Here is a 230,686-nt window from a genome sequence, read left to right on the forward strand (position 1 = left end):
GATTTGGGGTCAAGTTGGTTCGATGACGGAGTGACCCCCAAATGTCTCTTAACGACTCAAAAATCCGCAACTTAAAACCATCCGTAAAACCCTTCAAAATTTCCGATTCTCATGGTCTGTACCTTTTGATTAATCCAGGCGGTTCACGTCTCTGGTATCTCAAATATCGTATCAATAGAAAAGAATCACGCCTCAGCTTAGGTGCCTACCCTGATGTGTCTCTGTCCGACGCTCGTCAGCGACGTGATGGTATCCGTAAATTACTGGCGCAGAATATCAATCCAGCACAACAGCGCTCTACTGAAAGAACCACTTCCTCACCAGAAAAAACCTTCAAGACCGTGGCATTGAGCTGGCATAAAAGTAACAGAGCCTGGTCAGCAAACCATGCCGCCCGTCTGCTTGCCAGCATGAACAATCATATCTTCCCAATAATTGGGCACCTATCGGTCACAGAACTGAAAACCCGACATTTCATCGACCTGCTGAAAGGTATTGAAGAAAAAGGTCTGTTGGAAGTAGCAGCTCGTACCCGGCAGCATATGTGTAACATCATGCGTCATGCTGTGCATCGAGAATTGATAGAGAATAATCCGGCAGCAAATCTGGACGGTATTATCGCCCCTCCCGTTAAACGCCACTACCCTGCACTTCCGCTGGAGCGGTTGCCAGAACTTTTGACTCGGATTCAGAACTACAACCAAGGGCGAGAATTAACCCGCCTTGCAGTATCACTTACCCTGCACCTGTTCATCCGTTCCAGCGAACTGCGCTTTGCCCGTTGGTCTGAGATCGATTTCAGAAACAAAATCTGGACCATCCCTGCCACTCGCGAGGCCATCCCCGGAGTCCGCTATTCCGGACGCGGTGCGAAAATGTGTACACCTCATATCGTTCCCCTCTCCAGTCAGTCCATGACAATTCTGAAACAGATACAGGAAATATCCGGGCATCAGGAACTGATATTCCCCGGTGACCATAATCCGAATAAGCCAATGTGCGAAAACACTGTCAACAAGGCTCTACGTCTGATGGGCTATGACACAAAGGGTGAAATCTGCGGCCACGGATTCAGGGCACTAGCCTGTAGTGCCCTAATGGAATCTGGTTTGTGGGCTCAGGACGCTGTTGAACGTCAGATGAGCCATCAGGAACGTAACAGTGTCCGTGCAGCTTACATCCACAAAGCACAATATCTGGATGCCCGTAAAGCGATGATGCAATGGTGGTCAAATTATCTTGATATATGCCTAGAAGAATACGTCCCGCCTTATGTCTTGAGTTACGAAAACTCACAAAAGACAGTCTGACTCATTAGGCATAACCAATCATAAAGATAAGCCGTGTTAGTGTAGTCCCTCCGGTTTTTAGTACCACCGCCAATGAGGATCTCCGGCCAGTTTTTCCCTCGCATAGATAACAGGTGGTATATCACCCAGTGAGCTATGCGGGCGTTCTTCGTTATATTCTGTGCGCCAGTCTTCTGTTAGCACGCGGACTTCTGACAGTGTTCTGAACAGATACATATCAAGTATTTCTGTTCGTAGTGTTTTATTAAATCGCTCAATAAATCCGTTCTGCATCGGCTTACCGGGCTGAATAAAATCGAGTATCACGCCGTGCATCTCTGCCCATTCGCCTAAGGCGGCGGCAGTGAATTCTGGCCCATTATCACTTCGGATAAAAGCCGGATAGCCTCGTTCTGCACTTAACCGCTCCAGAATGCGCACAACACGATGAGCCGGTATTCAAGTCAACTTCAATCGCCAGTGCTTCCCGGTTAAAATCATCAACTACGTTAAATAACCTGAATCGTCGCCCGTCGCTCAAGGCATCACTCATAAAATCGACTGACCAACAGTGGTTCATTTTATGTGGAATAACCAACGGCTGTGGGTACCTGTTGGGTAAGCGTTTTTTTCCTTTACGCCGAAAGTTGAGTTTTAACAATCGATAACCAGAGAACTCCATTACGCGGTAAGACTAAATTCAGGGGGGACTACATACATATCAGTGCGTTATTATCATGCAGAAATCCTTTTTCCAACTGAGGTAAGGTTTGTTGCTAAGGTCATTATTACATACGATGCGAATGATTTTTCTTCATCCATAGTAAGAATCTATTTAATTATGGTTATAATACATGGCATTACACATCGACAATACAAATGGATACATAATATGGAACGCCCTGACAGCAAAAGCGCGAAACCACTCTATAAACAGCTTGAAGCTTCGTTGAAAGATGCCATCTTGCGGGGTGAGTATAAACCAGGTCAGCAGATTCCAACGGAAAATGAATTGAGTGCTCAATTACAGGTAAGTCGAGTAACTGTACGTAAGGCACTAGATGCGTTGACACGTGAAAACCTCCTGACTCGTGTTTCAGGGAAAGGAACATTCGTCACTAGGGAAAAATTTCAGCGTAGCATGAGTAGCATCATAAGTTTCAGCGAGTTATGCAAGTTACAGGGGAGGATTCCCGGATCACGAACTATCAAGTCTGTTTTTGAATCGATAGATGAAGAGGCCAAATCCTTACTTAGCATGGGAGAGAATGAGAAAGCTGTGGTAATCGAAAGAATACGCTTCGCAGACAATATCCCGGTTTCTCTGGAAACTATCCAACTCCCTCCACGCTTCGCTTTTTTGTTAGAAGAGGATCTCAACAATCATTCATTGTATGAGTGTCTGCGTGAAAAATACGGTCTCTGGTTTACTCATTCCAATAAAAAGATCGAGATGGTCTACGCCAGTTTTGAAGTCGCACATTACCTTGGAATTAGTGAGCATTATCCATTAATTTTAATCAGGAGCGAAATGATTGATAATAAAGGAGAATTATCCTGTTTATCCAAACAACTCATTGTAGGTGACAAGATTTGCTTCACGGTGTAATCCTTTAGGCAGCAGCATTGCTACAGGCTAAAACGGGATCCATATCATGGATCCCGTTTTTTTTGTCCCACACCGATTAAATGTATCCTAATGTCATATAAAAAATGTAATATGTTTAGAGTCATTCGTGGCGGTAACATTCGCCACTATCATCGGTAAGAACAGAGGGAAGCAGATGAGTATTAAAGAGATTGTTAGCGATATTGTGGCCAGCCAGGCGGAAAAAGGGGGAGTCAAGTACGTTTACTACGTGGCCTGTGGTGGCTCCTATGCAGCGTTCTATCCTGCAAAGGCTTTTTTAGAAAAAGAGGCAACCGCGCTAACCGTTGGTCTGTATAACAGCGGTGAATTTATCAGTAACCCACCCGTAGCGCTGGGTGAAAACGCTGTTGTAATCGTCGCTTCACATAAAGGCAACACTCCGGAGACGATTAAGGCAGCAGAAATTGCCCGTCAACATGGTGCCCCTGTCATTGGGTTAACCTGGGTCATGGATTCACCTTTAGTCGTACATTGTGATTTCGTAGAGAGTTATACCTTCGGCGATGGCAAAGATGTTGCTGGAGAGAAAACGATGAAATGTTTGTTGAGCGCGGTTGAACTTCTTCAGCACACGGAAGGTTATGCTCATTATGACGACTTTATGGACGGAGTCAGCAAGATTAATCGTATTGTGTGGCGCGCTTGCGAACATGTGGCTGAACGTGCAAATGCATTCGCTCAGGAATTTAAGGACGATAAGGTTATCTATACTGTCGCAAGTGGCGCAGGATATGGCGCTGCCTATTTGCAGAGCATTTGCATTTTTATGGAAATGCAGTGGATTCATTCGGCTTGTATTCATAGCGGTGAGTTTTTCCATGGGCCATTCGAAATTACTGATGCAAATACACCATTCTTCTTCCAGTATTCAGAAGGCAGTACACGGTTGGTTGATGAGCGCGCTCTAAACTTTCTGAAAAAGTACGGCCAAAGAATTGAGGTTGTGGATGCGAAGGAGTTAGGTTTGTCTACCATCAGCACCACAGTTATTGATTATTTTAACCATTCACTTTTTAACAACGTCTACCCAGTCTACAACCGCGCGTTGGCAGAGGCTCGTCAGCACCCGTTAACCACGCGTCGTTATATGTGGAAGGTAGAATATTAATTCTTAGAGGATTTAATAACAACAGGGACGTTTTTTTTACATCATGTTGAGTTAGGAAACATTATGGAAATAAGCGTAATAGGTATTGGTGATAATGTCGTCGACAAATATCTTCACTCAGGAATCATGTATCCGGGAGGCAATGCATTAAACTTTTCTGTTTATGCAAAACTAGCGGGTGTGCCAAGTGCTTTCATGGGGGCATTCGGGAATGATGAAGCTGCGAGACATATACAAAATGTATTGCGAGAATTAGATATAGATATGACACACTGCCGTCATTATGATGGTGAAAATGGATATGCATGTATTCGTCTGAATAATGGTGATCGTGAGTTTGTTAGTAGTAATAAAAATGGGGTTTTGCGTGAAAATCCTTTAGTGCTGTCTCAGGATGATCTTCATTTCATTGCAAATTTTAGTTTAGTGCATTCCAGTATTAATGGTCATCTGGAATCAGAATTGGAGAAAATCAAACACCAACATAACCTGATATCATTTGATTTTTCTGGGCGAGGGACAAACTCATATTTTCAGGATGTATGCCCTTGGGTTGATTATGGATTTATTTCATGCGGCGATTTATCCCCAGATCAAATAAAAGAAAAAATAGCCTTACTTTATCAGTATGGTTGTCGACATATTATTGCTACCCGTGGTCATAAGAGCGTGTATTATTTTTCTAAGGATGGCTACCTTGAATGGTGTCCTGAATATATTGAGCCTATAGATACATTAGGTGCTGGCGATGCTTTTTTAACCGGCTTTATGCTCTCAATTATTCAAACAGGCATAGCTGAGCCTGACAACGAAAAAGTGATGCGTGCAATGCGCGATGGCGGAAAATCTGCTGCAAATGTATTGTCGCAATATGGTGCGTTTGGTTTCGGTAAACCTTATTCCGCTTGTTGACGCAGCTCAGTTAACTTGCCCGCAACATTGACTCCGATTAGAAGGAGGAAGTATGTTTTGGACGCAATTGTGTTTTATTCTTTTTGCTCTGATGGTTGGTGCCAGGATCGGTGGCGTATTTCTAGGCCTGATAGGTGGTTTTGGCGTTGGTGTGATGGTTTTTGTATTTGGCCTCACTCCTGCAACACCATCATATGACGTTATTTTAATTATTCTCTCCGTTGTATTAGCTGCTTCATCATTACAGGCTGCAGGCGGTCTGGATCTTATGGTTAAGCTGGCAGAAAAAATCCTGCGACGTCATCCACGTTATATCACTCTGCTTGCACCTTTTGTTTGTTATATCTTCACCTTTGTATCCGGGACAGGGCATGTTGTATACAGTTTATTGCCGGTTATTTCTGAAGTTGCTCGCGATTCAGGCGTCCGCCCAGAGCGACCATTATCTATCTCAGTTATAGCGTCACAACAGGCGATAACTGCCAGTCCCATTTCAGCAGCGATGGCGGGGATGATTGGCCTGATGGCGCCATTAGGCATATCCATTTTCACCATAATGATAATTTGCGTGCCAGCAACATTAATTGGCGTTGCGATAGGTGCGATGTCTAACTTTAATAAAGGCAAAGAGTTAAAAGACGATCCAGAGTACCAGCGTCGACTGGTAGAAGGTTTAATTCAACCTGTTCAGAAAGAAAGCAAGAAAACAGTAATCACTACACGTGCTACGCTTTCTGTCGTACTGTTTCTAATGAGTGCGATTGTGATTGTATTATTAGGAATAATTCCGTCTCTACGTCCGATGGTAGAAACAGCAAAGGGATTGCAACCGCTTTCTATGTCTACAGCAATCGAGATAACTATGCTCTCCTTTGCCTGCCTGATCGTGTTGATATGTCGCCCAAAGGTGGATCAAATTCTAGGTGGTACCGTCTTCCGTGCGGGTGCGCTAGCGGTTGTCTGCTCATGGGGTCTTGTCTGGATGAGTGAAACCTTCATTAGTGGAAATATTGTCATGATCAAAGCAGGAGTTCAGGCGTTACTCTTACAGCAAACTTGGCTGATTGCTATCATGATGTTCTTTGTTTATGCAATGGTTTGCAGTCAGGCTGCAACAACCTTAATTCTGATACCACTGGGACTGGCGTTGGGTTTACCTGCCTATGTACTTATTGGCTCGTGGCCTGCGGTAAATGGCTATTTCTTTTTTCCTATTGCGGCGCAGTGTCTTGCTGCATTGGCTTTTGATGACACAGGAACAACACGTATTGGAAAATATGTTCTTAACCACAGTTTTATGAGACCAGGGTTAGTGAACGTTATTGTTTCCGTTGTTGTTGGTCTTATCTTAGGTAAAATAGCTCTAGGTTGATTTATAAATAATTTTAAATCACTACTTCAAATAACATAAAGTCAGGGTGTGGAAATGAATATCAAAATATTCATCGTTGCGGCAATGATTTTAATCAGTCAAAGTGTATTCAGTGCCTCCAGCAGGCCTCATATTGTTATTCTGGCTACAGGTGGGACCATTGCGGGTACGGCGGAAAGTAATACGCAAACAACAGGCTATAAGTCAGGGGCGATTGGCGTTCAGACGTTAATTAATGCGGTGACAGAAATAAATACTATTGCCCGCATTGATGGTCAGCAAATTTCAAATATCGGCAGTGAAAACATGACCAGCGATATTATTCTAAAACTCTCTCAACAGGTGAATGCGTTGTTGGCAAGTAATGATGTTGATGGTGTTGTTATTACTCATGGAACCGATACGCTTGATGAAACTGCCTACTTTCTAAATCTTACAGTTAAGAGCGATAAACCCGTCGTTTTTACCGCAGCGATGAGACCCGCCACAGCGATTAGCGCCGACGGTCCGATGAACCTACTGGAGGCCGTCACGGTTGCTGCCGATCCCAATGCCAAGGGACGTGGCGTCATGGTGGTTTTAAATGACCGTATAGGCTCGGCAAGATTTATAACCAAAACAAACTCTACCACTATGGACACCTTTAAAGCTCCCGAGGAGGGATATCTGGGAATAATTGTCGGCGGCAAACCTCAATTTGAAAACCGTGTTGAAAAAACGCATACCCTGCGCTCTGTTTTTGATGTACGGAACCTTAAAAAATTGCCTACCGTGGTGATAATTTATGGTTATCAGGATGACCCAGAATATATGTTTGACGCAGCGATTTCACATCATGTTGACGGGATCGTCTATGCGGGAACAGGCGCGGGTTCAGTTTCTGTGAGAAGCGAAGCTGGTATTAAGAAGGCAGAGAAAGCCGGAATTATTGTTGTGCGCGCATCCCGAACGGGCAATGGAATCGTGTCATCTGATAAAGAGCTACCGGGATTAGTATCTAATTCATTAAATCCGGCTAAGGCTAGGATATTACTGATGACAGCGCTGTCGCAGAACAAAAAACCAGTGTTAATACAAAACTATTTCAATACCTACTAATGTAGGTTAGATACCTTCCCGATTTTTTGAAGCGTGGGTGTAATAATCAGTTAAATTTATCAGCCATCAGAACCTCTGTTATTGATTTTTTAACTATTCACGTTTCAAAAATGTCTAACCATTCGACAACTAGGTTTTAGCAGTGGATAGTCAGCACCCGGTAACCATTAGTCATTAATGTGGAAGGTTGAGTATTAATGACACTGTTCGAAACAATAATCGAAGGATGAAATGTATGAAAGCAATTAAGTTATATGGTAAAGAAGACATTCGTATAGTTGAAATTCCGACACCAAAAATTTCTGGAAAAGAGATTCTACTTAAAGTCGAGGCAGCAGGGATTTGCGGGACTGACATAAAAAACTGGAAGCATGGGCATAAATATTTTGATGCCGAACATCCAGTAACAATGGGGCATGAAGTCTCTGGAAAAATAACAAAAGTAGGTAAGGAGGTCCCTTTTTATAAAGAAGGGATGAGAGTTGCAATTGCTCCAAATATTGGATGTGGAATTTGTGACATTTGTGTTAGCGGAAACACTCATATGTGTGTTGATTCTCATAAGGCCTTTGGTATTAATATTGATGGGGCCTTTGCTGAATACATGGTAATTACTGAAGATGCAATTGCTCAAGGGAATCTTGTTGTGATCCCTGATACTGTTTCTCCAGAAGACGCTGCAATGAATGAACCTCTCTCATGTGCTTATAATGGCGTGGCAAAATGTAATGTAAAAGCAGGAGATATTGCTATTGTTATTGGAGCAGGTCCAATAGGATTAATGATAGCAATGCTTTTAAAAATGCTAGGTGCCTCTAAAGTTATTTTAAACGACATTTCAGAGGATCGTTTAAGAGAAGGGGAGAAATTAGTTCCCGGCGTGTTGACATACTGCGGTGATAATTTATATGATTTTGTAATGAAACATACCGATGGGAAAGGTGTTGATATTGCATTGACGGCGACTCCAGTAGCGCAGGTACAAAATGAAGTATTGCGACTTATGAATTATTTTGGACGAATAAACTACTTTGGTTTAACACCTGCAGATAAACAACCAGTTCCCGTAGATACAAACTTGATTCATTCTAAAGAACTGAGTGTAGTAGGCACTACTAAGTCTTCTATTTCACAATTCCGTAAAACTTTAGAATTTGTTTCCTCCGGCCTGCTTCCAGTCAATAGTGTCGTGACGCATGAATATTCGATTGATAATGGATTAGAGGCGTTTGAGAATGCCTGGCGCGGAAAAGGCCTAAAACACATTATACGCTTTTAATAACGGAGAGAAATTTCAGTAAAAAATATTGAAACAGATAATGGTTGTTCCATTATTCGTTTGTATATTAAAAGGGATAAGCAGAGTAAGCAATTGGTCTTACTCTGCTTTTAATTACAGACCAATCGTGTGGTATATGCACTAATAACTATCGGTATACTTTCTTAAGAAACTTGCCATAACTAATTATCCTGACCACAAATATTACCCTGTCTTAATTACGAATAGTTGAATTCACTATATTTGCTAGGCCTTGATTTTATGTCAAGCATTTTCTTGTCGTAAATAATAATGAATACGTCTTTTTTCTAATAGCCTTGTTGAAGCAACGTGTAAGCATCCCTGTAAACCCTTGCCCGACTCGATCGTAATCAAGGCGCCATTTAGATTTTGTGTTTCACTGGCTATTACCAATCGAACATTGTTTTTAATAGAAGATGAATTCCATGAAAAAAAAAGATAAAACGCTGACACCACCTGAGTCTGGCGCGGATTAGAACACGACGCTGTACTCAATCTCGCCGACAAGGGTCGTATTCATATCGCTGTTTATCAAGGCGCTGGAGTGTTTATCGATCCCACAACCAGACCTGCGGTTAGGAAACCGCTAAAGCGATAGAGTTAACTGGGAGAAGAACGCATGAATATCTTTAAGAAGACCTCGTCAGCACCGAAAGTGCAATACCCATTGACGTTGGTAAATATGAGCAAGGTCACTCTTGGTATACTGCTCGCTCTTACAGTATATTTTTTCTATACAGTCGGCGACTCGATGGTAAAGTTTGTCGGCTATCGCGCTAGCGTTTTCGAGATTGGACTATTCGTCTCGATCTTCTCGCTGCTACCCGGTATATTGGCAAAACCCCAAAGCGAGACTTGGGGAGTGGCAATCAGTCTGGTCAATCCTTGTTATAGCCATCTCATTGGCGTACTTCGTGCTATCTCTGCTACCGCAGGGACCTATGCGTTTATTTCAATCCCATTGTCTGAAGCATATTCTATTATCTTCCTGACTCCCGTATTCATCACGTTACTCTCGGTGGTCGCCCTCAAAGAGAAGGTGACGTCGACACGCTGGTTACTGATGTTCATAAGCTTTGCGTCTGTCGTGATCGTTGTTCGACCAGGCTTCCAGGAACTGGACTGGGGGCATCTTAGCGCGTTACTTGGCGCGATTTGCTCATCATCAGCGACGACATTGACGCGGACCGTTGCAAGGACGGAGCGACGGCTCGCCCTGTTCCTTTTGCCGGGCTTATACACAGCTGGGCTCAACATGATCATACTCATAATCGTTGGCTTCACATGGCCGGATGTGCGAGATCTGCTGCTCCTATTAGCGGGAGGATTGCTCAACGGATTTGCTTACATCATGCTAATAACCGCATTGACGCCCTCACCTGCCAGCCGGATCGCGCCGATCCAGTATAGTCAGATGGTGTGGGGTCTGATTTTTGGAGCATTGTTTTTCAATGAAGTGCCGGACACTATCACGTTTATCGGCATCGGAGCACTCATTTTTGCAGGCGTCGCCAATGTCGTTGCTGATGGCGCACAGGCGTGCATTGCGTCGCGCTGGGCGGAGTACCGCGCGCGACGCCTGGGTGACCCTCCGCCGCCAAACAACTGACAGCCGTTTTATGTGTCATAACCTAATAGCCTCACGTTAACGCCGATACTCTACTTTGTAAGTAAGCTGGGGCGGCTATGGGCCTTCGGAGAGGCAAGCCTCTCCCAAACGATTGTCGCAAATGTAGTGCTGGTTTTTGGGTCCCACCAGCTATGAAACCACACAGTGACATTTCGGTTAAGTAATCTAATTTTAGTTCACGATTACCTACTGAAGACTAAATTGGCGTGCAAGGAGTTACTTCCATTTCAAACTAATCATTGACAGGGCTCGATGCTCGGATGCTCAACTTTAACTTTTGAAGTAATTTTCTCGGAACCATTCCGATGAGTAATCATAATATTTTTTGAAGAAAAATAATATTTCTAGGAAAATCAAATCCAACTCTAGAATAAATGTATTTTAATATGTTATTAATGGAAAAGCATTATTGTATAAATCATAACGAAGGCGCATGAAAGCAGATATACTCTCACTGCCAGTCGTTGCAAAAATCTATTTTTCAACCTTGATAAAAACATTAGGGACTTACTTTATGTATATACACCTAGCTTCAGTTAAGAATAGAATTTCTTTAACCATGGTAGCATGGTTATTTTTCACAATATTATTTCCCTTATCCCAGTCTGAGGCTGCAGATAAAAACGTTATTAAGGTGGGCATCATGGGCGGTGAGGGAGAGGACGTGTGGCGAGAAGTGATAAAACAGGCGGAAGCAAAAGGGTTGACAGTAAAAACTGTGGTGTTTAATGACTATAACCAGCCGAACGAAGCGTTACAGAACGACGAAATTGATGCTAATGCATTCCAGCACCAGCCGTTCCTTGACAACCAAATTAAAGTGAACCACTACAATATCGTACGTGTTGGTGATATGGCAGTGTGGCCTATTGGTCTTTACTCACAGAAAGTAAATACGACGGAGAAGCTTAGAGACGGCGCAGTCATTGGCGTGCCAAATGATCCCTCTAACGAAGCGCGAGCACTGATTCTACTTCAACAACAGGGATTAATAAAACTTAAACAGGCCGCAGGCATTAATGCTACCACCGCTGATATCATTGAAAATACACATCACCTGCAAATCAAAGAATTGGATTCAGGCATCATTGGCCGTTCTGTCCCGGACCTGGATGCGGCGGTGGTGAATACCGATTGGGCATTAAAAAGTGGTTTGACACCAGCCGATCGTATTGCTCAAGAACAGGTCAAAGATAATCCTTACATCAACTTCATCGCAGTGAAGAAAGAAAACGCAGGTGCCCCTTGGGTTAAAATACTTGTGGCGTCGTATCAGAATGATGCGGTAACAAATGTGTTTGATAAGGTTTATAAAGGCACAGGTCAAACAGCGTGGTAAGGACAAGTTAAAGATGACATTATTCTCAAATTCTGACTTGCCCTATCATGCAGTCACACGTGGTGTCGTGGAAAGCGATCAAGACAGCGAATACATTGCGCGGGAAAATCGTTGCGTCGTGCAATTACAAGCTGTCTCCCGAAGTTTTGGAAAAACTCAAGCGTTGCACGAGGTGTCTTTGAGTGTACATAAAGGCGAAATCCTCGGCATCATCGGGCGAAGCGGTGCTGGTAAGTCTACTTTGATCCGCTGTCTCAACGGGCTGGAACAACCTGATGAAGGAGTCATTGAAATAGAAGGCCGGAACATTACCGGTCTGTCGGAAAAACAGTTGCAAGCGGTTCGCAGCCGCGTTGGTATGGTGTTTCAGCACTTCAATTTGCTTTCAGCAAAAACCGTTGCACAAAATGTGGCGCTGCCGTTGAAGATTGCGGGCATAGGTAAAGCACAGCGTGAACAGCGTGTTAGAGAGCTACTTGAAATTGTCGGGCTGGCGGATAAGGAGTTTAGTTATCCAGCGGCTTTGTCAGGTGGGCAGAAACAGCGGGTCGGTATTGCACGTGCTCTGGCTGCAAGTCCAGCACTATTATTGTGCGATGAAGCCACCTCAGCCCTCGATCCCGAAACCACACGTTCGATTTTGTCGCTGCTCAAATCCCTTAATCAAAAATTCGGTATTACCATTTTGCTGATCACCCACGAGATGGAGGTGATCAAATCAATGGCGCATCGTGTGGCGGTAATCAATGCAGGGGAGATAATTGAGCAGGGCCCGGTGTGGCAGGTGTTTGCGCATCCACAGTCGGATTTAACACGTGTGTTACTGCGCGGTTTACTGCCACAACTGCCGGAATCAATAGCGGGAAAATTGACCAAGTTAAAACAAGGTGAGGCCATATATTGCGTACATTTTGTCAGTGAAGATGCACAAGGTGATTTGCTTGTTAATTTCTCTGCAACATTGCCTGGTAAATTCCGCTTGATACAAGGTGGTGTTGATCATATCCAGCACTATGCAGTGGTGCGTTTCTTTATTGCTGTTTTCGCCGCAAACGAAACAGATGAGCAACAAGTTCTCAAATGGCTGCATTTGCAGCAGGCACAGGTGGAGTTGGTCGGTTATGTCGCCAGTAATGATTGATTTACTTCTTAATGCACTGTGGGAAACCATTCTGATGACAACAGTTTCCGGCCTGTTTTCATTGGTTGCAGGCTTACCACTGGGTTTGATTCTTGTTATGACCAGCCAGGGTGGCATCTCAGAACATAGCGGTATTAATCGGGTACTTGGCCTGATTATCAATGTTTTTCGTTCGCTGCCTTTTATCATTTTACTGGTTGCGATGATTCCCTTAACTCGTTTTTTGGTCGGTACATCACTTGGCACCTGGGCCGCTATTGTGCCATTGTCGATTACCGCCACTCCATACTTTGCGCGTGTGGCTGAGGTATCACTGCGCGATGTTGATCACGGACTTATTGATGCAGTACGGGCAATGGGTGCAAGCAAGTTGCGCATCGTCTGGGATGTTTTGATCCCGGAGGCGTTGCCAGGCATTCTCTCCGGCTTTGTTGTTACGTTGGTGGCACTGATTGGCGCTTCAGCCATGGCGGGGGCAATTGGGGCAGGAGGATTGGGAGATTTGGCTATTCGCTATGGTTACCAGCGTTTTGACACCTTGGTAATGATAGCGGTGATTGCTGTGTTAATTATACTGGTGTGCGGTATCCAGTGGCTGGGTGATCTACTGGTGCAGCGTATTGATAAACGTCATTGAATAAGTATGCGTGAATCTCTGTATTTGTTTAAACTGCAACCACATAATGGTTAACTTAGAATGGCGGATAGGTGCAGCCAGATTCCGCCATTCATTTCAAAAGAGGATCCACCTATTTCTCACACCTCTTCGTCTTCATCGCCCGCGAGCCCCTTACGGGCCCCATCAATTGAACTGGAAACAGCCGCGATTGAAATGCGATAAAAGCGCCGGATTGTTTATAGTTGGCAATAATAACATGCTACCTGGGCTTCAGGCGTTGAGCAAAACGTGGATATTATGAGATAATCCAAGAAGCTTAGTATCCGGGGACAATTACCCCCTTTCTCTTTAGGAAGGGTCGCGTCTAGAGCGCTACCTCCCACTGTTCCTATCTGCCGGTGACGGTTCATAAAATTCTCAACTAGGTGCCCTTTGTCATAGGCTATAAAATAAAGCACAACACTTATTCCTGTTACACCTACATTAACGACCACTGATTAAATATATAAAATTTGTTGTTAATTAACACAGTGCGCATGCGTTTTTTTCAAAATGCAGTAACTTATTATTAAATAGAACGACACCAATTATTGCCATATTGACTATCTAATTATTAGTTCGTGAATAAAAATTATTAAGATCAGAATTAATTCCTTATTTTAATAATTCACACAAGAAGAAGTGCTGTTATTTATTTCACGATACCGCTTAGTGTTAGCATTACTACTTCCAGAAACCACAAAAACAACATTTTACTACAAAAAATAATCCATGCAGTACTAAATAAGTAAGGAGATAATTGGCAACATCTAATTTTTTGTTCTTTACAGGAAAAACAGATTTGAACTAAAGGTGGTCATATTACACCCAGTAGGACCGCTGCTCAGCGATTCTACTGGGAATAGATGGAGAGGACTTCAAACACCACATTGTATGTGGTGTGTATGGCCAATTTTGAATGATGATGGCCTGAGGGACGAGATATCTCTATTTTGCCGGATGAGGATGTCCAAAACCGCCCGGCCATTCACATGCTTTTGCTGCTGAAGCTGAAGCATGAGCCAGAGCTGAATCCAGCGATGCCCCCTTAATATGCGCGGCGAGAAAACCTGCGATAAAAGCATCGCCGGCGCCCATTGTATCAACAAGGTTTGCCTTCACAATTTCTTGTCTTGTTATACGTCCAGCTTCACTGTAAACAGCTCCTCGTTCGCCCTGCGTAACGCAAACAGCTGGTGCACCTAAGGCATGCATCTCGTGTATGAATATTTCCGTTTCTTCATCTGACAAATCAGAACCGGAAAAGAAGGCAAGCGTGACAAGTGGGCAGACCGCAGAAAGATATTCAAGGTCTCGTCCGGTAGAGAAGTCAAAGGAAACCTCTTTCGCAACAGCGCGTATACGGGGCAGCTCAGATTCTATATAGCTGAAACACGACGAATGCACGTGACCGAGTCGGGAAATCAGAGCGATATCGTCTTCGTCCATGCGAAGCATCAGTCGCTTACGCACCCCCCCCTTGTTTGATCCAATGAAAACACGATCACCATCAACAATGTTAACCTTGGCTTTGCCTGTCTCACCTTTTGCCTGACGCAAATGTGCATCTGACAAACCTTCAGCGATGAGACAAGAGTGAACATGGGAACCCTCTTCGTCATCACCAATAAGACCTATATAGGCAACATCCTCAAGGCCAAAACGACGTGCGAGAACGGCAACATTCAACGCGTTGCCTCCTGGGTAGTATATTTTCTGGTCAACGTAGAGATCCACCACGTTGTCACCTATGCTGACAAGCCCAGCCTGATAGGGAATATTATTGGCCATAGTGAGGTTTTCCAAACATAACTAAACAACGGTGGGAGGCGATCCGACCAGCGAACCGCCTCCTGGTTTATTTAATATTCAAGCTTCCACATGTAGCGGCGAACGGTGAGCGGGTGGCCTTTTGCCTCCCCAAGCTTGTTTGCGTAGTTGCGCAGGACGGGCGAAAAGATGAGAGGGGTCACGTATTCTGCAACGCTTTCTGGCAGTTTTGACACTCCAAAATCATTTGCATCAAGGACCGTTACACGCTTGCTGTACTTTTCTGCGAAGGCAAGCGCGCGTTCATCGACTTCCCGTGACGGACCGACACCGATCAACTGGATAAATGGTACATCGAAATCCGTGATCTCAAACGGACCGTGGAAGTACTCGCCCGCATGAATGGCGGCAGAGTGAACCCACTGCATCTCCTGAAGGATGCAGATAGCGAAAGAGTAGGCCACGCCGTAATTCGAGCCCGAAGCCATCGTGTATATGATGGCTTCCCGCTTATGAGCTTCTGCAAATTCTGCGATTGCCGACTCGTGATCCTTGACAACGGATTCGACGATAGCAGGGAGGGCCGCCAGCGCCTGGTTGAGATCCTTGACCTTCTTATTTCCTTCGCGAGCTTCAAGGATACCAAAAGTAAGACGGGTGAGAACAGAAGCCGAATGAATCGGGGAAATCGTTGTAGGTTCGTGAATGTAAGTTACCGTGTATTCGGAAGCGATATCCAGCGGGCTACCGAGGTCATGCGTTAGAGAAATTGTCAGAGCGCCTGCTTTGCGGGCAATTTCCGCCGCTTCGACCGTTTCCGGCGTATTGCCAGAGTGAGAGCAAAGAATTACGACTGACGACTCTCCAAGTCGCTTCGGTGCACGAGCTTTGAACTCAGCGGCATTCAGCGCGATACCATTGAGTTGTTCAGCTTCGCGCTCGACGATGTACTGGTTCGGTAACATATGAGCGTAGGAACCGCCGCAAGCGACAAAGTAAATGTCCGTGACGCTTTTGCGCTCTGCAACGGCACGCAACGCGTCTGCGATCTGGTTATCAGTCTTTTCGGTAGTCATTTGATACTTTCCTTAACATTTTCTGGGAGTTGAAAGGCACACACTTTGTGCTTGGTCTGACCAATTTTGGTCAATTAGGTTGACGCGGCCTGAAGATTTGTCCGAGTACAATCAACAGGACCGAGACGGCAATCAGGCATGTCGAGATGGCGGCGATCGTCGGATCAACCTGGTCTCGAAGCGCGTTAAACATACGCCGGTTCAGAGTTGCTCCGGTTCCAGTCGATATAAACATAGCTACAACGACCTCATCGAAAGATGCAAAGAAGGAGAAGAGCATCGCGGATATCACTGAAAATTTGATCTGCGGTAACGTCACTGTGAAAAATGCGTAAGTACGTGTAGCACCGAGGCTTCTTGCGGCTTGCTCCTGTGTTGAGTCGTACGACGCGAGGCCTGCTGTGACGACAATCATGACGAATGGGAGTGCAAGCGCTGTATGCATCAATGTCAGACCGAGGGTCGTATTAACCAAGCCAACTTTTGCAAAAACAAACAGCGCTCCGATTCCCAACAGAATGATCGGTACCGCCATCGGCAAGGCAAAAAGTCCAAAAAGGACAGTCCGTCCGAAGACCCGACCGGCCCAGAGGCCATACGCTGCTGCTGTCCCAATGATCGTAGCGCAGGTCATAGAAAGTAAACCAACACGCACTGAGATGAAGGTTGCGCGCATCCATGCGTCAGAACTGAAATAGTTCTCGTACCAGCGAAACGACAATGCTCGTGGTGGGAATTCCAGATAGTCCGATGCCGAAAAGGACATCGGGATTACGATAAGCGTCGGCGCAACCAGGAATATACCTGTCAGTACTGCAAGTACGTAAAGCCACAGACGCTGTAAATGAGTGATCTGTGTACTTGAGGCGGGTCGAAGTAACCACTTCATCGGAACACCCCTTGCCCTGTTTTTTTGGCGATAATCGAAGCAACAATGATAAGAATGACGGTAATGAGAAGTAGAACGACCCCCAAAGAACTGGCCGCTCCCCAACTTGAGTAAAGTCGAATATTTGCATCAATTCGCATCGCAGCCATGATCACACGTCCGCCGCCTAAAACTGCAGGTGTCACATAGAATCCCAGGCACAACACGAAGACGATGAGCGTGCCGGAGAGGAAACCGGGCAGCGATAAGGGGAAATAGACATCGCGGAATGCACGAGAAGGGCTCGCACCTAGATTTGACGCTGCTGTCATCAGGTCGCTGTTAATCGCTTTCATTGACGCATACAGCGGTAGCACCATAAACGGCAGCATGATGTGGACCATACCAATAAGTGCACCGAGAAGATTGTGGCTCAGTTCAAGCGGCGTATTGATAATCCCTAATTTCATCAGTGCATGGTTAATGATGCCTTGGTTCTGGAGAAGGACAAGCCATGCATACGTTCGCACCAGAACTGCCGTCCAGAAAGGAAGGAGCACGACGAGAAGCGCAGCATTCTGAAATCGCTCCGGCAGTTGAACGAGAAGATATGCAAGCGGATAGCCGAATAAGGCAACAAGAACCGTGGTATAGAGTGAAACCGCGAAGGTCATCCTGAAAACTTCAGCGTAAATGGGAGTACTCCACAAACGCTCATAGTTTTCAAAGGTGAACGTTCCATTCTGTTCAACGAAGGACAGAAACACCATCACACTCAGTGGCAAAACAATAGTTACCAGAATCAATGCCACACCGGGAATAGCAAGCGAAGTCAGTCCCAAACTCTCCAGCCGACCAGCGCGATGGAGAGCATTTTCATTTTGCTTTGGTGTAACACTTGGGGTAACAGGAAGCATAGCAATTGTCATGGTTATACCTCCTTGTCGTTTGCGACAATAATGCTTTCACTCTCAGGAAGGACCACTGTTATCTGTGAACCAACCTGCGGGAGGCTCGCGTGCCCGACATGTGTATTATGACGCCGCATGCTTATTAGATTTCCGTCCGCGAGTCGAATGAAAATTAAACAGCTGTCTCCCTGGAACAGAATTCGTTCAAGGATTCCATAGAAGTGATTAGAATCTTGGTGTTCCACATGTGAACTGAAAAGTTCAAGCTTTTCCGGTCGTATGACAAGCAATCCTGTCTTACCGACGGACGTATTCAATGCAATTTTTAGCGGCTTACCGTCATATGTGTACCCCGAGTCTGTAACCGTAACTCGCAGGAACGATGATTCACCCATAAATGCAGCGACGAAAGCACTATTTGGGGCATTGTAAATTCGGTCAGGTGTATCGTTCTGCGAAATTTTCCCACGGTGAAGAACGGCAATACGATCAGACATAGTCAGCGCTTCCCGCTGGTCATGTGTAACAAGGACCGTAGTCATACCAAGGCGCTCATGCATGGCTCTAATTTCAACTTGCATGAGTTCACGCAGATTTTTATCGAGAGCCGAGAGAGGCTCGTCCATCAGGAGGATCTTGGGCCTTGATACAATAGCTCGGGCAAGTGCGATACGTTGTCGTTGGCCACCGGACAGCTCTGAAATGTGCCTCGATTCATATCCTTGCAATTGAACCGTCTCAAGGACTTCAGCTACCGCAGCCTTAATTTCTGGTTTCGAGCGACCAAGAATTTTCAGTGGATATGCGATATTGGCGAACACACTCATATGCGGGAAGAGCGCGTAACTCTGGAACATCATACCGATGCCGCGGCGATGCGGGGGCGTAAGTACGATCTCCTCCTCTCCAAATTTGATCGATCCATGATCAGGCCGAATAAAACCTGCAAGGGCCATCAGAAGCGTGGTTTTCCCCGACCCCGATGGGCCTAGCAAAGTCATGAACTCGCCACTCTTGATGTCAAGGCTAACGTTGTTAAGTGCTGGTACTTTTCCGTATGTCTTAGTGATATTATTTATGGAAATTGGCAGCGACTTTCCGTCGGAAACGTTGGTTTTGAATGCAGTGGTATTATCTATTAGCGACACTGGACACCTTCTCTCGATATTGAGGTTGCTATACTAAAATGAAGTCAAATCAAAAGTGGCGGCGACCAGGTCGCCACCATTTCACGCAGTTCATTTAGACAGAATCATATTGTCGAAAGCCTCGGATAGGGTTGTACCGTTCTTGCCCCAGAAGTCGACATTAGTCGGGTATTGTTGCTTCGCATTCTCCGGGGAAGATGCAAGGCGAGACAGGGTCTTTTCGTCGTATTGAGCGTAGGCCTTAAGATTGGCGCCGCCATAGGCCATATATTTCGGAAGATTTTTAATATACTCAGGTTTGGAAATCTCCTTGATAAACCTGATCGCATTGTTTGTGTGAGGAGCCCCCTTCACTACCGCATAGCAATCGCTATCCAGAAGGCCGTCTTTATAGTTGATTTTGAACGGCGCGCCATCGTCAATTGCGGCCTGGAGACGACCATTCCAGCCATAAATCATGTCGACCTCGCCGTCCTTCACCAGTTGAGTAGCCTGAGCACCACTATCCCACCAGATTGCGTACGGCTTGAGTTCTGCAATCTTGTCAAATGCAGCTTTCTTACCCGCATCAGTCGAGAGGAAATCGTAAACCTCAGATGGCGAGTGACCAAGTGCAAGTGCAGCCGCTTCCAGATTTCCACGCGGACTACGGAATAGTCCACGTTTGCCTGGGAATTTTTTGACATCCCAGAAATCCTGCATGGTTTTCGGGCCGTTGTTTCCATATTTTTTGGTGCTATAAGCAACTACTGTTGAGAAAACGCTGTTACCTACGCAATAATCATTCACTGAACCAGGTACGAAATCTTTACGGTCAACAATGTCTGAAGGAAGCTTGATTATGACGCCAGCATCCACTGCAAGTTGAACCTCACCCATATTGAGAGAAATGATGTCCCAGCTGACTGCGCCGGCATCAACCTGCGCCCTTGCCTCAGTCCAGCTTTGAGAAGTGTCCTCCTCAAAAGTCCAACCAAGCGCTTTAGCGGCAGGTTCCCAGAGCGCCTTTTTCTGAGCTTCTTGCGAAATTCCACCCGCGCCCACTATGACGATGTCCGCTGCACTCGCTGAAACCATCCCGCCAAGCATAATTAGTGCCGATGCGGAAAAAACCGCAAGACGATGACGTATGTAATTCATTTCAACCTCTTTTTTTAAAAGTTGTGACTGAATTGCCCGTTACAGAAGAGAGATTCGCCATACTTACAGCTCTTTGAACTGAAAGATGTTTTTTCTCTGATGTTGCGCTCTGAATGCGGTGGCAAATTAATCGTCAAAGAAAATTAACTACGTGCAAATGTGAAACTGACCGCCAATTGGTGTATACCAACTTAGATATCAAAAAAACCAGTGTCAATTTAATATTACCAAAATGTGACTAATTATAAGTAAATTGTATAGTGAGTCACATTTTCATTACCTCTTTGCGTGAAATTCCCAACAAGTTAGGATTGACATAAAAGGCGATCGAATATCATGCATCTATATGTTTTTGCTGATAAAAATAAAATTTGAAGTATTTTGAGAAGATGAAAGTAAAACGGCTGACAAGCAATGGAATTTGCTTGTCAGATTGATGTATACCAAGAGGTATCTGGCTGGGAGAGGCGCTATAAAAGGGGAAATTGAAGGCTATATAAACTCAGCTAACTGCTGGTTTATAGAGGCTCATCGTTCATCATCATTGTTACCATCGGGGTTGTTCCCGAAAGAGCTTGACCACTATTGGTAATTGAGAAGCTCACGTAATCGGGGTGATTAAGTGAACAGAGATATTCAAATGGGGTTCCGTCAGAAGTAATACTTATTGCTACAAATTTCAAGACGGATGTCCCCCAGGGTATGTTCAAAAAATCTGACTCTTCTTCTGTTGCTCGATGAATACTTACGCGCGATGATTTGCTATGGAGATTAAACAGGTATTTATTCCGTATATGAACATACAATGATTTATTCTCAATGACATCAGCAGCAGAAAGCCCGGGTACCAGTCTGGCCGGAATCTGGGAGAACTCCAGGCATACTGGAACTCCGTCTACGGTGCGCAATCTCTGGATAGAGAGAACTGGATCGCCAACGGCTATGGAGAGCATATTCGCTATATGCTTATCAGCAACATTTCTTTCGAAAAAGAGGAGCCTAGATCCGGGCACATGCCCCGCTTTCTTAACCACATCAGAAACACTGTAAGCTACGTGCTCGCTTATTGGCCGGTCAAACAGGAGATCAGGAAGATAAGTGCCGCTAGTTCCTCGACGCTCCAGCACCCCCATCTGTACAAGGCGTTCGATCGCTTTTCTGATCGTCACCCGGCTTGTTCCAAATTTCTGAGAGAGTTCCCGTTCTGATGGAAAGCGGCTGCCAGGCTCGAATTCACGTCGTTGAATTGATTGCAGCAGTTCTTGCTGGAGTTGGATGTACATTGGTTCTATATCCAAGGGCTTTCCATTCCAATTGGTATGCGTAAAGTGGTACATAGCTCACTATTATAGGCAAAGTTTTTCCGTTGGCTATTAACTTTTCATTGAATAGCATTGACACATTGGTATACACCAATCTAAATTGAGACTGTATCAGATATATTGATGCGAACTTGTACCGCTTCACACCTCCCAAGTTTGCGCCTGATTGGATTTACTCTAACTGGTCATGGCGTAATAGCGGTTCGTACAGTCAGGTTACTGAGGAAGAAGAAGACCATGAAACTTAAAGGTAAAACAGCCGTTATCACTGGAGCCGGGCGCGGAATTGGTCGTGCCACAGCACTAGCCCTCGCCAAGCAAGGTTGTAACATCGTGCTTGCTGCTATTGAGGAAGACCAGATTGAGGCAGTTGCGGCTGAAGTCCGTGCAGTTGGTGCAGAGGCGCTTGCTGTTAAGACTGACATCCAGTACAAGGCAGAAGTTGCTGCTCTGGCAAAAGCAGCTTTCGATCGTTTCGGTACGGTTGATTTTCTCGTGAATAACGCTGGTGTCGCAATTCATAATTCTATTACCAATACGAAGGTAGAAGACTGGGATTGGATGATGGCTATCAATCTCAGAGGTACCTTCCTTTGTACTCAGGCATTTTTCCAACACATGTGCGACCGACGTAGTGGTCATATCATAAATGTCGTTTCGAGAGCTGGTAAGCAAGCTTCGGCAAAATTTGGTGCGTACGCCGCTTCCAAGTTTGGTATGTTGGGATTAACACAGACAACAGACTCGGAAGGTGTGGAGTTTGGTGTGAAGGCAACTGCAGTTTGCCCAGGTGCAGCTGATACCCAGCAGCGAGCTGAAAACCACGATGATGATCGTTCAACGTTACTTCAACCTGAAGATATTGCGGAATATATCGAGTTCATTGTAACACGCCCCTATCGAGTATTTATTGATGAAGTTTCGCTTATATCTCAGATAAGAAAACCCCGGCCTTCTGGTATGGACCTGAAACCCGGAATCTAGCAGTTCAGACAGCGAGCCTTCACCAGCTATCAAAGGTGATGTGTTTCAGCAAGTCTATAAAGGCCGTCATCGACCGCATAACCGATCGGTGGCGGTTGACTGTTATACAGTAATCCAAAACCTGAAAATATCCTGGGATTTCTTTCAGATTAACTGACGCTAGTACATATGGCCCAGCCGTTGCATGAGCTATTTTTTAACTTATTCCCAGACCATTGCCATCCACTCGCGCAGTTTTATCTCAACCTGATGTCGCCATGAGACGGGTAAATTTGAAGTGGCACACTGAATTTGGCCACCTGAACAGAGGTGATATGCTTACCTCAGAACAACACAGATGCTCCAATGAAAAAAAGAAATTTTAGTGCAGAGTTCAAACGTGAAGCGGCTCAGTTGGTTGTCTGTGCGTGATTGGCACTGAGTCTGCACGAAGTGTACTTGAAGGGCAAGCGACCCGAATTTTGTTTAGTTACCAACTTCGCTCAGATCAAAGCGATTCCCTCGAATAAATTCAGCATTCAAATGCTGGATGCTGGATGCTGGCAACCGCTATAAAATGAGTCCATAATTAAGTCCTAACCAATTTGGTTTATCCATGAAACTTTTATTTCATCAATTGGTTAGAGCTTGGATTCAGGTCCAGTCAGAGGAGCCAAATTCTTGTTTTCATGCCACTTTGCGAATCCCTATATGATTCGAATTCAATGAGTTAGCGTGAAAAGTCTTCCCGATGCATTTTCAGTTTTCCCTCCGCATCGGGAGAATTTGGTGGTCAGATTTGGGGTCATGTTGGTTCGATGACGGAGTGACCCCCAAATGTCTCTTAACGACACAAAAATCCGCAAATTAAACCATCCGCAAAAATCCTTTAAACACGTTGCCCCGGCATCCGTAATTTCTATAAACCAATGAGTGAAAATACGGTTAATAAGCCGCTGAGGCAGATTGAACTCACAAGTGAACCAGTCCGCCATCCACAGCGTACTGGCTTCCGGTTACGTAAGACGCATCATCTGAGAGCAGAAAAAGTGCGACGGCAGCCGCTTCATCAGCTGTACCGGCTCGTCTGAGAGGCACCTGGCTTACTACAAAATCTTCAAACTGTTGCCGCGACTCCTCGGGCATGAAGTGTCTAAAATTAGTCTCGACAGGCCCTGGCACCAGCGTGTTGGCGCGAATGTTGCGTGCAGCCAGCGAGGCGGCCCAGCTTTTTACCATGGCGACAACGGCACCTTTTGTTGCAGCATATAAGCTCGTCATTGGCGCACCTTCATAGACTGAAGACGATGCAGTGACCAACACTGATGCACCTGGGTTCAAAATGTTGGAAAGTGATGCAAGCTGGAGCATAGGCCCGCGAACATTGGCATTCATCATGCGATTAAAGGCGTCGGCCGTAACGGATTCCGGTGCACCAACCTCTGCGTAACCCGCATTCAGCCACAACCCGTCGAGATGCCCCCAGCCGCTGACTGCCGTTGCGAGCGCATCAATGTCTGCCTCACTTGCTGCATCACTTTTCAGGATCAGTGCAGTGTCCGGCAACAGCTTACGGGCCCGGGCCAGACGTTCTTCACTCAGCCCTGTGATGGCAACTTGTCCACCCTCTTTCACAATTCGCAGCGCTCCTGCCAGCCCCATACCGCTGGTGCCCCCCGTTATAAGTACACGTTTACCGTGAAATCTTCCCATAATGACTCCCCTTTAATCGTTATAACCGCCATTTACCTTACGAAAGAACTCCATTACTGCCCATCCCTTCTGAGGGCTTCACAACTACCGGCAGTTAAAGCCGGAGAAGTACTGTTTCCTTTGCTTAATGATCTGAAAGACTGAATTCCAAATACCCGGGCGATCCGCAAACCAGCAACATAACAGATGCGGACACCCGCAATCTGATTTCAGCTCCGCTCACTGCACTCGCAGAAATGAGCACGACAGGAATGAGGTCGAGGCCTTTCTCGGTCAGCGTGCAGAAATCTTTGCGCCTGTCGTCGGGGCCGGGCACCCTCGCAAGAATGCCCTGCTGCTCAAGAAAAGCCAGCCGGGACGGGAAAAACCACAGACCCTTGCCCTGTGACAAGGATCTGTGGTGAGACTGCACGACAAAAATACGCTTCAGCCATTCGTCCGGGACTGCTTACGCTAATTCCGTCCGTGCGTTCTGCTGTTGTTCATCGGGCCGTATCCTGAACCAGATGGCATACATTGCCGGCAGGAAGACCAGCGTGATGATAGTGCCGCCAAACGTCCCGCCAATCAGCGTATAAGCCAGCGTTCCCCAGAACACCGAGTGGGTCAGCGGGATAAACGCCAGAATGGCCGCCATCGCCGTCAGCAACACCGGTCTGGCCCGCTGCACTGTTGCCTCCACCACCGCATGGAATGGCGGCAGCCCTTCCTGTTCGTTGTGATGGATCTGCCCTATCAGGATCAGGGTGTTACGCATCAGGATGCCCGACAGCGCGATTAAGCCGACCAGCGCATTGATGCCAAACGGCTGGTTAAAGAGCAGCAGCGTTGGCACCACCCCAATCAGCCCCAGCGGCGCGGTGAGGAAGACCATCACCATCGCCGACATTGACCGCACCTGCAGGATAATAATCAACAGCGTCATGGCAATCATGATCGGGAACAGCGGTGCCATCGCCTCGGTGGCTTTCCCGGATTCTTCAATAGAACCCGCCTGCTCGATACGGTATCCGGCCGGGAGCGTATCAATGACCGGCTGTAACGCTTTGATCATTGCCGTGGAGACATCCGGCGGCTGCAGGTTTTCGGCAATGTCTCCCCGCACGGTAATGGTCGGCGTACGATCGCGACGGCGCAGAACAGGATCTTCCATTTGCACCTCAACCTCCCCGATCTGCGACAGCGGAATGCGCTGGCCGGAAGAACCCACTAAGGTAAAACCGGCGATTTTTTCCGGATCAAGCCGGATATCTCCTGCCGCCCGCCCCATCACCTGCACCGAACGGATATCTTCACGCACCGAGGTGATCGGAACCCCTGAAAGCAGGAACTGAAGCTGTTGCGCGACCGCATTCGATGTCAGCCCCACCGCCTGCAGGCGATCCTGATTGAGCGTGAAATGCAGCGCCGGTACACGCGGCCCCCAGTCGGTGTTGACGGTCCTCATCATCGGGCTGGCCTGCATCACCTTTTCGACCTTGTCTGCAATTTCGCGCAGTTTATCAGGATCCGGCCCCATCACCCGGTAGGCCACCGGATAAGGAGAATACGGACCGAACACCAGTTGGGTCACACGCACGCGCGCCTCAGGTGCCAGGCCGCTGGCCGCCGCTTCACGTAGCCTGAACTTGAGCGCCTCGCGTGCTTCCTGACTGTCCGTCAGCACGACAATTTTCGCAAACGACGGGTCAGGCAGCTCAGGTGCCATGGCCAGATAAAAACGCGGTGAACCCTGCCCGATGTAGGACGTGACGATTTTTGCCTCTTTCTGCTTTCTCAGCCAGGCTTCGATTTTCGCCGTGGTGGCGCTGGTCTGCTCAATAGAAGTGCCATAAGGCATCTGCACTTCAACCAGTACTTCCGGGCGGTCAGAGGTCGGGAAAAATTGTTTTTTCACCAGCCCCATGCCAAGTATAGCGACCGTAAAGACGGCAATAACGGTACCGGCGACTATCCACTTGCGCGCGATGACGCGGGTCAGCACCCGGCGAAAACGGTTGTAATGACGGGTGTCGTAAATCGCCGCATGCCCGCCCTCCACCGTTTTGATTTTCGGCAACATTTTCACGCCCAGATAAGGCGTAAACACTACCGCCACAATCCAGGAAGCAATCAGGGCGATACCGACAATCCAGAACATGTTGCTGGTGTATTCACCGGCAGTGGACTGGGCAAAACCGTTGGGCATGAATCCGACGGCGGTGACCAGCGTGCCTGCCAGCATCGGGGCTGCCGTGTGACTCCAGGCATAGGCCGAGGCTTTGATGCGGTCGTAGCCCTCTTCCATTTTCACCACCATCATCTCGATGGCGATGATGGCATCATCGACCAGCAACCCGAGCGCCAGGATCAGCGAGCCCAGGGTAATACGGTCAAAGTTTTTGCCGGAAGCCTCCATCACCACAAAGACAATTGCCAGCGTCAGCGGCACCGCGGCGGCAACCACCACGCCCACGCGCCAGCCCATACTGACGAAGCACACCACCATCACCACCAGCAGCGCGACAAAGAATTTGATCATGAACTCGTCAACGGCGGAGCTGATGTTGACTGACTGATCGGTGACCTTGGTCAGGGTCATGCCCAGCGGCATGCCCTCATTGATTTTGGCCGTTTCCGCATCCAGCGCCTTACCCAAATCCAGACCGTTCCAGCCGTCGCGCATAACGATGCCCAGCAGCAGCGCCGGTTCACCCTGATTGCGGATCAGGAAGGTCGCAGGATCTTCGTAGCCTCGTTCAACGGTTGCCACGTCAGAAAGCTGCAAGGTTCTGCCCTGTACGACGATGGGCGTTTCGCGGATTTTCTCCAGTTTGTCGAAGGCGCCATCCAGGCGGATAAAGACCTGCGGCCCTTTGGTATCAATCGAACCGGCGGGCGTCAGGACGTTCTGGCTGTTGAGGGCGGAGAAAATATCCTGAGGCGAAATACCCAGCGTGGCCAGCCGGTCATGCGAGAACGACACAAAGATGCGTTCGGCCTGTTCGCCGATGATATTGACCTTCTTGACCCCCGGCACATGCAGAATTTGCTGGCGCAACGATTCCGCATCGCGCACCAGCAGTCGCTGTGGCTCACCTTTGGCCTTCAGCGCAAAAAGCGCAAAGGTCACGTCAGAGAATTCATCATTGACCATTGGCCCGATGACGCCTGCTGGCAGGTTTTTGGTCTCATCCCCCAGCTTCTTACGTGCCTGATAAAACTCTTCCTGCACCTGTGAAGGCGGTGTGCTGTCCTTCAGCGAAAGCATGGTAAAAGCCAGACCGGGACGCGTGTACGTCTCGCTGCGGTCATACCACTTCAGCTCCTGCATACGCTTTTCCAGCGGTTCAGCCACCTGATCCTGCATTTCCTGCGCGGTGGCACCCGGCCAGGCAGAAATAATGGTCATCTGCTTGACCGTAAACGGCGGATCTTCAGCCCGTCCCAGTTCAAAAAACGAAAGAATACCGGCCACGGTAATCAGGATAATCAGGAACAGCGTGATTGAGCGCTCACGCACGGCGAGCGCAGAAAGATTGAATCGCCCCGCGCTCATGGCTGGCTCCCGGCGACGCTGGCATCGCTTTGTTCGGCCAGGCGTACGGCCTCACCGTCATGCAGCAGATGCGCCCCGAGAGCGACCACCTGCTCTCCCGGCTTAAGGGAACCGGTCACCCTCGCCGCATCGTCACCCAATCCCTGCACCTGCACGGGCCGCCATGACACTTTGGCGGGCTTACCTGAAATCTCCCAGACCCCCGGCCCTTTGCCCGGATCATAGATGGCCGCTAAAGGCACCTGCATCACCTGGCCCGGTAATTTATCGTCTGCAATATGCAGCGTCACGGTGGATCCCAGCGGGGCATTCGCCAGTGCTCCCTCAAGTACATATCTCGCCTCGAAGGTACGGGTTAGCGGATCTGCCGCATCGGAAAGAAGCCGCAGTTTCGCAGGGACAGCCTGTTTACCGGTACCGTACAACGTTGCTTCGGCCTCGCTTCCGGCAACCGGGCGTAACGTCTCAGGCAACTGCACGATGGCCTCGCGTTGCCCTGCTCTGGCCAGCCGGACCACCGGCTGCCCGGCACTGACAACCTGACCGGGTTCAGCCAGCGTATCCATGACCACGCCGTCGGCGTCAGCCAGCAGCACGGCGTAGCCCGTGGCGTTTTGCGCCACATTGGCCTGGGCCTGAGCCGCACTGAGTTCCGCTTTGGCCGTATCCGCGGCGGCCTTTATCTGATCGTAGGCCGATGCCGACACTGCGCCTGCAGCGACCAGACCGCGATAGCGCACCTCGTCATCAGTCGCTTGTCTTGCACGGGCCCGTGCCGCCGCGACGGTCTGTTGCTGAGCCTGTGCCTGCAGACTCAGGTCAACCGGATCCAGACGCATCAATGGCTGACCGCGTTTAACGGTCTGGCCGGTATCGACCAGGCGTTCAAGGATTTTGCCCTGCACTCTGAAACCGAGGTCGCTTTGAATCCGGGCGACAACAACGCCGGTAAATGCGCGGGAGGCATCGGCAGCACTCACCACGGTCGCAGATCTGACCAGAGGAGGCTGAGTACGGGGATCGTCGGTACCGGAAGAGTCGCCGCAGGCCACAAGGGCAAGCGGCAACAGGCAAACAGCAAAGGTGGCAGGATTAAGCCTGAGCATGGGTTCCCTTAATTGAATTAGCAGGACAGTAACCGCATTCTCAGACTAGTGACCAATAATGTCAATAGTCACCACTCAGGGTGACAGACTTCTCAGTATCAGTGAGGACAGGAGCGCCGCAGCCGCCGGTGCCGTTTCCAGATTGTATTGCAACTGTACCGGACTGATGTAAGGCCGCATGACCAGATATATCGCGTGCGCCGCCTCATCCAGCGGCGTTTTTCGTTCAAACTCGCCCGCCTGCCGCCCTTCAACAATGATTTGTTCAATCAGTGTTCTCAGACGCTCTTCATGAGCCTCTGCCGACGGCCACTTATCCCGCGCCGCCACGGCAGCAATGTCATAAAGCTTGCGATCGTGAAAAAACAAATCACTGCCGGCTTCAGTCAGTGCCCTGAATAAACGCCGCAATTTTTCGGAGGCCGACGGGGCATCTGCAATCGCTGAATTGACAATCGCCATGATCATCGCCAGCCGGTTAGTGCAGATCACCTCGCCGATCGCCTGCTTGGAATCGAAAAATTTATAGATGTAGGATTTTGAAAACCCTATTGATTTAGCCAGTTCTGACACCGTGGTTTTCTCGTAACCAAAATGCCCGAAATGCTCTGTGGCAGCGTCAACGACCTGATCACGCACACTGTGATCTGATGGCCCCCTTGGGGGATGTACATTTATGTGTTTAGTCATTTTTCCAGCTTAGCTCAATGAGCCCTGATTGACAACGAGTGACCATTTGGTAATTTAGTCACACTTCAAAACTGACTCAAGGAATATCAATGTTCCCCCTCCGTACTCTTGCACTGGTGGTGAGCAGCGCCTTACTGGCGGGTTGCGCCGTCGGGCCGGATTATCATCGCCCGGATGCCCCCCTTCCTGAACGCTATCAGGCACAGTCTGCCGTCCAGCAGAGAAGCGCCTCCAGACCCGCCAGTTTTGCCGTCTGGTGGGACGGCTTCGGCGATCCCCTGTTAAGTCAGTACGTTACCGACGCCCTCGCGCAGAATCTCGATCTCGCACAGGCCACCGCCCGCATGGCCCAGTCACGCGCCGGACTGGGCGCGGCCACAGCAGCGCTGTTACCTTCAGGGAACGTCAGCGGGCAAGCGGCACGCGCGTATCAGTCGGCCGAAACCCCGCTGGGTCAGGTTCTCAGCGCAACACCGGATTATAATCGCTACGGCAATAGCTATGAAACCGATCTCAACGCAAGCTGGGAGATTGACGTTTTTGGGGGGCTGCGACGCGGGCGTCAGGCTGCACTGGCTGACTATCAGGCTTCCGAAGCGGGTGTCACCGCCACCCGTCTTGCCGTCGCGGCTCAGACTGCCGATACCTATATCACCCTGCGCGGATTACAAACCCGGCTGTCCATCGCGGAGAAACAGGTCAGTACGCAGCAGGAACTGCTGGAAAAGGTACAACTCCTGAATGCTAAAGGACTGGCTCCGGCGTATCAGGTTCGCCAGACCGAAGGGGAACTGGCGCAGGTTCAGGCAACCGTACCGGTTCTCCGTACCGGGCTTGATGCGGCCATGAATGCATTAGATGTCATGCTCGGCACGCCTCCCGGCACCCATCGCAGTGAGTTAGCGTTGCCGGGTGCCATACCGCAGGCTCCGCAGATAACCTCAACGGGCACACCTGCCGACCTGTTGCGCCGCAGACCCGATATTATCGTGGCGGAGCGCCATCTCGCGGCGTCGAGTGCACGTATCGGCGTGGCGGTCAGTGAGTATTATCCGAAGTTTTCACTCAGTGCCCTGCTCGGCAGCGCGACGGCTGTGTCGGGCGACAACCTGTTCTCCGGCGGTGCCAGCCAGTCGGCAGCCGTGCTGGGACTGCGCTGGCGGCTCTTCGATTTTGGTCGCATCAACGCCCAGATAGATCAGGCGAAAGGCCAGGAAGCCGAAGCGCTCGCGGCCTATCGCCTGTCGGTATTACGCGCCACCGAAGACGTCGAAAATGCTTTCTCTGCTCTGGTCAATCGTGAAACACAGGCCGCCACGCTGACCCGCGGTGAAACCGCCCTGGCCAGCGCCCGCCAGTCATCTTTTATCGCTTACCGGCAGGGAACGGCCAGCCTGATGGACGTCCTGCACAACGATGAAACCCTGTTACAGGCTTCCGACGCCAGGGCGCAGGCGCAGACAGAATCTGCGCGCGCGGCTGTTGCAACGTTCAGGGCGCTCGGCGGAGGCTGGCAGCCACCGGAAACGGCCACACCATAAGATGCCGCAGATCTTCCCTTACTTGTGTCACAGACGTGACGACCTTTTTACCGTTGATAACACGACAGAGCCGTACTGATAACCGGGGGACTGATGAAAAGGATAGGTATTCTGGAGGTAGACGCGTTAACTGAAAAACTGGTACGAGGATTGTTTCTTGCCGCGCCTGATGCACAGGTATTTCTGGTTTCGGGAAACAACGAACGCGCGCGCAAGCTGGGAAGAGAGTTCCCCTGCTGGACGCTGGACAGTTACCAGGATGTCATCAATGAGACTGATGTCATTATTACCGGCGTAGATCGCCATGCTCTGAATGAAATGGCAAATCAGGTGCAGTTGCGAAGCGCGCAAACGCTGGTTTCACTGGTGCCGGGGCTGCCATCACAGAGTCTGCGAAAGCTATTCAGACACACTGATTGTGTCAGACTGATGTTTTCCTTCGCCGCTGAAATCAATAAATCGAGCGTGATCCTGACTGGTGCTGATCAAGAGGTTCAGCGTTTATTTTCCCTGCTGGGCCCCCTGACCGTATTGCCTGACGAGCCGGACTTTGACTTAGCCACGGTCAGTCTTTGTATGAGTCATGGCTTTTATTTTCTGGCGGAGGGCTTAGCGTGCTGGCTGACCGGGAAAGGTATGGCGGATGACACTGCCCGCCAGCTTGTCCTTAACGGTCTGAAAGACTGTGCTGAATATGCGGGTTATCACCCGTCCATCAACCTCGGGGAACTGGGGCAGGATATGTCATCTGCTGCACCCGGTATGTCGCAGGGGGTTGAGGTTCTTGCACGAATGGCGGCGCTTACCCCCTGGCATGTGGCTTCTGATACGGTTTTATCGGAAATTCAGGAAAACCCCGCTGCGCAAATAACCCGCTGAAATGAAATACTCTTTTTTCCAATGTCGAATGACACTCCGAACTCAGAGTGTCGTTTTTGACCGCTAAAATCCTCAGGATTAACCGGCGCATCCGCCTGCGCCAAACAGGCGTCAGAGTCAAAGATATCTTATTAGTGTACGGCTCAGGGGATTTACCGTAGCGTTTAAACGTAAATGCTTTCATCATCTTATTCTTCATTTATTTTTTCGCATCAAGCTGAAGACTTTTGCGCACCACCTTATCCAGGAATGACGCAGGGGCGAATCTGAGAATAAAATTCAACTGACCAGCCAGCTTTCCCGCCGTATAGCGAATCTTTGGACGTGAAGTCTGAGCCGCTTTAACCACCACGTCAGCCACCACCTCCGGACTTTCCGCCTCAGCCATTGCCTTGCTCACCACTTTCGTCAGCTTAGCCCGGATCTGGTCATACTCTTCAAGCCTGGCATCCGGCTCGATATTATTGGCTTCAAACTGTGTTTTCATGTAAGCAGGTTCGATGACAGAAACTCTGATGCCCTGCGTGCGCAGTTCATGATCCAGTGCACCCGAATACCCTTCCACCGCATGCTTACTGGCCGCATAAAGTGCCACATACGGCAACGGAACGATGCCGAGTATCGAACCGATATTGATGATGCGCCCGCTGCCCTGACGGCGCATATGAGGGATCACTGCCCGGCTCAACCTGACGATGCCCAGAAAGTTGGTGTCGAAAATGTGTTTGGCCTGATCGACAGAACTTTCTTCCGCCGCCGCCGGAGCGACCCCAAAGCCCGCATTGTTCACCAGAACATCGATCCGCCCCTCCAGACCCAGCAACTCCTCAATGGCGGCCCCGACAGAAGCGTCGTCGGTCACATCCAGCGTCAGTAACGGAAACGGATGTTTTCCCGCCTGTGAACCACGCCGGCTCGTGCCATATACAGTAAATCCAGCGGCTAAAAGTTTACAGGCAGACGCTTCGCCAATACCTGAGGACGCACCGGTAACCAGTGCTACACGTTTTTTTGTCATGCTGAATAAGGCCTTCATGATGTGTTTAAGGTTTCTCATCGCTGATGAGACGACAGGCTGTAAGGGATTTATGTCGGATTTACCGCTGTGCAGAACAGCCGGAAGACCGTTCTGCACAGTGCACCTCATTGATTACCGTGTTTTATATCGTTCAGCGGCTTCATCTTGTTTGATGTCTGAGAGCAGCGCCTGACGTGAAGCATCGAGGGTGTCCCAGCGGGCAGCATTATGTAAAGGCGGGATGGTGACCAGTTCACGGCGGTCAAAGCCCACCAGTGCGGCATCCACTAACTCGCCCACTTCCATGAATTTTGCCGAGTTACTGATGTCGATACCCGCACGGTCCCAGATTTCCGTATAAGTGCCCGCAGGGAGCACCGCCTGGATATAAATGCCTTTAGATGACAGCTCGACATTCATTCCCTGAGACAGGAAAAGCACAAAGGCTTTGGTTGCACCGTAAACCGTCATGGCAAATTCCGGGGCGAGTCCGACGATGGAACTGATGTTGACGATCGATCCCTCACCCGCTTGCACAAAGCGTGGTGCCACGGCGCTGGCCAGTCTGGTCAGGGCGGTGACGTTAAGCGCGATAAGGCTTTCTATCGAATCAGGCGTCTGCTCGGTAAAACTGCCGGACTGCGCGATACCCGCGTTATTGATAAGGATGCCAATCCGTGTGTCTTCACGCAGACGGGCTTCGACCGCGGCTAAATCACGCGTTTGCGTGAGGTCGGCAGGCAGAACGTCGACAGAAATGCCATTTTCCTGTCGCAGACGCGCGGCCAGTGTTTCTAACTTCGCTTTGTCGCGCGCGACCAGAACCAGGTCGTGGCCCCGGCGGGCAAACCGTTCCGCGTAAACAGCACCAATACCCGTGGATGCGCCTGTGATGAGAACTGAAGCTTTAGTCATAAGTTGATCTTCTTTCTTAATGTGTAAACAAAATCCGCAATGTGCGATGTAGGTAGGGCTTTACTTGCTGGTCTCCGTCAGCGACGGGTAATCGGTATATCCCGCTGCGCCACCGCCATAAAGAGTTTCAGGATTGAGTGAGGCCAGAGGCGCGCCCGTCTTCAGCCTTTCGACCAGATCCGGGTTGGAGATGAACGGACGACCGAACGCGAACAGATCGGCTTTGCCTTGCGCAAGCTGAGCGGACGCCAGTTCCAGGTCATAGCCATTGTTACCGATGTAGGTGTTTTTAAAACGGCGGCGCAGGGAGTCGTAATCGAACGGTGATACATCACGCGGGCCGCCCGTCGCGCCTTCAACCACATGGAGGTACACGATGCCCAATGCATCGAGTTGTTCAGCGAGGTAATCATATTGTGGCTGCGGATCACTGCATGAAATCGCATTAGCAGGTGACACTGGTGAAATGCGTACGCCAGTGCGTTCTGCGCCGATCTCATCTTTTACGGCCGCCGTGACTTCCAGCAGCAGGCGCGCACGATTCCCGACAGAGCCGCCGTACTCATCGGTACGCTGGTTTGCGCCGTCTTTCAGGAACTGTTCCAGCAGATATCCATTCGCGCCGTGGATCTCCACGCCGTCAAATCCGGCGGCAATGGCATTGGCTGCTGCCTTTCTGAAATCGTCGATAATCCCCGGTATTTCCTGCAACGCCAGCGCACGTGGCTCAGAGACATCAGCAAAACCGTTGTTCACAAAGGTCTTGGTCTCAGCACGGATGGCGGACGGCGCAACCGGCGCAGCGCCACCGGGCTGTAAATCGACATGCGAAATTCGTCCTACGTGCCATAGCTGTACAAATATGCACCCGCCTTTGGCATGCACCGCGTCAGTCACTTTGCGCCAGCCATCGATTTGAGCTTGTGTATAGATCCCCGGTGTATCCTGATAACCCTGCGCCTGTGCGGAGATCTGCGTCGCTTCGGTAATCAGCAATCCTGCGGTGGCACGCTGGGCGTAGTAGGTCGCCGCCAGTTCGCCCGGCACCAGCCCCGCTCCGGCCCGGTTACGTGTCAGCGGTGCCATCACGATGTGGTTGGCCAGTGTTATTGAGCCAAGATCATAGGGTTGAAATAGTGGTCGGTTGGTCATGTTTATTCGCCTGCTAAGTGGTGGGTCAAAGGTTAATGTAATGATGATGATCATCATCTATAAAGTCAACCGGTTTGATTATGGTCATCATCAATGTATACTTAAACCCTATTTTTGAGAGGGGCAGGAAAGCATGAAAGTGTCAAAAGAGCAGGTTCGGGAAAACCGGATGCGCATTGTTGAAACGGCCTCAGAACTTTTTCGTGAGCGCGGTTACGATGGCGTGGGCGTCGCGGAACTGATGTCTGCGGCAGGCTTAACCCACGGCGGGTTCTACAAACACTTTGGTTCCAAGGCTGATCTGATGTCGGAGGCGATGAGCTGCGGTTTCAGGCGATCCGCAGAAAGCACGGCAGGTGTAGACCGGGAAAAATTTATTGAATACTACCTCTCCCGACAACATCGGGCTGATATGGGAAAAGGTTGTGTGATGTCGGCACTGGGCGCCGATACAGCCCGTCAGTCTGCGTCAATCAGGGCGGCATTTGCCGCCGGAATTGAACGTCAGCTGGCAGTTTTAGGAAATGAAAAAGAGGTGGAAGGCAGCACGCGTGCCGACCTGATTGACACGATTGCCCATCTTGTCGGTGCGCTGGTGTTATCCCGCGCCTGCCCTGATGATTCGTCTCTTGCGGATGAGATTCTGGAGGTTTGCCGCAGCCGGATTTTGAGCACCGGGATGTCTGGTGATTCATGAGCCTGAACTGAAACCTATTTACCGTGGCTTATGCGAAATGTCACCCGCTGGGGATGGTTTACTGACACTAAATATTCAACCGGTTGATTCAAGCGGTCAGTAATCACCCCCCGATACACCAGAGCAGGACTATGGGGTTGTGCATTTAATAACGTCTGTTCTTCTTCATTCATTAGGGTCACGCGGAGCGTGCCTTCGTCTGAAACGCCTAAAACACCGTAGTTTTCTGCCAGAAGACGATACAGCGAACCGCTCTGCTCAAGCATCTCAGCGGTCAGGTCCGGAATAATCGCCCTTGGCAGGTAGCTGGTTTCCAGACAAAAAGGCTCACCGTCAGCGAGACGCAGGCGTTTAATCATCACCAAAGGGTCGCCAGCCTGAATTTTTAGTAATGCGGCAATACGCGGGCTGGCTTGGGCCTCCTGAAAATAAATCAACCGGCTGCCCGCTACCGCACCATTTAACTCCGTGATTTTGCTGATGCCGTGCTCGATTGTCTGCGTCAGTGGCCGCTGTATCGTGGTCTCAGTCAGCCATGTCCCCTGGTTTCCCCGCCTTTCCAGCATTCCGCTGCTCACAAGCTCATCTGTAATTTTTCGTAATGTCATCCTGCTGATACCCAACAGGCCCGACAGATCACGTTCTGCCGGAATTTGATCACCTTCGTTGAATTCCGTGTTTAACAAATTCAGCAGCACCTGCCTGGCCGCCAGATAGGCTTTCCGCGGGCGGCGTTTACTTTCACTTAACTCAGTCATGGTCTGTTTTATAGCCCAATAAAATTAAAAAACAGGGGTTATTCTAGCCAATGAGTCGTTGATCTGTCACCGGAAATATCCTTCACAGAACGGTAATCACCGATAAAAAAACAGACCATAACATCATAACTTATTATTATACCTGATTAAAATCATTAAATTGATTGCGTATTCTTACCTGCTGGCGTATATCTTTCATGGTACATTTTACGGTATATTTAACGGGAGTGAATGATGAAAAAAACGCTTGCCCTATTTTCCCTTGGCCTTGCGATGATCGGGCTTTCCGGTCACGCATCAGCGCAGCAACAAATCCGGTTTGGTACTGACGCGACATTTCCGCCCTTTGAGTTTAAAGCTGCCGATGGCAGCCTGCAGGGGTTTGATATTGATCTGGGTAATGCGATTTGCGCTCAGCTCAAGGCGAAATGTGTTTGGGTTGAAAACGGATTTGATGGTCTGATCCCCGCGCTTCAGGCGCGTAAATTCGATGCCATTATTTCTTCGTTGTCGATTACAGATGAGCGTAAAAAAGCGATCAACTTCTCCGATAAATTATTCAACACACCGGCGTATCTGGTGGCTTCAAAAGACAGCGGCCTCAAACCTCTGGCCGAATCTCTGCGTGGTAAGCGTGTGGGCGTGCAGCAAGGCTCAGTGTTCGAAGCCTACGCGAAGAAACACTGGCAATCACAAGGCGTCGAACTGGTTTCCTATCCCGCAGCAGAGGCAGTTTACGCCGATTTAGTCGTCGGCCGTCTGGACGCGACGCTGGACGATGCGACGGTGGTGACCACCGCGTTGCTGGACAAACCCCAGGGAAAGAATTTCAGCCTGATTGAACCGCAGGTAAAAGATGATGCCATTTTTGGCCCGGGTACCGGTATTGGCATTTCGAAGCAAAATAGCGAACTGCTGGAACAACTCAACGGGGCGATTAAGGCGATACGCAATGACGGTACTTATGACCGGCTGGCTAAAAAATATTTCAATTTCAATGTGTACGGTGACTGATTTATGAATACTTCAGCAATTATCTCCTCTCTTATCGAACAGCGCTTCCTCCCGCAGGGAGGACTGAGCCAGGTGTTTCTTGTGGCCTGCGGCGGGTCGCTGGTGGATATGTATCCGGCAAATTATTTTCTTAACAGTGAGTCGACGGCTTTACACAGTTACATGATGACCGCAAACGAGTTTGTTCATGCCGCACCAAAGACATTAGGCCCTCAATCCCTGACGATTGTTTGCTCACATGGCGGGAATACCACAGAGTCTGTCGCGGCGGCCAAACTGGCCCAAAGCCGGGGCAGCGTTACGGTGACACTGACGCACAATGAAAATGCAGACCTTATCGGCTTTTCAGACAGTAACTTGCTTTATGCCTGGGGAGATGACAGCCAGGTGATTAATAACCCGATGGCAATCATTTTGAGTCTTTGCGTCGAAGCCTTGCAACAGACCGGGGGTTATGCCGGATATGCCGATTTCCAGGCAGGCATGGCGCAAATTGATGGGATTATCTTCCGGGCCAGACAGCAGGTTCAGGCGCGCTGCGCCGCCTTTGCTGAGCGCTACAGCCGGGAATCACTTTTCTACATTCTGTCCAGCGGGGCTTCCTACGGACATGCTTATGGTTTTGCCATATGTTCATTAATGGAGATGCAGTGGCTGAATGCGGCATCAATTCATAGCGGCGAATTCTTCCATGGTCCGTTTGAAGTGACAGATATGAATACCCCCTGGATCCTGATGATGAACGAAGGCCGCACCAGGGCACTTGATGAAAGAGTGCGCGATTTCCTTCGGCAGTACGGAAATAAGGTGGAAATTGTGGATGCAAAAGAGCTGGGGCTTGGCGTCATACCCGCCAGCGTGGTGGAGTATTTTAACCCCGTCCTCTTCTACAGTGTTATGTGCGAATATCGCGCGGCATTAGCGAAGATACGTCAACATCCGCTGGAAACACGACGATACATGGGACAGGTCGCTTATTAGGAGATGACAACATGAGAGTACTTGGCCTGGGCGATAACGTGATTGACCGGTATACCCATACAGGTATCGGTTATCCGGGAGGAAACGCGCTTAACTTCAGTGTGTACGCCCGCTTATTATCCGCAAATGCGGCGTATCTGGGCGTTTTCGGCGACGACAGCGCGGCAGAACATATTCGCCGCGTCCTGGCAGCAAGGGAGATTGATACCTCTCATTGCCGGGTCGTACCGGGTGAAAATGGTTATGCCAGTCTGACCGTTGATCAGGGGGAGCGACGGTTTATTGACTCCAACGCCGGGGGGATCCGGCAGACGACGTCGATGGATTTTGTGTTAACCGATATGCCCTGGCTAGGTCAGTTTTCGCTGATACATACCAGCGCTTATAGCTATGTTGATGCGCTATTGCCCGAATTAAGTATGCTACCCGGCAGCTTATCCTATGATTTTTCTGATGATTTTGATGCCGGAAAGATAGGCCCGTTATGTCGTCAGTTAGACTACGGGTTTTTCTCATGCGCTGAACGCAGCATGGAAGAAACCCGCGAGATACTGGAAACGGCATGGCATGCGGGATGTCGCCTGCCTGTTGCAACGCGCGGGTCTGAGGGGGCGTTACTGTTCAATGGCAGTATCTGGATCAGTCAGCCATCGGAAAATATCACGCCGGTAGACACGCTTGGGGCAGGAGATGCTTTTATCACGGCTTTTTTGCTGGCGCATGTTAAAGGCGATACGCTGTCCCAAAGCTTGCGTCAGGGCGCCCTTTTCGCAGCAGAGATTTGTTTAACTGACGGCGCTTTTGGTGAGGGCATCCCCTACTGATCGTCTCAGGTTAACACCGGATCCGCGCGGCGGCAGAAAAGTGGCTGTATTCAGACGCCCCGGCAGATGCCCGTAACTGAGTGTCATTATCCGTCACGGGCAGCGCCGGGCAAGCGGAACTACCACATCAAATCATCCGGCACTTTGAAATCAGCATACGGATCTTCTTCATCCTGCTCTTCCTGACTCAGCGCGCTGTTTAATACAATACTGTTGGCATCGCGCTGGGCAATTTTATCCGCAACGCTTGCGGGGATAATGGCATATTGCGTCTCGCCGCTGTGATCAGCAACCAGACGCGCGATGGCAAGACGACCACTAATCAGCTGAGACTGGGTGGTCTTATCCACCACCATTTTTTTAATCAGATTATTATCGGTGAAGTTAAAATCAATATTGCCTGTTGAAATGACGATCTTGTTCATTTCAATCAGTTGCTTCACCTGCGCTTTATATTCTTTAGATAAGGCAGCTTGTTTTTGTTGTTCGCTCAGTTGCTTATCACGCTCCATCTGCGCTTTTTTATTTTCTTCCACCGCCTCTCTGGCCTCGCGCGCCTGAACGCGTGATTTTTTCGCCGTTCTCTGCACTTTGTCCATTTTTTTGCTGGTGACTAATCCTGCTTTCAGCAGTTGCTCTTGTAAGGAGAGTTTTGTCATTTTCATTTCTAAATCCGTTGAATAATTTGCGCGATTATAACCGTAATTCCTGAGGCGATACAGGCTACAGAGCCTTTTCCACTTGCGTGCGGAATCGGGAGCGTCTTTAAGCGGCTGCCAGGTCTGCTGTATTTATCGCTACAGTTATTACGGAAACTGCCGATAACCTTTCAGTTTCATGCCCGCATCAGTTCCTTTTATGTTGTACCGAACAGGAGAACAAAATGGATGTTTCGCAAATTGCATCGCTGGCGACCGGCCTTAATAGTCTGGATACCAGCACTCAGGTCAACAATATCCTGCTGAAAAAGTCGCTGGATAGTCAGCAGACGGCAGTGACCAGCATGATTGACGCGATCCCCGCGTTACCTGCTAATCCGGCAATCGGTCGCAATATCAATACCACCGCCTGACAGAGACAAAAAAGCCCGCGTGAGTAAACTCAGCGGGCTTTTTGTTTTTTATGACCGCTTACCCTTTAGCGAAATTCGCCTGAATACGCTGTTGCAGATAAGCTTCCGCGCTGATGGCCGGATACTTCGCCTGCGGCCCCAGAATTTCGACGTCTTTGTTAGCCTGACAGAAAAACGCCAGACTGTAGCGCGCGCCCTGATATTCGCCGGGCAGCGGACTTCTCACCCGATGGAAGTTTGATGGCAACTGATCGTCGCTCCAGCGCATCAGCATGTCGCCGATATTACAGGTGATCACGTCTTCGCGCGGTTCGATACTGGTCCACTGCTGGCTTTCGCGATCCTTGCCCGGACAAACCTGCAAGCCGCCCTGACCGGGACGCTGGAACAGCAGCGTCAGACAGTCAAAATCCGTGTGCGCACCGGCACGCCACATCCCTTGTTCCGATTGTTCAGTGGCATAGTAGTGCAACATACGCAGCGTACTCTGATAGGTTTGCTGATCAGGATTGTGTGCCTGCTCGAAAAAGTGTTCGGGGAAACCCAGTCTGAGCGCAAAACAGGAAAGCAATTTCATGCCCAGTTGCCAGCATTGCGATTCAAAACTCAGCATGGTGTCTTTAAAGGCTGGCAGTTCCTGTTCGCCCGGCCACAGCGACTCCATCAGCGGACGGGTGATCTGGTAGGACTCTTTCTGATCCGGCGTTCGGGTCGACGGACGTACCTGAGACTTATTTTCCCAACCGGCGTTACGCGCCAGCGGATACTGCGCTTTGACTTCGTCGGGCAGCGAGAAGAAATCTTCTGTCATGCTGAATGCCTGACGGATATCGGCCAGCGCAATGCCGTGATTGCTCACCTGAAAGAAGCCGATTTCCACCGCTGCACGCCAGAGTTCGTCGGCGATCTCACTTTTACGGTTTTCGAAATCTGAAAGATCGATGCAACGCACCTCGCGGGTAAATGTCTCTTCGCCCATCGCGCCCATTCCCGCTTCTTTCTCCAGTTCCTGTAATGCATAGCCTTGTGTTTGAGCTGATGATGTGTGAGTGGATTGTGTCATTTTTTTATCCTTCAGAATCAATTAGGTTGGCCCGCAGCGCGCTGTTGCAGGGTACGAACGGCAGACATTGCCTCATGGCGCATGGCGTCCAGATCGAGACCGGGAATGACGTCGTTTTCGACGATGACGCGGCCATTGATCATCAGAGCCTTCAGTGAGGCGCGGCCGCCGCAGGCCACCGGACCGATTGCCATGTCGTGCAAACCGAAGTAACGCGGGTCGTCCAGCCGGTAAATGGCGATATCCGCCAGCATGCCCACCTGCACGGTGCCGCTCTGTTGCAGGCCGAGGATCTGCGCCCCGCCCGCGCTGCCCCAGCGCACCACGTCTTCGATGGATGCCGCATCGCCGCCGCCCTCAAAGGTGCCGCCGTCATAGCGCGGCTTCGCCAGCATGCCTTTTCGGGCGCGCTGCAACAGCCAGGCGGCATGCGCTTCACTTTGCATATCCGCGGCTTCGTTGGATGCCGCGCCGTCAACACCCAGCGAAACCGGTACGCCAGCCTGTTCCAGCGCCAGCAAATCAGCGATGCCGCTGCCCAGACGCCCGTTACTTTGCGGGCAGTGCGCGATACCGGTACGGGTTTGCCCCAGCATCGCAATCTCCTGCGGCAGTAACTTAACCAGATGCGCAAACCACACGTCGTCCCCCAGCCAGTCGTGTTCCGCACAAAACTGCACCGGCGTCATGTCGAATTTAGCGCGCGCCGCATCGAGATAATCCACGGTTTCTGACAAATGGCTGTGCAGCCGGATACCTAAACTGCGCGCCAGTTTCGCCATTTCACGCAACTGCGCACCGGGCGCAGAATGCAGCAGCGTCGTCGGTGCCATCACCACACGACGCAGAGACGTCGGTTTTGGATCGTGATAGCGGCCAACCAGCCGTTCCATGTCCGCCATATAGTGGTCGAAATTTTCCGGTCGCAGCGCCTGCGGTAAATCCTGCTCAATCGCCCGCCCCTGCGTTGCGCCGCCCCGGCACAACACAATGCGCATGCCCAGCGCCTCCCCTTCACTGAACAGGATTTCCGAGGTATCGAACGGCATATCCGGCCAGTAAAGATAATTGTGATCCGCCACGGTGGCGCAGCCGGAACGCAGCAGTTCGGTCAGGCCGATACGCACCGCGAGGCGAAAGGTGGATTCATCAAACGTGGCGCGAAAGCGGTAAGGCGTCGCGCTTAGCCATGCAGTGAGACTTTTGTTCAATCCCTGCGGTTCGCCTTTGAGCAATGACTGAAACAGATGATGATGCGTATTGACCCAGGCCGGATAGACCACACAATCGCGGGCATCAATCAGGCGCTCGCCGGGCAACGCCGTCAGGGGGCCGATCGCCTCGATGACGCCATTACGCACACGGATATCCGGCCCGGCGTGACGCGCGGCTTCTCCCGGCAGACCGGTGAGGATGGCGTGCGCATTTTTAATCAGTAAAGAGTCAGATGACATGGCAACACTCCTCAGGGTTTAACCTGCATGTGCTCAACAAATTCGGTGGTATACGCCTGCTTCCAGTCGGTATCCGCGTTTAGCAGTTTGGCGTTCACCATGAAATCACGGGTTTTCTGCCAGCGGGCTTCGGTCATGGTGCCCCAGCCCTGCGTCGCCGCGTCGCCGCCATCAATCAGGTGGTGCGCCTGGATTTGCTCAACACCCCAGGCCAGCAGGTCGTCGGTCATCTTCGGGTTATCTTTTTTGATCAGCGCATTACCCGCCGCCGGGTTTTGCAGATAACTCACCCAGCCTTCCATCGACGCCTTTACGAACTTCGCCATCGCGTCTTTCCGGCTGCTGATAAGCTCAGGACGGGTGATCAGAATGCCACCGTAAGGCGGATAGCCGTGCTCCGAGAACAGGAAGAAATTGGATTTCACGCCAGCCTTCTGCGCCTGAAACACTTCAGAGCTGACATACGCCTGTTGCGCCACGTTCCCGTCGGCGACGAAAGGCTGAATGTTGAAGGTATACGGACGAACCTGAGAATCACTGAGCTGATAACGCGCCTTAAGCCACGGCCACCAGGTCGATTGCCCGGAGCTGGACACCAGAATGGTTTTGTCTTTCAGGCCGTCGAGCGACGTCACGGACGCATGCGTCAGTAAACCCTGCGGGTCGAACTGGAAAGGGGCGGCGATAGCTTTGGCCTGAAAACCACGCTGCACGGATTCAAGCAACTGGAGGTCATAACCGATGATCACATCCGCGCGTTTTGACAACAGTAACTGCATGCCGTTGATCTGCGGGCCGCCGGACTGAATACTGACATCCAGCCCGTAACGTTTGTAAATGCCCGTCGCCAGCGCCTGATAATAGCCGCCCTGTTCAGCCTGCGCGTACCAGGAAGTCAGCAGCGCGATTTTCTCATCGGCCTGCGCCGACAGTGAGAAAGCACCAGCAATCAGCGTGCTCAGCACGCAGCAAGACAGGGGAATGCGGGAAATTGACTTCATTGCTCCTCTCCTAATCATCGCCGGAGGGAGGATAAGCAAACGCGGCTCAGCCCCCTGACCGGCTCAAAATGAACCGCGAAATGGTTGCTGAGCAATGTCCCGCGCAGTTGCCTGCACTGACCGCTTCTACTCACGTTTAACTATACAAAAACGATGCCAACTTCGCAGACCCGCTTTCCCTGCGCGTTGTCGGGATAAACAGACATCACACCCTGCAACCTTTGATTCATCACAGAGCGTGAAGCACCAAATCAGTGCAAATCAGTGCCGGTCGCGCCCCGGAGTCTGGATCTGGCTGAATAACATCTCCAGTTGTTTGAGCATCATCGAAGCGGCCAGAGAAAGTTGTCGTGAAGGGGCGACGCACAGGGAGAGCGTGAAGGTTTTTAACTGCGGATCGGTCAGCGGAATAAACTGCAGTTCGTCGCTTTCCACCTCATCCATGATATCGAGCCAGCACAGAATGCCGATGCCCATTTTCTCCTTAATCAGCGAGCGGATCATGTGGATGTTATTCGATACCGCGACCTCATGAATCATGTCGCCGTTGATATTCATCAGCGCCTGCACCGGCTCGGCCAGCATCAGCGGCGCGGCGGGCAGGATAAACGGATATTCCATGCACTGATTAAAACGCACGCCGCTTCTGCCCCCGAGCGGGTGCCCTTTGGGCACAACAACACCCAAATCGATTTCGGCAAAAGCCCGCACCTGCAACTCGCGGGAGCTTTGCGGATTCAGCATCAGTCCGAAATCAGCATCGCCCGACATCAGCGCCTGCTGGATGTCCACGTTGTTCATGGTGGTCAGGGTGAATGAAATGTTCGGATACTCGAGATGCACCTTTTTGAGCATCGACGAGAAAAACTGCCGGTTGATGGCATCAATGGTGGCAATGCGCACGTGTCCGCGCCGTAACCCGCGCAGATCGTCGAGCTGTTCGCAGACACGCGAGAAATCCTTTTTCCAGTTATTGGCAGCATGCAGTAACAGCTCGCCCGCCGCCGTCAGCCGCAGCCCGGTGGGGTGTCGCTCAAACAGCGGCATGGCTAATTCTTTTTCAACCCGCAATATCTGCCGGTCAATTGACGATGCGGCAACGTGCAGGGTTTCCGACGCCTTACGGAACGATCCCTGGCGGGCAACCTCAGTGAAGTACAGCAGAAACCGGGAGAATGCGAACATAATGAGTGCTCTCTTTTATGCAACGGGATGTGCGAATCAAAGCGCTGGACGCAACAGTTTTATAACAATAACGTAGCTTTCATTGCAACGGGAACAATCGTTTCACCGCTCATCAGGCCGGCTCCGCGCAGTAATGCGCGTTAAGACAGCGGGTTATGCGGCAAACGGACCGACTCCCCTTTTTATGAATGTTTCACCAGAGTCAATACGGTAAATGACGATGAAAGATGCCGGATTAATCCCTGTCACAATTAAAACCGCCAATATCAACGGTGTCGGGAATATTTCCCTGCAGCTGGTTGCGCAGCAAGGAAGTTTATTACCGGCTTATTTACCGGGAGCACACATTGACGTTTTTATTCCCGAACTCGGCCCGCGCCAGTATTCTTTGTGCAGTGAAAACAGCAGCGGTGAATATTATGAAATTTGCGTCAAACTGGCGGAACACTCCACCGGCGGCTCGCACTTCATTCATCATCATTTCCGCCCCGGCGATAACCTGATGATCTCGGCACCGCGCAATCATTTTCCGCTGCCACAGGCCGGGCGATATTTACTGTTTGCCGGGGGGATCGGCATCACGCCGTTGCTGGCGATGGCGGAACACCTGGCTGAGCAACAGATTGAATTTGAACTGCATTACTCTGTTTCAGGCAGGGAACACATTGCGTATCTGCCGCGTTTAACCGCGCCTGCCTTAGCGAAACACGTCTTTTTTCATGACAGCAGCGCAAACGATTCCCTGCGCCATAACACGCCACTGAGTTTGTTGCAGCCGGATGAGAATACCCGGGTGCTGGCCTGCGGCCCGGACGGATTTATTCAGCGGCTTAAAGACATTATGCAGACCCATCACTGGCAGGAAAATCAATTATCTTTCGAACGGTTCAGTAATGCGAATCTGAATAATGAAGCCGACAGCCAGGCATTTCATATTCAGCTTAACTCCACCGGACAACGTTATTTAGTCGGCCCGCACCAGACGATTGCTGAAATTTTATTAAGTGCCAGAGTCGATATTATGCTGTCGTGCGAACAGGGTATTTGCGGCTCCTGTATTACTGACGTGATCGACGGTATTCCCGATCACCGTGACTGCGTGCTGACTGAAGAAGAGAAAGCGGAGAACACGCAGATAACGCTGTGCTGTTCGCGATCCAAAAGTCCCGTTCTGGTCCTCGACCTGTAATGTCCACGCGGAGCCTGACGATGAACATTCCCACCCCCGCTGCAACACTTAATGGCATTGCTAACGTTCGCCTCCCCGCGTGGTTGCTGCCCGACGGATGGCCTTTGCAGGCAGGCGAACCGGTGACGGCAGATGTGCGTTTTGATGCAGGCAAAATTGCGTCCGTGACGCCTTATCAGCCAGAACAAGATGATTTGTGGAACTCACACGGCGCACTGGCGCTGCCGGGGCTGGTTGAACCCCATGCGCATCTCGATAAAATCTTCACCCTTGCCCGCAGCCGCCCGTCAAAACCCGGTCTGCTGGCGGCCATTGAAACCCTGCATCAGGACCGTCAGCACTGGACGGCGGCTGACATTCGCCAGCGTGCCGGCTAGGCACTGAGCTGGGCAGCGGCGAACGGCGTGACCCGTTTGCGCACTCACATTGACTGGTTTGACGTGGAGCCACCGCAGGCCTGGCTTGAGCTGAGCGGGATGGCGCAACCGGGTGTCACGCTGGAGCGGGTGGCGCTGGCACCGCTGAGCTTTTTCGCCGATGCCGAAGCGGCTGACCGCATCGCCCGCGCGGTGGCACAAAACGGAAAAGACTGCCTGCTGGGCGGATTTATCCACTCCTCAAACTGGGATCCGGCGGCGATGACCCACCTGATGCACAGCGCCGCACGCTGGAAACTGAATCTGGATTTGCATATCGACGAGGAGCTTTCGCCGGTGGCACACGGCCTGAGCTGGCTGGCGGATTACCTGTCGGAGAGCACATTCAGCGGCCATATCTGTTGCAGCCACGGCTGTGCGCTGGCTTCCGGCAGTGAACAACAGGCGCAGGAGATTTTGAGTGTGCTGGCGGCGCAGCGCGTCACGCTGATTGCGCTGCCGATGACCAACCTGCTGTTGCAGGACGCCGTCACAGGTCGCACGCCGCGCCAGCGCGGTATCACCTTGCTGAAAGAAGCACAGGCGGCGGGCATTCCGATGCTGCTTGGCTGCGATAACGTGCAGGACGCCTTTTGTCCGGCGGGCAGTTATGACCCGCTGGATACGCTGAGCTGCGCCCTGTTCGCGCTTCAGCTTGAAAACGTTTTTGATCAGCAGTCACGGCTTATTTGCGATGTCGGCGCACTGACCGGTGAGGCTCAGAACGCCCTGCCACTTGCGCCCGGCAGCGACGCCACGCTGGTTCTCTTCCCGGGCAGCGACAGCCTGACCTGGCCTTTACACAGCGCGGCCCGTCTGGTTATTCACCACGGCAGGCTGACGCACCAACGTACCTGGAATCAGGAGTTATCCCATGAGTCTTGAAGCGGGAGCGGGAAAACCGCTCGCCAAATATGCCGCGTGGCGTCGTGCCGGTGATTTCGTTTTTCTCTCCGGCATTATTCCCGTTAACCCGCAGACGGCGACCATCGTGCGCGGTTTTCAGGATATCCCCGCCGAAGCACGCCAGCTGCTGGGCGAAACCGGCGAATTCTCGACTGACGCCAAACAGGGGCCGGTTCTGGCGCAAAGCTGGTATGTGCTCGAAAGCATCCGCCACACCATTGAAGACGCAGGCGGGCAAATGAGCGATGTGATCAAGCTGGTGCAGTATTTTCGCAATCTCGATCACTTCCCGTATTACAGCCGGGTCAGAAAACTCTTTTATCCCGGGCAGCCGCCGGTTTCCACCGTGGTGCAGGTCAGCGAAATGCTGCCAGATGCCGGGGTGCTGATTGAGGTGGAAGCCACCGCCTGGTTACCCCAGTCCCGCTAACCCTAAAATGTCCGACCACGAGGCACAGCATGATTAACGGTTATATTCCCGCAGCGCGTTTTCTCCCTTTTCTGAGCTGGACGGCCATTGCCGCCCTGCCCGACAAAGCCAACACCGTGATCGTCTTACCGACCGGTGCGATTGAGCAGCACGGGCCGCATCTGCCATGTTCGGTTGACAGCGTGATCTCCTCCGGCGTGGCGGGCCATGCGCTGGCGCGGCTGCCGGAAGCTATTCCTGCTTACGCTATTCCGCCCATCACCTACGGCAAATCTGACGAACATTTAAATTTCCCCGGCACACTGACCTTAACCGGCGACACGCTGTTGCAGACGGTTTTAGAAATTGCCGAATCCCTGTATCGCGCCGGATTCCGCAAGCTGCTGATGATTAACGGTCACGGCGGACAACCGCAGGTGCTGCAAATGGCTTCGCGGGAAATGCGCCTGCGTCACGGCGACATGATCATGATCCCTCACGACGTGTTCCGCGTGCCCAACGTGGAAAATCAGTTCCTGAGCGCGCAGGAGCAGAAAATGGCGATGCATGCCGGTCACAGCGAAACCGCTGTAATGCTGGCGCTGGCACCGGAATGTGTTCACATCGAACATGCCGTCGCCAATTATCCGCCGGAATTCCCGTGCCCGACGCTGTCATCGGGACGCCCTGCCGCTGCCTGGGCTTCCTATGATTTTGGCCCGAGCGGCGTCATTGGCGACCCGACCGGCGCAACCGCTGAACAGGGCCACGCGATCCTCGATTCGCTGGCGGCAAGCTGGGCGCAGGCGATCACCGAAATCCATCACATGCAATGGAAAGCCCGCAGCGAGCCAACCTGGGGAAAACACCACTGGAACGGCTTTGTGCAAACCAGCTTCACTCCTCCTTCGTCTTCTCTGGCCTCTGAATAAAGGAATTCTCAAGATGAAAATACAGCGTCCCTTCACTTACAGCCTGCTGGCCGTGCTGCTGGCCGGGGTTTCCACCACCAGCATGGCGGAAGAGAAATTTACCTTCCTGACCAACTGGTACGCGCAGGCGGAGCACGGCGGTTTTTACCAGGCGCAGGCCAAAGGGTTGTACAAAACCGCCGGTCTGGATGTCAGCATCAAAATGGGCGGCCCGCAGGTCAATGTGATGCAACTGATGGCCGCCGGACAGGCTGACTGTACGCTCGGCGACAACGGTCAGGCGCTGGAAACCTGGCAGGCAGGCGTGCATGCGGTGACCGTCGCGACGGTATTCCAGCATTCGCCGACGGTGTTTATCAGCCACGACAAAGTGGAGAAAGGTCAGGAACTGAAAGACAAAACCTTCCTGCTGGCCACCGAGGCATATACCTCTTTCTGGCCGTGGGCGAAAAGTGAACTGGGGCTGGGGAGTGCCAAAATCCGCCCGTACACCTTCAGCGTGCAGCCGTTCCTGGCAGACAATAATCTGGTGCAACAGGGTTATGTCACCTCCGAACCTTTCTCGATCGAAAAAGGCGGCAAACCGTTCTACGTCTACATGCTCAGCGACTGGGGTTACCCGCCGTACGGCAACTCGATTATCTGCATGGCGGATACTGTTAAAAAACGCCCGGCAGCGGTGGCCGCTTTCGTGAAGGCCTCGATGCAGGGCTGGAAGGAATACTTGCAGGATCCGGCCGCGGGCAACCAGCTTATCACTCAGGCCAACCCGCGTATGGGGGCAGACCAGATTGCCTTCGGCATCGCACAGATGAAGAAGTATGAGCTGGTGACCGGCGGCGACGCACAAACCGGCGGTATCGGCATCATCACTGAACCGCGTCTGAAAAAGACCTGGGACATGCTGGTGAAAAACAAGCTGATCGACGCGGATAAAGTGCCGTTTGAGCAGACTTATACCCTCGACATGATCAAAGACGCGAAGGTTATGCCATGAATTCAGCCCCCAAACTGACCGTGATGAGCGATGTCCGCTCAGCCAATCCGCCACCCGTGCCTGCCATCGAAGTGCTGTCGGCGGAGAAAATTTACAGCAACGGCACCCGCGCCCTTTTGCCGGTCAATCTGACCATCAATCAGGGTGAATTCGTCACCCTGCTCGGCCCGTCGGGCTGTGGCAAAAGTACGCTGCTGAAAATGGTCGCCGGGCTGACGGAACCCAGCGACGGCAAACTGGTGCTGTGGCGGCGCGACAGCCGTGAAAAAGCGCAGGTGCCGCTGTCATTCGTGTTTCAGGAAGCCACGCTGATGCCGTGGAGCAACGTGCAGAACAACGTGCGTTTGCCGCTGGATCTGGCGGGCGTGCCGCGAGCCGAAGCCAATACCCGCGTCAGTGAAGCACTGGAACTGGTAGGACTGGGGAAATTTGCCAAAGTCCTGCCGCGCGAACTGTCAGGCGGCATGCAGATGCGCGTCTCCATTGCCCGCGGGCTGGTGACGCGTCCGAAACTGCTGCTGATGGATGAACCTTTTGGTGCGCTGGATGAAATCACCCGCAACAAGCTCGACAGCGATCTGCTGCGCCTGTGGCGGGAACAGGGGCTGACGGTGGTGTTCGTCACGCATTCGATTCACGAAGCGGTATTTCTGTCGCAGCGGGTGATCATGATGGCCGCCCGTCCGGGGCGGGTAGTGGAAGATATCGCCATTAACGAACCCTTCCCGCGCAACGACGATTTCCGCGTCAGTCCGGCATTTTCACGCTATGCGAAGCAGTTGCAGGACAGCCTGCTGCAAGCCAGCCAATCGGGTATGGAGTAACGCTATGCAAACTCAAAAATCCTCTCCGTGGATCAATAACCAAACCTTTCGCAAGGTGCTGTATCCGGCTGTGGTCGCGATTGTGGTGGTTTTGCTGTGGCAGGGCTGGGTGAGTTATTTCAAAATCCCCCAGTTTCTGGTGCCTTCGCCGGTAGTGATGCTGGAAAGCCTGTGGACCAACTTCGGTACGCTGACCATGTCACTGCTGTTTACGCTGAAAATCACTTTGATCTCGTTTTTACTCTCCATCGTCATCGGTTCGGTCGTGGCTTTCGTGCTGGTGCAGAACCGCTTTGTTGAAACCGCGTTGTTCCCGTACATCGTGTTTTTACAAGTGACCCCGATTGTCGCCATCGCGCCGCTGATCATCATCTGGGTCAAAGACACCACGTTGTCGCTGGTGGTGTGTTCGACGCTGATGGCGGTGTTCCCGATCATTTCTAACACCACGCAGGGGTTGCGCAGTGTCTCGCCCGGCCTGCTGAGTTATTTCCAGCTCAGCCGCGCCAGCCGTCTGCAAATCCTGATCCGCTTACGCATCCCTTCTGCGCTGCCGTATTTTTTCGGCGCGCTGCGCATTTCCAGTGGCCTGTCGCTGATTGGTGCCGTGGTGGCTGAATTCGTGGCGGGCACCGGCGGCAATAACACCGGTCTGGCCTACCAGATATTGCAGGCGGGCTATCAGCTCGACATCCCGCTGATGTTTGCCGCCCTGCTGTTAATTTCACTCACCGGTATCGCGCTGTTTGGTGTGATGTCGTGGATTTCGAGGCGCGCCCTGAGCGCCTGGCATGAAAGCGAAGCCGTGCAATCTCATTAACCTCATTCATTTTTGGCAGGAAGAATATGGACAGCGAACAACGTCAACAGGCGCTCGCCCTGATTCAGCAGGCGCTGCCTGATCTCGACTGGACTTTACAGGCGCCGAAGGTTAAACGCCTTTCCCGTGATTTTCACTGGTTCAGCCCGGTGCTCAAGCGGCAACTGGAAGACAAACAGGCCGATGCTGTGGTCAGGCCGCGCAGCGAAGAAGAGCTGATTTTGCTGGTGAAAGCCTGCGTTCAGCACCAGTTACCGCTGATTTTGCGCGGCGGCGCGACCGGCAACTACGGCCAACTGGTGCCGCTGGAAGGCGGAATTCTGGTGGACATGACCGGGTTTAATCAGGTTTGCGAACTGGGCAACGGCGTGGTGCGGGCACAGGCGGGGATCCGGCTGGCGGAGATTGAAACCCTGACCCGTCCGGCAGGCTGGGAACTGCGCTGCATGCCCTCCACTTACCGGCTCGCCAGCCTGGGTGGCCTTTACGGCGGCGGCTTTGGCGGTATCGGCTCGATCAACTACGGCCCGCTCGGCGCGCCGGGCAATGTGCTCAGCGTAAAAGTCATGACCATGGAAGCCGAACCGCGCATTCTGCATGTGCCCGCCCCGCAGGCATTGCTGCTGCATCACGCGTATGGCAGCAACGGCATTGTGCTTGAGGTTGAACTGGCGCTGGCACCGGTTCATCAGTGGATTGAACGGCTGGACGTGTTCGACGACTTCACCGACGCACTGGATTATGCCAACGCCGTTGCCCGTTCACCGGGGCTGGTCAAACGCCAGCTCGCGCTGTTTGCCGCGCCGATCCCGTCTTATTTCAGTCATCTGAACGGGCATTATCAGGCCAGCCAGCATGCGGTGATCAGCGTGATTGCGCAGGAAAGCGAAGGTTTCTGCGCCCATCTGCTGGAAAAGTACCACGGGCACAGCGCAGTGCGTCAGTCTGCCGACGCGGCGCGTGAGGCTAATGCGTCGCTGATGGAATATTGCTGGAACCACACCACGCTGCACGCGCTGAAAATTGACAGCACCCTGACCTATTTACAGACGGCGTTTAATTATACGAATTATCGCCAGCAGATCATCGATATGGCGGCTTTGTTCGGCGACGAGGTGATTTCGCATATTGAGTTCCTGCGTGACAATGACGGCAATATCACCGCCAGCGGTTTACAACTTGTGCGTTATTCCACCGAAGAAAGACTGAACGAAATAATGAAAATCTTCCGTGATAATGACGTGAAAATAAATAACCCGCATGTTTATCGCATTGAAGAGGGTAAACAGGGAGAAATTAAACCTGACGTCGTTTCGGTTAAAAAGTGTCTTGATCCCGACGGGTTACTTAACCCCGGCAAGCTCAGGGGCTGGGAGGTACGCGACACCCTGGAATTAGATAACAATCCTCTTTTATTGCGTGACTGAAAAAAAAGCCCGCTTAATAAAATTTAAGCGGGCTTTTGGCTTTCAAACGATCAGTTCAGATCAAAGCTCGAATCTGTCCAGATTCATCACTTTAGTCCAGGCGGCGACAAAGTCTTTCACGAACTTCTCTTTGGCGTCACTGCTGGCGTAAACCTCCGCGTTGGCACGTAATATGGCATTCGAGCCAAACACCAGATCGGCACGCGTGGCGGCGAATCTGACTTCTCCGCTGACGCGATCACGACCTTCAAAACGCTCACCGGAGCCATCAACAGGTTTCCATTCGGTACGCATATCCAGCAGATTCGCGAAGAAATCCGTGTTCAGCTCACCGGTTTTTTCCGAGAACACGCCCAGATTACTGCCGTCGTAGTTAGCCCCCAGCGCACGTAATCCGCCGACCAGCACCGTTAATTCCGGCACGGTCAGGGTCAGTTGCTGAGCCTTGTCGATCAGAAGATTTTCAGTCGATGTATTGGCCGTTTCGCCACGGTAGTTACGGAAACCATCCGCTTTAGGCTTAAGCAGTTCGAACGACTCAATATCCGTCTGATCCTGACGCGCATCCACCCGACCCGGCGTGAAAGGCACGTCGATGTCGATATGAGCCGCTTTCGCCGCCTTTTCAATACCAACCGAACCGGCTAAAACGATCACATCCGCCAGAGACACCTTCTGGAATGACTGCTGGATAGCTTCCAGAGCAGGCAGTGCGCGGGCTGCAATGGCATTCACTTCCCAGTCTCTTTGCGGACGCAGCGCCAGACGCGCACCGTTCGCACCGCCGCGTTTGTCGCCGCCACGGAAGGTCGACGCTGACGCCCACGCCACCGAGACCAGTTCACTGACGCTCAGGCCGGAAGCGGCAATTTTTTCTTTAAGCTGCGCGATATCGCCAGCCGTCGGGTGATACACCGGCACCGGCAACGGATCCTGCCAGATTAAGTCTTCCTTTGGCACTTCCGGTCCGATGTAACGGGCTTTCGGCCCCATATCGCGGTGGGTCAGTTTGTACCATGCACGGGCAAAAGCTTCGTTGAAGGCCTGCGGATCACCGTGGAAACGACGGGAAATTTTCTCGAATTCCGGATCAAAACGCAGCGTCAGATCGGTCACCAGCATGGTCGGTTTGCGTTTTTTTGAGGTATCGAACGGATCAGGAATAATGTCCGGCGCATCAGCGGCTTCGAACTGAATCGCCCCTGCCGGGCTGCGGGTCTGCACCCACTCGTATTTGAACAGGTTCTCGAAGAAGTAATTGCTCCACTGCGTCGGGGTTTGCGACCAGATCACTTCCAGGCCGGAGGTGATGGCATCCGCGCCGACACCGGTTCCGTGACTGCTTTTCCAGCCCAGGCCTTGTGATTCAATCGGTGCGGTTTCCGGGTCAACACCCACATTATCGGCCGGACCTGCGCCGTGTGTTTTACCCAGCGTGTGACCACCGGCAATCAACGCGACGATCTCTTCATCATTCATGCCCATATTACCGAACGTGGCACGAATGGCCGGCGCAGCCGACGCCGGATCACCACTGTGATTCGGCCCTTCCGGGTTGACGTAAATCAGCCCCATTTCAGTCGCGCCCAGCGGCGATTTGGCCAGCTCTTCAGGATGGCGGTGTTCCAGCCAGGTGGTTTCATCACCCCAGTTAATGTCCAGATCCGGTTCCCAGACGTCTTCACGCCCGGCACCAAAACCAAAGGTGCGGAAACCGGAGTTTTCCAGCGCGACGTTCCCCGCCAGAATATACAGATCGGCCCAGGAAATTTTCTGACCGTATTTTTGTTTCACCGGCCACAACAGACGGCGCGCTTTATCCAGACTGACGTTGTCCGGCCAGGAGTTTAACGGGGCGAAGCGCTGCTGGCCGCGACCGGAACCACCGCGTCCGTCGACGGAGCGATACGTCCCGGCGCTGTGCCATGCCAGACGAATGAACAGACCGATGTAGCTGCCCCAGTCCGCCGGCCACCAGGGCTGCGACGCAGTGAGCACCCCTTTGAGGTCGGCTTTCAGTGCGGAGTAATCTAATTTGGCAAATTCTTTACGATAATCAAAGGATTCGCCCAACGGGTTTGAGCGATTTGAGTGCTGATTCAGCAGGTCAACCCTGAGCTGGTTAGGCCACCAGTCACGGTTAGTTGTCCCGCCGCCAGAGGCTTTATTTGAGTTTCCTTCATGGAAAGGACATTTACCGGCACCGGCTTCTCTGTCTGCTTCAACAATTGGCTTTGCGTCGTTTGCTTCTTCATCAATAGAACTGCTCATGCTCACACTCCTGTTATGTAGTCTCATTGCTACTCTATACGCGGATTGAAACCAGTCACATCTGAATCACCCTATGTATTTGATAGATTTTGCCTTAGGACTTATACGCGCTTTTTGCGGGTTTTATCACCAAAATGCCACCCGCTCTGATTATAGAATAGCCCCTGACTGACAGAGGTTTCTCTGTCAGCGTCTCAAAATGCAAAAAGCCCGCCTGAGTTTCCTCATGCAGGCTTTGGGTTTCTGAAACTTTCTTCAGCGATTATTCACGCCAGCCCATTTCAGGGGCGACATATTTGAGAATTGACTCAATCACATGCACGTTATAATCGACGCCGAGCTGATTCGGAACGGTCAGCAATAAGGTGTCGGCTTCGGCGATCGCTTCATCCTGCTTCAGCAATTTGATCAATCTGTCCGGTGTCGCCGCATAGCTGCGGCCGAAAATCGCCCGGGTTTTCTCATCGAGGAAGCCGACTTTGTCGCCATCATCGCCGCTGCCGCCAAAATACGCGCGGTCGCGGTCATCCATCAGGGCGAAAATACTGCGGCTGACGGACACACGCGGTGTACGCTCATGCCCCGCCTCAGCCCAGGCCTGACGGTAAGCGCGAATTTGCTGCGCCTGCTGAATATGGAACGCCTCGCCGGTTTCATCATCTTTCAGCGTGGAGCTTTGCAGGTTCATGCCCAGTTTCGCCGCCCAGACGGCGGTAGCATTCGAGCCCGCGCCCCACCAGATACGTTCACGCAGCCCGGCAGAATAGGGTTCAGGGCGTAACAAACCCGGCGGATTCGCAAACATCGGTTGCGGATTAGGTTTCGCAAAACCTTCGCCGCGCAGGACATCAAGCAGTTTCTCTGTATGACGGCGCGCCATATCGGCTTCCGTTTCGCCTTCTTCCGGCTGATAACCAAAATAGCGCCAGCCGTCGATGACCTGCTCAGGCGAACCACGGCTGATACCGAGCTGTAAACGCCCCCCGGAAATCAGATCCGCAGCGCTGGCGCTTTCCGCCATATACAACGGATTTTCATAGCGCATATCGATAACGCCGGTACCGATCTCAATCTTGCGGGTTTTCGCGCCGATGGCTGCCAGCAACGGGAAAGGCGACGCAAGCTGGCGCGCAAAATGATGCACCCGAAAATAAGCGCCATCGGCCCCCAGTTCTTCGGCTGCGACAGCCAGATCGATAGATTGCAATAAGGCATCAGCCGCCGAGCGCGTGCCCGACTGGGGGGATGGCGTCCAGTGCCCGAATGATAAAAATCCAATCTTTTTCATAGCGTCTTCATCCTCATAATCCGTAAACCGGTGCCCTGTCTCTGTCATGCGGAACAGGGCTTAGTGATGGGTTTACTTTACGCGACTCAGGATGAGAATAAATATCATTTGTTTAACATACTGATTCAGTTTATTTGATTAACAACAGGGGATTTTTGCGGGTTCTGGCAGCAGATGCCTCGCCACGGCGCATTGAAGGTCATCGTCCGCGGGCCGTATCAGGCTTATTTTCTTTCACTAAAATAGAGCGCAGGCGTGCAGCCGACAGACTTCTTAAACATGGTGATGAAAGCATTGACTGACTCATAGCCTAATTCATTCGCCACATTTTGTACGGACTGGCCGCTGGCAAGCCCCCGTAGCGCAATAATTAAATGAAGTTGCTGACGCCAGCGTCCGAATGAAAGCCCTGTTTCGCGCACCATAAGTCGTGCAAGGGAACGTTCACTTAATGCCAGGCGTTTTGCCCACTCACGCAATGTACTGCGGTCTTGCGGATGGCTGACCAGCGCATCGGCCATCTCACGTATTTTGGGATTTTCTGAGACCGGCAAATTAAAATTCTGCTGCGGCATATTCACCAGTTCATCAAGCGTGACCCGTGCCAGCCGTGCCGCATGGCTGTCCGGCGGGTAATGCGCATCTTCCCCGACCAGACGACTAATCAGTTCGCGAATAAGGGGAGAAACAGCAAATGTGCAGCATTGTTCTGGTAGTGCGGCGGCTCCCGGCTCAACAAATAAATAGCTGAGATGCGCATTCCAGGTGGCTCTCGCACTATGGGGAGTTCCTCCGGGGATCCATACGCCGCAGTGAGGCGGCACAATCCATATGTCATTCTCAGCCCGACAGGTTACCGCACCATACAGGGCAAGGATGAACTGTCCCTTTCGATGGGTGTGAACGGGGACTTCCGCTTCGTACTCGGTGAAATCAATGTGGCGCGCCACAGCCGCACAGCCGGTGGAGTCGGGATCAAAAAGTGAAATAACGTCGCGGGAAAGCGTCATATTGGCCGGATTCAGGTATTTTTTGGCAGTATAGAGTATTTCCACCCCTGAGTAATCTGGCAATAATTGCCGGTATGCGCAAATGACTCTTTTGCCACCACCGCTTGCCAGGGGCCATTACTCTCATGTTCAACTCTTTACGCAGGGCATTCCCCTCCTCCTTGCTTCTTAACGATGCGAATGCGTTGTTATATTCAGCCAAGACGTTTACCGCTGCCATGCTGGCCTATTACATCGCTTTGTCTGTCGGTCTGGACAGGCCTTCCTGGTCAATTATTACTGTCTATATCGTTTCGCAGACGTCCGTCGGTGCCTCACTGAGCCGAAGCGTTTATCGCCTGACGGGCACGATAACAGGCGCGGCGATGACGGTGGTGATTGTGCCCAATTTTGTCAACACACCGATAATTTGCAGTCTGGTACTGACCGGCTGGATAACACTTTGCCTTTATTTTTCGCAGCTTGACCGTACCCCCCGCGCCTATGCTTTTGTTCTGGCGGGCTACACGGCAAGTCTTATTGGTTTTCCTGCGGTGTTCGAACCCGGCGCAATTTTTGACATCGCCATCACCCGGGTACAGGAGATCATGATCGGGATCCTGTGTGCCAGCTTTATCCACCGCTATGTCATACCCAAACGCATTACGGGTCTTTTCAACAGCAAGCTCGCGGTAACACAGCGTGATGCCCGCCGGATGGTGATTGACACGTTAAAAAGAGAAGCCGGCGAGAAAGAAAAGCAGCTTCAGCTTGCGCTGACGTTACAGTCCCTTGACGGGTTTGGTCATCATCTGCCCTATGACTTCGCGATATCAAAATCATCACGTAAAGCACGTCAGTTAATACATGACAGATTGTCGCGGCTCTTGGTTGTGAGTAACCAGTTACATGATTATCTGCACGAATTAAACCTCTTACCGGACAGCATTGCGACGCTGGTCAGTGAGGTCACAGACTGGCTCGCCTGTGAGGATTCAACCGCGCGTAAGGCCGGTGCTGAAAGGCTGCGGCGACGTTGTGTGGCGTTGCGACACCGGTCATCCGCTGACGAATTAAATTTTAAAGAAGCGCTGCGCGTTAATTTTGTCAAACGGCTGGAAGAGACAATCATGCTTTTGCAGCAATGCGAACAGCTTTCTCATGCCCTCCTTTTGGCCAAACCTGAGCATATGATTGATGGAGCCGAAGAGGCAAAAGGTTACGTTTATCACCGGGATCATTTTACGGCTGCGCGTGCTGCGCTGGGGGCGTTTGCCATCATCTTCAGTGGCTGTCTGCTGTGGATTTACTCCGCGTGGCCCGATGGCGCCACAGCGGTATCGATTCTCGGCGTCTGCTGCACATTATTTGGCAGTTTCGACACGCCGGTTCCTCATATCGTTAAATATATTGCAGGCTCCGTCTATGGCGTGATTATCAGCCTGATTTATAGCTTCATCCTTCTTCCCCAGGTGACCGAATTTAGTGTGCTGGTTGCGGTACTTGCGCCTGCTTATTTGCTGGCCGGATCTCTGCAGGCCAGACCGCCCACCACGTTCATGGCTATGGGCATCACGCTGACACTGCCCATCTTGTCTGAATTAGGGGCACGCTACAGTGGTGACTTTGCCACTGCCATCAACACGGCGGTCGCGTTATTTGCCGCAACCGGCTATGCCGTGGTCAGTATGGGTTTATTACAGACCGTACAGGCGGATTCTGCTATCCGTCGTCTGCTGCACCGATGTCGCCGTGACATCAGATATCGCGCAAAGGGTCTCTCATCCATGAATGATGTGGCCTGGGTGAATCTGATGATAGATCGAACTGCCCTGATCCTGCCCCGGCTCCCGCGCAGTAACCAGACGGCGGACTCGGTGCTAAATAGCCTGCTGCATTATTTAAATATTGGACTTGCAGTGACTTATTTAAAACGCTCACTGAATAAGCTGGAGGGAGAAACCGCATTACAGGTAAATACACTTCTCAACCTGCTGGCCCGCGGTGCGCAGCCCGGTGAATTACAGAAACGTATTAGCCTGATACTCGCCATTAACCCGCCGGTTTCACATCAACAACCGCACGCTCTTATTGAGCATATTATTGATCTGCACTGTGCGTTAAAAAACTGTGCATTAAAAGAGAGGGATAAGGAACAGTCACATGATTACTGACATTAATATCGGTGGCGTCTTTTTGCCTGGCTTATTAGTCATGGCTTTGATGGCATTTTCCGGCACGATTTTAATCACACCCTTTTTATCTTTTAGCAGATTCTATCGGCGTTTACCCTGCCGGCCGCTCATTGATTTCACGACTTTTATTATTATCTTTGCCTTGTTAATGCAGGGGCTGGACGCGTCAGGATTATCAGTATGAAACCATTTTTTTCGCTGTTAGGCCGCTATATATTTACACTAAGCGCCGTCATGGTGGCAGCCATTATTGCCTTCATGCTGTGGAAACATTATGCACAGACGCCCTGGACGCGTGACGGTCGGGTACGGGCAGATGTGGTGCAAATCACGCCAGATGTTTCCGGGCCGGTAAACCGCGTTGCCGTGATGGATAACCAATGGGTTAATCGCGGAGATATTCTTTATTCAATCGATCCGCAATGGTTGAAACTGGCGGTACTCAGCGCTCAGGCTGAGGTTGACGCGAAGCGAAATGAAATGCAAATGCGTCAGGATGCTGCCAGACGTCGCAGTCAGATTAGCGGGGTAATCTCTAAAGAAGATATACAAAATACCAGCAGTGCGGCGGGCGTTGCGGCGGCGGAATATCAGGGGGCGCTGGCAGCGCTGGAACTGGCAAAACTCAATCTTTCCCGCGCGACAATTCATTCTCCGGCAGACGGCTATGTCACGCATCTGAGACTGCGTCCCGGCGATTATGCCAACGCGGGGGAGACAAAAGTTGCCATTATTGATGCCAGCAGTTTCTGGGTAGTGGGTTATTTTGAGGAAACGAAAATGCAGCGTATTCATGTCGGTAGCACGGCAAAAATCGTGCTGATGGGATATGCACCTGCGCTGACAGGCCACGTAGAAAGCATTGGTCGCGGGATAGATGATAGCAATGACGCACCCGGTAGCCAGGGCCTGCCGGATGTAGAGTCCACGTTTAGCTGGGTGCGACTCGCTCAGCGTATTCCGGTACGCATCCATATTGATCATCTGCCCAACGGGGTCGAATTAGTGGCGGGCATGACTGCCAGCATCGCCATTAACGCGTCAAAGAGCGCGGACACTAAAGCAGGGTATGCGGATTTTTTGTCATCTGAACGGTGAATGCCTGAATAACCCATCCGTCAGAAAAGCCGCCGCAGGATGGCATTTATCCTGCGGCGGGCATAACGCATAACCTCTGTTACCGGTGCAGGCGCAGCATACTTGAGACAGAAGATAGCGCAGAGATAAGACAGGCCAGCCCGAAGACATAGACGGCGAACTGTGCCCCCGCCTGCCCCGTCAGTCCGTTCAACAGTGCAATAACCATCGCGACCAGCGCCGCACCAATGGATTGCCCTGCTGTCCTGGCGGTTGACAATACCCCCGAGGCCGTGACCGTTCGGTTCGGTGCCACATTCGAGAACATCTCTTTATTATTCGGCGGCAGGAACAGTCCATAGCCAATCCCGCAAACCGCCACGCGCCAGAGAAAATCATTCACCGTCGCCGCTTGCGGCAACAGAGCCAGAGATCCTAAACCCAGAGAGAAAATCACCACGCCGGCTGTCGATATCTGGGTAGGATTTAAACGATTGGACAGCCTGCCCGCCACCGGAGCGCAGATTGCAACGGCAACCGGCCACGGTGTAAAGATGAACGCCGATTCCAGCACCGAATAGTGATAGGCATGCTGCAGTACAAAGGGTAACCCCACCAGCGCCATCCCCTGTGCCACAAACATTGAGACAGAGGAGATCACCGCAAAGGTATACCGCCTTGAACGGAATATATCGAGCGGCAACAACGGGCTTTTTGAGCGCGTCTGCACGCTGACAAAGATGGCCAGCAGCAGCACCGAGGCGACGCCGCAAAGCATGAGTATGCGGCTATCCCAGCGCCCGATCTGATCCACAGCGATGACCATCAGCCCTAAAGCGACGGCTGAGGTCACCGCACCTCCCCAGTCGAAGCCTTTTTCCTTCTCAGTATCGACGCCCAGGGAGATCAGGGAGAAGACAATGGCAAGTGCACCCAGCGGGAGATTGATGTAGAACAACCATGGCCAGTCCAGATAAGAGATGATCAGGCCGCCTAACGCCGGGCCGATGGCCGTCCCCACCGCAAAAGCCAGCGCGTTCAGCCCTAAAATGGTGCCCAACGTATGCGGCGGAAAGATAACCCTGTACAGACCCAGCCCGACGCTGATCATGACCGCATAGCTCACCCCCTGAAGTATACGCATGGCAACCAGCATGCCGAAGCTCGGGGAGAGGCTACAGCCCAGCGATGCCAGCGTAAACAGCACCATGCCCGCGGTGTAGAAGCGCCGCTCCCCTATCCTCGAACCCAGCGATGCACAGATCAACATCGTTGCAGCGCTGGCAACCTGATAGGCGTTGGTCACCCAGATGACAGAGGCAGAATCTACCCGTAAAGCCTCCGCAATAGAGGGCAAGGATATATTGACGATGGAACTGTCCAGCGCCGCCATAACCACGCCAATCAAAATGGCGGCAGCCGCCAGATAGCGCCTTGGCGCCTCAAATCCTTGTTCTAAGGGACTACTGCTTACCAGCGACATATCCTTATCATCCTATATTGAATTGAAATTACGCACAGAGGCTTTCAGCCTCAGCAACCGGTCCTTCGAGGTAGGCCAGCAGGCCCAGCATCAGCACTTCTTCCGGGCTGGCAACAACGGGAGAGCGCGGCGCTTTCCAGGGCTGTTTACTGCCGTTGATGCGGATACTCCTCAGGAAACAGTAGGTGGTGAGGACATAGAACCGGTTGCGCATACTTTCCCCCATCAGCGGCAGCAGGCCGGAAATACCGCCTAACTCAGGGATCTCGCTAAGAATGCTGCCGTAGTCCGGTTTCGCCAGCACGAACATCAGTGCATCCGCCATCGGGACCATTTTGACTGCATCCTTTACCTCTGCCGCAAGCTCATGCCAGAACGAAAAAGCAAACCGCGAGAAGCCGAAAAGCGGATCCAGCCCGCGTACGGAAAAGTCAGGGTCAATGAAACGTGTCTGAGCATGCTCCTCGTTATAGAGCACATTGCCGAAGTGAAAATTGAAATGGGCTTTTTCTACCGATCTGAACTCTTCAGTCCGGGCCAGCTCCAGCGCTCTTTCATAGACTTCCCGGGCCGTGGTACTGAAACGCACCCCGTTAAGCAGAATAGGTTTATCAAACAGCTCATGAGCGAAGCGCGTGCCTTCCCACTCTTCCTGTAATCTGGCGGGCATCTCGTGGGTTATTGCCGACGAGGTTTCTGATTCCAGGCTGATCGCTTTCTGTACATTTTCCAGTGCGTTTCTGACGATCATCCTGCGCTCAGCCAGTGACCGTTGTTCGTCAAAGACGATCCTGGACAGCGGAAGGGAATCCATCTTCTCGAGAATATAAAATTGCCGCCCGGCTGCCAGCCCGTCGTGCAAGACCGGCACCATCAGTTCCGGATAAATATCGTGCAATGCCCGGATCTGATCGACTTCGGCTTTCAGTTTGCCATTGAACATTTCGGACATGGCCGTCTTCACAACGAAGCCTGAACTCAAAAAATCTACAGTATGTGAGCTTGTCATTTTTCAATCCCCTGGAAAGTTGCCACTGGCAGGCCAAGCGCGAGGCTACGCGCTACAGCACGTACCACAGCGCTATAGCCGACGGTGTTGTTAACAAACGACTGGATGATGACCTCACTCAAATTCTGACTGGCCAGATAGGCTGGCCGGAGAATGAGCAAGTGATTCTGATCGGAAAGAATGGTTGAACACCGGCGCTCGAAGGCATATGCACGGCTTCCTAACGGTGACCGCGATGCTTTCACAACATGTGGATGCGTCCCGCTCACCCGCTCAATCGCCGCCTCAATGAGACCGGGGGTTAACGCACCGCCATCCTTAACGATGAAACGGTTAATCTGATAGCCGGGGGCATGCACAGGCGCGCGTAATGAGACGGTATTCACTAACGGTGCCCAGGGCATCACCTTGTCCTGACTCATGGCAATTTGTGAGAAGCTCGGACGGAGATTGTCGCGCGCATCCTGCAGGCGTCCCTCGAATGATCGGGTGCCGAGTACACCGTTAGGCGTATCCGGATGCACGATATCGGTTTCAACCGACACAATATGCGAGGCGTTGCATTGGATAGCCCTGAGCGCCTCGGTGAGTACGCGCAGTGAGGCATGCATGCCATTGGTCTGGCAGGAGCCGAGGCAATACATGCCCGAACCGACCACCTGGCGTTGTATCGTGTCGATATCATCGCGGGTCAGATCTTCCAGACAGCCATAGATACTCGGCAGTTCGTTGGCCTCTGCAACGCCCAGCACCACGTCCGCGAGTTCTTGCATGTTGCGGGCGACAGGGCTGTTTTTGTCCATATCCAGCTTGCTGGTTGCGATAAAGCCAATGTCGAAGCGACCTGTCTGCGGAGGAAGATCTTTGGCAAGATCGCCAAAGAAAAAGTGAACCTCACGACCGTCGATCCGCAGGGTGTTATTATCGATAATGTCGATGTGAGACTGGATGCCGGGATGCGCCATCGCCAGACGGGCCACGATGCCATCTATCGGACGCAGTTCAGGATAATGTTTATCTAAAGAAGGAGGATTCGTGACGACGGTTTGAATAACAAAACCATCCTTCGCCGGATCATTCTGAATCAGCAAATTCGCGCCGATCTCCGCTCCGCAACCCACTAATATGGCTTTTTTCACTTCATCACCTCGCGCTAAATGAATATAGGTAAGTGTGTTAAATGCGGCCTAGTCCCAGGAGAACATTTTCAGCAAATCAGTGACGGACATGGCATCAAGCTTCGATTCCGAAATCAGGGTTTCGGTCAGAATATGGGCGCGGTCACGCAGCGGGCTGTCTGAAAGATTCAGATGGAATTTCGTCAGCAGCGCCCCGAAACACTCTTCACGGCGACGAACATGGCCGAGCGGATATTCAATGGTTTCAGAGATCTCTTCAGTCATGCCATGACACTTCAGATAGAGCGCATTGGGAATGGCGCGCTTGTCAGGGTCGTAGTAGCTCTCTGTAAAGGAAGGGCGTTCAGTGCAGGTGATTTTCAATCGCAGTGCATCCAGTTGAGGATCGCTGGCGAGCGGTTCGTGGAAATCTTTAATCGTCAGATTTCCGGTTTGCAGCCCCACGGCAACCATGTACTGGAGACAGTGATCGCGATCGGCGGAGTTATTCAGCGGCCCTGATTTATCAATAATCTGAATCGCCGGTCGGGTTGTTTCTACCCGCACATACTCGATGCTCTCAGACGTAAACCCGGCTGCCAGTATCCGTTCCCGAAGGTTAATGGCCGCTTCTACAGCAGTCTGGGCGTGATACTCAGCGGGATTGGGAACCTTGAACAAGATGTTCTTAATGACAAAATCTGACAGATTGCGCGACAGATTGAAGGGTTTGCCCCGCAAAACAGCATCATTGAATCCCCACCGGCTGACCGTCAGCGCGGTGGGATAACCCATTTCACCGGTTTGCGCGAACAGCGCCAGTTGCAGGCCACGCGCCGTGGCGTCTCCGGCGGCCCATGACTTACGGGTACCGGCATTTGGCGCATGCCGGTAGGTTCGGAGAGAGTGACCGTCGATAATAGCGTTGGACAGTGCACTCAGTGCCTGGTCTTTTGACAAGCCGAGGAGTTGAGCCGAGGCGATGGCAGAAGCCACTTTCACCAACACCACATGGTCAATCCCCAGCGCATTAAAACAGTTCGACAGACACAGCACGCCGTGGATCTCATAAGCACGAATCATCGTATTCAGGACGGCTGTCATATCAGCGGGCGGCTGATTACCGTCAGTCAGGCTATGCCAGGTTGCGGCAGCCAGGATGGCCCCCAGATTATCGGACGGGTGCCCCCACTCCTGCGCAAGCCAGGTGTCATTGAACTCCAGCCAGCGGATCATCGAACCGATATGAAAGGCCGCCTCGATCGGTCCCAGTCTGAGTCCGGTACCGACCACCGGGACACCCGCCTGACTCTTGCTGAACTGAGCGCTGCCCATTAGTTTCAGACAGTCGTGATCGGCAGAGGCGGCAATTGCGCAACCTATCGAATCCAGCAGACAATAACGCGCCAGGCGTAAAGTCTCATTATCAAAGGTTGTCCGCTCATAGGCGTAGTCAACCAGCTCAACCATTACCTCATCAAACTCTGCATGCGCCATATTTCACCCCATAAACAAAAATGAATTGTCGAAATACACGTAATTGAGATCCGGTAATATATATATCCAGATAATAGAAATAGACAACGCGTTGATTTATATGAGAATACTCTCCATCACTCATAAAATCGTAATGGGCATGGCAATAAAAGACCAGCGAATAAAATCGAGGCATTCATCGAAAGTATTGATGCCCTGACAAAATGCCTGTTGAGGAGGACGGAAAGTTCAGGGAAATGAGCATGAGTTACAGAGCGTGAAAATAAGCACAGTCTGTTGTTGAAATTCGTAATTCAGAATTAATGTCTGCCGGAAAGGTAATAATAATGACACGCACCCTGATGTGGCCACGCAGTGCCCGCAGTGGTAGCCCGGAGCGGAGATTTTAAAACATAGTGACAAACTCACTAATACAGAATATAAATAATTGTTGTGACGGTGAACTAATTTTTAGCATGAGGTCTCAAATGAAGCTAAGTGAACTTCTTGCGTTCGTGACAGTCGTGGAGACAGGGAACATAACCCAGGCAGCCGAGCGTCTGAATCGCGTGCAATCGAGTATTTCCCACCGAATCAGGAGCCTGGAGGATAATCTGGATGTCACCCTGTTAGATCGAAAAACCGATGGGTGCTCACTGACTGCGCAAGGCCAGATACTTTATGACTACGCACTTAAAATATTGAATCTTGCGGATGATTGTAAAAACAACATTTCCCACTCCAAAAATAGCCAGCTGAATATACGTATTGGCATAATCGAATGTCTACCCCCCTATATTGTCAGTTCACTGATCGATTTAGGTCATGATTTGGGCTGGAATATCGATATTTCGATTGGGAACACCATAAGCTTGCTTAATGCCTTCGACCAAAACGAATTTGATGCGGTAATAATCGGTGCAGGTTTTTCAAACACGCAACATGCACGCTCCATATTACTCTCCAGCGAACTGGTTATTATTACAGAGAAAAATTACCCCACCATTAAAGACATCTCCAGTCTGGATGGCGAAGTTTTTTTACTCAGCAGCAAAAAATGTGCAACCACTACCCGCAATTATAATGTTCTTTTTAATGAAGGGCATATCACGCCTAAGCGGGTGGTAGAATGTGGTTCCTATCCCGTACTGTTCTCCAGCATCGCTGCCGGCAAAGGCGTGTCGTTAGTTTTACGTTGTTCTATCAGCGGCGAGGTACAAAATAAGATAAAAATTCATGAACTCAGTGGCCAGTTCAATGACTTCAAAATAGAGCTTGTTTATCGTACAGATTCACCTTATCTGGATAGCACTAAATTCAGAGGCATAATGACCTCACTTTTTCAGGATCCCCGGCTGCACAATATCGGTTATTAAGGCATTCGTAGCCCACACGTACACTCCCCATGTTAGTGAAATTCCCTCATCTCAAATACAAATGGGAGAGCATACATCTGCCGTATGCCCTCCCATCCAATAAGCCTGCTCTCCCCCGTTCGTCGTATTCTGACGACAAGATGATCAATACTCCGCTATCTGTTATGAAGGTTTACGCAGAGCCACTAAGGCTTTCGCTCTGCACTTCTCCAGTATTAATTTCATCACGGGCACTTCAAAGTACTTATATAAAAAAGAGGCAAATGAGACGGATAAAACCAACGCGACGGCGATAAGCGCAATTCCCTCCGGTAAGCTAAACTTTCTTCCTGCCGTAAGATTCAAAAAATAAAAGAGCACTAAGAAATGAACCATATAGAAGGAATAGGATATTTCTCCTAACCACACCGATGTTTTGCTGTTTAACAGAGTGTTTCGGTATTTTAAATCATCACCCGCAATCGAAACGATTAATAAACACACCGGGATGATGAAAACCACGCTCATACTGAACTGGTAAGGGATATACATGGAACCGATGTAAGTTGCTGCAAGCAGGGTAAACGACGCCGTTTTCGTCAGCACGAGCATTCGTCCGTTCATCAGCAGCCGGGCTGCAAACATACCGGCAAGGAATTCAAATATGCGTGATGGGGGAAAAATATACGAAACCCAAAAGTGTTGCTGCGAGATCGGAAACGCCCCCATCATCTTGTCCGGCTCAACCCAGATGTAAATATATGTTTGAACCAATAAGGATGCCGCCGTTACTATTATTAATCCGGCTAAATCGAATTTTTCAGGTATTGTCTTCATTACTCTGAAAAGAAAGGGGAAAGAAAGATAAAACATCGCTTCTATACAAAGAGACCAGCTGGGTCTGTTACCGACGAAAAAATAGTGAACATCATCAACCCAGGTATTCAATAACAGAAGGTTTGATGACCAAAGTTTATATTGATAGATACTCATGGCACCAATAATGAATGCTATAGCCCAGGTCAGACAATGCGTAGGGTAAATCTTTGCAAAACGTCGCAGGTAAAAATCTCCCACGGTGTCATTATCTCTCGCAGACCACACCATAATGAATCCACTGAGTATGAAGAAATATGAAACGCCGAGCCAGCCCGCTTTACCCACAATAACGGTGAAAATGTGCTGTATGGTTGGATCTGAAAAGGGAGCGAGATCGCTGGGTAGCGATGAATGAAATAAAAAAACTAATAAAGCCGCCCAGAATCTGCTGCCGGTAAGCGATGGAAGTTTGGTCTGCGGGGGTAATTTCCCGGTTGTTATTGGCTGACTCCCCGCCATTTCAATGGCGTCAGCATGAATAGCATCAATACTTATTTCTCTGTTTATTGCAGGATTCATGGTGTTCCCCCTGAGGATAGTATTTTATACCGGAAGATTTATTCAGTAGCATAGCGACAATGTTACACAGCAAAAATAAATAGCGGCAAAGCAACTTAAGCAGAGCCTGACCGGTTACCAATAATTAACCGTTGCGTTGCCGGTCAGGAAATAAAGTATTTTCAGAGCAGAACGTTCTGATGAAAGTTTTAACTAGTGGATATCGACGGTCACGTATCCGGATTTACGTTTTTCAATATAACCAAATCCTTGTTCGCCAAAATGCATACCACCGACAAGAACGCTGTCCGAGCTCACGCTTTCAAGTATGCGGGAACGTGTCTCTGCCGCCATTTGAGGATCATAGTCAAAGGCAATGGCAACATCCGGTTTTAGCAGTTGAATATGAGGAAAATGAACAATATCACCCCAAATCAACAGGCTATCTCTGTTACCCTCAATCCGGTAACCTGTATGACCCGGCGTGTGACCTTTCAGCGGGATCGCAAAAACACCAGGAAATACCTCGCCTTTATCGATGAGACGAAGATTTTTCTGATACTTTTTGAATATACTTCGCGCCAGCAGGAAATTGCCTTTTACGCGGTCACTGACAGCAGCGAAATTTTCATCATCTTGCAGATAATTAAATTCATCGCTGTTTATGATCAATTCGGCATTAGCAAATACAGCCTCACCCTCTGCGTTTAATAATCCGCCAATATGATCAGGATGGGCATGTGTGAGTAATACCGCGTCAATATTGCCAGGTTGTATCCCCAGCAGATCCAGATTAGCAACCAGTTTGCCGCCCCAGCCCTTAACGCCTCCTGCCCCGCTATCGATAAGAATATTTTTACCCTTCTGGCGGACTAAAAAAGTATTAATATGCACCGCATTGAGTTCACTGACTTGTGCACTGCGCTGAATTTCCTTGCACTCGTCCTCATCCACATTTGAAAGCATTCCGAAGTCGACATGCAGATATCCATCACTTACCGCAGTAACCGATATATCGCCGAGATCTCTTGTTGGAAAATTAACATTCATAATCCGTTCCTTAGTTCTTTGCATAAATATTACCCGCTTCAAAAGAGAAACAGCGAATTCTCGCTATGACTCCTGTCTTCTCCTTAATTAATAAATCAACCTGATGCATGAATTCATCCAACACCGACAGGGTTCGGAAAACTTCCTGGCGTAGTCTTGCTTCGAAATAGACCGGTGTGCCAAAACCTATCTCTGCGGTGAGGTAGCTGATGTGAATATTATTTTCTTTCGCTTTCAGGATCTCTATGGCGAGACGGGCTAAAGCCGTTGAAAATTCCGCAAAGGCCTCTGCATCTAACCGGTGGCTTGCAGCGGTATAGAGAGTAATACTGGGCATCTTCGACTCCTTCGAATGGATATTTACGCCGCCAGGTTATTTTATACGGCGCTGACAGACACTAATCGCATGCTTTTTATGACATCGGGATTGACCACCGTGCCAATGTCCGAAGCCCCCCGGCGGAGTTGGTCAATTAACTCGATGCCACTCGTTACTTTCCCAAAAGCAGTGTAATTCTGGTCTAAAAAACCCGCCCTCGCGGAGGTGATGAAAAACTGATGACGGGCGCTGTGCGGATGCCGTGATCTGGCCATGCCGACGGTACCGCGTTCAAAAGGCAATCGGTTAAACTCTGCGGCCAGCGCCGGTAATTTCGTGTAATCCAGCCCTGTATCTTTTATCGGGTCACCCGTTTGTGCCATAAAGCCTTCTATGACCCGGTTAAACGGCATGCCATCATAAAATTTGGCCTGTACCAGCGATTTTATGCGTTCAACATGCCCGGGGGCCAAATCGGGAAATAAGCGGATGCTCACGGTTCCACTCTCCAGTTGCATCTCGATAATATCTCTCTGAGCCATTACCCCTTTGAAGGCAGCCGGAAGCATTGCAACACCCGCGCACAAGCCCAGGCTTCCACCAATAAATAACCGACGATTCATAGAATTTACTCCGTTCGCGCATCAGACTTTTCATCGTCTGCCATGCCAGATTTGCTCATTAACAGCGCCCGTACGTCCTTACAGGCGCTGACTGCCTGCGCTGATTGTTAATGCGTATTCTTGTTATCAATGAACGAGATGATTTCATCAGTGAGCGCTTCGGGTTGCTCATAATTCGGTAAATGGGCGGCGCCGGGTAGGGTATGCAATTGGGCATTGCGCTTGTCGGCCAGACGTTGCGCGTAGTCCGGAGGCGTAAGTTGATCCTCACTTCCTCTGACCACCACAGCCCTTACACCCGGAATATTCATATCGGTCAGATCGGTGTCGGCGATGGCATAAGAGCAACCCGCGAAGGCTTCAACCGAAGTGCGGCGCAACATCTGTTTCATACCCTCCGCGTAGGGCGAGTCGATAAATTTCGGTGTGACCCATTTGCTCAGAATCCCCATTTCGAGATGCTCAACACCGTGGTGAAATACATCTTCAGCCCGGGCGCGCCAGAGCGAAGGCGGAGCGGCATTCACCAGTGCAGTATCAACAATGATCATTCCCTGAACTCGTTTGGGGATCTTGAACCCAATCCATTGCGCTATTGTTCCGCCGATTGAGACCCCGGCAACATAGAACTCGTTAATGTGAAGATGATCCAGCGCCGCCACCACATCGTCGGCCAAATCTGACATTGAAAACTGCAGGGAATCGACTGCGCTTAATCCATGCCCACGGATGTCCAGGCGAATAACACGATAACGTTCACTCAGACGCGGCATTTGCAAATCCCAAAGGTGCAAATCCGTCCCCAAAGAATGAAGAAGTACCAATGTCGTTGCATTTTCAGAACCCTGCACATCGACGTGCTGAGTTAATTTAAGTGGCCGGATAAACATTTAATACTCCATATTCTTTATGCTTCTGTTTCGTCGGCTCTCCGTCACGCATTACCTGATCCGACGTCTCGTCCTGCTTATAGAACCATGAATTCTGCTACGCCATAGTCGCAACGTATTCATAACGACATGCTGATATTATTTTTTCAGTTTCATACAAATAAATTTTTTCGTTATGAGGGTCAGCCTTAAATACGTTGTTAACGCTGTTATTATTAGAACAATTCTTATCGTCGCTCTAATGGATAATTTCGATATCACTATCGAAATTGTAGATACGGGGCAGATCTTAATAGGGGAAAACGTGGCGAAGGAACAGACTGACCGGGGAAATGCTGCGCAGCAGGAATTGCAGGCAATAATTTTTCTGCACGTTGTTCGGTATGCCGCTGATAATAAAAAGCCCGCACAAGAGAACGGGCCTTTTATACATCAGTGTTTGATGAAATTACACATGGGCGATTTTCTTCGCATCCAGCGCTTTATGAATAGCCGCTTCCAGTTCGTTGATTTCAAACTTCGCCACGTAACCGTCTGCGCCCACTTTACGCACGTGATCTTCGTTGGCGCTGCCGGATAATGAAGAGTGAATGATCACCGGAATATTTTTCAGGAATTCATCACGCTTGATATTGAGCGTCAGCGTAAAGCCATCCATTTCCGGCATTTCCAGATCAGTTAAGACAAAGGAGATTTTATCGGAAATGGGCAGCCCCTGGGCTTTGCATTCTTCGGCCATTTTGCGGATTTTATTCCAGGCTTCCAGACCGGTGACATGCATCTGCGCCGGAATCTCCATCATGTTCAGGCCTTTTTCCAGCATCTGACGGGCAACTTTAGAGTCTTCGGCGACAATCGCCACCGTACCCGGCTTGAGTTTAAACGCGCTGGTTTTCTTCTTATCCATGTTAATATTGCTGTTGGGAATAATGTCATGGAGAATTTGTTCGACGTCGAGCACCAGCGCCAGACGGTTACTGGATTTATCGCTGTCCAGACGCGCAATACTGGTGATGTTGCGGCTCTTCACACCGGCTTCGGCGGCCAGCACCTGACTCCATTCAAGACGCACAATGTCGTCTACGGATTCCACCGCAAACGCCTGGGTGCTGCGCGCATATTCGGTGACCAGCAAAATGTTCAGGCCGGTTTTTGGTACGCATCCCACCACGGCAGGCAGGTCGATGACCGGAATAATTTCGCCACGGATGTTCGCCATGCCCATCATCGGCGAGACCATTCCGGCGGCTTTGGTCAGCGTTGGCATCGGCACGATTTCGCGCAATTTAAAAACGTTGATACCAAAAAGTTCAGATTGCTCATCATCCGGAGAGGTCCCCAGACGGAACAGCAAAAGCTCAAACCGGTTTGATGAAGTGAGATTGGTTCTCTCATCAATTTCTTTCTGAAAATTATCCATACTTTCCCCATGCCTGTTGTTATTCGTTTTTGACTATGTTTGCGCTGTACGTCATTCGGAAAATAAGGAATTCCATTCTCTTTTTTCTCAGAGGGACATTCTTTATATCGGCCGCTCAGGAGGAATTCTTTATAGCGGGGAGATAATTGAAGGGAAAGCACCCGGTATCACGGAAATACCGGGCAAAAAGGGTCAGCCGCCGATTTTCACCAGCGTCCGGCCCTGAATTTTATTGTTCAGGAAATCGGCTGCGACAGCCGGAGCTTGTTCCAGGGTAATTTCCGTCGCGGCCTGCTGATAAAAATCATCCGGCAGTGTATTCAGTAAACGCTCCCAGACGGCAGCACGGCGTTCAGCGGGAACCGAAACCGAATCCACCCCCTGCAAACGGACGTTGCGCAGAATAAACGGCATCACGGTCGTCGGCAGGTTAAAGCCCCCGGCCAGACCGCAGGCCGCCACGCAACCGCCGTAGTTGGTTTGCGCCAGCAGTTTAGCCAGCACTTTGTCGCCGACGGTATCGACCGCACCGGCCCAGACTTGTTTTTCCAGCGGACGGGTCTCTGCAAAATCATCGCGGGAGAGAATTTCGCTGGCACCCAGTTTACGCAGATAATCATGCGTAGATTCACGACCCGTCACCGCAGCCACGGTGTAACCGAGTGTATGCAACAAGGCCACCGCCGTACTACCCACGCCGCCGCTGGCACCCGTCACGACCACGGTGCCGCTTTCGGGTGTCACGCCCGCCTCTTCCAGCGCCATGACGCACAGCATGGCAGTGAAACCGGCGGTGCCGATAATCATGGCATTGCGCGCAGCCAGACCTTCCGGCAGCGCGACCAGCCAGTCACCTTTGACGCATGCCTGCTCCGCCAGACCGCCCCAGTGCGTTTCGCCGACGCCCCAGCCGGTGAGAATGACGGATTGCCCGACGGAGAAACGCGGGTCGTTGCTGCGGCTGACATGGCCGGCAAAATCAATGCCCGGCACCATCGGAAACTGACGAATGATTTTGCCTTTCCCGGTGATGGCCAGTGCATCTTTGTAATTCAGCCCTGACCAGCTGATATCAACCAGTACGTCGCCTGCCGCCATGTCCGGCAGCGCAATCTCTTTCACTTCGGCCAGCGTGGCCTTGTCTTGTTGTTCCAGAACCAATGCTTTCATTTTTTTCCCTTTATGATTTCAGGAGATTAAAGTTTTTGTCATGAGGTATGCGATGACTCACGTAATGATTGCAGGTGCTATTTTTTGAATTTATGACCGACGAGTTTATGGATGGACAGGTGACTGCAGCGTATGACGGAAATACGCCCAGAACTGATCCAGCGGTTCGGCCGAGCGGTACAGTTTTGCGCGCATCACCGCGCCTTCCCAGCCAGACCAGAAAATCTGCGCCAGTTGCGCAGGCGGCATGTCTGATGCGATATCTCCGGCCTGCCGGGCTTCTTCCAGACAGGTGGCAACACGGCCTTCCCATTCGCCCAAAATCGATTTGAGTTTCTGCGAAAAATCTTCCGGCAACAGCGGGGATTCCTGCAATAAATTGCCGACCAGACAGCCGCGTCTGAACTCAAACTTTGCCATTCCCTCACCGGCATGGGTCACAAACGCACCGATGCGTTGCAGCGGTGACACCTCAGCCCTGAGCAGAAACTTGTCGAGTTTGTGGGCGAAAAATGATCCGTAAGCCGTCAGAACGGCCATGCCGAAATCCTGCTTACTTTTGAAATAGTGATAAAACGATCCTTTCGGCACCGCGATGTTTTTAATCACCGCGTCGATGCCTGCTGACAGGTAGCCCGTTTCGGTGATCACTTCAAGCCCCGAACGGATCAGCGCTTCACGCGTATCATCAAACTCGCGTGCCGTTCTCGGCGGACGCCCGCGGCGCGGTTTGACTGGCACGTCAGGTTCAGTAGAAAGCTCAGCACCCATCATTTAGACCGATCGTTTTTTAATTACAGAAAGCCTACGCCCAATTTTTTAGGCGGGCAAGTCCGTGAATGTTTTTACAGGGTAAAAAGTCCCGGACCTAAAAAACCTGCAAAGCAAAAAGCCCGCCCGGAGTTACCGGAGCGGGCCTGTGATACAGCATGAGTATGTTGTAACTATTTTTCGTTCACTGTCTCGCGGCGGGTTTCCTGCACGCTATAACGATTGGTTTTGAACGGAATATTCAGGCGCTCACGCAACGTCGTTGCCTGCGAGGGATGCCAGTAGCCACGGGCTTCCAGCACCGGTAACACCAGCCGGGTAATGTCGTCCAGCGCTTCGGTCAGTACCGGTCCGCTGATGATGAATCCGCTGGCACCGCCCTCTTCCACCCAGCGGATCAACTGGTCGGCGACCTGCTCAGGCGTGCCGAAGAATTCGCCGCGCGGCAGCGTGGTCTGATACGCCACTTCACGCAGCGTCAGGTTTTCCTCCCGCGCCAGCTTCTTGATGCTGTCGGTGGTGGAGCGGAAAGTGTTTTGGCCTAAATCGCCCAGTTCAGGGAACGGGCCGTCCGGCGGATACTGGCTGAAATCATGGTGATCGAAGAATCGCCCGAGATAGGCCAGCGCATCGTCAAGTGACAACAGCGACAGAAGATACTGATATTTGGCCTCGGCTTCCTCTTCGGTTTTGCCGACAATCGGGCTGATGCCAGGGAAAATACCCACCGGATGGCGGCCATTTTTGCTGACCTGTGCCTGTAATTTTGCCGAATATTCCTGTGCTTCTTCCAGCGTCCGGGCGTTAGTGAAAACGGCATCGGCAGATTTACCTGCCAGCGCGATACCGGCATCCGACGCGCCAGCCTGGAAAATCACCGGCTGCCCTTGCGGTGAACGCTGGATATTCAGCGGCCCTTCGACCGAGAAAAACTGTCCCTGATGATTCAGTTTATGCAGCTTCGCCGCGTCGAAGAACACACCACTTTCGCGGTCACGCACAAACGCGCCGTCTTCCCACGAATCCCACAGTCCCTGCACCACGCTGATGTATTCTTCGGCAATCTGATAGCGCAGCGCATGTTCAGGATGGTCTTTGCCGAAGTTTTTCGCCGAACCGGCCAGCGGCGAAGTCACCACGTTCCAGCCCGCCCGTCCCTGACTGATGTTATCTATTGACGCCAGCTGACGTGCGACGGTAAAGGGATCGCTGTACGAAGTTGAAATAGTGCCTGCCAGCCCGATGCTGTGGGTGGCCGAAGCCAGCGCAGACAGCAACGCGACAGGTTCGAAACGGTTGAGGAAATGCGGCAGTGATTTTTCGTTGATGTGTAATCCGTCGGCCACAAACAGGAAATCAAAACCAGCCGCTTCGGCGCGCAAGGCTAAATCACGGAAATAGGGGAAATTGACACTGGCATCCGCAGGCGCTTTTTCGTGACGCCACGAATTCATGTGGCCGCCGGCACCGTGCAACATCAGACCCAGCTTGATACTTTTTGAATGGCTCATGAAATCTCCTTAAAGCTGGCCAGCCAGCAATTCGATGGACTTCAGCCGCACACCGGCTTCAGTCAGTGGAGTGTGAATAACAAATTCGTTCACGCACAGGCGGCGCTGAATATCGCGCAGTTGCTCGTGGATATCGCCCGGCGTGCCGTGCAGCACGCTGATTTGCTGCTGTTCGATCTGGTATTGCGTCGCACCTGACTGCCGCACAAAGGCTTCAGCCTGTTCGCGGGAACCGACCGTAACGTGCCGGTCGCCCAGCGTGACGCGAAAATTATGCTGGCCGGTCACCAGTTCAGCGGCCTGCTCGCGGGTTTGTGCCGCCAGGGCCGCCAGACTGACCAGCGCCTGCCCTTGTCCGGCGGAATATTCGTGGAAGGCCAGCACCGATTCGGTCATCACTTGCGCTGAAGCATTGATAAAACCGGCGAAGACAAAGTTCCAGCCCAGTGACGCGGCCAGACGCGCGCTTTCTTTGCTGGCACCGAGTAAAAATCGCTGCGGTGCCACCGGCGGACGCGGCAACGCACGGGCTTCTGTGCCCGCCAGATGGTCATCCAGATGCGTGAGATAATGTGTCAGTTGCTGTAACTGCGCCGGGAAACCAGGCGATGATTCGGCCGGTGCGTGGGCACGCAGCGCTTTGGTTGACAGGGGTAAACCACCGGGCGCTTTGCCGATGCCGATATCCACGCGATCCGGCGCCAGTGATGACAACAGATGGAAATTCTCTGCCACTTTATACGGGCTGTAATGTTGCAGCATCACACCGCCGGAACCGATCCGCAGCCGGGAAGTGCGCGCCAGCAGCCAGGCGATCAACACTTCCGGCGAGCTACCGGCCAGCTTTTCAGTATCGTGATGTTCTGACACCCATAAACGGTGATAGCCCAGTTTTTCTGCAGCCAGCGCAAAAGTCAGCGTGGCGTCTAGCGCCTGCGCAGCGGTCTGCCCGTCATTGATCGGGCTTTGATCTAATAAACTCAGTCGGTAATTCACCTGCGCATCCCTTTTTATCCGTTGTGATAAAAAGAGTTCCACGAAATAAGTTCAAAGCTAAATAATAAAAACACGTTTCTATAGTCAGTATTTTGCTATGCAGGCCACTGTGCAAAACGACTATAAATTATAGCGACTGAGTATTTAGTGATTGGCTTCTGTCTGACTAGCATGAAATGAAGCGCTACATTTGGGTAACAATCATTTTCAGACAATAAGGTTATTTCGCCATGAGCATTTCACTTGCCGAAGAAACGAATAGCATTGCCCCCCGACATGAGACAGGACTGGAAGAACAACTCATCGCTTATCGCCGTGAATTACATCAGCATCCTGAATTATCCAATCAGGAATTTGTGACCACGCAAAAGATTACCCAATGGCTGAATGCTGCCGGGATCCGCATTTTATCGCTCGGGCTGAAAACCGGCGTGGTGGCTGAAATTGGCCCGGAACACGGCCCGGTTGTTGCCCTGCGCGGTGACATCGATGCCCTGCCGATTGAAGAAGCCTCCGGTGTGCCGTTCAGTTCGCAACAACCCGGCGTGATGCACGCCTGCGGCCACGATTTTCATACCTCCGTTATTCTCGGCGCGGCCCATCTGCTTAAAGCAAGGGAAGACCAGCTACCGGGCCGCGTACGGTTGTTTTTCCAGCCTGCGGAAGAACGGTTTGGCGGTGCGTCGCAACTGATTAAAGCCGGTGCACTGGAAAACGTTGATGCGATTTTCGGCCTGCATAATGCGCCAGAACTGCCGGTCGGCACCTTTGAGACAAAAGGCGGCGCATTTTATGCCAATGTGGACCGCTTCCAGATAACCGTGACCGGCAAAGGCGCGCACGCCGCACATCCGGAAGAAGGTACCGACAGCATTGTCACCGCCAGCCACATTGTGACCGCGCTGCAAACGGTAGTCAGCCGCAACGTCAGCGCTCAGGAGGCGGCGGTAGTCAGCGTCACCCGTATTGAAGGCGGCAACACCTGGAACGTATTACCCCAAACCGTGGAACTGGAAGGCACGGTGCGCACCTACAGCAACGGGATCCGCGAGCAAATCCCTCAGCGGATCCGCAAGGTGATTACCGGGGTGGCAGATGCGCTGGGGGCGAAGGCTGAACTGCACTGGTTTGGCGGGCCGCCAGCGGTGGTGAATACACCGCGCTGGGCAGACTTTGCCTTACAGGCCGCTGCGGAATTTGGCTATAACGCGCAAGTAGCGCAGGCACAAATGGGGGGCGAGGATTTTGCATTTTATCTGCATCATGTGCCGGGTGCGTTTGTCAGCATCGGCTCTGCCAGCGATTTCGGCTTGCATCATCCGCAATTTAATCCTGATGAGTCGGCTATTTACCCGGCGGCGAATTATTTCCAGCAACTGGCAGAAAAAGCGCTGAGTGAATTAACCGGAAAATAACCTTTTCATACCTGACTTTATTTCCTCACGCCCGGATATTCCGGGCATTTTTCGTGCAAAATTTCCGGCGCAATGTATTTCCACTTTCTCTCTTTGATTATTTAATTTTGTTGTTTTACATCCCTGTAACACTCGGGAATAGTGAAAGCGTCACCTCACGGTCATCACCCCTTAAAATAAGAATGCAGGGTAAAAATAATAATGATGAAACATAGCGTAACCATCACAGCCACCGCCATCGCGGCAATATTAAGTTTTTCATCAGCGGCATACGCCGCGCCAGGTATTGATCTGATTGCCAATGAAACGCCGGTGAATACACCGAAAAGCCCGGAAGCCGTGGCAAAAATCCCGGCCAACTTTAAGTTTGTCGAACCGGGTACGCTGACCGTGGCGCTGGCTGTGCTCGGCAGCGCCCCACCCTTCGGGCTGTACGCCCGTGACAATAAAACCGTGATCGGCAGCGAGGCGGATATCGCCCGTCTGGTCGCCGACGGTTTAGGCCTGAAACTCAAAGTGGTTCCGGCTTCGTGGGAAGACTGGCCGCTGGGCGTGACGTCGGGGAAATACGACGCGGCCATCTACAACATTACCGTCACCAAAGACCGCAAAACTAAATTTGATTTCGCCACCTACCGCGAAGATACCCTAGGTTTCTATGTGAAAAGTGACAGCAAAATCACCTCGATAAAATCCGCACCCGATATCGCCGGTAAACGCATTATTGTCGGCTCCGGCACCAATCAGGAAGCCGTGTTGCTGGCGTGGGACAAAGAAAACCAGGCTAAAGGATTACCGGCGCTGAAACCGCAATATGTCACCGATGACGCTGCCGCGACGCTGGCTATCCAGTCCGGTCGTGCCGATGCCACGTTCGGCCCGAACGTCACCGGCGCGTATAAAGCGTTGCTGACCGGCAAAACCAAACTGGTCGGCACGGTGCCGGGCGGCTGGCCGAAAACCGCCAATATCGCGGTGACGCTGAAAAAAGGGAATGGTCTGGTGGATGCCGTGCAGGCGTCGCTGAACAGCGCCATTGCCAGCGGAGCGTATATCAAAGTGCTGGACCGCTGGGGCGAAAGCGTCGAGAAAATCGATCACTCTGAAATTAACCCGCCGGGGCTGGGCGACTGATCAGGAGCAGAAACGATGAGCGAAGATATTTTCATTCAGACCGTGCCGGAAGACCCGCTGATTGCGCCGGTCATCGAAGGATTATTCGGTGAATACCGCGACCGTTACGGCGATTTCTTCTCGAGCCAGCCGCCGGAAGATGACAGCGTGTTTTCCGCGCCCGATGGCACCTTCATTGTTCTGCTGAGAAACGGCGCGCCCATTGCAATGGGCGCGTACAAACGCTACGACGAGCAGACTGCCGAACTCAAACGCATCTGGACTCACCGCGCGCTGCGCCGTCAGGGACTGGCACAAAAAATCCTGCATGAACTGGAACGTCGTGCAGCCGCGTACGGTTACCGGCGGGTATTTCTCACCACCGGATTCCGCCAGCCCGAAGCGGTCGGATTGTATTTGTCCCGCGGTTATCAGCCGCAATTCGACACCCGCCTCGATCCGGAGGTCTATTCCCGGCCACCGTATGACGGGCGCCTGCCGTTTACCAAAACGCTGAAGGCGGACGTGCCGGTCACGTCATCTGCAACGTAACAGAAAGAGAAAATGATGAGCGAAAATGCCCCTTCATCTGTGAATCATCCGCCGCTGAAAGTGGTGCCAGCGCGCTATCCGTGGCGTCTTGCCGGTGCGGTTTTTTCGGCGTTTATTCTGCTGGGCATCATCCAGTCGATTGCCACGAATTCCCGCTGGGAATGGGGCGTATTTCGTCAGTGGTTTTTTGATCCGGTGATCCTGTCCGGGCTTGGCAAAACCCTGTTGCTCACGCTGCTGGGCACCCTTTTTGGGGTGATTTTCGGCACGGCACTGGCCCTCGCCCGCCTGTCGAAATCCTATTTACTGAACGCACTGGCCTGGGGGTATATCTGGCTGTTCCGTTCCCTGCCGTTGTTGCTGGTGCTGATCATTCTCTACAACTTTTCCTATCTCTACGACAACCTTTCGCTCGGCATTCCGTTCACCACGATTTCCTTTTTCAGCACCCCGACGGTGGATTTGCTGGATCAGTTTTCCGTCGCCGTGCTCGGTCTGTCGCTGGTGCAGTCGGCCTATACCGCCGAGATCATTCGCGGCGGGATTTTAGGGGTAGAACACGGCCAGCATGAAGCTGCGGCCGCGCTGGGATTACCGGCCTACCGCCGGACCTTCCGCATCATTTTGCCGCAGGCGTTACGTTCAATTCTGCCAACCGGTTTTAACGAAGTGATCAGCCTGGCGAAAGGCACATCGATTGTTTACGTCCTGTCGATGCCGGAACTGTTTTACACCGTGCAGGTGATTTACAACCGCACACAGCAGGTGATCCCGCTGCTGATGGTCGCCACCATCTGGTATCTGCTGATCACCACCGTGCTGTCGGTTTTGCAGTATTACGTCGAACGCTATTTCTCCCGCGGCACCGTGCGTCAGGTCGCGCCGACACCCTTGCAGCGCCTGCGTCAGTGGCGCGTCGCCCGTTCTTAATAAAGGGAAAGCACTATGTCAGAAGCCTTTGATTTATTCGTTAACCGCCCGCAGGAAGCGCCTGTTGAGCAGCTGTTTCCACGCAAACCTCAGGCTGCTACCGTCGGGCGCATCGAAATCAATAATTTGAGCAAATACTACGGCGCGCACAAAGCGCTGGATAACGTGAGTCTGCGCATCGAACCGGGCACCGTGACCGTGATCCTCGGCCCGTCCGGCTCGGGGAAATCGACCCTGCTGCGCACGATTAACCATCTTGAGCGCGTCGACGAAGGTTTTATTCAGATTGACGGCGATTACATCGGCTACCGCCGCAAAGGCGATACGCTGTATGAACTGAAAGAGCGCGCCATCCTCAAACAGCGCACACATGTCGGTTACGTTTTTCAGAATTTCAATTTATTCCCGCACATGACGGTGCTGGATAACATCATCGAAGCGCCGGTGGTTCACGGTCTGCTGAGCCGCAAAAACGCCATCGCCCGTGCCTGTGAACTGCTCGACACGGTCGGTCTGCGCGAAAAAGCGCACGCATGGCCGCGTCATTTGTCCGGCGGACAGCAGCAGCGCATCGCCATCGCCCGTGCGCTGGCGCTGAATCCTAAAGTCATGCTGTTTGATGAACCGACGTCCGCCCTCGATCCCGAACTGGTTGGCGAAGTGCTGGATGTGATTAAGAAGCTGGCGCAGTCGGGCGTCACGCTGGTGGTCGTCACCCATGAAATCGGCTTCGCGCGCCAGGTGGCGGATCAGGTGGTGTTTATGGTGGATGGTCGCGTGGTTGAAAGCGGCGCTGCCGCACAGGTGCTGGAACGGCCGGTTCATGCCAGAACCCAGGCTTTTCTGGAGAAGGTGCTTTAAGACTGGCAAATTTAGTATTTCTTAAGACCGGGAATATTTCGGTTTCTTACCCGCAGTGCTCATTTGACGCGCTGCGCCGAAACCGCCCGGGAGGGAGAAGTGCTTTTCCCTCCCGGATCTCCCTTCGCTTTTTCAACCAGCGATCCGCTCGCTGGCTATGTTTCAGGTATCACCGCGACAGGCTGGAACCTCTCATTCAGCAAGCTTTCTGAATCGCCCGCCACCCACAATCCGTATTTTCCCCGTTTACCAAACGCCATTTTGGAATACACTTCATTCCTAAATTTCATACTCCGTTTTGTGGCGCAGATCACATCTTAATTGTATGATGAATACATTATTCAACTGGGTGATACACCATGAGCACCGCAATCTCTCTGGTATTCCAATATGTTCGGGCGTTTATTCTGATTTATCTCTGTTTATTCGCCGGGAATGCGATTTCATCTCTTTTACCGCTCACCATTCCCGGCAGCATCATCGGCATGCTGATCCTGTTTGGTTTGCTTTCAACCCAAATTCTGCCGTTCAAATGGGTCAAACCGGGCTGTAATGTTCTGATTCGCTATATGGCGTTACTGTTCGTCCCTATCGGCGTCGGGGTCATGAATTATTACGAGCAACTGCGCACGCAGTTCGGGCCGCTGGTGGTGTCGTGTCTGGTCAGTACCCTGATTGTATTGCTGGTTGTCGCCTACTGTTCCCACTATATCCATGGCGAACGCGGTGCGGTGACGGATAAAGCGGAGGATAAAAATGATTGATATATTGTGGTCGCTGCCGCTGACGCTGGTGGTGTTTTTCGCCACCCGTAAGCTCGCTATTAAACTCAAAATGCCGCTGCTCAACCCGCTGCTGATGTCGATGGTGGTGATCATTCCGCTGTTGCTGGTCACCCATATCCCTTACGCGCGCTATTTCGCGGGCAGCAAGATCCTCAATGATCTGCTGCAACCCGCCGTCGTGGCGCTGGCGTTTCCCTTGTACGAGCAACTGCATCAGATCCGCGCCCGCTGGAAATCCATCATCAGTATCTGTTTTATCGGCAGCGTGGTGGCGATGGTGAGCGGCACCGCGATTGCATTATGGATGGGAGCAACGCCGCAAATTGCCGCATCGGTATTACCGAAATCCGTCACCACGCCGATTGCCATGGCCACCGCGCAGTCGATCAATGGTATTCCGGCCATCAGCGCCGTGTGCGTGATTTTCGTCGGCATCCTCGGCGCGGTCTTTGGTCATACGATTTTGAATGTTCTGAAGATCACCACCAAAGCCTCACGCGGGCTGGCGATGGGTACCGCATCACACGCACTGGGTACCGCCCGCTGCGCAGAAATGGATTATCAGGAAGGCGCATTCAGTTCACTGGCGCTGGTGATCTGCGGCATCATCACCTCCCTGCTCGCCCCGTTCCTGTTCCCCGTCCTTCTCGCCCTCTTCGGTCATTAACCTATAACGAGCACAGATTCCTCTAACGGGTTCGGATTGTATCAAGGCGGCAACTGAGCGAATCCCCGGGAGCTTACAATAAGTAAGTGACTGGGGTGAACGAAGGCAGCCAACGCAGAGACAATTTGAAGCAGGACGAGGAAAAAGTGTATGTCACTTAAACCTTAGAAAAAGTGACATACAAAGCTGAAAGTACCCGGTTTAAGTACAGTCAGAAAAGAATCTGCCGGTCTGCCGTAAAAGCAGACAGGCAGCGATAACGAAGAGATGGAGCCTGGCGCGTAAGCTTACGCGCCGGAGAGTATTACGAATTCATCTGGAACAGTGACATACCCTGCATGGCGCTGTAGGTCTTATAGGATGCCTGAAGCGCAACCTGCTGCAAGGTGTAGGTCGAAATTGCTGAGGTCCATTCGGTATCGACCAGATTACTGAGTTTGGTCGAGTTCGATACATCACGGTTGTCGCCCAGTGTATCGAGATTATCCAGTTCGGACATCTGCGTACCCAACTCTGAACGCACGGAAAGCACGTTGTTGAGTGAGTTACTCAGGCCACGGTTGGCTTTATCGATGGCATCGGTGTATTGCGTATCCGTGGTGTTATCCGCCGATGGCGTTCTCAGCGCAGTCAGCGCACCGTCGATGGTTTTGAATAAATCTGATTCGCTCGGAGAACCGTCCGGTTCGGCTTTCGCATCACCGGTTAAGGCATTAAAAATCTGGTTACCGGTATGGTTGATGGTCATGGTACGACTGGTATCAACCTGCTGAGTAATAGACGTCGTGCCCCCGGAATAGGTTACCGCACCCGTTGTGGCGTCCTGCGTATAAGGCGGAGTATCACTTTTGTAACCGGCGAAGATGAAGCGGCCGTTACCGTCGGTGCTGTTCGCCAGGTTCACCAGTTGCGATTTCAGGCTGTCCAGTTTAGTCGCCAGAGAAGAACGGTCGTCATCGCTTAAAGAACCGTCACCGGCCTGAACGATCAACGTCTGTGCATCCTGAATGGTCGAGGTCACGCTGCTTAAAATCGACTCTTCCTGACTCATACTCTGGTTAGCAAAGGTACGGGCCACGGAAAACTGGCTGTTCTCCGATTGCGCCTGCCGTACCAGCACCGCCTGCGACGCCGCCAGCGGGTCATCCGAAGGCTTGCTCACTTTGCTGCCGGTCGACAACTGTAAACCGGTCGCCTGGAAACGGTTCTGACCATCCAGTACCGCATTCATGTTTTGGTTGTAAATCATATTGGTACTAAGACGCATGGCATCAGTTCCTTATCAGTTCTGGGATCAGCGAATGTTGATGATCGCGTCGAATATCGTCGAAGCCGTCTGCACGACCTGCGCGTTCGCCAGATAATATTGCTGGTAACGTTGCAGATCGCCGTATTCTTCATCGAGGTTAACCCCGGAGATAGACTGCTGTTGAGCGGTGAGCTGCGTGACGATATTCGCCTGTGAGGTGCTGGTGGTGGTCAGCGTGGAAACCTGGTTACCCACGTTACTTACCATGCTGGCGTATGCGCCCGACAGGGTGGATTTACCTTCCACCAGTTTCGCGGTTTGCAGATTCAGCAGTTTCTGCGCGTTGGTGTTGTCACTCACGCCGCTGTCTGCCGCACCCGCTGCGGCGATCAATGAAGAATCACTGATAGCCAGATTCATGCTGCCCGCAACATTGCTGACCGTTTTGATGGTGATGCTGTCATTGGTATTCGGCGTGCCGGTGACGGAAACCGACAAGCCATCGAAATTCATCGTCGGATCACCGTTGCTGTCGGTGCCCGCCGTCGGGGTGATTTTTGCCCCGTCGGAAACGCGGGTTACATCCCAGCTGGTGCCGTTGTAAGCCATGGTGTAATCGCTGGCTTTCACCGCGGCCGTGTCGGTATATGCCACGCTCAGTTGGGCGCTGCCGGTATTTTTGGTGTTGCTGACCGTGGTCGCGCCGGTGAAGGAGAAGAAGTCCGTCCCCGCGTCACCGTTGAGGTCAAAACCGGCTTTGTTGGTGGTATTGAAGCTGTCAGACAGCGCCAGCGCCAGTTGCCCGAGCTGGTTAATGGCCGGTTCCAGGTTGTCTTTACGGAAAGCCAGCGTGCCGCCGAGCGAACCGGTGGTCAGACGGCTTTCCTGAATTTCAGAAACCGAACCGTCCGGTTGGGTCATGCCGACCGTCAGTTTGGAAGGATCGGCACTGGACGGCATCGCAACCACCGTTTTGGCGTTGCCGCCGCTCACCAGCGGCGTGCCGTTGGCGAATGAAATATTGTAAGTATCGCCGTCCTGCTGGGTCACGACCACACCGGTGACGTTGTTCAGCTGACTGACCAGTTGGTCACGCTGATCGAGCAAGGCGTTAGGTTCCTGTCCGGTGCTGCCACGCGTCGCGGTGATCTGACTGTTCAGTTTGGCAATCTGCGACGCATAGGTGTTGATCTGGTCAACATTCTGCGTGACTTGCTGGTTAACGGCGGTATTCATGTCGTTCAGGTATTTGGCTGAACTGTTGAACTGCGCGGTTAAACCCTGTGCCTCACCCAGCACTGCCTGACGAGCCGCACTGTCGCTGGCATTGCTGGTCAGCGTTTGCAGGCCTTTAAAGAAGGTCGACATGGTGGCATCGATACCTGTGGAACTGTCGCCGAGCAGGTCATCGATAGAGCTGGCCTGATCAAGCTGCGTTGACAGCGCGCTGCCGGTTGCGCTGGCACCCAGAAGCTGCTTCACCACGAAAGAGTTGTACTCACGATTCACACCGGTCACCGTCACACCGTTGCCGATATAACCGGCAGGAGTAGAGATGCCATTACTTTGCGTAATAATGGCGGTCTGGCGGTTATAACCGGCCACACTCACGTTAGCGATGTTGTTCCCGGTGGTACTGAGCGCCGCCTGCGCTGCGTTCAGTCCGCTCATTGCGGTATTAATTAAGCTACTGGACATGAGTGACCTTTTGGCTGCCGGTGACTTTTTACCACCGTGTAATTAAGGAAGCTGAGCCGGGGGTTTCCCCTTTTCCCATTCTGATCGTGTTATCGGCCTGCACCGCTAAAACTTGAGAAAAAAAACGAGGATTTGCGGGTCTAGAAGATATCTTTTAAATCATGGCTATAGGCTTTCACCGCCTGCTCGCCCGCGCCTTTGATTTTCTGGATCACACTCACCAGTTTGTCGGCATAATTCGGGTCGGTCGCGTAACCTGCACGTTGCAAGGCATGCGCGGCTTGTTCAGGAGTACTGGCCGAGGCAACCTGCGCATAACGCGGGTTGTTGGTGAGCAATTTGATGTAGTCGCTGATGGCTTCCACATAGGAGCCGTACACGCGGAAACTGGCCTGCACTTTTTTCGCCACGCCGCTGGTATATTCCGTGGTGGTGATTTGGGTGGTCGGACCGTCCCAGCTGCTGCCCGCTTTGATACCGCACAGGTTGAAGCTGCGTTTGCCGTCGGCAGTCGGGATCTCGCGCTGCCCCCAGCCAGATTCCAGCGCGGCCTGCGCCATGATCAGCTGATGCGAAATCCCGCTGTCTTTACTGGCGACCTGTGCCGGAATGGTGAGGCTGGAAACGAACTGTCCGCTGTCGGCTGGCAACGGTGCGCCGCCGGTGGTGCGGTCCGGCGCAGTCGGAATGACTTTGCGCAGATACTGTTCCATTGCCTGCAACGGCATGGTTTTCAGCACTTCGCCGTCCAGCGCCATCGGCACCGTTCCCGCCAGTTCTGACGGTTGCTTGCTGCCACCGGTCAGTTGTTCGACCATCATGTCGGCCATGCCCAGCCCTTTGTCGGACATGTCCTGAGCAATTTGCTGATCGTACATCGATGTATAAAGTTTGGTGGATTCGTTATCCAGAATCCCCCCTTGCGGCAGTGCCTGACGCATGCTTTTCAGCATCATCTGCACGAACACCCCTTCAAACTGCTTCGCCACTTCTTTGATGTGCGCCTGAGGATCCTGCGCCACATCCCGCTTCAGTTTGTTAAGGGATTGCGTGTCATACGCCGCCCCTGACATCGACATCAGATCGCTCATCAGATAATTTCCAAATCAGCACGCAGGCATCCGGCTGTTTTCATCGCCTGCAGAATGGACATCAGATCGATAGGCGTCGCGCCTAACGCGTTCAGGGTACGGACAACGTTGTTCAGGCTGGCACTGGAGCGTACCTGCTGAATCGACCCGCCGGACTGGCGTACGGAAATATTGGTGTTCGGCGTCACTACCGTCTGACCGCCGCCAAATGGCGTATTCGGCTGGCTGACATCGTTCTGGCGATCGACCACCACAGACAGATTGCCCTGTGCAACCGCACAGTTATCCAGGGTTACATCGCGGTTCATGACCACCGAACCGGTACGGGAGTTGATGATGACTTTCGCATCCATCGGCCCGACGTTCACTTCGATATTTTGGATCTGCGCCAGAATGCGCACCTGAGAGGTATTGCCACGCGGCACCACCACCTGAATATTGCGGGAATCCAGCGCTGACGCCACCCCCATTCCCTGACGGTTGATGGCGTCACTGACCTGCTGCGCCAGGTTGAAATCTTCGTCGTTAAGTTGCAGGCTGATCACGCCTTCGGTGCCGAACGTACTCGGCAATTCGCGTTCAATGGTTGCCCCGCCGGTAATACGCCCACCTGAAACCTGGTTAACTGTCACGCTGCTGCCACCGGAGGAAGCGCCTGCACCGCCGACCAGCACGTTACCCTGCGCCAGTGCGTAAACCTGATTATCCACCCCTTTCATCGGGGTCATCAGCAAGGTGCCGCCGCGAATACTTTTGGCATTACCCATGGATGAAACCACCACATCGATGGCCTGACCGGCACGCGAAAACGGCGGCATTTTGGCGGTGACCATCACCGCTGCCACGTTTTTCAACTGCATGTTGGTGCCTGCCGGTACCGTGATACCGAGCTGGGACAACATGTTAGTCAGCGTCTGGGTGGTAAAAGGTGTTTGTGTGGTCTGGTCACCGGTACCGTCAAGACCCACCACCAGCCCGTAGCCGATCAGGGCGTTATCACGCACACCCTGTACCGTCGTCAGATCACGAATACGGTCGGCGGATGCGGGCAGTACCACCAGGGCGGACATCGCCAGACAGAGAATACCGGAAAGGAGTTTTCGCATGATTGCCTCGTTATAACGGCGATAAGTTTAAGAAGAACCGCTGCAACCAGCCCATGTTCTGCGCTTCATTGATGTAGCCATTCCCGACGTACTCGATGCGTGCATCTGCCACCTGCGTGGAGATAACGGCGTTCGAACCGCTGATGGTGCGCGGGTTGACCACACCGGAGAACCGGATAAATTCAGTTCCCTGATTAATTTCGATTTGTTTCTCTCCGACAACTTTCAGGTTGCCGTTTGCCAGCACTTCCCCAACCGTCACGGTCAGGGTGCCGCTGAAGGTGTTATTGGCCGCTGCGCCGCCTTTACCGGCAAAGGTGTTGGCACCGGTCATATCGAGGTCGGCACGGGCATTACCGAACAGACCTTCCAGATAACGTGGCGCTGTCGCTGCGCCAAAGCTGGTCGCGCCGTTGCGGCTGGCGTTCGCTGAGGAGCTTTTGCTTGCACTGACATTTTCCTGCAAGACAATGGTCAGCGTGTCGCCGACATTGCGTGGACGGCGGTCTTCAAACAGAGGCTGATAACCGTAGTTCATCGGCTGAACTGACTGGAAAATCGAACCGTTAGGAACCGGCGGTGCCGCAGGCGCAGGGGTCGCTGTGGTTGCTCCGGGTACCAGCGGGGTATGCGGCATATACGCGCAGCCATTCGCCAGTAACGTGATTAACAGCGGCAGCACCAGCTTGCCTGGTCGGTCTTTAGAAGAAGTCATTACCGACGTGTTTTTTTTGGTCACCACAGTTATCGCCTTTAAAAAATCGACCTGGTAGGGATCTGAACCGGTTCAGGACAGAAGCGTTTCCGCCCCTGCCCTCTTGTTTTCAATCAACCGCCAAACATTACAGCTGGGAAAGTTTCTGTAGCATTTCGTCCGAGGTGGACACGGCTTTACTGTTAATTTCGTAAGCACGCTGGGTCTGGATCATGTTGACCAGTTCTTCCGCCACGTTGACGTTAGAGGTTTCCACATAACCCTGATACAGCAGACCTGCGCCGTTCAGACCCGGAGTGCTTTCGGTTGGTGCGCCGGAGCTTTGGGTTTCCTGGTACAGGTTTTCACCGAGTGATTCCAGGCCGCTGTTGTTGATGAAGGTGCTCAGCGTCAGTTGCCCCACCTGCTGTGCCGCCGTCTGACCTTGCGTGGTCACACTCACGATACCGTCACGCCCGACCGTCATGCTCAGCGCATTCGCCGGAACGGTGATCGCAGGAATAACCTGATAACCACTGGAGGTCACCAGCTGACCGTTCTGATCAACCTGGAAAGACCCGTCACGGGTATAGGCCGTCGTGCCGTCCGGCAACTGAACCTGGAAGAAACCTTCCCCTTTGACTGCAATGTCTTTGCTGTTGCTGGTCTGCGACAGGTTGCCCTGCGAGAACAAACGCTCAGTAGAAACAGGACGCACACCGGTACCAATCTGTAAACCGGATGGCAGGTTGGTTTGCTCAGAAGACTGCGCACCAGGCTGACGGACTGTCTGGTAAAGCAGGTCTTCAAATACCGCACGCTGGCGTTTAAAACCGTTGGTGCTGACGTTCGCCAGGTTGTTGGCGATTACATCCATATTGGTCTGCTGGGCATCCAGACCGGTTTTCGCAATATACAGCGATGGGATCATGTCATTACTCCTCTGCCATCATCAGCTCATTGACAGCAGATTGTTGGCACTCTGTTCATTTTCATCGACGCTGTGGATGACTTTCATCTGCATCTCAAAGCGACGGGCGTTGGCGATCATGTCAACCATGGTTGAAACCGGATCCGCGTTACTGCCCTCAAGCGTTCCGGGCATAACGTGAATAGTCGGGTCAGGCTGTAAAGCCGCACCCCGTGCCTGAACGGTCGCCGGCGTTGGCCGGAACATACCATCATCGCCACGGGTGACTTCATTGTTGGCCGCTTTCACCAGCTTGAGCTTACCGAGCTGGCCCATGGTGTTGGGGTCAGCACCGGCTTCAAGCACGGCAATGGTCCCGTCCGCAGAAACCGTGAGCTGAGAATTCGGCGGAACTTCAATCGGGCCGTTATCCCCCATCACCGGATGACCCTGAACGGTCAGCTGGTTAGTCGGTGACACTTGCATGTCACCGTTACGGGTATAGGCTTCAGAGCCATCAGGCATCTGCACCGCAAGGAAACCGTCCTGCTGTAAAGCCACATCCAGCGGACGGCCGGTGTAGTTCAGCTTGCCCTGCGTCATATCTGCGCCCGGCGTGGATGCCGTGACCAGCGTGCGGGTTTGCAGGCTTTCACCGTCTACCGGCACTGCGCGCATCGCTAAAAGCTGCGAGCGGAAGCCCGGTGTATTGGCGTTAGCCAGGTTACTCGACGTCACCGACTGCTGAACCAGCGTCTGGCTGGCTGCGCCGCCTGCGGTGTAGATAGCGTGATCCATAATGCTGCCCTGTTCTCAGGTGATAAAACGCGTATTAACGCAGGTTAACCAGCGTGTTCAGGATGGAGTCCTGAGTTTTGATGGTCTGCGCATTCGACTGGTAGTTACGCTGAGCAACAATCATGTTGACCAGTTCCGCACTCAGATCGACGTTGGAAGATTCCAGCGCGCCGCTGGTCATTGACGCTAAACCGCCCTGACCCGCGATACCGGTCACAGCCTGGCCGGAAGACGCGGTAGCCGTCCACACGTTGTCGCCTTCAGATTTCAAACCTTCCGGGTTAGAGAAGTTACTCAGCACAATCTGGCCCAGTAACTGGGTTTTGTTGTTGGAGTAAGTGCCGGAGATTGTGCCGTCGTCATTGATGGTGTAACCGGTCATCTGACCCGCTGCATAACCATCCTGAGTCTGGGAACCGATGCTGTCGCTGCCGGTGCTCTGCTGGATACTGCCGGTGAAATCCAGGGAAACGGTTTGTGGCGTCACCGTCCCGTTAGTCGCGGTGTTCATTGGCAACGTCAGTGCCAGACCGGCATTGGCGACGCCTGCGGCGTTAGTGGTACTCACCAGCGCACCACTGGTATCAAATTGCATTGCACCAATTTTGCCAGCTGTTGAACCTGTGACGCTGCCGTCTTGCGCGTAAACATCCCAGTTGTTCGCAGAGGTTTTCACGAAGTAGACGTTGTTATCGTGAGCATTACCCTGTGAGTCATAGGTGGTGATGCTGTTGACGTAGTTGTAGCTGGTGTCATCGCTGCTGCTGAACGTTTTGGCGGCCGGGATCGCCGTATCCGTTGAGTTCAGGTTGGCCACCATCGTACCCACCGTGGTGGCTTTCGCGCTCATCAGGGTGGTCGGGATGTTCAGGGCAACCGGCTGTGCGCCTGCGGCGATAGTCGGGGGGGTGCCGGTGGCCGGAAAACCGGTGACACTCAGACCCTGCATGTTCACCAGATTACGGTTGGCATCCAGTGAGAACTGACCATTGCGGGAGTAATAAACCGCGCCACTGGTGTCCGTCAGACGGAAGAAACCGTTGCCGCTCAGGGCCACATCCAGACCGCGGGAGGTGTTGGTGGTCGTACCGTCATTGAAGTTCTGAGTGACAGCGGCGACTTTAACGCCCATACCGGTTTGGGAACCGGCAAACATATCGGCAAAAGAGGCGGTGGCTGTTTTAAAACCGACGGTCGCGGAGTTGGCAATGTTGTTACCAATCACATCGAGGTTAGTCGATGCCGCGCTCAGGCCGCTGACTGCTTGGGAAAAGCTCATGTTAGCTCCATTGTACTGTGTGTAGTGTTTTTAGCTCCTGCCCCGGCGAAGGGGAGGGAGCGGTCTGAGTGACTCACTTACAAAATCTGGCGTACAGAATCGACTTTCGCGGTTCCGCGTACGCCCAGATCCAACGCGGTATTCCCGGCTGAATCTGTCGTTACACCATTGACCAGCGCATAGTTCAGCGGTGTTGCCACCATTTGCTGACCATTGTTCAGGGCATTGATGCTAAAGGTGTAGCTGCCATCCGGTGCTTTGGTGCCATCGTCCTGTGTACCGTCCCAGGTATAGCTGTGCACACCGGCAGTCTGGGAGCCCAGCGTGATGGTTTTCACCACTTTACCGGTGGCGTCGCTGACTGTAGCGGTGGTGGTATCGGAGGCCGTTTCCAGTTCAAATCCGAATGGCGTGGTGCTGACAGTGCCGTCAGTGTCGCTGCCGACCAGAATTGCGCTGCCGGACACCATCACGCCGTGACCGATCAATGAACTTGCCTGAACAGATGAACCACTGGTGATTTGTCCGGAAATGCTGCCCAGCGTGGTATTGAGTTTTTCAATCCCGCTGACGGTGCTGATTTGTGCCAGCTGACTGGTCAGCTGACTGTTATCCATCGGATTGGTGGGATCCTGGTTTTTCAGCTGGGCGACCAGCAGGGTCAGGAAACTGCTGGATAAATCATCCGCAGAACTGGTTCCGGTTGTGGACGAACCACCGGAACTGGTGCTGGCGATCGTGGTGTTATCAGTGGTGTCATTAATCGACGTGGTAATTGCCATGATTCGCTCCGCTATTGCCCCAGAGTGAGGGTTTTCATCATCAACGACTTGGTGGTGTTAAGCACTTCGACGTTGGCCTGATAACTGCGGGAAGCGGAGATGGTGTTCACCATTTCGCTGACCACATCTACGTTTGGCATCTGCACATAGCCTTTTGCATCCGCCATCGGATTGCCCGGCTCATACACCATGCGCATGGGTGCCGGGTCATCAACGACCTGCGCCACTTTCACGCCGCCGGTTTCCTGACCCGGTGCCGCATCCACCTGGAAAACCACCTGCTTCGCTTTATACGGCTTACCATCCGGGCCGGTGACGCTGTCGGCGTTGGCCATGTTACTGGCGCTGACGTTCAGGCGCTGAGACTGCGCGGCCAGCGCAGAACCGGCGATATCAAAAATACCAAGCATTGACATGGGCTATTATCCTTGCAGCACCGACATCATCCCTTTGATTTGCCCGCCGAGAACGGTCAAATCGGTCTGATAGCGCACGCTGTTATCCGCAAAATTGGTACGTTCACGGTCCATATCGACCGTGTTGCCATCTGCCGATGGCTGGTCAGGGATCCGGTACATCAGATCCATATCTGCAGGCTGTACGTTGGACGCCGGGATATGGCGGTCAGACGTCAGAGACAAGGAGATGCCGCTGCCGCTTGCACGCCCCTGCTCCATCACCTTCTGCAACTGACTGGCAAAATCGATATCGCGCGCCTGATACCCTGGGGTGTCGGCGTTAGCGATATTGGCTGAAAGAATTTCTTGCCGCTGGGCGCGCAGGTTGAGCGCTTCCTGTTGGAACTGTAGTGCGGCGTTCAATTTGTCGAGCATGCGCCCTCCGCAAAGTGAGATTTTGGAGTCGACAGCATAAATGCGAGTGTCAACTGGCTATCGTCTGAATAAGCATGAAATCGGGCGCTATTTGTCCCTTTAGGAATTGCAAAGTGAGCGTAGACTTGTGGCCAGTAGTAGGTTGGCACAAAGGTAAAACGCGAATGAACATGCTGAAAATATGTCGTACAGGCATTACGCTGGGCTGCATCATGACCGGTGCGACGTCTGGTGCTGTGAGCTATGCGCAGTCTTTGCCAGTGCAAGTCAAAAGCGTGCCTGCCTCGTCCAATAGCGATACACTGCTGTCCTCGCAAATTCAGCAGTTCTTCCGCCAGCAATATGCTGAAAGCGGAATGCAGGTGACCGTGGTCGTGAACACCCCGGCGGCGCGTCAGCCCCAATGTTTATCACCACAATTTATGCTTTCACCGAACAGTCGCACCTGGGGCAATGTCTCCGTGGCGGTGAACTGTAACGGCAAGAAAAGTTACGTACAGACCAAAGTGCAGGTCAGCGGAACGTACTGGGTGGCGGCGAAGAACGTGCCAGCGGGCGCTCACCTGACACAAACCGATATGCAACAAAAAACCGGGCGACTGGATCTGCTGCCACCGAAAACCATTCTTGACAGTCAACAGGCGGTGAATGGCATCACGCTGCGAAACATCAGCATCGGCCAGCCGTTAACCTTATCCATGCTGCGCCGTCCGTGGATGGTGCATGCGGGGCAGGAAGTTCAGGTTCAGGCAACAGGCAGTGGTTTTAATGTATCGAGTGCCGGTAAGGCGATGAACAATGCTGCAGCGAATGAATCAGTGCGGATCAGAATGCCGTCAGGTGCAATTGTGAACGGAACAGTAGGCTCAGATGGGTCTGTGACAGTGACGATATAATCCTAAAGTGCAGCCGTTGTTCTGCAAAAAGCTGCAATAAAAGCTAAAGTTATTTCGCCACATGTCGATAACACACGTATCAGAGTCGTCCGCGACGGCATTTTTAAGGGTTTTCATGAGATGTTCAAAACCCTGATCCCCATACTGGAGAAGAAATTTATGGCTATCGATCGTACTCAAGGTGTTTCACCTTTAACCTCGATCCAGCAACGCGAACCGTCTGAAGCTTCAGTACAGAACACGCGTAAAGAAGGCACTGTTTCTGGCACCACCACCAGCGGTACGGCGGTGACCCTGAGTTCAGCACAGGCATCTCTGACTCAGTCAAGTGCGCAGGACATTAACACGGCACGTGTCGAAGAACTGAAACAAGCTATCCGCGACGGTAAACTGACGATGGATACCGGCAAAATCGCTGATGCTTTGTTACAGGACACGCAGGATTATCTCAAAGGTCTTTAAGCTGAAGACCTCAGTGTGAAGACAAAAAGTTGGAAGGTAATAAGGCCCGATGAAGAACTTTATCAAGACCATGACTACCTTGGTTGAAACGTTGCAAGCGCTGGATCAGGTGATTAATCACGAACAAACGATACTGTGCTCAGGCCGCGTAAATGGTGCAGCCTTGCAGCATATAACCGAGCAGAAAAGTTCATTGTTAGCCACGGTAGACTATCTTGATAAACAGCGTCGTCAGCATGACGAACGCCTCAGACAAACCGCACCCTACTCAGATCCACAAGGGCAGAGTCAGCCGGAAATCGCCGCGATGTGGCAAGATATTGTGCAAATGACCGCCAGGCTGAGTCAGATAAATCGTCACAACGGCATGTTACTGGGCAAACAAATCGCCTATAACACCGAGGCGCTGGCGATCCTTAACGCCAGTCAGACGCAGAAATTCTACGGACCGAACGGGCAGGAAACCGTATCGGGGCAAACCGTCAGGAAGATCTCCGTTTAACGCCAGACGAGGGGAACGGTTTCCCCTCCGTATTCGTATTTCCCCCGCGATTCACATCCCGACCTCTGCTGATACCTCTGTCAGATTAGCCAGACTTCTGATTTATCCCGATCTGTTTCCACCCGTCTGATGAGCAGAATGGCTTGCCTGCTGGGCTTTGCCCTGCCCCCGGTTCAGATAAGTTGTCAGCGCGGTTTGCCTGGCTCCTCCCCCTGCGAAGGGGGAGGATAGCCTACACATCATATTGAATATTAACGATATTAATTTTCTATTATGAATTTATATCCTGTTTTTTATCCAGCAAATAAATCTTATACAAACTAATTTCTGTTGTGAAGAAAAGAGCACAAATAGTTCAAGCGTTATTCAAAACTACAATTCACTGGATAAATTTTACTCATTGAATTCATTGAAATTTGACATTATTTCCACATAAAATGCAGGTGTATATTATCGTTTTCTCAACGAAACGGTAATCATTATGCCTCACACGACAAAGCGTCTCTACTTCTATGCTCCCGGTGATCATTTCCATCTTGCCCCTCTTGATATGTACGTAGTCTCAAAGATATCTGTAAGAGAGAATGGCATTCACTGGCTGGAACCGGTTTGGTCAACTGGCCTGACGCCCGATAAAAACGGGCTGCTTTTATTCACTTCAAAACTTGACGCTCTAATATGTGCTTTTGTACTAAACAAAAGCTCTGGTGAATCTTGGAATGTATATTCGTTTAATGATGTCAGCGTTACAGAAATGATGATCGATGTTGCATCAATCACAGCAAAATATCACATCCATATAGCATTCTGTTTCAGTATAGATAATAAAGAATGCCTATTATTTAAAAACGATAATTTGAAAATCCGAAGTTTTATACAGAGTTTTACAATTGAAAAGGAAATGTCTGCATTATCACCCATAACGCTTAAATTTAATAAGTCGTATTTTGATGAAATTAATTTTTATTGGGAGCAATGTTACCAAAACTATTGCGAAAGCATCAAAAAACAGAATTTAATGGATAATTCATTGCTTATGAATATAGCGTTAGAAGCTATAAAGAAAATGAACCTATCAAAAATAGATAAAGTTAATGACTGTGACTGCATATCACATTATTCAATAGACAAACAAAAATGGATAATTTCATTTAACTAGAAGGAAATAAAAATGGCTATTGGATATTTTATACGGCTGGGTGATAAAACCTCATGCGGCGGAAAAGTAGTAAGTGCAACAAGTCGTATTATACACCACGGTTTAAATTTAGCTCGACTTGGTGACAAAGTTACATGCGGTAAAAATGAAGGTGTGTTTATCTTATTAGGTGGAATTCATAACTATACAAGCGACGGTCTGCCCTGCATCGGTACGCTTGAGAGTTCTAGTAGTTGCCCTTGTAAGGCGAGATTATTCGCAAGTGAATTTTCATCCAGTTACTATCCTGAAGCGCCGAAAATGGCGTCACAGAAAACCACTGACAATGAACCTGAGCAACACGCACAGGCGGCAAAGAAACAGATGGTTACTGAAACTAAACCAGAATCGGCACCAGCTTCCCCTCTAAAAGAGGATATACCACCACGCGAACCGGTGGATGCTGGATTCTGTATTGTTGATTTACCTGCGAATGTAAAAGATTTTGGTGACTATTTATTTTATAACCCTGTAGCAGGTGCAAGAGAATTATACGATACACTCAACGGCAGCGGACCAATCAAACCCGCTTCTATTCTTTTGTTAGTTGATCCTGAGAAACAAGATCCAAACCAAATCGAAACTTTGAAGAAAGCAAAAGCAAAAGTTGATACAGCATTAAGTGATTTAACTATGGATGAAGCCAGTTTCTTACATAAACACAAAGATACAATAGATACTTTCACCGGTTTTGGAAGTGGTATTACTGGCATGGCATCAGAAGTCGGCGGAAAATATTTTGAAGAAATTGAAAAGGTATTAAAAGAAATACAAGAAACTTACAAGAATGCTTATATTACAAGAGGTGCATTAATTGGTGAGCAATTCTATACCCAAAGGAAGATTCATTTCAAAAAGCTCAATTTGTTGCTTAATAATTTCATGAAATACAAATTGGGTATGAATGAGTATTCTGACATTAGACGGGCATTAGGTCTATCAAGTAGAAGCATAATGCGGCATTGGTCGCAAACTGGCGTAACAGAGATAGAAGGTTATGCAACGTATATTGAAAAATCAGCGAAGCTGATTAAAGCAATGAAAAAATTGGGATATGTTGGTATCACCTTAGATTTTGCAAACACGACTAATACTATTTATGATGCTTGTACAGTTGGTAGAGAGTCAGAGTGTAAGAAAATGACAGTTGTTGAGTACAGTAAATTTGCTGGTTCTCAAACTGGCGGATTATTCGGTGGGATAATAGGTGCTCGATTATCAGGGGCGGCCTGTGTGTGGGGGCTGGGTTTGCTTACAAGTGAAATTGGTGGTGCAGGAGCGTTGTTATGTTCTGCTGTAGCAGTGACAGGAGGGTTAGCCGGGGGAGAGGTTTTAGGATCGGTAGGGCAAGACCTCGGTAGTAGTGCCGGGCAAGCTCTGTATGAGGCATTCTATAGTGAGTGATAAAAACGTCATTGATATGATTACATTCTTACTACTTATATTAGTAATAATATTAGAGTTGGTAGTAACATTTTTCAATGAAAGACGTTATAAAGAACTATGTAATGAATACAAAAAGAAACATAACATCCCCCCCCCGGAGTTATGTCATTTAAATATTTCAATTTTAATATTGTATATATAAGTGTCCCGGTTGAAAAAATATCCTATGTTTACTTCCCACTTTTTTTAAGGAAAGAAAATCGTCTGATCAAAAAGGATTTTTATTTTTGGCATGATTTTATAAATACAAGTAAGTTTAAATTATGGGGAATGATTGAAGTTTCTTTGATTATAATATCCGCAATTATCTTCATTTTCTTAATTGCTCATTATTATTTTTTTTGATGAAAAAAGATGAAGGTATCTTTAAAGAAAAAGGTGCGGGCTTTAGTGTCTGTGATCGGCATGATTCGGATATCCTTTCGAGTAAGTTGATATCCGGTTTTATATCCGGTTTGATGTGCGCTGTCTAGCAATTGCACGCCAGCGCAAGCAACACTAAATCACTTTAAAAACAATTGGTTATACCGATGATGCAATGGTGTGCAATGGCCTGCAAGTGTGATATTTCCCCCTGCGAAGGGGGAGGTTGGGAGGGGGTTTTAAGGGCTAACACCTAGTCAGTGCAAACTTCAACATATTGATTTTTATTTAATACCCCACCCCAACCCTCCCCTTCGCAGGGGAGGGAGCCGTTCTCAGTTACAGGTGATCCTGGTGTAGCGACCCGGCCAGATGAGTTCCGGTGATAGCTGAACATCCATACAGATAAAATGGGCAAACATTGAGAATGGGAGACGGCGTCCGGAAGGTTTTCAGGGATTACTAGAGCCGGTGGAGGGCTTACTTATAGTTCACGATCACTTCATTACTGATCACCCGCAGCGGCGTATTCATTGCGCCAGCGCCGGGGACAAAATAAACCAGTCTTAATGGTGAAGTGGCGGACTGGCCGTAAAACGATTTTGTCACCCCGCCTTCGGCGTCCAGATTGATGCAGTGATTCATGGTGTTGCAGAGTCTGACCTGTAAACCGGCGGGTCTTGCGCCGAGCACTTCATATTTCCAGCTTAGGGTTGTGATGGTTGCAGAACCTGAACTGCGCACGGGCGCGGATGCCGGCGGTGCTAACGCGCCCGACGACATCATCACGCCACGGTTTTGCAGCACCACGCCGCGCTGGGTATCAGACCATGAACCGGACGCGGCCAGCGCGGGCAGGCTCAGTGTGGTCAGCAACAACAGTGTGGCGCGGCGCATGTTATTCACCGCCGATGGTGGCGGTCATGCGGATCTGGCGGCTGTCGCTCATTTCCAGATTCGACATCACGACGATATTGGGCAGTGAACGGCGCAGGAAGCGTGACAACAGCGGACGCAGTGCGTGATTCACCAGCAGAACCGGTGGCGCACTGAGCATATCCTGACGTTGTAATGCCGCCTCGGACTGGGTCAGCAAACGTTCAGCCAGACCCGGTTCCAGACCACCGCCGCTTTGCAGCGCCTGTAACAACAGACGTTCCAGGGAGGTATCCAGTCCGATAACCTGCACTTCACCGCTGCCCGGGAACCACTGCTGGGTAATCGCCCTGCCGAGCGCAACACGCACCACGGACGTCAGTTCGTTAGGATCCGGCTGGTTCGGGGCATATTCCGCCAGTGTTTCAACAATGGTGCGCATATCGCGGATCGAAACGCGTTCAGATAACAGGTTCTGCAACACTTTGTGCATATTGGTCAGGGAAATGATGCCCGGAATGAAATCTTCCGTCAGCTTCGGCATTTCTTTGGTGACACGTTCCATCAGTTCCTGCGTTTCCTGACGGCCAAACAGCTCTTTGGCGTGCATGCTGATCAGGTGATTCAGATGCGTTGCGACCACGGTACTGGCTTCCACCACGGTATAACCCTGAATTTGCGCCTGCTCACGCATAGCAGGTTCAATCCAGACCGCCGCCAGCCCGAATGCAGGATCAACCGTCGCTTCGCCTGGCAATTCGCCAATCGCGCTGCCCGGGTTGATCGCCATCCAGCGGCCCGGATGCGCCGCACCCGTGCCGATTTCCACGCCTTTCATCAGGATACGGTAGCCCGCTGGCGGCAGTTCGAGGTTATCGCGAATATGAATAACCGGCGGCAGATAGCCCATTTCCTGTGCGAATTTTTTACGGATACTGCGGATACGTCCCAGCAGCTCGCCGTTTTGGGCGAAGTCCACCATCGGGATCAGACGGTAGCCCACTTCCATACCCAGCGGGTCTTCAAGCTGAACGTCCTGCCAGCTGGCTTCTACCATTTGTTTACCGTTGTCTGCCACGGCCGGTGCGGCCGCTGCGGTGGCCGGTTTTTTCAGCTCCTGACCGCGAGTCCACCACGCCAGCGCCAGCAGCCCGGCGGTGAACATCAGGAAGACAAAGTTCGGCATGCCCGGCACCATACCGAGTAACCCCAGAACACCGGCACTCAGCATCATGACGCGCGGATTGCGGAACAACTGGGTCACCATCTGCTCGCCGACGTCTTCATTGGTGCCGACGCGGGTGACGATAACACCGGCTGCAGTAGAGATAACCAGCGCCGGGATCTGCGCAACCAGACCGTCACCGATGGTCAGCAGCGTATAACTTTCAGCCGCATGGCCGAGATCCATACCGTGTTGCAACACACCCACCAGCAGGCCGCCGACGACGTTGATGATCATGATCATCAGACCGGCAACGGCGTCACCCCGCACGAATTTACTTGCACCGTCCATTGAACCGTAGAAGTCCGCTTCCTGCGTCACGTCGCTGCGGCGTTTTTTCGCTTCGTCTTCGCCAATCAGACCGGCGTTCAGATCCGCGTCAATCGCCATCTGTTTGCCGGGCATCCCGTCAAGCACAAAACGCGCGCCCACTTCGGCAATACGCCCGGCACCTTTGGTGATAACCATGAAGTTGATCAGCACCAGGATGATAAACACCACGATACCGATGGCGAAGTTGCCGCCGACCAGGAAGTGACCGAAGGCTTCAATCACCCGCCCCGCGGCCGCGCCGCCGGTATGCCCTTCCAGCAGGATCACACGGGTTGAGGCAACGTTCAGCGACAGACGTAATAAGGTGGAAAACAGCAGAATGGTCGGGAATGCCGCGAAATCCAGCGTGCGCTGGGTAAACATTGCCACCAGCAACACCATGATGGATAACGCAATGTTAAAGGTGAACAGCAGGTCAAGGATGAACGGTGGTAACGGCAACACCATCATCGACAGGATGATCAGGATAAGAATTGGGCCTGCCAGTACCTGCCATTGTCCGGACTTAAAGTTGGCGGGTAAACGCAGTATCGCGGCCAGATTAGCCATGGGTATCACTCTCTCCTGCTGCAAAATCCAGACCTTCAGGGACTGGTAAATGTTGAGGTTTTTTCGGGATCAGCCCGCCTTCGCGCTTCCAGCGTTTCAGCTGATAAACCCAGGCCAGAACTTCAGCCACGGCGGCATACAGCGTCGCCGGAATTTGCTGACCAATGTCACTGTGCCGGTAAAGCGCACGCGCCAGAGGCGGCGCTTCCAGCATCGGAATTTTGTGCTCGACACCGAGTTCCCTGATACGCAGCGCCACGTCTCCCGCGCCTTTCGCCAGTACTTTCGGTGCACTCATTTTGTTTTCACTGTATTGCAGCGCAACGGCGTAGTGCGTCGGGTTGGTCACGATAACGTCCGCTTTGGGCACATCGGCCATCATGCGGCGCCTGGCCATCGCACGTTGCTGCTGGCGGATACGCCCTTTAACGTGCGGGTCACCTTCCTGACTTTTATGTTCGTCGCGGATATCCTGCTTGCTCATGCGCAGCTTTTTCAGGTTGCTCCAGATTTGCCAGAACACGTCGAAACCCACCATCGGCGTTAATCCCAGTACCACCATCAGCCCGCAGAACACCACCATGTTCAGTGCTTCACCCAGCGCCGGAATGGTCGGTTGCGCCATGAGGCGCATCATGTCCGGCCATTTATGCCACAAATACAACCCGGCGACGGTGCCGACCAGCAAGGCTTTAAGAACGGCTTTCAGCAGCTCCGCCAGCACCTGACCGGAAAATAAACGTTTCAAACCGGCAATCGGATCCATACGGCTGAACTTGAACTCAAAGGATTTACCGCTGAACATCAGGCCGCCGAGTAACAGCGGCGCGGCGAGTGCGATCAAAATCAGGCCGCCGATCACCGGCAATAATGCCCAGACTGCGCGGCCCAGCAGCGTCGCCATCTGCTGCAAAACCTGCCGGTCATCGCTGACCATGCCGTGATCAAACTTAAGACCTTGCGAAATCATCACGCCAAGCTGCCGCGCCATAGATTCGCCCGACATCCACAGCAGCGTTAAGCCGCCTCCCAGCATCAGAATTGAGGTCAGTTCGCGCGAGCGCGGTATCTGCCCTTCCTCACGCGCTTTTTCAAGCCGGTGTGCGGTGGGGGCCTCACTTTTTTCGAGATCGCTTTCTTCAGCCACCGGCGGTTCCTGTCAGGGTTTACCCGGCATGTAAAACACGACGGGCACAATTTCATGCAAACTCCCAACGTCACTGGAGTTGTAGCAAGGCAGCAAGCGAGAGGATCCCGATGAGCTGATATGAGTCAGTGATTCGGGTGAACGAACGACGCTACAGATTCAATGACGCAGGGATAGCATGACAAAAGCGGCGAAGTCTTATTGGTGAATTAGAGAGGAAAAATGGCGGCTATTCAGCAGATGAATTTATTTGTAAAAATTCCAGATAAGGAAAACACCCCTCAGTGCGAGACGGAGAGGTGTTTATTGCTGACGTGCTGGCACATCAAAAACCTAATGAATCCAGCAGATCGTCTACCTGTTCTTGTGAGGCCACAACACCGACACCGTTGGAATCGAGTTGCGGGCCGTTCAGCAGGCTGTCGTTTTCGCGCTTCGCTTTAGCCTGTTGTTCAGGAATATTTTCCATCAGCACCATTAACAGCTGATTTTCGATTTCCTGTACCACGGTCATCATGCGTTTAATGACCTGACCGGTCAGATCCTGGAAATCCTGTGCCATCATGATTTCCATCAACTGAGCATTGGTAAAACTGGTGTGCTCAGGGATTTCTTTCAGGTAGCTGCGGGTGTCCGTGACCAGCTCGCGGGCATCCGATAATTCAATCGGATTTTCAAACCATTCATCCCAACGCTTATCAAGTTTCTTCGCGGCAGATTCAAGTTTGTTCTGACGAGGCTGCGCAGCCTCAACACAGTTCAGGGCGCGTTCAGCCGCCTGAGCCGTCATGGTGACAACATAATCAAGACGATCGCGGGCATCCGGAATTGCTTCGGCTGCCTGAGCAATGGCCTGATCCAGACCAAGTTCACGCATGCTGTCACGCAACATACGGGTCAGTTGCCCAATGCGGGCGATAATTTCGCCCGCGGTTGCTGCATCATTTGCAGGCATTGGTATCTCTGCCATATACGGACTCCTACATGCCCAGTTTTTCGAAGATTTTGCCCAGTTTTTCTTCCAGCGTGGCGGCGGTAAAGGGTTTAACCACATAACCACTGGCCCCGGCCTGTGCGGCGGCGACGATGTTTTCTTTCTTCGCTTCTGCGGTTACCATCAGCACCGGCAACTTGCCCAGCGCAGCGTCAGCACGGATGGTTTTCAGCAGATCCAGACCGTCCATGTTGGGCATGTTCCAGTCGGATACCACGAAGTCAAAACCCCCGGCGCGCAGTTTGTTCAGCGCATCAACACCGTCTTCTGCTTCTTCAACGTTGTTGAAGCCCAGCTCTTTCAGCAGGTTGCGCACGATACGACGCATGGTAGAGAAATCGTCTACTACCAGAAATCTCAGATTTGGATCGGCCATGTTTTATCTACTCCTAAGGTTTGCTACCCAGCACAAGGCTGAAAAATTAAATACGTAATGCCTGACCGGCTGATATTTGCGCCAGCATCCGCTGGCTGATTTGGCTGAGATCCACCACTTCGTTTACGCCACCGGTGGCGATAGCCTCACGGGGCATACCGAACACCACACAACTGGCTTCGTTTTGTGCAAGGGTGTAAGCCCCTGCCCGGTGCATCTCAAGCATGCCGGCGGCGCCGTCATTGCCCATTCCCGTCAGGATCACCCCAACGGCATTGCGTCCGGCAAACTGCGCCACCGAACGGAATAAAACGTCGACCGACGGACGATGGCGGTTCACCGCCGGACCGTCGTTCAACTTAACCTGGTAGTTGGCGCCACTGCGCGTGAGTTCCATATGTCTGTCACCCGGTGCGATATACGCATGGCCCGGCAAAACACGCTCTCCGTCTTCCGCTTCTTTCACCGTGATCTGACATAACTTGTTCAGACGGTCGGCGAAAGAACGGGTGAAACCCGGTGGCATATGCTGGGTAATCATCAGCGCCGGACAGGTCGGCGGCAGCGGTTGCAGCACGTGGCGGATAGCCTCTGTGCCGCCCGTTGATGAGCCGATGGCAATCAGTTTTTCACTGCTCAGCAGCGGCGTATGGCTGAGAATACGCGGCTGATCAATGTTGACGCTTTTGTTCAGACGCGCTTTTGAGGCCGTGCGGATTTTATCGGCAATCATCTCGCTGTAGGCCAGCATACCTTCACGGATACCCAGTTGCGGTTTGGTCACAAAGTCAATCGCGCCAAGCTCCAGTGCACGCAGGGTAATTTCCGAGCCTTTGCCGGTCAGTGAGGAGACCATCACCACCGGCATCGGACGCAGACGCATCAGCTTTTCGAGAAAATCCAGGCCGTCCATACGCGGCATTTCAACATCCAGCGTCAGCACGTCCGGGTTAAATTTCTTGATGAGATCACGCGCCACCAGCGGATCGGGGGCGGTCGCGACCATTTCCATATCCGGATGGCTGTTGATGATTTCCGTCATCAGCTGACGCATTAACGCCGAGTCATCGACGCTCAACACTCTGATTTTATTCATTACCTCTCCTTGGCGAGGCCATAGACAGTCTGACCGCGCAAATAAAATTCCCGGCTGATTTGGCTGAAGTTTTCGGAGTGTCCGGCAAACATCAGGCCACCCGGTTTAAGTAACGGAACAAATCGGCGTAAAATTTTCTCCTGCGTTTCTTTATCGAAATAAATCATCACATTACGGCAGAAAATTGCATCAAACGGACCGTTCAGCTGCCACTGGTTCGCCAGCAGATTCAGTTGCTGGAAAGCCACCATCTGCGCCAGTTCGGGACGCACACGCACCAGGCCACTGTGCGGGCCTGTGCCTTTGAGGAAAAATTTCTGTAACTGCTGCGGGCTGAGCGTGCGCAGTTCTTCGAGGCGGTAAACCCCGGCGGTGGCTTTCTCAAGCACCTGCGTATCGATATCACTGGCCTGAATGCGGCAGCTTGCCATCCGCGGCCCCAGCGCTTCACTCAGCGTCATGGCGATGGAATAGGGTTCTTCGCCGGTCGAGGCTGCCGTGCTCCAGACGCTGTAACTGTTCGGACGCGAACGGGCATGTTCTGCCAGGATCGGAAAGTGATGCGCTTCGCGGAAAAACGCCGTCAGGTTGGTGGTCAGCGCATTAATAAACGCCTGCCATTCCGGACTGTTGCTGTCGTTTTCCAGCAGCGCCATATAGCTGGTGAAATCATTAAGCCCGAGTATCCGCAACCGCCGGACCAGGCGGTTGTAGACCATTTCGCGTTTGTGATCCGCCAGCACAATACCCGCGCGCTGATAGATAAGCTCACTTATCCGGCGAAAATGGGTATCGGACAGCGGTAAACGCTGGATCATCTGTGCCATGATCGAAGTGTTATCAGCACTCATTGGCGAGCCTGGTTGATTCATGGTGCAGCTCCATTAGAGGGACAGGTGGTGTAACGGGTACCCAATTCACTCTTCATCTGGTATCAGAATGTTTCCCAGTTATCTGCCGATACCGCGCCTGCGGTTGCCGGAAGTAATGCGGGTTGGGCCACCTGGCGGGATGTCAGGCCCTGAGCCAGTCCGCTGCGGCGTTGACCTGCGCCGTCAGTGGTGGCAAGGCGAAACACCGATACCGCACGGGTCAGATTTTCAGACTCGATTTCCAGCGCATGCGTGGAAGAAGCGGCCTGCTGAACCAGCGTGGCGTTTTGCTGTGTAACCTGATCCATTTGGGTCACGGCAATCGATACCTGTTCGATGCCACGACTTTGTTCGTCAGACGCCGAGGCGATTTCGCCCATGATGTCAGTTACGCGGGTGACAGCACGAACGATGTCATCCATGGTATTTCCGGCGGATTCAACCAGTTGGGAACCCTGACTGACGCGGCTGACAGATTCATCTATCAGTGCTTTGATTTCTTTCGCGGCCTGTGCGCTGCGTTGTGCCAGGGTTCGTACTTCACCGGCCACGACCGCAAATCCACGGCCCTGCTCACCGGCACGTGCCGCTTCAACCGCCGCGTTCAGTGCCAGAATGTTGGTCTGGAACGCAATGCCATCAATGACGCTGGTGATTGCGCTGATTTTCTTCGAGCTGCCTGCAATATCATTCATGGTTTTCACCACGTTGCCGGTCAGTTCACCGCCTTTTTCTGCGGTATTCGACGCATCGCGTGCCAGTTGCGTGGCCTGACGGGCATTCTCGGCATTCTGTTTCACTGTGGCGGTCAGTTGTTCCATGCTCGCTGCGGTTTCTTCCAGCGCCGACGCCTGCTGTTCAGTCCGTGAAGACAAATCAGTGTTGCCCGCCGCGATCCCTTTCAGGCCGGAGAACATGGTGTCAGCGCCGTGACGCACGGTGCGGACGGTGTCTGCCAGCGACGTTTGCATCTGCTGCAGGCTTTCCAGCATGACTTTAATTTCGTAGCGCCCTTCTGCAACGATGGGCGAAGAGATATCACCGGCCCCGATGCGGTCAAAATGTCCGCGCATAATGGTCAGCGGAGTAAACAGAATGCGGCGGGTCACCACCAGCGCCAGTACCGTCAGGGCAATCAGCAGAACAAGGGCGACGGAGGTGTTGATCATGACATTCTGGTAAGACGCTGCGGTTTGCGTTTGCGCTTCCCCGAAGCGGGCACTGACGTAGGCAGTGTAATCACCGACATCTTTCTGGAACTGATCCTGATACTTTTGCGCCGGGCCGTTCAGAAAACCGTTCATGTCGCCGCTGGACAGCAGCTCAGTCAGCGTCTGCAACATATCGTGCAGTTGCTGATAACTCGCCTTGTTCACAGCGGTCAGTGCCACCGCTTTTTCTGTTCTGCGGGGCAGAGCCAGAAATGCAGCGTAAGCGTCTTCGGCCTTTTTCAGGCTGGCTTTGGCATCCGACATCAGCTGAGTGATGTTTTCCTGGGGCTGTTTCAGCGCCAGACGCGTTGCCGCGCGGTTAAGGGTATTACGGGTCTGCAACAGATAAGACCAGGACTGGCTGAGCGCATCACGCTGTTCAGCGGTGTTGGATATCTGCTCAAAATTCAATTTATCCGTGTGGGCGGCCTGCAGCGATAACCCGCTGTTAACCAGTTGCATAACAAAGAACACTATCAATAACAAAAACATGCAGGTGGACACACGGATGTGCTTAAACATGGATAACCTCATTAGGTGCCAGCCCAGACCGGCACCTTTATTCTTATACCCTACATACTCGGGACTGCCTTTGCGTTAACGGCAAACCTGACTCTTTCGGGTCGCGATGTTATGTACGTGCTTAGAAGGTTTCCCAGTTTTCGGTTAAATCTGTTCCCTGCGCTCCACCCTTACCGGCTTTAGAACCAGAAAGGTTCGGAGTCAACAGAGACAGCCTCGCCGAAGATGCCGGATTCTGGCGCACGTTGTTATTTGCGGTCTGGCTCAGCGTAAACACGGCCACTGATTGCGTCAGCAGGCTCGCCTGCTCTTCCAGCGCCGCAGAAGCGGACGCGGATTCTTCAACCAGTGAGGCGTTCTGCTGCGTCACCCGATCCATTTCAGTGATGGCTTGTGCGACCTGCTCAATCCCGCGGCTTTGTTCATCCGATGCCGAGGTGATTTCGCCCATAATGTCAGTCACACGCGTAACGGCATTCACCATGTCATGCATGGTTTCACCGGCACTTTCCGCCAGCACTGAACCGGTATTAATGCGGCTGACAGAATCATCAATCAGCCCTTTAATTTCTTTTGCTGCCTGCGCGCTGCGTTGCGCCAGGGTACGGACTTCACCGGCCACGACCGCAAATCCACGGCCCTGCTCACCGGCACGCGCCGCTTCAACGGCGGCGTTCAGCGCCAGAATGTTGGTCTGGAAAGCAATCCCGTCGATCACACCGGTAATGTCGGTGATCTTTTTCGAGCTGCTGGCGATGTCATTCATGGTATCGACCACGTTTGCTACCACTTTCCCGCCCTTCTGTGCGGTTTCGGACGCGCTCAGTGCCAGCTGGCTGGCCTGACGGGCGTTTTCGGCGTTCTGTTTCACGGTCGCGGTCAGCTGTTCCATACTGGCGGCGGTTTCTTCCAGCGCAGACGCCTGCTGTTCAGTACGTGAAGACAAATCACTGTTGCCTGCGGAGATCTCGCTCGCACCGCTGTAAATTGCATCAGCGCCATGACGTACACCAGAGACCGTGCGGATCAGTTCGTCCTGCATGTACTTGAGACTATCGGCAAGCTGGCCGATTTCATTACGGCTTTTCACGACTATTTCGTGCGTCAGATCACCGGTTGCAATTTTACGGATGGTATCGACGATATTTTTCAGCGGATGGATCAGGATGCGTTGCACGCCAGTCCAGGCCAGCAGGATGAAAATCGCCAGCACAATCAACACGGTACCCAGCATCCATATGGCATGCGTGAAGGAATTCTCGCTCACTTTCACCGCCTCGTTATACAGACGGTCGTTCTGATCGATATAGGTGACGAAAGCTTTTTCGAAGTTGTCCTGATACTGCTGAGTCGGTTGTTCGAAGAAGTCATTGATACGCCCCAGACCAATCAGCTCAATCAGTTCCGAAAGCGCGTCATGCAGCACCTGATATTGCTTTTTGGCGTCGGCGGCAAATTGCGGGTTCTGGCTGGCATCAGCGGGGATTTTTTGATAACTGGCAAAGTGCTGATCGGCGATTTGCAGATCTTTGGTGGCGGTATCAATCAGTTCTTTGACCGTTGCGCCGCTGCCCATCTGGTTGGCGTCGAGCATGAAACGGATACCCGCACGGTTCAGGGTGTTGCGGGTTTGCAGCAGATAAATCCAGCTGGCGTTAAATTCTGCCTGTTGTAAACGGATTTGCTGAGACGTGGTGAAATTATCTTTGTCTGTCTTTAACGATTTAAAGAACAGGCCACCGGATACCAACTGTAAAGCACCGAAGACCACCAGTAAGATCACGATGCCCGTGACCACTTTCATACGGTTAAACATGTTGTTCCTTTTCAAATGAGAATTATCTGGAACAGTTATCGGCAGGAAGAACAGGAACTTTATGTGATGGGGGTCAAATTTTTTCGGGGGAAGTGTTCAGGCAACGGTGGCGACAAAACTCTTTAAAACTGCGATGCGATGGGCATCCGGATTGACCAGAAGGTCGTGATGAATCATCAGCACCACGCCTTTAAGTAACTCTGTGGTGTTGTCGATCTGGGACAGGGATTTGAGTTTTTCGATATCATTACCGATCTCGCGCCCTTTCAGGGAAAGGCGCTTATTGGCCAGACCGGTCGCCAGTTCGGACGTCAGCAAGGTCACCAGGCGCAGGGCCGCTTCAGGATTTGATGCCAGCTGATGAATATAATATTTGAGCAGTAACGGCACGAAATCAGGGGTTGCCCCCAATTCCGCACTCGCCATGTTCAGCAGATCAATCATGTGCGCAGGCACACGGGTTTCCACGGCTTTGCGTTGTATCTGCAACTGCTTTTTGATGGCAGGCACAGACTGAAAAGGGATCACCGCAACGCTGTCGCAGGTTTTACATACGCCCGCAATGATATTTTTCACCATACCGCTGCCGTCATCAAACGGCACATCGCGCAGCTGATAGCTGACAATGCGAAAAGCCTCACAGACACCACACATCGCCTTTTTCTCGTCCCCGACTTTATAAATAATCATATTCTTCCTTAATGATGAACGCTGATAAAAACACTGGTGGGCTCTGTAAAATACCACTTGATGTACCAGGGTACTCCGGCACTACTGACGGTGATGATGTGGACATCAATACTGCTGTCAAAATGGTAGGGGCGAACCTGATAATGATCTCCGGATGCCCTGCCGATTAAGGCAGCCACTTCAAAGGGCGAGATGTCACCCGTACTTAACAAATTCTTAAGCTGAATCCCGCGTCTTGCCTCAAATTCAATATTTCCATTCCTCAAACATTCGATCACCTTCCATTTGATCTCTCTGAAACTCATGAGCCCTCAATGTACGCCAGTTGTCGTACTTAATCAAATTATCATTTTGCATCACGACTATTTCCGTGAAGCCCCGTCCCGCAGGGCTATCACGCCATATTCAGTAAAAAGATGCGCAGGGAAAATGATTATTTTTCAGACAAATGGAAGACATTACGCAAAAACGCGCTGCACGATATGCAACGCGGATTTGTAAACTCAGGACGGCTCGCAAGACACCGTTTTACGCCGCCCCCTGCCGTTAAAAAGCAAATAACTGAGAAGTGCCAGTACCCAGACGCCTGCCGCGCCATAGAGCAGAATGCCTGCAAAGCCATCAGTCAGTGCCTGCGCAATCTGTCCGCTTTGCAGGGGTTCAATGGCTGAGCCGCCTGCAATACGTTCTGCCAGCGAAGATAATTCCCCTGCTGCGGGCATGACTTTTTTCAGGCTCGCGGCAATTCCCGCCACCAGCAGGTTTCCCATGAGCGCAATGTTGATCGCCAGGGTAATCAGGCGCGCACTGATATCAATCCCCGACGCCATTCCCGCGCGGTTGGCCGCAACAGAGCCGGTTGTGGTGTTGGTGACCGGTGTATTGGTCAGCCCCAGCGCAATGCCTGCCAGCAGCGCACCCGGCAATAGGCTAAGGTGATGAACGACGGCGATTTGCATCAGCATAAAACCTGCGCCTATTGTGAATAATCCCAGCGGGATCAGACGTGACGCGCCAAAACGTGTTGTCAGTTTTTCACCGAGCGGTGGCATCAGCAACGTGGGTAACGTATAAGCCAGCAGTGCCATACCGGTAGCGACACTGCCATAACCCAACCCGCCCTGATAATACACCGGCAGATAAATCATCAGCGGCCAGAAGCTGAAATTCATCCCTACCGACCCCATCAGCGCACCAGAAAATGCCCGGACGCGGAAGACCGAAAAATCAAACATCGGGTGCGGATGGCGTTTTTCAATGCAGATGAACATCACCGCGCTGACGGCGGTAGCCAGCAGAACAGCGCCTGCTGTAACACTGCTCCAGCCCAGACTGCTGCCCTGAGTAATGAGGAACGTCGCGCCCAAGACCGTGACCGAAAGGGTAATCAATCCCCCCAGATCCAGTTTTTTAGCCTGTCCGTCACGGGATTCCACCACGTTTTTCAGCGCCAGAATCAGGGTCAGTACGGCGATAACAACGTGGATCAGAAACACCCATCGCCAGCTCAGCCAGGCGACCAGCGTGCCGCCGATGATCGGGCCGAACCCTAACCCGAAACCAAACGTAATCCCCCATGCGGCAAACGCCTGACTGCGCGCTTTCCCTTGCGGAAACTGCGAGGAAAGGATCGCAATCAGGCAGGTCAGCATTGCGCCGCCGCTCAGTCCCTGAAGAAAACGTCCTGCGATAAGCCATTGCGCGCTACCGGCGAGACCGCACATCAGCGAGGTCAGCCCGAACGCTGTAATGCTGATGATAAAAACACGTTTCCGTCCATAGCGGTCTGCCAGCGTACCGGTCGCCATCAGTACCGTGGTGCAGGCGAGCGTGTAAGCGTTCATGATCCACTGAAGCTCGCGGAAACTGGCATGCAGTTCCTGTTCGAGTACCGGTGATAATACGGGGACGCTGGAAATTTCCAGCCCCGACATCAGGGCGGCCAGACAAACCGCCATCAGTGCGAGTGTGTTTTTCATGATTAAATCCTGCGGGGATAAGAGACGCATAGCATGGAAGATTGGCGTCAGAGTAGAAATCTGCCGGTATGCCATGTATCGTCAAGATCGTGCCAACCTGAGGGTTATCCTTTCATGCAAAAAGTTGATCTGCCGCTGATGTCTTCCTCCCGCCATCCCGCTGCGCCCAACCGGCGACTGGTGCTGCTGGCTTATGAATGTCTGTGTACCTTCGAGTTTGGCATCGCCGTCGAAGCCTTTGGCCGTGCCGATGAACTCACGGGCGAACCGCTGTACGAGTTAGCCGTCGCGTCGGTAGAAGAAGGGACTTTCGGCGCGCAAGGTGGCGTGCGGCTGGTGGTGGATGGCGGGCTGGAACTGCTGGAAGACGCCGGTACGATTGTGATCCCCGGCTGGCGCAGCATTCACGAACCGGCGTCTGAGCGGCTGATTGCTGCGCTGCAAAAAGCCCATCACAACGGGACAAGAATTGTGTCGATCTGCGCGGGAAGTTTCGTGTTGGCCGCTGCGGGTTTGCTGGACGGTAAACGCGCGACGGCGCACTGGAACAGCACCGATGTTCTGGCGCAAAAATTCCCTGACGTGCAGGTTGAGCACGGCATGATTTATGTCGATGAAGGCAGCATCATCACTTCTGCCGGAGGTGCGGCGGGCGTCGATTTGTGTCTGCATCTGATCCGCCGTGATTATGGTATCGAAGTCGCTAACCGTACGGCGCGCCGCATGGTGACGCCGCCGCTGCGCGAAGGGAATCAGGCTCAGTTGATCCAGCAACCGGTACCACGGCATCAGACAAAAACGCTGGCGCCCTTGCTCGATGACTTACGCGGCCATCTCAATACTCCGCTGGTGATTGATCAGCTCGCAAGACAAGCCGGTATGAGCCGCCGCACCTTCCTGCGCCGTTTCCATGATGCTACCGGCACCACACCGGGAGAATGGATGCTGACCGTGCGGCTGGAAAAAGCCTGCGCCCTGCTGGAAAACGGCACACTGAGTATTGACCGCGTTGCCGAACAGGCCGGTTTCGGATCGCCGGAAACTTTACGTCATCATTTCCGCCAGCGGCTGGGCATGTCGCCGACACAATGGCGCAAGACGTTTGTTGAACGGGATTTGGTGGGATGAGTTTTGGGGGCTGGCGGCAGTGGACTTTCGCCGCCCTGGTGACGCATTTCTAAGCTGCCTGTCCGGCAGTGAACTGTTGGGTTTTCAGCTTTAGGCTTTGAACGGCAAGAGATTATCCCTGTTTTAGCAGAAATACCCTCTTTTTTTGTGTGTTCGCGTGCACTCATTAAATCAATGAGTTAGGAGCAGTGCAAAAAAGAGGGTCAGTCTGGAGATGTCATTAATACTCCATCCCGGCCTTCCCCTTCGCCGGGGAACGAGCAAGAAAAAAACTTCTGCCCTTATTTTTAACAGGAAGAATCAGAACGAGGGTTTTATTCGATCGAGACTGGCGTGATCAAAAATCTTGCTGAACGGAGCGGCCTGAAGACCGGGGGCTTCAGGACCGGGAGAAGGCATCGCGGAGCGACAAGATTTTGCGCCACACGCTACGGTGACAGAACATGTCCGTCGTGCCTGCGACAGCGCGCAGTGAAAAAAGCGTGGAGTCCAGAGGCCCGCGCGATTGCGGGTCTCTGGGCCAGTGTGGGCGGCGAGCCCACGACCTTGACCTTGACCTTAAAAACGAAAATCAAATTTTCGTCACACTATCAACGAGTGCCATTTCTTCACTGCTCAGCAGCTTCTCAATATCCACCAGGATCAACATACGGTCACCCAGCGAACCCAACCCCGTCAGATACTCCGTCGACATGGTCACGGCGAATTCCGGTGCCGGGCGGATCTGATCCTGGCTCAGCGACAGCACGTCTGATACGCCGTCAACCACGATCCCGACAACGCGGTTTTCGAAGTTAAGTACAATCACCACCGTGTTTTCGTTGTAAATCACATCTTCCTGAGCGAATTTCACCCTCAGGTCGAGGATCGGCACGATGACGCCGCGCAGGTTGGTGACACCTTTAATAAAGGCCGGGGTGTTAGCAATACGGGTTACCTGATCGTATCCACGGATTTCCTGCACTTTGAGGATATCGATGCCGTATTCTTCATCGCCTAAAGTAAAGATCAGAAATTCCTGACCTACTGTTTCGCCCGCAATTTTCGCCACGGTTGCAAGTCCTGCCATGTTGTTCACCTTTGCTTTTATCTTTAAATCGGCCTGAGTTTTTCACACCCGGCAACCTTGCGGTCACCGGCAGCTTTGCTTGTTATGCGGCGGTGGAGCCTGTTGCTAATTTATCGCGGTTCAGTGACTGCAATGCAGACACGTCCACGATCAGCGCCACACTGCCGTCGCCCAAAATAGTGGCGGCGGAAATGCCCGGTACTTTGCGATAGTTGCTTTCCAGGTTTTTCACCACAACCTGATGCTGACCAATCAACTGATCAACCAGCAACGCGTAGCGACGCCCTGCACTCTGCAAAATCACCACAATGCCCTGCGTGGCTTCGGTTTTGGCGTCTTCAACATCAAAGACGTTGTACAACTCAACCAGCGGCAGGTATTCACCGCGCACCTGCAGAACACGTTCGCCACCGGCCATCGGATGCAAATCCTCTGACAGCGGTTGCAGAGATTCCATCACCGCGTTCAGTGGCAGAATGAAGACTTCTTTACCGACTTTCACTGACATCCCGTCGAGGATCGCCAGCGTCAGTGGCAGCAGGATACGGATGGTGGTGCCTTTGCCCTGCTGGGAATGGATTTCAACGTGCCCACCCATTTCCTGAATGTTTCGTTTCACCACGTCCATGCCGACACCACGGCCTGAAACGTCAGTGACTTTTTCTGCGGTCGAGAAGCCTGCGGCAAAGATCAGCATGCCGACTTCTTCATCGCTCATGTTGTCATGGACGTTCATGCCCTGCGATGCGGCTTTCGCCAGAATACGTTCGCGGTTCAGACCGGCACCATCGTCGATCACTTCGATGCAGATATTGCCGCCCTGATGTTCTGCAGAAAGCGTCAGGTTACCGGTGGGTTCTTTACCATTGGCAATACGCACATCCGGCGTTTCCACACCGTGATCCAGACTGTTACGCACCAGGTGCGTTAACGGATCGATGATACGTTCGATCAGGCTCTTATCCAGTTCGGTCGAGCTGCCGAGCAGTGTCAGTTCGATTTGCTTATTCAGTTTGCTGGCCAGATCTCGCACCAGACGCGGGAAGCGGCTGAACACGAATTCCATCGGCATCATACGAATCGACATCACCGATTCCTGCAAATCACGGGCATTACGTTCGAGCTGGCCCATGCTGTTGAGCAGGTCACTGTGGACAACCGGATCCAGCAGATCGGAACGCTGCGCCAGCATGGACTGGGTGATCACCAGTTCGCCCACGAGGTTGATCAACTGGTCAACCTTTTCAACAGCAACACGGATGCTGGTGGATTCAGGGGCTTTAGGTGCACGGGCTTTCGCCGGTTCGCTGTTCGGCACTGCCGTCAGTACCGGAGCCTGACGGGCGACGACCGCCGGTGCTGCAGCCACTTCCGCCACAACAGGCGCGGATGCGGCAACCGCAACGGCCTCAGAAGCAACCGCTGCCGGGGCGTGAGTGAAGCTGATTTGTTCCGGCTCCAGCACAAAACACAGCACGGCAATAATGTCGTCTTCGCTAACGGTGGTGACCAGGGTGGCTTCCACGCTGTCATCAGTCTGAACCGGATCTTTTATCTCGCCGAGATTGCCGAGTTCCTCCAGCATCACCGGAATTTCCTGTGTTTTCAGGCCGGAGAGACGAACGCGCAAATCGCCCTTACCGGCAGCGGGTGCAACCGGCGCTGTCGCGACAGATTGTGCCGCTGTCTGGTCTTCAACCACGTGAAGATCAGGCACAGGTTCACGCGCCTGTTGCGCTTCGAGGGCCAGTTGTCTCAGGGCCGCACAGATATATTCAAAGCTTTCTGCGTCAGGATCCCGGGAAGATTTATAGGCGTCGAGTTGCTCCTGCATAATGTCTTTTGTTTCCAGAAACAGGTTGATGATGTCGGTGCTCAGGCTCATTTCAGCGCGACGAGCACCGTCGAGCAGGTTTTCCAGTAAGTGAGTCGTTTCCTGTAAAACCGTAAATCCAAACGTGGCTGCACCGCCTTTGATTGAGTGCGCTGCGCGGAAAATCGCATTCAGTTGCTCAATGTCAGGCGCCTGCGGATCAAGTAACAACAGATGTTGTTCCATGTCCGCCAGCAACTCGTCTGCTTCATCAAAAAATGTCTGATAAAAATCAGTAATATCCATGCTCACGTGATCACCTCTGCTGTGAATCGCGGCTTGTTAATGTGTCGCAGGTGCCGTGCCCGCCGCGGCAGCCGGAGCTGCCGTCGCAGGTTGAGCGCCTGCCGAGGGTGTCACTGGCGTCTGCGTCTCAATCCCGGGTATTGATGGTGCTTTCTCTGGTGTGGCCGGTGCCGGGTTTGCCTGTGGCGCTAACGCCGGAGCTGCCGGAGCCGAACTCATTTTTGGTGCTAATGCCGGCACTTTTTGTGTGCCTTGTACTTGTCTTTGCAGCTCGCCAGCGTCACTGATCGTGATCGCCTCGCCCTCGCTGTTTTCCCGTTCAATCGCTTCTTCCGCGTGTTTGTTCAGGACCAAAATACTGATACGACGGTTGATGGCGTCACCTGCCGGATGGTTTTTCAGTTGCATGGAAGACCCCATGCCCATCACCCGCAGGACTTTCCCTTCGCTGAGGCCGCCGCTCATCATCTCGCGACGTGAAGCATTCGCGCGCTCAGTCGACAGTTCCCAGTTGCTGTAGCCACGTTCACCTGTGGCATACGGCATGTCATCGGTATGCCCCGCCAGGCTGATCTTGTTTGGAAAACCATCCAGTACCGGGGCAATCGCCCTGAGGATATCGCGCATGTACGGCTCAACAATCGCGCTGCCAAGCTGGAACATCGGGCGGTTTTTGCTATCGATAATCTGAATGCGCAAACCCTGCTCGGTCAGGTTAATCATCAGGTGTGGACGTAAATCTTTCAGCCGCGGATCCGACGCCAGCATGTCTTCCAGCTTTTGCTGCAACCGCTGTAAATCGTCCGACTCACGCTTACTCGCCCCCTGCGACTGCTCCATTTTATGGACTTCCCCGTCCTGTACGGTCGGGTCTTCGCCACCGCCCGGGATCGGGCTGGTAGCATCGCTGCTGCGCGGCCCGCCGGTGATCGCCACCGCAAGGGGGGTACGGAAGTATTCGGCAATTTGCACCAGTTCTTTAGGGCTGGAGATCGAAATCAGCCACATCACCAGAAAGAAAGCCATCATCGCTGTCATAAAGTCAGCGTAAGCAATCTTCCACGAACCGCCGTGATGCCCTCCGCCGTGCTTATTCTTTTTCTTGCGTACAACAACGATTGGATGGCTCTGATGCTTCATACTTTTTCTTCTTCAGTTTGTTTCTGACCCGGCGACTTGACCTGGCGAACGTGTTCCTCCAGTTCAATAAACGAAGGTCGCTCCGAGGTGTACAACGTTTTACGGCCAAACTCGACGGCAATTTGTGGCGCATAACCGTTAATGCTCGACAGCAATGTCACCTTGATGCACTGCATCATTTTGGCGTTTTCAGCACTCTTCTGGCGTAACACGCTGGCCAGCGGAGAAACAAAACCGTACGCCAGCAGGATACCGAGGAAGGTCCCGACCATCGCGTGGGCAATCAGCGCCCCGAGTTCTGCGGCAGGTCGGTCAGCAGCGGCCAGGGTATGTACGATCCCCATTACCGCAGCGACGATACCGAATGCCGGGAGTGAGTCACCCACCAGCGCCAGGCTGTTCGCCGGCACTTCACTCTCGTGCTCGTAAGTTTCGATTTCCTCGTCCATCAGCGCTTCAATTTCAAAGGCATTCATGTTGCCGCTGACCATGAGGCGCAGATAGTCAGTCAGATATTCGACTAACTGTTTATCGGCAAGGATGCGCGGATAATTAGCAAAAATGTCGCTTTCGGCCGGATTGTCGATGTCATTTTCCAGCGACAGCATCCCCTGTTGGCGTGATTTGGCTAATACCCGGTAAAGCAGCGCCATCAGATCCATATACAACGCTTTATTGTATTTTGATGCGCGGAACAACTGCGGCAGCGCGCGCATGGTGGATTTGATCGCTTTGCCGTTGTTACCGACGAAGAAGGCACCGATGCCGGCACCGGCAATAATGAGCAATTCTGCGGGTTGGTATAACGCGCCCAGCTCACCGCCGACGAGCATGAAACCGCCGAACACAGAGCCCAACACCACGATGTAACCTATTATCACTAGCACGATGAATCCTTAATTCGATGTGGTTTTAGGGCGAGGTTAAGCGCGCGCCATGTGCCTGACCGATTTGTGCCGTAGAAACGTGCATAAAAAGTGTCAGAGAATGGCTGAGATGTTAGGGGGGAATTGATGAGCGGTGGTAGCCACCGCTCAGAACGACTTACTGCTACCCAACTATCTCAAACTGCGTGCTTGACCTGTTCGTCCAGCTCTTGAGATGTTATATCGGCAACCTGCGGGGAAAGTTTACGTTTTTTTACTGCTCGGGACGGGGGCTGGCAAAGACTGCAAACAAACCCGTGGCGGGGTTGGTGTGCATGGGTAATAAATGAGCCATCACAGCAGTTACACGCTGAAAGCTGCAACATGCCGCTGTCGACAAAACGTACTAACGTCCAGGCTCGGGTCAGCGCAAGGATCGGCGCTTCCCCCGGCTGCTCAGGACACTGTTCCAGATATAAACGATAAGCCTTGATCACCGCCTCCACGCCATTACAGTGGCCGCTCTTTAGCAGGAAAGAGTAAGCGTTGTAAAACATGGAGGAATGGATGTTCTGTTCCCAGGTCATGAACCAGTCAGTAGAGAACGGCAACATGCCTTTCGGGGGAGGACTTCCTCGCAACTCTTTGTACAATTTAATCAGTCGGCCACGACTTAATTGCGTTTCGCTTTCCAGCATCTGCAATCTGGCACCCAGCGTAATCAGTTCCATAGCCAGCTGAATGTCCCGTGCTTCCTGAACAATACTTTTTTCTGCTGGCTTGGTTGACGCATCTTTACCAGACATAGCTACGCCCTTTTCTTCATCGCGCCGCTTTCTTTCGCGGCCAGGCCTTTCAGCAGATGGCTGGACAACAAGATACCGGTATGGATTTGTTGTAAGTCATCCACCCGCGATTCCTGGGTCAAGCGTTCAATTGTCTTGCTGTCATCAAAGCGGAACTGACACAAAAGCTGGTTCGTTTCAGCTAACTTCACCATCTGAGGCAGCGTCAGCTGTCTCAGGGTATCTGCCATAACGTCATCGATCCCCAGGCGAAACATCGCTGAGGCCTTTTCGTCGTTAATCAAACGCTGTGCCAACAGTAAATATGACAGGTTGATATCATATATGTGCTTAAGCAATTCGGACATTCTGTTCTACCCCATTACCGATGCCGTTTTTTTAAGACGGCGGATTGATAGACATATTCCATGCAGCAAGAGTTTTACCCGGCGTGACAGGAGTATTTTTTACTATCAAAACAATTGGATCATTGGCTGATTAATAAATCTCACGATGATTATTAGATTTATCCCGCGGTATTTACTTCACCGCCAATACAAAGTTGTTCCTGATGTAAACTAAATTAATTGTGACAATTGCACTGCTAAGTAATCGAAAAACACTTTAGTTTTGGTGTACTGGCAGAGTCCGTTGCTGTGATGGCGCCTCATTCAGTGAAACGCTTTTACATACATTATTAGGAATAATCTTACTACGCTGCAACTCTAACCCCGTTTCCTTTATACATACAATCTTACCGTTGACGAATTTTGAATAAAGTGTGATAGAGATCACACTTTATAACTTTATTTTGCTTCTGAAAGTGCAATTTATCGTAAAAATCTGCGCATTTTTAAGCCAAAAGTAAAAAAGCGTCTAAAAAGCTCTCTTCAGACAGCCTTTTTTAGCCTTTTTTAGATCAATTTGTACAAAGGCCAACCAAAGCCAAATGAACAGCACAGATAATAATTAATAACTTCTCATGCAGCTATTTATGCTGGAAATTTCAAATAGCATGATCATTGTGCTAAATACACCCAACCCAGTCAGCACAAGGGTTTTCGGGGAGTTGTCCTAATGGTTTGTGAGGAAATTAAGCGCGAATTGTTCTTAAACCGTGAGCAGGCACGCGGTTTAAGAAATAAAAAGACAATTATTGTAATAATTTATGACCGGACACGCGGAAACATCCAGCAACAAGGCCGGATTGATAAGAAGAAGTGATGGAATGGCATAGTGGTGCCGAACTTAACCTATCGGCAACTGTTCAGGAAAACTTTAATCATTGTGCTTAAAAAAGTGATTTATACCGCGCAATAGCAAATTAAAAACGCGCGACTAGGAATTTTATTACCAAACCAGCATCTGTCGCCAGTTTCACCTGCAGATTGGCGATTAAAACGCATTTTTAACTACGCTGTCAGAAGAATATTAGACAGCAAGCTTAAAAAATGTACCGCCATTAAACCGGCTAATTAAACGGAAGGATAAAATAGGCGTTGCAGGATAAATGAATAGTTTCCTGCACATGAGAAAGGGGTTTTCCGAACGTTAATGCAGCAGACACTTAACAACCTGCCGAAATTTCCGGCAGGTCATAACGTGAAATTATCTACACCGCGTTTGGTGATTAAAAAGGCATGGTTCGCGGATCAGGATGCTGATATTCAAAGCCAAGTTCTTTGCAGATTCGCTCACCATCGACGATTTTGCCCTTCTGTGCTGAAGCTTGTTCAGCAAAAGTCGGCGGCTCCAGCCCCATCTGTCTGGCCAGCGCCGGATAAAACTCCGCTTTGGCAGGATGAGCAGGTGCGCACAGGTTATATGTATGGCCGCCTTTCGGCAGACTGAGTAACAACGCAATCGCGGCAATCACATCATCCTGATGCACCAGGTTGACACCATGCTGACCGCCTTTCACCTGCGTCTTTCCGGCCATAAAACGTCCCGGATGGCGATCGCCGCCGACCAGACCGGCCAGACGCAGTACATCGACAGACGTATTGGGTAAACCATGGAGCCAGTTTTCGAGTTCTTTGAGCACCTTTCCGCTGGTCGTGACCGGTTCAAGCGGCGACCCCTCACGCACCACACCCTCTCCTTCACCGTAAACAGATGTCGAGCTGGTGAAAATAATGCGTTTGACGTTATGCGCCAGTGCGCTGTCGGTTAACAGCTGTACCGCCTGGAAGTACAGTTCGCTGCCTTCCACCGTCCGGCGCGCAGGCAGGGTAATGATCAGCGCATCGACATTCAGCAACTGATCGAGATCTTCCGCCACACATTCCATCTGCGGCGTAAACACCAGCGGGAAACACTCGATCCCCACGGCTCTGGCGGCATCTACCCCATCCGGCGTGGTTTTACTGCCGACCACCTGATAACCTTTTGAAGCCAGCGCCATCGCCAGTGGCATTCCCAGCCAGCCCAGTCCGATAATCGAAACCTTCTTCATACTTCGCTCCGTTGTTTCATTGGCATGTGGCATCACATCACCCACTGCTGATACTGCTTCCTTTATACTAGCAAATGTCACCTTTTCCCGGTTCAGCCTGCGTAAGGTTTTCTCTGCCTCTGTTAACAGATCATTCATTTATTCGATGAAAACCCTGCTGCAGATAAGAAAAACTCATCATCGGAAAAAAAGGTTGCGCTGTTACCGCCCGATAGTTTAGTTTTATTGGCAGCGAATTTGATATGTGTGGCGAATGATTCAAATCTGAATCACGCGGCATATAAATGAACATACTGAGACACTGACATGACAAACGTTCTGATTAACCACCGTCATCACCATCACCCTGACTAGTCTTTCAGGCGATTGGTGCTGGGAGACTGTTTAGATCTTCCAGTGGCGCAGAACGCAGAGATAGCCCCCGGAAGATTTCTTCCGGGGGCTTTTTTTTTGGCCTGACGGATTGAAGTTAACGCCTTTAAACAAACGATTTTTACGATAAATAATTAAGAAACTGAGGTCATCATGCTGGATAAAACACGTTTACGGATAGCAATGCAAAAGTCAGGTCGCCTGAGCGATGAATCACGCGAACTGCTGGCCCGCTGCGGGATCAAAATCAACCTGCAGGAACAGCGTCTGATCGCCTTCGCAGAAAACATGCCGATCGACATTTTGCGCGTGCGTGATGACGATATCCCGGGGCTGGTGATGGACGGTGTGGTGGATCTGGGTATCATCGGTGAAAACGTGCTGGAAGAAGAGTTGCTGAGCCGCCGCGCCCAGGGCGAAGACCCGCGTTATTTCACCCTGCGTCGTCTGGATTTTGGCGGTTGCCGTCTGTCACTGGCGACGCCACTGGACACGGAGTATACCGGTCCGCAAAGCCTGCAAAACGCCCGCATCGCCACCTCGTATCCGCACCTGCTCAAGCAATATCTCGATAAAAAAGGCGTCGATTTCAAATCCTGCCTGCTGAACGGTTCTGTGGAAGTCGCCCCGCGCGCCGGTTTGTCGGATGCGATTTGTGACCTGGTCTCTACCGGCGCCACGCTCGAAGCCAACGGCCTGCGTGAAGTGGAAGTGATTTATCGCTCCAAAGCCTGTCTTATCCAGCGCGACGGCGAAATGCCACAAGAGAAACAACTGCTGATCGACAAAATGATGACCCGTATTCAGGGCGTTATTCAGGCACGCGAATCCAAGTACATTATGTTGCACGCGCCAAGTGAGCGTCTTGATGAGATCGTTGCCCTGCTGCCGGGCGCTGAGCGTCCGACCATTCTGCCGCTGGCAGGCGATCAGCAACGTGTGGCCATGCACATGGTCAGCAGCGAAACCCTGTTCTGGGAAACGATGGAGAAACTGAAAGCGCTCGGCGCCAGCTCCATTCTGGTTCTGCCAATCGAAAAAATGATGGAGTAAGCCATGAAGCCTGACGCGTTCACTACCCCGATTGACTGGCAGCAATGCGACGAACAACAGCGTCGCGAGCTGCTGACACGCCCGGCAATTTCGGCGTCTGACCGTATTACCGAATCTGTCAGTGAAATCCTGCGCCGCGTGCGCAGTGAAGGTGACAGTGCGCTGCGCGAGTTTTGCGCCCGCTTTGATAAAACTGAAGTCCGGGAATTGCGCGTCACTGCACAGCAAATCGGGGCAGCGGCCGCGCGTTTAGGTGAGGACGTTAAACAGGCGATGGCACATGCCGTGCGCAATATCGATACCTTTCATCAGGCACAAAAACTGGCTGTGGTGGATATCGAAACCCAGCCCGGCGTACGTTGCCAGCAACTGACCCGCCCTATTCAGTCCGTGGGCCTGTATATTCCGGGCGGTTCTGCGCCGCTGGTGTCCACCGTATTAATGTTAGCGACCCCGGCGCGTATTGCCGGATGCCAGAAAGTGGTGCTGTGTTCTCCGCCGCCGATTGCCGATGAAATTCTGTATGCCGCTCAACTGTGTGGCGTGGAAGAGGTGTATCAGCTTGGCGGTGCGCAGGCAATTGCCGCGCTGGCCTTTGGCACCGAAACCGTGCCGCGTGTGGCGAAAATCTTCGGGCCGGGCAATGCCTACGTCACCGAAGCCAAGCGTCAGGTTAGTCAGAGCCTGGACGGCGCGGCAATCGATATGCCAGCCGGGCCTTCAGAAGTGCTGGTGATTGCCGACAGTGGCGCGACACCTGACTTTGTCGCCTCTGATTTGCTTTCTCAGGCAGAACACGGCCCCGATTCTCAGGTGATTTTGCTGACGCCGGATTTGAAAATGGCGCAGGCGGTTGGTGAAGCCGTTGAACGCCAGTTGCAGACATTATCCCGCAGCGAGATTGCCCGTCAGGCACTGGCAAGCAGCCGTCTGATTGTGGCGAAAGACATCGCGCAGTGTATCGAAATCAGCAATGCGTACGGTCCGGAGCACCTGATCCTGCAAACCCGTGAGCCGGAGCAACTGGTCGACAGTATCACCAGCGCCGGTTCAGTATTTCTCGGTGACTGGTCACCGGAATCCGCAGGCGATTACGCTTCCGGCACCAACCACGTCTTGCCGACTTACGGTTACACGGCCACCTGTTCCAGCCTCGGTCTGGCAGATTTCCAGAAACGCATGACCGTTCAGCAGTTAACGCCTGAAGGTTTGCTCGGTCTGGCAAATACCATCGAAACCCTGGCGCAGGCTGAACAACTGACCGCACACAAAAATGCCGTGACTTTGCGCGTTAACGCTTTAAAGGAGCAACGCTGATGAGCAATGAAAACACCCTCAGCGTTCAGGCGCTGGCACGTAAGAATGTGCAGGAACTGACCCCGTATCAGTCCGCACGTCGTCTCGGCGGCAACGGTGATGTGTGGCTTAACGCTAACGAATACGCCATCGCGCCACAGTTTGAACTGACGCAGCAGACCTTTAACCGTTATCCGGAATGTCAGCCTGCGCTGGTCATCAACCGTTACGCAGCTTATGCGGGTGTTGACCCGGAACAGGTGCTGGTCAGCCGTGGCGCAGACGAAGGCATTGAACTGTTGATCCGCGCATTCTGTGAACCGGGCAAAGACGCTATTCTTTATTGCCCGCCGACTTACGGCATGTACAGCGTCAGCGCCGAGACAATTGGCGTGGAAGGCCGCACCGTGGCCGCGAAAGCCGACTGGTCCCTGGACATTCCTGCCATTGAAGCCGCCCTCGACGGGGTGAAACTGGTGTATGTGTGCAGCCCGAATAACCCGACCGGCAACATTATCAACCCGGATGAAATCCGCGCCGTATTGGAAATGACCCGTGGCCGCGCGATTGTCGCAGTCGATGAGGCTTATATCGAATTCTGCCCACAGGCGACAGTGTCGGGTTGGTTGCAGGAATATCCGCACCTGGCGATTTTGCGCACGCTGTCCAAAGCGTTTGCCCTCGCCGGTTTGCGCTGCGGCTTCACGCTCGCCAACAGCGACCTGATTGGTTTATTAATGAAAGTGATCGCGCCTTATCCTTTATCTACGCCTGTAGCCGATATCGCTGCACAGGCGCTGAGCCCGGAAGGGCTGGCGATAATGCGTCAGCGGGTGACTGAAGTGACGGAAAACCGCGCGTGGTTGCGGGAAGAACTGGAAAAATGCGCCTGTGTTGAAGAGGTTTTTGCCAGCGACACTAACTACGTCCTCGTCCGCTTCTACGCTTCAAGCGCCGTCTTTAAAAACCTCTGGGATCAGGGCATTATCCTGCGTGACCAGAACAAGCAACCGGGACTTTCCGGCTGCCTGCGGATCACAATCGGTACCCGGGAAGAACTGCAACGGGTGATCACCGCCCTGCAGCCTTTACCTGGCGCTACCGCATCCACTCTTAATGATAATCAAAATAGCCCCCGCAAGGAGCACATGTGAGCCAGAGTCCGTTATTGCAAAAAACACTGTTCATCGACCGCGACGGTACCCTGATTTCCGAGCCACCTGAAGATTTTCAGGTCGACCGTCTGGACAAACTGGCCCTCGAGCCGGGCGTCATTCCGGCACTCTTAGCGCTGCAAAATGCCGGTTTCAAACTGGTGATGATCACCAATCAGGACGGTCTGGGCACCGCCAGTTTCCCGCAGGAAACCTTCGACCCGCCGCACAACCTGATGATGCAGATCCTGACTTCACAGGGCATCGTTTTCGACGAGGTGCTGATTTGTCCGCACCTGCCAGCCGATCACTGCGATTGCCGTAAACCAAAAACCAAACTGGTGGCGGGTTATCTGGAAAGCGGCGTGCTGGACACGGCAAACAGTTATGTGATTGGCGACCGTGACACTGATATCCAGCTGGCGGCCAATATGGGTATCGCCGGGTTGCGTTATCAGCGCGATACGCTGAACTGGGCGACGATTGCAGAGCAACTGACTCAACGTGACCGCCATGCAAAAGTTAACCGCGTAACGCGGGAAACGGCCATTGATGTGGATGTCTGGCTGGATCGCGAAGGTGAAAGCAAAATCCGTACCGGTGTCGGTTTCTTCGACCATATGCTGGATCAGATCGCTACGCACGGCGGTTTTCGTATGAACATCGAAGTGAAAGGCGATTTATATATCGACGATCACCACACGGTGGAAGATACCGCACTGGCGCTGGGCGAAGCGCTGAACAAAGCGCTGGGCGATAAACGTGGCATTGGCCGTTTCGGATTCGTACTGCCAATGGATGAATGTCTGGCTCGCTGTGCACTGGATATCTCCGGGCGTCCGCACCTGGAATACAAAGCTGAATTTAACTATCAGCGCGTCGGCGACCTGAGCACGGAAATGGTCGAACACTTCTTCCGTTCACTGTCTTATGCGATGGCCTGTACCCTGCACTTGCGTACTAAAGGCAAGAACGATCACCACCGTGTTGAGAGCCTGTTCAAAGCCTTTGGCCGCACACTGCGCCAGGCAATTCGTGTGGATGGCAACACCCTGCCGAGCTCGAAAGGAGTGCTGTGATGAATGTCGTTATCCTTGATACCGGCTGTGCCAACCTCTCTTCCGTGAAATATGCAGTTCAGCGTCTGGGCTATGAGCCCACGGTGAGCCGTGAACCGGAGATTGTGTTGCAGGCTGACAAATTGTTTTTACCGGGCGTCGGCACGGCGCAGGCGGCGATGGAACAGCTCGAACAGCGTGAGCTTATTGACCTGATCAAAGCCTGCACCCAACCGGTGCTGGGCATTTGTCTGGGTATGCAACTGCTGGCTTCATCGAGCGAAGAAAATGGCGGTATCGATACACTGGGTATTATTGAGACGCCGGTGCAGCGCATGCCAGACCTTGGTTTGCCGCTGCCACATATGGGCTGGAATCAGGTCACCGCCAACGCCGACAGCCATTTATTCCGCGGCATTGATGAAAATGCCTACTTCTATTTCGTCCACGGATTTGCCATGCCGGTATGCGAAAACACGGTCGCTCAGACACTTTACGGCGAGCCCTTCAGCGCCGCCGTACAAAAAGACAACTTCTTCGGCGTGCAGTTTCATCCCGAACGTTCCGGTGCCGCGGGCGCACAGTTGCTGAAAAACTTTCTGGAGATGTAAACAGCATGATTATTCCCGCTTTGGATTTGATCGAAGGCAGCGTGGTGCGTTTGCATCAGGGTGATTACGGTCAGCAACGTGACTACGGCAATGATCCGTTACCGCGTTTGCAGGATTATCAGCAGCAAGGTGCGCAGGTTCTGCACCTTGTCGATTTAACCGGCGCGAAAGATCCGGCTGCGCGCCAGATCCCTTTGCTGACGAAATTACTGGCCGGTGTTTCCGTGCCGGTGCAGGTCGGTGGCGGCATCCGTAATGAGCAGGACGTTGAAGCACTGCTTAACGCTGGCGCAACCCGCGTGGTGGTCGGTTCGACTGCAGTGAAAGATCCGGCGACCGTACAGGGCTGGTTCAGCCGTTTCGGCGCGGATGCGCTGGTGCTGGCACTGGATGTACGCATCGATGCCGAAGGTACCAAAAAGGTGGCCATCAGCGGCTGGCAGGAAAACTCCAATGCCACGCTGGAACAGGTCGTCGAGCAATATCTGCCGTTCGGCCTGAAACATGTGCTGTGCACCGATATTTCCCGTGACGGTACGCTGGCCGGTTCCAACGTCGAACTTTATCGTGAAGTGACAGCGCGTTATCCGCAGGTGGCGTTTCAGGCTTCAGGCGGTATCGGCTCACTGGATGATATCGCTGCATTGCGTGACAGCGGTGTGGAAGGCGTGATTGTCGGGCGCGCATTGCTCGACGGTAAATTTAATGTGACGGAGGCAATTTCATGCTGGCAAAACGGATAATCCCCTGCCTCGACGTTAAAGACGGTCAGGTCGTCAAAGGCATACAGTTCCGCAATCACGAAATCATCGGCGATATCGTACCGCTGGCGCAGCGCTATGCGAAGGAAGGCGCGGACGAACTGGTATTCTACGACATCACCGCCTCAAGCGACGGCCGCGTAGTGGATAAAAGCTGGGTATCGCGCGTGGCTGAAGTTATTGATATCCCTTTCTGCGTGGCGGGTGGCATTAAGAGCCTTGAAGATGCCAGCCAGATTTTGCAGTTTGGTGCAGATAAGATTTCTATTAATTCCCCTGCCCTGGCGGATCCGACACTGATCACCCGCCTTGCCGACAGGTATGGTGTACAGTGTATCGTCGTGGGTATCGATACGTGGCACGATACAGAGACGGGAACTTATCAGGTTCATCAGTTTACCGGTGATGAAGCGCGTACTAAGATCACCACCTGGCAGACTATCGACTGGGTGAAGGAAGTGCAGGAACGCGGCGCAGGTGAAATTGTGCTGAATATGATGAATCAGGACGGCGTGCGTAACGGATATGACCTTGAGCAACTGAAGATGATCCGCGAAGTGTGTCATGTTCCGCTGATCGCTTCGGGCGGCGCGGGGACCATGTCACACTTCCTTGACGCCTTCCGCGAAGCACAGGTCGACGGCGCACTGGCCGCCTCCGTGTTCCACAAACAAATTATTAATATTGGCGAGCTGAAAAGCTACCTGGCCGAAAATGGCGTGGAGATCCGCTTGTGAGTAATCAGGATGTAAAAACCGGTCTGCTGACCGATGAACAGATTAGCCAGCTCGACTGGGAAAAAGTGGATAACCTGATGCCAGCCATCATCCAGCACGCGGTGTCGGGTGAAGTGCTGATGCTCGGATATATGAATCAGGAAGCACTGGGCGTTACGCAGTCTTCCGGCAAGGTAACGTTTTATTCACGCACCAAAGAGCGTCTGTGGACCAAAGGCGAAACGTCAGAAAACTACCTGAACGTCGTCAGCATCACCCCGGATTGCGATAACGACACGCTGCTGGTGTTGGTCAATCCGCTTGGTCCGACCTGCCATAAAGGCAATAACAGCTGCTTCCACCCTGCCGAAACCGACTGGGCGTTTCTGTATCAGCTCGAAGAACTGCTCGCCTCGCGCAAAACCGCCGATCCGGAAAGCTCGTATACCGCCAAACTTTACGCCAGCGGTACCAAACGCATCGCACAAAAAGTCGGTGAAGAAGGCGTTGAAACTGCGCTGGCCGCCACCGTCAACGACCGCTTTGAACTGAAAAACGAAGCCTCAGATCTCATTTATCACCTGCTGGTATTGCTGCAGGATCAGGATCTGAACCTGAGTGCGGTCATTGAGAATCTGCGTCAGCGTCATAAGAAATAACGTCGACATTCAAAAGTAAAAGTTCAGACGTGAAAAAGCCGCCTTTGCTGATGCATTGGCGGCTTTTTTGTCTCGACGTGACAACACCGGCACGCTTAACACGTGCCGGTCAGGCAATTAATCCAACCATTCGGTATGGAATACGCCATCTTTGTCGGTACGTTTGTAAGTATGCGCACCGAAGTAGTCACGCTGTGCCTGGATCAGGTTGGCGGGCAGAACCGCAGAACGGTAGCTGTCGTAGTAGTTGATCGCAGCAGAGAAGGTTGGCGTCGGGATACCGTTCTGAACGGCATAAGACACGACATCACGCAGCGCTTGCTGATATTCATCAGCAATGTTTTTGAAGTACGGAGCCAGCAGCAGGTTAGCGATAGAGGCATTTTCAGCATACGCATCGGTAATTTTCTGCAGGAACTGTGCACGAATAATACAACCCGCACGGAAAATCTTCGCGATTTCACCGTAGTTCAGATCCCAGTTGTTCTCATCTGATGCGGCTTTCAGCTGTGAGAAGCCTTGCGCGTAAGAAACGAGTTTGCCCAGATACAGAGCACGACGCACTTTCTCGATGAACTCCGCTTTGTCGCCAGAGAAAGGTTTCACCGCCGGGCCGGACAGTACTTTAGAAGCCGCAACACGCTGGTCTTTCAGGGAAGACAAGTAACGGGCAAACACAGACTCGGTGATCAGCGTCAGTGGTTCGCCCAGATCCAGTGAGCTCTGGCTGGTCCATTTACCGGTGCCTTTGTTCGCTGCTTCATCCAGGATCACATCGACCAGGTATTTACCTTCTTCGTCCTTCTTAGTGAAGATGTCTTTGGTGATGTCGATCAGGTAGCTGCTCAGCTCGCCTTTGTTCCAGTCAGCAAAGGTGGTCGCCAGCTCTTCGTTGCTCAGGTTCAGGGACTGCTTCAGCAGAGAATACGCTTCTGCGATCAGCTGCATGTCGCCGTATTCGATACCGTTGTGCACCATTTTGACGTAGTGGCCGGCACCATCTGCACCGATGTAAGCCACACAAGCGTCGCCATCTTCAGCACGGGCTGCGATTTTTTCAAGAATAGGTGCTACCAGCGCGTAGGCTTCTTTCTGACCGCCAGGCATGATAGACGGGCCTTTCAGCGCGCCCTCTTCACCGCCGGAAACGCCGGTACCGATGAAGTTGAAACCTTGCTCGGACAGTTCGCGGTTACGGCGAATGGTGTCTTTGTAATAGGTGTTACCGCCATCGATCAGGATGTCGCCTTTATCCAGGTGCGGAGTCAGGGATGCGATGGTTTTATCAGTTGCTTCACCGGCTTTCACCATCAGCAAGATACGACGAGGTTTTTCCAGCGAGTCAACAAACTCTTCGACGGTGTAGTGCGGAACCAGATTTTTACCCGGATTTTCAGCGATGACTTCATCAGTCTTGTCGCCTGAACGGTTAAAAATGGAAACGGAATAACCACGGCTTTCAATGTTAAGCGCGAGGTTACGGCCCATGACCGCCATACCGACAACGCCGATCTGTTGTTTGGACATTAGCAACTCCTGTCTGAAATAGTTGATCGCCCAGTTTTTAGTCTAAACCCCTGTAAACAGTGAGTTTAACTGCACTGAGCCATACAAATGAACACAAGCATTGTACATGAGAATGGCGAAGGGTGAACCTATTGCAGCCATAACAATATTCTGATCGCACATGCCAGCAATCCCCTGCTTCGCCCTTCTCAGAGGCCAGCTTTACTTTACCGGTAACATGTGGGGAATGCAGGTAAAAAAGAGCTTTCGCGGGCACACTTTAACGACTTATGTCTCAACGGCCATTCTTAGTCGGTAACTGGCTAAGGCATTTCTGGTTAAGCTGTGCTCTCTCTTTGTCGCAGAACCAACCCCATTTATTGAAATATTTAATTGCGGAAACAACGTGATAAATCATAAATTTTTTATTCTGGTATGAGGAACGCTGAGCCTCATGGACGACAACAGAGTCAGGGCAATATCGTACAGCGAATTCTGATTGGCTCACCCTTCGAGATAAATCAACATCTTCCAGGTAAAGGAAAAAACGGGGATCAAATCCTTTTGTTTCCTTCAGGGCATCCCTGCTCATGAGCATGAAGCATCCGGATAAAGAGGGGGCGAAAAATGCCTGATTGAGATCAGCCTGATGTAGTTCATAAGTCTCGTTAATACCGCTGGAAAGGCGGGTAAAAAAACGTCTTATAAAAAGCTGATACGGTGTCGGCAATAGTCGACAGCAATGCTGCAAGGAACCATCTGGGTAAATGACTTTAGGAATGCTCAATCCGATCTTATTAATGACACAGTAATGATAGAGTTTGTCAACTTCGCCGGATTTGAAAGCAATATCCGGATTACAGATCAGCGTAAACTCATACTGCTCTGCATAACGCCTGAATACTTCATTATGACCTGTCCCGAAACCACAATTGGTCTTTAAAATTAGGATCTCGATTTTAGGGTGGCTATAGTCTTTTAACCAGCGGCATTCCCCGCCATTATCAACAATGACAATTTTTGATATAGTTTCCTCATTAATCAATGAGTTAATCGTTGGCTCGATATCCGCATACTGGTGTTTATAGAGCACTAAGGAAGCGATGATTTTCACTATTTATACCAGTCTTATATTTTATTCAGCAGCACATAAGTCAGTGTGGTGAAATAGCCGATGGCCTGTTGATGATAGATACCGGAACTTTTCATCAGTTTTAACCTCATCGAAAGGCTACTGTTCCTGATGCTTTTAAAGTCGTGCAGAGTCGCCGCAGACTCCGGCGTAAGGTGTCGACTGACCCTGCCCAGCACTTCAAAATTCATATTATTCCAGATAGCCGCTCTCCCACTGTGAGCCTGCAAAAAATTTTGTATTCGCTTACCCAGCCCCATACTATTGCCAATAACATTATTATGGTGTTGTCGATAAAATACAGTAGGAATAGTGTCAAAAAAAACTTTCCCACCACATCCGCTGACAATCTGATAGAGAGACCAGTCATGCGCAACCATAGGAGCGCCATAAGCCAGAGCAAGAAGCTCTCTGGCCTTATGATTGAAAACCATCGTATTGCCACTGGCAATGTTTTGAAGGATTGAATTTGCGAAAGCCGGGGGGCGTTTATAGTTAGGGGAGGCCCCGATGATTTTTCCTTCAGCATCCGTCAATGTTGTCCTGGAACAATACAGCGCAGGGACATCCTCAGGGATCTCAGAAAGCCAATTAATCGCCCGCTCCAGCTTGTCAGATTTCCAGACGTCATCTTGATCAGAAAAGGCATAATATTTCGCGCATATTTCTTCATTGTTAACCATATGCATGAAGTTTTCTACAAACCCGCGTTTTGGACCTTTTAAGAGTGTGCCTTCAAAGTGGGAGCAATCAATAAATGAACGGGCTATTGCGCAGGTTTCATCGGAAGAACCATCGTCAGAGATGTAAATATGTACATTATTGACAGATTGATTTTCAATAGATTCTAGTTGAGATAGCAAATATGGTGCACCATTGTACGTGCACATCATAACTGCAATTTCAGGGTCCTGCATATTGGGATAACCTTATTCTGATACTGAGAAAAAGTCTGCCCCACAGGGGCAGACTTTAGAAAAGAAAACCAAAAACTCAGTTGATCAAACCTCGTCCACAATAGTCATCATCAAGAACCATTTTTTCCAGGACACTGTTCTTATTCTCAAGCGTTGCTTCAATGAAATCAGCATACAGTACATCAGCAATCTCTACCGAAGGTACAAAGCTATTGTAAAATTTATTTCTAATCTCAACGGACTGATTCACGAAGTCCATCGCACCTTCTTGCAACGCGTTTCGGGTGGGTTGAGTGGACAATTCTGCTTCACTTAAAACCTTAAAGCGTGGTTTAAATAAATTATCTTCATCAAAGACATACTTCGTCACCTGAGGGTCATTAGCGCTTAATAATTGCTCCAAGCAGAAACTGTTACTGAATATGCGGGAGCCAATATTTTTAGCCTGCCCCAATTCAACATAACAGCCTTCGGCAAATGCATTTTCTGGCATGCCCTCGCGAATGTTATGTGCGGTCGCGAAATAGAATCCGTGAATTGGACCAGACAATAATTTATTTATAGATTTTTGGATCGTCCCAGAATATCCCACATCCACTACCGCTACATTTTCGCTGCTGGTAAGCCCAACAGAGTCAAAATACTGTAAAAGGATGTTCTTTTCAGCTGAAGCTTCAGCCAAAATATCAGGTGTAAGAACATGCAATAAGTCGTTAATAGCAGACAAATCCCCGTCTTTTACCTGGAGTAAAGTACCTTTTTTCCAGACACCTGAGGCATAAATCTCATTCCAACGATCATCTGAAAGTTCTAAACCAAACCGTTCGTAGAAAAAGCTCTGTACTTTATTAGGATAATAATTAGACAGCGCGATTGCACAAATATCTTCAAATGACGCAATATTTGGGACATTAACCGCTCTGCGGGAAACCTGTAGATAGTGGCTATTTGGAGCATCATCAACTGTTTTGGACCATGCATCATAAACTTGCTTGATTAGCTTACCCTCACGAGCAAGGAAATATAGATCCGTCACATTTTGCGCTTTTGCTCTCTCAGCAAGCCATGCGCAAAATGCTGATATTGTCGGCCCCACGAGATTAAAGCCAAGTTGACGAGGGGCAGATGAAAATATAGCAATATCATTAGCATCAAAGTTATAGCATTTATTCAGGTTTTCTCTGACTAACATCCCAATGGTCAATTCTCGATTGAGATTGTTCTCATAAACTTCTGGTCGAATAAGAGTCTCATATTCAGGCAAAGATTTGGCGAGATCTGCAGCACGGAGTATGTGTAAAGCACGCAATTTGAACTCATCACAAGGCAGTTGCAAATCGGAGCGCTCATTATCACCAAACATAACAACTTCCTCACCCTTCACGCCTTCTTCATCAAGCATGAATGAATAGAGTTGTCCGGTATCTTTCCTTATGCCCAAATCTGAGGAAAGGTATAGGCGATCATAATTATCAATCCCATTGAGCTCTAACATCGTTTCGATAGTTTGTATTGATAAAAACATATCGCTGATGAGAACAACACGTTTGCCCCATTCCTTGGATTTATTGAGGAGGTGTACCATATCTTTTCGAGGTGATACTGATGCTAATTCAACAATTTCTTCAATGCGTTGAATTTCAGCACATTTCTCGGCAGACAGTTTAGTTAGCAAGCCAAACTGCTCATATATATCAGAGATGGAAATATCTTTCCCTTTAATATTGCGTGCATTAACCTCTGCCATTGCTCTGAAATTAGCAAAGAGCTTGCCCTCGGACTCATTCAATCTCTGACGAATGATTTCTTTAGTATGATCGGCAACGAGTAATGGACGAACAAGTAATGTATCAAAAATATCGAATGCTATAACTTTAGTTTTGGAATCTCTGATCAAATGGCTGTAAGTTTCATCAGCACGATTTAAATATTGCTGATCAAAGCGAAATGGTGACCAAGAAGGGCTGCTATGATCTTTTATAATAATGGACTGATAGCCTTGAGATGTAGGTACAATCCCGAGCATCCTTTCCAGCGCATGCGCTAATGTACCATCAGTTTGGCCCAATTCTTCCGGGAATTCTTCCCATTGAAGATTTAGGTCAAAAAGAGGTTTCATTGCTGACATTTTTGCCCAAAACATGGAACCCGCTGGGAAATGGTAATAACTTTCAGGCATCGGTATACCAATACGTTGACAAAGCATTGCCCCATCTTGCTTATTAGCCAACCATGTAAATGCCGGATACGGCACCTGAACAAAAGCTTGGGGGAAAATGATCCCTACCGTAGGATTATCTTGGAATAATCCAAAAATACGATTTGTATTTTTTTCAGTACCTAAAAGAGTATTAAACAAATACTCACGCCATCCCAACGTTGTCCCACCATTATAGAGAGACTTTTTGCTCTGTATATGACAGACATAATCGTATTCTTTTAGCCGTTCACCAAACTGACAGAACATCGGCGCAATGTCTCTGCCGCGATTCGGTACAATTTCAACATATAAATTAGAAATGTTTTTTATTTTCTTCAGCGCATTAGTACAAACGTCTCTCCCTTCCTCAGTAGTAACTGATACATAAACGTCAAATGAGAACGGGATAACTGATAGATGGGCACTAAACTCATTTATTAAATCATGATAAAATATGTGGCAGTGTACAGCGACCTTGCCTGGTGTTCCTTTAAAATTGTCTCTGCAGGTATTAATATCAACCATCCAGTCAGTTTTAGCTTGCCTGATCCCTGCAATGCTCTCGTTAGTACGGATAAAAGATGGATGGTCATAGAACCATTCTGGTTTTAATTTCATCGCAACTTTTAAAGCACTAAGCTTATATCTATCTGGCAGAGCATGATAAACACGCTGTGCATATGTTCTACTGCGCTGATTCACTCGTGTGGTGAGCAATTTAGCAGGGCGTATAACGTTCCGCACAACTTGGCCAGATTTAACCTTAACACTTTGTCCAATATAGAAAAATTTTCTAAAAATCACGCGCGCTGGATTGCGTAAATAAGAGGGAGTGCGTCTTGAAATTACGCGAATAGGAGCTGAAAATTTCCAACTGGAAGAATCGTAAATACCATTTAGTTGCTGTTGCAATAAATGATTTTCATGGCGGCACTGTCCCAAAAGCTGCTCATTGAGAGCAGCATCGTTATAAAGCTCAGTGAGTTGCTTATCACGTAAAGATATTTTATCCAGTAGTTCTAAATGAGAATTATTTAATTTATCAACATTTTCTCTGTTGGCATCTTCTAATGTTTTAATAGTCATCTCTTTGCCGGCAATATCTAATTCAAGTGACTGAATTACGCTTGCGCGTTCATCAGCTACAGTAAGCAATTCTGCAATATGCCCCTGTAAATGTTTCTGTTCTTCAATTGCAGTGTTTAAGTCGTTGACAATAGCCTTTGCAGAATCCCTTCTGACATTTAATTTTACCTCTTTAAGAACAGAGAGTATAGCAACAGCATCTTTAGACTGAACAGATGCCAGAAAATCTGCTTCTGCTTTCAACCAGGTATTTTTTAAATCATCGTCACAGCTAAAGCCTATTGCATTCATAATAGATAATGAATAATCAGCAATACTTTCTCCCCGATAAGATGGGCTTGATGAAATTGACGTCAATCGCAATAGAGAATGGAAAATCCCTCTGAAGACTATATATCCCAGAGTAATCTCAGCAGGTGAATTCCACTCTTGGTCAAAAAGTTTCTTATCACCATTATCTAATGTAATAAAATTGAAAGGCATTGCATCCAAAAACTCAGAAGGCAAAACCGTCAGGCTATTGAATTCTTTGGAAAGACTGGCTCGCTTTTGAATTTCATTGATCCAGATACTGGACCAGCAAACGATATCTTGAATTGTCCAGTTGGGTTTGTTCACAGTATGAACGAGAGAAAGCCATAAACTCTCGCCGTCATGGAAAACACCACTTTCAACAATTGAATGTTCATTAACTGATGATGGAATTGAAACATCACCGCCACTGGTGAGCACAACTAATTCATCATTTAAATTAGTTTTGAATAGACTTGTTTTTTTGAATTCATTAGCTCTGCCATCTGAAAAATGATAAGCAGCGATCGTTTGATCGATAATTTCCTCATCAGGTTTTATCTGACTACTTACCATTAAAAAAGAGTTACTCAAATCAGGTGCAAGATCATTATTCCAAATATTATAAAGACCTTCCTCAATAGAAAAATAATTTTCTGAATTTTTCTGCGGGTCCTGATGTGCACTTTCGATTGCCAGTTGCGAAAATTGTGATGAAAAGTTTTTCCATCCACGCGGGCAAATAATGCTGACGGGTAATTTATAATCAGGAAGTGGCAAAAACTCTTCGTTATGCAAAAAACCTGAATTAGCTAGCACAGCTTTAAGTTCACTACGGCCAAAAGTAACGACGCTTTTTTCAGTGTAAGAGTTGTTGATACCAAACATTGGCATATTTACATGATCTTCATTGACTCCTGAAAAATACTTTATACCTAATTTATTTTCGATTGCGACGAAAAGCTTGCCGGTCTCAGTCATTCTGTCCCGACATGAATCTAAAAGAGTTTTTTGACCATCGTGTCCAAGAAATACTCGCGCATACTCCAATACGCCTACAAGTATAACTGCATCAAAATGACCAATGTCAGGTATAATATCACTCGGTGCACAAATGACGTCTACATTAGACAAATCCCGGGTTCGTGCTCTTGCAATTTGAGCACGTCGAAGGCTTCCTTCTACCGATACAACATCAGCGCCACTTTCTCCCAAAAAACGCGTTATTGCGCCGCAACCGCAACCTATTTCGAGAACCTTTTTACCTTTTAACCACTGCTCAAAAGGACGCAATAAATTCGAGCGTCTGGAGGAAAGATGATAAGTGGATGGCCAATCCTTCATCTTATCTGACAGCTCTTTTGAATTTATGCTTACATCAGCTGATTCGGTAACAGACTTCAATACGTAATTCTCAGCCTCATCACCGTCATTATATGCAAAAGCTGGCAATTCAACAGGACGCCAAACATTGGTCGTTTTATCAATAAAGAAGTCATTATTTAATAAAATTTCATGTATGTTATTCTGTTTCAAAATTTATTCTCGCATTCAAATTGGCTAAGCCAGTGAAAGATTTTACAGGCCCGACAGCCAAGTGTATTGAATCATACCGGCGATCGTGCGGTATAATCTCACCATCAAGAGAACTACTGGCAATACCGACAGAGATAAAGAAATCACCTTCATATACCATCATCGGCAATGTAACAGAAACCACCATTTCAGTATCAATTTCCGCCACATCAACCAAGTCTACAGATTGCCATTCACTATTCGTGTTATAGATTGTCACGCCTTCTTTAGTTTTAATAGCGAAACCAAATATTGGCCTCACGACAACGTCGCGAAATCTTACTTTAATAGCCAGGGTTAATTCTTTTCCAGGTGTAACTGTGCTTGGATAATCTTCACCATCCTGACAGATGTAAAAATCTATCAGTTCCGCTGCACGGTCTCCCCATCGGTACTCTGACGGATTATAGTTAGGGCGTTCTGAGTATTCTCCCGTCAATAATGAGCTGAAGCTACCAGGTGAGAGGTTAGATTTCGATTCCCGGTCCCGAATCTGAACTTCACGGGAAACAGCCTTCTCAAGTTTATCGTCTTGATCTTTTCTAATGGATGAGCCGTTTTTCTTACCAAAAAGAACATCCAAATACCTGTTAACCACATCGTTAGGGCTACCCTGAACTTGTACCACTCCATGGTCTAACAACAGTGCACTATCACAATGTGTCACAATTTGCTCTGTGGCATGTGATACAAAAAGAATTGAAGTACCGTCCTGTTTAAGCCTTTTCAGTCGTGAAAAACATTTCGCCTGAAATTTTGCATCCCCAACTGCCAGGGCCTCATCAACAATAAGAATCTCTGGGTCTATTTGCGCCTGAACTGCAAATGCCAGGCGGACCAACATCCCACTCGAATACGAACGGACCGGAGAGTTGATAAAACCGCCAATGTCGGCAAAAGATAATATGTCATCTAATTTATTCTCAGTTTCCTCTTTAGATAACCCCAAAAGAGAAGCATTTAAATAAACATTTTCCAGACCTGTGAAATCAGAATTAAAACCTGCCCCCAGTTCCAGTAAGGCTGCAACACGACCATTGACGGCTACATTTCCCGCTGTCGGCGTTAAAGTCCCAGCAATTATTTGCAAGAGTGTGGACTTGCCAGAACCATTTTGGCCAACAATCCCCATCGTCTGGCCACGTGGTAAATTAAAAGACACATCTTTTAACGCCCAGAAGTCCTGATGATAGATGCGTGCCTCTTTCCCTAATTTACGGTCAATTTTAGGCATAACGAATTGCTTAAGCCTGCGTGCAGGACTTTCATAGACCTGGAAACATTTATCAACATTTTCAATTCTAATGGCAAAATCATCAGAGGACATCTGCGAATCCTTTTCTAGTCTTTTGGAACCAAGCATAGCCTAACCACATAATGAAAATTGCAATCAAGGAATATATTGCCAGCCCCGTAAAATCAGGTAATTCCCCCCAAATAATGACAGCCCTTCCTTGCTCGATAATAAATGTCAATGGGTTAAGTAAAATTACTTTTCTCATTGCAACAGGCACAGCTGTAATAGGATAAAACACAGGGGAAAGAAACATTAATACAGTGACTACAATCGAAATGGTTTGACTAACATCACGGATAAACACCCCTAACGAGGCAAGAAACCAAGTTAAACCCAGCGTCAGTAAAATCAAAGGGAACAGGACTAATGGAAAGAAAACTATAGTCCAATGAAGGTAACCATTAAATATGACAAAAGCCGCAGACAAAACAAATGTGCTAACAAAACTATGGAAAAGCACATTACCCAGCGCGACCAGCGGCAATATTTCAAGAGGAAAAACTACTTTTTTAACATAATTTACATTATTTAAAATCATGGAAGGGGCACGACTGAGCATTTCAGCTAACAGTGTGTGGATGATCAAACCGACGAAGAGAATTATCGCAAAATCGGCTTTAGATTCATTTCCAGCAGCCTGAGTGCCCCAGCGGGCTTTAAAAACAACCGAGAACACCAACGTATATACAACCAGCATAAAAATTGGGTTGATGAATGACCAGAAGACCCCCATCACTGAACCACGATATCGGCCAATAATTTCACGCTTAGCCATCTGTAATATTAAATTTTTATTATTCCACGCGCTATTAAATAGCGAAAGCAGTGAAGTGGGTTTTCCTAAATGAGGATTCATAGACTTCTCTTTTTGCTTCACATTTGAAAGTTAACAGTTTCTTTGAGTTGAGGTTTTTTAAAACTCAACTCAAATTAATTGACACCTTGAAAGTTGCCTGAATCAATTTTCTAATTTCACCCGTGGTACGCACCGATATTTTCAAGTGCTTTCTGCCAGTCACTTGGTGCAATATTGAATTTTTTCAATAACTTGCCACAATCAAGTTTGGAGTTGGAGGGACGTTTGGCAGGCGTCGGGTATTCAACAGTTTTAATATCCAGTATTGAAGGCGATTTAGCGAGAACTGAATGTTTTGTAGCTGAGGTGAAGATTTCTGCCGCAAAACCTGCCCATGATGTATAAGGATAACCTGAATAGTGATACACGCCCCAACGTTCGTCTTCAGGCTTAAGTTGACCAGCTATTGCAAGCAGAGTTTCCGCGATATCCCCGGCATAAGTTGGACTTCCGAATTGATCCCCAACAATAGATAATTGCTCTCTGTCTTTCGCCAGTCGCAGCATTGTTTTTACAAAATTGTTGCCATACTCACCGAATACCCAGGCAGTACGCAAAATAATGTGTTTTTTACAAGCCATGGCAACAGCTTGTTCACCTGCCAATTTGCTTGCACCATAAACACCGGTAGGCCCTGTGGTATCTGTTTCCACATAGCATCCCTCATGGTCCCCAGAAAAAACATAGTCAGTCGATATATGGAGAAAAGAAGCATCAACCTGTTGCGCTGCAATAGCCAAATTTTCAGCGCCTGTGCTATTGATTAAATAGGCAAATTCACGTTCAGATTCTGCACGATCGACAGCGGTATAGGCAGCAGCATTAATAATCGAGTTAGGGCGGAACTCGCTGACAACACTCATTACTTTCCGGTGATCGGTAATGTCAAGCTCTTGCCTGTCAACAGCTTTTACCTCCCAATCAGCCGGAGCTCGTCGCACCAATTCTCTACCAACCTGGCCCGCGCATCCTACGATCAACAATTTCATTTGGTTAAAGTACCTATAGAATTTTACAGTGTTCTTGTATTGATGCCTCAAGCCAAAACCCGAGGCCTTTGACAGCACATCAAATTTTAAAAAGTTCTGAAAAACCTTGACCCAATGCATCTTTTGCAGAGAGCAACGGTTCACTAACAGGCCATTTTACCCCGACTTCAGGATCGTTCCAGATCAAGCAACCTTCATTTTTCGGATCATAGTAATCAGTGCATTTATACTCAAAATCGGCGAAGTCTGAAATCACCACAAAGCCATGGGCAAGACCGGGTGGTACCCACAGCTGATTCTTATTGTCTTCCGAAAGATATACACCTACCCACTTACCGAAAGTTGCGGACTCTGGACGGATATCAACCACAACATCAAATACTTCACCACGGACAACACGAACCAACTTGCCCTGCGGTTTAGACGTTTGAAAATGTAAGCCACGAAGAACGTTTTTCGATGAACGGGAGTGGTTATCCTGAACAAAATCCAGATCGATTTCTAACATTTCCTTGTAGCGATTTTGCTGAAATGTTTCCAAAAAGAATCCGCGATCATCACCGAAAACTTTAGGTTCTACTAATTTTACGCCAATAACTTCTGTGTCAGTAACATTCATTTTTCTAGCTCACTCGTTATGTACAATTATCCAGCGACACGTTACATTTGCTGCATAAACGACAGTAGATGCCGTTCCTGCAAATCGTTTTTTGAAGCACTCAGCCCTGCGTATTTCCTGAAAAATCGTACCACAAATGCCTATTGTGGCTCACTCAGAATCTGGCTAAAAAATTCGTTTCTCGGCTAACTGTATCTTTACTGTACGGTTCATTGCTTAACTTACTCATGCGCAATTAACGATCCCCGCTGTTAGAACCCATTTCAGTTCATGAGATTGTCACTGATTCACCCAAAACCAAGTTTACGCTGCAACAAATTGGACAATTCCTACAAGGACCCTCAGTCACAAGTAATATGATATCTCGCAAGTTCTGACATAAGTTTTTACTATAATCACCGCCAGTAATAACAGAGTACTTTTAAACAGACCTCTGATATATTTTAACTAACTATAGTTTACATGAATACTCAGCATGGAAATGCGGGAATGACCTGATTATAGCTGTGCTTACACTAACTCTGCGCTACACTATGTTCCTATTTCGTCATACAAGTGAAATAGCTGATTTTTTGAGCATGTAGCATGTGAAGAAGCTAACACTTAATAAATGAGTACGTATATATGAAAATTTTGATCACCGGTGGTGCCGGTTTCATCGGTTCAGCAGTTGTTCGTCACATTATTGATAATACAAAGGATAGTGTCCTGGTTGTCGATAGCCTCACATACGCGGGCAATCTTGAGTCACTCCTTCCCGTATCATCTGATCCCCGCTATCAGTTTGCGCAGGCAAATATTTGTGATCGCACAGAACTGGATACTCTTTTTACTGACTTCCAACCGGATGCTGTTATGCATCTTGCTGCTGAAAGCCATGTTGATCGCTCGATTGATGGCCCGGCAGCCTTCATCGAAACCAACATTGTTGGCACTTATGTGCTTCTGGAAGCAGCCCGACATTTTTGGCTTTCTCTGCCTGAAGAGAAAAAATCGGCTTTCCGCTTCCATCATATTTCAACGGATGAGGTGTATGGCGATTTGCACGGCACAACGGATCTTTTCACTGAAACGACGCCATATGCGCCAAGCAGTCCCTACTCTGCATCAAAGGCTTCCAGCGATCATTTAGTGCGAGCCTGGCAGCGCACTTACGGCTTCCCTACTATTGTGACAAATTGTTCGAATAATTACGGTCCTTATCATTTCCCGGAAAAACTCATTCCACTCATCATTCTGAACGCACTTTCAGGTAAAGCATTACCGGTATACGGTGATGGCGCACAGGTACGCGACTGGCTGTATGTTGAAGATCATGCCCGTGCACTTTATAAAGTGGTTACCGAGGGTGTCGTAGGCGAAACCTATAACATTGGTGGTCACAATGAGCGCAAAAATATTGACGTCGTTAAAACCATTTGTGAGTTGCTCGATGAACTGATTTCCGCAAAACCAAATGGGATCGCCAAGTTCTCCGAACTGATTACATTTGTGAAAGATCGTCCTGGTCACGATATGCGTTACGCCATTGATGCCAGTAAGATCGAGCAAGAGTTAGGCTGGAAACCACAAGAAACTTTCGAAAGCGGAATTCGTAAAACGGTTGAATGGTATCTGAACAATGAAAATTGGTGGCGCCGGGTTCAGGATGGTTCTTATGCCGGTGAACGTCTTGGCTTGACTAACTAATTTTAAGGAGAAGAATCTAGTGAAAGGTATCGTTTTAGCTGGCGGTTCAGGCACACGCTTGTACCCCCTAACCCGCGGTGTATCGAAACAGCTGTTACCGATTTATGATAAACCGATGATTTATTACCCAATATCTGTGCTTATGCTGGCAGGTATTAATGAAATATTGGTGATTTCTACCCCTGAAGATATGCCATCCTTTCAACGCTTACTGGGTGATGGTTCTCAATTCGGCATTAAACTCGAGTATGCAGTACAGCCATCTCCAGACGGCCTTGCCCAGGCATTCATCATCGGTGAAGAGTTTATAAACGGCGAACGTTGTGCACTTGTTCTTGGCGACAATATCTATTTTGGTCAAAGCTTTGGCAAACAGCTTGAAGCCGTTGCTAAACGAGAAACGGGCGCAACAGTCTTCGGCTATCAGGTTCAAGACCCCGAGCGTTTTGGCGTGGTTGAATTTGATAAGGACTTTAAAGCACTTTCCATTGAGGAAAAACCATTAAAACCAAAATCTCAGTGGGCAGTGACCGGACTCTATTTCTATGACAAAAATATCGTTGAAATGGCTAAACAAGTTAAGCCATCTCATCGTGGTGAGCTTGAGATAACGACATTAAACGAAATGTATCTTGAGAAAGGTCAATTGCAGGTGGAGCTTCTGGGCCGAGGTTTTGCGTGGCTCGATACAGGAACACATGATAGCCTGATTGAGGCTTCACAATTCGTCCACACCATTGAAAAACGACAAGGTTTTAAAGTAGCTTGTCTGGAAGAGATTGCGTTTCGTAAAGGATGGTTGAGCAAAGAGCGTGTTGCTGAACAAGCTGCATTAATGAGCAAAACTGCTTATGGCGCGTATCTGACCCAACTACTTAACGAACATAACTGATTATAAATTCAGGCTGATGGGCTAGTCCGGCCTGAATTATTTTCTAAATATCACTTCAGATAAAAAAAAGCACCGAAAATTCGGTGCTTTTTATTGCTCGAAGTCAATCAATTTTTACTCTTCGGCAAACTCTTTCAACCATGCCTTGAACGCTTCGCCCTGCGTGTTATGGCGAATACCATACTCAACAAACGCCTTCATATAACCGAGCTTATCACCACAGTCATGTGAACGGCCAGTCATGGAGAAGGCTTCAACAGTATGTTTTTTCATCAGCATGGCAATGGCATCAGTCAGCTGAATTTCATTACCTGCACCGTACGGTGTCACTGCCAGCAGTGGCCAGATAGCTTCGGACAGAACATAACGGCCGACAACCGCAAGGTTTGATGGCGCGTCCTTCAGTTCCGGCTTTTCAACGATAGCCGTCATTGGCGCGCTTTCGCCCGGCTCAACTTCTACGCCGTTGCAGTTAACAATACCGTACTTGGAAACGTCTTTCTCCGGCACTTCTTCAACCATGACCTGGCTGTTGCCAGTTTCCTGGAAGCGACGAAGCATGGCAGCAAGGTTATCTTTACGCAGATCGCTGGTGGAATCATCCATCAAAACGTCTGGCAGAATAACCGCGAAAGGAGAATTACCAATCAGAGGTTTTGCACACAGAACCGCATGCCCAAGGCCTTTTGATTGCCCCTGACGTACGTTCATGATGGTCACGCCTTTCGGGCAGATAGACTGCACTTCTTCCAGCAGCTGACGTTTCACACGGGATTCAAGCATACTTTCCAGCTCGAAAGAGGTATCGAAGTGGTTTTCGATCGCGTTTTTCGAAGAGTGTGTGACCAGAATGATTTCTTTGATGCCCGCCGCAGCACATTCATTAACGATGTACTGGATCAAAGGCTTATCGACGATAGGCAGCATTTCTTTTGGAATGGCTTTCGTCGCTGGCAACATACGAGTGCCCAGACCGGCAACAGGGATAACAGCTTTTAACATTGTAAAGGATACTCCTTGAAACCTATGGTGTGTAAATTCAGTCAGTTACCATCCAAACGCGTCAGGGATTTCTCTGAACTGAAATTGTAAAATTGATTTAAATTCCCAATCCTATAGTTCTTCCATGAGTATAGTCTCTGTGATTTGGTTTAGGGAGACCATACTCATGACTTTAGGACTCAAACACGATTATGTTAATTCAGTTACGATACCAGTAAGCCGCACCAAACAGTAAGCTAAAGGCTTATTTTTAGGAATGTTATACCTGTTCGGTGATTTAATAATCGTAACTTGCTGCTTTCCAAATCAGTCCTGACGGCTTTTTATCACATCTCATCCTTCTTCCCCTGGGCCCCCTTGCCAGTTTGCCTAGACCGCTGTTTTAGATTTGAAATTTGGGGCGCTGGCGCCCATTATTCAACGTGCGACAATCGTCGTGTAACCAAAGGTGAAAAACGCAATATGGAATGGATCGCCGATCCCTCGATTTGGGCCGGGCTTGCGACCCTGGTAGTTCTCGAAATTGTCCTGGGGATAGACAATCTCATTTTCATTGCCATCCTGGCGGAAAAACTTCCGCGCCAGCAGCGTGACAAGGCTCGCGTCACCGGGCTTTTACTGGCCCTAGTCATGCGCTTACTTCTTCTGGCCTGCATTTCCTGGCTTTCGACACTGACCCGCCCTCTTATTGCCGTGCTCGGGCATCCGTTCAGCGCGCGCGATATGATTATGCTTGCGGGGGGGATATTCCTGTTGTTCAAAGCGACGATGGAGCTTAATGAACGACTCGAAGGCAAAGATGAAGAACAAAGCCATCAGCAGCGCGGTGCTAAATTCTGGCCGGTCGTTGCTCAGATTGTCGTGCTGGATGCGGTCTTTTCACTCGACTCGGTGATTACTGCAGTCGGGATGGTTGAGCATCTGGCCGTCATGATGGTGGCGGTGTGTATTGCTATCGGCCTGATGCTGTTAGCCAGTAAACCACTGACACGTTTCGTGAATGCGCATCCGACTATCGTCATCTTATGTCTCAGTTTCCTGCTGATGATCGGCTTTAGCCTGGTTGCCGAAGGTTTTGGCTATGTTATCCCGAAAGGGTATTTGTATGCCGCGATCGGTTTCTCGGTGATCATTGAAGGGCTGAATCAGCTGGCACAGTTTAACCGCAAACGCTTTTTATCCTCGCGCCGCTCTCTGCGTGAACGCACTGCAGAAACCGTATTGCGCGTCTTGCGTGGCAAACATGAAGAAGCCGAACTTGATGCTCACTCTTCAAACATGATTGCAGACAGCGCTGACGAAGAAGATGCGATTTTCAACCAGCAGGAGCGTCACATGATTGAACGCGTGCTGGGACTCGGGCAACGCACTGTCAGCAGCGTCATGACCTCCCGCCATGATGTAGACCATCTTGAACTTAATGACCCTGTCGACGTGCTGACGCAGCAAATCGCTGATAACCAACATACCCGTATGCTGGTCACCGAAGACAGCTCCACCGACGAACCGCTGGGCGTTGTGCACGTTGTCGACCTGCTCAAACAACAACTGCTGCAAAATGAACTGGATCTTAAGGCGCTGATCCGCCAGCCCCTGATTTTCCCGGAACAGCTTTCTCTGCTGATGGCCCTCGAACAATTCCGCCAGGCAAAAACGCATTTTGCTTTCGTGGTCGATGAATTTGGTTCTGTCGAAGGGATCGTGACCCTGACGGATGTGATGGAAACCATTGCCGGTAACCTGCCAGAGTCTGACGAAACGCCTGATGCACGGCATGATATCCAGCAGCAGGAGGATGGAAGCTGGATAGCCAACGGCTACATGCCGCTTGACGATCTGGTGATGTATATTTCCCTGCCGGTGGATGAAAAAAGGGAATATCACACGCTGGCCGGTCTGCTGATGGAATATACCCAAAGTATCCCGCAGGTGGGCGCACAGATACACATTAATGACTATCTGTTTGAGCCTTTAGAAGTCAGCAGTCACCGTATTTTAAAAGTGAAGATTACGCCACCTGATACCGCCTCTGAAGACGATTACGAAGTCTGACTCACTCCTGTAAACAAAACGGGGTGCCTGCGATGGCACCCCGTTTTGTTTATGCTCAGAATTGGCTTAGAAAAGAGATTATTTGTTGAGTAATTTCTCAACATCGCTTTTTTCTTTACTGTCCTTACGCTTGTCGACCCAGTTCTGAAGGGCGCTGCGAGCGCTTTGTTCAAACGTACGCCTCAGTATCTGGTCCACCTGCAGCTGATATCCCATCTGAGCCCAGGGTCCGTAAACCCGCAACGGGATGTCTGTCGTTTTCAGGGTATTGATCAGATTATTGTCACCTTTCCAGCCACCGGTAACGCGGATCAGCAGGTTCATATCCACCTTTTGATTCGACATATCGATTGTTCCGTCACCTTTCGCAGACACCATTGGCGACTGACCTTCAAGATTATTCAGCGTCAGAGTACCTCCGGCCAGATGTCCCTGCGCTTTCAGCGTATCGATCTGGCTATAGTGCTCATACTTTTCAAGCCCCTGAACATTACTGGTATTACGGCTGACCGCCTGCTGAATGAGTTGCTGAATATTAAGGCCATTCAGACGCGCGTTATCCATTGAAAGCTGCCCCTCGCCTTGCCATCGCCGTGCAAAATCAACGGCCGACAACCCTTCTCCGTTAACATTCCCTTGCATAGAGAAGCTCCCGGTAAGGACTTTCGGTAACCCGTAAGCTGTCAGTAAATCACCCAGTTCAATGCTGTCCACATCCGGTGTCAGATGGACCTGAATTTTATTCCCCGTGACATCCAGGGTGCCTGGCAGAGAAAAGCGCCCTGTTCCCAGGTTGCCGCTAAATGCCGGCAAGGAAACCTGGCCCTGATGATTGACCGCATTCAGGGCCAGGTTCTGGATTTTCATACCGCGATAAGTGAGATCAGCAACTTTCAGCGCCAGGGTGGCATTGAAGGTTTGCAAATCATTCAGCCCGTTTGGCTGTTCATCCACATCACGGGCGATAACGGGTGCTGACGTCACAGACTGCGCGGTTTGCGACGATTGTTCCTGCGTATCAGGCTGCCAGCCGGAAAGCGCATCAAGATCAAGCTTATCAGCGGTTAAATTGAGCTGATAATCCGCCAGTTCTCCCAGCTTCGCAGAGGCCGTGCCGGAGATCTGATTATCATTGGCCGACAGCGCCAGCTGGTTCAGCGTCAGCATATTGTTATCACGCTGATAGCTCACCTGCATGGAACCATTCCCCTGAAGGCCTTTCACCGGGATATCGGCACCATTGAGTTGATAAGTGAACTTGCTGATGCTGGCAGAGACAGCCTGCGGATAGTGCTGCATATCCAGGTCGGCTTTCATGGTGAACGACAGATCGCGCTGGTCGCGGTTTATGCGACTTGAAAGCTGGATACTAGCCTGACGGTTGTCATTCTTTTCCATTTCCAGATTGATATCACGCACGTTGATCTGCTCGTCATCACCGCGCTGCCAGATGAGTAAACTGTCAGCCACGCTGATTTTATCAATATCAAATTTCCAGCCCGCTTCAAGTTCGGATGCCCCTGGCGCAACAGGCGTTGGCGTAGAAGGTGCGACCGGCGCATTGGGCTGATTCTCTTCCGTTTCCGGCGTTAAACGAATGACGGCGTTTTTCAGCAGAACCTGCTTGACCGCGAGCTGATGAGAAATAAGAGGCCAGAGTTTGACATCCAGCCGCATGTTCTCAGCGCTGACAACCGGTGCCTTAGCCCCAGGCGCGGTCAGAGAAGTCTGTCCGGCAATGATGCTGAGCTGCGGCCAGACATGCCAGCGCAGGGAACCGTTGATAGCCAGTTGATAGCCGCTTTTCACCTCGACCCTCTCTACCATGTACTGGCGGAAATCGTTCGGGTTAATCAGGAATACCAGCGAAGTCATACCGGCAATGATAACCACCAGTAAAATCACCAGTGTTGTCAGGAGTCTTCTCATGCCTTCCTCACGTTTTTATCCGGAAAACGGATAAAAAACAGAATCAGTCTTTATCAATACGACTGGCAATAGCGCTTTGCTGGTCGCGGTATTTCGCGTCCTGACGGCTATTGTATGGCCGTGCAGCAGAACCGGATAACGGTTCAAAACTCAGCGCGCCAATCAACATTCCCGGGCGAAGCGCCAGCGGGAGCTTACCTGAATTATAAAACTCGAGAACAATACGCCCTTGCCAGCCCGGATCAATGCGGTGTGCGGTCACGTGCACCATCAGCCCGAGACGCGCCAGTGAAGAGCGTCCGTCCAGCCAGCCCACCAGATCGTCAGGAATGGTGACAGACTCAAAGGTCACCGCCAGTGCCAGTTCGCCCGGATGCAGGAAGAACGCCTCGCCTTCCGGCAACACAATCTCATCACTCATCACTTTATCGAGTGCAGCGCTGACTTCGTCTTTAGGGCCACTCAGATCGATATAACCCGCATTGTGCCCGAGGAAAACGCGAAATCCGTTACCCAGACGCACATCTACCGTTGCACCATTAATCCGTTCGACCGGAGGACGGGGTGAAATACCTAATTTGCCGCTGTCCAGCCAGGCCTCTATATCTCGGTCGCAAAGTCTCATCGTATCTCCGGTATGGTTTTAACGGATTGTTCCGCGATTAATTGAAGAACTGGCTGATTTTAGCCTTGAGGATATCAATCGCAATCCGGTTTTTGCCGCCGCGCGGCACAATGATGTCTGCGTATTGTTTTGAAGGCTCGATAAATTGCAGGAACATTGGACGAACCGTTTTCTGATACTGCGCCATCACAGAATCCATCGAACGACCACGTTCATTGACGTCACGCTTCATACGGCGCATCAGACAGATATCCAGCGGAGTATCGACGAAAATGGAGAAATTCATTTCGTCACGCAAACGTGCATCGGTCAGGAGCAGGATCCCTTCCAGGATAATCACTTTCTTCGGTTTAAGGGTCACCGTCTCAGGCAGACGGGTATGCTCAATAAAGCTGTAGCTTGGCAATTCAATCGCCTGACCAGACTTCATTGCCTGTAAATGCTGGAACAGCAAATTGTGGTCCATCGCACTGGGATGGTCGTAGTTGGTTTTGACCCGCTCTTCCATGGTCATGTGACTTTGGTCTTTATAGTAGCAATCTTCCGGGATCACCCCGATATGCTCATCACCGACCTGATCACGAAGTTCACGGTATAACGTACTGGCGATGAGGCTTTTTCCCGAAGCAGATGCGCCAGCGATACCCACGATGACACACTGATGGAATTTGTCAGACATAAAATTAAAGACCTGATTTGGAAGTTGGAAGGCAAGCACAGATATATGCTTTGAACGCGCCAATTATAAGTACAACACACTGCCCGATGCCAGCGTTAAGGCTGTGTAATCGCTGACATCAGGTAATAATTCACAGAGTTGGGGGATTAAACGGCTCTGAAGGCAATTTCTGTCGGGATGGCATCGCCTTTCCAGAACAGTTGTGACGCAATTTTTGCCGCCAGCTCACGGTAAATTGCCGTGAATTCACTTTCAGGATTGGAAACAACTGTTGGCTCACCACGATCTAAATCTTCACGCAACGAAATATGCAGCGGCAATTGCGCCAGTAAATCACAGCGGTATTTCTCAGCCAGACGTTGTGCGCCACCGGTACCGAAAATCGGTTCGTGATGCCCGCAGTTGCTGCACACATGCATACTCATGTTCTCTACAATCCCCAGAACCGGCACATGCACTTTTTCAAACATCACGATGCCTTTCATTGCATCGAGCAGCGCAATATCCTGCGGCGTCGTGACCACTAAGGCGGCGGTAACCGGGATGTTTTGCGACAACGTCAGTTGAATATCACCCGTACCCGGCGGCAGATCGATGACCAGATAATCCAGATCCGGCCACAGCGTATCCTGAAGCATCTGCATCAGCGCTTTACTGGCCATCGGCCCGCGCCACACCATGGCATTTTCATCCGTCACCAGATAGCCAATCGAGTTGGTCGCTAGGCCGTGTGCCATAATCGGCGACATGTGCACGCCGTCCGGCGAGGTCGGGCGTTCTTCCTCAGTGCCCAGCATATTCGGCACTGACGGGCCGTAAATATCGGCGTCCAGAATACCGACTTTGGCACCTTCTGCTGCCAGCGCCAGCGCCAGGTTCACCGCCGTGGTCGATTTCCCTACCCCGCCTTTACCCGAACTGACCGCCAGAATATTGCGCACACCTTTGATACCCGGCTGATCGTTTGCCCGTTTGATGGTGGCAATATCGTGGCGCAGATTCCACTGAATGGCCGAAGCGCCGGTCACCCGCAACAATTCGCTGCTGGTTTGTTCTTTTAATACATCAAAACCACTGTTCCAGGCGAACGGCAGGGTCAGATCAATATGTAAAACGTCATCCATTAACACGCAGTGATGCAACGCTTTCATCGCGGGCAAATCTTTTTGCAGTGTGGAATGGCGGAAGGTGGCCAGTACGCCGGTCACGAGTGCGCGCAGCCCTGCGGGTGTGGTCTGCTGTGGGGATTGAGATGTCATCCCGGCTCCTTGAAAGGGGGTTATCAGACTATTTATCTATCCATAAGCATAACAGAACACACGTAAGGAGATCCCCCGTTTGTTTACGCGGGGCGGCGCTTTCGGTTAACATCAATGCCCCTGATTTCAACTACAGAAAGCAAGCTCTTACTATGGCTCAAGTCGCGAAAAAAATTTTGGTAACCTGTGCACTTCCGTACGCCAACGGATCCATCCATCTCGGTCACATGCTCGAGCACATCCAGGCTGACGTCTGGGTCCGTTACCAGCGAATGCGCGGCAATGAAGTGCATTTCATCTGTGCGGACGATGCACACGGCACCCCGATCATGCTGAAAGCGCAGCAGCTCGGTATCAGGCCGGAAGAGATGATTGCCGAAATGAGCCAGGAGCATCAGAAAGATTTCGCCGGCTTCGGCATCAGCTACGACAACTATCACTCCACGCACAGCGACGAAAACCGTGAGCTGTCTGCGCTGATTTATGGTCGTCTGAAAGAAAACGGTTTTATCAAAAACCGCACCATTTCGCAGTTGTACGATCCTGAGAAAGGCATGTTCCTGCCAGACCGTTTCGTTAAAGGCACCTGCCCGAAATGTAAATCACCGGATCAGTACGGCGATAACTGTGAAGTGTGTGGCGCAACCTACAGCCCGACGGAACTGATTGACCCGAAATCTGTGGTCTCCGGTGCGACGCCGGTGTTGCGTGATTCCGAGCACTACTTCTTTGACTTACCTGAATTCAGCGCGATGTTGCAGGCGTGGACCCGTTCGGGCGCGTTGCAGGAACAAGTGGCAAACAAAATGCAGGAGTGGTTCGAGCATGGTCTGCAACAGTGGGATATCTCACGCGATGCGCCATACTTCGGCTTTGAAATTCCTGATGCGCCGGGCAAATATTTCTACGTCTGGCTGGACGCGCCAATCGGCTACATGGGTTCATTCAAAAACCTGTGCGACCGCCGCACTGACCTGAATTTTGACGAGTTCTGGAAAAAAGATTCCACCACCGAGCTGTATCACTTTATCGGTAAAGACATCGTTTATTTCCACAGCCTGTTCTGGCCTGCCATGCTGGAAGGCAGCGGTTTCCGCAAGCCGACCAACCTGTTTGTGCACGGTTATGTCACCGTCAACGGCGCAAAAATGTCCAAGTCGCGTGGCACGTTTATCAAAGCCAGCACTTATCTGAACCATCTGGATGCGGACTGCCTGCGTTATTACTACACCGCGAAACTGTCTTCACGCATCGACGATATCGACCTGAATCTGGAAGATTTCGTGCAGCGCGTTAACGCTGATATCGTGAACAAAGTGGTTAACCTGGCCTCACGTAATGCCGGTTTCATCGCCAAACGTTTTGACGGCAAACTGGCTGACACGCTGGCCGATGAAACGCTGTACAAAACCTTCACCGATGCCGCTGAAAGCATTGCTCAGGCGTATGACAGCCGTGAATCAGGCCGTGCAATCCGCGAAATCATGGCGCTGGCTGACCTGGCAAACCGTTATGTCGATGAACAGGCACCGTGGGTTGTCGCAAAACAGGAAGGCCGTGATGCCGACCTGCAGGCCATCTGCTCAATGGGCATCAACCTGTTCCGAGTACTGATGACCTATCTGAAGCCGGTTCTGCCTTCACTGTCAGAGCGCACAGAAGCCTTCCTGAATACCACACTGGACTGGGACGCGATTGCCCAACCATTGTTGTCGCATCAGGTAAATCCGTTCAAAGCGCTGTTTAACCGTATCGAACTGGATAAAGTCACCGCGATGGTTGATGCCTCGAAAGAAGACATCGCAGCCGCCAAAGTACCGGCAACCGGTCCGCTGGCCGATGACCCGATTCAGGAAACCATCACGTTTGATGATTTCGCCAAAGTGGATATGCGTATTGCCCTGATCAAGAGCGCTGATTTCGTGGAAGGTTCAGACAAACTGCTTCGTTTGCAACTGGATCTGGGCGGTGAAACCCGTCAGATTTTCTCCGGTATCCGCTCTGCGTATCCTGATCCGAAAGCACTGGAAGGCCGTCTGACCATCATGGTCGCTAACCTCGCACCGCGTAAAATGCGCTTCGGCATCTCTGAAGGGATGGTGATGGCGGCGGGCCCAGGCGGAAAAGACATCTTCCTGCTCAGCCCGGATTCCGGCGCACAGCCGGGTATGCAGGTGAAGTAAGAAAGCTTTGAGTGACGAAAAAGCCCGATAATTTGATCGGGCTTTTTTTTATACCTGAATAAAGCCAATACCCTATAGCTTTCGGGTGCCCGGAAGGCGGCAAGTGAGAAAGTCCCCGGTCACTTACATCAGTAAGTGACCGGGGCGCATGAGCGCAGCCAACGCATCTGGCGCACGAAAGATGACGGGTATTTCATTTAGGCCAGTTCGGCCAAATGGCTTTCGGATACTCTCTGTCGATATCCGATTTCGCCAGCCCGATATCTTTCAATTGATCAGCACTCAGCGAATGCAAAATCTTGCGGCTGACGCGGCGCTCATTCCAGCCATGCACGATAGCAAACAACTGTTTTATCCATCCGCTCTTTTTTTGCGGCATCTGTACTGCCCTATCCGCCCCCAAGATATCAGCACAAGCGCGTGTCTCACATCCGGCAAACTGCCGTTCTTCAATGATATTTTTCATATTCTGCTCCCGTTGACGACCTGACATCAGGATCTTACAAACAGTAAAAACATTACAGATTCAGTTTTTTTATATTTCGACCATACAGATCTGGATCTGATGACAGATTCAGCGTTAGATTGTGTCCATCTGTACTGCTTTCTTTGCGCAGGCGTTGAGGAAAAGATAATGAATCGTTACGAAAATCTGGCAAATGTCTTGAGTGACCGTATTGAGCAGGGGCTGTATCCGGCGGGTATCCGGCTGCCTTCGGTGCGGGTGTTAAGCAGTGAACATGGCGTCAGCGTCAGCACGGTTCAGCAGGCCTACCGCGTGCTGGAAGAAAAACAGCTGGTGGAGGCACGACCAAAATCAGGCTACTTTGTCAAAGATGCACGCTTGCAGGCAGCGCTTCCGGCGGTTTGCCGCCCGACGCAACGTCCGGTGGATATTTCCCAGTGGGATCAGGTACTCGAACTGATTACTTCCCCGCACCGTCCCGGCGTGGTGCAGCTCGGGCGGGGCTCGCCGGATGTCACGGCTGCCACGCTCAGGCCCCTCAGCCGCCTGATGGGGCGCGCCGGCCAGCATCAGAATCTCAACGCGTTTCATTACGACAGCATTTACGGCTCAGAAGAATTACGCGAACAGATCGCCCGTCTGATGATTGACAGCGGCAGCCATATGGATGCCAGCAATATTCTGATCACCACCGGTTGTCATGAAGCGCTGTCTATCGCCATCCGTTCGGTCTGCGAACACGGCGATATCGTGGCGGTGGATTCGCCGAGTTTTCACGGGGCGATGCAAACCCTGAAAGGTTTTGGCATGAAAGCGCTGGAAATCCCGACCGATCCGGTGACCGGGATCAGTCTGGAAGCGCTGGAAATGGCACTGGAACAGTGGCCGGTCAAAGCCATACAACTGACGCCCAACTGCAATAATCCGCTCGGTTACAACATGCCTGATGACCGTAAGAAAAGCCTGCTGCGTCTGGCGCAACGCTACGATATCGCCATTATCGAAGACGATGTTTATGGTGAACTGGCGTATCAGTATCCGCGCCCTGCCACCATTACCTCTTTCGATGAAGATGGCCGCGTATTGCTGTGCAGTTCGTTTTCCAAAACGCTGGCGCCCGGTTTACGCGTCGGCTGGATCGCGCCGGGTCGCTATCACGACCGTGCGCTGCACATGAAATACATCACCACCGGCGCCTCGGCTACGCTGCCACAAATCGCTATCGCGGATTTCATCAAACAGGGGCATTATCTGCAGCACATGCGCCGGATACGTAACCAGTACCAGCGCAATCTGTGCAACATGACTGACTGGGTGATGAAATATTTTCCGTGCGGCTCCCGGGTTAGCCGCCCCCAGGGCGGTTTTTTGCTGTGGATCGAACTTGATGAACGCGTGGATACACAGCGGCTGAACCGGCTGCTCGAAGAGCATTTAGTGCAAATTGCCATCGGTTCGATATTCTCTGCTTCTGGCAAATACCGCAATTGCCTGCGCATCAATTATGCACAGCCCCTGACAGCAAAAACTGAACGCGCCATCCAGCAGGTGGGCCTGACGATTTCTCAGATGCTGGAAAACTGCTAAACGTCCATCCGGAGACACTTTTACCGTGCAGATAGAACCGTTACCGCCACTGAACACGCTGGTGGCTTTTGAATGCGTGGCGCGTTATTGCAGTTTTTCCCGGGCAGCCGACGAGCTGAATCTTACCCAAAGCGCCATCAGCCGCCAGATCATTCAACTGGAGGAAATGCTCGGTTGTAAGCTTTTCCAGCGCGCCCAGCGTAAAACGACCCTGACGCCGCGCGGTGAAACCTATGCGCAACAAGTGCGTAAATTACTGGGCGATATTTCGCAATCCACGGCGGAAGTCATGGGCTGGAACGGTTTGCCGCAGGTCACGCTGGCCTGCACCAGCGCCATGAGCGGCCTGTGGCTTTCGTCGCGTCTTTCCTCGTTGCGCCAGTTGCTGCCCGACCTGCAAATCCGCATGAAGATTTCCGACAGCTTTTCAGATCTCAAGTCATCAGAATTTGATCTGGCTATCTTCTATCTGCGCGAGCCACCGCCCGGTTATCACGTACAGGCGCTGTTTGACGAAGTCTGTTATCCGATGTGCTCGCCGGCATTCCTCAGCCGTATGCCACCTGACGCCAGCGCCGCCGATTTACTTGAACAGACATTGCTTATTCAGGATGACCCGCAACGCGAATGGACCGGCTGGCGCGACTGGTTTGCGTCGCAGGACGTCAGCTTCGTCACGCCGCGCAGAACATGGCGGGCCAACAACTATCCGTTTCTGGTGCAGTCGGCGGTGCTGGGAGATGGGATTTTGCTGGGCTGGGAAGGACTGGTGCAGGATTACATCAATAACGGCCAACTGGTCGCCGCACATCCCGGCAAACTGGCTGCCGCCGGAAAATGCTACATGCTGACGCCGCAGGACCGGTTCCTCAAACCTGTGGTGCATAAAGTCATTAACTGGTTAAAACAGCCGTAAAGTGAATGAATTTGCCAGGCCGGATATCCGGTCTGGCAATGAATATTCAGCAGGATTGACGAGATCATGTTCACAGTGATTTATGAAAAATAATAATAATCCGACGTCATAATAAAATATTATGAATTGACATCGGCTGGCGGTATTTTGTTTTTCTCCAGATATCTGCGTTTTCTCGCAGAATTCATACCAATTAATGTGAATAACAGCCAGCATGACTGCGAAATACAGGATGCAAGGTTGAAATCATGACTTAACGAATACAGGCCAAACACGCCGCCGATTATATTAAGATAGGCGTAACTGTTAGCATCAACCGCTAGCCTGCGCATTTGAACCAGCGCATAAGCCAGAAGATAGCAAAACACGCCAATTAAACCGACAACCGTATGCAGTTCCACCGGTCACTTCCCTTTCCAGACGTTGATAGCTGAGAAAAATAAAGCTTTTCAGGGTGTTCTGCCGCGCATTTTTCGCATACCCTCATGATAAATTCTCATGCAAGTTCAACAGGGGGTTTTGATATAAATCATCAAGGCAATCCATTGCGCCAATTTAGAAACACCCGGGGTATTTCGCCTGCACCTATAAAATTCCAGCACGTACTATGGAGATAATTAATGAAAGATAATAATTCCCCTTTGACGAAATTAATGCAGGATGCACAACTTAGCCGTCGCGGCTTTATTACCAGCGTTTCCGCTGTGGGTATTACCAGTGCTATGGGCTTTTCACCATTCTCTGCTTTTGCTGCTGAGCCGAAAAAAGGCGGCATATTAAAACTGGGTATGTCAGGGGGAAATACCAGTGATACGCTGGACCCGACATTATTCAGCGACTGGGTGCCATTAAATCAGGCATATATGCTGATGAACGGCCTGATTGAAATTGATGAAAATAACAAAGCCACGCCTGAATTGTTCTCCGCCTGGGAAGCCAAACCCGGTGCCACCGAGTGGGTGTTTACCGTTCGTGATGGCGTCACCTTCCATAATGGTAAAAAACTGGATGCAGATGACATTCTTTATTCCATCAACCTGCATCGCGGCGACAAATCCAAAAGCGCCATCAAAACTCAACTGGCCCCGATTACCGGTCTGACCAAACAGGGCGACAACCAGATCCTGATCACGCTTGAAAGTGGCAACGCCGACCTGCCGTATCTGCTGGCGGATTACCATCTGGTGGTGGTACCCAACGGCTTTACCGACTGGTCGCATCCGATCGGTACCGGCGGTTTTATCTTTGATCAGTACGAACCGGGCGTGCGATCGCTGTTCAAGCGCAACCCGAACTACTGGAAGCCGGATCGCGCCTTTGTTGATGCCGTGGAAGTGCTGGTCATCAACGACCCGACCGCCCGCACCAATGCCCTGATTTCCGGCCAGGTTCACGCGATTAACCGTGTCGATTTCAAAACCGTCGATTTCCTTAAACGCAGCCCGGCACTGAACATTGTGCGTTCATCCGGCGGTCAGCATTTCACCTTCCTGATGGATTGCAGCGTCGCACCGTACAACAACAACGATGTGCGCATGGCAATTAAACACGGCATCGACCGTCAGAAAATCCTCGATACCGTGCTGCGCGGCTACGGTTCGCTGGGCAACGACCATCCGATCCCGAAGACAGACCGCTTCTTCAATCACAGCCTGGAACAGCGCGTTTACGATCCGGACAAATCGAAGTTCTACCTGAAAAAAGCCGGTCTGACGGATCTCAACATCGAACTGTCCTCCTCTGACGCCGCTTTTGCCGGTGCGCTCGACGCCGCCGCCCTGTTCCAGGGGCAAGCACAAAAAGGCGGTATTCAGGTCAACATCAAACGCCAGCCCGCCGACAGCTACTGGGACGATGTATGGATGAAAGCCCCGTTCAGCATGGGTTACTGGGGCGGACGTCCGACGGCTGACCAGATGTTCTCCACCGCTTATCAGTCGACTGCCAAATGGAACGACACCCACTGGAAAGATGAGAAGTTTGATGCCCTGCTGTTGCAGGCACGTTCCCTGCTTGATGAAGGCAAACGCGCTGAAATCTATGGTGAACTGCAAAGTATCGTGCGCGACGACGGCGGTGCAATGATCCCGCTGTTTGGCGATTATCTTGATGCAGCCAGCAAAAAAGTCGGCGGTATCAGGCCACATCCGATGTTCAACTTCATGGGTGGTCGTCTGGCCGAGCGCGTCTGGCTGGAGGCATGATGAAAAAACGGATTTTACAGCGGATCCTGTTAGGCATTATCACGCTGTGGCTGGTTTCTGTGCTGATTTTTATCGGCACGGAAATGCTGCCCGGCGACGTCGCGACGGCCATTTTAGGCCAGAGCGCCACGCCTGAAACCGTTGCCGCGTTGCGCCTGCAACTCGGGCTGGATGAACCGTCTGTGCTGCGCTATCTGCACTGGCTGGCGGGTATTATGCACGGCGACTTAGGGCATTCGCTGGCGAACGGTCGCGCCATCAGCGACGAACTGCTGCCGCGTCTGGCGAACACGTTGTTCCTCGCCGGGTATGCCGCGGTGATCGCTATTCCGCTGGCTGTCGGTTTGGGGATCGCATCAGCCATCTGGCGCGGTTCCGTTTTTGACCGGCTGGCAAATACCCTGACGCTCATCAGCATTTCGGTGCCGGAGTTTTTTGTCGGCTACATTCTGGTGATCGCCTTCGCCATTCGTCTGACCTGGTTCCCGAGTCTGGCAATGGTCGACAGCAGTTCGTCGTTCATCGACCGGCTTTACGTCTGCACCCTGCCGATGCTCACCCTGACGCTGGTGGTGCTGGCACACATGCTGCGCATGACGCGTGCCTCAGTCACTGCGGTGATGGCCAGCCCATATATCGAAAGCGCGGTGCTTAAAGGCATTCCGCGCTGGCGCATCGTGGTCGCGCACGCGCTGCCAAACGCCCTTGCACCGATCATCAACGTGGTGGCATTCAATCTGGCCTATCTGGTGGTCGGTGTGATCCTGGTGGAAGTGGTGTTTGTCTATCCGGGCATCGGGCAATACATGGTGGATGCGGTAACCAAGCGCGACCTGCCGGTGGTTCAGGCCTGTGGCCTGCTGTTTGGCGGCACTTACATTTTCCTCAACACCACCGCCGACTTACTGGCGATCTGGTGCAATCCACGCCTGCGCCATGCGCGCTAAAAGGGGGACACATGAACCGATATTTCATTAACATCCCGCTGTCGGCCTGGATAGGGATTGTGATTATTGCGGTGAACCTGCTGGCAGCTATTTTTGCGCCATGGCTCGCCCCGCACAGCGAAACCGAACAGGTCGGCGACATCTGGCTGCTGCCTTCCGCCGCCATGCCGTTTGGCACTGACAGTCTCGGGCGCGATATGCTTTCCCGCATTCTGTTTGGCGCACGCACCACCATTGCCATCGCGCTGACCATCACTTTCAGTTCTTTTATCATCGGCATTATCACCGGATTTACGGCGGCAATTTACGGCAAATGGGTGGATGTGGTGCTGTCACGTATCGTCGATACCGTGATGTCGATTCCGGTGCTGATTTTCGCGCTGATCGTATTGTCGGTGATGGGCACGTCCATTCCCGTACTGGTGCTGACCATCGCCCTGCTCGACGCCACCCGCGTGTTCCGTCTGGCACGGCTGGTGGCGCAGGCGATTGTTTGTCAGGAATACGTCGAAGCTGCGCGTCTTCGTGGCGAAGGGTTGCGCTGGGTGCTGTTCAAAGAAATTCTGCCCAACGCCCTGCCGCCGCTGCTGGCGGAATTCGGGATGCGCTTCTGCTTTACCTTCCTGTTTATTGCGGGCTTAAGTTTCTTAGGTCTGGGCATTCAGCCGCCATATGCCGACTGGGGCAGCATGGTGCGCGACAACGCGCAGGCGATTAACTTTGGTCAGTTCGCGCCGTTGTATCCGGCAGCGGCGATTGCCCTGCTGACGATTGGGGTCAATCTGGTGGTCGACTGGCTGCTGGCGCGGAATAGTCTGCCGCACGGAGATGAAGCATGACACGCACAATTTTAGAAATGCGCGGGCTGCGCATAGAAACCCTCGACGGTTCGCCGCTGGTGCAGGATATTTCCCTGAAACTGGCGGCGGGTGAAGTGCTCGGTCTGATTGGTGAATCCGGTGCGGGCAAGTCTACCATCGGGCTGGCAGCGTTAGGCTACGCGCGTCAGGGCTGCCGCATTGCCGGTGGCGAAGTTTTCCTGGATGGCACCGATATCGTTTCTCAGCCTTCCAGCGTAAAGCGCGAATGGCGCGGCAGGCGCGTGGCGTATGTGGCGCAAAGCGCGGCGGCGTCATTTAATCCGGCGCTGACCATCGAAAAACAGGTCTGCGAAGGCCCGATCCGCCACGGTCTGATGAACAAAGAAGAAAGCCGCCAGTGGGCAATTTCACTGTTCCGCTCGCTGGATTTGCCGGATCCGGAAAACATCGGCAAACGTTATCCGCATCAGCTTTCCGGCGGCCAGCTTCAGCGCGCAATGGCTGCGATGGCGATGTCCTGTAAACCTGATTTGCTGATCATGGATGAACCGACCACCGCGCTGGACGTCACCACGCAAATTGAAGTGCTGGTGATGCTGCGCAAACTGGTGCGTGAATTCAACACCGCCGCGCTGTATATCACCCACGATCTGGCCGTTGTCGCACAACTTGCCGACCGCATTATGGTGCTGCGCCACGGCAAAGAGGTGGAAACCGGCAGTACACAAACCATTCTGGAAAACCCGCAGCAGGAATATACGCGGCGTCTGGTGGCAGAGCGTGAACACGCACTAACACCGCTGGCCGATGGTCATGAATCTGCCGGTCAGCCGCTGCTGACCCTGCGAAAACTGAGCACCGGCTACAATGGTAAACGGGTGGTACACGACGTCAGCCTGCAACTGCCGCGTGGCAAAACGCTGGCGATTATTGGCGAATCCGGCAGCGGTAAAAGTACGCTGGCGCGGGCGCTGGTCGGATTGCTACCCGACACCGAAGGCACGGTGGATTTCGACGGCATTGCGCTTTCGCATAATTTTCACCAGCGCAATAAAGAAACGCTGCGCCGTATGCAGATGATTTATCAGCTGCCTGACGTGGCGCTGAATCCGCGTCAGACGCTGCTGGATATCATTGGCCGTCCTCTGACCTTCTACTTTGGGATGAACAAAAAACAGGTGCGCGAGCGCGTGGAAGAGTTACTCCGCCTGACTGAACTGCCGCTTAAACTGATCGACCGTCGTCCCGGCGAGCTTTCCGGCGGGCAGAAGCAGCGCGTCTGTATCGCCCGCGCACTGGCCGCACAGCCGGAACTGATTATCTGCGATGAAGCCACGTCGGCGCTCGATCCGCTGGTAGCGGAAGAAGTGTTGAATCTGCTGCGCCGCTTACAGCAACAGCTCGGGCTGTCGTATCTGTTTATCACGCATGATCTGGGCACGGTAAAACGGATCGCCCATCAGGTGGCGGTGATGTATCAGGGTCAGGTGGTCGCCAGCGGCGATACCGACGTGGTCTTCAGCGCGCCAATGCACAGCTACACTGAAAAACTGCTGACCTCCGTACCGGAAATGCGCACCAGCTGGCTGGACGAGGTTCTCGCCCTGCGCGGCACGGCGCTTCCTGCGGCAGCCATTTCTTCGACAGGAGTCTTATGAGCACCAAACGCATCGTGACTGAATTCCCTCACGCCGTCACCGTGACTGAACATCTGTGGATCCCGCTGAGTGACGGCACACGTCTCGCTGCCCGCCTGTGGCTGCCGGATGACGCTGAACACCAGCCGGTTCCGGCCATTCTCGAATACATTCCTTACCGCAAACGCGACGGCACCCGCACCCGCGACGAACCGATGCACGGCTTTTTCGCCGGAAACGGCTACGCAGTCGTACGTGTGGATATGCGCGGCAGCGGCGAATCCGACGGACTGCTGGCGGATGAATATCTGTTGCAGGAACAGGACGATGCGCTGGAAGTCATTGAGTGGATCACCGAACAACGCTGGTGCAGCGGCAACGTCGGCATGATGGGGAAATCCTGGGGCGGCTTTAACAGCCTGCAGGTCGCCGCCCGCCGCCCTGCCGCCCTGAAAGCCATCATCACCGTGTGTTCAACTGACGACCGTTACCGCGACGATATTCACTACAAAGGCGGCTGCCTGCTTAATGACAATCTCTGGTGGGGCGGCATCATGCTGGCGTACCAGAGCCGACCTTCCGACCCCGCACTGGTCGGTGAAAGGTGGTACAAAGACTGGCTGAACCGTCTGGAAAACATGCCATTCTTCCCGGCATTGTGGATGGAACATCCGCTGCGCGACGCATACTGGCAGCATGGTTCGGTGTGCGAAGACTGGTCCGCCATTCAGTGTCCGGTGATGGCCATCGGCGGCTGGGCAGATGCCTACAGCAATGCAGTGTTCCGCCTGATGGACAATCTGAAAGTGCCACGCCGCGCCATTCTCGGTCCGTGGGCGCATATCTATCCGCAGGACGGCACACCGGAACCGGCGATCGGTTTCCTGCAGGAAGCCGTGCGCTGGTGGGATCACTGGCTGAAAGGCGAAGACAATGGCGCGATGGCGGGCCCGATGATCCAGACCTGGTTGCAGGACAGCCAGCCGCCCTCGGCGATGCGTCCGGTCAGCCGTGGTGAATGGGTGGGATTTGATCGCGGCACCGCCAGCAATATCAATCACATCCCGCGCTGGCTCACGCGAGGCCAGCTCAATACTCAGCCGGACGTTGACGCAGGCGTTATCAATATCTGTTCACCGCAGAATCACGGTCTGATGGCCGGTGAATGGATGGGGGCCGGTGTGCCCGGCGAAATGCCACCGGATCAGCGTGTCGATGACGGCATGGCAGAAATCTTTGATGGCGAACCGCTGGCCGAGCCGCTGACCATTTTTGGCTTCCCGGAATTTAGCGTCGAACTGAGCAGCGATAAACCGGCTGCGATGTTGTACGTCCGGCTTTCTGACGTTGCACCGGACGGTTCGGTAAACCGTGTCACGCACGGCTGGCTGAATCTGTCGCATCTGCACGGCCATGATCAATCTGTGCCGCTTATCCCCGGTCAGAAAGTCAAAGTACCGGTACAACTGGATGGTATCGCACACCGCTTTGCCACCGGTCACCGGATGCGACTCTCGCTGGCGACCACCTTCTGGCCGATGATCTGGCCGATGGCGGAGGTCGCCACGCTGACGCTGGATTTGCACAGCGCGCAGCTCAGCCTGCCGGTGTGCGAACAGCCGGTATCCATCGACGGCCCGATTGCTGAGCCACAAAGCGCGCCGCTGACACCGCAAACTGTGCTGTCGCCAGGGCGCGTGGATCGCAACATCACTTACGATTTCCTCACCGACAGCTGGACCAGCGTGACCAACGGCGTGGGTGGCGTTTTCGGTGAAGGCGTTTACCGCTTCGATGATATCGACACGACGGTCGATCACAATCTGCGGCGCGAGCTGACGGTCAGTAACAGTGATCCGTTATCCGCGCGCTATCTGCTGACGCAGACTATGAAGATGGGACGTGAAGGCTGGTGGATGGAAGCAGAAATCACCCTCGAACTACGCAGCGACCTGACGCACTTTATCGTCAGCGGCGATATGGTGGTCAGCCTGAACGGCGAAGAGGAATTCACCAAATACTGGCACGAGAGGATTGCGCGGTAATGTTTTTTTGCTCCCATAAGCCGTGATTTTGCCTTGCTCCTCCCCCTGCGAAGGGGGAGGCCGGGAGGGGGTTTTAAGGGCTGACACCTCGTTTAAGTAAACTTCAACTTATTGATTTAACTTTAATACCCCACCCCAACCCACCCCTTCGCAGGGGAGGGAGTCGACCGAATTCTCGATCAAGATTCAGGAATAATCGCCTTTATATCCCGGCTTTCGAGCACCCGCCCGTCCTGCGCATGGATTTCCAGCTTACGCAGCGGCTGGCGATTTTCGATATCTACCAGTTGCGTGCAGGCTTCGCCGGCTTCAAACAGATATTCACTTCCCCACTGCCCCAGCGCAACCAGCACCGGTTGCAGCGCCAGCCCTTTTTCCGTCAGCACGTAATCCTGATACGCCGAACCATCTGCCGCCGGTTCAATCTTCATAATGCCTTCGGCAACCAGCGCTTTCAGGCGGGAGCTGAGAATGTTCTTCGCCGCCCCCAGACTGCGCTGAAATTCACTGAATCGTGAGAGGCCGTACATCGCATCGCGGACAATCAGCAACGTCCACCAGTCACCGATGAGATCCAGCGCGCGGCCAGCCGGACAAGGCGTGTTTTCCAGACGGGTTCGTTTCATGGCACTTCCTGCTCAATGCGGTTTAAAAAATCTGGTTGCATTATAAAACCACCAGTGCTAAAAATCACCTGGTTTTATTATTAAACCACCCTATCCAACACCGAGGTTCTACTATGTCAGATACAATTCGCACTCAGTCCGTGGCCTTAATCACCGGCGCATCAAGCGGCATCGGGGCCACTTACGCCGACCGTCTGGCGAAACGCGGTTATGATTTAGTGCTGGTTGCCCGTGATGCAACGCGCCTGAAAGCACTGGCTGAACGCCTGCAGGATGAAACCGGCGTAAAAATCACCGTGTTACCCGCAGACTTAACCCGCAGCGAAGATCTGGCACGCGTTGAGGATTTTATCCGTGCAACACCGCAGATTTCCCTGCTGATCAATAACGCCGGGGCTTCGCTGAAAGCCGGTTTTGAAAACAGCGATGCCGACGCCATCGGGAATCTGATCACCCTGAACGTCACCTCGGTGGCGCGTCTTTCACGCGTCGCTTTCGACGGTCTGATCAAGCATAAAGACGGGGCGATTATTAATATCGCGTCCGTGATGGCGCTGACGCCAGAGTTGCAATCTGCGGTGTATTCCGCCACCAAAGCCTTTGTGCTGACTTTCAGCCAGACGCTGCAATTTGAAATGGCCGAGCGCGGTCTGTACGTTCAGGCCGTATTACCTGCCGCAACGCGTACAGAAATCTGGGAACGTTCGGGCAAAAATATCGATGAAGTGCCGGGTGTAATGGAAGTGGGTGAACTGGTGGATGCCGCCTTGCTGGGCTTTGACCGCAAAGAAAAAATCACCATTCCGCCATTGCAGGACGAAAAACAGTGGGATGAATTTGATGCCCTGCGCAGTGCAATGGTACCGAACTTCCTGCAGGCTCACGCCGCACCGCGTTACAAGGCCTGACAGTGACACATTGACCAGTAACATAAATTTACTGGTCAATGTTGATTCGCTTTGCAAATATGTTAATTCGATAACTTTGTGAAGTGAATACGATGACTGAATATGTAATTGCTGCACCCGAAGTTCCGTCTCTCGCCGTCGAAGGCCAGAGCGCCCGCTTTCCGTTGCGCCGCGTGTATTGTGTTGGCCGTAACTATTCCGAGCACGCCCGTGAGATGGGTCATGATCCTGACCGCGAACCGCCTTTCTTTTTTGGCAAACCGGCTGATGCCGTGGTTCCCGCCAGCGGCAATGTGCCGTACCCGACGCTGACCGACGATCTGCATTATGAAGTAGAACTGGTCGTTGCGATTGCCAGAGGCGGTAAAGATATTGCCGCTGAAGACGCACTGTCACACGTCTGGGGTTATACCGTGGGCGTAGATTTAACCCGTCGTGATATTCAGGCGCAGGCCAAGAAACTGGGACGTCCGTGGGATTTCGCCAAAGGGTTTGATGATTCCGCACCGGCGAATCCGCTGCAACCCGTGAGTCAGACAGGTCATCCGGCTGCCGGTAAAATCTGGCTCGATGTGAACGGTGAAAAACGTCAGCGCGGTGATTTGAGCGACCAGATCTGGCAGGTAGCGGACGTCATCAGCTATCTCTCTCAGGCGGTTGAACTCAAGCCCGGTGATCTGATCTATACCGGTACGCCAGCAGGTGTGGGTCCGGTAGTGCGCGGTGATGTGATCACCGGCGGCATCGAAGGTCTGAGTGATTTCAGCTTCACTATCGTGTAATGCATGCAGGACGCCTTATTTCAGGCGTCCTTCTCACCAATTTTCCGGGCCATTTCTTCTTCAACCAGCGGAATAAGCTTCTCAAACGCACAGGCACTTGACGGGTCAAACAGCGACAGCGTTTCTATCTGGCTCAGTAAAATCACCTTACGAAACTTCAGCGCGCTCACCGGATCTGACACCGGCGTGATGCCATGTTCCTGATAATAGCGGGCATAATTATGCTCAACGCGCAGCTCCAGTGTGTCTTTATCGCGATAACCGCTGACCATCGGGATCACGACCACATTGTCCGACGAACTTGTTTCACACCTTGCGGTATGCACCATGCCGATATAAACACGCCGCGACTGCAGGGTGATGAATACCATATCGCCCTCTTCCATACACTGATATAACAGCCCTTCCACGCCGTTGGCGCGGGTAAGTTGTTTGTACAACTCTCTGCGTCCGGCAGTATTAAGGCGCAAGCCCGGTGACCAGGTAGTGCGAACCAGACACAGCATCACGGAGACGGCAAGCATAATCACCACCGGTGCCTGAATGCCTAAGAAACTCCAGTTAATGAAATCACGCTGGTAGTGCACATCCTGATGCAGATGCGGCAAGGCGGGCAGCCAGTTGATAACACCGGAAATCCCCCACAGCGCCAGATATAGCAGTGCTATGACCAGTACACCCTGCAGGACAAAAATACAGCCATACAGCGCCACCAGAAAATAGACGTCCCAGCCAAAGGTGCGTTTAAGTTTGAAGCGCGATGAAATGTCGCGGGTGGTATACCAGTAGCCGCAGACCATTAACACCATGAAAACGGCTGTCGCCATTACAGCACGCTCATGCGTTTGACGTGGCGGGCAAAGTCTTGCTGCATCTCCTGATTAGCCGGATTGACTGATGCCGTACCGTTTTCATCAATCAGAATACGCTCGCCCTCTTCCAGAGTATTTTCCATGTCTGCGGCACTGAACAATCCGAGAAATTTTTCCGGGCTGGAAAATATTTGTAAAACAATCTTCAACATAGGTTTGCCTCTCATCATAAAAGAATAAGCCTAGTCAAAGGAAAGAGACATTGTGGCTGTTTCAGATTTTTTACGGGCAGGAATGAAAAAGGGCCGCCATGACGGCAGCCCTTTGCTGGAATCTGCGAAACGAATTACTTCGCTTCAATACTTTCCTGATGTGCTTCTTCCTGCGCAGCCTGTTCGGCATGCACTTCAGCAGCACGTTTGCGCAGACCCATCCAGCCCAGTACCAGCAGGATGATCAGCACCGGAATGGTCGCCACCGTGTAGGTGCCGTTCGGGTAGTCAAACGCCATCAGGATCAGAACGCCCGCCAGGAAGGCCAGCGTCAGCCACGAGGTCACCGGTGCCCACGGCATTTTGAAGGAAACGTCTTTCGCACGACCTTCTTTGATCGCAGTACGCAGTTTCATCTGACAGACAATGATGAAAGCCCATGAACTGAGGATGCCGAGTGAGGCGACGTTCAGGACAATCTCAAACACCTGCGAAGGCACGTAATAGTTGAGCACTACACCGATCACATAAATGCCGACAGTGACCAGAATACCGGCGTACGGCACCTGCTGCGCACTCATCTTCGACATGAATTTCGGTGCTGAACCGCCCATCGACAGGGAACGCAGAATACGACCGGTGGAATACAAGCCGGAGTTGAGGCTCGAGAGCGCTGCGGTCAGAACCACGATATTCATGATGGTACCGATGTAAGGCACGCCCAGCTTGCTGAAGAAGGTGACAAACGGACTTTGGCCCGCCTGATAGGCATTCCACGGCAGCAACAGCACCAGTAACACCACGGAGCCGACGTAGAACAAAGCGATACGCCAGATCACGCTGTTAATGGCTTTCGGCAGCACTTTTTCCGGATTTTTGGTTTCGCCCGCCGCCGTACCGACCAGCTCAATGGCCGCAAAGGCAAAGACCACGCCCTGCACCAGAACCAGCGCCGGTAACAAACCGTGCGGGAAAATACCGCCGTTGTCGGTGATCAGATGCAGACCGGTGGTGTTACCGTCCAGTTGTTTGCCGGTGCCGAGGAACACCACGCCAACCACCAGGAAGATAGCAATCGCCGCCACTTTGATCAGCGCAAACCAGAATTCCATCTCAGCGAACCACTTCACGCCGATCATGTTCATGGTTGCCACTATCGCCAGTGCACCCAACGCAAACATCCATTGCGGAACATCACCGAAGGTTCCCCAGTAGTGCATGTACAGAGCCACTGCGGTGATATCGACAATGCCGGTCATCGCCCAGTTCAGGAAGTACATCCAGCCTGCTACGTAAGACGCTTTTTCACCCAGGAATTCACGGGCATAGGATACGAAGCTGCCACTGGTCGGACGGTGTAAAACCAGTTCGCCCAGTGCACGCAGGATAAAGAATGAGAAAATACCACACACCGCATACACGATAGCCAGCGCCGGACCCGCCATCTGTAAACGCGCACCCGCGCCGAGAAACAGACCGGTACCGATAGAACCACCAATGGCAATCATCTGAACCTGACGGTTGCCCATACTCTTGTGATAACCATGATCGTGAGAGTCCAGCCAGCGCCGTTTAGCCGCGTGCTTCGCCTCTGCCGTTTTTTTATGAGACTTCATTATGAGTTGTTCTCCAAAATAACCTTCACCTGACGCCGGGTGCTGCAAGCAAACGATTGCAAGCCTCGCCGTTTATGGGGTTTACCCACTGTAGTTTTTTTAGCCGGAACTGTTTTGGTGCAATAACGGCGAAGGATGCTACCTGTTCTCACTAACCGTGGCAAAAAAAACCGTCATTAAAAATTGTGAACAGTCATATTTCGCGCAGCAAATTTTGCGCTTGCGTGCGCTCAGGACGATTCTTTCGGCAGACACTCTTTTCTCACCCGTTCGATATTAATGGAGAGATACATAATTTCTTCCGTGGTCAGTTCGCGCTGATATTGCGCGGCCAGATAATCGCCGATTTTTTCCGCGCACAGCCACGCCTGTGGGTAATTTTCTTTTACCGCCACGTGCAGGGTCATGTCATCGTCGGCCACCACCGTGCGGCTGAGCATCCGCTGGGCGAAGAATTTAAGATGGGTGACGAAGCGCTGGTAGCTCAGCGACTCCTCGTCGTATTCAATACGCAGCTGGTATTTCACCAGATTGAGGATTTCCTGCATCACGCGGGTAATCTGCGCCACTTCCGGCATTTCGCCGTTAAGCTGCGCATTGACCAGATGCAGGGCAATAAAACCGGCTTCATCCACCGGCAATCGCACGCCGAGGCGCGAATCGATGATCTCCAGCGCTTCCAGCCCGAGGGCATATTCCTTCGGGTACAGACGGCGGGTTTCCCACAGCAAGGCATTGCTGACCGGCACGCCCTTCTTCTGCCGTTCGATGGCAAAATTGCAGTGATCGGTGAGTGCGATATACAGGTTTTCCTGCAATTTCCCCAGCCGTCCCCGCGCCAGCGAAATAATCTGATCACAGGTGGTCATCACTTCCATCGGAATATGCGACAGCAACTCCGTCAGATGCGCGACCAGTTCGTCATTCTGCAGGGCAAAAATTTTCTCGATTTTGCTTTCATCCAGCTCATCCCCGGCTTTCTTCATAAACGCCAGCCCGCGTCCCATCACCACCTGTTCGCGTTGCTGCCCGCTGACGACAACCACCACATTATTATTGAGTATTTTGGCGATTTTCATTGTAACTCCCTGAAAAGAAAAACCTGATCGTCCGTATGGATGATCAGGTTTTGTCTGCCGCAGTCTTGGGATCTGCCTGATGACTTTACCAGATCCGATCCTCAGTCAGACGTAAATTTTGCCCTCAAAACGTGACGATGGCCTTAAGTCCCTTCAGACCAGATCAGATCAGATCAGGATGTTAATGACGCACCGTTTGAATTAATCACTTCCTGATACCAGAAGAAACTTTTCTTACGGCGGCGCTCCAGCGTGCCATTGCCCTGATCGTCGCGGTCTACATAGATATAACCATAACGCTTGGAGAATTCCGCTTTCGAGGCGCTGACCAGATCAATCGGTCCCCAGCTGGTGTAACCCATCACTTCCACGCCGTCTTCAATGGCTTCACGCACCTGAACCAGATGGTCATTGATGTACTGAATGCGGTAATCATCATTAATGCTGCCGTCAGCTTCGACTTTATCGCGCGCGCCTAAACCGTTCTCCACAATAAATAGCGGTTTCTGATAACGGTCATAAAGCTCATTCATTAAGAAGCGCAACCCTTCCGGGTCAATCTGCCATCCCCATTCGGAACTTTGCAGATGCGGGTTCGGCACCATATTTAATATATTGGCGCGCGCTTTAATATTTTGTTCTTCATCCGTGGTGACACAACCGGTCATGTAATAACTGAATGAGATAAAGTCGACGGTTTCTTTCAACGCGGCTTTATCTTCAGAAGTAATATTAATTTCCATGCCGCGGTCTTTAAAGAAACGCGGCATATAAGCCGGATACGCGCCACGCACCTGAACATCGCCGAAGAATAACCAGTCGCGGTTCTGCTGCAAGGTTTCCATCATATCGGCCGGTTTGCAGGTCAGCGGATACAGCATTCCGCCAAGCAGCATATTGCCGATTTTGCCGTCAGGAATGATCTCGTGACAGGCTTTTACCGCTTTGGCACTGGCAACCAGTTGATGGTGAATGGCCTGATAGATGTCCTGTTTGCTGCTGTCTTCCGGCAATCCGACGCCGGTAAACGGCGCATGCAGCGACATATTGATTTCGTTAAAGGTCAGCCAGTGTTTGACTTTATCTTTATAACGGGTGAACACCGTGCGGGCGTAATTCTCGAAGAAACCGATGGTGTCACGACTGCCCCAGCCACCGTGTTTTTTTACGATGCCGTACGGCATTTCGTAGTGAGAAAGCGTCACCAGCGGTGTAATACCGTATTTTGCCATCTCATCAAACAGGCGATCGTAGAATGCCAGCCCCGCTTCGTTCGGCTGCGATTCATCCCCCTGAGGGAAGATACGCGTCCAGGCGATTGAGGTGCGCAATACGGTAAAACCCATTTCAGCGAACAATTTCATATCTTGCGGATAACGGTGGTAGAAATCGATGGCGACATCTTTCACGCCGAAATCCCCTTCCGTGCGTTCCTGCACCGGGCCGAAAACACCCTGCGGTTGCAGATCCGATGTGGATAAGCCTTTACCGTCGGTCAGGTAAGCCCCTTCAACCTGATTAGCGGCAACGGCTCCGCCCCATAAAAATCCGTTTGGAAATGGCTTGTTCATATGAACCTCCTGGCTCTGTTCGTTAGCGTAATAAAGTCAGTAAAAGGGTTTGTTCGCTGGCGTCCTGTCCGACACAGGCCGGAATGACGTCGAGATAATCGTCGCTGTTGGTGACCAGCACCGGCGTTGTCAGGTCGTAACCGGCATCAGTGATCCCCTGCACGTCGAATTCCAGCAACAAATCGCCCTGCTTCACCACCGCATCGACGTCAACGTGTGGCGTAAAGAATTTGCCGTCGAGCTTCACCGTATCGATGCCGACGTGGATCAGAATTTCTGCGCCGTCTGCCGATTCAATTCCGATGGCGTGATGGGTTTTGAACAGTGAAACCACCGTGCCGTCTACCGGTGAGACCACCCTTCCGGCGACAGGCACAATGGCCACACCTTTACCCAGCAGGCCGCTGGCGAATGTCGGATCTTTCACTGTGTCGAGTGCGATACACGGTCCGCTCATCGGGCTGGCGATCAGCGTTTTGCCGCGCGGCGCCTGTAACGCATCGGCCTGGGCCTTTTCGCTGACTTCCGGCGCGACCGCTTCTTGTTTTACACCGAAGAAATAAGTCGCCAGTGCGGCAAACAACAGCGCAATCAGGGTGCCGGCAATCCCGGCGGTCACCGTTTTATCAAAACCAGTGGGCGGAATAATCTGGGTAAACGTGAAGACACTGGGGAAACCGAAGGAATACGCCGTGGTCTGGAAGTAACCGAGCACCGCAGCGCCGAGCGCACCGCCGACGCAGCCGAAAATAAAAGGACGCCGATGCGGCAGGGTGATGCCATACACCGCCGGTTCCGTGATACCGAAAATCCCGGCGCTGATCGCCGACCCTGACAATGCTCGGGTACGGACATCTTTGGTCCGCAGCATCACACCCGCGACCGCACCAACCTGTCCCATCACCGCAGGCAGTAACAGCGGCAGCATGGTGTCATGGCCGAGCACGCTGAAGTTGTTGATCATCAACGGCACCAGCCCCCAGTGCAGACCGAAGATCACACAGACCTGCCACAGTGCGCCCATAAAGGCACCGGCGACCATCGGGCTGACGTGATAAACAAACTGGTAGCCATGGGCCAGTTGCTGACTGGCCCAGGTCGCGACCGGCCCGATAACCAGGAATGTCAGCGGCACAATCACCATCAGGCAGATCAGCGGTGTGATGAAGTTACGCAGCGCGCCGGGTAAAATTTTCATCGACTGCTTTTCCAGCCAGCTCGATGCCCACGCGGCCAGAATCACCGGAATGACCGAAGAGGTATAATTGATAAAGACCAGCGGGATGCCTAAGAAATGCTCGCTGTGCGCGCCGGACTGCTGCACATCAAATGCGGCGATCATCAGCGGGTGCACCATCGCGCCGCCAATCATCATGGTCACAAACGGATTACCGCCGAATTTTTTACCGGCGGTATAACCGATCACCAGCGGGAAGAAATAAAACATAGCGTCGCTGGCGGCGAACCAGACTTTATAGGTACCGCTTTCCGGCACCATCCAGCCACAGGCCAGCGCCAGTGCCAGAAAACCTTTGAGGATCCCCGATGCCGCCATAATGCCGATAAACGGCGTGAAAATGCCGGAGATGACATCTATCGCACGGGCAAACACACTGCCGTTATCACCCCTGTCGTCATCGCTGCTGTCAGAAAGCGCGCTGCCTTTCACCAGCGCTTCATAGACGGCACCGACGTGATTACCAATCACCACCTGAAACTGACCACCGCTCTCGACCACCATGATCACACCCGGATTTTCTTTCAGCCCGGCAGCATCGGCTTTGCGGGTATCTTTTAGCTTGAAGCGTAAACGGGTGGCACAATGCACCACACTGTTGACGTTGTCTTTTCCGCCCACTCCGCGGAGAATTTCGTCGGCTAATGTTCTGTATTCCATAGTGTCATCTCATCAGAGTAAGGGCGTCGTGCACGACATTGCCGTTGCGTTGCAAAGGGGCGGCCTGCCCCTGAATTCAGGCCAAAAAAAAACCTAAACGTCCGGTCTCTTCGTCATACACGAAGAAACGAGAAGTTTAGGTTTTGCCTGTCAGACAGTAACAATCCTGCTTTCTGAAACGGATTCTCGGGCGAATCGGAAACAGAAACAAGTCGTAATATCCGCCGGATGATGAAACTGTGATCGGCTTCAGACTTTGTGCAGACTGACGCCCGTCCCTGAGCCTCGGTCTTTTTTGTCCTGACTAACGCAGCCCCGCCACCGTACATCCGCCATCGACCAGCAGATTCTGACCGGTCACAAATCGCGCTTCATCACTGCACAACCACGCCACAACATCCGCGACATCTGCCGGTTCGCCCACGCGCCCTGCGGGTGTCAGGCGTACAAAAGGGATCAGCGTTTCTTCATTTGCGCCCATCCGCCGCGCCATCGGGGTATCGATAATGCCGGGATTAACGTTATTGATGCGGATATTCTGCGCACCGGTTTCCAGCGCTATAGCGCGAATCATCGCGTCAAGCCCGCCTTTGCTGGCGGAATACGCAGCAGAGCCAATACTGGCTCCGTGCGCCAGCCAGGAAGAGGTATTCACAATCGCACCGCCACGCCCTGCGGCGGTCATGGCTTCCAGCTGATATTTCACTGACAGCCAGACGCCTTTCAGATTGGTGGCAATCACCCGGTCAAATTCCGCTTCTGTCATGTCACTGACTGGCGCAAAACCTTCCACACCCGCATTATTAAACGCGGCGTCCAGTCGCCCGTAATGCGCCAGCGTCGCGGCAATAAGATGCCGGACCTGTGCGCTGTCTGACACATCGGCCGGCACCGCCAGGGCATCACCGCCCCGTTCACGGACCATCATCACCGTTTCCTGGAGCGCCGTTTCCCGTCTTCCTGCCACCACGACTTTCGCATCATCGCGTGAAAACGCCAGTGCGGCTGCCCGCCCGATGCCTGAGCCACCGCCCGTGACCAGCGCAACCCGCCCCTGTAACCGTAATGTTTGCGACATATTTTTCTCCGTTGATGAATTTTCCAAACCGAGGCCTGACTATAAGCGCATTGATTATTGTGAATAAGCCATGTTATATCGCATGCTTTACTGGCTTTTATTCATCAATAGGAAACTGATGCGCACCCACGAATTCGGAGAACTGAGAGCATTTGTCGCCGTAGCGGAAGAGAAGAGTTTCCGCAAAGCCGCGGCGCGGCTAAATTTAACCGCTTCAACGCTGAGCCATTCCTTACGTTCGCTGGAAGAGCGTCTGGGCGTCAGATTGCTGAACCGCACAACGCGGCAGGTATCGCCCACCGAAGCGGGTTACGCATTGCTGGCGGAAGTGGTGCCGGCATTATCAGTCATCTCTGATGCGATGGAGAAAGTGAACGCTTTACGGGGGATACCCAAAGGCACGGTGCGTATTAATACGCCACGCATCGCTGCTGACATGGTTTTCCTGCCGCAGTTGCCCAAATTTTGTCAGGCGTTCCCGGATATCACCCTGGAACTTGCCACCAATGACGGTTTCGTGGACATCATCAGTGAGGGGTTTGATGCAGGCGTACGCATCCGGGGCGATGTTCAGCAGGACATGAGTGCGGTACGTCTGACCGCCGATTTTCACTCTGCGGTGTACGGTTCGCCGGATTATTTCGCCCGCTGCCCGCAACCACAAACGCCTGCCGATTTGAAAAACCATGCCTGCATTGGGCGTCGGGAAATTGCCAGCGGTTCGCTGTACCGCTGGGAGTTCGAAAAAAATGGGCGACAGATTACCGTGCCCGTCAGCGGGCCGCTGGTGGTCGACAGCGTCAGCATGATGACCCGCATTGCGCTCGATGGAATCGGGCTGGTGTACAGCGCGCAGAGTGCTGAACATGATGCGCTGGTGGCGGAAGGTAAGCTGATCCGGGTGCTTGAAGACTGGTCGGTCACCTTTCCCGGATTCTTTCTCTATTACCCCGGCCACCGCCAGTTACCCGCCGCATTAAAAGCGGTGACCGGTTATTTCCGCTGGCAGGAAGAGTGATAACCCCCCTGTCTCAGCCCATTCAACGGAGATGGCATCCCGCTCAACGCGGGCCTTTGCCAGTCCGGATCCCCGCGCCGATGAAGCAAACACCGCCGTCAGTTTGATCCCGTTCACAAATAAAAAACAAAATCAAAAAACGTAAATTGCATATTCATTTCCTCAATTGTTTACCTGAGTTCTATTCACAATACTTTTGGCACCATTTTACTTCCCAGGCTGTTTATCTTTTTTTCCGTTAAAGACATGAATTATTTTCCGTCGGTTATCTCTCCTTACAGAAAGCAGGTAACAAATAATGGTGATCACTCCGGTTCTTTCAGTAAAAGATAAGATTGGCTACGGACTCGGCGATATGGCCAGTGCGCTGGTCTGGCAAACTGCGACTTTATTTCTCGCTTATTTCTACACGGATGTTTTTGGTTTACCCGCCGCGATCATGGGCACACTATTTTTAGTGGTACGCGCCGTGGATGCCTGCGTAGATCCCTGCATCGGTGCGCTGGTTGATCGCACCACAACACGCTACGGGAAATTCCGTCCGTGGCTGCTGTGGTTTGCAATACCGTTTGGGGTATGTTGCCTGATCACATTTTATGTACCAGACATATCACCGACCGGTAAAATTATTTATGCAGCAGTCACTTATACATTACTCAGCCTGGTGTATTCCGCCATCAATGTGCCGTATTGTGCCATGCCGGGGGCGTTAACACTCGACCCGCGCGAACGCCATTCGCTGCAGTCGTGGCGCTTCGGACTGTCATTTGTCGGGGGTCTGGTGGTGACAGTGATCGCCCTGCCGCTGGTGGCAAAACTCGGCGCAGGTAACCCGCAGAAAGGCTATTTCTATGCCATGAGCCTGATGGGATTACTCGGTATCGTATTATTTTTCTGTTGTTTCGCACTGACGCGTGAGCGTTATCAACCGCGCAATGACACCTCCGGTTCAATGCTGGGCGACCTGAAATTACTGTGGAATAACTCACAATGGCGCATTGTTTTTATTTTTAATATCTTACTATTATGTGCCGTCGTTATCCGTGGTTCCGCCACCATGTATTATGTGAAATATGTGCTAGGCCGCCCGGATCTGATTTTTAATTTTATTGTTTTTGGCATGATCGCCTCGTTATTTGGCGCACTATTGTCTGAGAAAATACTGGGTAAATTCGACCGGATTAAATCCTATCAATGGACAATTCTGACTTTTGTGGTGTGTAATGCAGCGATTTTCTTTATTCCCTCCCCTTCCGTCAGTCTTATTTTCGCCCTGAATCTTGTGTTCAGTTTTATCCAAAACCTGACCACGCCGCTGCAATGGACGATGTTCTCCGACGTTGTGGATCACGAAGAATCCCGCACCGGCCGCCGGCTTGACGGGCTGGTATTCTCCACTGCGCTGTTTGCCATCAAATTCGGGCTGGCACTGGGCGGTGCCATCGTCGGCTGGGTGCTTGGTATGGTCGGTTACCTGCCAAACGGCGCCACGCAAAGTGCTTCGGTGATGTTGACCATCAATTCACTGTTCACACTGGTGCCCTGTGCGTTATTCCTGCTGATGGCCGCGCTGCTTTTTACCTACAAACTCAACAGCCGCACCATGCAAACTATCGCCTTATCCCTCGCAACGCGACGTTCTTTCGGGGGCGACGATGACCCCGTGCTCAGCGGTTCACGCCCTTTGATTAATCAAGGAGATGTAAGATGACTTATCTTTATCAGGATGCTTCACAGCCCGTTGCCCGCCGCGTCGCCGATCTTCTGGCACGCATGACGCCGGAGGAAAAATTCGCGCAGATGCATGCGTTCTGGCTGATCCTCGACAGCGATGGCAATCACAAAGAACGTACCGATCTGAGCGATGATTTTTCTGGTCACAAACAGAGTCAGGCGCTGGAACAGCAACTGGCACTTGGCGCCGGGCAAATCACCCGTCCGCTCGGCACGCACGTGGTCAGCCCGGCAGAAGGCGTACAGGCGCTGAACCGGCTGCAAAAAACGCTGGTAGAAGACACCCGGCTGGGTATTCCGGCGATGTTCCACGAAGAATGTCTGGTCGGCTTATTGTGCAAAGACGCCACACTGTTTCCCTCGTCCCTGAGCTACGCCTCAACGTGGGATCCGCAACTGATGGAGCAAATTGCAGGTGCTATCCGTCAGGAAGCACAAAGCGTTGGTTGTCATCAGGGGCTGGCACCGGTTCTGGATGTGTCGCGCGATGTGCGCTGGGGACGTACCGAGGAAACCTTTGGTGAAGACCCGTATCTGGTCGGCGTGATGGCGACCGCTTACGTGCGCGGATTACAGGGCGAAGCGCGGGATCTGCTGGCCACGCTGAAACATTATGTCGGGCACTCTTTCAGCGAAGGGGCGCGCAACCATGCACCGGTTCATCTTGGTTTTCGCGAGCTGAATGACACTTTCCTGCTGCCGTTTGAGATGGCGGTGAAGCTGGCGAATGCCGGTTCGGTGATGCCTGCATATCACGACATTGATGGTCAGCCTTGCCACAGCGATCACTTCCTGCTGACCGAAATCTTGCGTGAACAATGGGGGTTCGACGGTCTGATTGTTGCCGATTACGGTGGTGTCAGCCTGCTGCATCAGCATCACGGTGTCAGCCATGACGATGCCGAATCCGCCGCGCTGTCGTTCAATGCGGGTCTGGATATTGAATTACCGAAAGGTGACTGCGCACAACATCTGGCGGATGCCGTTTCGCGTGGCCTGATTGATATGGCGAAAATTGACGAAATTGTCGCACGCGTGCTGACTGAAAAATTTCGCCTTGGCCTGTTTGAACAGCCTTACGCCATTGAGCCTGAGCCGCAGCTTCAGCAACCTGCCACGCGGGAACTGGCCTGGAAAGCCGCGGTCCGCTCAATCACTCTGCTGGAAAATAATGGCATCCTGCCGCTGAAACCCACATCCGGCCAAAAAATCGCGGTGATCGGCCCGACGGCAGATGATCCGCTGGCGTTGCTCAGCGGTTACAGTTTCCCGGTGCATCTGATCATCAGCGAAATGCAGGCGCAGACGGAACAGATCATTACGCCATTACAGGCATTACGCGAGGCCTATGGTGAGCAAAATATCCGTTATACCAAAGGTTGCCATATTCTCGAAAAACGTACGGCAGGTGCGCCGGTATTCCCCGGCGATGCCGCAACACCCATGCAAAGCTCGCCGGTGTCTCAGAGCACCGCGCTGATCCCGCAGGCCGTAAAACTGGCGCAGGAAAGTGACGTCGCACTGGTGTTTGTCGGCGATCTGGCCGGTTTATTCCAGAGCGGTACTGTCGGCGAAGGCTCTGATACAGACAGCCTGCAACTGCCGGGCGTTCAGCAGCAGTTGCTGGAAGCCGTGATCGCAACCGGCAAACCGACCATTGTGATAATGACCGGCGGTCGTCCGTATTCCCTTGGCGGGCTGGAAGAAAAAGTCGCCGGATACCTGATGGCATTTGCCCCCGGACAGGAAGGGGGACGCGCCATCAGCGACATTATCAGTGGCAAACAGGCTCCGTCCGGGCGGCTGGTGGTTTCCGTACCGAAAAGCGCCGGTGCGATGCCGTATTACTACAATCACAAACTGAAAAGTGGCGGCACGCCGATCGCCTTCCACTTTGGCGCAAAATACCCGTTTGGCTTCGGGCTGAGCGGCACCACGTTCCGCTATCACGACCTGCAACTCAATCAGCAACCGGTCGCCATCGAAAATGGCGATATTGCAGTACAAATCAAAGTCACCAATACCGGAAATCAGGCGGGCAGCGAGGTGGTGCAGGTTTATCTGCGTGACTGTGTGGCATCACTGGTACGCCCGATGCAGGAACTCAAAGCCTTTGAACGCGTTGAACTGGATGCCGGACAAACTGCGACGCTCAGTTTCAGCATTCCGACCGATATGCTGAATTTCACCAGTCACACCGGTAAGCGCATCGTCGAACCGGGTTCTGTTGAAGTTCAGGTGGGCTCTTCAAGCGCCGATATTCATGCAACAGGAAAGGTGATTCTGGCGGGTGAAGTACGCGAGTTGCCACGTAACTGGCGGATGGTCAGCCGCTGTGAAGTCAGTCGTTAATACCTGATGACGGAAAGCAAAACGGACGCTCAGGGCGTCCGTTTTTTTATGCTCAGGAGATCTGTTACTCAGATTCTCTGGCAATACCGAAATGCTTATACGCATGATTGGTCGCCATACGCCCGCGCGGTGTGCGCTGAATAAACCCCTGCTGGATCAGGAAGGGTTCGATGACGTCTTCAATCGTCTCGCGCTCTTCGCCAATCGCCGCGGCTAAGTTATCCAGCCCGACCGGCCCGCCGCTGAACTTATCGATAATGGCCAGCAACAGTTTGCGGTCCATGTAATCGAAACCTTCGGCATCAACATCCAGCATATCCAGCGCGCCGTTAGCCACATCACCATTAATGGTACCGTCGCCTTTCACTTCCGCGAAGTCACGCACACGACGTAATAAGCGGTTAGCGATACGCGGCGTTCCGCGTGAACGGCGGGCTATCTGATGCGCGCCCTCTTCCGACAACTCCAGCCCAAGGCAGGAGGCGCTACGCCCGACGATGTGCTGCAAATCAGCCACCTGATAGAACTCCAGACGCTGTACGATACCGAAACGGTCACGTAACGGTGACGTCAGGGAACCGGCGCGGGTCGTCGCACCAATCAGGGTAAACGGCGGTAAATCGAGTTTGATGGAGCGTGCCGCAGGACCTTCACCAATCATGATATCCAGCTGATAGTCTTCCATCGCCGGATAGAGAATTTCTTCGACGACCGGTGAGAGACGGTGGATTTCATCAATAAAAAGCACATCATGCGGCTCGAGGTTGGTCAGCATCGCGGCCAGATCACCGGCTTTTTCCAGCACCGGCCCCGACGTGGTACGTAAATTCACGCCCATCTCGTTCGCCACGATGTTGGCCAGCGTGGTTTTACCCAGTCCCGGCGGTCCGAAAATCAACAGGTGATCGAGCGCATCTTTGCGTTGCTTAGCCGCCTGAATAAAGATTTCCATTTGCGAACGCACATGCGGCTGTCCAACGTATTCGCTGAGCAACTTCGGGCGGATCGCACGGTCAATGACCTCTTCTTCACTGAAAACTTCGGAAGAAATCAGGCGGTCAGCTTCAATCATCGTTTACCTCACAGCGCTGCGCGCAGCGCTTCTCTAATCAACGTTTCAGATTCTGCGCCCGGTTTGGCCACCTTGCTGATCATGCGGCTGGCTTCCGGTGGTTTATATCCGAGGGATATCAGCGCTGCAACGGCTTCGCCTTCGGCGTCAGATTCTTTAGCTTTCGACGCCGATGCAGGTAGCGTGATATCAGTATGATTGTTAAATAGATCACCGTTTAATCCTTTAAACCGGTCTTTCATTTCGACGACCAGGCGTTCTGCGGTTTTCTTACCGACGCCAGGTAACTTAATTAATGCGGTGATTTCTTCCTTTTCTACCGCACTGACAAACTGCTGCGCCGACATGCCTGACAGAATCGCCAGCGCCAGCTTCGGCCCAACGCCGTTGACTTTAATCAGCTCGCGGAACAGCGCGCGCTCTTGTTTATCGTTAAATCCGTAGAGCAACTGGGCATCTTCACGGACGATAAATTGCGTGAAGATGATAGCTTCCTGACCCAGTTCCGGCAATTCATAAAAACAGGTCATCGGCATATGCACTTCATAGCCCACGCCGTTGGTTTCAAGCAGCACCAAAGGGGGCTGTTTTTCCAGAATAATGCCTCGTAGTCTGCCTATCACGTTCATTTTCCTTATCAGGTCAAAAGCAGCGATGTTTATATCATAAAAAAGGCTGGATGGATATCCAGCCTAATGGACTTGCGGCGTCTATCGCATACGTCCGCGCGCCATCTGTAATTTGTCACTGCTGAGCCGGATAGCATTCTGGCTCATATGACAATGCGTTATGGCAATTGCCAGCGCATCGGCGGCATCGGCCTGCGGGTTAGCCGGTAATTTCAGGATTGACCGCACCATATGCTGAACCTGCGCTTTTTCTGCCGCACCGGTACCGACCACGGTCTGTTTGACCTGCCTCGCCGCATACTCAAACACCGGCAGATCCTGATTGACAGCAGCGACAATTGCCGCACCGCGTGCCTGCCCGAGCTTTAACGCGGAGTCGGCGTTCTTCGCCATAAACACGGATTCGATGGCAAAAAAATCAGGCTGAAATTGCGTAATGATTTCCGACACACCGGCGTAAATCAGTTTCAGACGTCCCGGCATATCGTCCACCACGGTGCGGATGCAGCCGCTGCCGAGATAGCTGAGCTGACGCCCTGTCTGGCGGATAATGCCATAGCCGGTAATACGCGAACCGGGGTCGATCCCCAGAATAATAGCCATAGCCAGTCAACGCCTTGTGTTGTCGTTTTTTTGGGAAGTTGGGGAGAGTATAAACTGCTGAGGGACAACAGGATAGCCAGCCGGTGGTAGCCACCGGCGGCACTGAGATTACAGGGTTTCTGCGATCTCGTCGGAGATTTCACCGTTGTGGTAAACCTCCTGCACATCGTCACAATCTTCCAGCATGTCGATCAGGCGCAACAGTTTAGGTGCAGTTTCTGCATCCATGTCGGCTTTGGTCGATGGGATCATCGTGACTTCAGCGGAATCGGCTTTGTAACCGGCGGCTTCCAGCGCGTCTTTCACTTCGCCCAGATTTTCCCAGGCAGTAAAGACATCAATAGCGCCATCATCGTAAGAAATGATGTCTTCAGCACCCGCTTCCAGCGCGGCTTCCATCAGCACATCTTCGTCCAGGCCAGGAGCGAAAGTGATCACGCCTTTTTTGGAGAACAGATAAGCCACGGAACCGTCGGTACCCAGATTGCCACCGGTTTTGGTGAAGGCATGACGCACTTCTGCCACGGTACGGTTGCGGTTATCACTCAGACATTCAACCATGATGGCTGAACCGCCAGGACCGTAACCTTCATAAATGATGGTTTCCATGTTGGTGTCTTCGTCACCGCCCACGCCACGTGCGATAGCCCGGTTGAGGGTATCGCGGGTCATGTTGTTGGACAGCGCTTTATCGATAGCCGCACGCAGACGTGGGTTTGAACCCGCATCGCCGCCACCCAGACGCGCAGCGGTAACCAGCTCACGAATGATTTTGGTAAAAATTTTGCCGCGTTTAGAATCTTGCGCCGCTTTGCGGTGCTTGGTATTGGCCCACTTACTGTGACCTGCCATAAATATCTCCAAAAAGTCTAAAGTCTTAACAGACCGAATAGTTTACAAATTCTTCAATCGCCTGCTGGTTGCTCGGGGAGACTGTCAGCGCTGCCGCTGCCAGTTTATCGAGCCACCGGTACGCATGATGTTCGGTGAGAACCACATCACGCTCGTCGGGTAACGCCAGACAGAACCAATGTTCTTTATTGCGGGTCACACCGGGAGCATAGCGATGGCGCAAATGCGCAAATATTTCAAAGTCCTCGCAGCGATGGCAGTCCTGCAGAGTCAGGTTTTCACCTGCAATGTCGATACCGACCTCTTCCATGACTTCACGCTGCGTGGTTTGATTTGGGGATTCCCCGTCTTCCAGACTGCCGGTCACCGACTGCCAGAAATTCGGGTCATCCTTTCGTTGAAGCATCAGCACCCTGCCGGTGTTTCTGGCGTAGATGACGCACAGTATCGACTCAGGACGCTTATAGCTCATTAGTTATTCTCTGTATTTGTGTCTGGTGTCACTTCTTTTTTCGCCACAACCGCAATGCCCAGTTCCAGCAGCGACGCAGGGTTGGCAAAACTTGGCGCTTCGGTCATCAGACACGCCGCAGCGGTAGTTTTCGGGAAGGCGATCACGTCACGGATGTTATCCGTGCCGGTCAGCAACATCACCAGACGATCGAGACCAAATGCCAGACCGGCGTGCGGAGGCGTACCGTATTTCAGGGCGTCGAGCAGGAAGCCGAATTTCTCGCGCTGTTCGTGCTCGTTAATACCCAGAATGCTGAACACGGTCTGCTGCATTTCGCTGCGGTGAATACGCACAGAACCGCCGCCCACTTCGTAGCCGTTGATCACCATGTCGTAGGCGTTAGCGATAGCAGAAACCGGGTTCGCTGCCAGTTCTTCTGCGCTCATGTCTTTTGGTGCAGTGAACGGGTGGTGCATAGCGCTCAGGCCGCCTTCGTCAGTGTCTTCAAACATCGGGAAGTCGATCACCCACAGCGGAGCCCACATGTCTTCTTTAGTGATTTTCAGGTCACGGCCGACTTTAAGGCGCAGTGCGCCAATCGCGTCAGTCACAATCTTCGCGCTGGCTGCGCCGAAGAAAATCATGTCGCCATCCTGTGCACCAGTGCGTGCGATCAGGGCAGCCAGCAGTTCTTCATTCAGGAATTTAGCCACCGGGCTCTGGATACCTTCCAGGCCTTTCGCCACTTCATTCACTTTGATATAAGCCAGGCCTTTCGCACCGTAGATTTCGATAAATTTGGCGTATTCGTCAATTTGTTTACGGCTCAGGGAGGCACCGCCCGGAACGCGCAATGCAGCCACGCGGCCTTTCGGATCGTTGGCCGGATCAGCAAACACTTTGAACTCGATGTTTTTCATCAGGTCCGCAACATCCACCATTTCCATCGGGTTGCGCAGGTCCGGTTTATCAGAACCGTAGCGACGCATGGCCTCTGCGAAGGTCATGATCGGGAAGTCGCCCAGATCCACGCCTTTCACTTCCTGCCACAGTTCACGGGCCAGTTTCTCCATCACTTCGCGCACTTGTTCGGCGCTCATGAAAGAGGTTTCCACATCGATCTGGGTGAATTCAGGCTGACGGTCAGCACGTAAATCTTCGTCACGGAAGCATTTTACGATCTGATAATAACGATCAAAACCAGACATCATCAGCAGTTGTTTGAACAGCTGAGGAGACTGCGGCAAGGCGTAGAACTTACCTTTGTGCACACGGCTTGGCACCAGATAGTCACGCGCGCCTTCCGGTGTAGCTTTGGTCAGCATCGGAGTTTCGATGTCGAGGAAGTCATGGCTGTCCATGAAACGGCGTACGAAGCTGGTGATTTTTGCACGCGCTTTCAGGCGGTTAGCCATTTCAGGGCGACGCAAATCCAGATAGCGGTATTTCAGACGCGCTTCTTCAGTGTTGACGTGGTTGGAGTCCAGCGGCAGCGATTCTGAACGGTTGATAATGTTCAGATTACTGGCGAACACTTCCACTTCACCGGTCGCCATGTCTTTATTGAACTGGCTTTCCGGGCGTGCGCGCACGGTGCCGGTTAACTGGATGCAGAACTCGTTACGCAGTTCAGACGCCAGCTTGTAGGCTTCTGCCTGATCGGGGTCGAAGAAAACCTGAACGATGCCTTCGCGGTCACGCATATCGATGAAAATCAAACCACCCAAATCGCGGCGACGGTTAACCCAGCCACACAATGTTACTTCCTGGCCCACATTGGACGCATTCAGTTTTCCACAATATACAGTACGCATAACGGTATCCTTTTGATCCCACTACCCGGCCTCATGGCTCACAGGCACAGAAACGGTTATTGACTCTGGTCGCCCGCCGCAAAACTCAGCAGCGCACGGAATGGGTTTTATTCAGGTCGAAAAAAGGCGGCTATTATAAAGGAATTTCCGGCGAAGGATAAGTGCGAACACGTCAACGCTGGCGCGGAAATTCACTCGTGTTGCTGGCTACACATAATTTAACAAAATTATATCTTTTTGCTCCCCGCGCTAGCATAGACTCACGCAATCCCCTTTGTACACGCACTAAATGATTCCTTTCTCTCATTACCCATTTTGAAAACCGGGAGCTAAACATGAAACTTGATCCAAAAAACACCGCGCTGGTACTGATTGACTTACAGAAAGGAATTTTACCGTTCGCAGGCGGCCCGCACACCGCACAGCAGGTGCTGGATAATGCCACTGAACTGGCAACCCGTTTCCGTAAACTGGGTGCGCCGGTCGTCATGGTGCGCGTGGGCTGGTCTGACTCTTTTGACGAAGCGCTGAAACAACCGGTTGATGTCCCTGCGGCTGCGCCGGAAGGCGGTTTACCGGCAAGCTGGTGGGAATTCCCGGAACAACTGGGCGTAACCGACAGCGATCTGCTGGTGATCAAACGTCAGTGGGGCGCGTTTTACGGCACCGATCTGGATTTACAACTGCGCCGCCGCGGCATTAAAAGCATCGTGCTTGCCGGTATTTCCACCAACATCGGCGTGGAATCTACGGCCCGTAATGCCTGGGAACATGGCTATGAACTGGTGATCGCAGAAGATGCGTGCAGCGCACACAACAATGACCATCATCAGTCCAGCATGCAGTTTATTTTCCCGCGTATCAGCCGTGTCCGTTCCACTGCCGAAGTGCTTGCCGCGTTGCCAGAGTAACGTTACCCTGATTTTCATGCCTGAACGCCGCCCGCTGAGGCGGCGTTTTATTTGGGATTTGGCCCGGAAAAGGGAGCATCGATATGTATATTGGTTTACCGCAATGGCATCACAGCGCCTGGACACAGGTGGGTTTGCGTGATCTGGCCGATTACGCGCGGTACTTCAATTGCGTCGAAGGCAATACCACGTTTTACGCCCTGCCCAAACAGGAAGTGGTGATGCGCTGGCGTGATATGACGCCTGAGTCTTTCCGTTTTTGTTTTAAATTTCCTTCCATCATCAGCCATAAAGCCGCACTGGCGAATTGTCAGGAAGACGTCGATATGTTTTACCGCACGCTCGAACCGCTCGGTGAACGCATCGGCCAGCTCTGGCTGCAACTTCCTGCCGCATTTGCGCCCGTACATCTTGATCGCCTGTGGCAATTTCTTGATGCCCTGCCCGCCGGTTTCGATTACGGCGTTGAAGTGCGCCATGCGGATTTCTTCAATAAAGGTGAGGAAGAACGGGCGCTGAATCAGGGATTACATCTGCGCGGCATTAATCGTGCGATCCTTGACAGTCGCCCGGTTCACAGCTCAACCTCCACCACCGAAGCGGTGCTCGAAGCCAAACGCAAAAAACCGATATTGCCGCTGCACGCGCTGGCGACATCCTCCCGCCCGATTGTCCGCTTTATCGGCGGCGACAGTCTTGAGGCAAACCGTCCACTGTTCGGCCAGTGGATTGCAAAACTCAACGACTGGCAATCACAGGGATTGTCACCGTATCTGTTTATTCATACGCCCGATTGTTCCGACGCGCCCCAGCAGGCACGCTACCTGTGGCAGGATCTGCGTCAGCACATTCCTTCGGTCCAGCCCGCGCCGGACTGGCCGGAGCAGGATGCGTTGTTCTAAGAATATTCAGGTTTTTCTGACGACAGTTTTATGCCTTCCCGTTATCATGGCTACGCAGCGGAAAATCAGTGCTGTTCCGCCGGGATACAGGGAATAACCAAGGAAGTCATCATGATTAGCGCGTTATATGTCGTGCTTGCCGCCATACTTTTGATCAAACTCTCTTTCGATGTTGTCCGTCTGCGGATGCAATACCGTATCGCCACCGGCGACGGCGGATCCTACGAATTACAAACCGCCATACGTGTACACGGCAACGCTGTAGAATATCTGCCGATTGGCTGTTTATTATTGTTGTATATGGAAATGAACGGCGCGGCGATATGGACTGTACACGCCTGCGGCCTGTTACTGATCCTCGGCCGGTTATTCCATTATTACGGGCTGAAAAACCGCGAATTTGCCTGGCGCCGTAATGGCATGGCTGCCACCTATATTTCTCTGGTGCTGATGGTCGTGATCAATATTATCTATCTGCCGTGGTCGCAATTCCTCAACTTTGACTGAGCACGGAACATTTGCCAGACAGATTTGATGCCCTTTTGAAACAACTCCCAGGCGCGCAGGTATCTGCCTGCGCCAGTATCTGCTAAAATCTGCCCTCAACTTTTTACCCACATTCTTTTTGGCCTGACTCACCGCTATGGCAAACCACGATACGCTGTTTTCTGCACCTATAGATAAGCTTGGCGACTGGACGTTCGATGAACGCGTCGCGGAAGTTTTCCCTGACATGATCCAACGCTCTGTTCCGGGCTATTCCAACATTATTTCGATGATTGGCATGCTCGCCGAGCGCTTCGTTCAGCCCGACTCCAACGTCTATGATCTGGGCTGTTCGCTGGGTGCTGCCACGCTGTCGATGCGTCGTAACATTAAGGTGCCGGGCTGCGAAATTATTGCTGTCGATAACTCTCCCGCCATGGTGGAACGCTGCCGTCGTCACATTGATGCTTTCCGCGCGGATACACCGGTCAGCGTGATCGAATCCGATATTCTCGATATCGAGCTGAAAAATGCCTCGATGGTAGTGCTCAACTTTACCCTGCAATTCCTCGAACCGGCTGACCGCCAGCGTTTGCTGAATCAGGTGTATCAGGGCATGCGTCCGGGCGCGGCGCTGGTGCTGTCAGAAAAATTCAGCTTCGAAGACAAAGACGTCGGCGAACTGTTGTTCAATATGCATCACGACTTCAAACGTGCGAACGGCTACAGCGAGCTGGAAATCAGCCAGAAACGCAGCATGCTCGAAAACGTTATGCTGACCGATTCCGTCGAAACGCATAAAGCCCGCCTGCATCAGGCCGGTTTCCAGCACACGGAAGTCTGGTTCCAGTGTTTTAACTTCGGCTCACTGATTGCGCTGAAAGCCGGAGAAGCACAATGATTGATTTCGGTGATTTTTATCGCGTTATCGCCAAAGGGCCGTTAAGTCCGTGGCTCAATACTTTGCCTTCGCAACTGACCGCGTGGCAGAAAGAATCTCTGCACGGCAAATTCAAACTGTGGTTTAACTCGGTGGATCGTTTGCCGCTGTTGCAGCCGGAACGTCTGGATTTGTTGCACAGCGTCAGCGCCAATATGGAAGTCCCTTTGCCTGCCGGTCAGCGCGAAGGGATTGAAAACCTGCTGCGTAATATGATGCCATGGCGCAAAGGACCATTCTCGCTGTACGACGTTGAAATCAATACTGAATGGCGCTCTGACTGGAAATGGGATCGCGTTTTGCCGCACATTTCCTCCCTTGCTGGCCGCACGATTTTAGATGTCGGCTGCGGCAGCGGTTATCACATGTGGCGCATGATTGGTGCAGGAGCACATCTGGCGGTGGGTATCGATCCGATGCAGTTGTTCCTGTGTCAGTTCGAGGCCGTGCGTAAATTACTGGGGGGCGATCAGCGCGCACATTTGCTGACGCTGGGCATCGAACAATTACCCGAGCTGAACGCTTTCGACACCGTTTTTTCTATGGGCGTGCTGTATCACCGCCGTTCGCCATTAGATCATCTTCTGCAACTGAAAAATCAGCTGGTCAGCGAAGGGGAACTGGTGCTCGAAACGTTGGTTGTCGAAGGTAACAGCGAGCAGGTCCTGGTGCCGGGTGACCGTTACGCGCAGATGGGGAATATTTATTTCATCCCTTCTGCTGAAGCCCTGAAAAACTGGCTGATCAAATGCGGCTTTGTGGATGTGCGTATTGCGGATGTCAGCGTCACGACACTTGAAGAACAGCGCCGTACCGACTGGATGACCAGCGAATCACTGGCTGAATTCCTCGACCCGAATGATCCGACCAAAACTATCGAAGGCTATCCGGCTCCTCGCCGCGCCTTGCTCATCGCCCGCAAGCCATAACGACCTTCCTCCTCCGCCAGACATCTTCCTGTCTGGCGGAAGTCATTGCTCACACTTTATCCTCACTTTCAGTCACGTCACTCTGTACATCACGCTGTAAAAAGGTCTAACCTTTCAGAAGGCTATCGGTTTGTTATGACGGAGATCGTCGTTCGCATTACGGGAGGAAGTATGAAGTTCCCTAAAGGCAGCATCGTTAAACACAGATCTGGCGATATCAAAGGTACCGTGATGAATACTTTTGAATCAGAGCACGACATCGTGTCGTATTACGTTTCCTGGGAAGATGGCAGCAGCAGTCTGCACAAGGAAAACGAATTGCACTGGGCAAATATTGACGTCGCTATCAGAATAAAAAATTTTTACGAGAAGTAATTGTTTCCGCGTCAGCCACAGCCCTTTGTAAAGCTCCACGTTTTGACGCTATATCATTGGATTGATTCATAGCATTTCGTGTATAAATTCGGCCAACCAATTTATCCGTACGCAAGTATTTCGTGGAGAAATTAATGCGCAGAAGAATTCGATTCCTCATGGATCGGGCTGTTATTGTTCTAGGCCTTTTCGTGATGTGCCTGGTGGTGAAAGCAGGAATGTTCGGTGTGGCGCTGCTGACCTGGGGCTGAGTGTTGCCCGTCATAAAAAGCGCCGCCCGGGGCGCTTTTTCAGGCCAAGAAAACCGGATTAATGGTCATCTTTAAATTTTGGTTCGGGTAATACCGCTGGCGTTGAATCCTGATATTGCAGCCAGTTGCTCCAGATATCTTTAACACGCAACTCGATGAGTTCCATTTTCCGCGACAGCGACATCACGCCTCTGATCGTCCCGCCCTGATAGTCAGTGTACGTCGCAAAAGTGGCTTTCTCTTCAAACGCATCCCACGCCTGAGTTTCCTCATCAAACGCTTTCAGCACAGCTGCTGCGTCAGGATCCGGGTTCGGACCTGTAGCCGTTTGCTCAATACGTTTTCTGGCCGCCACAAGGTACGTCTGTTTCACCCAATTCAGCTTGTCGATTTTTTCCGCATAACAATCGTTCATATCCAGCGTCGTTTGCTGAGGGTTGCCTGCACAGTCAATGGCAAATGTCTCAGCACCATTATCCAGAACACTGCTGGGTTGTTTATCAGCGGCAAATAATGAGTGCGTAAATCCCAACAGCGCGAGAGTAATCACTAACTTTTTCATGTCCCTGTCCGGCGGTAACAATTTGATGAGCAGACAGATTATCCGAATCAATTACGCAACGACAGCAGAATCAGGAGCACAAAAAAAGCCCCGCCAACATGACGGGGCCTGGTACTTGCGCAGGGCGACGCAATAAGGGTCGTGTGACCCGGTTAAATCTTTGAGTTATTACGCCGTGCGGGATATTTCATCGTCAAACTGCAATGTGCTTTTCATTGCGGCAACAATATCGCCATCCACGCAATAACGACTGAATTCATCAAAGTCAGTATCAGAACTCATAGTGACACCGGCTTTCCGGTAGCGCATGGCGGATTTCACCTGACGCCCTGCTGAACTGTGTAACTCCGTCAGCCCGATATCCACAAACTTCTGCAAATTCGTCAGACGCACACCCGCGCCAGCCATAATAATTGGACCACGCGTCAGCTGATTGAGTTCCCGAAGCATCGGTAAACCGACTTCAGCATTTTGTTGTTGCCCGGAGGTCAGAATGCGCGCCACCCCTAACTGAGTCAACTGCTCCAGTGCAATCTTCGGGTTAAGGCACATGTCGAATGCGCGATGGAATGTTACGGCCATATCGCCGCACAGCGCCATCACCTCCCACATTCTCGCCATATCAATATGCCCTTCCGCATCCAGCATGCCGACCACCAGACCCGGATAGCCGAGATCGCGAATACAAGCGATGTCGCTTTTCAACACCTCAAATTCACTCTGGCTGTAGCAAAAGTCACCCCCCCTTGGACGGACAATCGGATGTACAGGGATGGTCACTTTTTCCCTTGCCAGTTTGAGGGTACCGTAACTCGGCGTAATGCCCCCGTCAGCCTGACTGGCGCACAATTCAACACGATCGGCCCCGGCTTGTTCTGCTGTCAATGCACAGTCCACGCTGTAACAACACACTTCTAATTTAGTCATGTGATCTCTCCTGATTACGGCATTATGCTACAACACTTGTCTGCAGCCGGCCATGTCGCGTAGGCTTTGAGATGAGCATCCCCACCCAATCTGTTTGCTTAGGAAAGCTAACTATGACACTCAATTTTGATTTATGGGTAGACCGCAGTCACAGTGATAGCGTTAAGTGGAATAAATACAATAATCAGGATGTGATACCGCTTTGGGTTGCCGATACCGACTTCACTTCTCCGCCTCAGGTTATCAAAGAGTTGCAGCAACGGGTCGCAGAAGGCGTATTTGGGTATGGTTTCACACCGCCGGAACTCATTGATTTAGTGGTAAAACGTCTGGCGGATCGTTACGAATGGGCTATTAAGCCCGAATGGATCGTCTGGTTACCAGGCCTGGTGTGCGGATTAAACGTCGCCGTCCGCGCCACTGTTGCACCACAAAACTCCAGTCTGATGCCCATGCCCATTTATCCGCCGTTTATGCAGGCGGCTCAGGCTGAAGGGCGTCAGTTTAAATCCATTAATGTAACTGAGCAGCAACAGCGCTGGGTGGCCGATTTTTCCACGGCCGACAATCTACTGGATGGCAGCGAAAAGCTGCTGATGCTCTGCAACCCGTATAACCCCGGTGGCACGGTGTATCGTCGCGAGGAATTACTCGAACAGCAGGCCTTCGCGCAACGTCACGATCTTGTGGTGTGTTCGGATGAAATCCACTGTGACCTGATCCTCGAACCGGGCCTGAAACACATCCCGTTCGCCTCACTCAATGCCGATGCCGAACAGCGTTCGATCACGCTGATGTCGCCGTCCAAAACCTTCAACCTTGCCGGTCTGGGCGCGTCGATGGCGATTATTCCTGACCCGGAACTACGCCGGAAATTCCTTGAGGCCAGTCACGGCATTGTGCCGCACGTCAATATTTTGGCGTATGTCGCCGCGACCGCCGCTTATCGCGATGGCGAGGAATGGCTTAACGCACAGCTCGAATACCTGCGAGGTAACCGCGAACGGGTGACAGCCAGAATCAACGCTATGCCAGGATTGCGCATGCTGGCGCCGGAAGGCACATACCTTGGCTGGATTGATGCCAGCGCACTGCCGGTGCAGGACCCTTACCATTTCTTCGTGGACGCCGGGGTCGGTTTCTCAGGTGGCGCTGATTTTGGCGCACCGGCTTATGTGCGTATCAATCTGGGTTGCCAGCGCGCGTTACTGGAAAAAGCGCTGGATCGCATGGAAGCGGCGTTACTGACGCTGCAACGTTAACCTTCTTCCCTTTCGCTGGCGACAATCGCCCGCAGGCTGTGCGGGTGAAATTTGATGGTCACAGAGCCGTCAGTGATCGCCAGCGTCGGGTTAGGCAAACGCTCGTTCTCCCCTTTGGGCGCACTTTGTTTCAGCTTAATACCGGGCGTCATTAGCGCTTCATCAGCAATGAGCGCCAGCGCCCGTGTATATAATTCGTCTTCAGCACCGGGCAGGACAATCTCAATATGTTCCCAGCCTTCGTGCGGGTAACGTTTATCGCCGGGATATGGCAACTCGACCAGATCAATACTCAGCGGCCCGACCTGCAAAGGTTCGTTGAGCGAAAACAGACAAATTGGCCGGCCGTTAATCAGGGTCTCATTCAACAGGCTGCCGCACTTTTCCAGGCCGGTTTTCCAGCGATCCGCCGTCGTGTTCTGATGACAACGCACTGAAATATGATCTGCGTGAAACCCATCCAGATTAATGTGCAATTTTGCAGCGAACGCCGTCAGTACGTCGACAAAGCGCGGTAAATCATCAGCTAAATCCTGTAACTCCGGCACGTGATTCATGGCGGTCATCCTATCTTGTTTTCGTTTGCAGATCTTCAGGGTCGGGTAATTTACACAGCCTTTCATCCGGTTGCCAGAGACATGCCGCACAATCGCGTTTTCCTTAGCCCGGACGTGCGGTGATACTGACGCCGCAAGGCTAATATGATATAAACACGCATCATTTTAGGTTCGTCCACCATGGGATGAACAGCAAACAACCACATTCCTAAATAAAGGTACTTCGGTGAATATTCAGTCACTTCTTTCAGAAAAAGTCAGCCAGGCGCTGATCGCTGCAGGCGCCTCAGCCGACAGCGAAGCGCAAGTCCGTCAGTCCGCTAAAGCTCAGTTTGGCGACTATCAGGCTAATGGTGTTATGTCCGTGGCAAAAAAACTCGGTATGCCACCGCGACAACTGGCAGAGAAAGTCGTTGAACTGTTAGACCTGAGCGGCATCGCGAATAAAGTCGAAATCGCCGGGCCGGGTTTCATCAATATCTTCCTGGATCCTGCTTTTGTTGCTGCGCATGTAGACAGCGCCCTGAACGATGAAAAACTGGGCATCACACCGGTTGAACCCCAAACTATCGTCATCGACTATTCTGCGCCAAACGTGGCGAAAGAAATGCACGTTGGCCACATCCGCTCCACCATTATCGGCGACGCGGCTGTGCGCACCAATGAATTCCTCGGCCATAAAGTGATCCGCGCTAACCACGTTGGCGACTGGGGTACACAGTTCGGCATGCTGATTGCCTATCTGGAAAAAGTACAGAACGAAAACGCCGGTGACATGAATCTGGCTGATCTGGAAGAATTCTACCGTGCGGCGAAGAAAAACTATGACGAAGACGAAGCCTTCGCCGAGCGGGCGCGTGGCTACGTGGTGAAACTGCAAGGCGGCGATGAATACTGCCTGCAGATGTGGCGCAAGCTGGTTGACGTGACCATGAAGCAAAACCAGCTAACCTACAATCGTCTGAACGTCACCCTGACCGAAGACGATGTGATGGGTGAAAGCCTGTACAACAGCATGCTGCCGGGCATCGTTTCCGACCTGCAGGCCAAAGGTCTGGCCGTCGACAGCGAAGGCGCGGTTGTTGTCTATCTTGATGAATACAAAAATAAAGAAGGCGATCCGATGGGCGTCATCATCCGTAAAAAAGATGGCGGCTACCTGTACACCACCACCGATATCGCCTGCGCGAAATACCGCTACGAAACACTCGGGGCCGACCGCGTGCTGTATTATATCGACTCCCGTCAGCACCAGCACCTGATGCAGGCATGGACCATAGCGCGTAAAGCCGGTTACGTGCCGGATTCTGTGGCGCTGGAACACCATATGTTCGGCATGATGCTGGGCAAAGACGGTAAGCCGTTCAAGACCCGCTCAGGTGGCACGGTGAAACTGTCTGATCTGCTGGATGAAGCGATTGATCGCGCACGTAAGCTGATCACCGAAAAGAATCCGGAAATGAAAGACGCCGGGGAGCTGGAAAAACTGGTTAACGCGGTGGGTATCGGCGCAATCAAGTATGCTGATCTGTCAAAAAGCCGTACTACCGATTACATCTTCGACTGGGACAACATGCTGGCGTTTGAAGGTAACACCGCGCCGTATATGCAATACGCCTATACCCGCGTAGCCTCTATTTTTAAACGTGCAGACATCGACGTTAACAGTCTGACTCAACCGGTTGTACTGAGCGAGGAACGTGAAGCTGCGCTGGCGACCCGTCTGTTGCAGTTCGAAGAAGTACTGACCGTTGTCGCCCGCGAAGGCACGCCACACACCATGTGTGCGTATCTGTACGACGTGGCTGGCCTGTTCTCCAGCTTCTACGAGCATTGCCCGATCCTTAATGCAGAAGATGAAACCAGCCGTAACAGCCGCCTGAAACTGGCACTGCTGACACAACGCACGCTGAAAACCGGTCTGGATACGCTGGGTATCGAAACCGTAGAACGCATGTAACGCACGGTCGCAGATATTAAAAAAGGGCGCTCATGCGCCCTTTTGTGTTTCTGTAATCTGCGTCAGTCCAGCTTACGGGCAAATTCTTTCACCCTGAAGCCCAGCAGGCCAAGCACGGCAAAGTAAGCGACTACGCCGACAGCAACCACTGCCGCCAGACGCGCCAGACGATACGCCATTCCCCCCACATCCCATGCAGGCATCAGCCACATCATGCCGAGCAATGCTGCTGACATGGCAACCACCGCGACAATCAGCTTAATCAGGAACACTCTCCAGCCCGGCAAAGGCTGGAAGATATCCTGCTTACGCAGTTGCCAGTAAAGCAGCGAAGCATTCAGACAGGCGGCCAGACCAATCGACAGGGAAAGCCCCGCGTGTTTGAGTGGGCCGATAAAGGCCAGGTTCATCACCTGCGTCATCAGCAAGGTAATGATGGCGATTTTCACCGGTGTTTTGATGTTCTGACGTGAATAAAAGCCCGGAGCCAGCACTTTCACCACGATCAGCCCCATCAGCCCGACGGAATAGGCCACCAGTGCACGTTGCGTCATCGAAGCATCAAACGCGCTGAACTTGCCGTACTGGAATAATGCCACCGTAAGCGGTTTGGCCAGAATCCCCAGGGCGACGGAACTTGGCAACGCCAGCAGGAAACACAGACGCAAGCCCCAGTCCATCAGGCGATTGTATTCACCGTGATTTCCGCTGGAAAAGCTTCGCGCCAGCGAAGGCAGCAAAATCGTGCCCAGCGCCACGCCCAGCACACCGGAAGGAAACTCCATCAGGCGGTCAGCGTAATACATCCATGAAACTGAGCCGGAGACAAGAAACGAGGCAAAAATCGTGTTGATGATCAGTGAAATCTGGCTGACGGAAACACCCAAAATCGCCGGTCCCATCTGGCGCATTACGCGCCATACACCGGCATCTTTCAGGTTCAGGCGCGGCAGCACCAGCATGCCGATTTTCTTCAGGTGTGGCAGCTGATAACCGAGTTGCAGCAAGCCACCGGCCACCACGGCCCAGGCCAGCGCCAGCACCGGCGGGTGAAAATACGGCGCGGCAAATAACGCAAAACCGATCATGCTGACGTTCAGGAAGGTCGGCGCAAACGCCGGTATTGAGAAGCGGTTCCAGGTGTTGAGTATCGCTCCGACCAGCGAGGCCAGAGAAATAAGCAGGATATACGGGAAGGTGATCCGCAGCAGAGAACTGGTGAGCGCAAATTTGTCCGGTGAATCCACAAAACCCGGCGCAGTGATATAAATCACCCACGGCGCCGCGAGCATGCCCAGCACGGTGACAATCGCCAGAACCAGCGTCAGCAACCCGGAGACATACGCAATAAAGGTGCGCGTAGCTTCTTCGCCCTGCTGAGTTTTGTACTCGGCAAGAATTGGCACGAACGCCTGTGAAAATGCACCTTCGGCAAAAATACGTCGCAACAAATTGGGCAATTTGAACGCCACAAAAAAGGCGTCGGTGACCATTCCGGCGCCAAATACACGTGCCACAATGGCATCGCGGGCAAAACCTAATACACGTGAAAACATCGTCATGGAACTGACGGCTGCCAGAGATTTAAGTAGATTCATGTCACTTTTCTTGTTTACCGGTTTACATGTATATCAAATAGTTAAACCATCACGCCTGCATCAGCAGGCGTGAGAGATGAAGCCGCATGGCTCAAAGATGCGCTTAGTCTACGCATCCGCAATACAATAGCCACCGGCAGTTGTTTTATGTTGTTATAGAGTGTTAACCACGCCATCCCGCGCGGCTTTTTTGTTAAGAATTCAGAATCTTCTCGATCATTGCCTGCGCATAAATCGCCTGCTCGCCGCTGGTTTCCGGCGCCGTCTGATTACTCACGCAGGTCACAAAGTGTTCAATCGCACCGACAAATCCGCGCTGTGTCAGGGTACTTTGCCAGCCCGGTACCGGCAGTTGTGTGAGAATATCCTGCTGTTCCTCGCGCCAGATTTGCATATTGTCCAACTGATACACCGCGCCTTCAGTCACCGCCTGCACGCTCTCGCGGAAAGTCCCTGCCCGGCGATGCATCGATGTCGTCACCAGCGTTTCGCCACAGAGGAAATGATGTTCGCCGTACAACATCTGATTCGCTTCGTTAATCTGAATCAGACCGCTTTCCAGACTGGCATTACCGCCTGCCAGCCACAGCGCGGTATCGACCACGTGCAGATAATCGTCCAGCAAGGTGAATCGCAGATCGTTTGGCCCCACGCTATCCGTCCGGTGTTTGTCCATGCGCAAAGATGCAGCGCTCTGCATGTTATCTTTGAGCTGACGATACAACGGTGCAAAGCGACGGTTGAAGCCGACCATCAGCGTTTTGCCTGTCTTGCGCGCCTGTTCAACCAACTGCTCAGCCTGCTCAAGCTCAGCAGCCAGCGGTTTATCGACATACACATGCACGCCCTGCGCCAGCAATTGCCCGACCACTTCAAAATGGCTGGCGGTGCTGCTGTGCACAAAAACCGCGTCACACTGGCCCGCCAGTTCATCCATGCGGGAAAAACACGCCATACGATAACTGTCGCAAATGGTCTGCGCCTTTTGCTGATTCGGGGAAAACCCGCCGACCAGCGTCCAGTTTTCAGCGTGACTCAGCACCGGCAGATAGGCTTTTTGCGCAATCCCACCCAGCCCGATAACACCAATACGTAATTTACTCACAACCCGCTCCTGTTAATCAGCCAGATGTTGCAACAAATTTTCCAGACGCTGTTTCAGCTCCGCCACTTCAGCTTCCAGTGTTTCCACGCGCGCGATCAGAGTCAGATCAGCGCTTTGTGCCTCGGCGCTGAACAGCGGTTCTTCATGGGTACTGGCCACATTACTGACTTCGCCGCTGAAAAGATGCATATAGCGGCTTTCACGTTTCCCGGGTTCTCGGGCCAGACGCACGCAGAACGGGCCGTCTTCGCGGTTTGTCAGTTCAGTCAGCGTTTGTTCAACTTCGGCAACGTCCGAGAAATCATGCAGACGGTTAGTGCGGGTACGCAACTCGCCCGGCGTTTGTGCGCCGCGCAACAACAGCGTGGTCACCACCGCCACTTCCTGCGGGGAAAATTTGAGATTGCCGAATTCAGAATTACAGAAACGGTGCTCATACTTCATGGTACGTGAGCCGCTCAGGGTGCGGATAATGTGTTTACGCAGCAGCAAATCCAGCGTTTGCTGAACGTCACTTTCGCTCAGTTCCATCACCGGCTCGCGGTTCGTCTTCTGATTGCAGGCCGTGGTCAGGCCGTTAAGGGTCATCGGATACTGTTCTGGCGTGGTGAGTTGTTTTTCCAGTAAACAGCCCACAACACGGGCCTCCCGGGCGCTGAGTTCGTGTTTCATGTTGCTCTCCTTATCGGGACGGGGGTGTCCATTCTTGCCAGGTTAATGCCGTCAGCACGTGATCCTGCCATTTGCCGTCAATCAGCAGGTAATCTTTGGCGTAACCTTCGCGTTCAAAGCCGAGACGTTCGAGAAGCTGGCCGCTGCGTTTATTGTGCGGCATGTAATTGGCCATGATGCGGTGCATTTTTTGCTGGCGTTGCATATAGCGGATAAGCGTCTGCAACGCTTCCTGCATCAGACCTTTACCCTGCCATTCCTGGCCGAGCGAATACCCGAGGAAACAGGCATGGAAAGAACCGCGCAGCACATTGCTGAAATTCGCCACGCCCATCACGCGATTTTCATCGGGGTCGAGCAGGATGAAGTAATACGCACTGCCTTGTTTTTGCATCTCGGTAATCAGCCCCAGACGCGCCTGCCATCCTGAGGGATAACAATGGCTTTCATCCCTGACCGGCTCCCACGGTTTCAGAAACGCGCGGTTCTCAGCGTAGTATTCAGCCAGCCGGTGCGCATCACGGTCATGAACCAGGCGCAGGACCATCCGATCAGTGGTAAGCCGCACCTTTGGCACGGCAGATTTGTAGCCAAACATCCCTTCCCTCCACATCCCGCATGGGTCGATAAATAGAATTTATAGGAAACGACAGATCACCGCTAATTCTGCCAGTCAGAGCGCGGCTTGACGATAAAAAAATATTATCAATAGCGCCCTATCTAAATGCCTGTTTCCGGTTCAGACTGGAACGGTCTTTTCTCCTTTCTGTATCTGCCGGACAGGATACATATAATCGCTCATGGTGAAGCATGTCTCTGGTATCACAAGCTCGGAGCTTGGGTAAGTATTTTCTGTTATTAGACAACGCGCTGGTTATTTTAGGCTTTTTCGTGGTTTTTCCGTTGATCTCGATCCGATTTGTCGATCAGCTTGGCTGGGCGGCAATGGCCGTCGGCCTGGCACTCGGCGTTCGTCAGCTTACGCAACAGGGACTGGGCATTTTTGGCGGGGCGATTGCTGACCGGTTTGGGGCGAAACCCATGATTATCACCGGCATGTTATTGCGCGCGGCGGGCTTTGCCACGATGGCGATGGCCGATCAACCGTGGATTCTGGTCTGTTCGTGTATTCTCTCCGGTCTTGGCGGCACGTTGTTTGATCCGCCGCGTACCGCGCTGGTCATAAAACTGACCCGTCCGCACGAGCGCAGCCGCTTCTTCTCCCTGATGATGATGCAGGACAGCGCGGGTGCCGTCATTGGCGCACTGATCGGTAGCTGGCTGCTGCAATATGATTTCCATTACGTCTGCTGGACCGGAGCCGCAATCTTTTGTCTGGCCGCGGCCTGCAACGCCTGGCTGTTACCGGCTTACCGCATTTCCACCCTGCGCACCCCTATGCGCGAAGGCATGATGCGCGTGCTGCGCGACCGTCGTTTTCTGGCCTACGTGCTGACGCTGACTGGCTATTACATGCTGACCGTGCAGGTGATGCTGATGTTGCCGATTGCGGTCAATGATGTCGCGGGCAGCCCGTCGGCGGTGAAATGGATGTACGCCATTGAAGCCGTACTGTCGCTGACGCTGTTGTATCCGATTGCCCGCTGGAGCGAAAAACGTTTCCGTCTTGAACAGCGCCTGATGTTCGGTCTGCTGATCATGACATTGAGCCTGCTGCCGGTCGGGCTGGTTACCTCAATCAATCCGTTATTATTGCTGATTGGCTTTTTCTACATTGGTTCGATCATCGCCGAACCGGCGCGTGAAACCCTGGGTGCATCTCTGGCCGACGCCCGCGCACGCGGCAGCTACATGGGCTTCAGCCGTCTGGGACTGGCTCTGGGCGGCGTCATCGGTTATACCGGTGGCGGCTGGATGTACGACACCGGCCGTGCGCTCGAACTGCCTGAATTGCCGTGGTTATTACTCGGCGTCGTTGGCTTCATCACCCTCACCGGTTTGTACTGGCAGTTCAACCTGCGCCGCATCGAACCGGCCATGCTCAGCGGCGGTTGATCTTCCGTAATTTCTTATGCAGTACCCTGATGGAAACCGCGTTCCAGAGAATGCGGTTTGATCTCACATCCATCTATACCCATACTGAATCATAGCGTTAGACAAAATCCGAACCTACATCCGGCAGTTTTCATGCACCCTACAGGTCACCGCCGGCGATAACAGGAGCTACGTACTATGAGACTTTACGTTTACGAACATTGCCCTTTCTGCGTGAAAGCCCGCATGATTTTCGGTTTGAAGAACATCCCGGTTGAGATCAAGGTGCTGCTCAACGACGATGAAAAAACACCCATTTCAATGGTGGGTAAAAAGATGGTGCCTGTCCTGCAAAAAGAGGATGGCGGCTTCATGCCGGAAAGTATGGATATCGTGCATTACATCGACAAAAGTGACGGTAAACCGCTGCTGACCGGCCCGCTGAACGCATCTGTTGCCGCGTGGTTGCGTCAGGTTTCTGAATATACCGGACGTCTGTTGTTGCCGCGTTTTGCCACCGCACCACTGGAAGAATTCTCCACGCCGGAAGCCCGTAAATACTTCGCCGATAAAAAGCAGGCTGCCAGCGGCAGTTTTCAGGAGCATCTGCAACATTCCGAAGGTCTGGTGAAGAAAATCAGTCAGGATTTGCGCGCACTCGACAAACTGATCGTCGAGCCGAATGCGGTGAACGGCGAGCTTTCCGAAGATGACATTAATCTCTGGCCGTTGCTGCGTTCGCTGTCGATTGTGCAAGGCATCGACTGGCCTTCACGGGTTCAGGCCTACCGCGATAATATGGCGAAACAGACTCAGGTAAATCTTCTCTCCCGTCTCGCAAGCTAAGCCCGTTATACTTTTTGCCGGAAGTCCGCTTCCGGCAATTTTCCCTTTTATTCCCTCCCTTAAGCACTTAGGCTAATCAGCGTTGTCTGATTGGAGCCATGATGCTTTACGGTCATGCTGACGAAATAGTTTTTACGTAATGAGGGAAGAATGACAAAGCGATTTCTGGGTGCCGCAGTACTGATGTGTGCCAGCTTACTGGCAGGCTGTAATCAACTGACGCAGTACACCATCAGTGAGCAGCAGGTGAATGATTACCTGCAAAAGAACAACAACTTTGAAAAACAGTTGGGCGTTCCGGGACTGGTGGATGCCAAACTGGTGCTGACCAATCTCAGCAGCCAGATTGGCCGGGCTGAACCCGGTATCGTGACGCTGACCGGCGACGCCCATGTCGATGTATCCTCACTGTTCGGCCCGCAGAAAGCCGATATGCGCCTGACCCTGAAAGCGCATCCAACTTATGATCGCGAGAAAGGCGCCATTTTCCTGCGGGATATGCAGGTGGTGGATTACACCATCAAGCCTGAGAAAATGGACAACGTGATGAAAGGCCTGATGCCTTATCTGAACAATTCGCTGAACACCTATTTCAACCAGCGTCCGGCTTATGTGCTCAATGGCGATCACAGCAAAGGTGAAGCGATGGCGAAGAAACTGGCGAAAGGAATTGAAGTGAAACCGGGTCAGTTGGTGATACCTTTTACTGATTAGTCTGAGTAAACCGATAATAAGAAAGCCCGGCGTGATGACTCACCGCCGGGCTTTTTACATGCTGTGTTCAGGATTACTGGTCGTCTTCTTCCGCGTCATCCAGATCCGGCGGCAGTTGCTCTTCGAGTTCGTCGCGCATCGCCTGCAAGGCTTCGCGGCTGATTTCAGACAGCGTGCGGTAGAAACCGCTGGTGGCATGGGCTTCCACTTTACCGAGGAATTTACCGCACCACGGGAACAGGTAGTCATCAAACAGCGTAATTTGCGCGCTGACTTCATCTTCCTGCGACTGATCTTCCAGCCAGGAGGCGGCCAGTAACATGGCACCGAAATGATCAGCAGGCGTTTCGCCCAGCGGCATACCGCGCTGTTGCAGGAATGTGCGCACATCCATTTCATTTGCGCCGTCAACATAATCACTGCGGAACGGCGATACCGCACATTCTGAACCGACAAACAGACGGTTAAATTCAGCGGCCAGCGCTTGCGGATTGGCACTTTCCTGCAAGCGGATCAGCAACGCATCTTGCTCCAGCGGCCAGTGCTCACGCAGCTTTCCGTCCTGAATCAGGCCAAACAACGGAACCAGCAACGGATCCTGCGGCTGACGGTAAAACAACGTGCCCAGCACGCGGCAGACAATCGAAAATTCATTCATAACAGTAACCTGATCAGATAATGAAAAGGGTTAATCCCCCGCAATTTGGTCGCGACAATGTCACAGTTCGCTTAATTCAGCAATGGGCGCGCGACCCCGGGCCTCGAGAAAATCGAGGAAACGACGCGGGCTGACATTAAGAATACGGTCTTGCGGAAAATCAATTTCACGCAGGATACGTTCGCAATGTTCAAAGCCCCCGAGTGAATAAGCGATGTGCGAATCTGACCCCAGCGCCAGCCAGCCACCGGCTTCTTTTACTGCCAGCGCAATCGCACGGCAATTTGGCTCGCTGCCCGCACGTGAATGAATAAACGATGAGTTATTCAGCTCCAGCGCGACGTTATATTTCGCGGCAGCCGCCGCCACAGCAGGAATATCAATCGGGTATTTCGGGTTGCCCGGGTGCGAAATAATATGCACTTCACCCCCCGCCATCGCTGCAATCATCGCAGCGGTATGGGTTTCTTTATCGACGGGCTGCATCACCGGCTCATGGAAACCGGCAATAATCACGTCGATTTCTTTGAGCATCGGGCCGGTACAGTCGATATCACCATGAATGTTTTTAATATTCGACTCGATGCCACGCAGGATACCGATGCCATTCACCAGACGCGGCCAGACCCGCATATTCATAAAATGCCAGTAGTGCGGCGCATCAGCCATATCAGGACCATGATCAGTGATGGCAAACAGCTTAATGCCCTTTTCGGCGGCTTCATCAATGTAATCATGTAACGTGCTGTAGGCGTGGGTGCTGGCAACGGTATGCATATGTAAATCAACCGGGTAAGGCATGTACTCTCCTTGAAAGTATTCCGCTGCGGCAACATAACCGCAGCATTTATAATGTTAGCAGATGAATATCAGTAACCCCGGCCGGGATCGACACGTCCCGTTGGCTCGCGCCCTGCCTCTATCGCCAGAATGTTACTCACGATGCTGTCCATCGCCTGCTCCGGCAACGTATCCGCACCGACGTGTGGCGTGATGCTGACCCGCGGATGCGACCAGAACGGGTGCATGCCCGGCAACGGTTCTTCAACGAAAACGTCGAGCGTGGCAGCGGCAATCTGCCCGCTGTCGAGCGCACGCAGCAAATCGCCTTCCACCAGATGTCCGCCACGACCAAGGTTAATCAGGTACGCATTATGCGAAAGATTTGTGAACAGTTTATGATTGAGAACACCGGCGGTATGCGGCGTGTTGGGTAACAGATTGATCAGCACTTTGCAGCCGCTGGCAAACGCCGCCAACCGATCGTCACCATAGAAACTCTCTACGCCTTCCTGCGACTTGGCGCTGCGACTCCAGCTACGCACGGTGAATTGCATATCCACCAGTGCTTTCGCCACGCTGCTGCCGAGCACACCGGCACCAAGAATACCGATGATGAATTCACTGCGTGAGTGCGGAGCAAGCGGGCGCCATTGTTTTTGTTGCTGGAACAGCTGATATTCATCCATCCGGCGGAAATAACGTAATACCGTCGCCAGCGCATATTCCTGCATCTGCAACGCCATGCCGGTATCTTCCAGGCGCAGCAACGGTACGCCGGCGGGCAATGTGCCCGGCTGACGCTGTTCCTGTGTCAGGATGGCATCCACTCCCGCCCCCAGCGCGAAAATACCTTTCAGCATCGTGCGCGGCGCGAGCATGGCATGCGGTGGCCGCCAGACCAGCGCGTAATCCGCCGGGTCCTGATCATTCGCCTTCCACGCACGCACGTTGGCCTGCGGTAATCTTTTTGTTATTCCGTCAATCCAGGGTTTTGCATCAGATGTAGGGTGGTAAAAAATAATGTTCATCGGGGAAGCCTCCTGTGAACAGATAGATTTCCCTGAATATCATCGGGATGCAACCCTGTGGCGTAAAAAAGAACAAGCCCCGGAGTTCGGGGCTTGTGAAGTGAGTGACGGAGACTGCGAATAAATCAGGCGGCAACCGGCTCACGGTGGATCATCCGGCGCAGCAGCGGGATAAGCACCAGCAGCACCACACCCGTGATAACGGAACCCCAGCCCAGCGCATTAAACACCTGACTGTAGCCCGGATTGGTCAGCGCTGGCGTACTGCCCGCGTTCTGCGGCATCAGCCCGGAAATGTAACTGGCCAGCACCGACGCCACGCCGGTGACCATCATCCAGCAGCCCATCATCACACCCTGATAACGCGGCGGTGCCAGCTTACCGATCATCGCGTAACCGATCGGTGAAATCAGCAGTTCGCCGATGCTTTGCAGCAGATAGCTGAGGGCAATCCATTTAAACGCCACCAGGCCGTCGCCGCCCGCCAGATGAATACCCAACGGCAGCACCAGCATGCCCAACCCCATACAGAACAGGGATGCGGAGAACTGCGCCGGAATATCGATGTTCCAGCCGCGCTGACGCAGGCGGTTGAACCACAGTGCCATCAGCGGCCCACCGATCACGATAACCACGGTATTAATGTTCTGGATCCACTGCGGTGCCACGCGGATACCATATACATTCAGGTTGATGTTGTTTTCAGAGAACAGCATCAGCCCCATGGGTGCCAGCTGATACAGTGTCCAGAAAACTAACGAACCCAGCGCCAGCAGCAGATACGCCTTCATGCGGCGGCGTTCATCCGCATCCCGATGGCGAAAAGTGACCAGCGCCATTAATGCGAAAATCACAATGCCCAGCGCGACCACAAAATAACTGCTGAATTCTGCGTGGGTCAGCAACATGCGGATAACCGGCACCAGTACAATCAGGATGGCAATACCGACCGCCATCCGGCGCAGTAACTGGCTGCGGCTGGCCTCTTTCAGCGGCGTGCTGATATCGGCCAGAATCGACCAGCGGGAAAGTGTCACCACAATCGCCGCGACATTCCCTAACGTGGCGAACAGGAACAGCGCGCGGTAGTTTTCACTGAGCTGGAAATAACCGGCGACCGCAAAGCCTATAAAGAAGCCCAGATTCATCCCGGCATAATTCCACAGGAAGGCCGATTCACGGCGGTCATCGTCCGGTGCAAAACGCTGGGTCAGCATCATATTCAGACAGGTCACATTCAGTCCGCTGCCGGTCAGGAACATGGCTAATCCCCAGTACAACCCGGTCACACCTTCCAGCGCAATCAGCGCACAGCCAAAGACCTGCAACACCATGCCGAGCACGAACAGATTACGGTTGCTGAGATAACGCCCGCCAAGGTAGCCGCCGAACATATGCAGCCCGTAGTTGAATGCGCCGAACACGCCCATGATGGCGTTGGCGTTATCTTCACTGAAACCGAGTTTTTTGGTGGCGTACAGGACCAGCGTGGAATACAGCACCGCAAAGCCGAGCGTTGCGAATGTCTGAACGAAGAATAATGTGCCCGCTCCGGCAGGAATTGCCGTCCGGTGTTGCGACGCGGTCGCGTTATTTGACTGACTCAAGAATAACCCCTGCCCTTATGTGATAAATAACCCTGCTTCAAAGGATGACTTGTACAGTTCTTATGCGAAGCATTTTTTCAGAGTGCATTGTTATACCGCTACCCTGAATGATTACCACAACATATCTTGCTATTTAGCCGTAACAAAAAGTGTTTGCGGGATAATTGTGCTTTCATGCAAAAATTCTACTTATTTATGCATTCTGATAAGCAATTTTAATCACGCCCTGCAACCAGATACCGGCTGTTCATCCTTAACGCATTTTTTGCTCTTTAAATCATCAGATTGCTCTAAGTTTGTCTAAACGGCATGGAACCTGCAAAAGAGTGTTGACGGTGAGGCGACTTTTCCCTACATTAGCGCCGGTCAGCAGCACTGCGGTGCAGCCGACGACTGGAGAGGTGTCTGAGTGGCTGAAGGAGCACGCCTGGAAAGTGTGTATATGAGCAATCGTATCGAGGGTTCGAACCCCTCTCTCTCCACCACATTAAACAAAAAAGGTTCTGATGAAAATCAGAGCCTTTTTTGTTTTTGGGCGCTTTCAAAATCCGCCAGCCACGGCATTCTCCCGGCGAACAGACTCTGAGCGCCTGACACAAAACGCTGAAAATTTTCTTGACCCTTCGCGGCGGTCTCCCTATAGTAGCGCCCCGTTGCAACGTGCGCGCTGTAACGAACACGGTGAGGTGTCTGAGTGGCTGAAGGAGCACGCCTGGAAAGTGTGTATACGAGAAATCGTATCGAGGGTTCGAACCCCTCTCTCACCGCCAAATTAAAGAAAAAGGGTCCTGATGAAAATCAGGACCCTTTTTCTTTTGGTGCAACGCATCCCGATAAAGGGAATGAGTTGCGGCTGAGATGCCATTAATACCCCACCCCGACCCTCCCCTTCGCAGGGGAGGGAGCTGATCGCGTTCTACTCTGCGCGCACCGTAAGCGGGTTTTTGCCTTGCTCCTCCCCCTGCGAAGGGGGAGGTTGGGAGGGGGTTTTGCAGCTACTGCGGTGCTTTTACTCATCAGATTTTCATCAGCATCAGCCCTGCCCTTAACCCCAGCGCCACATTCGGATTCGGGAATAACACGACTTCTTCCTCTGCTTCAACCTTGTAGGTTTTACCGCTTTCTTTAGCAATGACAAACCCCTGCCTGAACGCTGTAAAATTCAGGGCATCTGCCGGGACAAATAACTCGAAATCTTCCTGTGACCGGATCACATCCTGCACCACACGGTAATGCACCAGCGGCGCGGCGGCGTCACGGGCAGGCATCGGTTCGCCACTCACCAGCGTTTGCAGCGCGCGGCGGATACCGGTGAACTGCGCGTGATCGTTACTGCCGAACGGCAGCGCTTTGCCCAGTTCCAGCGTGCAACTGTCGGCCTGAAAAACATCGCTGCTGAAATGCGTAAAAGTACCGCCCGGCGATCGGTGATGCACCAGCGCATCCAGCCCGGCGGCGTCGAGCCAGGCGAGCATCGCTTCGCTTTTCGGACGATTTTGTAAAGGCAGCAGCCCGAAGCGCACGTGTTTTGATCCGCGGATCGCCGTGTGCAAATCATAGTGGAATCGCTGCGTGGTTCCCGCCGCCGTGGCACTGCGGTAAAACAACGCCATCACCTGTTCGAGTTCCTGCGCCCGGCGGGTTTCATCATTCGGTGTATAACGCGCATGACGCCCGCCGAACATGCGGTTCATGTCAGCCTCCACAAACCGCTTATTGACACGCATTGACGGCGGATTGCCCAGTAACACCAGCAGCCGGACCCGCAACAGCCTTTCGCCTGACAGCAACTCGCTGACCAGTTGATTGAGCAGTTCAACCGGCGCAGTTTCATTACCGTGAATACCGGCGGAAATCACCACCGCCGCCTCACAGGACTGACGCGGTGAAAGCTCGAGAATGCCTTCACCACGCCATTGCCAGTCCAGCGTTTCGGTTTGTCCGGCAGGTTCTTTCACCGCATCACCGGCAAGCGTCGTCGCCAGTAAATCAAACATACATTCACTCCTGTGATGGCTCAGCGCTGGAACGGATAAATCGCACCCAGCCCGAGAATATTGGTCAGTTCGTCGAGCGCAGTACGCACTTCGGTCAGAAGCTGTGGATCGGCCAGATCTTTGGCCTGCATCCGGTCACGATAATGCGTGTCCACCCAGGTATTGAGCCGCGTGAACTGGCTGTCACTCATCAGCGAAGCCACATTGATTGCATTAAGTTCGTTGCGGTTGAGCGCGACACGCAGGCGCAAACACGCCGGGCCACCGCCGTTGCGCATGCTTTCACGCAGATCAAACACTTCAATCTGATCAACCGGGCCACCGCTGTCTTTCAGTGCTGAAAGATACGCCCAGACGCCGGTATGCTGGCGGGACTCTTCCGGCACCACCAGCATCATTTTGCCGTCGGATTTGGTCAGGAGCTGGCTGTTAAACAGATACGTCGCGACCGCATCGTCGAGAGACACTTTTGACTGCGGCACTTCAATCGGGTGGAAATCCAGCTCAAGCGCCGCCATTTTGCGACGAATTTCCTCCAGCGCTTTGCCTGAATTCACAAACGCCTGCTCGTGATGGAAAAGCACGTTGCCGTTGCTGACAGAAATGACGTCGTTATGAAAAACGCCGCTGTCGATGGCTTGCGGATTTTGCTGAATAAACACCGTGCGCTTTTCATCAAGCTGATGCAAACGCGCTACGGCATCACTGGCTAAACGGGTCTGACGTGCCGGATAACGCACCGGTTCGTTGTCGCCGGTCGCCAGCCCGTCGCGTCCGTAAACAAACACCTGTACGCCGGGTTTATCGTACTCACCGCATAACCGGTTATGATTCGCCGCGCCCTCATCCCCCAGCGCCGCCACCTGCGGCAGCGCATCGTGATGGGCAAAATATTTATCGGCATGGAAGGTCGCGCGTAAAATGGCAGATGTGGTTTCTGCCTCAATGGCCCGGTGAAATTTATTATTCAGGTTGGCAACCGTGAAATGCACACGCCCGTCTGCGCTGTCTGCCGAAGGCGACACCGTGGCCGCATTCGCCACCCACATGGAAGACGCCGAACTCAGTGACGACAGCAAACGCGGCGAATAAGCCTGCGCTTTAGTCAGCACTTCGCGATCGCTGCCACCAAAACCCATTTTGCGCAATGTGCTCAGATGCGGACGTTCATGCGGCGGCAAAATCCCCTGTGCAAAACCGAGATCGGCCAGCGATTTCATTTTCAGCAAGCCCTGTTTTGCCGCCAGACGCGGGTTCGCCACCGCATTCTGGTTTTTAGTCGAAGCTTCATTGCCAAACGACAGCCCCGCGTAATGGTGCGTCGGCCCGACTAAGCCGTCAAAATTTGCTTCACATCCAGACATTGCTGTCTCCTCAGGTTGTACGGAAATCAATACCAGGCGACAGCGTCGCAGGGAGTTCCAGCTTGTCTGTTTCCAGCGAGGCCATCGGCCAGGCACAATAATCCGCCGCATAATAAGCACTTGGGCGGTGATTGCCTGAAGCACCGATGCCACCAAAAGGCGCGTTGCTCGATGCGCCAGTCAGCGGTTTGTTCCAGTTCACAATGCCCGCCCTTGCTTCCAATAATAGCTGCTCAAACTGAGAGCGCTCAGCAGAGATAAGCCCGGTGGCCAGCCCGAAACGGGTCTGATTGGCGAGGGCGACGGCATTATCGAAATCGCTGTAACGGTAAATGCTCAGCAACGGGCCGAAGTATTCTTCATCGGGAATGCCCGCCACACCGGTCAGATCGATAATCCCCGGTGTCAGCAGGGTATTGAGCGGATCCGGGCGCGTCAGCAACAGCAGAGGTTTACCGCCCAGCGCCAGCAGTTCGTCCTGTGCTTTGAGCATATTGCGTGCCGCCACGTCAGAAATCACACCGCCCATAAACGGCTGCGGATCATCATTCCAGCCGCCCACGCGCAGTTGCATGGTGACATCGAGCAAACGCGCGATTAATGCATCACCTGCCGCGCCCTCTTTCACCAGCAGACGGCGCGCACAGGTACAACGCTGTCCGGCAGAAATAAACGCCGACTGAATAGTCAGATTAACTGCTGCATCAATATCTTCTACCGGCTCGACAATCAGCGCGTTGTTGCCGCCCATTTCCAGCGCCAGAATTTTTTCAGGCTGACCGGCGAGCTGGCGGTGCAACTGATAGCCGGTGCCCGCGCTGCCGGTAAACAGCAACCCGTCGATATTGCCGCACGCTGCCAGCGCCTCACCGGTGCTGCGACCGCCTTGTACCAGATTCAGTACGCCTTCCGGCAGTCCCGCCTGTTGCCACAACTTCACGGTTTCTTCGGCGGTCTTAGGCGTCAGTTCGCTCGGTTTGAAGACCAGCGTGTTGCCCGCCAGCAAGGCCGGAACGATATGGCCGTTCGGCAGATGTCCGGGGAAATTATACGGACCAAAAACCGCCAGCACGCCATGCGGCCGGTGGCGCAGCACGGCTTCACCGTCGGGCATGGCGGTGTGTTTCTCGCCAGTGCGTTGCTGGTTGGCTTCCAGTGAAATCGACACCTTGCCGATCATCGCCTGAATCTCGGTCAGCGTTTCCCAGCGTGGTTTGCTGGTTTCCAGACTGATAATTTCCGCCAGCCGTGCTTTATGTTCCGTCAGTAAATCCGCAAAACGTTGAATCACTTCGGCGCGTTCGGCCACGGTTTTACGTGCCCAGGCGGGAAATGCCGTGCGGGCGGCTGTACAGGCAGCATCGACATCTTCCGCATTGGCGCTCAGTGCCGACCACAACAACGTATTATCTGCCGGATTGGTTTTGTTCAGTTGCGCGCCTTGTCCGCCGCGCCACTGGCCCTGAATAAAAAGTGCAGGTTGCATCATGCGAGACTTTCCTTTTTGAGAATAGGGGTTGCAGGAGCCGGTTTATCGCCGGGGAAAAGCGCCACGGCGCGCAGGGTATCGCCCTCGCGCAGGCCAAGCATGTCAGCCTCGCGGGAATTAAGCGTCAGCGAATCTGCTGAATCTCCGCCCGGCACCAGCAGGGCGCGGAAATGCTGATATTGCTCGTTGGCCACCAGGTACAGCGGCTCATCACGACCGCTGCGGTGTTCCGCCAGCCGCACTGGCAACAGACGGCTTTCTTTGACGGCGCGTAACTGATCGATTTCACCTTCGAGCGTCGGACCGGCATCGAAGATATCCACATAACCTTCGTAACGCAGCCCTTCACCTTCAAGTACGGCACGCGCCGGGGCGGTTTGCGGATGCACTTCGCCGATCACTTCACGGGCCTCATGGCTGAGCAATTCGGTATATAAAGGATGCTTTGGCATCAGTTCGGCAATAAAGGATTTCTGTCCCATGCCGGTCAGACGGTCAGCTTCGGCGAATTCCATACCAAAAAAATGACGCCCGACACTGTCCCAGAACGGGGAATGGCCGCTGTCGTCAGACATGCCGCGCATCTCCGCAATTACCTTGCGGGAGAAATACTCACGAAATGCCGCCAGAAACAGGAAACGGACCTTCGACAACAGCTGCCCGTTTTTGCCGTGACGGCAGTCCGGATCGAGGAACAGCGTGCAAAGTTCGGTATAACCGGTGTGATCGTTACTCAGAAACAGCGTCGGCACCGGCTTATAAATATTCAGGCTTTTGGAGGCGTGCACCAGCGTGCCGAGGCGGAAGTTGTACCACGGCTCACTCAGCCCGACCGCCACTTCAATAGCGCTGACGCCGACAACTTTTTGCTGTTCGGTGTCTTCGAGCACGAACAGATAGCCCTGTTCGCCTTTTTCCAGGCGACCTTCCCAGGTCGCCACTGAGCGCTCAATGCGCCCGCGTAAATGCGCTTCATCCTTGGGCAAAGACGTTAAACCGATGCCGGTTTTGCCTGACAACTGCAGGATATCGGCGAGATCGCCGGGCCGCACAGGTCGAATCAACATCATGATGCGCTACCTCATTTAACCCAAAGAATCACACGCACAGGCGCGCGACAGCCCGCTCAAGGCGGTTCAGCCCTTCTTCAATATCCGCGCCCGGAATAATCAGTGATGGCGCAAAGCGCAGTACATTTGGCCCGGCAATCAGGGCGATCAGTCCTTCTTCTGCCGCCAGCGTGTTCAGCTGTTTGGCCTGATCTTTATACCGTTCACTCATCACAGCGCCGATCAGCAGCCCCTGCCCGCGCACTTCGCTGAACACCTTATAACGGTCATTGATGCGTTTCAGACCATCGGCAAACCACTGATGACGCTTTTGCACACCGGACAACACTTCCGGCGTGTTAATCAGCTCGAAGACTTTGCCCGCCACCGCCGTCGCCAGCGGGTTACCGCCGTAAGTGGTGCCGTGCGTGCCCGGCTGGAATAACGCAGCATAGCGGTCAGTGGTCAGCATCGCGCCAATCGGGAAACCGCCGCCCAGCGCTTTGGCGCTGGTCAGAATGTCCGGCACCACGCCGTAATGCTGATACGCATACAGCTCGCCGGTACGCCCGACGCCGGTCTGTACTTCATCGAAAATCAGCACAGCCTGATGTTTGTCACACAGCTCACGCAGACCTTGCAGGAAACCGGCCTCTGCCGGTACCACACCGCCTTCGCCCTGGATCGGTTCGACAATCACGGCACAGGTGCGGGAAGAAATCTGGCTGGCAACGGCGGCCAGATCGTTAAACGGCAGATGGGTAATCGCCTGCGGTAAAGGCGCAAAATCTTCTGAATATTTCGGCTGACCGCCGGTCGTCACCGTAAACAGCGTGCGGCCATGAAACGCGTTTTTGAAGGCGATGATTTCATTCTTTTCGCCGCCGGATTTATTACCGTACAACCTGGCCAGTTTCAGCGCCGCTTCGTTGGCTTCCGCGCCGGAGTTACAGAAAAACACTTTGTCCGCAAAGGTGGCGTCGATCAGTTGCTTCGCCAGACGCAGCACCGGTTCGTTGGTGTAGCCGTTGCCCAGATGCCAGACTTTATCCGCCTGTTCATGCAAGGTTTTACGAATTTCCGGATGCGCATGTCCCAGCGCATTCACGGCAATCCCGCCTGCGAAATCGACATAATCTTTACCCGTCTGATCCCACAGCCAGGATCCTTCGCCACGCACAGGAATAAACGCCGCCGGGGCATAAACCGGCACCATCCAGTCATCAAAGTTCTGGCGGCTGACGTTTTGTGGTTGCTGTTGGTGTTCCATATAAACCTCTTTTTCGCTGATTTCAGGGTGCACACCCCCGTCCCCCATACAGACAGGAAGTGCACCGGGTTCCGATGTTTTTGCACATTTAGCGGGCAATCGCGCTGGCGAGAAATGGCAGTTACTAATTTGTTATTTAAAAGTTAACAAATAATTTCACTCAGTCTCATCATAGATTGCAGTCTTCATGCCAGCAAAGGAAAAAAGTGAATAAAAAAAATGACATCGAGAAAAAACAACCACTTAATATCGCCTGTTATTCACTTTAATTGCATAAAAAATGAATAAAAGAAAAAATCCCCTTTTGCAGCAACGAGGGCACAAGAATGAGTATGCAGGGAAATGTTTTGATTTCGGGTGGAATGTTTTATGCAGGATTGTGATCCGGCGCGGATCACCCGCGCTTCAATGCAGAGCAATGCCAGATAAAGGTGCAACAGCGCACGATTTTGGCGCACCCGCGTCCCGTGACGCTGCTCACAGTCTGTGCAAATAAAAAAAACCACGCGGTCTTTCTTTCAGGAAAAAGACCGTTATTACTTTCTCATGTTTCTTAATTGTTAAATATTAGGTATTTTTTTGTTTAATTGTTATCGGTAACATTTATCAAATCCCAGGCTATGATGGTTTTTATATTTTTAATTAACTTAATTTTTACATATAAAACCACTTAATTTAACATTTTAGGGCTTTGATCACATTCCGTTCACGACCACGCGAAAACAGCTTTCCCCTTAAGTTAATCTCTGAATGTGGAATAAATAACCACCACCCGTTCCCTACACCAAAACAGAACCTCATAAGAAAGGTACAGACATGAAATTTAACCTCGCATTAGTCAGTGCATGTGTGGTTTCAGCATGCATGTTATTCACAACACCGTCGTTCGCCGCCAAACCCTATGACATTGCCGTCGTCGCTAAAGTCACCGGTATTCCCTGGTTCACCCGCATGGAAGTCGGCGTAAAAGAAGCCGCGCAGAAACTGGATGTCAACGCCTATCAGGTAGGCGCATCCACGCCGGATCCGGCACAGCAGGTCAAAGTGATTGAAGATTTGATCGCCAAAAAAGTCGACGCCATTATCGTGGTACCGAACGACGCCAAAGTGCTGGAGCCGGTGCTGAAAAAAGCCCGTGATCAGGGCATCGTGGTGTTAACACATGAATCTCCCGATCAGCAGATTGGTCAGTGGGATATCGAAACCATCGACAGCCAGAAATATGCCGAAGCCAATATGGACGAGCTGGCGAAAGATATGGGCGGCAAAGGCGGTTATGCGATTTATGTCGGTTCCCTGACCGTGCCATTGCATAACGCATGGGCTGATGCCGCCATTAAATATCAGAAAGAAAAATACCCGGACATGCATGAAGTCACTTCACGCCTGCCGGTCGCAGAAAACATCGATAAGTCTTACTCCACGACGCTCGATTTAATGAAAACCTACCCTGACCTGAAAGGGATTATCGGTTTCGGTTCGCTCGGCCCGATCGGTGCCGGTCAGGCCGTTCAGCAGAAACGTGCGAAAAATAAAATTGCCGTTGTCGGTATCGCTATGCCAGCTCAGGCCGCGCCCTATCTGATGCGTGGCGATATTAAGAAAGTGCTGTTGTGGGATCCGAAAGATGCCGGTTACGCCTTAGTCACCGTTGCTGACCAGATGTTGCAGGGTAAAGAAGTGACTAAAGATCTGAGCATTGACGGGCTGGGCAAAGCTGATGTGGATATGGATAAGCATGTGATCCGCTTTAATAAAATTCTGGAAGTCACACCAGAGAATGCGAAATCACTTGGCTTCTGATTTAACTTTTTAATGCTTTTATTTACCGGATATTTACCGGAGATAAATTTATCTCCAGCGCCACACCAGGCAAATAGAAACAGATACGGCGATGTTTGCTGTGCCGTATCTGAATTTCTAATCAGACATTGAAAACTTATACCCTAAATAATTCGAGTTGTGGGAAGGCGGCAAATGAGTGAATCCCGATGAGCTTACATAAGTAAGTGATTCGGGTGAGCGAGTGCAGTCAACGCATCCACAGCGCGAAGTATGAAGGGTATGTTGTAAGGATAATGTGATGAATACTCTCACTCCGTCGTCCAGTTCGCGCACGTCCCCTGCCCCTGCTGAGGCCTTTATCAGCCTCGAAAAAATCAGTAAAAAATTCCCCGGCGTATTAGCGCTGGATAATGTCAGCCTGACGCTGAATAAAGGCGAAGTGCATTGCCTCGCGGGTCAGAATGGCTGCGGCAAGAGCACCATTATTAAAGTCATTTCCGGGGTCTATCAGCCGGAAAAAGGGGCGGCGATTACCCTCGACGGGAAATTATTTCATACCCTGACGCCACAACTTTCTTCTTATTACGGCATTCAGGTTATTTATCAGGATTTATCTTTATTCCCGAATTTATCGGTGGCTGAAAATATCGCTATTCACCGTTATTTACCGGGCGGCGATTTCTGGGTACATCGCGAGGCAATGCGCAAAAAAGCGGTCGCGGCGATGCAACGCGTCGGCGTCTCTCTGGATCCGGATCGTAAAGTCGAAAAGCTGTCGATCGCAGACCGTCAGTTAGTGGCAATATGCCGCGCAATCGCCGCTGACGCCAGTCTGGTTATCATGGATGAACCAACCGCCTCACTGACCCGCACCGAAGTAAACGGTCTGCTGCGGGTGGTGAATGAGCTGAAAGCCGCCGGTATTTGCGTGGTATTTGTCAGCCACCGTCTTGATGAAGTGATGGAAGTCGCTGACCGTATCAGCGTGATGCGTGACGGCAAACTGGTCGGCACCTATCCGGCCAGCGAACTCGACAGCAATGAGCTGGCCTTCCTGATGACCGGACAGCGTTTTACCTACAGTCATCTGCCGCACCGTGCGCCCGCAGACGTGACGCCGCTGCTGGAAGTCCGCCGCCTGAGCCGCAAAGGTCAGTATCAGGATATTTCGCTGTCGCTGCGTCAGGGCGAGATCACCTCGATTATCGGTCTGCTCGGTTCAGGGCGAACGGAGCTGTGTCTGAGCCTGTTTGGCATGAGCCAGCCGGACAGCGGGGAAATCCGCGTTAACGGCAATGCGGTAAAATTCCGCAGCAACCGCGATGCTATCCGCCACGGTATTGCTTATGTGTCGGAAGACCGTCTGACACAAGGGTTGATCATGGAGCAATCCATTTACGACAACACGCTGGTGTCGATTTTCGACAAGTTGCACACCCGCGCAGGGCTGATGGATCACCGCAAAGCGGCGTCAGTGGTGAAAGACCTGATCCGTGATCTGAACATTAAAGTGTCGGACAGCGGCCTGCCAGTGAAAACCCTGTCCGGCGGCAATGCGCAGCGTATCGCTATCGCCAAATGGGTGGCGACGCAACCACATATCCTGATCCTCGACTCCCCCACGGTGGGTGTCGATATCGCCAACAAAGAAGGGATTTATCGCATCGCACGTGATCTGGCGGAGTCCGGCATGGCGGTGCTGATGATTTGCGATGAAATCCCGGAAGCTTATTACAACAGTCACCGCGTGCTGGTGATGCGCAAAGGCGAACTGGTGGCGGAATTCGCCCCACACCAGAGCAGCGAAGCGCAAATTGCGGAGGCGATCAATGGATAATAAATCTCTCTCGAAACTGTTTTCTCAGCACGAATTCTGGCTGGGATTACTGGTTCTGCTGCTGGTGATTGGCCTGAGTGTCAGCACCAGTGAATTTATGACGCTTGGCAACCTGACCGATGTCGCCACCAGTTACGCCATTCTCGGTATTCTGGCCTGTGGCCTGTTTGTGGTGCTGATCGCCGGTGGCATCGACATCTCCTTCCCGGCCGTCACCTCCATCGGTCAGTACGTGATGGCGAGTTACATCATTCATCATGGCGGCAGCTTTCCGCTGGCGTTTGCCATGTCGATGGGTACCGGTTTGTTACTCGGGCTGGTGAACGGTTTTCTGGTTTACTGGCTGCGCGTTCCGGCCATTATTATCACCATCGCCACGCTGAACCTGTTCTACGGTTTGCTGGTGTATCTGACCAACGGCACCTGGCTGTACGGTTTCCCTGACTGGTTTATGAACGGCATTAACTGGTTCTCTTTTACCGCTGCCGATGGCTATGACTATGGCCTGACGCTGCCGCTGCTCAGCCTGCTGGGCGTGATTATCGCCACCGGCGTGCTGATGAACCGCACCCGCGTGGGACGTCAGATTTACGCGATGGGCAGCAACCGTGACGCCGCGTCGCGTCTCGGTCTGAACATCCTGCGGCTACATTTTTACGTCTACGGTTTTATGGGATTGCTGGCGGGTATCGCCGCCGTGGTGCAGGCACAAATTACGCAGTCGGTGGCACCTAACTCACTGCTCGGTTATGAGCTGACGGTACTGGCGGCGGTGGTCTTAGGCGGCACCAGCATGACCGGCGGACGCGGCTCGCTCACCGGCACCATTCTCGGTGTGATGCTGCTGGCCTTCCTGCAAAACGGTCTGACACTGCTGAGTATTTCGTCTTACTGGCATCAGGTTTTCAGCGGCGTAATCATTCTGGTCAGCATCAGCAGCACCGCGTGGAATGAAAAACGCAAACTGGCAAAGGGGATGTGACATGACAACCTTAAACCGATTCTTCCCCGGCGACCGCATCATCCGTTTGCAGTTGCTGATCATCGTCGCCGTTGCCGTGTTGTTCTCATTCACGCTGGGCGGCAGTTTCTACAGCGTCGGTAATTTCCAGTCGATCTCTTCGCAGTTGCCGATTCTGGGCATGCTGGCGCTGGGGATGGGCATCACCATGCTCACCGGCGGTATCAACCTTTCAGTCATTGCCGGTGCCAATGCCTGTTCGCTGGTCATGGCGGCCATTCTGGTGGCACATCCGGATCAGCCGCAATATTTCGTGCTGGCGATGCTCGCCGGTCTGGCTGTCGCGGTTGTCATTGGTGTACTTAACGGCGCGCTGATTGCGTATATCGGTGTCTCACCGATTCTGGCAACGCTCGGCACCATGACACTTATCGCCGGGCTGAATATTCTGCTGACCAACGGCGCGGTGATTTCCGGCTTCCCGGCGGCGATTCAGTATCTGAGCAATGGCAGTCTGCTGGGCATTCCCGTCGCCCTGCTGCTTTTCCTGCTGGTGGCGCTGTTGTTGTGGGTTTTACTCGAACACACCACGCTTGGCCGCAGTTTGTATCTGATGGGTTCCAACGAACAGGCCACGCGCTTCAGTGGCGTCAATACGCACAAAGTGACCATCGCAGTGTATGTGCTTTCCGCCCTGCTCGGCTGGGGCGCGGCACTGCTGATGATGTCCAAATTTAACTCGGCAAAAGCAGGCTACGGTGACTCGTATTTGCTGGTAACCATTCTGGCCTCCGTGCTCGGCGGAATTAACCCCGACGGCGGCTTCGGGCGGGTCATCGGACTGGTACTGGCGCTGATCGTCCTGCAAATGCTGGAAAGCGGCCTGAACCTGATGGGCGTCAGCAGTTACCTGACAATGGCTCTGTGGGGCGGCGTCCTGATCCTGTTTATCGCTCTGCAAAACAGAAAATCTTAAGCGAAAGCTTTTTACCGAAGGGAAAGAACATGGCGAGTTATTTTATTGGAGTAGACGTAGGAACCGGCAGCGCCCGCGCGGGCGTCTTCGACATGACCGGCCGCATGGTCGGCCAGGCCAGCCGTGAGATTACGTTGTACCGCCCGAAAGCCGATTTCGTTGAGCAATCTTCTGATGAGATCTGGCAGTCCGTTTGCAATGCCGTGAAAGACGCGGTCAATCAGGCGGACATCAACCCGATTCAGGTGAAAGGTATCGGTTTCGACGCCACCTGTTCGCTGGTGGTGCTGGATAAAGAAGGCAAGCCGCTGACCGTCAGCCCGTCCGGGCGCAGCGAGCAAAACATTATTGTCTGGATGGATCACCGCGCCATTACTCAGGCCGAGCGCATCAACGCCACCGGTCACCGCGTGCTGGAATTCGTCGGCGGGATTATTTCGCCGGAAATGCAGACGCCAAAATTGCTGTGGCTGAAACAGCATATGCCCACCACCTGGAACAACGTCGGCCACCTGTTCGACCTGCCGGATTTTCTCACCTGGCGCGCCACGCAGGACACTACCCGTTCGCTGTGTTCTACCGTCTGTAAATGGACGTATATCGGCCATGAAGACCGCTGGGATCCCAGCTATTTCCGTCAGATCGGACTGGAAGATTTACTGGAAAACAACGCGGCGAAAATCGGCAGCGAAGTGAAAACCATGGGTGAACCGCTCGGACACGGTCTGACCCAGCGTGCCGCTGCAGAAATGGGGCTGATGGCCGGTACTGCCGTCAGCGTTTCCATTATCGATGCCCACGCAGGCAGCCTCGGTATTCTCGGTGCCAGCGGCGCCTCCGGTGAATCGGCCGATTTCGACAACCGCATTGCGCTGATTGGTGGCACGTCCACGGCACATATGGCGATGTCCCGCAGCGCACGCTATATCGGCGGTATCTGGGGGCCATACTATTCGGCCATTCTGCCTGATTACTGGCTGAACGAAGGTGGACAATCCACTACCGGGGCGCTGATTGACCATGTGATTCAGTCGCATCCGTGTTATCAGGATTTACTGAAACAGGGCAAAGACAGCGGCAAAACCATCTATGAAGTGCTCAACGGCATTTTGCGAAAAATGGCCGGTGAACCGGAGAATATTGCCTTCCTGACCAAAGACATTCATATGCTGCCCTATTTCCACGGCAACCGTTCACCGCGCGCTAACCCGACGCTCACCGGTACGCTGACCGGCCTGAAACTCTCGCGTACGCCGGAAGACATGGCGCTGCATTATCTGGCCACCATTCAGGCGCTGGCGCTGGGCACCCGCCACATTATCGAGACCATGAATCAGAGCGGATATCGCATTGATACCATGATGGCAAGCGGCGGCGGCACCAAAAATCCGGTGTTTGTTCAGGAGCATTCCAACGCCACAGGCTGCGCGATGTTATTGCCGGAAGAAAGCGAAGCGATGCTGCTCGGCAGTGCCATGATGGGCACCGTCGCGGCGGGCGCCTACGACTCTTTGCCAGAAGCGATGGCCGCCATGAGCCGCATCGGCAAAACCGTGACACCGCAAACCAACAAAATTAAAGAGTATTACGACCGTAAATACCGCGTATTTCATGAGATGTACCACGACAGCATGAAATACCGCCGCCTGATGCAGGGGGAAACCCAATGAATGCGGATGAAGAATTTACCCTGGCGTGTCAGGGCTGGCAGACCTACAGTCAGGAATTACTGGCGTTACAGCATCATCTCGATGCTGATATATGGCAGCAGTTACTGACGCTGGTCACCGGCTGCACGGGCAAAATTGCCGTCACCGGCGTCGGCACGTCGGGCATTGCCGCGCGGAAAATAGCCCACATGCTGGCGTGCGTCGAGCAACCGGCGGTGTATCTGAGCGCCACCGATGCCGCCCACGGTGACCTGGGATTTATGCGCAGCAACGACCTGATGATCCTGATTTCCCGTGGCGGCAATTCTGAAGAGCTGACGCGCCTGTTACCGACGCTGAAAGCCAAAGGTGTGGCAATCATCAGTGTGACGGAGAATCTGGATTCGGCGATTGCCCGCGCCGCTACGCTGGTGGTGAAAACGCATATCCGGCGGGAAATCGACCCGCTCAATATGCTGGCCACCACGTCTGTCGTGCTGGTGCTGGCAGTGTTCGATGCATTGTGCGGCAATATCATGCTGCGCAACGGCTTCGATCAGCAAAGCCTGCTGAAAGTGCATCCGGGCGGAAATGTGGGTAAGACGCTGCGTGAGCAGGATCTGTGAACAACATTCTCAACCTTTAATCTCTTCCGCCACCAGCGCCGCCAGAATGGAGATGGCGCGCGCGGTGTGCGGCCCCCATTCGAAAGAGGTATTGATACGGATGCAATGGCTGAAACGCTCGTCGGCAGAGAACATGGTGCCGGGCGCGACGCTGACGCCTTTTGTCAGCGCGCGCTGATAGACCCGTGCCGCATCCACATTGTCACCCAGATCCAGCCACAGAAAATAGCCGCCTGCAGGTTGCGTCACCGACACCTGCGCCGGAAACTCCGCCAGAATCGCATGACGCATCGCCATCTGCCGTTGTTCGAGTACGCGCCGTAAGCGTCGCAGATGGGTATCGTAACCTCCCTGCTGCGCCCCCTTTTGCAGATAATCGGCTAACGCCAGCTGAACCGGCACGCTGGCCGATAACGTGCTCATCAGTTGCAGGCGCTGAATACGTTCAGCATAAGCCCCCGCCGCCACCCAGCCCACGCGAAAGCCCGGCGCGAGGGATTTCGAAAACGATGAGCAATGCAGAATGTCGCTGCGATAATCTGACGCCTTCAGCGGCACCGTTCGTTCGCTGCCAAAATACAGTTCGCTGTATACGTCGTCCTCGATCAGAGCCACTTTATGTCCCTGCAAAATACTCACCAGCCGTGCCTTTTTCTCCGGCGGCAAACTGCATCCGAGCGGGTTCTGAAAACTCGACATCAGCCAGCAGGCTTTGATCGGATAAAGTTTCAGCGCCTGTTCCAGCGCATCGGGATCCATGCCGTAACGCACGTCAGTCGGAATGGCGATGGCTTTTAATTTGCGCCGTTCAATCGCCTGCAATACGCCGTAAAAAGCTGGCGATTCGATAGCAACCCAGTCACCCGGCTCTGTCACCACCTGCAAACTTAACCCGAGCGACTCCATCGCACCCGACGTAATGACGATTTCATCGGGCGCGACTTCAATACCATTTTGTGCATAGCGCTGTGCAATGCTGCGGCGCAGTTCTTCATTACCCGGTGGCAGATTCGCAATGGCGCTGTGCGGGGACATCCGGCGCACCGCGCTGGCCAGGGAACGCGCCAGACGTGGCTGCGGAAAAAGTGTCGGATCAGGAAACGCGGAACCGAGTGGCACCACGGCGGGATCTTGCCCGGCTTTGAGAATGTCGAAAATGGCGTCATTGACGTCCACCTGCTCTGCAGCATGCAAATACCCGTCGGGAGATGGGCGCACCGGCCGCTGTATACCCGCTGCCACGTAATAACCGGACTGCGGACGCGCGACAATCACCCCCTGACTTTCCAGCAACTGATAGGCCTGCAAAACCGTCATCAGACTCAGGCCAGACTGTTTGCAGGTATCACGTAAGGAAGGCAGCCGGTCGCCCGGCAACCAGACCTGCGTATCAATTTGTCTGCGCAACGTACGCGCCAGCGTTTCATAACGGGATTGAGTCATAATTCATCAGTACTGTTATAGGAAGTGTTAATCAAATGATAACTATTATGCCTGATTTTGCGCTTTTCCCCGGAGTAAACTGCTCATCAACAGCAATCAATGTTTACCCGGGAGGTATGGCGGCGAAACATTCGCCATGGTAATGTGTGAATTCATCGCATTACTCAGATTTATCTGAGCTTCCCTTCACACCTGTTCGCGCAACCTTACGCTTTCTAAACACTTTCTCCACGATCGCTGGAAAAGTAACATCACGCCTTTCACTCTTTTACATCCACACCGCATTACTATTCATTGGATTGCGTAGACTTGTTTTCGTCGAAACAAAACGGGCGAATTGCCTGAATCTCCAATGAGGAATTTAATTATGCGTAAACTTACCGCAATGATTGTGGCTTCAACTCTGGCTTTGAGCTCTGCTTCTTTCGCATTTGCTGCTGAAACCGCAGCCACACCGGCCACTGATGCCACGACCGCGACGCACGGCAAAATGCTGCATCATAAAGGACCGCAACATATGAACCCGTTTGCGGCGCTGAACCTGACTGAGCAGCAGAAAACGCAGATGAAAGAAATCATGAAAGACAGCGGCGCGCGCCCTGACCGCGCAGCGATGAAAGCCCAGATGGATCAGATGCACAACCTGGTGGCTTCCGACAGCTTCGATGAAGCCAAGGTGAAATCGCAGATTGATACCATTACCAAAGCACAGTCTAATCGTATGCTCGACCGTGCCCGCGCAGAGAACAAAATGTATAACCTGCTGACACCAGAGCAGAAAAAACAGTTCAATGAGAACTACCAGAACCGCGCGGCCAAAATGGAACAGATGCGTGACCACAAACCGGGTCAGGAAAAACCAGTAACCGCTGAATAATTGACTGACCAGACAGGAAAACCGGCCCCGTGGCCGGTTTTTTTGCTTTTTTACTTACCCGCCACAACTTTATTGTCATCCGACCAGTCTTCTCTGCGCAAAGCGTCAGCCCCATCACAAATTCATCTTTAACTTCATACTTTTCTGTATAAACACATTATTTTTAAACAGTAATTCAACAAAGTCGCAACCGCATTCGGCCATGCGACCCTTACCTCTCCACATCACACTCTCGACATAAAAAGTGGCTGGCTATCACCGGACCACTCATAAGGAGTTGTACATCATGAAAAGCGTCAAGTCCGGGATAACCTGGCTGGTGGTGGCGTTAATCGGGGCTTTTGCCTTTGGAATGCTGGCCCTGAGCCGGGGCGAACATGTTAACGCCCTGTGGCTGGTGGTCGCTGCCGTTGCCTGTTACAGCATTGCCTACCGTTTCTACAGCCTGTTTATCGCCGAAAAAGTCTTCGAACTCGATGACAAACGCATGACACCTGCCGAGCGTCGTAACGACGGGCTGGATTATGTGCCGACCAATAAATGGGTTTTGTTCGGCCACCACTTTGCCGCCATCGCAGGCGCGGGTCCGCTGGTCGGCCCGATACTGGCTGCGCAAATGGGTTTCCTGCCGGGCACGATCTGGATCCTGGTCGGCGTGATGCTCGCCGGTGCGGTGCAAGACTTCCTGATCCTGTTCATCTCCACCCGTCGTGACGGCCGTTCACTGGGCGAAATGGCAAAGCAGGAACTGGGCAGTTTCGCGGGCGTGATCACCATGCTCGGCGCGCTGGGCGTGATGATTATCATTCTTTCCGCGCTGGCGTTAGTGGTCGTCAAAGCGCTGGCCGATAGCCCGTGGGGGCTGTTCACCATTGCCGCGACCATTCCCATTGCCCTGTTTATGGGCATCTATATGCGTTTTCTGCGTCCGGGGAAAATTGCAGAAGTGTCGGTGATTGGCTTCGTGCTGATGATGCTCGCCATCGTTTACGGCGGCAACGTCGCGGCGGATCCTTACTGGGGACCGTTCTTTACCCTGCACGGCACCACGCTGACCTGGGTGCTGGTGATCTATGGGTTTATTGCCTCGGTATTGCCGGTCTGGCTGCTGCTGGCACCGCGCGATTATCTCTCAACGTTCCTGAAAATAGGCGTCATTGTCGGGCTGGCGGTCGGTATCGTCTTTGCTATGCCAGAGATGAAAATGCCAGCGGTTTCGCGCTTTATTGACGGCAGCGGCCCGGTATTCTCCGGCAGCCTGTTCCCGTTCCTGTTTATCACTATCGCCTGCGGGTCGATTTCCGGTTTCCATGCGCTGGTCTCGAGCGGCACAACGCCGAAGCTGATTGAGCGCGAAAGCCATATCCGCTTTATCGGCTACGGCGCGATGCTGATGGAGTCGTTCGTGGCAATCATGGCGCTGATTTGTGCGTCGGTTATCGACCCGGGGGTGTATTTTGCGATGAACTCTCCGGCGGCGCTGATCGGCACCACGGCAGAGAGCGCTTCACAGGTGATTAACGGCTGGGGCTTTGTCATCACGCCAGACATTCTTACGCAAATAGCCAAAGATGTCGGCGAACAGTCAATCCTTTCCCGCGCCGGTGGCGCACCAACCTTCGCTGTCGGGATGGCACACATCATCACCGATGTGTTTAACAGCCGCGCGATGATGGCCTTCTGGTATCACTTCGCTATCCTGTTCGAAGCCTTATTTATTCTGACCGCAGTGGATGCCGGTACCCGCGCCTGCCGCTTTATGGTGCAGGATCTGGTGGGTGTCGCCGTCCCTTCGCTGGCGAATAACCGTTCGTGGATCGGCACTTTCGCCGGTACCACCGTCGCGGTTGCGGGCTGGGGCTTCTTCGTTTATCAGGGTGTCGTCGATCCGCTGGGCGGCATTAATACTCTGTGGCCACTGTTTGGTATTGGTAATCAGATGCTGGCCTCGATGGCGTTGATTCTGGGCACCGTGGTGCTGTTCAAAATGAAGAAACAGCGCTACGCCTGGGTCACGATTTTGCCGACTATCTGGCTGTTTATCACCTCGATGACTGCGGGCTGGCAGAAGATTTTCCACGAAAAACCGTCGATTGGATTCCTGGCGCAGGCGAAGAAATTCTCTGCCGGGATCGACAGCGGCGAAATCATTAAACCGGCCAAAACGCTGGCGGACATGCAAACCATCGTGCTGAACAATCAGATCAACGCCATCCTGTGTGGATTCTTTATGCTGGTGGCGGTCACCATGCTGATTTCAGCGTTCTTCGTTATCCGTCGCGCGCTGCAATCGAGCACACCGACAGTGCATGAAACGGCTGTCGTACAACGTCGCGAGGCCCGCCATGTCTGATTCAAGAGCATTATTTAAAACCGCGCGCCCTGCGGCGTTACACGTCATCCGCTGTCAGCCGTTGTTCACCGTGCAGCCAAAACCACACAATGTGACCGGCTGGCTGAAACTGGCGATAAAACGCACTGCTCAGAGTTTTCGCCTGATGGTCGGCGTGCAGGATTATCAGAATTATGTCCGGCACATGAAGGTCAGACACCCGGAAATGACGCCGATGACCGAACGCGAATTCCACCGGCGATGCCTTGAAGCCCGGTTCCCGAGCGAAGGCGGGAAAATGGGGAAGTGTCCGTGCTGACATCAGAGTGACCCCTCCGGCTCAGTCACGATGTCGTGTTTTACACCTTCCTCTTCACACAGGGGAAGGTGTCGTCACACCACCTGAAATGCAAAGCCTTTTATATTTTTTAATTGCCCGGTGATGTCAGCCTGAAAACCTCACAGTGAAATGTGTTGTCTTGTGATTTTAGCCCCCTCGTATCTGGTGATAATTTAGCCGCATTAGTTTTATTGAGAATTCATTTTTACTTCTGAGGGCATCACTATGATCGAGGCAACACATATCCGGGACATCCTCCTGATGGATCACCGTATTGTACTTTGCGTCATTGGAATGGCGGCGTGGGGCGGGATTGTTCGCTATATCATGCTCAGGCAGCAGAAACCCATCCTGGATGAAATCAGGGCATGCCTGTTGCAGATTGTTGTTTCCTGCTTCAGCGGAATGCTGTTGAGTATTTTCGTTCTGTCACGCAACGCCAACGATGACCGGTTACTGGTCATTGCCGGTTTGGGCGGGGTATTTGCCGGGCCACTTCTCACCCTTATCGGTAAGAGAATCGCTGGCTTTGTTGACAACTACAGTCCGGCGTCTAAATAAGCGCATTCACCTCTTCCCCGGCAAAATCTATACGCCGGGGATTTTTTTACCTTGCCCTGGTTGGCTGAACGTTAACGCCCCGCTTAACTCGCCACTAACATCGGCTCTGCCACCGGAGCCGTCTGTTCGAAAACCAGAGACAGCAGGATCTTCTTCACCGCCATGGCTTCCTGCGATAACGCCAGCGTTTCACAAACACACAGCGAAAGCGGAACCTGAATCGCCGGACTGCTGATGCATGACATCCAGGCTTTAGCCGGACCCGTCATGGTGCGGGCAGCGGATTCAGGCAAAATAGTCGCCCCCAGACCGCTGGCAACGGCGGCAGTCAGCGTGGCGGAAGATTCAATTTCACCAATGATATTGGCACTTAAACGGCGCAACGCCATCGCATCATCCACCAGACGGCGGGTGACATTGTGGGAACGCGGCATGAACAGGTTTAGTTTTGCCACCTCAGCCAGTTCGACATATTTACCCGGATTCGGCACAGAATGCGCGCCGACCAGATACAAATCTTCTTTCATCAGCGGCTGACTGCTCAACCCTGAGGCCACGCTGGTGCCATAAAAGACCGCCATATCCATGCGCCCGTTGAGCACTAAATCGCCCAGCGCAGTGCCGAAATTCTCGTTGAGATACAGCAGAATGCCCGGGTGCTGCTTGCGGACAGCCTGTAGCAACGGCAGCGCCAGCCCGGAGGCGGCAGTGCCCGGCGCAAGGCCGACAGAAACCTGTCCGCTGAGCGATTGTCCGGCGTTATTCACGGCACTGTGGATTTGGTCGCACTGGCGCAAAATGGCCTGGGCGTGGGAATAAAGAATATTACCTGCTTCGGTAGGAGTGACGCCGCGCTTGGTGCGAATCAGCAATTGTTGCTGCAATTCCCCTTCCAGTGTCGCCAGTTGCTGGCTTAATGCCGGTTGGGCGATATGCAGAACATCAGCGGCCTGTGTCAGGCTGCCAATATCGACGATTTTCACAAAGTATTTCAGACGTCTGAGATTCATCTCTGTCTCCATTTTGCGCGAAAAGGGATAACCCTGGACTGTTGTTATGAAGGTAAGTTATCTACGCAAACGATTAGCGTGACTGATAAAAGCAAGATTTACGCCAATCTCCGGCATGCAGATTAAAAACGCCTGCTTCAGAGGCTAATACCGCAAAATATAAGAGAAAACTATTACGCGTGACGTGTGGGAAACGGAGGGCGCGGGGAATCTCAGAGGGAATTCACTGCGCTGATAAAGAAGGATGCACCAATATCATGCATTCTTATAGGTCACCCTTATAAATTAGCAGGGTTAATAACAGCGATGCCACGAAACAGATTCGCAGCATCACGTCCTGACGTCGCGTTTATATTGACGGGATCATGCCGCCATCGACGCGGATCACCGAACCGGTCATATAGGACGCCTGCTGGCTGGCAAGAAACGCCGCCACAGCGCCATACTCTTCCGGTTTACCGTAGCGTTTTGCCGGAATGCTGGCGGCACTTTTTGCCGCGACCTCTTCAACCGATGTCCCTTCCCGCCCGGCGCGTGCGGCATCGAGCTGACCCAGACGCTGCGTGGAAATACGCCCCGGCACCATCACGTTAACCGTGATGCCGTCACCCGCCACTTCGGAGGCCAGCGTTTTCGACCAGCCGACCAGCGCCATGCGTAAAGTATTCGACATGCCGAGGTTGGCAATTGGCGCGATCACGCCCGACGACGTGCTGGTAATAATCCGCCCCCAGCCCGCATTGTGCATATCCGGCAGCACTTTATCGGTCAGTTGAATAAGCGAACTCACCATCGTGGAGAACTGAGATTGCCACGCATCCGGCGCGACGCCAGCCGCCTTCGTCGGCGGTGGCCCGCCTGAGTTGTTTATCAGAATACCCACCGGTCCGAATGTGCGGCGGATTTGCATCAGCACATCATCAAAGCTTTCCGGTGCTGTCAGATCCAGCACCCACGCCTGCGCGGTACCGCCCTGTTTTTCAATCAGGCTGACAGTTTCCTGCAACGCACTGAGCGTTCGCCCGCAAACCGCCACCTGAACGCCTTCGCCTGCCAGAGCAATGGCCATCGCACGGCCTAAACCGCCGCCTGCGCCACTGACCAGCGCCACGCGGCCCTGAATACCAAAATCCATCACTTTTTCCTCTGGTTTATGTAAGACAAAAACAGCGGTTCACCCCACTTTGCTGACTTTGTTAAGCACCATCTGATAAGCCGATTGCAGGTGGCTGCGCATCATGTCCGCCGCCGCTTCCATCCGCCCTTCCAGCACGGCGTCGATGATGGCGACATGTTCCTCGCACCATTCGCGCACACGCTGTTTATTGGTGTAACTGCCGAACTCCAGCAGGCGGCGCAGCCGGTTTTGCTGCTGAATT

205 protein-coding genes, 2 tRNA genes, 2 pseudogenes and 1 other annotated feature (1 of these 210 cut by a window edge) are annotated in these 230,686 nt (G+C 52.0%); of the genes and pseudogenes, 92 read left to right on the forward strand and 117 right to left on the reverse strand.

What is annotated here, in order from left to right; translation table 11 throughout:
- The first annotated feature begins 41 nt into the window (after window positions 1-41).
- The gene (locus HGO41_RS07350; RefSeq protein WP_250980906.1) at window positions 42-1,310 is read left to right on the forward strand and encodes a tyrosine-type recombinase/integrase; all 1,269 of its coding nucleotides are present in this window, start codon (window positions 42-44) and stop codon (window positions 1,308-1,310) included.
- 57 nt (window positions 1,311-1,367) lie between these two features.
- On the opposite strand, the pseudogene HGO41_RS07355 reads toward HGO41_RS07350, so the two are convergent.
- Window positions 1,368-1,956 (reverse strand): annotated as a pseudogene (locus tag HGO41_RS07355) (IS3 family transposase); the annotation flags it as partial.
- A gap of 225 nt (window positions 1,957-2,181) precedes the next feature.
- Here HGO41_RS07355 and HGO41_RS07360 point away from each other — a divergent pair.
- The 10 genes from HGO41_RS07360 (at window position 2,182) to HGO41_RS07405 (ending at window position 13,477) form a co-directional block, all read left to right on the forward strand.
- Window positions 2,182-2,898: a GntR family transcriptional regulator gene (locus tag HGO41_RS07360; RefSeq protein ID WP_250980907.1), complete on the forward strand. Its 717-nt coding sequence runs from the start codon at window positions 2,182-2,184 to the stop codon at window positions 2,896-2,898.
- A gap of 175 nt (window positions 2,899-3,073) precedes the next feature.
- A complete protein-coding gene (gene fraB / locus HGO41_RS07365) occupies window positions 3,074-4,048 on the forward strand; it encodes a 6-phosphofructose-aspartate deglycase (RefSeq protein WP_250980908.1) in 975 nt (324 codons plus the stop codon).
- A 63-nt stretch (window positions 4,049-4,111) separates the two neighbouring features.
- Window positions 4,112-4,960 carry a fructoselysine 6-kinase gene (locus tag HGO41_RS07370; RefSeq protein ID WP_250980909.1) on the forward strand — a complete coding sequence of 283 codons (849 nt, stop codon included), beginning with the start codon at window positions 4,112-4,114 and terminating at the stop codon, window positions 4,958-4,960.
- A 52-nt stretch (window positions 4,961-5,012) separates the two neighbouring features.
- Window positions 5,013-6,332 (forward strand): anaerobic C4-dicarboxylate transporter family protein, encoded by a 1,320-nt coding sequence (locus HGO41_RS07375; RefSeq protein WP_250980910.1) that lies wholly within the window; start codon window positions 5,013-5,015, stop codon window positions 6,330-6,332.
- Between the two features lie 84 nt (window positions 6,333-6,416).
- Window positions 6,417-7,430 (forward strand): fructose-asparagine asparaginase, encoded by a 1,014-nt coding sequence (fraE, locus tag HGO41_RS07380; RefSeq protein WP_502947378.1) that lies wholly within the window; start codon window positions 6,417-6,419, stop codon window positions 7,428-7,430.
- Between the two features lie 235 nt (window positions 7,431-7,665).
- Window positions 7,666-8,709, forward strand: a complete 1,044-nt coding sequence (locus HGO41_RS07385; protein ID WP_250980912.1) for an alcohol dehydrogenase catalytic domain-containing protein — start codon at window positions 7,666-7,668, stop codon at window positions 8,707-8,709.
- A 640-nt stretch (window positions 8,710-9,349) separates the two neighbouring features.
- Window positions 9,350-10,339 carry a DMT family transporter gene (locus HGO41_RS07390; RefSeq protein ID WP_250980913.1) on the forward strand — a complete coding sequence of 330 codons (990 nt, stop codon included), beginning with the start codon at window positions 9,350-9,352 and terminating at the stop codon, window positions 10,337-10,339.
- 580 nt (window positions 10,340-10,919) lie between these two features.
- Window positions 10,920-11,699 carry a MetQ/NlpA family ABC transporter substrate-binding protein gene (locus HGO41_RS07395; protein ID WP_502947379.1) on the forward strand — a complete coding sequence of 260 codons (780 nt, stop codon included), beginning with the start codon at window positions 10,920-10,922 and terminating at the stop codon, window positions 11,697-11,699.
- Between the two features lie 13 nt (window positions 11,700-11,712).
- Window positions 11,713-12,840, forward strand: a complete 1,128-nt coding sequence (locus tag HGO41_RS07400; protein ID WP_250980915.1) for a methionine ABC transporter ATP-binding protein — start codon at window positions 11,713-11,715, stop codon at window positions 12,838-12,840.
- Window positions 12,821-13,477: a methionine ABC transporter permease gene (locus tag HGO41_RS07405; RefSeq protein ID WP_250980916.1), complete on the forward strand. Its 657-nt coding sequence runs from the start codon at window positions 12,821-12,823 to the stop codon at window positions 13,475-13,477. Before HGO41_RS07400 ends, HGO41_RS07405 begins: the two co-directional genes overlap by 20 nt.
- Window positions 13,478-14,446: 969 nt before the next feature.
- Here the strand turns inward: HGO41_RS07405 and HGO41_RS07410 are convergent.
- From HGO41_RS07410 to HGO41_RS07440, 7 genes are all read right to left on the reverse strand, one after another.
- A complete protein-coding gene (locus tag HGO41_RS07410; RefSeq protein ID WP_250980917.1) occupies window positions 14,447-15,289 on the reverse strand; it encodes a PfkB family carbohydrate kinase in 843 nt (280 codons plus the stop codon).
- 71 nt (window positions 15,290-15,360) lie between these two features.
- Window positions 15,361-16,344, reverse strand: coding sequence for an SIS domain-containing protein (locus HGO41_RS07415; RefSeq protein WP_250980918.1), 984 nt, complete (start codon window positions 16,342-16,344; stop codon window positions 15,361-15,363).
- Window positions 16,345-16,414: 70 nt separating this feature from the next.
- Window positions 16,415-17,233 (reverse strand): ABC transporter permease, encoded by an 819-nt coding sequence (locus HGO41_RS07420; protein ID WP_250980919.1) that lies wholly within the window; start codon window positions 17,231-17,233, stop codon window positions 16,415-16,417.
- Complete coding sequence (locus HGO41_RS07425) at window positions 17,230-18,141, reverse strand: ABC transporter permease (RefSeq protein ID WP_250980920.1); 912 nt, start codon at window positions 18,139-18,141, stop codon at window positions 17,230-17,232. The genes HGO41_RS07420 and HGO41_RS07425 overlap by 4 nt, the downstream gene beginning before the upstream one ends.
- Window positions 18,142-18,143: 2 nt before the next feature.
- Window positions 18,144-19,271: an ABC transporter ATP-binding protein gene (locus HGO41_RS07430; RefSeq protein WP_250980921.1), complete on the reverse strand. Its 1,128-nt coding sequence runs from the start codon at window positions 19,269-19,271 to the stop codon at window positions 18,144-18,146.
- Window positions 19,272-19,361: 90 nt separating this feature from the next.
- Entirely contained in the window at window positions 19,362-20,411 is a 1,050-nt protein-coding gene (locus HGO41_RS07435; RefSeq protein WP_250980922.1) for an ABC transporter substrate-binding protein, read from the reverse strand.
- Between the two features lie 518 nt (window positions 20,412-20,929).
- On the reverse strand, window positions 20,930-21,709 hold the full coding sequence (locus tag HGO41_RS07440; protein WP_250980923.1) for a GntR family transcriptional regulator: 780 nt from the start codon (window positions 21,707-21,709) through the stop codon (window positions 20,930-20,932).
- A gap of 261 nt (window positions 21,710-21,970) precedes the next feature.
- Between HGO41_RS07440 and HGO41_RS07445 the strand changes: the two genes are divergently transcribed.
- Window positions 21,971-22,717 carry an SDR family oxidoreductase gene (locus HGO41_RS07445; protein ID WP_250980924.1) on the forward strand — a complete coding sequence of 249 codons (747 nt, stop codon included), beginning with the start codon at window positions 21,971-21,973 and terminating at the stop codon, window positions 22,715-22,717.
- A gap of 951 nt (window positions 22,718-23,668) precedes the next feature.
- Here HGO41_RS07445 and HGO41_RS07450 read toward each other — a convergent pair.
- The 4 genes from HGO41_RS07450 to HGO41_RS07465 form a co-directional block, all read right to left on the reverse strand.
- Window positions 23,669-24,409 carry an SDR family oxidoreductase gene (locus HGO41_RS07450; protein ID WP_013575230.1) on the reverse strand — a complete coding sequence of 247 codons (741 nt, stop codon included), beginning with the start codon at window positions 24,407-24,409 and terminating at the stop codon, window positions 23,669-23,671.
- Window positions 24,410-24,857: 448 nt separating this feature from the next.
- The gene (locus HGO41_RS07455; RefSeq protein ID WP_013575229.1) at window positions 24,858-27,947 is read right to left on the reverse strand and encodes an efflux RND transporter permease subunit; all 3,090 of its coding nucleotides are present in this window, start codon (window positions 27,945-27,947) and stop codon (window positions 24,858-24,860) included.
- Window positions 27,944-29,053, reverse strand: coding sequence for an efflux RND transporter periplasmic adaptor subunit (locus HGO41_RS07460; protein WP_013575228.1), 1,110 nt, complete (start codon window positions 29,051-29,053; stop codon window positions 27,944-27,946). Before HGO41_RS07460 ends, HGO41_RS07455 begins: the two co-directional genes overlap by 4 nt.
- Before the next feature lie 75 nt (window positions 29,054-29,128).
- A complete protein-coding gene (locus HGO41_RS07465) occupies window positions 29,129-29,743 on the reverse strand; it encodes a TetR/AcrR family transcriptional regulator (protein WP_013575227.1) in 615 nt (204 codons plus the stop codon).
- A gap of 89 nt (window positions 29,744-29,832) precedes the next feature.
- On the opposite strand from HGO41_RS07465, the gene HGO41_RS07470 reads away from it, so the two are divergent.
- Both HGO41_RS07470 and HGO41_RS07475 read left to right on the forward strand, forming a co-directional pair.
- The gene (locus tag HGO41_RS07470) at window positions 29,833-31,284 is read left to right on the forward strand and encodes an efflux transporter outer membrane subunit (protein WP_250980925.1); all 1,452 of its coding nucleotides are present in this window, start codon (window positions 29,833-29,835) and stop codon (window positions 31,282-31,284) included.
- Window positions 31,285-31,377: 93 nt separating this feature from the next.
- On the forward strand, window positions 31,378-32,163 hold the full coding sequence (locus HGO41_RS07475; protein WP_013575225.1) for an NAD(P)-binding domain-containing protein: 786 nt from the start codon (window positions 31,378-31,380) through the stop codon (window positions 32,161-32,163).
- 199 nt (window positions 32,164-32,362) lie between these two features.
- Here the strand turns inward: HGO41_RS07475 and HGO41_RS07480 are convergent, their stop codons facing one another.
- From HGO41_RS07480 to HGO41_RS07490, 3 genes are all read right to left on the reverse strand, one after another.
- Window positions 32,363-33,181, reverse strand: coding sequence for an oxidoreductase (locus HGO41_RS07480; RefSeq protein ID WP_250980926.1), 819 nt, complete (start codon window positions 33,179-33,181; stop codon window positions 32,363-32,365).
- A gap of 132 nt (window positions 33,182-33,313) precedes the next feature.
- Complete coding sequence (locus HGO41_RS07485) at window positions 33,314-34,096, reverse strand: SDR family NAD(P)-dependent oxidoreductase (RefSeq protein ID WP_250980927.1); 783 nt, start codon at window positions 34,094-34,096, stop codon at window positions 33,314-33,316.
- A 60-nt stretch (window positions 34,097-34,156) separates the two neighbouring features.
- On the reverse strand, window positions 34,157-35,248 hold the full coding sequence (locus tag HGO41_RS07490) for an alkene reductase (RefSeq protein WP_121019408.1): 1,092 nt from the start codon (window positions 35,246-35,248) through the stop codon (window positions 34,157-34,159).
- Window positions 35,249-35,381: 133 nt separating this feature from the next.
- Here HGO41_RS07490 and HGO41_RS07495 point away from each other — a divergent pair, with 133 nt between their 5' ends.
- Window positions 35,382-35,945, forward strand: a complete 564-nt coding sequence (locus HGO41_RS07495; protein WP_015689776.1) for a TetR/AcrR family transcriptional regulator — start codon at window positions 35,382-35,384, stop codon at window positions 35,943-35,945.
- Window positions 35,946-35,959: 14 nt separating this feature from the next.
- Here HGO41_RS07495 and HGO41_RS07500 read toward each other — a convergent pair whose 3' ends face one another.
- Window positions 35,960-36,703: a GntR family transcriptional regulator gene (locus HGO41_RS07500; RefSeq protein ID WP_013575220.1), complete on the reverse strand. Its 744-nt coding sequence runs from the start codon at window positions 36,701-36,703 to the stop codon at window positions 35,960-35,962.
- Between the two features lie 234 nt (window positions 36,704-36,937).
- Here HGO41_RS07500 and HGO41_RS07505 point away from each other — a divergent pair, with 234 nt between their 5' ends.
- From HGO41_RS07505 to HGO41_RS07515, 3 genes are read left to right on the forward strand one after another with little or no spacing between them, the layout of a single operon-like run.
- Complete coding sequence (locus tag HGO41_RS07505; protein WP_112151855.1) at window positions 36,938-37,717, forward strand: ABC transporter substrate-binding protein; 780 nt, start codon at window positions 36,938-36,940, stop codon at window positions 37,715-37,717.
- 3 nt (window positions 37,718-37,720) lie between these two features.
- The gene (locus HGO41_RS07510) at window positions 37,721-38,698 is read left to right on the forward strand and encodes an SIS domain-containing protein (protein ID WP_121019409.1); all 978 of its coding nucleotides are present in this window, start codon (window positions 37,721-37,723) and stop codon (window positions 38,696-38,698) included.
- Between the two features lie 11 nt (window positions 38,699-38,709).
- Window positions 38,710-39,522 carry a PfkB family carbohydrate kinase gene (locus HGO41_RS07515; protein ID WP_250980928.1) on the forward strand — a complete coding sequence of 271 codons (813 nt, stop codon included), beginning with the start codon at window positions 38,710-38,712 and terminating at the stop codon, window positions 39,520-39,522.
- Window positions 39,523-39,641: 119 nt separating this feature from the next.
- Here HGO41_RS07515 and HGO41_RS07520 read toward each other — a convergent pair whose 3' ends face one another.
- Window positions 39,642-40,181: a DUF2058 domain-containing protein gene (locus tag HGO41_RS07520; RefSeq protein WP_013575216.1), complete on the reverse strand. Its 540-nt coding sequence runs from the start codon at window positions 40,179-40,181 to the stop codon at window positions 39,642-39,644.
- A 224-nt stretch (window positions 40,182-40,405) separates the two neighbouring features.
- Between HGO41_RS07520 and HGO41_RS07525 the strand changes: the two genes are divergently transcribed.
- Window positions 40,406-40,594: a YjfB family protein gene (locus tag HGO41_RS07525; protein WP_013575215.1), complete on the forward strand. Its 189-nt coding sequence runs from the start codon at window positions 40,406-40,408 to the stop codon at window positions 40,592-40,594.
- Window positions 40,595-40,652: 58 nt separating this feature from the next.
- Here the strand turns inward: HGO41_RS07525 and HGO41_RS07530 are convergent, their stop codons facing one another.
- The 4 genes from HGO41_RS07530 to HGO41_RS07545 all read right to left on the reverse strand — a co-directional run bounded on the left by HGO41_RS07530 (window position 40,653) and on the right by HGO41_RS07545 (window position 45,297).
- Complete coding sequence (locus HGO41_RS07530; RefSeq protein WP_112198360.1) at window positions 40,653-41,657, reverse strand: isopenicillin N synthase family dioxygenase; 1,005 nt, start codon at window positions 41,655-41,657, stop codon at window positions 40,653-40,655.
- Window positions 41,658-41,674: 17 nt separating this feature from the next.
- Window positions 41,675-43,111, reverse strand: a complete 1,437-nt coding sequence (locus HGO41_RS07535; protein WP_250980929.1) for an amidohydrolase family protein — start codon at window positions 43,109-43,111, stop codon at window positions 41,675-41,677.
- 11 nt (window positions 43,112-43,122) lie between these two features.
- On the reverse strand, window positions 43,123-44,112 hold the full coding sequence (locus HGO41_RS07540) for an ABC transporter substrate-binding protein (protein WP_112151852.1): 990 nt from the start codon (window positions 44,110-44,112) through the stop codon (window positions 43,123-43,125).
- A gap of 261 nt (window positions 44,113-44,373) precedes the next feature.
- The gene (locus HGO41_RS07545) at window positions 44,374-45,297 is read right to left on the reverse strand and encodes a LysR family transcriptional regulator (protein WP_112151851.1); all 924 of its coding nucleotides are present in this window, start codon (window positions 45,295-45,297) and stop codon (window positions 44,374-44,376) included.
- A 214-nt stretch (window positions 45,298-45,511) separates the two neighbouring features.
- On the opposite strand from HGO41_RS07545, the gene HGO41_RS07550 reads away from it, so the two are divergent.
- The 8 genes and pseudogenes from HGO41_RS07550 (at window position 45,512) to HGO41_RS07585 (ending at window position 53,217) form a co-directional block, all read left to right on the forward strand.
- Entirely contained in the window at window positions 45,512-46,486 is a 975-nt protein-coding gene (locus HGO41_RS07550; protein WP_250980930.1) for a PDR/VanB family oxidoreductase, read from the forward strand.
- A gap of 20 nt (window positions 46,487-46,506) precedes the next feature.
- Window positions 46,507-47,787: pseudogene (locus HGO41_RS07555) on the forward strand (amidohydrolase family protein).
- A complete protein-coding gene (locus tag HGO41_RS07560) occupies window positions 47,777-48,238 on the forward strand; it encodes a RidA family protein (RefSeq protein ID WP_126124785.1) in 462 nt (153 codons plus the stop codon). Before HGO41_RS07555 ends, HGO41_RS07560 begins: the two are co-directional and overlap by 11 nt.
- 29 nt (window positions 48,239-48,267) lie before the next feature.
- On the forward strand, window positions 48,268-49,149 hold the full coding sequence (locus HGO41_RS07565) for a creatininase family protein (protein ID WP_112151848.1): 882 nt from the start codon (window positions 48,268-48,270) through the stop codon (window positions 49,147-49,149).
- A gap of 82 nt (window positions 49,150-49,231) precedes the next feature.
- Entirely contained in the window at window positions 49,232-50,146 is a 915-nt protein-coding gene (locus HGO41_RS07570) for an ABC transporter substrate-binding protein (protein ID WP_223509501.1), read from the forward strand.
- A complete protein-coding gene (locus HGO41_RS07575; protein ID WP_013575205.1) occupies window positions 50,143-50,970 on the forward strand; it encodes an ABC transporter ATP-binding protein in 828 nt (275 codons plus the stop codon). Before HGO41_RS07570 ends, HGO41_RS07575 begins: the two co-directional genes overlap by 4 nt.
- A gap of 4 nt (window positions 50,971-50,974) precedes the next feature.
- Complete coding sequence (locus HGO41_RS07580) at window positions 50,975-51,790, forward strand: ABC transporter permease (protein WP_013575204.1); 816 nt, start codon at window positions 50,975-50,977, stop codon at window positions 51,788-51,790.
- A gap of 26 nt (window positions 51,791-51,816) precedes the next feature.
- Window positions 51,817-53,217, forward strand: a complete 1,401-nt coding sequence (locus HGO41_RS07585) for an FAD-binding oxidoreductase (RefSeq protein ID WP_223509391.1) — start codon at window positions 51,817-51,819, stop codon at window positions 53,215-53,217.
- 60 nt (window positions 53,218-53,277) lie between these two features.
- On the opposite strand, the gene katG is transcribed toward HGO41_RS07585, so the two are convergent.
- The 3 genes from katG to HGO41_RS07600 form a co-directional block, all read right to left on the reverse strand.
- Window positions 53,278-55,488 (reverse strand): catalase/peroxidase HPI, encoded by a 2,211-nt coding sequence (gene katG, locus HGO41_RS07590; RefSeq protein ID WP_240966957.1) that lies wholly within the window; start codon window positions 55,486-55,488, stop codon window positions 53,278-53,280.
- 262 nt (window positions 55,489-55,750) lie between these two features.
- Window positions 55,751-56,776, reverse strand: a complete 1,026-nt coding sequence (locus tag HGO41_RS07595; RefSeq protein ID WP_013575201.1) for an LLM class flavin-dependent oxidoreductase — start codon at window positions 56,774-56,776, stop codon at window positions 55,751-55,753.
- A gap of 224 nt (window positions 56,777-57,000) precedes the next feature.
- Window positions 57,001-57,786: an AraC family transcriptional regulator gene (locus HGO41_RS07600; protein ID WP_013575200.1), complete on the reverse strand. Its 786-nt coding sequence runs from the start codon at window positions 57,784-57,786 to the stop codon at window positions 57,001-57,003.
- Between the two features lie 125 nt (window positions 57,787-57,911).
- Here HGO41_RS07600 and HGO41_RS07605 point away from each other — a divergent pair, with 125 nt between their 5' ends.
- Genes HGO41_RS07605 through HGO41_RS07615 form a run of 3 tightly spaced genes read left to right on the forward strand, consistent with a single transcriptional unit; the run spans window position 57,912 to window position 61,058 of the window.
- Window positions 57,912-59,939, forward strand: coding sequence for an FUSC family protein (locus tag HGO41_RS07605; protein WP_250980958.1), 2,028 nt, complete (start codon window positions 57,912-57,914; stop codon window positions 59,937-59,939).
- Entirely contained in the window at window positions 59,929-60,144 is a 216-nt protein-coding gene (locus HGO41_RS07610) for a DUF1656 domain-containing protein (RefSeq protein WP_013575198.1), read from the forward strand. The genes HGO41_RS07605 and HGO41_RS07610 overlap by 11 nt, the downstream gene beginning before the upstream one ends.
- Window positions 60,141-61,058 (forward strand): HlyD family secretion protein, encoded by a 918-nt coding sequence (locus HGO41_RS07615; RefSeq protein ID WP_250980931.1) that lies wholly within the window; start codon window positions 60,141-60,143, stop codon window positions 61,056-61,058. The genes HGO41_RS07610 and HGO41_RS07615 overlap by 4 nt, the downstream gene beginning before the upstream one ends.
- A gap of 79 nt (window positions 61,059-61,137) precedes the next feature.
- On the opposite strand, the gene HGO41_RS07620 is transcribed toward HGO41_RS07615, so the two are convergent.
- The 4 genes from HGO41_RS07620 to HGO41_RS07635 are packed head-to-tail and all read right to left on the reverse strand — an operon-like array spanning window position 61,138 to window position 66,144.
- A complete protein-coding gene (locus HGO41_RS07620) occupies window positions 61,138-62,520 on the reverse strand; it encodes a DHA2 family efflux MFS transporter permease subunit (RefSeq protein ID WP_250980932.1) in 1,383 nt (460 codons plus the stop codon).
- Between the two features lie 28 nt (window positions 62,521-62,548).
- Window positions 62,549-63,472 carry an aminoglycoside phosphotransferase family protein gene (locus HGO41_RS07625; RefSeq protein ID WP_223509396.1) on the reverse strand — a complete coding sequence of 308 codons (924 nt, stop codon included), beginning with the start codon at window positions 63,470-63,472 and terminating at the stop codon, window positions 62,549-62,551.
- A 53-nt stretch (window positions 63,473-63,525) separates the two neighbouring features.
- Complete coding sequence (locus tag HGO41_RS07630; protein WP_250980933.1) at window positions 63,526-64,668, reverse strand: hypothetical protein; 1,143 nt, start codon at window positions 64,666-64,668, stop codon at window positions 63,526-63,528.
- A 48-nt stretch (window positions 64,669-64,716) separates the two neighbouring features.
- Complete coding sequence (locus HGO41_RS07635) at window positions 64,717-66,144, reverse strand: bifunctional 2-methylcitrate dehydratase/aconitate hydratase (RefSeq protein ID WP_250980934.1); 1,428 nt, start codon at window positions 66,142-66,144, stop codon at window positions 64,717-64,719.
- Window positions 66,145-66,611: 467 nt separating this feature from the next.
- Here HGO41_RS07635 and HGO41_RS07640 point away from each other — a divergent pair, with 467 nt between their 5' ends.
- The gene (locus tag HGO41_RS07640) at window positions 66,612-67,499 is read left to right on the forward strand and encodes a LysR family transcriptional regulator (protein WP_013575192.1); all 888 of its coding nucleotides are present in this window, start codon (window positions 66,612-66,614) and stop codon (window positions 67,497-67,499) included.
- Window positions 67,500-67,661: 162 nt separating this feature from the next.
- Here the strand turns inward: HGO41_RS07640 and HGO41_RS07645 are convergent, their stop codons facing one another.
- The 10 genes from HGO41_RS07645 to HGO41_RS07690 form a co-directional block, all read right to left on the reverse strand.
- The gene (locus HGO41_RS07645; protein WP_013575191.1) at window positions 67,662-68,876 is read right to left on the reverse strand and encodes an acyltransferase family protein; all 1,215 of its coding nucleotides are present in this window, start codon (window positions 68,874-68,876) and stop codon (window positions 67,662-67,664) included.
- Between the two features lie 192 nt (window positions 68,877-69,068).
- Window positions 69,069-69,905 carry an MBL fold metallo-hydrolase gene (locus tag HGO41_RS07650; protein WP_037034806.1) on the reverse strand — a complete coding sequence of 279 codons (837 nt, stop codon included), beginning with the start codon at window positions 69,903-69,905 and terminating at the stop codon, window positions 69,069-69,071.
- 10 nt (window positions 69,906-69,915) lie between these two features.
- Window positions 69,916-70,242: a hypothetical protein gene (locus tag HGO41_RS07655; RefSeq protein ID WP_013575189.1), complete on the reverse strand. Its 327-nt coding sequence runs from the start codon at window positions 70,240-70,242 to the stop codon at window positions 69,916-69,918.
- Window positions 70,243-70,283: 41 nt separating this feature from the next.
- The gene (locus HGO41_RS07660) at window positions 70,284-70,847 is read right to left on the reverse strand and encodes a peptidylprolyl isomerase (RefSeq protein ID WP_119261482.1); all 564 of its coding nucleotides are present in this window, start codon (window positions 70,845-70,847) and stop codon (window positions 70,284-70,286) included.
- A 107-nt stretch (window positions 70,848-70,954) separates the two neighbouring features.
- Entirely contained in the window at window positions 70,955-71,737 is a 783-nt protein-coding gene (locus tag HGO41_RS07665) for an alpha/beta fold hydrolase (RefSeq protein ID WP_112198312.1), read from the reverse strand.
- A 448-nt stretch (window positions 71,738-72,185) separates the two neighbouring features.
- Complete coding sequence (locus HGO41_RS07670) at window positions 72,186-73,157, reverse strand: chemotaxis protein (RefSeq protein WP_013575185.1); 972 nt, start codon at window positions 73,155-73,157, stop codon at window positions 72,186-72,188.
- Between the two features lie 192 nt (window positions 73,158-73,349).
- A complete protein-coding gene (gene acuI / locus HGO41_RS07675) occupies window positions 73,350-74,327 on the reverse strand; it encodes an acrylyl-CoA reductase (NADPH) (RefSeq protein WP_013575184.1) in 978 nt (325 codons plus the stop codon).
- A 105-nt stretch (window positions 74,328-74,432) separates the two neighbouring features.
- Entirely contained in the window at window positions 74,433-75,101 is a 669-nt protein-coding gene (gene acuR, locus HGO41_RS07680) for an acrylate utilization transcriptional regulator AcuR (RefSeq protein ID WP_250980935.1), read from the reverse strand.
- A 170-nt stretch (window positions 75,102-75,271) separates the two neighbouring features.
- Window positions 75,272-76,609: an LLM class flavin-dependent oxidoreductase gene (locus HGO41_RS07685; protein ID WP_121019420.1), complete on the reverse strand. Its 1,338-nt coding sequence runs from the start codon at window positions 76,607-76,609 to the stop codon at window positions 75,272-75,274.
- A gap of 9 nt (window positions 76,610-76,618) precedes the next feature.
- Window positions 76,619-77,605: an MsnO8 family LLM class oxidoreductase gene (locus HGO41_RS07690; RefSeq protein ID WP_112151839.1), complete on the reverse strand. Its 987-nt coding sequence runs from the start codon at window positions 77,603-77,605 to the stop codon at window positions 76,619-76,621.
- A 230-nt stretch (window positions 77,606-77,835) separates the two neighbouring features.
- On the opposite strand from HGO41_RS07690, the gene HGO41_RS07695 reads away from it, so the two are divergent.
- The 7 genes from HGO41_RS07695 to HGO41_RS07725 all read left to right on the forward strand — a co-directional run bounded on the left by HGO41_RS07695 (window position 77,836) and on the right by HGO41_RS07725 (window position 83,928).
- Window positions 77,836-79,020 carry an amidohydrolase gene (locus HGO41_RS07695; RefSeq protein WP_013575180.1) on the forward strand — a complete coding sequence of 395 codons (1,185 nt, stop codon included), beginning with the start codon at window positions 77,836-77,838 and terminating at the stop codon, window positions 79,018-79,020.
- A gap of 201 nt (window positions 79,021-79,221) precedes the next feature.
- On the forward strand, window positions 79,222-80,154 hold the full coding sequence (locus HGO41_RS07700; RefSeq protein WP_037034824.1) for an ABC transporter substrate-binding protein: 933 nt from the start codon (window positions 79,222-79,224) through the stop codon (window positions 80,152-80,154).
- 15 nt (window positions 80,155-80,169) lie between these two features.
- The gene (locus HGO41_RS07705) at window positions 80,170-80,685 is read left to right on the forward strand and encodes a GNAT family N-acetyltransferase (protein ID WP_131638827.1); all 516 of its coding nucleotides are present in this window, start codon (window positions 80,170-80,172) and stop codon (window positions 80,683-80,685) included.
- Between the two features lie 15 nt (window positions 80,686-80,700).
- Window positions 80,701-81,615, forward strand: coding sequence for an amino acid ABC transporter permease (locus HGO41_RS07710; protein WP_013575177.1), 915 nt, complete (start codon window positions 80,701-80,703; stop codon window positions 81,613-81,615).
- 15 nt (window positions 81,616-81,630) lie between these two features.
- The gene (locus HGO41_RS07715) at window positions 81,631-82,476 is read left to right on the forward strand and encodes an amino acid ABC transporter ATP-binding protein (RefSeq protein ID WP_037034826.1); all 846 of its coding nucleotides are present in this window, start codon (window positions 81,631-81,633) and stop codon (window positions 82,474-82,476) included.
- A gap of 359 nt (window positions 82,477-82,835) precedes the next feature.
- The gene (locus HGO41_RS07720; protein WP_013575175.1) at window positions 82,836-83,240 is read left to right on the forward strand and encodes a CidA/LrgA family protein; all 405 of its coding nucleotides are present in this window, start codon (window positions 82,836-82,838) and stop codon (window positions 83,238-83,240) included.
- Window positions 83,233-83,928: a CidB/LrgB family autolysis modulator gene (locus HGO41_RS07725; RefSeq protein WP_013575174.1), complete on the forward strand. Its 696-nt coding sequence runs from the start codon at window positions 83,233-83,235 to the stop codon at window positions 83,926-83,928. Before HGO41_RS07720 ends, HGO41_RS07725 begins: the two co-directional genes overlap by 8 nt.
- A gap of 304 nt (window positions 83,929-84,232) precedes the next feature.
- Here HGO41_RS07725 and flgL read toward each other — a convergent pair whose 3' ends face one another.
- The 11 genes from flgL to flgB form a co-directional block, all read right to left on the reverse strand.
- On the reverse strand, window positions 84,233-85,195 hold the full coding sequence (flgL, locus tag HGO41_RS07730; RefSeq protein WP_013575173.1) for a flagellar hook-associated protein FlgL: 963 nt from the start codon (window positions 85,193-85,195) through the stop codon (window positions 84,233-84,235).
- Window positions 85,196-85,222: 27 nt separating this feature from the next.
- Window positions 85,223-86,875 carry a flagellar hook-associated protein FlgK gene (flgK, locus tag HGO41_RS07735; RefSeq protein WP_013575172.1) on the reverse strand — a complete coding sequence of 551 codons (1,653 nt, stop codon included), beginning with the start codon at window positions 86,873-86,875 and terminating at the stop codon, window positions 85,223-85,225.
- 140 nt (window positions 86,876-87,015) lie between these two features.
- On the reverse strand, window positions 87,016-87,966 hold the full coding sequence (gene flgJ, locus HGO41_RS07740) for a flagellar assembly peptidoglycan hydrolase FlgJ (protein ID WP_250980936.1): 951 nt from the start codon (window positions 87,964-87,966) through the stop codon (window positions 87,016-87,018).
- Window positions 87,966-89,072, reverse strand: coding sequence for a flagellar basal body P-ring protein FlgI (locus HGO41_RS07745; protein ID WP_013575170.1), 1,107 nt, complete (start codon window positions 89,070-89,072; stop codon window positions 87,966-87,968). Before HGO41_RS07745 ends, flgJ begins: the two co-directional genes overlap by 1 nt.
- 10 nt (window positions 89,073-89,082) lie before the next feature.
- Window positions 89,083-89,787: a flagellar basal body L-ring protein FlgH gene (locus HGO41_RS07750; protein WP_071823641.1), complete on the reverse strand. Its 705-nt coding sequence runs from the start codon at window positions 89,785-89,787 to the stop codon at window positions 89,083-89,085.
- 127 nt (window positions 89,788-89,914) lie between these two features.
- The gene (gene flgG / locus HGO41_RS07755) at window positions 89,915-90,697 is read right to left on the reverse strand and encodes a flagellar basal-body rod protein FlgG (RefSeq protein WP_013575168.1); all 783 of its coding nucleotides are present in this window, start codon (window positions 90,695-90,697) and stop codon (window positions 89,915-89,917) included.
- A 21-nt stretch (window positions 90,698-90,718) separates the two neighbouring features.
- Window positions 90,719-91,474 (reverse strand): flagellar basal body rod protein FlgF, encoded by a 756-nt coding sequence (locus HGO41_RS07760; protein WP_013575167.1) that lies wholly within the window; start codon window positions 91,472-91,474, stop codon window positions 90,719-90,721.
- Between the two features lie 34 nt (window positions 91,475-91,508).
- The gene (gene flgE / locus HGO41_RS07765) at window positions 91,509-92,753 is read right to left on the reverse strand and encodes a flagellar hook protein FlgE (RefSeq protein ID WP_013575166.1); all 1,245 of its coding nucleotides are present in this window, start codon (window positions 92,751-92,753) and stop codon (window positions 91,509-91,511) included.
- Between the two features lie 77 nt (window positions 92,754-92,830).
- Complete coding sequence (gene flgD, locus HGO41_RS07770) at window positions 92,831-93,535, reverse strand: flagellar hook assembly protein FlgD (RefSeq protein ID WP_013575165.1); 705 nt, start codon at window positions 93,533-93,535, stop codon at window positions 92,831-92,833.
- Window positions 93,536-93,546: 11 nt separating this feature from the next.
- Window positions 93,547-93,951: a flagellar basal body rod protein FlgC gene (gene flgC, locus HGO41_RS07775; protein ID WP_013575164.1), complete on the reverse strand. Its 405-nt coding sequence runs from the start codon at window positions 93,949-93,951 to the stop codon at window positions 93,547-93,549.
- Window positions 93,952-93,957: 6 nt separating this feature from the next.
- The gene (flgB, locus tag HGO41_RS07780; protein WP_013575163.1) at window positions 93,958-94,368 is read right to left on the reverse strand and encodes a flagellar basal body rod protein FlgB; all 411 of its coding nucleotides are present in this window, start codon (window positions 94,366-94,368) and stop codon (window positions 93,958-93,960) included.
- 164 nt (window positions 94,369-94,532) lie between these two features.
- Between flgB and flgA the strand changes: the two genes are divergently transcribed.
- The 5 genes from flgA (at window position 94,533) to HGO41_RS07805 (ending at window position 98,830) form a co-directional block, all read left to right on the forward strand.
- Complete coding sequence (flgA, locus tag HGO41_RS07785; protein WP_015689767.1) at window positions 94,533-95,264, forward strand: flagellar basal body P-ring formation chaperone FlgA; 732 nt, start codon at window positions 94,533-94,535, stop codon at window positions 95,262-95,264.
- A gap of 159 nt (window positions 95,265-95,423) precedes the next feature.
- Window positions 95,424-95,726 carry a flagellar biosynthesis anti-sigma factor FlgM gene (gene flgM, locus HGO41_RS07790; protein WP_013575161.1) on the forward strand — a complete coding sequence of 101 codons (303 nt, stop codon included), beginning with the start codon at window positions 95,424-95,426 and terminating at the stop codon, window positions 95,724-95,726.
- Window positions 95,727-95,775: 49 nt separating this feature from the next.
- A complete protein-coding gene (locus HGO41_RS07795) occupies window positions 95,776-96,228 on the forward strand; it encodes a flagella synthesis protein FlgN (RefSeq protein WP_013575160.1) in 453 nt (150 codons plus the stop codon).
- A gap of 481 nt (window positions 96,229-96,709) precedes the next feature.
- Window positions 96,710-97,387, forward strand: coding sequence for a hypothetical protein (locus tag HGO41_RS07800; protein WP_250980937.1), 678 nt, complete (start codon window positions 96,710-96,712; stop codon window positions 97,385-97,387).
- A gap of 12 nt (window positions 97,388-97,399) precedes the next feature.
- Complete coding sequence (locus tag HGO41_RS07805; RefSeq protein WP_250980938.1) at window positions 97,400-98,830, forward strand: PAAR domain-containing protein; 1,431 nt, start codon at window positions 97,400-97,402, stop codon at window positions 98,828-98,830.
- 885 nt (window positions 98,831-99,715) lie between these two features.
- Here HGO41_RS07805 and HGO41_RS07810 read toward each other — a convergent pair.
- The 12 genes from HGO41_RS07810 to HGO41_RS07865 all read right to left on the reverse strand — a co-directional run bounded on the left by HGO41_RS07810 (window position 99,716) and on the right by HGO41_RS07865 (window position 112,921).
- Entirely contained in the window at window positions 99,716-100,132 is a 417-nt protein-coding gene (locus HGO41_RS07810) for a flagellar protein FlhE (RefSeq protein WP_015689761.1), read from the reverse strand.
- 1 nt (window position 100,133) lies between these two features.
- On the reverse strand, window positions 100,134-102,218 hold the full coding sequence (gene flhA, locus HGO41_RS07815; RefSeq protein ID WP_015689760.1) for a flagellar biosynthesis protein FlhA: 2,085 nt from the start codon (window positions 102,216-102,218) through the stop codon (window positions 100,134-100,136).
- A complete protein-coding gene (flhB, locus tag HGO41_RS07820; protein ID WP_013575156.1) occupies window positions 102,211-103,365 on the reverse strand; it encodes a flagellar biosynthesis protein FlhB in 1,155 nt (384 codons plus the stop codon). Before flhB ends, flhA begins: the two co-directional genes overlap by 8 nt.
- A 325-nt stretch (window positions 103,366-103,690) precedes the next feature.
- Entirely contained in the window at window positions 103,691-104,335 is a 645-nt protein-coding gene (cheZ, locus tag HGO41_RS07825) for a protein phosphatase CheZ (RefSeq protein ID WP_013575155.1), read from the reverse strand.
- A gap of 10 nt (window positions 104,336-104,345) precedes the next feature.
- Window positions 104,346-104,735 carry a chemotaxis response regulator CheY gene (gene cheY, locus HGO41_RS07830; RefSeq protein ID WP_013575154.1) on the reverse strand — a complete coding sequence of 130 codons (390 nt, stop codon included), beginning with the start codon at window positions 104,733-104,735 and terminating at the stop codon, window positions 104,346-104,348.
- A 46-nt stretch (window positions 104,736-104,781) separates the two neighbouring features.
- A complete protein-coding gene (locus HGO41_RS07835) occupies window positions 104,782-105,831 on the reverse strand; it encodes a protein-glutamate methylesterase/protein-glutamine glutaminase (RefSeq protein WP_013575153.1) in 1,050 nt (349 codons plus the stop codon).
- On the reverse strand, window positions 105,831-106,703 hold the full coding sequence (gene cheR / locus HGO41_RS07840) for a protein-glutamate O-methyltransferase CheR (RefSeq protein WP_013575152.1): 873 nt from the start codon (window positions 106,701-106,703) through the stop codon (window positions 105,831-105,833). Before cheR ends, HGO41_RS07835 begins: the two co-directional genes overlap by 1 nt.
- Before the next feature lie 62 nt (window positions 106,704-106,765).
- The gene (locus HGO41_RS07845) at window positions 106,766-108,436 is read right to left on the reverse strand and encodes a methyl-accepting chemotaxis protein (protein ID WP_112151837.1); all 1,671 of its coding nucleotides are present in this window, start codon (window positions 108,434-108,436) and stop codon (window positions 106,766-106,768) included.
- 121 nt (window positions 108,437-108,557) lie between these two features.
- A complete protein-coding gene (locus HGO41_RS07850; RefSeq protein ID WP_013575150.1) occupies window positions 108,558-110,252 on the reverse strand; it encodes a methyl-accepting chemotaxis protein in 1,695 nt (564 codons plus the stop codon).
- Window positions 110,253-110,348: 96 nt separating this feature from the next.
- Window positions 110,349-110,942 carry a hypothetical protein gene (locus HGO41_RS07855; protein WP_037034841.1) on the reverse strand — a complete coding sequence of 198 codons (594 nt, stop codon included), beginning with the start codon at window positions 110,940-110,942 and terminating at the stop codon, window positions 110,349-110,351.
- Between the two features lie 8 nt (window positions 110,943-110,950).
- Entirely contained in the window at window positions 110,951-111,247 is a 297-nt protein-coding gene (locus tag HGO41_RS07860) for a hypothetical protein (protein WP_250980939.1), read from the reverse strand.
- A gap of 198 nt (window positions 111,248-111,445) precedes the next feature.
- Window positions 111,446-112,921: an MFS transporter gene (locus HGO41_RS07865; protein WP_250980940.1), complete on the reverse strand. Its 1,476-nt coding sequence runs from the start codon at window positions 112,919-112,921 to the stop codon at window positions 111,446-111,448.
- Between the two features lie 114 nt (window positions 112,922-113,035).
- Between HGO41_RS07865 and ftrA the strand changes: the two genes are divergently transcribed.
- A complete protein-coding gene (ftrA, locus tag HGO41_RS07870; RefSeq protein ID WP_037034847.1) occupies window positions 113,036-114,049 on the forward strand; it encodes a transcriptional regulator FtrA in 1,014 nt (337 codons plus the stop codon).
- A gap of 571 nt (window positions 114,050-114,620) precedes the next feature.
- On the opposite strand, the gene cheW is transcribed toward ftrA, so the two are convergent.
- The 7 genes from cheW to HGO41_RS07905 form a co-directional block, all read right to left on the reverse strand.
- Window positions 114,621-115,118 carry a chemotaxis protein CheW gene (gene cheW / locus HGO41_RS07875; RefSeq protein ID WP_013575095.1) on the reverse strand — a complete coding sequence of 166 codons (498 nt, stop codon included), beginning with the start codon at window positions 115,116-115,118 and terminating at the stop codon, window positions 114,621-114,623.
- Window positions 115,119-115,200: 82 nt separating this feature from the next.
- Window positions 115,201-117,237: a chemotaxis protein CheA gene (cheA, locus tag HGO41_RS07880; protein WP_153375938.1), complete on the reverse strand. Its 2,037-nt coding sequence runs from the start codon at window positions 117,235-117,237 to the stop codon at window positions 115,201-115,203.
- 36 nt (window positions 117,238-117,273) lie between these two features.
- Entirely contained in the window at window positions 117,274-118,377 is a 1,104-nt protein-coding gene (motB, locus tag HGO41_RS07885) for a flagellar motor protein MotB (RefSeq protein WP_013575093.1), read from the reverse strand.
- Complete coding sequence (motA, locus tag HGO41_RS07890; protein WP_112151826.1) at window positions 118,374-119,264, reverse strand: flagellar motor stator protein MotA; 891 nt, start codon at window positions 119,262-119,264, stop codon at window positions 118,374-118,376. Before motA ends, motB begins: the two co-directional genes overlap by 4 nt.
- Before the next feature lie 176 nt (window positions 119,265-119,440).
- Window positions 119,441-120,049, reverse strand: coding sequence for a flagellar transcriptional regulator FlhC (gene flhC, locus HGO41_RS07895; protein ID WP_013575091.1), 609 nt, complete (start codon window positions 120,047-120,049; stop codon window positions 119,441-119,443).
- Window positions 120,050-120,051: 2 nt separating this feature from the next.
- Window positions 120,052-120,396, reverse strand: a complete 345-nt coding sequence (gene flhD / locus HGO41_RS07900) for a flagellar transcriptional regulator FlhD (RefSeq protein WP_013575090.1) — start codon at window positions 120,394-120,396, stop codon at window positions 120,052-120,054.
- Window positions 120,397-121,658: 1,262 nt separating this feature from the next.
- Complete coding sequence (locus tag HGO41_RS07905; protein WP_013575088.1) at window positions 121,659-122,483, reverse strand: SDR family oxidoreductase; 825 nt, start codon at window positions 122,481-122,483, stop codon at window positions 121,659-121,661.
- Between the two features lie 329 nt (window positions 122,484-122,812).
- Window positions 122,813-122,934, forward strand: a sequence feature (His leader region).
- Window positions 122,935-123,008: 74 nt separating this feature from the next.
- Between HGO41_RS07905 and hisG the strand changes: the two genes are divergently transcribed.
- From hisG to hisIE, 8 genes are read left to right on the forward strand one after another with little or no spacing between them, the layout of a single operon-like run.
- Complete coding sequence (hisG, locus tag HGO41_RS07910) at window positions 123,009-123,908, forward strand: ATP phosphoribosyltransferase (RefSeq protein ID WP_013575087.1); 900 nt, start codon at window positions 123,009-123,011, stop codon at window positions 123,906-123,908.
- A gap of 3 nt (window positions 123,909-123,911) precedes the next feature.
- Window positions 123,912-125,225: a histidinol dehydrogenase gene (gene hisD / locus HGO41_RS07915; RefSeq protein ID WP_013575086.1), complete on the forward strand. Its 1,314-nt coding sequence runs from the start codon at window positions 123,912-123,914 to the stop codon at window positions 125,223-125,225.
- Window positions 125,225-126,358, forward strand: coding sequence for a histidinol-phosphate transaminase (gene hisC, locus HGO41_RS07920; protein ID WP_112198260.1), 1,134 nt, complete (start codon window positions 125,225-125,227; stop codon window positions 126,356-126,358). The genes hisD and hisC overlap by 1 nt, the downstream gene beginning before the upstream one ends.
- Window positions 126,359-126,372: 14 nt before the next feature.
- A complete protein-coding gene (gene hisB, locus HGO41_RS07925; RefSeq protein WP_015689709.1) occupies window positions 126,373-127,437 on the forward strand; it encodes a bifunctional histidinol-phosphatase/imidazoleglycerol-phosphate dehydratase HisB in 1,065 nt (354 codons plus the stop codon).
- On the forward strand, window positions 127,437-128,027 hold the full coding sequence (hisH, locus tag HGO41_RS07930) for an imidazole glycerol phosphate synthase subunit HisH (RefSeq protein ID WP_013575083.1): 591 nt from the start codon (window positions 127,437-127,439) through the stop codon (window positions 128,025-128,027). The genes hisB and hisH overlap by 1 nt, the downstream gene beginning before the upstream one ends.
- Before the next feature lie 5 nt (window positions 128,028-128,032).
- Window positions 128,033-128,770: a 1-(5-phosphoribosyl)-5-[(5-phosphoribosylamino)methylideneamino]imidazole-4-carboxamide isomerase gene (gene hisA / locus HGO41_RS07935; RefSeq protein WP_013575082.1), complete on the forward strand. Its 738-nt coding sequence runs from the start codon at window positions 128,033-128,035 to the stop codon at window positions 128,768-128,770.
- Window positions 128,752-129,525 (forward strand): imidazole glycerol phosphate synthase subunit HisF, encoded by a 774-nt coding sequence (gene hisF / locus HGO41_RS07940; protein WP_013575081.1) that lies wholly within the window; start codon window positions 128,752-128,754, stop codon window positions 129,523-129,525. Before hisA ends, hisF begins: the two co-directional genes overlap by 19 nt.
- 23 nt (window positions 129,526-129,548) lie before the next feature.
- Entirely contained in the window at window positions 129,549-130,163 is a 615-nt protein-coding gene (hisIE, locus tag HGO41_RS07945) for a bifunctional phosphoribosyl-AMP cyclohydrolase/phosphoribosyl-ATP diphosphatase HisIE (protein WP_041689068.1), read from the forward strand.
- Between the two features lie 117 nt (window positions 130,164-130,280).
- On the opposite strand, the gene gnd is transcribed toward hisIE, so the two are convergent.
- From gnd to rfbC, 8 genes are all read right to left on the reverse strand, one after another.
- A complete protein-coding gene (gene gnd / locus HGO41_RS07950; RefSeq protein WP_013575079.1) occupies window positions 130,281-131,690 on the reverse strand; it encodes an NADP-dependent phosphogluconate dehydrogenase in 1,410 nt (469 codons plus the stop codon).
- 274 nt (window positions 131,691-131,964) lie between these two features.
- On the reverse strand, window positions 131,965-132,783 hold the full coding sequence (locus HGO41_RS07955; protein ID WP_112151822.1) for a glycosyltransferase: 819 nt from the start codon (window positions 132,781-132,783) through the stop codon (window positions 131,965-131,967).
- A gap of 14 nt (window positions 132,784-132,797) precedes the next feature.
- A complete protein-coding gene (locus HGO41_RS07960) occupies window positions 132,798-133,718 on the reverse strand; it encodes a glycosyltransferase family 2 protein (protein ID WP_134706176.1) in 921 nt (306 codons plus the stop codon).
- 76 nt (window positions 133,719-133,794) lie between these two features.
- Window positions 133,795-138,831 (reverse strand): rhamnan synthesis F family protein, encoded by a 5,037-nt coding sequence (locus HGO41_RS07965; RefSeq protein WP_153375906.1) that lies wholly within the window; start codon window positions 138,829-138,831, stop codon window positions 133,795-133,797.
- Window positions 138,818-140,197 carry an ABC transporter ATP-binding protein gene (locus HGO41_RS07970; protein ID WP_112151819.1) on the reverse strand — a complete coding sequence of 460 codons (1,380 nt, stop codon included), beginning with the start codon at window positions 140,195-140,197 and terminating at the stop codon, window positions 138,818-138,820. The genes HGO41_RS07965 and HGO41_RS07970 overlap by 14 nt, the downstream gene beginning before the upstream one ends.
- Window positions 140,187-141,023 (reverse strand): ABC transporter permease, encoded by an 837-nt coding sequence (locus HGO41_RS07975; RefSeq protein WP_153375908.1) that lies wholly within the window; start codon window positions 141,021-141,023, stop codon window positions 140,187-140,189. The genes HGO41_RS07970 and HGO41_RS07975 overlap by 11 nt, the downstream gene beginning before the upstream one ends.
- A gap of 116 nt (window positions 141,024-141,139) precedes the next feature.
- Complete coding sequence (gene rfbD, locus HGO41_RS07980; protein ID WP_134706174.1) at window positions 141,140-142,012, reverse strand: dTDP-4-dehydrorhamnose reductase; 873 nt, start codon at window positions 142,010-142,012, stop codon at window positions 141,140-141,142.
- Between the two features lie 79 nt (window positions 142,013-142,091).
- Entirely contained in the window at window positions 142,092-142,631 is a 540-nt protein-coding gene (gene rfbC / locus HGO41_RS07985) for a dTDP-4-dehydrorhamnose 3,5-epimerase (RefSeq protein ID WP_250980941.1), read from the reverse strand.
- 624 nt (window positions 142,632-143,255) lie between these two features.
- Here rfbC and rfbB point away from each other — a divergent pair.
- Window positions 143,256-144,320: a dTDP-glucose 4,6-dehydratase gene (gene rfbB / locus HGO41_RS07990; RefSeq protein ID WP_121019431.1), complete on the forward strand. Its 1,065-nt coding sequence runs from the start codon at window positions 143,256-143,258 to the stop codon at window positions 144,318-144,320.
- A gap of 19 nt (window positions 144,321-144,339) precedes the next feature.
- Window positions 144,340-145,212: a glucose-1-phosphate thymidylyltransferase RfbA gene (gene rfbA / locus HGO41_RS07995; protein WP_037034876.1), complete on the forward strand. Its 873-nt coding sequence runs from the start codon at window positions 144,340-144,342 to the stop codon at window positions 145,210-145,212.
- A gap of 114 nt (window positions 145,213-145,326) precedes the next feature.
- Here the strand turns inward: rfbA and galU are convergent, their stop codons facing one another.
- Entirely contained in the window at window positions 145,327-146,214 is an 888-nt protein-coding gene (gene galU, locus HGO41_RS08000; protein WP_013575068.1) for a UTP--glucose-1-phosphate uridylyltransferase GalU, read from the reverse strand.
- Window positions 146,215-146,676: 462 nt separating this feature from the next.
- Here galU and HGO41_RS08005 point away from each other — a divergent pair, with 462 nt between their 5' ends.
- Window positions 146,677-148,266: a TerC family protein gene (locus tag HGO41_RS08005; RefSeq protein WP_013575067.1), complete on the forward strand. Its 1,590-nt coding sequence runs from the start codon at window positions 146,677-146,679 to the stop codon at window positions 148,264-148,266.
- A 78-nt stretch (window positions 148,267-148,344) separates the two neighbouring features.
- Here the strand turns inward: HGO41_RS08005 and asmA are convergent, their stop codons facing one another.
- From asmA to apbC, 4 genes are all read right to left on the reverse strand, one after another.
- Complete coding sequence (gene asmA, locus HGO41_RS08010; RefSeq protein ID WP_112151815.1) at window positions 148,345-150,195, reverse strand: outer membrane assembly protein AsmA; 1,851 nt, start codon at window positions 150,193-150,195, stop codon at window positions 148,345-148,347.
- Window positions 150,196-150,238: 43 nt separating this feature from the next.
- Window positions 150,239-150,820 carry a dCTP deaminase gene (gene dcd / locus HGO41_RS08015; RefSeq protein ID WP_013575065.1) on the reverse strand — a complete coding sequence of 194 codons (582 nt, stop codon included), beginning with the start codon at window positions 150,818-150,820 and terminating at the stop codon, window positions 150,239-150,241.
- 37 nt (window positions 150,821-150,857) lie between these two features.
- Window positions 150,858-151,499: a uridine kinase gene (gene udk, locus HGO41_RS08020; protein ID WP_013575064.1), complete on the reverse strand. Its 642-nt coding sequence runs from the start codon at window positions 151,497-151,499 to the stop codon at window positions 150,858-150,860.
- Window positions 151,500-151,645: 146 nt separating this feature from the next.
- Complete coding sequence (gene apbC, locus HGO41_RS08025; protein WP_013575063.1) at window positions 151,646-152,758, reverse strand: iron-sulfur cluster carrier protein ApbC; 1,113 nt, start codon at window positions 152,756-152,758, stop codon at window positions 151,646-151,648.
- Between apbC and metG the strand changes: the two genes are divergently transcribed.
- Window positions 152,752-154,941, forward strand: coding sequence for a methionine--tRNA ligase (metG, locus tag HGO41_RS08030; RefSeq protein ID WP_255347860.1), 2,190 nt, complete (start codon window positions 152,752-152,754; stop codon window positions 154,939-154,941). The genes apbC and metG overlap by 7 nt on opposite strands.
- A 193-nt stretch (window positions 154,942-155,134) precedes the next feature.
- Here the strand turns inward: metG and HGO41_RS08035 are convergent, their stop codons facing one another.
- The gene (locus tag HGO41_RS08035; protein ID WP_013575061.1) at window positions 155,135-155,407 is read right to left on the reverse strand and encodes a DUF1127 domain-containing protein; all 273 of its coding nucleotides are present in this window, start codon (window positions 155,405-155,407) and stop codon (window positions 155,135-155,137) included.
- 168 nt (window positions 155,408-155,575) lie between these two features.
- On the opposite strand from HGO41_RS08035, the gene HGO41_RS08040 reads away from it, so the two are divergent.
- Together HGO41_RS08040 and HGO41_RS08045 are read left to right on the forward strand one after the other, a co-directional pair.
- Complete coding sequence (locus HGO41_RS08040; protein ID WP_250980942.1) at window positions 155,576-156,994, forward strand: aminotransferase-like domain-containing protein; 1,419 nt, start codon at window positions 155,576-155,578, stop codon at window positions 156,992-156,994.
- 25 nt (window positions 156,995-157,019) lie between these two features.
- Complete coding sequence (locus tag HGO41_RS08045; protein WP_015689689.1) at window positions 157,020-157,910, forward strand: LysR substrate-binding domain-containing protein; 891 nt, start codon at window positions 157,020-157,022, stop codon at window positions 157,908-157,910.
- Between the two features lie 119 nt (window positions 157,911-158,029).
- Here HGO41_RS08045 and HGO41_RS08050 read toward each other — a convergent pair whose 3' ends face one another.
- The gene (locus tag HGO41_RS08050; RefSeq protein ID WP_013575058.1) at window positions 158,030-158,311 is read right to left on the reverse strand and encodes a CBU_0592 family membrane protein; all 282 of its coding nucleotides are present in this window, start codon (window positions 158,309-158,311) and stop codon (window positions 158,030-158,032) included.
- 219 nt (window positions 158,312-158,530) lie between these two features.
- On the opposite strand from HGO41_RS08050, the gene HGO41_RS08055 reads away from it, so the two are divergent.
- Genes HGO41_RS08055 through HGO41_RS08075 form a run of 5 tightly spaced genes read left to right on the forward strand, consistent with a single transcriptional unit; the run spans window position 158,531 to window position 165,564 of the window.
- Window positions 158,531-160,114, forward strand: coding sequence for an ABC transporter substrate-binding protein (locus HGO41_RS08055; protein WP_013575057.1), 1,584 nt, complete (start codon window positions 158,531-158,533; stop codon window positions 160,112-160,114).
- Window positions 160,114-161,061, forward strand: coding sequence for an ABC transporter permease (locus HGO41_RS08060; RefSeq protein WP_013575056.1), 948 nt, complete (start codon window positions 160,114-160,116; stop codon window positions 161,059-161,061). The genes HGO41_RS08055 and HGO41_RS08060 overlap by 1 nt, the downstream gene beginning before the upstream one ends.
- Window positions 161,062-161,072: 11 nt before the next feature.
- Complete coding sequence (locus HGO41_RS08065; RefSeq protein ID WP_250980943.1) at window positions 161,073-161,900, forward strand: ABC transporter permease; 828 nt, start codon at window positions 161,073-161,075, stop codon at window positions 161,898-161,900.
- Entirely contained in the window at window positions 161,897-163,540 is a 1,644-nt protein-coding gene (locus tag HGO41_RS08070; protein WP_112198090.1) for an ABC transporter ATP-binding protein, read from the forward strand. Before HGO41_RS08065 ends, HGO41_RS08070 begins: the two co-directional genes overlap by 4 nt.
- Complete coding sequence (locus tag HGO41_RS08075) at window positions 163,537-165,564, forward strand: CocE/NonD family hydrolase (RefSeq protein WP_112198091.1); 2,028 nt, start codon at window positions 163,537-163,539, stop codon at window positions 165,562-165,564. Before HGO41_RS08070 ends, HGO41_RS08075 begins: the two co-directional genes overlap by 4 nt.
- 179 nt (window positions 165,565-165,743) lie before the next feature.
- On the opposite strand, the gene HGO41_RS08080 is transcribed toward HGO41_RS08075, so the two are convergent.
- Window positions 165,744-166,190, reverse strand: a complete 447-nt coding sequence (locus HGO41_RS08080) for a winged helix-turn-helix transcriptional regulator (protein ID WP_013575052.1) — start codon at window positions 166,188-166,190, stop codon at window positions 165,744-165,746.
- A gap of 113 nt (window positions 166,191-166,303) precedes the next feature.
- Between HGO41_RS08080 and HGO41_RS08085 the strand changes: the two genes are divergently transcribed.
- Window positions 166,304-167,098: an SDR family NAD(P)-dependent oxidoreductase gene (locus HGO41_RS08085; RefSeq protein ID WP_015689686.1), complete on the forward strand. Its 795-nt coding sequence runs from the start codon at window positions 166,304-166,306 to the stop codon at window positions 167,096-167,098.
- 92 nt (window positions 167,099-167,190) lie between these two features.
- Window positions 167,191-167,880, forward strand: a complete 690-nt coding sequence (locus HGO41_RS08090) for a fumarylacetoacetate hydrolase family protein (protein ID WP_013575050.1) — start codon at window positions 167,191-167,193, stop codon at window positions 167,878-167,880.
- A gap of 20 nt (window positions 167,881-167,900) precedes the next feature.
- Here HGO41_RS08090 and HGO41_RS08095 read toward each other — a convergent pair whose 3' ends face one another.
- The 7 genes from HGO41_RS08095 to HGO41_RS08125 form a co-directional block, all read right to left on the reverse strand.
- Window positions 167,901-168,707 (reverse strand): hypothetical protein, encoded by an 807-nt coding sequence (locus HGO41_RS08095; protein WP_015689685.1) that lies wholly within the window; start codon window positions 168,705-168,707, stop codon window positions 167,901-167,903.
- Window positions 168,707-168,904, reverse strand: a complete 198-nt coding sequence (locus tag HGO41_RS08100) for a hypothetical protein (RefSeq protein WP_013575048.1) — start codon at window positions 168,902-168,904, stop codon at window positions 168,707-168,709. The genes HGO41_RS08095 and HGO41_RS08100 overlap by 1 nt, the downstream gene beginning before the upstream one ends.
- A 134-nt stretch (window positions 168,905-169,038) precedes the next feature.
- Window positions 169,039-170,520 carry an L-asparagine permease gene (gene ansP / locus HGO41_RS08105; protein ID WP_131638813.1) on the reverse strand — a complete coding sequence of 494 codons (1,482 nt, stop codon included), beginning with the start codon at window positions 170,518-170,520 and terminating at the stop codon, window positions 169,039-169,041.
- Window positions 170,521-170,750: 230 nt separating this feature from the next.
- Entirely contained in the window at window positions 170,751-171,599 is an 849-nt protein-coding gene (bglG, locus tag HGO41_RS08110; RefSeq protein ID WP_015689683.1) for a transcriptional antiterminator BglG, read from the reverse strand.
- 173 nt (window positions 171,600-171,772) lie between these two features.
- Complete coding sequence (locus tag HGO41_RS08115) at window positions 171,773-173,170, reverse strand: glycoside hydrolase family 1 protein (RefSeq protein WP_015689682.1); 1,398 nt, start codon at window positions 173,168-173,170, stop codon at window positions 171,773-171,775.
- Between the two features lie 22 nt (window positions 173,171-173,192).
- Complete coding sequence (gene bglF, locus HGO41_RS08120) at window positions 173,193-175,067, reverse strand: PTS beta-glucoside transporter subunit IIABC (RefSeq protein WP_250980944.1); 1,875 nt, start codon at window positions 175,065-175,067, stop codon at window positions 173,193-173,195.
- A 304-nt stretch (window positions 175,068-175,371) separates the two neighbouring features.
- The gene (locus HGO41_RS08125) at window positions 175,372-176,145 is read right to left on the reverse strand and encodes an SDR family NAD(P)-dependent oxidoreductase (protein WP_250980945.1); all 774 of its coding nucleotides are present in this window, start codon (window positions 176,143-176,145) and stop codon (window positions 175,372-175,374) included.
- A 118-nt stretch (window positions 176,146-176,263) separates the two neighbouring features.
- Between HGO41_RS08125 and HGO41_RS08130 the strand changes: the two genes are divergently transcribed.
- The 3 genes from HGO41_RS08130 to HGO41_RS08140 all read left to right on the forward strand — a co-directional run bounded on the left by HGO41_RS08130 (window position 176,264) and on the right by HGO41_RS08140 (window position 181,249).
- Window positions 176,264-177,163 carry a LysR family transcriptional regulator gene (locus HGO41_RS08130; protein WP_131638811.1) on the forward strand — a complete coding sequence of 300 codons (900 nt, stop codon included), beginning with the start codon at window positions 176,264-176,266 and terminating at the stop codon, window positions 177,161-177,163.
- A 298-nt stretch (window positions 177,164-177,461) separates the two neighbouring features.
- Window positions 177,462-178,874: an MFS transporter gene (locus tag HGO41_RS08135; protein ID WP_250980946.1), complete on the forward strand. Its 1,413-nt coding sequence runs from the start codon at window positions 177,462-177,464 to the stop codon at window positions 178,872-178,874.
- On the forward strand, window positions 178,871-181,249 hold the full coding sequence (locus tag HGO41_RS08140; protein ID WP_250980947.1) for a glycoside hydrolase family 3 N-terminal domain-containing protein: 2,379 nt from the start codon (window positions 178,871-178,873) through the stop codon (window positions 181,247-181,249). Before HGO41_RS08135 ends, HGO41_RS08140 begins: the two co-directional genes overlap by 4 nt.
- Before the next feature lie 64 nt (window positions 181,250-181,313).
- On the opposite strand, the gene ruvB is transcribed toward HGO41_RS08140, so the two are convergent.
- The 6 genes from ruvB to aspS form a co-directional block, all read right to left on the reverse strand.
- Complete coding sequence (gene ruvB, locus HGO41_RS08145; protein WP_037034899.1) at window positions 181,314-182,321, reverse strand: Holliday junction branch migration DNA helicase RuvB; 1,008 nt, start codon at window positions 182,319-182,321, stop codon at window positions 181,314-181,316.
- Window positions 182,322-182,329: 8 nt separating this feature from the next.
- Entirely contained in the window at window positions 182,330-182,944 is a 615-nt protein-coding gene (gene ruvA / locus HGO41_RS08150) for a Holliday junction branch migration protein RuvA (RefSeq protein ID WP_013575037.1), read from the reverse strand.
- A gap of 87 nt (window positions 182,945-183,031) precedes the next feature.
- On the reverse strand, window positions 183,032-183,553 hold the full coding sequence (gene ruvC, locus HGO41_RS08155) for a crossover junction endodeoxyribonuclease RuvC (protein ID WP_013575036.1): 522 nt from the start codon (window positions 183,551-183,553) through the stop codon (window positions 183,032-183,034).
- A 108-nt stretch (window positions 183,554-183,661) separates the two neighbouring features.
- A complete protein-coding gene (locus HGO41_RS08160; protein WP_013575035.1) occupies window positions 183,662-184,405 on the reverse strand; it encodes a YebC/PmpR family DNA-binding transcriptional regulator in 744 nt (247 codons plus the stop codon).
- 25 nt (window positions 184,406-184,430) lie between these two features.
- Window positions 184,431-184,877, reverse strand: coding sequence for a dihydroneopterin triphosphate diphosphatase (gene nudB, locus HGO41_RS08165; protein WP_013575034.1), 447 nt, complete (start codon window positions 184,875-184,877; stop codon window positions 184,431-184,433).
- Entirely contained in the window at window positions 184,877-186,673 is a 1,797-nt protein-coding gene (gene aspS / locus HGO41_RS08170; RefSeq protein WP_112151804.1) for an aspartate--tRNA ligase, read from the reverse strand. The genes nudB and aspS overlap by 1 nt, the downstream gene beginning before the upstream one ends.
- Before the next feature lie 335 nt (window positions 186,674-187,008).
- Between aspS and HGO41_RS08175 the strand changes: the two genes are divergently transcribed.
- The 6 genes from HGO41_RS08175 (at window position 187,009) to HGO41_RS08200 (ending at window position 191,216) form a co-directional block, all read left to right on the forward strand.
- Complete coding sequence (locus HGO41_RS08175; protein WP_112198650.1) at window positions 187,009-187,584, forward strand: hydrolase; 576 nt, start codon at window positions 187,009-187,011, stop codon at window positions 187,582-187,584.
- Window positions 187,585-187,667: 83 nt separating this feature from the next.
- Complete coding sequence (locus tag HGO41_RS08180; protein ID WP_250980948.1) at window positions 187,668-188,486, forward strand: DUF72 domain-containing protein; 819 nt, start codon at window positions 187,668-187,670, stop codon at window positions 188,484-188,486.
- A 111-nt stretch (window positions 188,487-188,597) separates the two neighbouring features.
- The gene (locus HGO41_RS08185; RefSeq protein ID WP_013575030.1) at window positions 188,598-188,993 is read left to right on the forward strand and encodes an MAPEG family protein; all 396 of its coding nucleotides are present in this window, start codon (window positions 188,598-188,600) and stop codon (window positions 188,991-188,993) included.
- 136 nt (window positions 188,994-189,129) lie between these two features.
- Complete coding sequence (gene cmoA, locus HGO41_RS08190) at window positions 189,130-189,873, forward strand: carboxy-S-adenosyl-L-methionine synthase CmoA (protein ID WP_013575029.1); 744 nt, start codon at window positions 189,130-189,132, stop codon at window positions 189,871-189,873.
- A complete protein-coding gene (gene cmoB / locus HGO41_RS08195; protein WP_250980949.1) occupies window positions 189,870-190,841 on the forward strand; it encodes a tRNA 5-methoxyuridine(34)/uridine 5-oxyacetic acid(34) synthase CmoB in 972 nt (323 codons plus the stop codon). Before cmoA ends, cmoB begins: the two co-directional genes overlap by 4 nt.
- Window positions 190,842-191,012: 171 nt before the next feature.
- Complete coding sequence (locus HGO41_RS08200; protein ID WP_013575027.1) at window positions 191,013-191,216, forward strand: hypothetical protein; 204 nt, start codon at window positions 191,013-191,015, stop codon at window positions 191,214-191,216.
- Between the two features lie 309 nt (window positions 191,217-191,525).
- Here the strand turns inward: HGO41_RS08200 and HGO41_RS08205 are convergent, their stop codons facing one another.
- Entirely contained in the window at window positions 191,526-192,029 is a 504-nt protein-coding gene (locus HGO41_RS08205) for a lysozyme inhibitor LprI family protein (protein ID WP_013575025.1), read from the reverse strand.
- Window positions 192,030-192,197: 168 nt separating this feature from the next.
- A complete protein-coding gene (gene cutC, locus HGO41_RS08210; protein WP_013575024.1) occupies window positions 192,198-192,956 on the reverse strand; it encodes a copper homeostasis protein CutC in 759 nt (252 codons plus the stop codon).
- 113 nt (window positions 192,957-193,069) lie between these two features.
- Here cutC and HGO41_RS08215 point away from each other — a divergent pair, with 113 nt between their 5' ends.
- Window positions 193,070-194,218, forward strand: a complete 1,149-nt coding sequence (locus tag HGO41_RS08215; RefSeq protein WP_013575023.1) for a MalY/PatB family protein — start codon at window positions 193,070-193,072, stop codon at window positions 194,216-194,218.
- Here HGO41_RS08215 and HGO41_RS08220 read toward each other — a convergent pair.
- On the reverse strand, window positions 194,215-194,784 hold the full coding sequence (locus HGO41_RS08220) for a VOC family protein (protein WP_217244279.1): 570 nt from the start codon (window positions 194,782-194,784) through the stop codon (window positions 194,215-194,217). The two genes, HGO41_RS08215 and HGO41_RS08220, sit on opposite strands and share 4 nt — an antisense overlap.
- Window positions 194,785-195,001: 217 nt before the next feature.
- Between HGO41_RS08220 and argS the strand changes: the two genes are divergently transcribed.
- On the forward strand, window positions 195,002-196,735 hold the full coding sequence (argS, locus tag HGO41_RS08225; RefSeq protein WP_112198648.1) for an arginine--tRNA ligase: 1,734 nt from the start codon (window positions 195,002-195,004) through the stop codon (window positions 196,733-196,735).
- Window positions 196,736-196,797: 62 nt separating this feature from the next.
- On the opposite strand, the gene murJ is transcribed toward argS, so the two are convergent.
- The 4 genes from murJ to rimJ form a co-directional block, all read right to left on the reverse strand.
- Window positions 196,798-198,333, reverse strand: a complete 1,536-nt coding sequence (gene murJ, locus HGO41_RS08230) for a murein biosynthesis integral membrane protein MurJ (protein ID WP_013575020.1) — start codon at window positions 198,331-198,333, stop codon at window positions 196,798-196,800.
- 193 nt (window positions 198,334-198,526) lie between these two features.
- On the reverse strand, window positions 198,527-199,438 hold the full coding sequence (locus tag HGO41_RS08235) for a Gfo/Idh/MocA family protein (protein WP_166860139.1): 912 nt from the start codon (window positions 199,436-199,438) through the stop codon (window positions 198,527-198,529).
- A 12-nt stretch (window positions 199,439-199,450) separates the two neighbouring features.
- Window positions 199,451-200,110 carry a DUF480 domain-containing protein gene (locus tag HGO41_RS08240; RefSeq protein ID WP_013575018.1) on the reverse strand — a complete coding sequence of 220 codons (660 nt, stop codon included), beginning with the start codon at window positions 200,108-200,110 and terminating at the stop codon, window positions 199,451-199,453.
- Window positions 200,111-200,120: 10 nt separating this feature from the next.
- Entirely contained in the window at window positions 200,121-200,708 is a 588-nt protein-coding gene (gene rimJ / locus HGO41_RS08245; protein ID WP_013575017.1) for a ribosomal protein S5-alanine N-acetyltransferase, read from the reverse strand.
- Between the two features lie 212 nt (window positions 200,709-200,920).
- Between rimJ and mdtH the strand changes: the two genes are divergently transcribed.
- The 3 genes from mdtH to HGO41_RS08260 all read left to right on the forward strand — a co-directional run bounded on the left by mdtH (window position 200,921) and on the right by HGO41_RS08260 (window position 203,665).
- Entirely contained in the window at window positions 200,921-202,126 is a 1,206-nt protein-coding gene (gene mdtH, locus HGO41_RS08250; RefSeq protein WP_037035854.1) for a multidrug efflux MFS transporter MdtH, read from the forward strand.
- Window positions 202,127-202,303: 177 nt separating this feature from the next.
- A complete protein-coding gene (grxB, locus tag HGO41_RS08255) occupies window positions 202,304-202,951 on the forward strand; it encodes a glutaredoxin 2 (protein WP_013575015.1) in 648 nt (215 codons plus the stop codon).
- Between the two features lie 150 nt (window positions 202,952-203,101).
- Entirely contained in the window at window positions 203,102-203,665 is a 564-nt protein-coding gene (locus HGO41_RS08260) for a lipoprotein (RefSeq protein ID WP_013575014.1), read from the forward strand.
- 73 nt (window positions 203,666-203,738) lie between these two features.
- Here HGO41_RS08260 and HGO41_RS08265 read toward each other — a convergent pair whose 3' ends face one another.
- The 4 genes from HGO41_RS08265 to HGO41_RS08280 all read right to left on the reverse strand — a co-directional run bounded on the left by HGO41_RS08265 (window position 203,739) and on the right by HGO41_RS08280 (window position 207,741).
- Window positions 203,739-204,323 carry a TorD/DmsD family molecular chaperone gene (locus HGO41_RS08265; RefSeq protein WP_013575013.1) on the reverse strand — a complete coding sequence of 195 codons (585 nt, stop codon included), beginning with the start codon at window positions 204,321-204,323 and terminating at the stop codon, window positions 203,739-203,741.
- Window positions 204,324-204,383: 60 nt separating this feature from the next.
- Window positions 204,384-205,124, reverse strand: a complete 741-nt coding sequence (locus HGO41_RS08270; protein ID WP_013575012.1) for a phosphatase — start codon at window positions 205,122-205,124, stop codon at window positions 204,384-204,386.
- Between the two features lie 68 nt (window positions 205,125-205,192).
- Complete coding sequence (gene ghrA, locus HGO41_RS08275) at window positions 205,193-206,134, reverse strand: glyoxylate/hydroxypyruvate reductase GhrA (protein WP_112151799.1); 942 nt, start codon at window positions 206,132-206,134, stop codon at window positions 205,193-205,195.
- A gap of 125 nt (window positions 206,135-206,259) precedes the next feature.
- Complete coding sequence (locus HGO41_RS08280) at window positions 206,260-207,741, reverse strand: peptide MFS transporter (RefSeq protein WP_013575010.1); 1,482 nt, start codon at window positions 207,739-207,741, stop codon at window positions 206,260-206,262.
- Between the two features lie 395 nt (window positions 207,742-208,136).
- On the opposite strand from HGO41_RS08280, the gene HGO41_RS08285 reads away from it, so the two are divergent.
- The 3 genes from HGO41_RS08285 to HGO41_RS08295 all read left to right on the forward strand — a co-directional run bounded on the left by HGO41_RS08285 (window position 208,137) and on the right by HGO41_RS08295 (window position 208,511).
- Window positions 208,137-208,226: transfer RNA gene (locus HGO41_RS08285), tRNA-Ser, on the forward strand.
- On the forward strand, window positions 208,184-208,327 hold the full coding sequence (locus HGO41_RS08290) for a hypothetical protein (RefSeq protein ID WP_153375011.1): 144 nt from the start codon (window positions 208,184-208,186) through the stop codon (window positions 208,325-208,327). Before HGO41_RS08285 ends, HGO41_RS08290 begins: the two co-directional genes overlap by 43 nt.
- Before the next feature lie 94 nt (window positions 208,328-208,421).
- Window positions 208,422-208,511: transfer RNA gene (locus HGO41_RS08295), tRNA-Ser, on the forward strand.
- A gap of 246 nt (window positions 208,512-208,757) precedes the next feature.
- Here the strand turns inward: HGO41_RS08295 and astE are convergent.
- From astE to HGO41_RS08320, 5 genes are read right to left on the reverse strand one after another with little or no spacing between them, the layout of a single operon-like run.
- Entirely contained in the window at window positions 208,758-209,738 is a 981-nt protein-coding gene (gene astE, locus HGO41_RS08300; protein WP_126124762.1) for a succinylglutamate desuccinylase, read from the reverse strand.
- A gap of 20 nt (window positions 209,739-209,758) precedes the next feature.
- On the reverse strand, window positions 209,759-211,102 hold the full coding sequence (gene astB, locus HGO41_RS08305; protein WP_250980950.1) for an N-succinylarginine dihydrolase: 1,344 nt from the start codon (window positions 211,100-211,102) through the stop codon (window positions 209,759-209,761).
- A gap of 10 nt (window positions 211,103-211,112) precedes the next feature.
- The gene (gene astD, locus HGO41_RS08310) at window positions 211,113-212,591 is read right to left on the reverse strand and encodes a succinylglutamate-semialdehyde dehydrogenase (RefSeq protein ID WP_250980951.1); all 1,479 of its coding nucleotides are present in this window, start codon (window positions 212,589-212,591) and stop codon (window positions 211,113-211,115) included.
- The gene (gene astA, locus HGO41_RS08315) at window positions 212,588-213,661 is read right to left on the reverse strand and encodes an arginine N-succinyltransferase (RefSeq protein WP_013575006.1); all 1,074 of its coding nucleotides are present in this window, start codon (window positions 213,659-213,661) and stop codon (window positions 212,588-212,590) included. The genes astD and astA overlap by 4 nt, the downstream gene beginning before the upstream one ends.
- A 28-nt stretch (window positions 213,662-213,689) precedes the next feature.
- A complete protein-coding gene (locus HGO41_RS08320) occupies window positions 213,690-214,910 on the reverse strand; it encodes an aspartate aminotransferase family protein (protein ID WP_015689662.1) in 1,221 nt (406 codons plus the stop codon).
- Between the two features lie 816 nt (window positions 214,911-215,726).
- On the opposite strand from HGO41_RS08320, the gene HGO41_RS08325 reads away from it, so the two are divergent.
- From HGO41_RS08325 to HGO41_RS08350, 6 genes are all read left to right on the forward strand, one after another.
- The gene (locus HGO41_RS08325; RefSeq protein ID WP_013575004.1) at window positions 215,727-216,713 is read left to right on the forward strand and encodes an autoinducer 2 ABC transporter substrate-binding protein; all 987 of its coding nucleotides are present in this window, start codon (window positions 215,727-215,729) and stop codon (window positions 216,711-216,713) included.
- A gap of 280 nt (window positions 216,714-216,993) precedes the next feature.
- The gene (locus HGO41_RS08330) at window positions 216,994-218,532 is read left to right on the forward strand and encodes a sugar ABC transporter ATP-binding protein (RefSeq protein ID WP_013575003.1); all 1,539 of its coding nucleotides are present in this window, start codon (window positions 216,994-216,996) and stop codon (window positions 218,530-218,532) included.
- The gene (locus HGO41_RS08335) at window positions 218,525-219,514 is read left to right on the forward strand and encodes an ABC transporter permease (RefSeq protein ID WP_013575002.1); all 990 of its coding nucleotides are present in this window, start codon (window positions 218,525-218,527) and stop codon (window positions 219,512-219,514) included. Before HGO41_RS08330 ends, HGO41_RS08335 begins: the two co-directional genes overlap by 8 nt.
- 1 nt (window position 219,515) lies before the next feature.
- Window positions 219,516-220,469 (forward strand): ABC transporter permease, encoded by a 954-nt coding sequence (locus tag HGO41_RS08340; RefSeq protein ID WP_013575001.1) that lies wholly within the window; start codon window positions 219,516-219,518, stop codon window positions 220,467-220,469.
- Between the two features lie 29 nt (window positions 220,470-220,498).
- Window positions 220,499-222,139: an FGGY-family carbohydrate kinase gene (locus tag HGO41_RS08345; RefSeq protein ID WP_013575000.1), complete on the forward strand. Its 1,641-nt coding sequence runs from the start codon at window positions 220,499-220,501 to the stop codon at window positions 222,137-222,139.
- Window positions 222,136-222,744 (forward strand): KpsF/GutQ family sugar-phosphate isomerase, encoded by a 609-nt coding sequence (locus tag HGO41_RS08350; RefSeq protein ID WP_013574999.1) that lies wholly within the window; start codon window positions 222,136-222,138, stop codon window positions 222,742-222,744. Before HGO41_RS08345 ends, HGO41_RS08350 begins: the two co-directional genes overlap by 4 nt.
- Before the next feature lie 9 nt (window positions 222,745-222,753).
- Here HGO41_RS08350 and HGO41_RS08355 read toward each other — a convergent pair whose 3' ends face one another.
- Window positions 222,754-224,187 carry an aminotransferase-like domain-containing protein gene (locus HGO41_RS08355; RefSeq protein WP_166860132.1) on the reverse strand — a complete coding sequence of 478 codons (1,434 nt, stop codon included), beginning with the start codon at window positions 224,185-224,187 and terminating at the stop codon, window positions 222,754-222,756.
- A gap of 367 nt (window positions 224,188-224,554) precedes the next feature.
- On the opposite strand from HGO41_RS08355, the gene spy reads away from it, so the two are divergent.
- The 4 genes from spy (at window position 224,555) to HGO41_RS08375 (ending at window position 228,297) form a co-directional block, all read left to right on the forward strand.
- Window positions 224,555-225,064, forward strand: coding sequence for an ATP-independent periplasmic protein-refolding chaperone Spy (gene spy / locus HGO41_RS08360; RefSeq protein WP_250980952.1), 510 nt, complete (start codon window positions 224,555-224,557; stop codon window positions 225,062-225,064).
- Window positions 225,065-225,350: 286 nt separating this feature from the next.
- The gene (locus HGO41_RS08365) at window positions 225,351-227,417 is read left to right on the forward strand and encodes a carbon starvation CstA family protein (protein WP_013574996.1); all 2,067 of its coding nucleotides are present in this window, start codon (window positions 225,351-225,353) and stop codon (window positions 227,415-227,417) included.
- Window positions 227,410-227,715, forward strand: coding sequence for a YbdD/YjiX family protein (locus tag HGO41_RS08370; RefSeq protein ID WP_013574995.1), 306 nt, complete (start codon window positions 227,410-227,412; stop codon window positions 227,713-227,715). The genes HGO41_RS08365 and HGO41_RS08370 overlap by 8 nt, the downstream gene beginning before the upstream one ends.
- Before the next feature lie 246 nt (window positions 227,716-227,961).
- Window positions 227,962-228,297: a phage holin family protein gene (locus HGO41_RS08375; protein WP_015689658.1), complete on the forward strand. Its 336-nt coding sequence runs from the start codon at window positions 227,962-227,964 to the stop codon at window positions 228,295-228,297.
- 83 nt (window positions 228,298-228,380) lie between these two features.
- On the opposite strand, the gene nac is transcribed toward HGO41_RS08375, so the two are convergent.
- The 3 genes from nac to HGO41_RS08390 all read right to left on the reverse strand — a co-directional run.
- Complete coding sequence (gene nac / locus HGO41_RS08380; protein ID WP_013574993.1) at window positions 228,381-229,307, reverse strand: nitrogen assimilation transcriptional regulator NAC; 927 nt, start codon at window positions 229,305-229,307, stop codon at window positions 228,381-228,383.
- Window positions 229,308-229,656: 349 nt separating this feature from the next.
- On the reverse strand, window positions 229,657-230,442 hold the full coding sequence (locus HGO41_RS08385) for an SDR family oxidoreductase (RefSeq protein WP_250980953.1): 786 nt from the start codon (window positions 230,440-230,442) through the stop codon (window positions 229,657-229,659).
- A 39-nt stretch (window positions 230,443-230,481) separates the two neighbouring features.
- On the reverse strand, window positions 230,482-230,686 hold the final stretch of the coding sequence (locus HGO41_RS08390) for a GntR family transcriptional regulator (protein WP_013574991.1). The gene runs 695 nt beyond the window's last position; only the last 205 of its 900 coding nucleotides appear in the window; its start codon lies off the right edge, out of view — the gene reads right to left on this strand; its stop codon occupies window positions 230,482-230,484.

The organism is Rahnella sp. CG8, from assembly GCF_023701875.1.
Lineage (GTDB): Bacteria > Pseudomonadota > Gammaproteobacteria > Enterobacterales > Enterobacteriaceae > Rahnella > Rahnella aceris.

Bases quoted from the DNA above. Each gene is read 5' to 3' on its own strand.
- HGO41_RS08040 (WP_250980942.1), top strand. From the start codon at position 155,576: ATGAATCGTTACGAAAATCTGGCAAATGTCTTGAGTGACCGTATTGAG.
- cmoB (WP_250980949.1), top strand. From the start codon at position 189,870: ATGATTGATTTCGGTGATTTTTATCGCGTTATCGCCAAAGGGCCGTTA.
- HGO41_RS07635 (WP_250980934.1), bottom strand. From the start codon at position 66,144: ATGGCGCATGCAGAGTTTGATGAGGTAATGGTTGAGCTGGTTGACTAC.
- HGO41_RS07535 (WP_250980929.1), bottom strand. From the start codon at position 43,111: ATGTCATCTGACTCTTTACTGATTAAAAATGCGCACGCCATCCTCACC.
- HGO41_RS07515 (WP_250980928.1), top strand. From the start codon at position 38,710: ATGAGAGTACTTGGCCTGGGCGATAACGTGATTGACCGGTATACCCAT.
- HGO41_RS07720 (WP_013575175.1), top strand. From the start codon at position 82,836: ATGAGCACCGCAATCTCTCTGGTATTCCAATATGTTCGGGCGTTTATT.
- motB (WP_013575093.1), bottom strand. From the start codon at position 118,377: ATGAAGCATCAGAGCCATCCAATCGTTGTTGTACGCAAGAAAAAGAAT.
- cheZ (WP_013575155.1), bottom strand. From the start codon at position 104,335: ATGGCAGAGATACCAATGCCTGCAAATGATGCAGCAACCGCGGGCGAA.
- HGO41_RS07505 (WP_112151855.1), top strand. From the start codon at position 36,938: ATGAAAAAAACGCTTGCCCTATTTTCCCTTGGCCTTGCGATGATCGGG.
- HGO41_RS07615 (WP_250980931.1), top strand. From the start codon at position 60,141: ATGAAACCATTTTTTTCGCTGTTAGGCCGCTATATATTTACACTAAGC.
- HGO41_RS08330 (WP_013575003.1), top strand. From the start codon at position 216,994: ATGAATACTCTCACTCCGTCGTCCAGTTCGCGCACGTCCCCTGCCCCT.
- HGO41_RS07415 (WP_250980918.1), bottom strand. From the start codon at position 16,344: ATGACTACCGAAAAGACTGATAACCAGATCGCAGACGCGTTGCGTGCC.
- HGO41_RS08060 (WP_013575056.1), top strand. From the start codon at position 160,114: ATGAAAAAACGGATTTTACAGCGGATCCTGTTAGGCATTATCACGCTG.
- flgG (WP_013575168.1), bottom strand. From the start codon at position 90,697: ATGATCCCATCGCTGTATATTGCGAAAACCGGTCTGGATGCCCAGCAG.
- cheA (WP_153375938.1), bottom strand. From the start codon at position 117,237: ATGGATATTACTGATTTTTATCAGACATTTTTTGATGAAGCAGACGAG.
- HGO41_RS07545 (WP_112151851.1), bottom strand. From the start codon at position 45,297: ATGTTCGCATTCTCCCGGTTTCTGCTGTACTTCACTGAGGTTGCCCGC.
- HGO41_RS07685 (WP_121019420.1), bottom strand. From the start codon at position 76,609: ATGAGCCATTCAAAAAGTATCAAGCTGGGTCTGATGTTGCACGGTGCC.
- asmA (WP_112151815.1), bottom strand. From the start codon at position 150,195: ATGAGAAGACTCCTGACAACACTGGTGATTTTACTGGTGGTTATCATT.
- HGO41_RS08200 (WP_013575027.1), top strand. From the start codon at position 191,013: ATGAAGTTCCCTAAAGGCAGCATCGTTAAACACAGATCTGGCGATATC.
- HGO41_RS07565 (WP_112151848.1), top strand. From the start codon at position 48,268: ATGATTAACGGTTATATTCCCGCAGCGCGTTTTCTCCCTTTTCTGAGC.
- flgE (WP_013575166.1), bottom strand. From the start codon at position 92,753: ATGAGCTTTTCCCAAGCAGTCAGCGGCCTGAGCGCGGCATCGACTAAC.
- HGO41_RS07620 (WP_250980932.1), bottom strand. From the start codon at position 62,520: ATGTCGCTGGTAAGCAGTAGTCCCTTAGAACAAGGATTTGAGGCGCCA.
- HGO41_RS08345 (WP_013575000.1), top strand. From the start codon at position 220,499: ATGGCGAGTTATTTTATTGGAGTAGACGTAGGAACCGGCAGCGCCCGC.
- HGO41_RS08160 (WP_013575035.1), bottom strand. From the start codon at position 184,405: ATGGCAGGTCACAGTAAGTGGGCCAATACCAAGCACCGCAAAGCGGCG.
- HGO41_RS07865 (WP_250980940.1), bottom strand. From the start codon at position 112,921: ATGAAAAACACACTCGCACTGATGGCGGTTTGTCTGGCCGCCCTGATG.
- HGO41_RS07585 (WP_223509391.1), top strand. From the start codon at position 51,817: ATGGACAGCGAACAACGTCAACAGGCGCTCGCCCTGATTCAGCAGGCG.
- HGO41_RS08290 (WP_153375011.1), top strand. From the start codon at position 208,184: ATGAGCAATCGTATCGAGGGTTCGAACCCCTCTCTCTCCACCACATTA.
- HGO41_RS07700 (WP_037034824.1), top strand. From the start codon at position 79,222: ATGATGAAACATAGCGTAACCATCACAGCCACCGCCATCGCGGCAATA.
- HGO41_RS07360 (WP_250980907.1), top strand. From the start codon at position 2,182: ATGGAACGCCCTGACAGCAAAAGCGCGAAACCACTCTATAAACAGCTT.
- HGO41_RS08080 (WP_013575052.1), bottom strand. From the start codon at position 166,190: ATGAAACGAACCCGTCTGGAAAACACGCCTTGTCCGGCTGGCCGCGCG.
- metG (WP_255347860.1), top strand. From the start codon at position 152,752: ATGTCATCCCGGCTCCTTGAAAGGGGGTTATCAGACTATTTATCTATC.
- HGO41_RS07460 (WP_013575228.1), bottom strand. From the start codon at position 29,053: ATGCTCAGGCTTAATCCTGCCACCTTTGCTGTTTGCCTGTTGCCGCTT.
- flgL (WP_013575173.1), bottom strand. From the start codon at position 85,195: ATGCGTCTTAGTACCAATATGATTTACAACCAAAACATGAATGCGGTA.
- HGO41_RS08335 (WP_013575002.1), top strand. From the start codon at position 218,525: ATGGATAATAAATCTCTCTCGAAACTGTTTTCTCAGCACGAATTCTGG.
- astD (WP_250980951.1), bottom strand. From the start codon at position 212,591: ATGATGCAACCTGCACTTTTTATTCAGGGCCAGTGGCGCGGCGGACAA.
- galU (WP_013575068.1), bottom strand. From the start codon at position 146,214: ATGTTAAAAGCTGTTATCCCTGTTGCCGGTCTGGGCACTCGTATGTTG.
- flgJ (WP_250980936.1), bottom strand. From the start codon at position 87,966: ATGAGCGATCTGATGTCGATGTCAGGGGCGGCGTATGACACGCAATCC.
- flgA (WP_015689767.1), top strand. From the start codon at position 94,533: ATGAACATGCTGAAAATATGTCGTACAGGCATTACGCTGGGCTGCATC.
- HGO41_RS07510 (WP_121019409.1), top strand. From the start codon at position 37,721: ATGAATACTTCAGCAATTATCTCCTCTCTTATCGAACAGCGCTTCCTC.
- nac (WP_013574993.1), bottom strand. From the start codon at position 229,307: ATGAATCTCAGACGTCTGAAATACTTTGTGAAAATCGTCGATATTGGC.
- HGO41_RS07525 (WP_013575215.1), top strand. From the start codon at position 40,406: ATGGATGTTTCGCAAATTGCATCGCTGGCGACCGGCCTTAATAGTCTG.
- HGO41_RS08365 (WP_013574996.1), top strand. From the start codon at position 225,351: ATGAAAAGCGTCAAGTCCGGGATAACCTGGCTGGTGGTGGCGTTAATC.
- nudB (WP_013575034.1), bottom strand. From the start codon at position 184,877: ATGAGCTATAAGCGTCCTGAGTCGATACTGTGCGTCATCTACGCCAGA.
- HGO41_RS07725 (WP_013575174.1), top strand. From the start codon at position 83,233: ATGATTGATATATTGTGGTCGCTGCCGCTGACGCTGGTGGTGTTTTTC.
- flgB (WP_013575163.1), bottom strand. From the start codon at position 94,368: ATGCTCGACAAATTGAACGCCGCACTACAGTTCCAACAGGAAGCGCTC.
- HGO41_RS07710 (WP_013575177.1), top strand. From the start codon at position 80,701: ATGAGCGAAAATGCCCCTTCATCTGTGAATCATCCGCCGCTGAAAGTG.
- acuR (WP_250980935.1), bottom strand. From the start codon at position 75,101: ATGATGGGTGCTGAGCTTTCTACTGAACCTGACGTGCCAGTCAAACCG.
- HGO41_RS07845 (WP_112151837.1), bottom strand. From the start codon at position 108,436: ATGTTTAAGCACATCCGTGTGTCCACCTGCATGTTTTTGTTATTGATA.
- HGO41_RS07855 (WP_037034841.1), bottom strand. From the start codon at position 110,942: ATGATTATTTATAAAGTCGGGGACGAGAAAAAGGCGATGTGTGGTGTC.
- HGO41_RS07420 (WP_250980919.1), bottom strand. From the start codon at position 17,233: ATGAAGTGGTTACTTCGACCCGCCTCAAGTACACAGATCACTCATTTA.
- HGO41_RS08340 (WP_013575001.1), top strand. From the start codon at position 219,516: ATGACAACCTTAAACCGATTCTTCCCCGGCGACCGCATCATCCGTTTG.
- fraB (WP_250980908.1), top strand. From the start codon at position 3,074: ATGAGTATTAAAGAGATTGTTAGCGATATTGTGGCCAGCCAGGCGGAA.
- HGO41_RS07975 (WP_153375908.1), bottom strand. From the start codon at position 141,023: ATGAATCCTCATTTAGGAAAACCCACTTCACTGCTTTCGCTATTTAAT.
- HGO41_RS07795 (WP_013575160.1), top strand. From the start codon at position 95,776: ATGAAGAACTTTATCAAGACCATGACTACCTTGGTTGAAACGTTGCAA.
- HGO41_RS07640 (WP_013575192.1), top strand. From the start codon at position 66,612: ATGAAGCTAAGTGAACTTCTTGCGTTCGTGACAGTCGTGGAGACAGGG.
- HGO41_RS07750 (WP_071823641.1), bottom strand. From the start codon at position 89,787: ATGACTTCTTCTAAAGACCGACCAGGCAAGCTGGTGCTGCCGCTGTTA.
- HGO41_RS07530 (WP_112198360.1), bottom strand. From the start codon at position 41,657: ATGACACAATCCACTCACACATCATCAGCTCAAACACAAGGCTATGCA.
- HGO41_RS08325 (WP_013575004.1), top strand. From the start codon at position 215,727: ATGAAATTTAACCTCGCATTAGTCAGTGCATGTGTGGTTTCAGCATGC.
- HGO41_RS07605 (WP_250980958.1), top strand. From the start codon at position 57,912: ATGTTCAACTCTTTACGCAGGGCATTCCCCTCCTCCTTGCTTCTTAAC.
- HGO41_RS07520 (WP_013575216.1), bottom strand. From the start codon at position 40,181: ATGACAAAACTCTCCTTACAAGAGCAACTGCTGAAAGCAGGATTAGTC.
- HGO41_RS08240 (WP_013575018.1), bottom strand. From the start codon at position 200,110: ATGAAACACGAACTCAGCGCCCGGGAGGCCCGTGTTGTGGGCTGTTTA.
- HGO41_RS07575 (WP_013575205.1), top strand. From the start codon at position 50,143: ATGAATTCAGCCCCCAAACTGACCGTGATGAGCGATGTCCGCTCAGCC.
- HGO41_RS07395 (WP_502947379.1), top strand. From the start codon at position 10,920: ATGGTAGCATGGTTATTTTTCACAATATTATTTCCCTTATCCCAGTCT.
- HGO41_RS08320 (WP_015689662.1), bottom strand. From the start codon at position 214,910: ATGGAACACCAACAGCAACCACAAAACGTCAGCCGCCAGAACTTTGAT.
- HGO41_RS08095 (WP_015689685.1), bottom strand. From the start codon at position 168,707: ATGGCGACAGCCGTTTTCATGGTGTTAATGGTCTGCGGCTACTGGTAT.
- HGO41_RS07435 (WP_250980922.1), bottom strand. From the start codon at position 20,411: ATGAATTACATACGTCATCGTCTTGCGGTTTTTTCCGCATCGGCACTA.
- HGO41_RS07800 (WP_250980937.1), top strand. From the start codon at position 96,710: ATGCCTCACACGACAAAGCGTCTCTACTTCTATGCTCCCGGTGATCAT.
- HGO41_RS07550 (WP_250980930.1), top strand. From the start codon at position 45,512: ATGACGATGAAAGATGCCGGATTAATCCCTGTCACAATTAAAACCGCC.
- HGO41_RS08065 (WP_250980943.1), top strand. From the start codon at position 161,073: ATGAACCGATATTTCATTAACATCCCGCTGTCGGCCTGGATAGGGATT.
- flhA (WP_015689760.1), bottom strand. From the start codon at position 102,218: ATGGCTAATCTGGCCGCGATACTGCGTTTACCCGCCAACTTTAAGTCC.
- HGO41_RS07455 (WP_013575229.1), bottom strand. From the start codon at position 27,947: ATGAGCGCGGGGCGATTCAATCTTTCTGCGCTCGCCGTGCGTGAGCGC.
- HGO41_RS07485 (WP_250980927.1), bottom strand. From the start codon at position 34,096: ATGACTAAAGCTTCAGTTCTCATCACAGGCGCATCCACGGGTATTGGT.
- apbC (WP_013575063.1), bottom strand. From the start codon at position 152,758: ATGACATCTCAATCCCCACAGCAGACCACACCCGCAGGGCTGCGCGCA.
- HGO41_RS08175 (WP_112198650.1), top strand. From the start codon at position 187,009: ATGAAACTTGATCCAAAAAACACCGCGCTGGTACTGATTGACTTACAG.
- HGO41_RS07970 (WP_112151819.1), bottom strand. From the start codon at position 140,197: ATGTCCTCTGATGATTTTGCCATTAGAATTGAAAATGTTGATAAATGT.
- HGO41_RS08185 (WP_013575030.1), top strand. From the start codon at position 188,598: ATGATTAGCGCGTTATATGTCGTGCTTGCCGCCATACTTTTGATCAAA.
- rimJ (WP_013575017.1), bottom strand. From the start codon at position 200,708: ATGTTTGGCTACAAATCTGCCGTGCCAAAGGTGCGGCTTACCACTGAT.
- HGO41_RS07405 (WP_250980916.1), top strand. From the start codon at position 12,821: ATGTCGCCAGTAATGATTGATTTACTTCTTAATGCACTGTGGGAAACC.
- flgD (WP_013575165.1), bottom strand. From the start codon at position 93,535: ATGGCAATTACCACGTCGATTAATGACACCACTGATAACACCACGATC.
- HGO41_RS07805 (WP_250980938.1), top strand. From the start codon at position 97,400: ATGGCTATTGGATATTTTATACGGCTGGGTGATAAAACCTCATGCGGC.
- HGO41_RS08220 (WP_217244279.1), bottom strand. From the start codon at position 194,784: ATGACCGCCATGAATCACGTGCCGGAGTTACAGGATTTAGCTGATGAT.
- acuI (WP_013575184.1), bottom strand. From the start codon at position 74,327: ATGAAAGCATTGGTTCTGGAACAACAAGACAAGGCCACGCTGGCCGAA.
- HGO41_RS07660 (WP_119261482.1), bottom strand. From the start codon at position 70,847: ATGAATCGTCGGTTATTTATTGGTGGAAGCCTGGGCTTGTGCGCGGGT.
- katG (WP_240966957.1), bottom strand. From the start codon at position 55,488: ATGAGCAGTTCTATTGATGAAGAAGCAAACGACGCAAAGCCAATTGTT.
- ruvB (WP_037034899.1), bottom strand. From the start codon at position 182,321: ATGATTGAAGCTGACCGCCTGATTTCTTCCGAAGTTTTCAGTGAAGAA.
- HGO41_RS08355 (WP_166860132.1), bottom strand. From the start codon at position 224,187: ATGACTCAATCCCGTTATGAAACGCTGGCGCGTACGTTGCGCAGACAA.
- HGO41_RS08100 (WP_013575048.1), bottom strand. From the start codon at position 168,904: ATGTTGAAGATTGTTTTACAAATATTTTCCAGCCCGGAAAAATTTCTC.
- ghrA (WP_112151799.1), bottom strand. From the start codon at position 206,134: ATGAACATTATTTTTTACCACCCTACATCTGATGCAAAACCCTGGATT.
- cheW (WP_013575095.1), bottom strand. From the start codon at position 115,118: ATGGCAGGACTTGCAACCGTGGCGAAAATTGCGGGCGAAACAGTAGGT.
- udk (WP_013575064.1), bottom strand. From the start codon at position 151,499: ATGTCTGACAAATTCCATCAGTGTGTCATCGTGGGTATCGCTGGCGCA.
- hisG (WP_013575087.1), top strand. From the start codon at position 123,009: ATGCTGGATAAAACACGTTTACGGATAGCAATGCAAAAGTCAGGTCGC.
- HGO41_RS07905 (WP_013575088.1), bottom strand. From the start codon at position 122,483: ATGAAGAAGGTTTCGATTATCGGACTGGGCTGGCTGGGAATGCCACTG.
- HGO41_RS07390 (WP_250980913.1), top strand. From the start codon at position 9,350: ATGAATATCTTTAAGAAGACCTCGTCAGCACCGAAAGTGCAATACCCA.
- HGO41_RS07835 (WP_013575153.1), bottom strand. From the start codon at position 105,831: ATGAATAAAATCAGAGTGTTGAGCGTCGATGACTCGGCGTTAATGCGT.
- HGO41_RS08135 (WP_250980946.1), top strand. From the start codon at position 177,462: ATGGTGATCACTCCGGTTCTTTCAGTAAAAGATAAGATTGGCTACGGA.
- grxB (WP_013575015.1), top strand. From the start codon at position 202,304: ATGAGACTTTACGTTTACGAACATTGCCCTTTCTGCGTGAAAGCCCGC.
- flgK (WP_013575172.1), bottom strand. From the start codon at position 86,875: ATGTCCAGTAGCTTAATTAATACCGCAATGAGCGGACTGAACGCAGCG.
- HGO41_RS08375 (WP_015689658.1), top strand. From the start codon at position 227,962: ATGATCGAGGCAACACATATCCGGGACATCCTCCTGATGGATCACCGT.
- astE (WP_126124762.1), bottom strand. From the start codon at position 209,738: ATGTTTGATTTACTGGCGACGACGCTTGCCGGTGATGCGGTGAAAGAA.
- HGO41_RS08385 (WP_250980953.1), bottom strand. From the start codon at position 230,442: ATGGATTTTGGTATTCAGGGCCGCGTGGCGCTGGTCAGTGGCGCAGGC.
- HGO41_RS07450 (WP_013575230.1), bottom strand. From the start codon at position 24,409: ATGGGAAGATTTCACGGTAAACGTGTACTTATAACGGGGGGCACCAGC.
- HGO41_RS07600 (WP_013575200.1), bottom strand. From the start codon at position 57,786: ATGACGCTTTCCCGCGACGTTATTTCACTTTTTGATCCCGACTCCACC.
- HGO41_RS08370 (WP_013574995.1), top strand. From the start codon at position 227,410: ATGTCTGATTCAAGAGCATTATTTAAAACCGCGCGCCCTGCGGCGTTA.
- hisD (WP_013575086.1), top strand. From the start codon at position 123,912: ATGAAGCCTGACGCGTTCACTACCCCGATTGACTGGCAGCAATGCGAC.
- HGO41_RS07670 (WP_013575185.1), bottom strand. From the start codon at position 73,157: ATGGATAATTTTCAGAAAGAAATTGATGAGAGAACCAATCTCACTTCA.
- HGO41_RS07645 (WP_013575191.1), bottom strand. From the start codon at position 68,876: ATGAATCCTGCAATAAACAGAGAAATAAGTATTGATGCTATTCATGCT.
- HGO41_RS07595 (WP_013575201.1), bottom strand. From the start codon at position 56,776: ATGAAAAAGATTGGATTTTTATCATTCGGGCACTGGACGCCATCCCCC.
- HGO41_RS07570 (WP_223509501.1), top strand. From the start codon at position 49,232: ATGGCGGAAGAGAAATTTACCTTCCTGACCAACTGGTACGCGCAGGCG.
- HGO41_RS07580 (WP_013575204.1), top strand. From the start codon at position 50,975: ATGCAAACTCAAAAATCCTCTCCGTGGATCAATAACCAAACCTTTCGC.
- HGO41_RS07850 (WP_013575150.1), bottom strand. From the start codon at position 110,252: ATGTTTAACCGTATGAAAGTGGTCACGGGCATCGTGATCTTACTGGTG.
- HGO41_RS07625 (WP_223509396.1), bottom strand. From the start codon at position 63,472: ATGTCCGAAATGTTCAATGGCAAACTGAAAGCCGAAGTCGATCAGATC.
- HGO41_RS07745 (WP_013575170.1), bottom strand. From the start codon at position 89,072: ATGCGAAAACTCCTTTCCGGTATTCTCTGTCTGGCGATGTCCGCCCTG.
- HGO41_RS08205 (WP_013575025.1), bottom strand. From the start codon at position 192,029: ATGAAAAAGTTAGTGATTACTCTCGCGCTGTTGGGATTTACGCACTCA.
- HGO41_RS07410 (WP_250980917.1), bottom strand. From the start codon at position 15,289: ATGGCCAATAATATTCCCTATCAGGCTGGGCTTGTCAGCATAGGTGAC.
- rfbC (WP_250980941.1), bottom strand. From the start codon at position 142,631: ATGAATGTTACTGACACAGAAGTTATTGGCGTAAAATTAGTAGAACCT.
- fraE (WP_502947378.1), top strand. From the start codon at position 6,417: ATGATTTTAATCAGTCAAAGTGTATTCAGTGCCTCCAGCAGGCCTCAT.
- HGO41_RS08265 (WP_013575013.1), bottom strand. From the start codon at position 204,323: ATGAATGAATTTTCGATTGTCTGCCGCGTGCTGGGCACGTTGTTTTAC.
- HGO41_RS08215 (WP_013575023.1), top strand. From the start codon at position 193,070: ATGACACTCAATTTTGATTTATGGGTAGACCGCAGTCACAGTGATAGC.
- HGO41_RS08070 (WP_112198090.1), top strand. From the start codon at position 161,897: ATGACACGCACAATTTTAGAAATGCGCGGGCTGCGCATAGAAACCCTC.
- HGO41_RS07370 (WP_250980909.1), top strand. From the start codon at position 4,112: ATGGAAATAAGCGTAATAGGTATTGGTGATAATGTCGTCGACAAATAT.
- HGO41_RS08270 (WP_013575012.1), bottom strand. From the start codon at position 205,124: ATGCCTTACCCGGTTGATTTACATATGCATACCGTTGCCAGCACCCAC.
- ansP (WP_131638813.1), bottom strand. From the start codon at position 170,520: ATGAAGTCTCATAAAAAAACGGCAGAGGCGAAGCACGCGGCTAAACGG.
- flhC (WP_013575091.1), bottom strand. From the start codon at position 120,049: ATGTCTGGTAAAGATGCGTCAACCAAGCCAGCAGAAAAAAGTATTGTT.
- hisC (WP_112198260.1), top strand. From the start codon at position 125,225: ATGAGCAATGAAAACACCCTCAGCGTTCAGGCGCTGGCACGTAAGAAT.
- HGO41_RS08260 (WP_013575014.1), top strand. From the start codon at position 203,102: ATGACAAAGCGATTTCTGGGTGCCGCAGTACTGATGTGTGCCAGCTTA.
- HGO41_RS07655 (WP_013575189.1), bottom strand. From the start codon at position 70,242: ATGCCCAGTATTACTCTCTATACCGCTGCAAGCCACCGGTTAGATGCA.
- HGO41_RS07350 (WP_250980906.1), top strand. From the start codon at position 42: ATGTCTCTTAACGACTCAAAAATCCGCAACTTAAAACCATCCGTAAAA.
- HGO41_RS07715 (WP_037034826.1), top strand. From the start codon at position 81,631: ATGTCAGAAGCCTTTGATTTATTCGTTAACCGCCCGCAGGAAGCGCCT.
- bglF (WP_250980944.1), bottom strand. From the start codon at position 175,067: ATGGAATACAGAACATTAGCCGACGAAATTCTCCGCGGAGTGGGCGGA.
- HGO41_RS07465 (WP_013575227.1), bottom strand. From the start codon at position 29,743: ATGACTAAACACATAAATGTACATCCCCCAAGGGGGCCATCAGATCAC.
- gnd (WP_013575079.1), bottom strand. From the start codon at position 131,690: ATGTCCAAACAACAGATCGGCGTTGTCGGTATGGCGGTCATGGGCCGT.
- HGO41_RS07400 (WP_250980915.1), top strand. From the start codon at position 11,713: ATGACATTATTCTCAAATTCTGACTTGCCCTATCATGCAGTCACACGT.
- cheY (WP_013575154.1), bottom strand. From the start codon at position 104,735: ATGGCCGATCCAAATCTGAGATTTCTGGTAGTAGACGATTTCTCTACC.
- HGO41_RS07705 (WP_131638827.1), top strand. From the start codon at position 80,170: ATGAGCGAAGATATTTTCATTCAGACCGTGCCGGAAGACCCGCTGATT.
- HGO41_RS08115 (WP_015689682.1), bottom strand. From the start codon at position 173,170: ATGAACAAGCCATTTCCAAACGGATTTTTATGGGGCGGAGCCGTTGCC.
- aspS (WP_112151804.1), bottom strand. From the start codon at position 186,673: ATGCGTACTGTATATTGTGGAAAACTGAATGCGTCCAATGTGGGCCAG.
- HGO41_RS07445 (WP_250980924.1), top strand. From the start codon at position 21,971: ATGAAACTTAAAGGTAAAACAGCCGTTATCACTGGAGCCGGGCGCGGA.
- spy (WP_250980952.1), top strand. From the start codon at position 224,555: ATGCGTAAACTTACCGCAATGATTGTGGCTTCAACTCTGGCTTTGAGC.
- flhD (WP_013575090.1), bottom strand. From the start codon at position 120,396: ATGTCCGAATTGCTTAAGCACATATATGATATCAACCTGTCATATTTA.
- HGO41_RS08055 (WP_013575057.1), top strand. From the start codon at position 158,531: ATGAAAGATAATAATTCCCCTTTGACGAAATTAATGCAGGATGCACAA.
- ruvC (WP_013575036.1), bottom strand. From the start codon at position 183,553: ATGGCTATTATTCTGGGGATCGACCCCGGTTCGCGTATTACCGGCTAT.
- HGO41_RS07695 (WP_013575180.1), top strand. From the start codon at position 77,836: ATGAGCATTTCACTTGCCGAAGAAACGAATAGCATTGCCCCCCGACAT.
- HGO41_RS07540 (WP_112151852.1), bottom strand. From the start codon at position 44,112: ATGAAGTCAATTTCCCGCATTCCCCTGTCTTGCTGCGTGCTGAGCACG.
- hisH (WP_013575083.1), top strand. From the start codon at position 127,437: ATGAATGTCGTTATCCTTGATACCGGCTGTGCCAACCTCTCTTCCGTG.
- flgC (WP_013575164.1), bottom strand. From the start codon at position 93,951: ATGTCAATGCTTGGTATTTTTGATATCGCCGGTTCTGCGCTGGCCGCG.
- HGO41_RS07480 (WP_250980926.1), bottom strand. From the start codon at position 33,181: ATGACAAAAAAACGTGTAGCACTGGTTACCGGTGCGTCCTCAGGTATT.
- astA (WP_013575006.1), bottom strand. From the start codon at position 213,661: ATGATGTTGATTCGACCTGTGCGGCCCGGCGATCTCGCCGATATCCTG.
- mdtH (WP_037035854.1), top strand. From the start codon at position 200,921: ATGTCTCTGGTATCACAAGCTCGGAGCTTGGGTAAGTATTTTCTGTTA.
- murJ (WP_013575020.1), bottom strand. From the start codon at position 198,333: ATGAATCTACTTAAATCTCTGGCAGCCGTCAGTTCCATGACGATGTTT.
- dcd (WP_013575065.1), bottom strand. From the start codon at position 150,820: ATGAGACTTTGCGACCGAGATATAGAGGCCTGGCTGGACAGCGGCAAA.
- HGO41_RS07500 (WP_013575220.1), bottom strand. From the start codon at position 36,703: ATGACTGAGTTAAGTGAAAGTAAACGCCGCCCGCGGAAAGCCTATCTG.
- HGO41_RS08090 (WP_013575050.1), top strand. From the start codon at position 167,191: ATGACTGAATATGTAATTGCTGCACCCGAAGTTCCGTCTCTCGCCGTC.
- HGO41_RS07475 (WP_013575225.1), top strand. From the start codon at position 31,378: ATGAAAAGGATAGGTATTCTGGAGGTAGACGCGTTAACTGAAAAACTG.
- HGO41_RS08075 (WP_112198091.1), top strand. From the start codon at position 163,537: ATGAGCACCAAACGCATCGTGACTGAATTCCCTCACGCCGTCACCGTG.
- HGO41_RS07650 (WP_037034806.1), bottom strand. From the start codon at position 69,905: ATGAATGTTAATTTTCCAACAAGAGATCTCGGCGATATATCGGTTACT.
- hisA (WP_013575082.1), top strand. From the start codon at position 128,033: ATGATTATTCCCGCTTTGGATTTGATCGAAGGCAGCGTGGTGCGTTTG.
- HGO41_RS08085 (WP_015689686.1), top strand. From the start codon at position 166,304: ATGTCAGATACAATTCGCACTCAGTCCGTGGCCTTAATCACCGGCGCA.
- HGO41_RS07665 (WP_112198312.1), bottom strand. From the start codon at position 71,737: ATGTTTATCCGGCCACTTAAATTAACTCAGCACGTCGATGTGCAGGGT.
- rfbB (WP_121019431.1), top strand. From the start codon at position 143,256: ATGAAAATTTTGATCACCGGTGGTGCCGGTTTCATCGGTTCAGCAGTT.
- HGO41_RS07860 (WP_250980939.1), bottom strand. From the start codon at position 111,247: ATGAGTTTCAGAGAGATCAAATGGAAGGTGATCGAATGTTTGAGGAAT.
- HGO41_RS07375 (WP_250980910.1), top strand. From the start codon at position 5,013: ATGTTTTGGACGCAATTGTGTTTTATTCTTTTTGCTCTGATGGTTGGT.
- HGO41_RS07760 (WP_013575167.1), bottom strand. From the start codon at position 91,474: ATGGATCACGCTATCTACACCGCAGGCGGCGCAGCCAGCCAGACGCTG.
- astB (WP_250980950.1), bottom strand. From the start codon at position 211,102: ATGTCTGGATGTGAAGCAAATTTTGACGGCTTAGTCGGGCCGACGCAC.
- HGO41_RS07810 (WP_015689761.1), bottom strand. From the start codon at position 100,132: ATGCGCCGCGCCACACTGTTGTTGCTGACCACACTGAGCCTGCCCGCG.
- cutC (WP_013575024.1), bottom strand. From the start codon at position 192,956: ATGACTAAATTAGAAGTGTGTTGTTACAGCGTGGACTGTGCATTGACA.
- cmoA (WP_013575029.1), top strand. From the start codon at position 189,130: ATGGCAAACCACGATACGCTGTTTTCTGCACCTATAGATAAGCTTGGC.
- HGO41_RS07560 (WP_126124785.1), top strand. From the start codon at position 47,777: ATGAGTCTTGAAGCGGGAGCGGGAAAACCGCTCGCCAAATATGCCGCG.
- HGO41_RS07385 (WP_250980912.1), top strand. From the start codon at position 7,666: ATGAAAGCAATTAAGTTATATGGTAAAGAAGACATTCGTATAGTTGAA.
- ftrA (WP_037034847.1), top strand. From the start codon at position 113,036: ATGCAAAAAGTTGATCTGCCGCTGATGTCTTCCTCCCGCCATCCCGCT.
- HGO41_RS08035 (WP_013575061.1), bottom strand. From the start codon at position 155,407: ATGAAAAATATCATTGAAGAACGGCAGTTTGCCGGATGTGAGACACGC.
- HGO41_RS07960 (WP_134706176.1), bottom strand. From the start codon at position 133,718: ATGCAGGACCCTGAAATTGCAGTTATGATGTGCACGTACAATGGTGCA.
- HGO41_RS07610 (WP_013575198.1), top strand. From the start codon at position 59,929: ATGATTACTGACATTAATATCGGTGGCGTCTTTTTGCCTGGCTTATTA.
- flgM (WP_013575161.1), top strand. From the start codon at position 95,424: ATGGCTATCGATCGTACTCAAGGTGTTTCACCTTTAACCTCGATCCAG.
- cheR (WP_013575152.1), bottom strand. From the start codon at position 106,703: ATGAATCAACCAGGCTCGCCAATGAGTGCTGATAACACTTCGATCATG.
- bglG (WP_015689683.1), bottom strand. From the start codon at position 171,599: ATGAAAATCGCCAAAATACTCAATAATAATGTGGTGGTTGTCGTCAGC.
- rfbD (WP_134706174.1), bottom strand. From the start codon at position 142,012: ATGAAATTGTTGATCGTAGGATGCGCGGGCCAGGTTGGTAGAGAATTG.
- HGO41_RS07490 (WP_121019408.1), bottom strand. From the start codon at position 35,248: ATGACCAACCGACCACTATTTCAACCCTATGATCTTGGCTCAATAACA.
- hisF (WP_013575081.1), top strand. From the start codon at position 128,752: ATGCTGGCAAAACGGATAATCCCCTGCCTCGACGTTAAAGACGGTCAG.
- HGO41_RS08180 (WP_250980948.1), top strand. From the start codon at position 187,668: ATGTATATTGGTTTACCGCAATGGCATCACAGCGCCTGGACACAGGTG.
- HGO41_RS07495 (WP_015689776.1), top strand. From the start codon at position 35,382: ATGAAAGTGTCAAAAGAGCAGGTTCGGGAAAACCGGATGCGCATTGTT.
- HGO41_RS08125 (WP_250980945.1), bottom strand. From the start codon at position 176,145: ATGTCGCAAACATTACGGTTACAGGGGCGGGTTGCGCTGGTCACGGGC.
- HGO41_RS08140 (WP_250980947.1), top strand. From the start codon at position 178,871: ATGACTTATCTTTATCAGGATGCTTCACAGCCCGTTGCCCGCCGCGTC.
- HGO41_RS08130 (WP_131638811.1), top strand. From the start codon at position 176,264: ATGCGCACCCACGAATTCGGAGAACTGAGAGCATTTGTCGCCGTAGCG.
- HGO41_RS07470 (WP_250980925.1), top strand. From the start codon at position 29,833: ATGTTCCCCCTCCGTACTCTTGCACTGGTGGTGAGCAGCGCCTTACTG.
- HGO41_RS08350 (WP_013574999.1), top strand. From the start codon at position 222,136: ATGAATGCGGATGAAGAATTTACCCTGGCGTGTCAGGGCTGGCAGACC.
- HGO41_RS08005 (WP_013575067.1), top strand. From the start codon at position 146,677: ATGGAATGGATCGCCGATCCCTCGATTTGGGCCGGGCTTGCGACCCTG.
- HGO41_RS07425 (WP_250980920.1), bottom strand. From the start codon at position 18,141: ATGACAATTGCTATGCTTCCTGTTACCCCAAGTGTTACACCAAAGCAA.